This window comes from Ramlibacter sp. MMS24-I3-19 (assembly GCF_050320135.1).
GTDB lineage: Bacteria > Pseudomonadota > Gammaproteobacteria > Burkholderiales > Burkholderiaceae_C > Ramlibacter.
In genome coordinates, this window is record NZ_CP190017.1 from 57,672 (window position 1) to 281,987 (window position 224,316).

At 67.8% G+C, this 224,316-nt stretch carries 204 protein-coding genes, 3 tRNA genes and 11 pseudogenes (2 of these 218 running past the window's edge); 120 read left to right on the plus strand and 98 right to left on the minus strand.

The annotated features are described in order from the left end of the window. Together ACPWT1_RS00325 and ACPWT1_RS00330 are read right to left on the minus strand one after the other, a co-directional pair. On the minus strand, positions 1-413 hold the 5' end (the start) of the coding sequence (locus ACPWT1_RS00325; protein ID WP_427913461.1) for an ABC transporter substrate-binding protein. 769 nt of this gene lie to the left of the window's left edge; 413 of the gene's 1,182 nt are visible here — the first part of the coding sequence; the start codon lies at positions 411-413; its stop codon lies beyond the left edge, outside the window. Between the two features lie 89 nt (positions 414-502). Next, complete coding sequence (locus ACPWT1_RS00330; RefSeq protein ID WP_427913462.1) at positions 503-2,176, minus strand: FAD-dependent oxidoreductase; 1,674 nt, start codon at positions 2,174-2,176, stop codon at positions 503-505. Positions 2,177-2,259: 83 nt separating this feature from the next. Between ACPWT1_RS00330 and ACPWT1_RS00335 the strand changes: the two genes are divergently transcribed. The 5 genes from ACPWT1_RS00335 to ACPWT1_RS00355 are packed head-to-tail and all read left to right on the plus strand — an operon-like array spanning position 2,260 to position 6,213. Beyond that, on the plus strand, positions 2,260-2,976 hold the full coding sequence (locus ACPWT1_RS00335; protein WP_427913463.1) for a 3-oxoacid CoA-transferase subunit A: 717 nt from the start codon (positions 2,260-2,262) through the stop codon (positions 2,974-2,976). Next, a complete protein-coding gene (locus ACPWT1_RS00340) occupies positions 2,973-3,620 on the plus strand; it encodes a 3-oxoacid CoA-transferase subunit B (RefSeq protein ID WP_427913464.1) in 648 nt (215 codons plus the stop codon). The genes ACPWT1_RS00335 and ACPWT1_RS00340 overlap by 4 nt, the downstream gene beginning before the upstream one ends. Continuing rightward, on the plus strand, positions 3,617-4,678 hold the full coding sequence (locus tag ACPWT1_RS00345; RefSeq protein ID WP_427913465.1) for a maleylacetate reductase: 1,062 nt from the start codon (positions 3,617-3,619) through the stop codon (positions 4,676-4,678). Before ACPWT1_RS00340 ends, ACPWT1_RS00345 begins: the two co-directional genes overlap by 4 nt. A 33-nt stretch (positions 4,679-4,711) precedes the next feature. After that, complete coding sequence (locus ACPWT1_RS00350) at positions 4,712-5,551, plus strand: intradiol ring-cleavage dioxygenase (RefSeq protein WP_427913466.1); 840 nt, start codon at positions 4,712-4,714, stop codon at positions 5,549-5,551. Positions 5,552-5,595: 44 nt separating this feature from the next. Continuing rightward, the gene (locus ACPWT1_RS00355; protein ID WP_427913467.1) at positions 5,596-6,213 is read left to right on the plus strand and encodes a nuclear transport factor 2 family protein; all 618 of its coding nucleotides are present in this window, start codon (positions 5,596-5,598) and stop codon (positions 6,211-6,213) included. Between the two features lie 3 nt (positions 6,214-6,216). Here ACPWT1_RS00355 and ACPWT1_RS00360 read toward each other — a convergent pair whose 3' ends face one another. The 8 genes from ACPWT1_RS00360 to ACPWT1_RS00395 are packed head-to-tail and all read right to left on the minus strand — an operon-like array spanning position 6,217 to position 13,424. Next, positions 6,217-6,777: a hypothetical protein gene (locus ACPWT1_RS00360; protein ID WP_427913468.1), complete on the minus strand. Its 561-nt coding sequence runs from the start codon at positions 6,775-6,777 to the stop codon at positions 6,217-6,219. A 38-nt stretch (positions 6,778-6,815) separates the two neighbouring features. Then, a complete protein-coding gene (locus ACPWT1_RS00365) occupies positions 6,816-7,181 on the minus strand; it encodes a hypothetical protein (RefSeq protein ID WP_427913469.1) in 366 nt (121 codons plus the stop codon). A gap of 17 nt (positions 7,182-7,198) precedes the next feature. Continuing rightward, positions 7,199-7,438 (minus strand): acyl carrier protein, encoded by a 240-nt coding sequence (locus tag ACPWT1_RS00370; RefSeq protein ID WP_427913470.1) that lies wholly within the window; start codon positions 7,436-7,438, stop codon positions 7,199-7,201. Further along, on the minus strand, positions 7,435-8,574 hold the full coding sequence (locus ACPWT1_RS00375) for a dihydrolipoamide acetyltransferase family protein (protein WP_427913471.1): 1,140 nt from the start codon (positions 8,572-8,574) through the stop codon (positions 7,435-7,437). The genes ACPWT1_RS00370 and ACPWT1_RS00375 overlap by 4 nt, the downstream gene beginning before the upstream one ends. 2 nt (positions 8,575-8,576) lie before the next feature. Further along, the gene (locus ACPWT1_RS00380) at positions 8,577-9,569 is read right to left on the minus strand and encodes an alpha-ketoacid dehydrogenase subunit beta (RefSeq protein WP_427913472.1); all 993 of its coding nucleotides are present in this window, start codon (positions 9,567-9,569) and stop codon (positions 8,577-8,579) included. Next, positions 9,566-10,576: a pyruvate dehydrogenase (acetyl-transferring) E1 component subunit alpha gene (pdhA, locus tag ACPWT1_RS00385; RefSeq protein WP_427913473.1), complete on the minus strand. Its 1,011-nt coding sequence runs from the start codon at positions 10,574-10,576 to the stop codon at positions 9,566-9,568. Before pdhA ends, ACPWT1_RS00380 begins: the two co-directional genes overlap by 4 nt. Further along, positions 10,573-12,354 carry an acetate--CoA ligase gene (gene acsA, locus ACPWT1_RS00390; RefSeq protein ID WP_427913474.1) on the minus strand — a complete coding sequence of 594 codons (1,782 nt, stop codon included), beginning with the start codon at positions 12,352-12,354 and terminating at the stop codon, positions 10,573-10,575. Before acsA ends, pdhA begins: the two co-directional genes overlap by 4 nt. A gap of 56 nt (positions 12,355-12,410) precedes the next feature. Then, positions 12,411-13,424 carry a hypothetical protein gene (locus ACPWT1_RS00395; protein WP_427913475.1) on the minus strand — a complete coding sequence of 338 codons (1,014 nt, stop codon included), beginning with the start codon at positions 13,422-13,424 and terminating at the stop codon, positions 12,411-12,413. A 191-nt stretch (positions 13,425-13,615) separates the two neighbouring features. Here ACPWT1_RS00395 and ACPWT1_RS00400 point away from each other — a divergent pair, with 191 nt between their 5' ends. Next, positions 13,616-14,413, plus strand: coding sequence for a CBS domain-containing protein (locus ACPWT1_RS00400; RefSeq protein WP_427913476.1), 798 nt, complete (start codon positions 13,616-13,618; stop codon positions 14,411-14,413). A 27-nt stretch (positions 14,414-14,440) separates the two neighbouring features. Next, positions 14,441-15,430: a ribose-phosphate diphosphokinase gene (locus ACPWT1_RS00405; RefSeq protein WP_427913477.1), complete on the plus strand. Its 990-nt coding sequence runs from the start codon at positions 14,441-14,443 to the stop codon at positions 15,428-15,430. 39 nt (positions 15,431-15,469) lie between these two features. On the opposite strand, the gene groL is transcribed toward ACPWT1_RS00405, so the two are convergent. Then, a complete protein-coding gene (groL, locus tag ACPWT1_RS00410; protein WP_427913478.1) occupies positions 15,470-17,101 on the minus strand; it encodes a chaperonin GroEL in 1,632 nt (543 codons plus the stop codon). Between the two features lie 50 nt (positions 17,102-17,151). On the opposite strand from groL, the gene ACPWT1_RS00415 reads away from it, so the two are divergent. From ACPWT1_RS00415 to ACPWT1_RS00430, 4 genes are read left to right on the plus strand one after another with little or no spacing between them, the layout of a single operon-like run. Then, entirely contained in the window at positions 17,152-18,096 is a 945-nt protein-coding gene (locus ACPWT1_RS00415; RefSeq protein ID WP_427913479.1) for a helix-hairpin-helix domain-containing protein, read from the plus strand. Beyond that, positions 17,991-18,980 (plus strand): hypothetical protein, encoded by a 990-nt coding sequence (locus ACPWT1_RS00420; protein ID WP_427915618.1) that lies wholly within the window; start codon positions 17,991-17,993, stop codon positions 18,978-18,980. The genes ACPWT1_RS00415 and ACPWT1_RS00420 overlap by 106 nt, the downstream gene beginning before the upstream one ends. Before the next feature lie 10 nt (positions 18,981-18,990). Next, entirely contained in the window at positions 18,991-19,497 is a 507-nt protein-coding gene (locus ACPWT1_RS00425; protein ID WP_427913480.1) for a CBS domain-containing protein, read from the plus strand. A 53-nt stretch (positions 19,498-19,550) separates the two neighbouring features. After that, entirely contained in the window at positions 19,551-20,939 is a 1,389-nt protein-coding gene (locus tag ACPWT1_RS00430; RefSeq protein ID WP_427913481.1) for an FAD-containing oxidoreductase, read from the plus strand. A gap of 48 nt (positions 20,940-20,987) precedes the next feature. Here ACPWT1_RS00430 and ACPWT1_RS00435 read toward each other — a convergent pair whose 3' ends face one another. Further along, a complete protein-coding gene (locus tag ACPWT1_RS00435; RefSeq protein WP_427913482.1) occupies positions 20,988-21,872 on the minus strand; it encodes a LysR family transcriptional regulator in 885 nt (294 codons plus the stop codon). A 146-nt stretch (positions 21,873-22,018) separates the two neighbouring features. Between ACPWT1_RS00435 and ACPWT1_RS00440 the strand changes: the two genes are divergently transcribed. Together ACPWT1_RS00440 and ACPWT1_RS00445 are read left to right on the plus strand one after the other, a co-directional pair. Continuing rightward, positions 22,019-22,999, plus strand: a complete 981-nt coding sequence (locus ACPWT1_RS00440; RefSeq protein ID WP_427913483.1) for a tripartite tricarboxylate transporter substrate binding protein — start codon at positions 22,019-22,021, stop codon at positions 22,997-22,999. A gap of 7 nt (positions 23,000-23,006) precedes the next feature. After that, positions 23,007-24,239, plus strand: a complete 1,233-nt coding sequence (locus ACPWT1_RS00445) for a M20 aminoacylase family protein (protein ID WP_427913484.1) — start codon at positions 23,007-23,009, stop codon at positions 24,237-24,239. Here ACPWT1_RS00445 and ACPWT1_RS00450 read toward each other — a convergent pair. The 6 genes from ACPWT1_RS00450 to serS all read right to left on the minus strand — a co-directional run bounded on the left by ACPWT1_RS00450 (position 24,228) and on the right by serS (position 29,537). Further along, the gene (locus tag ACPWT1_RS00450; protein ID WP_427913485.1) at positions 24,228-24,872 is read right to left on the minus strand and encodes an NADPH-dependent FMN reductase; all 645 of its coding nucleotides are present in this window, start codon (positions 24,870-24,872) and stop codon (positions 24,228-24,230) included. The two genes, ACPWT1_RS00445 and ACPWT1_RS00450, sit on opposite strands and share 12 nt — an antisense overlap. 178 nt (positions 24,873-25,050) lie before the next feature. Continuing rightward, entirely contained in the window at positions 25,051-25,596 is a 546-nt protein-coding gene (locus ACPWT1_RS00455; RefSeq protein WP_427913486.1) for a trimeric intracellular cation channel family protein, read from the minus strand. A 9-nt stretch (positions 25,597-25,605) separates the two neighbouring features. Beyond that, positions 25,606-26,874 carry an amidohydrolase gene (locus ACPWT1_RS00460; protein WP_427915619.1) on the minus strand — a complete coding sequence of 423 codons (1,269 nt, stop codon included), beginning with the start codon at positions 26,872-26,874 and terminating at the stop codon, positions 25,606-25,608. A 501-nt stretch (positions 26,875-27,375) separates the two neighbouring features. Next, entirely contained in the window at positions 27,376-27,687 is a 312-nt protein-coding gene (locus ACPWT1_RS00465) for a hypothetical protein (RefSeq protein WP_427913487.1), read from the minus strand. A gap of 395 nt (positions 27,688-28,082) precedes the next feature. Next, a tRNA-Ser gene (locus ACPWT1_RS00470) sits at positions 28,083-28,173 on the minus strand. Positions 28,174-28,226: 53 nt separating this feature from the next. Then, positions 28,227-29,537 (minus strand): serine--tRNA ligase, encoded by a 1,311-nt coding sequence (gene serS / locus ACPWT1_RS00475; RefSeq protein ID WP_427913488.1) that lies wholly within the window; start codon positions 29,535-29,537, stop codon positions 28,227-28,229. A 240-nt stretch (positions 29,538-29,777) separates the two neighbouring features. On the opposite strand from serS, the gene ACPWT1_RS00480 reads away from it, so the two are divergent. Together ACPWT1_RS00480 and ACPWT1_RS00485 are read left to right on the plus strand one after the other, a co-directional pair. After that, the gene (locus ACPWT1_RS00480) at positions 29,778-30,950 is read left to right on the plus strand and encodes an alpha-hydroxy acid oxidase (RefSeq protein ID WP_427913489.1); all 1,173 of its coding nucleotides are present in this window, start codon (positions 29,778-29,780) and stop codon (positions 30,948-30,950) included. Positions 30,951-30,952: 2 nt separating this feature from the next. Beyond that, positions 30,953-31,771 carry a 2-keto-4-pentenoate hydratase gene (locus ACPWT1_RS00485; protein WP_427913490.1) on the plus strand — a complete coding sequence of 273 codons (819 nt, stop codon included), beginning with the start codon at positions 30,953-30,955 and terminating at the stop codon, positions 31,769-31,771. Positions 31,772-31,776: 5 nt separating this feature from the next. Here the strand turns inward: ACPWT1_RS00485 and ACPWT1_RS00490 are convergent, their stop codons facing one another. Then, positions 31,777-32,124: a GFA family protein gene (locus tag ACPWT1_RS00490; protein WP_427913491.1), complete on the minus strand. Its 348-nt coding sequence runs from the start codon at positions 32,122-32,124 to the stop codon at positions 31,777-31,779. Positions 32,125-32,228: 104 nt separating this feature from the next. On the opposite strand from ACPWT1_RS00490, the pseudogene dinB reads away from it, so the two are divergent. The 3 genes and pseudogenes from dinB (at position 32,229) to ACPWT1_RS00505 (ending at position 34,440) form a co-directional block, all read left to right on the plus strand. Next, positions 32,229-33,415: pseudogene (gene dinB, locus ACPWT1_RS00495) on the plus strand (DNA polymerase IV). 270 nt (positions 33,416-33,685) lie between these two features. Further along, on the plus strand, positions 33,686-34,108 hold the full coding sequence (locus tag ACPWT1_RS00500) for a hypothetical protein (protein ID WP_427913492.1): 423 nt from the start codon (positions 33,686-33,688) through the stop codon (positions 34,106-34,108). Positions 34,109-34,140: 32 nt separating this feature from the next. Beyond that, on the plus strand, positions 34,141-34,440 hold the full coding sequence (locus tag ACPWT1_RS00505) for a hypothetical protein (protein ID WP_427913493.1): 300 nt from the start codon (positions 34,141-34,143) through the stop codon (positions 34,438-34,440). Here the strand turns inward: ACPWT1_RS00505 and queF are convergent. From queF to ACPWT1_RS00530, 5 genes are read right to left on the minus strand one after another with little or no spacing between them, the layout of a single operon-like run. After that, positions 34,408-35,253, minus strand: a complete 846-nt coding sequence (gene queF, locus ACPWT1_RS00510) for an NADPH-dependent 7-cyano-7-deazaguanine reductase QueF (protein ID WP_427913494.1) — start codon at positions 35,251-35,253, stop codon at positions 34,408-34,410. The genes ACPWT1_RS00505 and queF overlap by 33 nt on opposite strands. Next, entirely contained in the window at positions 35,250-36,140 is an 891-nt protein-coding gene (locus ACPWT1_RS00515) for an alpha/beta hydrolase (RefSeq protein WP_427913495.1), read from the minus strand. Before ACPWT1_RS00515 ends, queF begins: the two co-directional genes overlap by 4 nt. A 7-nt stretch (positions 36,141-36,147) precedes the next feature. Then, a complete protein-coding gene (locus ACPWT1_RS00520) occupies positions 36,148-37,008 on the minus strand; it encodes a 2OG-Fe(II) oxygenase (protein ID WP_427913496.1) in 861 nt (286 codons plus the stop codon). Beyond that, a complete protein-coding gene (gene yaaA / locus ACPWT1_RS00525; RefSeq protein WP_427913497.1) occupies positions 37,005-37,781 on the minus strand; it encodes a peroxide stress protein YaaA in 777 nt (258 codons plus the stop codon). Before yaaA ends, ACPWT1_RS00520 begins: the two co-directional genes overlap by 4 nt. A gap of 13 nt (positions 37,782-37,794) precedes the next feature. Beyond that, entirely contained in the window at positions 37,795-38,070 is a 276-nt protein-coding gene (locus ACPWT1_RS00530) for a hypothetical protein (RefSeq protein WP_427913498.1), read from the minus strand. A gap of 59 nt (positions 38,071-38,129) precedes the next feature. Here ACPWT1_RS00530 and hemA point away from each other — a divergent pair, with 59 nt between their 5' ends. From hemA to ACPWT1_RS00555, 5 genes are all read left to right on the plus strand, one after another. Next, complete coding sequence (gene hemA / locus ACPWT1_RS00535; RefSeq protein ID WP_427913499.1) at positions 38,130-39,401, plus strand: glutamyl-tRNA reductase; 1,272 nt, start codon at positions 38,130-38,132, stop codon at positions 39,399-39,401. A gap of 93 nt (positions 39,402-39,494) precedes the next feature. Beyond that, the gene (prfA, locus tag ACPWT1_RS00540) at positions 39,495-40,595 is read left to right on the plus strand and encodes a peptide chain release factor 1 (RefSeq protein WP_427913500.1); all 1,101 of its coding nucleotides are present in this window, start codon (positions 39,495-39,497) and stop codon (positions 40,593-40,595) included. Next, positions 40,592-41,419: a peptide chain release factor N(5)-glutamine methyltransferase gene (prmC, locus tag ACPWT1_RS00545; protein ID WP_427913501.1), complete on the plus strand. Its 828-nt coding sequence runs from the start codon at positions 40,592-40,594 to the stop codon at positions 41,417-41,419. Before prfA ends, prmC begins: the two co-directional genes overlap by 4 nt. A gap of 45 nt (positions 41,420-41,464) precedes the next feature. After that, on the plus strand, positions 41,465-41,800 hold the full coding sequence (gene grxD, locus ACPWT1_RS00550) for a Grx4 family monothiol glutaredoxin (protein WP_427913502.1): 336 nt from the start codon (positions 41,465-41,467) through the stop codon (positions 41,798-41,800). Positions 41,801-41,932: 132 nt separating this feature from the next. Beyond that, a complete protein-coding gene (locus tag ACPWT1_RS00555; RefSeq protein ID WP_427913503.1) occupies positions 41,933-42,931 on the plus strand; it encodes an AAA family ATPase in 999 nt (332 codons plus the stop codon). Positions 42,932-42,950: 19 nt separating this feature from the next. Here the strand turns inward: ACPWT1_RS00555 and ACPWT1_RS00560 are convergent, their stop codons facing one another. Next, positions 42,951-43,589 carry a lytic transglycosylase domain-containing protein gene (locus ACPWT1_RS00560; protein WP_427915620.1) on the minus strand — a complete coding sequence of 213 codons (639 nt, stop codon included), beginning with the start codon at positions 43,587-43,589 and terminating at the stop codon, positions 42,951-42,953. 17 nt (positions 43,590-43,606) lie between these two features. Next, entirely contained in the window at positions 43,607-45,352 is a 1,746-nt protein-coding gene (locus ACPWT1_RS00565; RefSeq protein WP_427913504.1) for a proline--tRNA ligase, read from the minus strand. An 86-nt stretch (positions 45,353-45,438) separates the two neighbouring features. Between ACPWT1_RS00565 and ACPWT1_RS00570 the strand changes: the two genes are divergently transcribed. Further along, on the plus strand, positions 45,439-46,092 hold the full coding sequence (locus tag ACPWT1_RS00570; protein ID WP_427913505.1) for an RNA pyrophosphohydrolase: 654 nt from the start codon (positions 45,439-45,441) through the stop codon (positions 46,090-46,092). After that, positions 46,082-46,585, plus strand: a complete 504-nt coding sequence (locus ACPWT1_RS00575) for a CNP1-like family protein (protein ID WP_427913506.1) — start codon at positions 46,082-46,084, stop codon at positions 46,583-46,585. Before ACPWT1_RS00570 ends, ACPWT1_RS00575 begins: the two co-directional genes overlap by 11 nt. A gap of 15 nt (positions 46,586-46,600) precedes the next feature. On the opposite strand, the pseudogene proB reads toward ACPWT1_RS00575, so the two are convergent. The 4 genes and pseudogenes from proB to rplU all read right to left on the minus strand — a co-directional run bounded on the left by proB (position 46,601) and on the right by rplU (position 49,536). Then, positions 46,601-47,757 (minus strand): annotated as a pseudogene (proB, locus tag ACPWT1_RS00580) (glutamate 5-kinase). Positions 47,758-47,764: 7 nt separating this feature from the next. Further along, a pseudogene (cgtA, locus tag ACPWT1_RS00585) lies at positions 47,765-48,882 on the minus strand (Obg family GTPase CgtA). A gap of 71 nt (positions 48,883-48,953) precedes the next feature. Beyond that, positions 48,954-49,202 (minus strand): annotated as a pseudogene (gene rpmA / locus ACPWT1_RS00590) (50S ribosomal protein L27); the annotation flags it as partial. 10 nt (positions 49,203-49,212) lie between these two features. Next, positions 49,213-49,536, minus strand: coding sequence for a 50S ribosomal protein L21 (gene rplU, locus ACPWT1_RS00595; protein WP_427913507.1), 324 nt, complete (start codon positions 49,534-49,536; stop codon positions 49,213-49,215). A gap of 207 nt (positions 49,537-49,743) precedes the next feature. On the opposite strand from rplU, the gene ACPWT1_RS00600 reads away from it, so the two are divergent. Next, positions 49,744-50,673 carry a polyprenyl synthetase family protein gene (locus ACPWT1_RS00600; protein ID WP_427915621.1) on the plus strand — a complete coding sequence of 310 codons (930 nt, stop codon included), beginning with the start codon at positions 49,744-49,746 and terminating at the stop codon, positions 50,671-50,673. A gap of 44 nt (positions 50,674-50,717) precedes the next feature. Further along, a tRNA-Pro gene (locus tag ACPWT1_RS00605) sits at positions 50,718-50,794 on the plus strand. Positions 50,795-50,865: 71 nt separating this feature from the next. Here ACPWT1_RS00605 and ACPWT1_RS00610 read toward each other — a convergent pair. After that, positions 50,866-51,327, minus strand: a complete 462-nt coding sequence (locus ACPWT1_RS00610; RefSeq protein ID WP_427913508.1) for a MarR family winged helix-turn-helix transcriptional regulator — start codon at positions 51,325-51,327, stop codon at positions 50,866-50,868. 163 nt (positions 51,328-51,490) lie between these two features. After that, positions 51,491-52,705 (minus strand): annotated as a pseudogene (locus ACPWT1_RS00615) (alpha-hydroxy acid oxidase); the annotation flags it as partial. 95 nt (positions 52,706-52,800) lie between these two features. Between ACPWT1_RS00615 and ACPWT1_RS00620 the strand changes: the two are divergent. From ACPWT1_RS00620 to ACPWT1_RS00735, 24 genes are all read left to right on the plus strand, one after another. After that, the gene (locus ACPWT1_RS00620; RefSeq protein WP_427913509.1) at positions 52,801-54,588 is read left to right on the plus strand and encodes a thiamine pyrophosphate-requiring protein; all 1,788 of its coding nucleotides are present in this window, start codon (positions 52,801-52,803) and stop codon (positions 54,586-54,588) included. Between the two features lie 15 nt (positions 54,589-54,603). Continuing rightward, positions 54,604-57,510, plus strand: coding sequence for an FAD-binding and (Fe-S)-binding domain-containing protein (locus tag ACPWT1_RS00625; protein WP_427913510.1), 2,907 nt, complete (start codon positions 54,604-54,606; stop codon positions 57,508-57,510). Continuing rightward, positions 57,507-57,896: a sensory rhodopsin transducer gene (locus ACPWT1_RS00630; protein WP_427913511.1), complete on the plus strand. Its 390-nt coding sequence runs from the start codon at positions 57,507-57,509 to the stop codon at positions 57,894-57,896. Before ACPWT1_RS00625 ends, ACPWT1_RS00630 begins: the two co-directional genes overlap by 4 nt. Positions 57,897-57,902: 6 nt before the next feature. After that, on the plus strand, positions 57,903-59,732 hold the full coding sequence (locus ACPWT1_RS00635; RefSeq protein WP_427913512.1) for a glycoside hydrolase family 15 protein: 1,830 nt from the start codon (positions 57,903-57,905) through the stop codon (positions 59,730-59,732). Then, on the plus strand, positions 59,729-60,388 hold the full coding sequence (locus ACPWT1_RS00640) for a cytochrome c3 family protein (protein ID WP_427913513.1): 660 nt from the start codon (positions 59,729-59,731) through the stop codon (positions 60,386-60,388). The genes ACPWT1_RS00635 and ACPWT1_RS00640 overlap by 4 nt, the downstream gene beginning before the upstream one ends. A 4-nt stretch (positions 60,389-60,392) precedes the next feature. Then, a complete protein-coding gene (locus tag ACPWT1_RS00645) occupies positions 60,393-63,152 on the plus strand; it encodes a 4Fe-4S dicluster domain-containing protein (protein ID WP_427913514.1) in 2,760 nt (919 codons plus the stop codon). Further along, complete coding sequence (nrfD, locus tag ACPWT1_RS00650) at positions 63,149-64,525, plus strand: NrfD/PsrC family molybdoenzyme membrane anchor subunit (RefSeq protein ID WP_427913515.1); 1,377 nt, start codon at positions 63,149-63,151, stop codon at positions 64,523-64,525. The genes ACPWT1_RS00645 and nrfD overlap by 4 nt, the downstream gene beginning before the upstream one ends. Then, positions 64,522-65,055, plus strand: coding sequence for a DUF3341 domain-containing protein (locus tag ACPWT1_RS00655; RefSeq protein ID WP_427913516.1), 534 nt, complete (start codon positions 64,522-64,524; stop codon positions 65,053-65,055). Before nrfD ends, ACPWT1_RS00655 begins: the two co-directional genes overlap by 4 nt. After that, the gene (locus ACPWT1_RS00660; protein ID WP_427913517.1) at positions 65,052-65,657 is read left to right on the plus strand and encodes a c-type cytochrome; all 606 of its coding nucleotides are present in this window, start codon (positions 65,052-65,054) and stop codon (positions 65,655-65,657) included. Before ACPWT1_RS00655 ends, ACPWT1_RS00660 begins: the two co-directional genes overlap by 4 nt. Then, on the plus strand, positions 65,654-66,712 hold the full coding sequence (locus tag ACPWT1_RS00665) for a hypothetical protein (protein WP_427913518.1): 1,059 nt from the start codon (positions 65,654-65,656) through the stop codon (positions 66,710-66,712). Before ACPWT1_RS00660 ends, ACPWT1_RS00665 begins: the two co-directional genes overlap by 4 nt. After that, positions 66,705-67,034, plus strand: coding sequence for a hypothetical protein (locus ACPWT1_RS00670; RefSeq protein WP_427913519.1), 330 nt, complete (start codon positions 66,705-66,707; stop codon positions 67,032-67,034). The genes ACPWT1_RS00665 and ACPWT1_RS00670 overlap by 8 nt, the downstream gene beginning before the upstream one ends. Beyond that, entirely contained in the window at positions 67,031-67,843 is an 813-nt protein-coding gene (locus tag ACPWT1_RS00675; protein ID WP_427913520.1) for an SCO family protein, read from the plus strand. The genes ACPWT1_RS00670 and ACPWT1_RS00675 overlap by 4 nt, the downstream gene beginning before the upstream one ends. Further along, positions 67,840-68,268, plus strand: a complete 429-nt coding sequence (locus ACPWT1_RS00680; RefSeq protein WP_427913521.1) for a cytochrome c oxidase subunit II transmembrane domain-containing protein — start codon at positions 67,840-67,842, stop codon at positions 68,266-68,268. Before ACPWT1_RS00675 ends, ACPWT1_RS00680 begins: the two co-directional genes overlap by 4 nt. Continuing rightward, complete coding sequence (locus ACPWT1_RS00685; protein ID WP_427913522.1) at positions 68,190-68,792, plus strand: c-type cytochrome; 603 nt, start codon at positions 68,190-68,192, stop codon at positions 68,790-68,792. Before ACPWT1_RS00680 ends, ACPWT1_RS00685 begins: the two co-directional genes overlap by 79 nt. Next, positions 68,789-70,390, plus strand: a complete 1,602-nt coding sequence (ctaD, locus tag ACPWT1_RS00690; protein WP_427913523.1) for a cytochrome c oxidase subunit I — start codon at positions 68,789-68,791, stop codon at positions 70,388-70,390. Before ACPWT1_RS00685 ends, ctaD begins: the two co-directional genes overlap by 4 nt. Beyond that, entirely contained in the window at positions 70,387-71,007 is a 621-nt protein-coding gene (locus tag ACPWT1_RS00695) for a cytochrome c oxidase subunit 3 (protein WP_427913524.1), read from the plus strand. The genes ctaD and ACPWT1_RS00695 overlap by 4 nt, the downstream gene beginning before the upstream one ends. Then, on the plus strand, positions 71,004-71,342 hold the full coding sequence (locus ACPWT1_RS00700; RefSeq protein WP_427913525.1) for a cytochrome C oxidase subunit IV family protein: 339 nt from the start codon (positions 71,004-71,006) through the stop codon (positions 71,340-71,342). Before ACPWT1_RS00695 ends, ACPWT1_RS00700 begins: the two co-directional genes overlap by 4 nt. Then, positions 71,342-72,385 carry an SDR family oxidoreductase gene (locus tag ACPWT1_RS00705; protein ID WP_427913526.1) on the plus strand — a complete coding sequence of 348 codons (1,044 nt, stop codon included), beginning with the start codon at positions 71,342-71,344 and terminating at the stop codon, positions 72,383-72,385. Before ACPWT1_RS00700 ends, ACPWT1_RS00705 begins: the two co-directional genes overlap by 1 nt. Positions 72,386-72,541: 156 nt before the next feature. Then, entirely contained in the window at positions 72,542-74,281 is a 1,740-nt protein-coding gene (gene pilB / locus ACPWT1_RS00710; protein ID WP_427913527.1) for a type IV-A pilus assembly ATPase PilB, read from the plus strand. A gap of 31 nt (positions 74,282-74,312) precedes the next feature. Next, positions 74,313-75,527, plus strand: coding sequence for a type II secretion system F family protein (locus ACPWT1_RS00715; protein ID WP_427913528.1), 1,215 nt, complete (start codon positions 74,313-74,315; stop codon positions 75,525-75,527). Then, the gene (locus ACPWT1_RS00720; RefSeq protein ID WP_427913529.1) at positions 75,527-76,369 is read left to right on the plus strand and encodes a prepilin peptidase; all 843 of its coding nucleotides are present in this window, start codon (positions 75,527-75,529) and stop codon (positions 76,367-76,369) included. The genes ACPWT1_RS00715 and ACPWT1_RS00720 overlap by 1 nt, the downstream gene beginning before the upstream one ends. A gap of 13 nt (positions 76,370-76,382) precedes the next feature. Then, positions 76,383-76,979: a dephospho-CoA kinase gene (coaE, locus tag ACPWT1_RS00725; protein ID WP_427913530.1), complete on the plus strand. Its 597-nt coding sequence runs from the start codon at positions 76,383-76,385 to the stop codon at positions 76,977-76,979. A gap of 37 nt (positions 76,980-77,016) precedes the next feature. Next, entirely contained in the window at positions 77,017-77,772 is a 756-nt protein-coding gene (gene zapD / locus ACPWT1_RS00730) for a cell division protein ZapD (protein WP_427913531.1), read from the plus strand. Between the two features lie 7 nt (positions 77,773-77,779). Continuing rightward, positions 77,780-77,992 carry a DNA gyrase inhibitor YacG gene (locus ACPWT1_RS00735; protein WP_427913532.1) on the plus strand — a complete coding sequence of 71 codons (213 nt, stop codon included), beginning with the start codon at positions 77,780-77,782 and terminating at the stop codon, positions 77,990-77,992. Between the two features lie 12 nt (positions 77,993-78,004). On the opposite strand, the gene ACPWT1_RS00740 is transcribed toward ACPWT1_RS00735, so the two are convergent. From ACPWT1_RS00740 to ACPWT1_RS00760, 5 genes are read right to left on the minus strand one after another with little or no spacing between them, the layout of a single operon-like run. Continuing rightward, positions 78,005-78,493 carry an NUDIX domain-containing protein gene (locus tag ACPWT1_RS00740; RefSeq protein ID WP_427913533.1) on the minus strand — a complete coding sequence of 163 codons (489 nt, stop codon included), beginning with the start codon at positions 78,491-78,493 and terminating at the stop codon, positions 78,005-78,007. Then, entirely contained in the window at positions 78,490-79,353 is an 864-nt protein-coding gene (locus tag ACPWT1_RS00745; protein ID WP_427913534.1) for an ATP-binding protein, read from the minus strand. Before ACPWT1_RS00745 ends, ACPWT1_RS00740 begins: the two co-directional genes overlap by 4 nt. Further along, on the minus strand, positions 79,350-80,576 hold the full coding sequence (gene argJ / locus ACPWT1_RS00750) for a bifunctional glutamate N-acetyltransferase/amino-acid acetyltransferase ArgJ (protein WP_427913535.1): 1,227 nt from the start codon (positions 80,574-80,576) through the stop codon (positions 79,350-79,352). The genes ACPWT1_RS00745 and argJ overlap by 4 nt, the downstream gene beginning before the upstream one ends. Positions 80,577-80,597: 21 nt before the next feature. Then, positions 80,598-81,035 (minus strand): rhodanese-like domain-containing protein, encoded by a 438-nt coding sequence (locus ACPWT1_RS00755; protein ID WP_427913536.1) that lies wholly within the window; start codon positions 81,033-81,035, stop codon positions 80,598-80,600. 31 nt (positions 81,036-81,066) lie between these two features. Then, positions 81,067-81,870, minus strand: a complete 804-nt coding sequence (locus ACPWT1_RS00760; RefSeq protein WP_427913537.1) for a fumarylacetoacetate hydrolase family protein — start codon at positions 81,868-81,870, stop codon at positions 81,067-81,069. Positions 81,871-82,040: 170 nt separating this feature from the next. On the opposite strand from ACPWT1_RS00760, the gene ACPWT1_RS00765 reads away from it, so the two are divergent. From ACPWT1_RS00765 to ACPWT1_RS00810, 10 genes are all read left to right on the plus strand, one after another. Next, the gene (locus ACPWT1_RS00765; RefSeq protein ID WP_427913538.1) at positions 82,041-83,156 is read left to right on the plus strand and encodes a TRAP transporter substrate-binding protein; all 1,116 of its coding nucleotides are present in this window, start codon (positions 82,041-82,043) and stop codon (positions 83,154-83,156) included. 99 nt (positions 83,157-83,255) lie between these two features. Next, positions 83,256-83,909 (plus strand): TRAP transporter small permease subunit, encoded by a 654-nt coding sequence (locus ACPWT1_RS00770; protein ID WP_427913539.1) that lies wholly within the window; start codon positions 83,256-83,258, stop codon positions 83,907-83,909. Next, positions 83,906-85,912 carry a TRAP transporter large permease subunit gene (locus ACPWT1_RS00775; protein ID WP_427913540.1) on the plus strand — a complete coding sequence of 669 codons (2,007 nt, stop codon included), beginning with the start codon at positions 83,906-83,908 and terminating at the stop codon, positions 85,910-85,912. Before ACPWT1_RS00770 ends, ACPWT1_RS00775 begins: the two co-directional genes overlap by 4 nt. Before the next feature lie 160 nt (positions 85,913-86,072). Then, complete coding sequence (gene icmF, locus ACPWT1_RS00780) at positions 86,073-89,366, plus strand: fused isobutyryl-CoA mutase/GTPase IcmF (protein WP_427913541.1); 3,294 nt, start codon at positions 86,073-86,075, stop codon at positions 89,364-89,366. A gap of 147 nt (positions 89,367-89,513) precedes the next feature. After that, on the plus strand, positions 89,514-90,287 hold the full coding sequence (locus ACPWT1_RS00785) for an ABC transporter ATP-binding protein (RefSeq protein WP_427913542.1): 774 nt from the start codon (positions 89,514-89,516) through the stop codon (positions 90,285-90,287). After that, on the plus strand, positions 90,287-90,997 hold the full coding sequence (locus ACPWT1_RS00790; RefSeq protein ID WP_427913543.1) for an ABC transporter ATP-binding protein: 711 nt from the start codon (positions 90,287-90,289) through the stop codon (positions 90,995-90,997). The genes ACPWT1_RS00785 and ACPWT1_RS00790 overlap by 1 nt, the downstream gene beginning before the upstream one ends. 38 nt (positions 90,998-91,035) lie before the next feature. Then, complete coding sequence (locus ACPWT1_RS00795; RefSeq protein ID WP_427913544.1) at positions 91,036-92,241, plus strand: ABC transporter substrate-binding protein; 1,206 nt, start codon at positions 91,036-91,038, stop codon at positions 92,239-92,241. A gap of 59 nt (positions 92,242-92,300) precedes the next feature. Beyond that, complete coding sequence (locus tag ACPWT1_RS00800; RefSeq protein ID WP_427913545.1) at positions 92,301-93,185, plus strand: branched-chain amino acid ABC transporter permease; 885 nt, start codon at positions 92,301-92,303, stop codon at positions 93,183-93,185. Next, complete coding sequence (locus ACPWT1_RS00805) at positions 93,182-94,138, plus strand: branched-chain amino acid ABC transporter permease (protein WP_427913546.1); 957 nt, start codon at positions 93,182-93,184, stop codon at positions 94,136-94,138. Before ACPWT1_RS00800 ends, ACPWT1_RS00805 begins: the two co-directional genes overlap by 4 nt. A 76-nt stretch (positions 94,139-94,214) precedes the next feature. Further along, entirely contained in the window at positions 94,215-94,985 is a 771-nt protein-coding gene (locus ACPWT1_RS00810) for an SDR family oxidoreductase (RefSeq protein ID WP_427913547.1), read from the plus strand. A gap of 19 nt (positions 94,986-95,004) precedes the next feature. On the opposite strand, the gene ACPWT1_RS00815 is transcribed toward ACPWT1_RS00810, so the two are convergent. The 7 genes from ACPWT1_RS00815 to ACPWT1_RS00845 all read right to left on the minus strand — a co-directional run bounded on the left by ACPWT1_RS00815 (position 95,005) and on the right by ACPWT1_RS00845 (position 101,061). Then, entirely contained in the window at positions 95,005-95,886 is an 882-nt protein-coding gene (locus tag ACPWT1_RS00815) for a carbohydrate kinase family protein (protein ID WP_427913548.1), read from the minus strand. Positions 95,887-95,916: 30 nt separating this feature from the next. After that, positions 95,917-97,023 carry a DUF3426 domain-containing protein gene (locus tag ACPWT1_RS00820; RefSeq protein WP_427913549.1) on the minus strand — a complete coding sequence of 369 codons (1,107 nt, stop codon included), beginning with the start codon at positions 97,021-97,023 and terminating at the stop codon, positions 95,917-95,919. Between the two features lie 25 nt (positions 97,024-97,048). Continuing rightward, positions 97,049-97,933: a 50S ribosomal protein L11 methyltransferase gene (gene prmA / locus ACPWT1_RS00825; protein WP_427913550.1), complete on the minus strand. Its 885-nt coding sequence runs from the start codon at positions 97,931-97,933 to the stop codon at positions 97,049-97,051. A 27-nt stretch (positions 97,934-97,960) separates the two neighbouring features. Beyond that, positions 97,961-99,310, minus strand: coding sequence for an acetyl-CoA carboxylase biotin carboxylase subunit (gene accC, locus ACPWT1_RS00830; protein ID WP_427913551.1), 1,350 nt, complete (start codon positions 99,308-99,310; stop codon positions 97,961-97,963). A 19-nt stretch (positions 99,311-99,329) separates the two neighbouring features. After that, on the minus strand, positions 99,330-99,788 hold the full coding sequence (accB, locus tag ACPWT1_RS00835; RefSeq protein ID WP_427913552.1) for an acetyl-CoA carboxylase biotin carboxyl carrier protein: 459 nt from the start codon (positions 99,786-99,788) through the stop codon (positions 99,330-99,332). 137 nt (positions 99,789-99,925) lie between these two features. Next, on the minus strand, positions 99,926-100,474 hold the full coding sequence (locus tag ACPWT1_RS00840; RefSeq protein WP_427913553.1) for a TlpA family protein disulfide reductase: 549 nt from the start codon (positions 100,472-100,474) through the stop codon (positions 99,926-99,928). Then, a complete protein-coding gene (locus ACPWT1_RS00845; RefSeq protein WP_427913554.1) occupies positions 100,471-101,061 on the minus strand; it encodes a hypothetical protein in 591 nt (196 codons plus the stop codon). The genes ACPWT1_RS00840 and ACPWT1_RS00845 overlap by 4 nt, the downstream gene beginning before the upstream one ends. An 81-nt stretch (positions 101,062-101,142) precedes the next feature. On the opposite strand from ACPWT1_RS00845, the gene mpl reads away from it, so the two are divergent. Both mpl and ACPWT1_RS00855 read left to right on the plus strand, forming a co-directional pair. Then, positions 101,143-102,528, plus strand: coding sequence for a UDP-N-acetylmuramate:L-alanyl-gamma-D-glutamyl-meso-diaminopimelate ligase (gene mpl / locus ACPWT1_RS00850; protein ID WP_427913555.1), 1,386 nt, complete (start codon positions 101,143-101,145; stop codon positions 102,526-102,528). A 55-nt stretch (positions 102,529-102,583) separates the two neighbouring features. Continuing rightward, positions 102,584-103,459 carry a CAP domain-containing protein gene (locus ACPWT1_RS00855; RefSeq protein ID WP_427913556.1) on the plus strand — a complete coding sequence of 292 codons (876 nt, stop codon included), beginning with the start codon at positions 102,584-102,586 and terminating at the stop codon, positions 103,457-103,459. A gap of 9 nt (positions 103,460-103,468) precedes the next feature. Here ACPWT1_RS00855 and ACPWT1_RS00860 read toward each other — a convergent pair whose 3' ends face one another. Genes ACPWT1_RS00860 through ACPWT1_RS00880 form a run of 5 tightly spaced genes read right to left on the minus strand, consistent with a single transcriptional unit; the run spans position 103,469 to position 108,586 of the window. Next, complete coding sequence (locus ACPWT1_RS00860; RefSeq protein WP_427913557.1) at positions 103,469-104,227, minus strand: transglycosylase domain-containing protein; 759 nt, start codon at positions 104,225-104,227, stop codon at positions 103,469-103,471. 3 nt (positions 104,228-104,230) lie between these two features. Then, a complete protein-coding gene (aroE, locus tag ACPWT1_RS00865; RefSeq protein ID WP_427913558.1) occupies positions 104,231-105,076 on the minus strand; it encodes a shikimate dehydrogenase in 846 nt (281 codons plus the stop codon). Next, a complete protein-coding gene (locus ACPWT1_RS00870; RefSeq protein WP_427913559.1) occupies positions 105,073-105,927 on the minus strand; it encodes an energy transducer TonB in 855 nt (284 codons plus the stop codon). The genes aroE and ACPWT1_RS00870 overlap by 4 nt, the downstream gene beginning before the upstream one ends. Beyond that, a complete protein-coding gene (locus ACPWT1_RS00875; protein WP_427913560.1) occupies positions 105,924-107,975 on the minus strand; it encodes a ribonuclease catalytic domain-containing protein in 2,052 nt (683 codons plus the stop codon). Before ACPWT1_RS00875 ends, ACPWT1_RS00870 begins: the two co-directional genes overlap by 4 nt. 23 nt (positions 107,976-107,998) lie before the next feature. After that, a complete protein-coding gene (locus ACPWT1_RS00880; RefSeq protein WP_427913561.1) occupies positions 107,999-108,586 on the minus strand; it encodes a YqiA/YcfP family alpha/beta fold hydrolase in 588 nt (195 codons plus the stop codon). A gap of 334 nt (positions 108,587-108,920) precedes the next feature. On the opposite strand from ACPWT1_RS00880, the gene ACPWT1_RS00885 reads away from it, so the two are divergent. The 3 genes from ACPWT1_RS00885 (at position 108,921) to ACPWT1_RS00895 (ending at position 116,681) form a co-directional block, all read left to right on the plus strand. Next, the gene (locus ACPWT1_RS00885; RefSeq protein ID WP_427913562.1) at positions 108,921-110,669 is read left to right on the plus strand and encodes a hybrid sensor histidine kinase/response regulator; all 1,749 of its coding nucleotides are present in this window, start codon (positions 108,921-108,923) and stop codon (positions 110,667-110,669) included. Next, complete coding sequence (locus tag ACPWT1_RS00890) at positions 110,669-112,072, plus strand: GMC family oxidoreductase N-terminal domain-containing protein (RefSeq protein ID WP_427913563.1); 1,404 nt, start codon at positions 110,669-110,671, stop codon at positions 112,070-112,072. Before ACPWT1_RS00885 ends, ACPWT1_RS00890 begins: the two co-directional genes overlap by 1 nt. Before the next feature lie 175 nt (positions 112,073-112,247). Continuing rightward, on the plus strand, positions 112,248-116,681 hold the full coding sequence (locus ACPWT1_RS00895) for a GMC oxidoreductase (protein ID WP_427915622.1): 4,434 nt from the start codon (positions 112,248-112,250) through the stop codon (positions 116,679-116,681). Positions 116,682-116,758: 77 nt separating this feature from the next. On the opposite strand, the gene ACPWT1_RS00900 is transcribed toward ACPWT1_RS00895, so the two are convergent. Further along, positions 116,759-117,430: a response regulator gene (locus ACPWT1_RS00900; protein ID WP_427913564.1), complete on the minus strand. Its 672-nt coding sequence runs from the start codon at positions 117,428-117,430 to the stop codon at positions 116,759-116,761. A 131-nt stretch (positions 117,431-117,561) separates the two neighbouring features. On the opposite strand from ACPWT1_RS00900, the gene rodA reads away from it, so the two are divergent. The 4 genes and pseudogenes from rodA to tldD all read left to right on the plus strand — a co-directional run bounded on the left by rodA (position 117,562) and on the right by tldD (position 121,115). Beyond that, positions 117,562-118,716, plus strand: a complete 1,155-nt coding sequence (gene rodA, locus ACPWT1_RS00905) for a rod shape-determining protein RodA (protein WP_427913565.1) — start codon at positions 117,562-117,564, stop codon at positions 118,714-118,716. A 55-nt stretch (positions 118,717-118,771) separates the two neighbouring features. After that, positions 118,772-119,086 (plus strand): annotated as a pseudogene (locus ACPWT1_RS00910) (NAD(P)-binding domain-containing protein); the annotation flags it as partial. A gap of 67 nt (positions 119,087-119,153) precedes the next feature. Beyond that, positions 119,154-119,600 carry an NAD-binding protein gene (locus ACPWT1_RS00915; protein WP_427913566.1) on the plus strand — a complete coding sequence of 149 codons (447 nt, stop codon included), beginning with the start codon at positions 119,154-119,156 and terminating at the stop codon, positions 119,598-119,600. Positions 119,601-119,654: 54 nt separating this feature from the next. After that, positions 119,655-121,115, plus strand: coding sequence for a metalloprotease TldD (gene tldD / locus ACPWT1_RS00920; RefSeq protein WP_427913567.1), 1,461 nt, complete (start codon positions 119,655-119,657; stop codon positions 121,113-121,115). 48 nt (positions 121,116-121,163) lie between these two features. On the opposite strand, the gene ACPWT1_RS00925 is transcribed toward tldD, so the two are convergent. Beyond that, positions 121,164-121,433: a nickel-binding protein gene (locus tag ACPWT1_RS00925; protein ID WP_427913568.1), complete on the minus strand. Its 270-nt coding sequence runs from the start codon at positions 121,431-121,433 to the stop codon at positions 121,164-121,166. A gap of 333 nt (positions 121,434-121,766) precedes the next feature. Between ACPWT1_RS00925 and ACPWT1_RS00930 the strand changes: the two genes are divergently transcribed. Together ACPWT1_RS00930 and ACPWT1_RS00935 are read left to right on the plus strand one after the other, a co-directional pair. Then, the gene (locus ACPWT1_RS00930; protein WP_427913569.1) at positions 121,767-122,891 is read left to right on the plus strand and encodes a 3-deoxy-7-phosphoheptulonate synthase; all 1,125 of its coding nucleotides are present in this window, start codon (positions 121,767-121,769) and stop codon (positions 122,889-122,891) included. 98 nt (positions 122,892-122,989) lie between these two features. Further along, the gene (locus ACPWT1_RS00935) at positions 122,990-124,036 is read left to right on the plus strand and encodes a hypothetical protein (RefSeq protein WP_427913570.1); all 1,047 of its coding nucleotides are present in this window, start codon (positions 122,990-122,992) and stop codon (positions 124,034-124,036) included. A gap of 189 nt (positions 124,037-124,225) precedes the next feature. Here the strand turns inward: ACPWT1_RS00935 and ACPWT1_RS00940 are convergent, their stop codons facing one another. The 6 genes from ACPWT1_RS00940 to ACPWT1_RS00965 form a co-directional block, all read right to left on the minus strand. Next, positions 124,226-124,639, minus strand: coding sequence for a hypothetical protein (locus ACPWT1_RS00940; protein WP_427913571.1), 414 nt, complete (start codon positions 124,637-124,639; stop codon positions 124,226-124,228). Positions 124,640-124,727: 88 nt separating this feature from the next. Then, entirely contained in the window at positions 124,728-124,865 is a 138-nt protein-coding gene (locus tag ACPWT1_RS00945; RefSeq protein ID WP_427913572.1) for a hypothetical protein, read from the minus strand. A gap of 41 nt (positions 124,866-124,906) precedes the next feature. Beyond that, positions 124,907-125,059, minus strand: a complete 153-nt coding sequence (locus ACPWT1_RS00950) for a hypothetical protein (protein ID WP_427913573.1) — start codon at positions 125,057-125,059, stop codon at positions 124,907-124,909. 85 nt (positions 125,060-125,144) lie between these two features. Further along, the gene (locus tag ACPWT1_RS00955; RefSeq protein WP_427913574.1) at positions 125,145-127,313 is read right to left on the minus strand and encodes a peptidase domain-containing ABC transporter; all 2,169 of its coding nucleotides are present in this window, start codon (positions 127,311-127,313) and stop codon (positions 125,145-125,147) included. Next, on the minus strand, positions 127,313-128,578 hold the full coding sequence (locus ACPWT1_RS00960) for an HlyD family secretion protein (RefSeq protein WP_427913575.1): 1,266 nt from the start codon (positions 128,576-128,578) through the stop codon (positions 127,313-127,315). The genes ACPWT1_RS00955 and ACPWT1_RS00960 overlap by 1 nt, the downstream gene beginning before the upstream one ends. Positions 128,579-128,671: 93 nt before the next feature. Further along, positions 128,672-128,815: a hypothetical protein gene (locus ACPWT1_RS00965; protein ID WP_427913576.1), complete on the minus strand. Its 144-nt coding sequence runs from the start codon at positions 128,813-128,815 to the stop codon at positions 128,672-128,674. Positions 128,816-129,142: 327 nt separating this feature from the next. On the opposite strand from ACPWT1_RS00965, the gene ACPWT1_RS00970 reads away from it, so the two are divergent. After that, positions 129,143-130,414: a DUF3443 family protein gene (locus tag ACPWT1_RS00970; RefSeq protein ID WP_427913577.1), complete on the plus strand. Its 1,272-nt coding sequence runs from the start codon at positions 129,143-129,145 to the stop codon at positions 130,412-130,414. A 40-nt stretch (positions 130,415-130,454) separates the two neighbouring features. Here ACPWT1_RS00970 and ACPWT1_RS00975 read toward each other — a convergent pair. Then, positions 130,455-130,987 (minus strand): annotated as a pseudogene (locus ACPWT1_RS00975) (NUDIX domain-containing protein). A 129-nt stretch (positions 130,988-131,116) separates the two neighbouring features. Here ACPWT1_RS00975 and ACPWT1_RS00980 point away from each other — a divergent pair. Continuing rightward, entirely contained in the window at positions 131,117-131,443 is a 327-nt protein-coding gene (locus tag ACPWT1_RS00980; RefSeq protein ID WP_427913578.1) for an H-NS family nucleoid-associated regulatory protein, read from the plus strand. A 59-nt stretch (positions 131,444-131,502) separates the two neighbouring features. Here ACPWT1_RS00980 and cysM read toward each other — a convergent pair whose 3' ends face one another. After that, a complete protein-coding gene (gene cysM / locus ACPWT1_RS00985) occupies positions 131,503-132,414 on the minus strand; it encodes a cysteine synthase CysM (RefSeq protein ID WP_427913579.1) in 912 nt (303 codons plus the stop codon). Positions 132,415-132,455: 41 nt separating this feature from the next. On the opposite strand from cysM, the gene ACPWT1_RS00990 reads away from it, so the two are divergent. Next, positions 132,456-132,542: transfer RNA gene (locus ACPWT1_RS00990), tRNA-Leu, on the plus strand. Between the two features lie 276 nt (positions 132,543-132,818). On the opposite strand, the gene ACPWT1_RS00995 is transcribed toward ACPWT1_RS00990, so the two are convergent. Next, positions 132,819-133,406: a hypothetical protein gene (locus ACPWT1_RS00995; protein ID WP_427913580.1), complete on the minus strand. Its 588-nt coding sequence runs from the start codon at positions 133,404-133,406 to the stop codon at positions 132,819-132,821. 133 nt (positions 133,407-133,539) lie between these two features. Between ACPWT1_RS00995 and ACPWT1_RS01000 the strand changes: the two genes are divergently transcribed. From ACPWT1_RS01000 to ACPWT1_RS01020, 5 genes are all read left to right on the plus strand, one after another. Continuing rightward, on the plus strand, positions 133,540-135,105 hold the full coding sequence (locus ACPWT1_RS01000) for a YjbH domain-containing protein (RefSeq protein WP_427913581.1): 1,566 nt from the start codon (positions 133,540-133,542) through the stop codon (positions 135,103-135,105). Then, positions 135,081-135,716, plus strand: a complete 636-nt coding sequence (locus ACPWT1_RS01005) for a YjbH domain-containing protein (protein WP_427913582.1) — start codon at positions 135,081-135,083, stop codon at positions 135,714-135,716. The genes ACPWT1_RS01000 and ACPWT1_RS01005 overlap by 25 nt, the downstream gene beginning before the upstream one ends. A gap of 245 nt (positions 135,717-135,961) precedes the next feature. Continuing rightward, positions 135,962-137,074 carry a polysaccharide biosynthesis/export family protein gene (locus ACPWT1_RS01010; protein WP_427913583.1) on the plus strand — a complete coding sequence of 371 codons (1,113 nt, stop codon included), beginning with the start codon at positions 135,962-135,964 and terminating at the stop codon, positions 137,072-137,074. After that, on the plus strand, positions 137,071-137,502 hold the full coding sequence (locus tag ACPWT1_RS01015; protein ID WP_427913584.1) for a low molecular weight protein-tyrosine-phosphatase: 432 nt from the start codon (positions 137,071-137,073) through the stop codon (positions 137,500-137,502). Before ACPWT1_RS01010 ends, ACPWT1_RS01015 begins: the two co-directional genes overlap by 4 nt. Positions 137,503-137,516: 14 nt before the next feature. Then, entirely contained in the window at positions 137,517-139,775 is a 2,259-nt protein-coding gene (locus ACPWT1_RS01020) for a polysaccharide biosynthesis tyrosine autokinase (RefSeq protein WP_427913585.1), read from the plus strand. Between the two features lie 312 nt (positions 139,776-140,087). On the opposite strand, the gene ACPWT1_RS01025 is transcribed toward ACPWT1_RS01020, so the two are convergent. The 11 genes and pseudogenes from ACPWT1_RS01025 to ACPWT1_RS01075 form a co-directional block, all read right to left on the minus strand. Further along, a complete protein-coding gene (locus ACPWT1_RS01025) occupies positions 140,088-141,866 on the minus strand; it encodes a heparinase II/III family protein (RefSeq protein ID WP_427913586.1) in 1,779 nt (592 codons plus the stop codon). A 32-nt stretch (positions 141,867-141,898) separates the two neighbouring features. After that, a complete protein-coding gene (locus ACPWT1_RS01030; protein WP_427913587.1) occupies positions 141,899-142,981 on the minus strand; it encodes a glycosyltransferase family 4 protein in 1,083 nt (360 codons plus the stop codon). Further along, positions 142,978-144,797, minus strand: a pseudogene (asnB, locus tag ACPWT1_RS01035) (asparagine synthase (glutamine-hydrolyzing)). Before asnB ends, ACPWT1_RS01030 begins: the two are co-directional and overlap by 4 nt. Positions 144,798-144,812: 15 nt before the next feature. After that, entirely contained in the window at positions 144,813-145,211 is a 399-nt protein-coding gene (locus tag ACPWT1_RS01040) for a serine O-acetyltransferase (RefSeq protein WP_427913588.1), read from the minus strand. Further along, a complete protein-coding gene (locus ACPWT1_RS01045) occupies positions 145,195-145,686 on the minus strand; it encodes a hypothetical protein (protein WP_427913589.1) in 492 nt (163 codons plus the stop codon). Before ACPWT1_RS01045 ends, ACPWT1_RS01040 begins: the two co-directional genes overlap by 17 nt. After that, positions 145,683-146,309 carry a hypothetical protein gene (locus ACPWT1_RS01050; RefSeq protein WP_427913590.1) on the minus strand — a complete coding sequence of 209 codons (627 nt, stop codon included), beginning with the start codon at positions 146,307-146,309 and terminating at the stop codon, positions 145,683-145,685. Before ACPWT1_RS01050 ends, ACPWT1_RS01045 begins: the two co-directional genes overlap by 4 nt. A 38-nt stretch (positions 146,310-146,347) precedes the next feature. Beyond that, positions 146,348-146,998, minus strand: coding sequence for an O-antigen ligase family protein (locus ACPWT1_RS01055; protein ID WP_427913591.1), 651 nt, complete (start codon positions 146,996-146,998; stop codon positions 146,348-146,350). Positions 146,999-147,210: 212 nt separating this feature from the next. Beyond that, on the minus strand, positions 147,211-147,672 hold the full coding sequence (locus ACPWT1_RS01060) for a hypothetical protein (protein WP_427913592.1): 462 nt from the start codon (positions 147,670-147,672) through the stop codon (positions 147,211-147,213). Between the two features lie 67 nt (positions 147,673-147,739). Beyond that, positions 147,740-148,912 (minus strand): glycosyltransferase family 4 protein, encoded by a 1,173-nt coding sequence (locus ACPWT1_RS01065; RefSeq protein WP_427913593.1) that lies wholly within the window; start codon positions 148,910-148,912, stop codon positions 147,740-147,742. A gap of 4 nt (positions 148,913-148,916) precedes the next feature. Then, positions 148,917-150,188: a nucleotide sugar dehydrogenase gene (locus tag ACPWT1_RS01070; RefSeq protein ID WP_427913594.1), complete on the minus strand. Its 1,272-nt coding sequence runs from the start codon at positions 150,186-150,188 to the stop codon at positions 148,917-148,919. Positions 150,189-150,397: 209 nt separating this feature from the next. Continuing rightward, on the minus strand, positions 150,398-151,096 hold the full coding sequence (locus tag ACPWT1_RS01075) for a sugar transferase (protein ID WP_427913595.1): 699 nt from the start codon (positions 151,094-151,096) through the stop codon (positions 150,398-150,400). Between the two features lie 443 nt (positions 151,097-151,539). Between ACPWT1_RS01075 and ACPWT1_RS01080 the strand changes: the two genes are divergently transcribed. Both ACPWT1_RS01080 and ACPWT1_RS01085 read left to right on the plus strand, forming a co-directional pair. After that, a complete protein-coding gene (locus ACPWT1_RS01080) occupies positions 151,540-152,589 on the plus strand; it encodes a S1C family serine protease (protein WP_427913596.1) in 1,050 nt (349 codons plus the stop codon). Positions 152,590-152,715: 126 nt separating this feature from the next. Continuing rightward, complete coding sequence (locus ACPWT1_RS01085) at positions 152,716-153,225, plus strand: DUF4142 domain-containing protein (RefSeq protein WP_427913597.1); 510 nt, start codon at positions 152,716-152,718, stop codon at positions 153,223-153,225. Between the two features lie 51 nt (positions 153,226-153,276). Here ACPWT1_RS01085 and ACPWT1_RS01090 read toward each other — a convergent pair whose 3' ends face one another. Together ACPWT1_RS01090 and ACPWT1_RS01095 are read right to left on the minus strand one after the other, a co-directional pair. Beyond that, the gene (locus ACPWT1_RS01090; protein ID WP_427913598.1) at positions 153,277-153,636 is read right to left on the minus strand and encodes a hypothetical protein; all 360 of its coding nucleotides are present in this window, start codon (positions 153,634-153,636) and stop codon (positions 153,277-153,279) included. Between the two features lie 147 nt (positions 153,637-153,783). Continuing rightward, a complete protein-coding gene (locus ACPWT1_RS01095; RefSeq protein WP_427913599.1) occupies positions 153,784-154,899 on the minus strand; it encodes an NADH:flavin oxidoreductase/NADH oxidase in 1,116 nt (371 codons plus the stop codon). 151 nt (positions 154,900-155,050) lie between these two features. Here ACPWT1_RS01095 and ACPWT1_RS01100 point away from each other — a divergent pair, with 151 nt between their 5' ends. Beyond that, positions 155,051-155,749 carry a D-hexose-6-phosphate mutarotase gene (locus ACPWT1_RS01100; protein WP_427913600.1) on the plus strand — a complete coding sequence of 233 codons (699 nt, stop codon included), beginning with the start codon at positions 155,051-155,053 and terminating at the stop codon, positions 155,747-155,749. A 24-nt stretch (positions 155,750-155,773) separates the two neighbouring features. Here ACPWT1_RS01100 and ACPWT1_RS01105 read toward each other — a convergent pair whose 3' ends face one another. Next, positions 155,774-156,517 carry an ABC transporter ATP-binding protein gene (locus ACPWT1_RS01105; protein WP_427913601.1) on the minus strand — a complete coding sequence of 248 codons (744 nt, stop codon included), beginning with the start codon at positions 156,515-156,517 and terminating at the stop codon, positions 155,774-155,776. Position 156,518: 1 nt separating this feature from the next. After that, the gene (locus tag ACPWT1_RS01110) at positions 156,519-157,238 is read right to left on the minus strand and encodes an ABC transporter permease (protein WP_427913602.1); all 720 of its coding nucleotides are present in this window, start codon (positions 157,236-157,238) and stop codon (positions 156,519-156,521) included. A 189-nt stretch (positions 157,239-157,427) separates the two neighbouring features. Here ACPWT1_RS01110 and ACPWT1_RS01115 point away from each other — a divergent pair, with 189 nt between their 5' ends. Then, positions 157,428-158,846: a mannose-1-phosphate guanylyltransferase/mannose-6-phosphate isomerase gene (locus tag ACPWT1_RS01115; protein ID WP_427913603.1), complete on the plus strand. Its 1,419-nt coding sequence runs from the start codon at positions 157,428-157,430 to the stop codon at positions 158,844-158,846. A gap of 31 nt (positions 158,847-158,877) precedes the next feature. Here the strand turns inward: ACPWT1_RS01115 and ACPWT1_RS01120 are convergent, their stop codons facing one another. Continuing rightward, positions 158,878-159,984, minus strand: coding sequence for a glycosyltransferase family 4 protein (locus ACPWT1_RS01120; protein ID WP_427913604.1), 1,107 nt, complete (start codon positions 159,982-159,984; stop codon positions 158,878-158,880). A gap of 215 nt (positions 159,985-160,199) precedes the next feature. Between ACPWT1_RS01120 and ACPWT1_RS01125 the strand changes: the two genes are divergently transcribed. The 10 genes and pseudogenes from ACPWT1_RS01125 to ACPWT1_RS01170 all read left to right on the plus strand — a co-directional run bounded on the left by ACPWT1_RS01125 (position 160,200) and on the right by ACPWT1_RS01170 (position 172,243). After that, the gene (locus ACPWT1_RS01125) at positions 160,200-160,991 is read left to right on the plus strand and encodes an ABC transporter permease (RefSeq protein WP_427913605.1); all 792 of its coding nucleotides are present in this window, start codon (positions 160,200-160,202) and stop codon (positions 160,989-160,991) included. After that, positions 160,991-162,245: pseudogene (locus ACPWT1_RS01130) on the plus strand (ABC transporter ATP-binding protein). Before ACPWT1_RS01125 ends, ACPWT1_RS01130 begins: the two are co-directional and overlap by 1 nt. Further along, positions 162,242-163,591 (plus strand): methyltransferase domain-containing protein, encoded by a 1,350-nt coding sequence (locus ACPWT1_RS01135; RefSeq protein WP_427913606.1) that lies wholly within the window; start codon positions 162,242-162,244, stop codon positions 163,589-163,591. Before ACPWT1_RS01130 ends, ACPWT1_RS01135 begins: the two are co-directional and overlap by 4 nt. 4 nt (positions 163,592-163,595) lie before the next feature. Next, a complete protein-coding gene (locus ACPWT1_RS01140) occupies positions 163,596-165,431 on the plus strand; it encodes a glycosyltransferase (RefSeq protein WP_427913607.1) in 1,836 nt (611 codons plus the stop codon). Between the two features lie 106 nt (positions 165,432-165,537). Then, entirely contained in the window at positions 165,538-166,482 is a 945-nt protein-coding gene (locus ACPWT1_RS01145) for a glycosyltransferase (protein ID WP_427913608.1), read from the plus strand. Continuing rightward, entirely contained in the window at positions 166,479-166,865 is a 387-nt protein-coding gene (locus ACPWT1_RS01150) for a GtrA family protein (RefSeq protein ID WP_427913609.1), read from the plus strand. Before ACPWT1_RS01145 ends, ACPWT1_RS01150 begins: the two co-directional genes overlap by 4 nt. Positions 166,866-167,133: 268 nt before the next feature. Further along, the gene (locus tag ACPWT1_RS01155; protein ID WP_427913610.1) at positions 167,134-169,131 is read left to right on the plus strand and encodes a DUF7024 domain-containing protein; all 1,998 of its coding nucleotides are present in this window, start codon (positions 167,134-167,136) and stop codon (positions 169,129-169,131) included. A 30-nt stretch (positions 169,132-169,161) separates the two neighbouring features. Continuing rightward, positions 169,162-170,202 (plus strand): GDP-mannose 4,6-dehydratase, encoded by a 1,041-nt coding sequence (gene gmd, locus ACPWT1_RS01160; protein ID WP_427913611.1) that lies wholly within the window; start codon positions 169,162-169,164, stop codon positions 170,200-170,202. Then, a complete protein-coding gene (locus ACPWT1_RS01165; protein ID WP_427913612.1) occupies positions 170,199-171,065 on the plus strand; it encodes a GDP-mannose 4,6-dehydratase in 867 nt (288 codons plus the stop codon). The genes gmd and ACPWT1_RS01165 overlap by 4 nt, the downstream gene beginning before the upstream one ends. Continuing rightward, complete coding sequence (locus ACPWT1_RS01170) at positions 171,062-172,243, plus strand: glycosyltransferase family 4 protein (protein ID WP_427913613.1); 1,182 nt, start codon at positions 171,062-171,064, stop codon at positions 172,241-172,243. The genes ACPWT1_RS01165 and ACPWT1_RS01170 overlap by 4 nt, the downstream gene beginning before the upstream one ends. Here the strand turns inward: ACPWT1_RS01170 and ACPWT1_RS01175 are convergent. The 5 genes from ACPWT1_RS01175 to rfbB all read right to left on the minus strand — a co-directional run bounded on the left by ACPWT1_RS01175 (position 172,192) and on the right by rfbB (position 176,757). Further along, positions 172,192-173,271, minus strand: coding sequence for a glycosyltransferase (locus ACPWT1_RS01175; RefSeq protein ID WP_427913614.1), 1,080 nt, complete (start codon positions 173,269-173,271; stop codon positions 172,192-172,194). The two genes, ACPWT1_RS01170 and ACPWT1_RS01175, sit on opposite strands and share 52 nt — an antisense overlap. Positions 173,272-173,340: 69 nt before the next feature. Then, positions 173,341-173,889: a dTDP-4-dehydrorhamnose 3,5-epimerase gene (gene rfbC / locus ACPWT1_RS01180; RefSeq protein WP_427913615.1), complete on the minus strand. Its 549-nt coding sequence runs from the start codon at positions 173,887-173,889 to the stop codon at positions 173,341-173,343. Beyond that, a complete protein-coding gene (rfbA, locus tag ACPWT1_RS01185; protein WP_427913616.1) occupies positions 173,886-174,773 on the minus strand; it encodes a glucose-1-phosphate thymidylyltransferase RfbA in 888 nt (295 codons plus the stop codon). The genes rfbC and rfbA overlap by 4 nt, the downstream gene beginning before the upstream one ends. Further along, the gene (gene rfbD / locus ACPWT1_RS01190) at positions 174,770-175,684 is read right to left on the minus strand and encodes a dTDP-4-dehydrorhamnose reductase (protein ID WP_427913617.1); all 915 of its coding nucleotides are present in this window, start codon (positions 175,682-175,684) and stop codon (positions 174,770-174,772) included. Before rfbD ends, rfbA begins: the two co-directional genes overlap by 4 nt. Continuing rightward, positions 175,681-176,757 (minus strand): dTDP-glucose 4,6-dehydratase, encoded by a 1,077-nt coding sequence (gene rfbB, locus ACPWT1_RS01195; protein ID WP_427913618.1) that lies wholly within the window; start codon positions 176,755-176,757, stop codon positions 175,681-175,683. The genes rfbD and rfbB overlap by 4 nt, the downstream gene beginning before the upstream one ends. Before the next feature lie 246 nt (positions 176,758-177,003). Between rfbB and ACPWT1_RS01200 the strand changes: the two genes are divergently transcribed. The 14 genes and pseudogenes from ACPWT1_RS01200 to ACPWT1_RS01265 all read left to right on the plus strand — a co-directional run bounded on the left by ACPWT1_RS01200 (position 177,004) and on the right by ACPWT1_RS01265 (position 190,400). Beyond that, on the plus strand, positions 177,004-177,777 hold the full coding sequence (locus tag ACPWT1_RS01200; RefSeq protein WP_427913619.1) for a hypothetical protein: 774 nt from the start codon (positions 177,004-177,006) through the stop codon (positions 177,775-177,777). Between the two features lie 88 nt (positions 177,778-177,865). Further along, a complete protein-coding gene (locus ACPWT1_RS01205) occupies positions 177,866-178,321 on the plus strand; it encodes a hemerythrin domain-containing protein (protein WP_427913620.1) in 456 nt (151 codons plus the stop codon). A 109-nt stretch (positions 178,322-178,430) separates the two neighbouring features. Beyond that, positions 178,431-179,453, plus strand: coding sequence for an NAD-dependent epimerase/dehydratase family protein (locus ACPWT1_RS01210; RefSeq protein ID WP_427913621.1), 1,023 nt, complete (start codon positions 178,431-178,433; stop codon positions 179,451-179,453). A gap of 1 nt (position 179,454) precedes the next feature. Then, positions 179,455-180,522: a dihydrodipicolinate synthase family protein gene (locus ACPWT1_RS01215; RefSeq protein ID WP_427913622.1), complete on the plus strand. Its 1,068-nt coding sequence runs from the start codon at positions 179,455-179,457 to the stop codon at positions 180,520-180,522. A 92-nt stretch (positions 180,523-180,614) separates the two neighbouring features. Continuing rightward, positions 180,615-181,622, plus strand: coding sequence for a tripartite tricarboxylate transporter substrate binding protein (locus ACPWT1_RS01220; protein ID WP_427913623.1), 1,008 nt, complete (start codon positions 180,615-180,617; stop codon positions 181,620-181,622). A 9-nt stretch (positions 181,623-181,631) separates the two neighbouring features. Further along, positions 181,632-182,165, plus strand: a complete 534-nt coding sequence (locus tag ACPWT1_RS01225; RefSeq protein ID WP_427913624.1) for a tripartite tricarboxylate transporter TctB family protein — start codon at positions 181,632-181,634, stop codon at positions 182,163-182,165. A gap of 24 nt (positions 182,166-182,189) precedes the next feature. Further along, a complete protein-coding gene (locus ACPWT1_RS01230) occupies positions 182,190-183,725 on the plus strand; it encodes a tripartite tricarboxylate transporter permease (RefSeq protein WP_427913625.1) in 1,536 nt (511 codons plus the stop codon). Positions 183,726-183,732: 7 nt separating this feature from the next. Beyond that, positions 183,733-184,584 (plus strand): sugar phosphate isomerase/epimerase family protein, encoded by an 852-nt coding sequence (locus ACPWT1_RS01235; protein ID WP_427913626.1) that lies wholly within the window; start codon positions 183,733-183,735, stop codon positions 184,582-184,584. Then, entirely contained in the window at positions 184,577-186,004 is a 1,428-nt protein-coding gene (locus ACPWT1_RS01240) for an enolase C-terminal domain-like protein (RefSeq protein WP_427913627.1), read from the plus strand. The genes ACPWT1_RS01235 and ACPWT1_RS01240 overlap by 8 nt, the downstream gene beginning before the upstream one ends. Further along, positions 186,001-186,686, plus strand: a pseudogene (locus tag ACPWT1_RS01245) (TetR family transcriptional regulator). The gene ACPWT1_RS01240 and the pseudogene ACPWT1_RS01245 overlap by 4 nt, the downstream one beginning before the upstream one ends. A 72-nt stretch (positions 186,687-186,758) precedes the next feature. Next, positions 186,759-187,922, plus strand: coding sequence for a Gfo/Idh/MocA family protein (locus ACPWT1_RS01250; protein WP_427913628.1), 1,164 nt, complete (start codon positions 186,759-186,761; stop codon positions 187,920-187,922). 10 nt (positions 187,923-187,932) lie between these two features. Continuing rightward, positions 187,933-189,117, plus strand: a complete 1,185-nt coding sequence (locus tag ACPWT1_RS01255; RefSeq protein ID WP_427913629.1) for a dihydrodipicolinate synthase family protein — start codon at positions 187,933-187,935, stop codon at positions 189,115-189,117. A 108-nt stretch (positions 189,118-189,225) separates the two neighbouring features. Beyond that, a complete protein-coding gene (locus ACPWT1_RS01260; protein WP_427913630.1) occupies positions 189,226-190,104 on the plus strand; it encodes a sugar phosphate isomerase/epimerase family protein in 879 nt (292 codons plus the stop codon). Positions 190,105-190,148: 44 nt separating this feature from the next. Next, positions 190,149-190,400: an acyl-CoA-binding protein gene (locus tag ACPWT1_RS01265; protein WP_427913631.1), complete on the plus strand. Its 252-nt coding sequence runs from the start codon at positions 190,149-190,151 to the stop codon at positions 190,398-190,400. Positions 190,401-190,614: 214 nt separating this feature from the next. Here ACPWT1_RS01265 and ACPWT1_RS01270 read toward each other — a convergent pair whose 3' ends face one another. Next, positions 190,615-191,277, minus strand: coding sequence for an ankyrin repeat domain-containing protein (locus tag ACPWT1_RS01270; protein WP_427913632.1), 663 nt, complete (start codon positions 191,275-191,277; stop codon positions 190,615-190,617). A gap of 134 nt (positions 191,278-191,411) precedes the next feature. Here ACPWT1_RS01270 and ACPWT1_RS01275 point away from each other — a divergent pair, with 134 nt between their 5' ends. Then, positions 191,412-193,139 (plus strand): pyrroloquinoline quinone-dependent dehydrogenase, encoded by a 1,728-nt coding sequence (locus ACPWT1_RS01275; RefSeq protein WP_427913633.1) that lies wholly within the window; start codon positions 191,412-191,414, stop codon positions 193,137-193,139. 65 nt (positions 193,140-193,204) lie between these two features. Then, complete coding sequence (locus ACPWT1_RS01280; RefSeq protein WP_427913634.1) at positions 193,205-193,795, plus strand: c-type cytochrome; 591 nt, start codon at positions 193,205-193,207, stop codon at positions 193,793-193,795. Positions 193,796-193,805: 10 nt separating this feature from the next. Here ACPWT1_RS01280 and ACPWT1_RS01285 read toward each other — a convergent pair whose 3' ends face one another. From ACPWT1_RS01285 to ACPWT1_RS01300, 4 genes are read right to left on the minus strand one after another with little or no spacing between them, the layout of a single operon-like run. Continuing rightward, positions 193,806-195,011, minus strand: coding sequence for a CaiB/BaiF CoA transferase family protein (locus tag ACPWT1_RS01285; protein ID WP_427913635.1), 1,206 nt, complete (start codon positions 195,009-195,011; stop codon positions 193,806-193,808). Positions 195,012-195,057: 46 nt separating this feature from the next. After that, positions 195,058-195,423 carry a polyhydroxyalkanoic acid system family protein gene (locus tag ACPWT1_RS01290; RefSeq protein WP_427913636.1) on the minus strand — a complete coding sequence of 122 codons (366 nt, stop codon included), beginning with the start codon at positions 195,421-195,423 and terminating at the stop codon, positions 195,058-195,060. Further along, positions 195,416-196,519, minus strand: coding sequence for an aminopeptidase (locus ACPWT1_RS01295; protein ID WP_427913637.1), 1,104 nt, complete (start codon positions 196,517-196,519; stop codon positions 195,416-195,418). The genes ACPWT1_RS01290 and ACPWT1_RS01295 overlap by 8 nt, the downstream gene beginning before the upstream one ends. After that, positions 196,516-198,582 carry a molybdopterin-containing oxidoreductase family protein gene (locus ACPWT1_RS01300; protein ID WP_427913638.1) on the minus strand — a complete coding sequence of 689 codons (2,067 nt, stop codon included), beginning with the start codon at positions 198,580-198,582 and terminating at the stop codon, positions 196,516-196,518. Before ACPWT1_RS01300 ends, ACPWT1_RS01295 begins: the two co-directional genes overlap by 4 nt. 292 nt (positions 198,583-198,874) lie before the next feature. Between ACPWT1_RS01300 and ACPWT1_RS01305 the strand changes: the two genes are divergently transcribed. Continuing rightward, positions 198,875-199,261, plus strand: coding sequence for a hypothetical protein (locus tag ACPWT1_RS01305; protein ID WP_427913639.1), 387 nt, complete (start codon positions 198,875-198,877; stop codon positions 199,259-199,261). A 29-nt stretch (positions 199,262-199,290) separates the two neighbouring features. Here the strand turns inward: ACPWT1_RS01305 and argE are convergent, their stop codons facing one another. Continuing rightward, a complete protein-coding gene (gene argE, locus ACPWT1_RS01310) occupies positions 199,291-200,463 on the minus strand; it encodes an acetylornithine deacetylase (protein WP_427913640.1) in 1,173 nt (390 codons plus the stop codon). 73 nt (positions 200,464-200,536) lie between these two features. On the opposite strand from argE, the gene ACPWT1_RS01315 reads away from it, so the two are divergent. From ACPWT1_RS01315 to ACPWT1_RS01330, 4 genes and pseudogenes are all read left to right on the plus strand, one after another. Further along, positions 200,537-202,213, plus strand: coding sequence for a methyl-accepting chemotaxis protein (locus ACPWT1_RS01315; RefSeq protein ID WP_427913641.1), 1,677 nt, complete (start codon positions 200,537-200,539; stop codon positions 202,211-202,213). Positions 202,214-202,357: 144 nt separating this feature from the next. Beyond that, entirely contained in the window at positions 202,358-203,548 is a 1,191-nt protein-coding gene (locus tag ACPWT1_RS01320) for a M20 aminoacylase family protein (protein WP_427913642.1), read from the plus strand. After that, positions 203,548-204,644, plus strand: a pseudogene (locus tag ACPWT1_RS01325) (M14 family metallopeptidase). Before ACPWT1_RS01320 ends, ACPWT1_RS01325 begins: the two are co-directional and overlap by 1 nt. A gap of 61 nt (positions 204,645-204,705) precedes the next feature. Beyond that, positions 204,706-206,259 (plus strand): glycine betaine ABC transporter substrate-binding protein, encoded by a 1,554-nt coding sequence (locus tag ACPWT1_RS01330; protein ID WP_427913643.1) that lies wholly within the window; start codon positions 204,706-204,708, stop codon positions 206,257-206,259. 8 nt (positions 206,260-206,267) lie between these two features. Here the strand turns inward: ACPWT1_RS01330 and ACPWT1_RS01335 are convergent, their stop codons facing one another. Next, the gene (locus ACPWT1_RS01335) at positions 206,268-206,492 is read right to left on the minus strand and encodes a hypothetical protein (RefSeq protein ID WP_427913644.1); all 225 of its coding nucleotides are present in this window, start codon (positions 206,490-206,492) and stop codon (positions 206,268-206,270) included. An 85-nt stretch (positions 206,493-206,577) separates the two neighbouring features. Further along, positions 206,578-207,618, minus strand: coding sequence for an adenosine deaminase (locus ACPWT1_RS01340; RefSeq protein WP_427913645.1), 1,041 nt, complete (start codon positions 207,616-207,618; stop codon positions 206,578-206,580). A 289-nt stretch (positions 207,619-207,907) separates the two neighbouring features. Here ACPWT1_RS01340 and ACPWT1_RS01345 point away from each other — a divergent pair, with 289 nt between their 5' ends. Further along, a complete protein-coding gene (locus tag ACPWT1_RS01345) occupies positions 207,908-210,946 on the plus strand; it encodes a S8 family peptidase (RefSeq protein ID WP_427913646.1) in 3,039 nt (1,012 codons plus the stop codon). Between the two features lie 82 nt (positions 210,947-211,028). On the opposite strand, the gene ACPWT1_RS01350 is transcribed toward ACPWT1_RS01345, so the two are convergent. The 6 genes from ACPWT1_RS01350 to ACPWT1_RS01375 form a co-directional block, all read right to left on the minus strand. Beyond that, positions 211,029-211,415, minus strand: coding sequence for a hypothetical protein (locus ACPWT1_RS01350; protein WP_427913647.1), 387 nt, complete (start codon positions 211,413-211,415; stop codon positions 211,029-211,031). Between the two features lie 44 nt (positions 211,416-211,459). Next, the gene (locus ACPWT1_RS01355; RefSeq protein WP_427913648.1) at positions 211,460-212,248 is read right to left on the minus strand and encodes a hypothetical protein; all 789 of its coding nucleotides are present in this window, start codon (positions 212,246-212,248) and stop codon (positions 211,460-211,462) included. Positions 212,249-212,441: 193 nt separating this feature from the next. Next, positions 212,442-213,614 carry a BMP family ABC transporter substrate-binding protein gene (locus tag ACPWT1_RS01360; RefSeq protein WP_427913649.1) on the minus strand — a complete coding sequence of 391 codons (1,173 nt, stop codon included), beginning with the start codon at positions 213,612-213,614 and terminating at the stop codon, positions 212,442-212,444. Between the two features lie 37 nt (positions 213,615-213,651). Continuing rightward, complete coding sequence (locus tag ACPWT1_RS01365; RefSeq protein WP_427913650.1) at positions 213,652-214,572, minus strand: ABC transporter permease; 921 nt, start codon at positions 214,570-214,572, stop codon at positions 213,652-213,654. Between the two features lie 151 nt (positions 214,573-214,723). Continuing rightward, entirely contained in the window at positions 214,724-215,791 is a 1,068-nt protein-coding gene (locus tag ACPWT1_RS01370) for an ABC transporter permease (RefSeq protein WP_427913651.1), read from the minus strand. Beyond that, entirely contained in the window at positions 215,778-217,295 is a 1,518-nt protein-coding gene (locus tag ACPWT1_RS01375; RefSeq protein ID WP_427913652.1) for an ABC transporter ATP-binding protein, read from the minus strand. Before ACPWT1_RS01375 ends, ACPWT1_RS01370 begins: the two co-directional genes overlap by 14 nt. A 185-nt stretch (positions 217,296-217,480) precedes the next feature. Here ACPWT1_RS01375 and xdhA point away from each other — a divergent pair, with 185 nt between their 5' ends. The 3 genes from xdhA to ACPWT1_RS01390 all read left to right on the plus strand — a co-directional run bounded on the left by xdhA (position 217,481) and on the right by ACPWT1_RS01390 (position 221,765). Next, entirely contained in the window at positions 217,481-218,932 is a 1,452-nt protein-coding gene (gene xdhA, locus ACPWT1_RS01380) for a xanthine dehydrogenase small subunit (protein ID WP_427913653.1), read from the plus strand. After that, the gene (gene xdhB / locus ACPWT1_RS01385; protein WP_427913654.1) at positions 218,929-221,322 is read left to right on the plus strand and encodes a xanthine dehydrogenase molybdopterin binding subunit; all 2,394 of its coding nucleotides are present in this window, start codon (positions 218,929-218,931) and stop codon (positions 221,320-221,322) included. The genes xdhA and xdhB overlap by 4 nt, the downstream gene beginning before the upstream one ends. 71 nt (positions 221,323-221,393) lie before the next feature. Further along, complete coding sequence (locus tag ACPWT1_RS01390) at positions 221,394-221,765, plus strand: hypothetical protein (protein WP_427913655.1); 372 nt, start codon at positions 221,394-221,396, stop codon at positions 221,763-221,765. 48 nt (positions 221,766-221,813) lie between these two features. Here ACPWT1_RS01390 and ACPWT1_RS01395 read toward each other — a convergent pair whose 3' ends face one another. Then, positions 221,814-222,014: a hypothetical protein gene (locus tag ACPWT1_RS01395; RefSeq protein ID WP_427913656.1), complete on the minus strand. Its 201-nt coding sequence runs from the start codon at positions 222,012-222,014 to the stop codon at positions 221,814-221,816. A gap of 214 nt (positions 222,015-222,228) precedes the next feature. Here ACPWT1_RS01395 and ACPWT1_RS01400 point away from each other — a divergent pair, with 214 nt between their 5' ends. Beyond that, positions 222,229-223,215 (plus strand): NADPH:quinone reductase, encoded by a 987-nt coding sequence (locus tag ACPWT1_RS01400; protein ID WP_427913657.1) that lies wholly within the window; start codon positions 222,229-222,231, stop codon positions 223,213-223,215. Between the two features lie 13 nt (positions 223,216-223,228). On the opposite strand, the gene ACPWT1_RS01405 is transcribed toward ACPWT1_RS01400, so the two are convergent. Both ACPWT1_RS01405 and ACPWT1_RS01410 read right to left on the minus strand, forming a co-directional pair. Next, on the minus strand, positions 223,229-223,513 hold the full coding sequence (locus ACPWT1_RS01405) for a hypothetical protein (protein ID WP_427913658.1): 285 nt from the start codon (positions 223,511-223,513) through the stop codon (positions 223,229-223,231). Between the two features lie 362 nt (positions 223,514-223,875). Beyond that, a protein-coding gene (locus ACPWT1_RS01410; RefSeq protein WP_427913659.1) for an alpha/beta hydrolase crosses the window boundary here: on the minus strand, positions 223,876-224,316 show its final stretch. 702 nt of this gene lie beyond the right edge of the window; the window shows 441 of its 1,143 coding nt (coding positions 703-1,143); the start codon falls outside the window, past its right edge — the gene reads right to left on this strand; it ends in the stop codon at positions 223,876-223,878.

Here is a 224,316-nt window from a genome sequence, read left to right on the forward strand (position 1 = left end):
GACTTCTCGGTGATCGACGACGTGGCGGCGTTCATCACCACCATGGGCGTCTTGCTTTGCGTCGCCACCGGTGCGGTCGCGAAGGCCTGCGGCGACAGGCCGAAGCCGGCGATCACGGCCACCTTGTCGTTGACCACCAGTTCCTGCGCCAGCTTGCGCGTGGTGTTGGGCACGCCCGTGTCGTCCTTCAGCACGATCTCGACCTTGCGGCCGTCCACGGTGTCACCGTGTTGCGCGAGGTACAGCGACACGCCGGCATCGATCTGGCGGCCCATGTACGAGAACGGCCCGGTCATGGGCACGATCAGGCCGATCTTGATCGGGTCCGCTGCCGCGGCCGGGAAGGCCGCGACGACAGCGGCGGCGGCGATGGCGACGGCCGAGGCACGCGTGACGAGGTGTCGGAAGGTCATGGTTCGAAAGCTCCTCTTTTGCAGGTCCAAGGATGCGATGGTTCGGGCCCGGTCCGTGAGAGGGTGAACCATAGGCCGCAGCGCGAGGCTCATGGGGACGCGGTCCGGCCGGTGACGCGGGCCAGGACCGCGGCCGCCTCGCCGGCGCTGCTGCCCCTCCAGGCCACGATCTGGTCGGGCCGGATCAGGGCCAGGGGCGCCTCGTAAAGCGCGCGCAACCGCTCGCTGCGCAGGCGCAGCACCCGCAAGTCCAGGTGGACGTGCGCCGCCGCGGACTCGAATGCGTCCGTCGCCGGCGCATCGTCCCCGAGCGCGAGCAGCGTCCACTCCGGCCCGAACAGGTCGTACAGCGAGCGCCCGTCCTCCAGCCATTGGTGCGGCGGACGTCCACCCGGGCACGCCGTCGGGACGTAGATGCCCGGTTCGTCCGGCGGCGGGCTGGTGCCGTCCTTCGCGATCACCGGCGATGCGTCGTAGCGGCCGCCGAAGGTCACGCCCGGGATGTTGAATTCGAGCCGCGCGTGCTGGTCCAGGTACTCGGCGGCCAACTGGCGCTCGCGTTCGCCTTCCGGCGAGGCCTCTTCCAGCTCGGGCCTGGCGCGAAACAGGCCCACCGAGTCCGCGAACCGTCGTGCATAAGCGGTGTTGCGGATGGCCAGCGGCTTGCGTTCCGCTTCGTACGAATCCAGCAGCGCCAGCGGCGCCTGCCCGCGCAACACGGCGGCCAGTTTCCACGCGAGGTTCACCGCGTCCTCGACCGCCGTGTTGTAGCCGAGGCCACCGGTGGGCGTGAACAGGTGGGCCGCATCGCCGCCGATGAACACCCGGCCACCCTGGAAGCGCTTCGCCACCAGCGCATGGCCCGCCATCCACGTGCCGGTGGACAGCACCTCGATCGGAACTTCGGTTCCGACGAGCTCGGCGAAGATGCGTCGCGCCTCGGCTTCGCCCCAGCCGTCCGCATCCTCGCCCGGATGCAGCGCCGCATGGCAGGCGAACTCCGAGACGCCGTCGACCGAGGCCATGAACGCACGCCGCTGCGCGTTGACCGCGACATACATCCACGCCTTCGGATGCCGCAGCACCGAGAGGAACTGCGGGGCTCGCAGGTACATGGCGAACATCTTGCCGCCCATGAAGTCGCGCGACATCCCGGTCTCGCCCTCCCAGTCGATGCCCAGCGCACGGCGCACCGAGCTGCGCGGGCCGTCGGCGCCGACGAGGAACTGCGCGCGCACCTGGACGGTCTCGCCCTCGCCCACCGGCCTCACGGTGGCTTCCACGCCGTCACCGACCTCGGAGAACTGCTCCAGTCTCCAGCCATAGCGCACGTCGGCCGAAGCCCAGCTCTCGGCATGGCGGCGCAAGGCGGCCTCGACGAACTTCTGCGACACGCGGTGCGGAAGCTCCGCGGCGCTCCACGACCCGCTCATCGACTTGATCTTCTCGACGGCCTGCGCCGCCGTCGGCAAGCTGATGCGTGCCAGGTCGTAGCCGGCATAGCGCGTCATGTAGACGATGTCGGTGGCATGGTCGGGCGGCAGACCGAGCGCGCGGATCTCGTGAGCGAAGCCCAGCCGGCGGAAATGCTCCATCGTGCGCGCCTGGGTCGCATTCGCCTGCGGATTGAAGGCAGTGCCCTGCTTCTGGTCGACCAGCAGGCAGCGGATGCCCCGGCGTCCGAGTTCGTTGGCCAGCATCAGGCCGCAGGGGCCGCCGCCCGCGATGAGGACTTGCGTGTCGGTGCCGTGGAGGGATTGCATCGTCGTTCTTTTCGCTCGCGTCACATTGTCGGGCAGCGGTCCTTGCGAGAATGCGCGCCGAAGCCCATTCCGAGGACTCTCCCATGATCGACAAGATCGCCCCGTCCGTGGCGCATGCGCTGGACGGCGTGCGCGACGGCGCCACCGTGCTGGTTGGCGGCTTCGGCACGGCAGGCATTCCGAGCCAGCTGATCGACGGCCTCATCGCGACCGGCGCGAAGGACCTCACCGTCGTCAACAACAACGCGGGCAACGGCGACCACGGCCTGGCCGGGCTGCTGAAGGCCGGGCGCGTGCGCAAGATCATCTGCAGCTTCCCGCGCCAGGCCGACAGCCACGTGTTCGATGCGCTGTACCGCAGCGGCAGGATCGAGCTGGAGCTCGTGCCCCAGGGCAACCTCGCCGAACGCCTGCGGGCCGCGGGCGCCGGCATCGGCGCGTTCTTCTGTCCCACCGGCTACGGCACGCCGCTGGCCGAGGGCAAGGAGACCCGCGTGATCGACGGCAAGCCCTACGTGCTGGAGTACCCGATCCGGGGCGACCTGGCCCTGATCAAGGCCGAGCGCGGCGACCGCTGGGGCAATCTCACGTACCGCAAGGCGGCGCGCAACTTCGGGCCGGTGATGGCGATGGCGGCGCGCGTGACCGTGGCCAGCGTGCACGAGATCGTGCCGCTGGGCGCGCTCGATCCGGAGACCGTGGTCACGCCCGGCATCTTCGTCACCCATGTCGTGCAGGTGCCGCGCACGGCCACGCAGGCCGGCGGCTTCCAGCGCGCCGCCACGGGAGCTACCGCATGACCAGCTACCGCAAGCGCAGCAACGAGGAACTGGCCCGCCGCGTGGCGCAGGACATGCCCGATGGCGCGTACGTGAACCTGGGCATCGGCATGCCGACCCTCGTGGCCAACCACCTGCCCGCGGGCATCGAGATCGTGCTGCACAGCGAGAACGGCATCCTCGGGATGGGAACCGCGCCGCCGGCGGACCAGGAGGACTACGACCTGATCAACGCCGGCAAGCAGCCCGTGACGCTGCTGCCCGGCGGCAGCTTCTTCCACCACGCCGACAGCTTCGCGATGATGCGCGGCGGCCACCTCGACATCTGCGTGCTGGGCGCGTTCCAGGTGTCGGCCACGGGCGACCTGGCCAACTGGCACACGGGCGAGAAGGACGCGATTCCCGCAGTCGGCGGTGCGATGGACCTGGCCACCGGCGCGCGCGAGACGTGGGTGATGATGAGCCTGCTGACCAAGGACGGCCGCAGCAAGCTGGTGGAGCGCTGCACTTACCCGCTGACGGGCCTGGCGTGCGTGCGACGGGTGTACACGGACGTGGCCACGTTCGAGTGCACGCCGCAGGGCGCGCGTCTCGTCGATTGCGTGGAGGGCGTCTCGCGCGCCGACCTGGAGCAATGGACCGGGCTCACCCTCCTGGGCGCATGAAACGCTTCAGCTACACCAGCCAGCCTGCACGCGTGGTGTTCGGCGCCGGCAGCCTGTCGCAGCTCGGCACCGAGATCGAGCGGCTGGGTGCGCAGCGCGCGCTGGTGCTGTCCACGCCGGAGCAGCGATCGTCGGCCGAGCGTGTCGCCGAGATGCTCGGGCCACGGGCCGCGGGCGTGTTCGATCGCGCAGTGATGCACGTGCCCATCGAGACGGCGCGCGAGGCGCGTGAGGTGGCCCGACGCGTCGGCGCCGACTGCGCGGTGGCCATCGGCGGTGGTTCGACCACGGGCCTCGGCAAGGCGATCGCGCTCGACTCGGGTCTTCCGATCCTCGCGATCCCGACAACGTATGCCGGCAGCGAAATGACGCCGATCTACGGAATCACCGAGGGCGGGATGAAGAAGACCGGGCGCGACCTGAAGGTGCTTCCGCGCACCGTGCTGTACGACCCGGAACTCACGCTCGGCCTGCCCGTGGGCCTGAGCATCACCAGCGGCATCAATGCGATCGCGCATGCGGCCGAGGGGTTGTATTCGGCCGAAGGCAATCCGGTGATGGACCTGATGGCCGAAGAAGGCATCGCTTCGCTCGGCCGCGCCCTGCCCGGCATCCGCCGCGATCCCGCGGACCTCGAGGCGCGCAGCCAGGCGCTGTATGGCGCATGGCTGTGCGGCACCGTGCTGGGCAACGTGGGCATGGCGCTGCACCACAAGCTGTGCCACACCCTGGGCGGCAGCTTCAACCTTCCGCACGCGGAGACGCACACGATCGTGCTGCCGCATGCGCTGGCCTACAACGCGAGCTGCGCCCGCGACGCGATGGCGCGCATCGCCCAAGCCCTGGGCGGCACCAGCGCCGCCCAGGCCGTGTTCGACCTGGCGGCGGACAACGGCGCGCCGATTGCCCTGCGCGACATCGGGCTGAAGGCCGGGGACGTCGACCGCGCGTGCGACCTCGCCTTGCAGAACCAGTATCCGAATCCGCGTCCGCTGGAACGCGCGGCGATCAGGCAGCTGCTGCAGGATGCGTACGAAGGACGGCGTCCGTCGCACTGAGCCGCGCTTCCAATCGCTTTCGAGGAAGGAACCATGCGCAACCTCAACCAGGACACCATCACGCAGGCGGTCATCGACCGCTTCGCCGACACACCCGATCCCCGGCTGAAGGAGATCATGACCAGCCTGGTGCGGCACCTGCACGCCTTCGCGCGCGACGTGAAGCTCACCGAGGCCGAGTGGTTCCAGGGCATCGAGTTCCTCACCCGCACGGGGCACATCACCGACGACAAGCGCCAGGAATTCATCCTGCTGTCCGACACGCTCGGCCTGTCGATGCTCACGGTGGCGATGAACAACGACAAGCCGGCCGGGTGCACCGAAGCGACGGTGTTCGGGCCCTTCTATGTCGAGGGCGCGCCCGAGTACGAGCTGGGTGCCGACGTGGCCAACGGCGCGGCCGGCATCCCGTGCGAGGTGCGCGGACACGTGCGCGGCCTGAACGGAGAACCCGTCCCGGGCGCGGAGATCCACGTCTGGCAGGCCGATGCCGAAGGCACGTACGACGTGCAGCGCGCCGGGCTCCAGGGTGCGCAGGCACGCGGCACGCTGCGCACCGGCCCGGATGGTGAGTACCACTTCAAGTCGATCCTTGCGGAGTCGTACCCGATCCCGCACGACGGACCGGTGGGCGACATGCTGGAGGCCACGCGCCGGCACCCGTGGCGTCCGGCGCACCTGCACTTCATGATCAAGGCGCCGGGCTACAAGACGCTGATCACGCATGTCTTTCGCAACGGCGACAAGTACCTCGATTCGGATGCGGTGTTCGCGGTGCGCGAATCGCTGATTGCCGACTGGGTGCGGCAGCCCGATGGCAGCTACCTGGTCGATTACGACTTCGTGCTCAACCCGGTGGACGGGCACCGCTGACGCCGAGCCCGCGCGCCACCCGAACCCTCAGAAGGAGACACCTCGTGGACAGTGCGATGACCGACAAGCTGTTGATCCGGGAGATGGTGGAGCGCTGGGCCGTGTGGCGCGACGCCGGCGACTGGGAGCGCTTCGCGACCGTGTGGCACCCGGACGGCGTGATGATGGCGACCTGGTTCCAGGGCTCGTTCAGGGACTTCATCCGCGTGACGCAGGAAGGCTGGAGCAAGGGCGTCAGCATCCTGCACTTCCTGGGCGGCTCCGCCATCGACGTGGCCGGCGACCGGGCGATCGCGCAGACCAAGATGACCATCTCGCAGCGCGGCGTGGTGGAGGGAACGGCCGGCCCGGTGCTGTGCGACGTGGTGTGTACCGGGCGCTTCCACGACTTCGTCATCCGCCACGAAGGTGAATGGAAGTTGATCCACAGGCAACCGATCTACGAGAAGGATCGCATCGATCCGGTCGACCCGAGCGCGGTGTTGAAGCTGGATGCGCAGGCGCTGGCTGCGTTCCCGGAAGGCTATCGGCACCTCGCGTACATCCAGACGCGCATCGGCTACAAGGTCAAGCTGGACATGCCGATGTTGAAGGGCCCCGTCGTCGAGGAGCTCTATCGGCGTGGAGAACGATGGCTCAAGGGCGGTGCGCTGGAGCGGTGACGCTCACTCGCGCCTGCCAGCAAAGGCGCGGCCCAACTCCACAAGGAACTCCTCGCGCTGCGCGTGCGGCAGCCGGTCGATGCCCGCCGCCGATTGGCGCCCGCTGCCACCGAAGCGGCGACACAGGACGTCGGCGCCCACCGGCACGGTCCGCGGCGCCCGCACGCTCACGACGTCGTACCCCGCGAGCGTTTCGCGCAGCACTGCGTGGGCCACATCCGGTTCGCGCTGGCTGAGAACGTTGGCGTAGGAGCCCAGCACACGCCGGGCCCAGGGGGCATCGGGCAGCACATGCAAGCTGCTGCCGCCCACTGCCACCCGTTCAGCCTGCGCGTCGGCGCGCGCGAGGTCCACCGCGCGATGCCGCGCCAGCTCGCGCGCGAGTTGCTCGCTCGCGATGAACGCCAGCGGGTCGGCATAAGGGCGCAACCGCTGGTACAGATCGGCGGGCGCCACCAGCAAGTCGTCGATGCCGTCGCCGTAAGCGTTGTAGTTGATGCTTTCTCCGAGGTCGCGCAGTGCCTGCACGGACTCGCGGTCGAGCCGCAGTTCGCCTGCCAGCATCCCAGCCTCGTGTGGCAGGTTGTCGCCGAAGGCACCAACTATGGCCCACGCGCGATGCCGACCGCGAGGTGCCGATCGACCAGCAGGCTGGTGCAGGTGTCGCCCGCAGGGTCGATCGTCAGTCGCAGGCCCGGGTGCACGGGCAGTTCGCCGGCGAAGTGATGGTCGATGTACTCGATCTCCACGCCGCGCGCGAGCAGGGCCAGCAGGCTGTCCCGGTTGCGGTCCAGCGAGACGTCCAGCACCGTGACCGTGTCTCCGGCGCGCGCAGGCACGCGTTGCAGCAGTGCGATGTCGCGCTTCACGCCCGTCACCAGCGTTCCCGCGCGCGGTTGCGCCAGCCTCATCTGGTGCAGTGCGCAGATGCCATCCGCATCCCCATTGAAGACGTCCCAGTGACTCATCGCGCGCCAGCTTCCTCTCAGCGGGGCGCCAGGTACGCCAGCAAGCCGTGCAGCGTGTACAGGCGCGGCGTGTCCGCCTCGGGAATCGGTCGGCCCGAGCGCTCGCTGAGGCCCGCCACGAAGTTGAGGAAGTCCATCGAGTCCAGGTCCAGGGCGGCGCGCAGGTCCTCGTCACCGCGCAGCGACGCCAGGTCGGCATCAGGCGCGATGCCGGCGAGGACCTCGGCGGCCAGGGTGCGCGCGTCATCTTCGGTCATGGAACGCTCCGTCCGAGTTCTGCCGGTCGCTGCAAGGCCGCATCCAGCACGGCGAGGAACTGCGCGCCCAGATGCCCGTCTGTCGCGCGGTGGTCCGCCGCCAGGCTGGCCTGCACGCAGGAGCGCACGACGAGCTCCCCGCCGGCCACCCGAGGGCGCTGCGCGACGCGCCCGAAACCGATCACCGCCAGCTGCGGCGGATAGACGATCCCGAGCACGCCGTCGACACCGCGCTCCCCGAGATTGGTCACGGTCACCGTGGAGTCGCTCAGTTCCGAGCTGCGCAGGCCGCCACTGCGCGCGCGCTGCACCAGGTCGCGCAGCGCCACCATCAGCTGCGCCAGGTCGCGCCGATCGGCATCGTGCACCGCCGGCACGATCAGTCCACCTCCGCGCAGGGCCACCGCCCAGCCGACATGCACCGAGGGCGAGAGCTGGACCCCGCCATCGCGGTAGAAGCCGTTGAACTGGGGCACCTTGGCCAGCGCAACGGCCGTGGCCTTCAGCAGCATCACGGCCGGCAGCAGGCGCTGCGCGGGATCGCGCTGCGCGTTGTACGCCGCCAGCCAGCGTTCGGCCGGATCGAAGTCGATCTCCTGCGTCAGGTAGTAGTGCGGGATCTCGCGCTTGGAGCGGGCCATGGCAGCGGCAATGGCCGCACGCATCTGCGACGGGTCGAACGCACGCGGCGATGGAACTGCCGCGGCAGGCGCGGGACCACGCTGGCCGACGCGTTCCACGTCGGCCAGCGAGATGCTGCCATCGGCCCCGGTGCCGTGCACGGCGCACAGGTCGACGCCCAGTTCCTCGGCGCGCCGCCGCGCTGCCGGGCTGGCCCTGGCGCGCACACCGGCAGGGCTCGCCGCCACCGCGATCGGCGCGGCCGCAGCCGGCCCCACTTCGCCATCGGCCAGGACCCGCGCCAGCACAGCACCCACGGGCAGTTCGGTGCCGAGCGGCACCAGGTCCTGCAGCACGCCGTCGAGGAAGATCTCCACGTCGATGGCACCCTTCTGCGTTTCGACCACGGCGACCACGTCGCCCGGCTTCACGCGCGCGCCCTGCTGCACGCACCACTGGACCAGGCGTCCCTTCTCCATGTCCGCGCCCAGGGCCGGCATCCGGAACTCCTGCATCGTCACACCTTCCCGGGCAGCAGCCCGCGTGCGGCGGCCACGATCCCCTCCACCTGCGGCAGCGCGGCCTGCTCCAGGTGCGCCGGATACGGCATGGGGACTTCGCGGCCGCACACGCGCCGCACGGGCGCGTCCAGCTCGTACAGGCAGTTCTCCGCGAGGCGAGCCGCCAGTTCGGCCGAGAGCGAGCCGCTGCGCCAGCCTTCGTCGACGACCAGGCAGCGGTGCGTGCGCGCCACCGAGGCCGCCACGGTTTCGTCGTCGACGGGCCGCAGGACCCGCAGGTCGATGACTTCGGCCTGCACCCCCTCCCCGGCCAGCTGCCCGGCTGCGGCGAGCGACTTCTGCAGCCCCGCGCCGAAGGAGACGATCGTGATGTCGCTGCCCTGGCGGCGCACGCGCGCATGCGCCAGATCGACCTGGTTGCTGCGGGCGTCGACAGTTTCCTCGAGCGCGTACAAGCCGATGTGCTCGAACAGCAGCACCGGATTGCAGTCGGCCAGAGCCGCCGCCAGCATGAAGCGCGCGTCCTCCACCGTGCCGGGCGCGAGCACCTTCAGCCCCGGGATGTGCGCGAACCAGCCCTCCAGGCTGTGCGAATGCTGGGCCGCGAGCTGGCGGCCCGCCCCGGTCGCCATGCGGATCACCAGCGGAACAGCGAACTGGCCGCCGGACATGTGCGAAAGCGTCGCTGCGTTGTTCAGGATCTGGTCCAGGGCGAGCAGGCTGAAGTTGCAGGTCATGATCTCCACGATCGGCCGCAGCCCCGCCAGCGCCGCGCCCACGCCCATGCCCACGAATCCGTTCTCTGCCAGGGGCGTGTCGACGATGCGCTCGGGCCCGAATTCGTCGAGCAGCCCCTTGGTGACCGCATAGCAGCCGCCGTACTTGCCGATGTCCTCCCCGAGCACGAAGGTGCGCGGGTCCGCCAGCAGGGCATCGCGAATGGCCTGCCTGCAGGCTTCGCGGAACGTGAGGCGCTCCGGGGACGTCATGGCCGCCCTCCCTCACGTGCCTCCTGCGGGACGTGGTCCATGGACACGAAGCGCTCCAGCTCCTCGACCGGCTCGGGGGTGCCCGCCCTGGCGAACGCCACGGCGGCAGCGAGTTCATGCTCCACGGTCTGGTCCACGTCGGTGAGCTGCGCTTCGGTGGCGTGACGGTTGTCCAGCATCCAGCGACGCAGGCGGGCGATCGGATCGCGCCCTCGCCAGTCCTCCACCTCTTCCCGGGTCCGGTAGGCCTGGACATCGAACATCGAGTGGGCGCGGAAGCGGTAGGTGCGGCACTCGAGAAAGAACGGCCCTTCACCAGCGCGCATGTGTGCCACCCCGCGGGCTGCGGCCGCCTCCACCGCCACCACGTCCATGCCGTCGACGCTGGTGGCGGGCATGCGGTACGCCTCGGCCCGGCGGTGGATCTCGGGCTCGGCGTCGGCATCCGCCAGCGGCGTGCCCATCGCGTAGAGGTTGTTCTCGCAAACGAACAGCAGCGGCAGGCGCCAGAGCGAGGCGAGGTTCATGGTTTCGTGGAACGCGCCCTCCGTGACGGCCCCTTCGCCGAAGAAGCAGGCGGTGACCGACCCGCGGCCGAGCCGGCGGTCCGCCAACGCGATGCCCGCGGCCAGCGGGAGCCCGCCTGCCACGATGGCGTTGCCGCCGAAGAAGCGGCGCCCGGCGTCGAAGACGTGCATGGAGCCGCCGCGCCCGCGACAGCAGCCCTCCTGCCGCCCCAGCATCTCGGCCATCAGGCGTTCCATCGGCACGCCGCGCGCGAGCGCCTGGCCGTGTTCGCGGTACGTGGCGACCACCGCATCACCCGGTTGCAGCGCCGACAGGACGCCGACCGCCACCGCCTCCTCGCCGTCGTACAGGTGCAGGTAGCCGCGGATCTCCTGCGCCTGGTACAGCTCGACGCACTTCGCCTCGAAGCGCCGGATCCGCAGCATCTCGCGGTACAGGTGCTGCAGGTGGTTGCGGTCCAGGTGGAGCTTGGCGTTCATGCGGCATCGCCCTCCAGCGTCGAGAGGTCGCCCTCGGGCAGCCCCAGCTCGCGCGCCTTGAGCAGGCGGCGCATGATCTTCCCGCTGCGGGTGCGGGGCAGGCCGGGCCGGAAGTCGATCTCCTTGGGTGCCACCGCGGCGCCCAGCCGCCGCCGCGCATGCGCCAGCAACTCGCGCCGCAGCGGTTCGCCCGGCTCCCAGCCCGGCTTGAGTGCGACGAACGCCTTCACGATCTCGCCCGCTACGGAGTCGGGCTTGCCGATCACGCCGGCCTCGGCGACGGCGGGATGCTCTATCAGCGCGCTTTCCACCTCGAACGGACCGATCAGGTGGCCGGACGACTTGATGACGTCGTCGCCCCGACCGACGAACCAGTAGTAGCCCTCATCGTCGCGCTTGGCAAGGTCGCCCGTCAGGTACCAGCCGTCGGCGAAGCACTTGCGATAGCGCTCCTCCTCGTGCAGGTAGCCGCGCATCATCGAAGGCCATGGCGCCTTCAGCGCAAGCTCGCCGTCGATCATCGGCGTGTCGACCACCTCCACGCCGCCGGCCCCGGTGCGATGCACGATCGCCGCCTGGATGCCGGGCAGCGGCCTGCCCATCGACCCGGGCTTGATGTCCATCGCCGCGTAGTTCGCGACCATGATGCCGCCCGTCTCGGTCTGCCACCAGTTGTCGTGGAAAGGCAAGCCGAAAGCCTCCTGACCCCACAGCACGGCCTCGGGATTCAGGGGCTCGCCGACGCTGGCCGCGAACCGCAGCGCGCCGAGGTCGCGTCCGCGCAGCGCCTCGGCCCCGAGCTTCATCATCATCCGGATCGCGGTGGGCGCGGTGTACCAGACCGTCACCCGCTCCCGCTCGAGCACGGAGTACCAAGACTGCGGATCGAACTCTTCTTCCACGACCACGCTCGTGACGCCGTTGGCGAGCGGCGCGAGGATGCCGTAGCTGGTCCCCGTCACCCAGCCCGGGTCGGCCGTACACCAGAACACGTCGTCGTCATGCAGGTCCAGCGCATAGCGCCCCGTCACGGCATGGGCGAGGATCGCGTCGTGCGCGTGCAGCGCGCCCTTGGGCCGGCCGGTGGTCCCGCTGGTGAAGTGCAGCAGCGCGGCGCTGTCCGGATCCGTCGGGCCGATCTCGTGCACGGGCGAGGCCGACTCCACCAGGTCGCGCCAGCGACGCACGCCCGGCCCCTCGCAATCCCCCTCGCCCACGACGATCACGTGCTTCAGGCCGCACAGCCGGTCGCGCAGGCCGCGCAGCTTGCGCTGGTACAGGTCCGGCGTGGTGACGATCACCCGCGGGTCGGCCACCTCGGCCCGCGTGGCCAGCGGTTCCGGTCCGAAGGCGGAGAACAGCGGGGTTGCCACGCAGCGTGCCTTGAGCGTTCCGAGCACGGCGACGTGCAGTTCCGGCACCCGCCCCAGCATGACGAACACGCGCTCGCCAGGCTCCAGGCCCAGCTGCTGCAGTGCATTCGCGAAGCGGCTGGTCTGCACGGCCAGTTCGGCGAAGCTCAGGTCCCGCCGCGTCCCCCCGCGACCGATGCAGCGCAGCGCGGTCTTGCCGCCGCGGCCATGCAGGAGATGGCGATCGACGGCTTCGTGGGCCATGTTCACGCCACGACCGCCCGGCAGTCCGTCGAGGCTGGTGCGGCGCGCATCGTCCCAGCGGAACGAAGCGCACACCGCTTCGTACTCCAGCAGGTGTGGCGCCGGCCGCAGGCGTCCAGGATCCTTGCTGATGCGCACAGTGGCTTTGCGAGGGTCGTCCATGCACACACCTCCGCGATCCATCATGGACGCGTGCTGCGGTCGGCACTTGACGGTGGTCAAGTGCCGGCCGCGCGCGCATGTCGCTCGGCAAGCGCCAGGTAGCGCAGCGCCCGACACCGCCATTGCGGCGACGCGCGGTAGCGCTCTTCCTGCAGATGCAGGATGGCCAGCCGCGCCCGATGACACGCGCGGCAGCTCTGGTGGAAGTCCAGCAGTGCGGACGGCACCGGGTCGCCGCTCGCCGCCCGCCACGCATCGAGCAGCTCGCGCCCCAGCGCCGCGGCATGCACGCGCTCGCATTCGAGCGCGAGGAAGCCCACTTCGTCGGCAGCATCCTGCAGCCGCAGTTCGACCGAGAACTCCAGCGCGTCGATGATGGCCAGCGGCTTGCCGAGCCAGACGTGCTCCGGCCGCAGGTCGCCATGCCCTTCGACCACACGGCCGGCGGCCACGCGCGTGTCGAACAGGCTCGCGTGGTGCGCAAGGAAAGCGCGCTGCCAGGCACATAGCCAGTGCACGCGCGCCGCCGGCAATCCCCAGGCAGGCGACGCGAGGTCCTGCTCGTCCTCGTCGATGCGCCTCAGCAGCAGCACCCGGTACGCGCGCGCACCCAGTGGCGCAGCCGGCAGCATGTGGTGGAAGGCCGCCAACCGCCGGCCGATCGCCTGCATGTCCGTCGGCGTCGCCGCGTGCCGGGCCAGCAGCGCGTCCAGCAGCAGGTCCGACGGCAGGCGGCGCATCTTCACCAGCCAGTCCACTGGGGTGCCGGCATCCCCGACGCGCAGGCCGCCATCGGGCCGCAGGGCCAGCGGCGCGACGTCGAGGTAGACCGCCGGGGCCAGCCTGGCGTTCAGCCGCAGCTCCTCCAGGCAGTAGAAGTGGCGCGCGGCGATGCTGCGGAAATCGAGCGGCCCGAAATGCACCGGCTTCTTCAGCTTCCAGGCGTGCGTCTCCGTCAGGAAGACCCACGACATGTGGGTCTCGATCGCCTCGATGCGACCCACCGGCTCGCCATAGCAGCGCGGATCGCGCAGCGCGGCCACCTTGGCGGCCAGCGGCGGCTCGGCCAATGCGGGAGGCAGCGGCGCTTCAGGGTGCGCGCTCGACTCCGAAGTGCAGTCGTGTTGCCCATGGTGGCGAAGAGGATGCCCGGCAATCATCAAGCCATGCTCGCCACGCCGCGCGGGCCGGAGTTGAGGCAACGCAACTCGCGTGCGGGCCGGCCGGGCAAATCTTCGCCTGTCGTTCCAGGGGAGTTGACATGGAGTTGCCCGTCACCATCCGCTTCGTCGGTCTCGCGCCCGTCAGCGCGCTCGAGGATGAGATCCACGCCCAGGTGAACCAGCTCGCTCGGTTGCGGCCAGAGGCGATCGGGTGGCGCGTGACCGTGCAACGGCAGGAACCTCGGCAGCAACCGGGCGACTTGCTGTCCGTCCGGGTGGAACTTGCCCTGCCCGACCGCGATCTCGCCATCACCCGCAGCGACGAGGTCGACGCGAGCGCGGCGCTTCGCAAGGCGATGCAGGCCCTGCGCGGCGAGTTGCAGGCCGGCGCGCGACCAGGCGCACCCGCGCATGGGGCAGACGGCGCAGCGACACCGCTGACAGCGGCCGATGTCTGCACCCGCAGGGTGGTGTTCACCGACCGGGGCATGATGCTCGACGAGGCTGCGCGCCTGATGCGCTCGCACCACGTCGGCTCGCTGGTGGTGGTGGAGGAGCGCTCGCCCCGCGAGCGCATCGTCGTCGGCATGGTGACCGATCGCGACATCACGATGGCCGTCGTGGCGCTCGACCGCGACCCGCGGGCCTTCCGGGTGGCCGACATCATGAGTCGCGAAGTGGCCACCGTGCGCGAATCGGACTCGGTCCTCGACGTGCTCGCCTTGATGCGCCGCAAGAAGGTGCGGCGCGTGCCGGTGACCGGGCCGGGCGGCGAACTGGTCGGCCTGGTGGCGCTCGACGACATGCTGGCGGTCGTGGCGGAACAGATGCAGGCGCTCGGGGCGGCGGTGGGCGCGGCGCAGCGGCACGAACTGACGTCGACCAGCGCCGCCTGAACCGCGCCTCCTCGTGCGGCAACGACCATGGATCCCTCGGCACCAGTCCTGTTCGCTTTCCAATCCTCGCGTCCCTGGGCCGAACGCGTGGCGGCGCGTCTCGACTTGCCGCTCGCGCCGCTCGAGGAGCGGGATTTCGAGGACGGCGAGCACAAGACGCGACCGCTCGCCAGCGTGCGCGGACGCGACGTCTTCGTGCTGCACGCCATGCACGGGTGCGGCCCGCAAGGCGTGAACGACCGGCTCTGCCGGCTGCTGTTCTTCATCGGCGCGCTCAAGGATGCCGCGGCAGCGAGCGTGACGGCTGTCGTGCCTTACCTCGCGTACGCCCGCAAGGACCGCAAGACCAAGGCGCGCGACCCGGTGACCACCCGCTATGTCGCCGCGCTGTTCGAGGCGGTGGGAACCGATCGCGTTGTCGCGCTGGATGTGCACAATCTCGCCGCCTACCAGAACGCGTTCCGCTGCCGCAGCGAACACCTGGAGGCCTCGCACCTGTTCGCGTCCCATTTCGCAGGCCTGGTCGGGGGCAACCCGGTGGCCGTCGTCTCCCCGGATGCGGGCGGCATCAAGCGGGCCGAGCGTTTCCGCGAGGTGCTCGCCGCCACCCTGGGGCGACCGGTGGCTGCCGCATTCGCGGAGAAACACCGCAGCGAAGGCGTGTTGACCGGCGAGCTGGTCGTCGGTGACGTGCAGGGGCACCACGCCATCATCCTGGACGACCTCATCGCCACCGGAGGCACCCTTGCGCGCACTGCACGTGCCTGCGTGGAGCTGGGCGCGACCCGCGTGGACGCGGCGGCAACGCACGGATTGTTTGTCGGCGATGCGCCGCGGGTGCTCGCGGACGACGCCCTCGCAGGCATCGTCGTGACCGACAGCGTGCCCCCGGACCGCCTGGCGGCGGGACCCGCCCGGGACAAGCTGACGGTGCTGCCCACCGACGGCCTCGTCGCCGAGGCGATCCGGCGCATCCACGCCGGCGGATCGCTCGTCGAACTGCTGGGCAATCCATGAATGAAGACCGCCGGGTCCGCCGACGCCTGCTCGTGAGACTCATTCCATGACCTGGTCCGGGGCCAGCCCTGGCGACCGTTCCGCCCCCTTCTTCGGCGCTTCGGCAATCACGCAGTCGACGGTCAGGATGAGGCTGGCAATCGAGCCCGCGTTCTGCAAGGCCAGTCGCGTGACCTTCGCGGGATCGATCACGCCCATCTCCACCAGGTCGCCGTATTCGCGCCGAGCCGCGTTGTAGCCGAAGCCACGCTGCGGGGATGCCTCGACCCGGTCCAGCACGATCGAGGGCTCCTGGGCCGCGTTCAGGACGATGCGCCGAAGCGGCTCCTCCAGCGCCCGGGCGACGATCTTCACCCCGGAGTCTTCGTCGAGCGTGGGCACGGTCAGGCCCTGCAGCGCCTTGCGCGCGCGCACCAGCGCCACCCCGCCGCCCGGCACGATGCCCTCCTCCACCGCGGCGCGCGTCGCATGCAGGGCGTCCTCGACCCGCAGCTTGCGTTCCTTCAACTCCGTTTCGGTGGCAGCCCCCACCTTGATCACGGCCACGCCGCCGGCGAGCTTGGCGATGCGCTCGTCCAGCTTCTCGCGGTCGTAGTCGCTCGTGACGTCCCGCTTCTCCTTCTTCAGCGCCTCGATGCGGTCGCGGATGCGCTGGGTGTCACCGGCGCCCCCGATGATGGTGGTGCCTTCCTTGTCGACCACGACACGGCGCGCGCGGCCCAGGTGCTCGAACTTCGCCTGCTCCAGGCCAAGTCCGACTTCCGGCGACAGCACCTGCCCGCCGGTGACGAGCGCGATGTCCTGCAGCATGGCCTTGCGGCGCTCGCCGAAGCCCGGTGCCTTGACGGCGCAGGTCTTGAGCACGCCACGCAGCGAGTTCACGACCAGGGTGGCCAGCGCGTCCGCCTCCACCTCCTCGGCGATCACCAAGAGCGGCGCGCCGGCCTTGGACGCCGCCTCGAGCAAGGGCACCAGGTCCTGCAGAGCGGACAGCTTCTGGTCGCACAGCAGCACGGCGGCATCGTCCAGGATGCACGACTGCCTTTCCGGATCGGTGACGAAGTACGCGGAGAGGAAGCCGCGGTCGAACCGCAGACCCTCGACCACCTCGAGCTCGCTGCTGATGCCCGAGCCATCCTCGATCGACACGGCGCCGTCGCGTCCCACCCGCTCCATCGCGCGCGCGACCAGCTCCCCGATCGACCCGTCGTTGTTGGCCGAGATGGTGGCCACGTGCGCGATCTCCTGCGCGCTGGCACAGGGCTGCGCCATCGCCTTCAGGTCCGCGACGACGAGGTCGATGGCGCGCTCCATGCCGCGCTTGAGGTCCATCGGGTTCATGCCGGCGGCCAGGTACTTCAGGCCCTCCTGCACCAGGGCGTGCGCCAGCACGGTCGCCGTGGTGGTGCCGTCGCCCGCGCTCTCGCTGGTGCGCGCGGCCACCTCGCGCAGCAGCTGGGCGCCCATGTTCTCGAAACGATCCTCCAGTTCCACGGCCTTGGCCACCACGACCCCGGAATTGACGATCTGCGGCGGCCCGAACTCGCGCTCCAGCACCACGGTGCGCCCGCGCGGGCCGAGGGTGACCTTGACCGCTTCCGCCAGGATGTCCAGCCCGCGCCGGATGCGGTCGCGGGCATCTTCGTGGAATGCGAGCTTCTTGGCTGCCATGGTGCGGACCTCCGGCAGCGATGGTGGCCGCCGTCGACAGACGCGACTTGATGGCGATCAAAGGCGATGCCACTGCCCCCGAACTCGCGGCGAATTTGAGCGGACGCAAGTCAAGCCAGTCCGGTGCCGGCCAACATTGGGTCATGAAGCAGCAGACCGGACAGTTCGGCAGGACGGCTGTCGCCGAAGCGCTCGACGACATGGCGGGACTGCTCGAGGTGCAGGGGGAGAACCCGTTTCGCGTGCGTGCCTACAAGACCGCCGCCCGCGTGGTTTCCAACCTTGCCCCAGGCATGCTGCTGGATGCCGGGAAGCTGGACGGGATGCGCGGGATCGGCAAGGACCTGGCCGCCAAGATCGTCGAAATCGCACGGACCGGCACGTGCGGCCAGCTGGACACGCTGCGCCTGCAGGTGCCGCCGGTGGTCCTGGAACTCCTGCACGTTCCCGGGATCGGCCCGCAGCGTGTGGTCGCCATGCGCCGCGCGCTGCAGGTCAACTCACTGGACCAGCTGCGCAAGGCCGCCGAAGAAGGCCGGCTGCGCACGGTCCACGGGTTCGGCCCGAAGCTGGAGCAGCGCATCCTCGATGCGCTGCATGCCAGGCTCGACAAGCGCGCACGCGTGCCGCTCGAGGAAGCGCTGGAAGCGGGCAGGCGGCTGCTTGGGGATCTCGCGTCCATGGAGGGCGTGCTCCAGGTCCTGAGGCGGGCAGCCTGCGCCGGCGCAAGCCGGATGTCGGGGACATCGATCTCCTGGCGATCTCGCGCAACCCGGCGGTCGTGGCAAAGCGCTTCACGTCCCTGCCGGCGGTGCGCAGCGTCATCGCGCGCGGCAGCACGCGCAGCAGCGTGGTGCTGCACGATCACGCGCTGCAGGTCGATCTGCGGGTGGTCGAGCCCGCCAGCACGGGGGCAGCCTGGGTCTACTTCACCGGGTCCAAGGCGCACAACATCGCGCTGCGCCGGATCGCGCAGGCCCTGGACCTCAAGCTGAACGAATACGGCCTGTTCCGCGACAACGAGCGGATTGCCGGCGCCACCGAGCAGGAGGTCTACGCCGCTCTCGGCCTGGACTGGATTCCGCCGGAACTGCGGGAAGACGACGGCGAGATCGAAGCCGCTCAGGCGCACGCACTTCCGGCCCTGGTCGAGCGAGCGGACCTGCGCGGCGAACCGGGCGTGCAGGCTGGCGCCGCAGGCGGCCACACGTTGCAGGCGATGGCCCAGGCGGCCCGGGCGCAGGGGCTGGCGTGGATGGCTGTCACCGCAACGACGTTCGGGGAGCGCGGCATCGATGCCGACGGGCTGGCCCGGCAGTCGGACGCCATCGATGTCCTCAATGAAGCCGTGCCCGACTTCACCGTCCTCCGGGGCGTCGAGGTGGAGATCCTGCGTGACGGCCGCCTGGCCTTGCCCGACAGCGTGCTGGAGCGAATGGAGGTGGTGGTCGGCTGCGTCCGCACCGACGTGGATCTGTCGAGGCAGCACCAGACCGACAGGCTGCTGCGGGCCCTGGACAACCCGCACCTGCGCATCCTCGGCGCCATGCACGGCGGTCGCTTCGACGTGGACTGGAGCCGCGTGCTGCACTCTGCCCATCAGCGCGGCTGCCATCTCGAGATGCAGGCAGGCTGCGACCAGCCCGATGCGGCCCTGTGCCGCCAGGCCCGCGACGCCGGGGTGCTGGTGAGCCTGAGCGCGCGCCCCTCGGCGCCCGCGGATTTCGCGAGGCTCGATCACGTCTTGTTCCAGGCCCGTCGTGGCTGGCTGCGCCGCATCGACATCCTCAACACACGCCCGCTCGACGAACTGCATGCGTTGCTGGCGCCCCGGCGCGGTGGCTCAGCGGCCCGACGGGATCGCCCGGCCTTGCACTGAAGGAGATCACATGGACATCTCAAGCCTCTGCCGCCGCGAGGTGGTCACGATCCGCGCAAGCGCATCCGTGCGCGAGGCTGCGGCAGCGATGCGCAACCAGCACGTGGGCGCCCTCGCGGTCACCGATCCCTACACGCCGGGCCGCGTGCTCGGCGTCGTGACCGACCGCGACATCGTCGTGGACCTGCTCGCCCTCGGCCATCCCGTCGACCAGCCCATTGGCTCCCTCTGCCATACGGGGCCGGCCAGCATCCCGGCTGCCGCCTCGCTCACCGATGCCGTGCAGGCGATGCAGCACGCCGGAGTCCGGCGGCTGCTGGTGCTGGGCGAAGACGACTCCGTCACGGGACTCGTCTCGATCGACGACCTGGTCGAAGCCGTGTCCGGCGAGCTGGATGCGCTGGCCGCCACGCTTCGCGATGGCGTGATCAGCGAGGGCTCTCGCGAACGGGCGCGGGCGCGCGCGGAAAGCGAACCATCGCCGCCCCCGCTCTACGCGGTCCGGCACGAACCCTGAGCGGCCCCAGCGTTCCCGTGTGGCCCGCCCAAGCTGGCGCCATCGGAGGCGACATGGACCAGGAGAGCTTCGACGCGATCGTGATCGGCGCCGGCCAGGCCGGCCCTTCACTCGCGGCCCGATGCGGCGGGGCCGGCATGCGGGTGGCACTCATCGAGCGCCATCTGCTGGGCGGCACCTGCGTCAACACCGGCTGCTACCCGACCAAGACCTTGGTGGCCAGCGCCCGTGCGGTGCACCTCGCACGCCGCGGCGACGAGTTCGGCTTCGCGACCGGCCCGGTGCGCGTGGACATGCGGCGCGTGAAGGCGCGCATGGACGGCATTGTCGGGGCCGCGCGCGCCGGCATGGAGCAGTGGGTGCGCGGTATGAAGGGGGTCGAGTGGATCACCGGCCACGCGTGCTTCACGGCCCCGCGCACTGTTCGCGTCGGCGGGCGCGCGCTGAAGGCGGACAGGATCTTCATCAACGTGGGCGCACGGGCGGCGCGGCCGCCGCTGGCAGGCATCGATGCCGTGCCTGCGCTGGACAATGCGTCGGTGCTGCAGCTGCACGAAGTGCCTCGACACCTCGTCATCGTCGGCGGCAGCTACATCGGCCTGGAGTTCGCGCAGCTGATGCGGCGCTTCGGCGCGGAGGTGAGCGTGGTGGAGCGATCGCCGCGACTGCTGCCGCGCGAGGACACGGATGTGGCCGCGGAGGTGCAGGCGATCCTCGAGCGCGAGGGTGTCCGCTTCCACCTGGCCTCCGAGTGCATCGCATTCGCACCGGGGGACGGAACGGTCCGCGTGCGCGCTCGTTGCGAACCCGAAGACATCTGGCTGGACGGCAGCCACGTGCTGCTCGCCATGGGCCGCACGCCCAATACCGGCGACCTGGGACTGGAAGCGGCCGGCATCCGTGCGGACAAGCGCGGGTACATCGAGGTGGACGACCAGTGCCGCACCAGCGCCGAGGGCGTCTGGGCGGTCGGCGAATGCAACGGCCGCGGCGCCTTCACGCACACGGCGTGGGACGACCACGAGATCGTCGCCGCCAACGTGCTGCACGGCGAGGCCCGCAGCGTGCGCGACCGGATCCCCTGCTACGCCCTCTTCACCGACCCGCCGCTCGGCCGCGCCGGCATGGGCGAGCAGGAAGTGCGCGCCACCGGCCGCCCCGCGCTGGTCGGGAAGCGCCTGATGCAACGCGTCGGTCGCGCGAAGGAAGCCGGCGAGACACAGGGATTCATGAAGGTGCTGGTCGACGCACAGACGCGGAAGATCCTCGGGGCGTCGCTCCTGGGCCTGGCGGGCGATGAAGTGGTGCACATCCTGCTCGATGCGATCGCCCACGGCATCACGGCGACCGCGCTGGCAAGGACGATGCATATCCATCCGACCGTGGCGGAGCTCGTCCCGACGCTGTTGCAGGAACTGCAACCACTTGGCGATCCTGGCTGACCTGCCGGGACCTGGGGCAGAAACCCCGCGGGCCGCAGGTGCGCGCGTTCAGTCGTGCAGCACCGTGCGCGCAAGCTCGCGCAGGATGGACAGCGACGCGGGCGCCGCGCGACCTGCCAGCGTCACCAGCCCGAAGCGGGCCGTCCCGGTCATCGCGGGCTTCATCGGCAGTTCCAGCAGGTCGGGGGCTGCTGCCCGGATGGCGAGCAGCACCGCATCGCTGGCGCGCACGACATCCACCAGGCTGGCGATCTCCTCGCACCGGAGCGTCACGCACTGCTCAGGGTGCGCCGCGGGTCCGTAGAGCTCCACGAGCATGCGTGCGACCTCGTCGCTCAGCGGCGTGGAAGCGATGGGGAACCGCCGCACCGCGTCGAACCGCAGCGGACCTCGCGTGCGAAGCAAGGGATGTCCCTTGCGGCACATGAACACGCCGCGCATCTCGGACAGGGTGGCCACGTGCAGGTCCGACGAGGGCGACAAGGACCGCGCGTCGACCACCAGGGCGTCGAGCTGGCGTTCGCGCAAGCCTTGCACCAGCCGCTCGGTCGTGCCCCGGCTGAGTGTCAGGTGCACCTCCGGATGATGGCGCGCCATTTCGAGCAGCAGCGGCGTCATGAGCATCGCGCCCGGCCCGGATCCCATCCCCACGCGCAGCCGGCCTGCGCGGCCCTCGCGCATGCGCCGGCTGCTGGCGGCGATCTCGTCGACCTCGAAGACGATCTGCCGGGCCCGCTCCAGGAACTCGCCGCCGAACGGCGTCAGTTCCACGCGGCGCCCGACGCGGTCGAACAATGCCTGCCCGAGTTCGTCCTCGAGCGCTCGGATGCTGCGACTCAGCGCCGGCTGCGTCAGGAACAGCCCTTCCGCCGCGCGGCTGAACGAGCCCGACTCGACGAGTGCGATGACATGGCGCAGCTGCACCAGCGTCATGGGCGTGGCAATCCATTCATCCAACTCATGCTAGCAGGACAACAATGCATTGGACATCATGGATCCCGATTCCTAGCATGCCCTTCACTTCCGCCGTCCGGCAGGAGCGCAAGCAACGACGGCGCGCCGCGCCGCAGGAGACAAGCATGAACAGGATCGCGATGAAGACGGTGGCCCTGCTCGCCGGCGCCCTGCTGGCGCTGGGCGCGCATGCGGACACCTATCCGGCCAAGCCGGTCAGCCTCGTGGTGCCGTATCCCGCCGGCGGTCCGTCCGATGCGATCGCGCGCATCTTCAACACGGCGCTCGGCAAGGAGCTCGGGCAGCCGGTCCTGGTGGAGAACCTCGGCGGTGCCGGCGGGACCATCGCCGCCCAGAAGGTCCTGTCGGCACCGGCGGACGGGTACACCGTGTTCCAGGGCTCGCCCAACGAAGTGATCCTGTCGCCGCTCGCGATCTCCTCGGTGCGCCTGAAGGCGGAGGACTTCCGCCTGGTGGCCCCGATCGCCGATGCCGTGATGGTGGTGCTCACGCGCAAGGACCTGCCGGTCAGCAACGTGGACGAGCTGATCGCCCTGGCGCGCAAGTCGGGCGACAAGCCCCTGAGCTACGGGAGCGTCGGCGTCGGCTCGCTCTACCACTTCATCGTGGAGAACATGCAGCAGGTCAGCGGCTTCAAGGCCACCCACGTCCCGTACAAGGGCAACGCGCCGCTGTTGCAGGACATCGGTGGCGGGCAGGTCGACTTCGCCGTCCTCGTGTACAGCGCGGCCATGGGCGCCATGGCGGACCAGGGGCGGCTGAAGGTGATCGGCCAGCTCGGGGCGCAACGGTCGGACCTGCTGAAGAACGTGCCGACGGTCAGTGAAGGCCAGGTGCTCAAGAACTTCCAGTACAAGACCTGGACCGGCTTCATGGTCCCGAAGAACACGCCGGAGCCGGTCGTGCAGCGCCTGCACGCCGCGATCGGCAAGACGTTGAGGGACCCCGACGTCATCTCCCAACTGAAGCTGCAGACCCAGGAGCCGTCGCCGGTGATGTCGCTGCCGGACGCAACCAGGTACTTCGAGACCGAAATGGCGCGTTATCGCGCCGTGGCCAAGTCGATCAACCTCCAGCCGCAATGACGCTTCGATGACCTACCTGCTGGACGCACTGGCCGAACGGGCCGGGGAATTCATCCGGCTGCGCCGCGACATCCACCGGCATCCCGAGCTCGCCTTCGAGGAACACCGGACCGCGGCCCTGGTCGCCGGCAAGCTGGAGGACTGGGGCTACGAGGTGGAGCGCGGCATTGGCGGCACCGGTGTCGTCGGCCGCCTCGTGCGCGGCGACGGCCGCCGTCGGCTGGGCCTGCGCGCCGACATGGACGCCCTGCCGATCACCGAGGCGAGCGGCCGCCAGTGGTCGAGCGAGCACGCCGGCGTCATGCACGCCTGCGGCCACGACGGCCACACCGCCATGCTGCTGGCCGCGGCACGCCACCTGGCCGAGCAAGGCCGTTTCAGCGGCACGCTGAACCTCGTGTTCCAGCCTGCGGAGGAGGGCGGTGGCGGTGCCCTGCGCATGATCGAGGACGGGCTGTTCGAGCGCTACCCCTGCGATGCGATGTTCGGCATGCACAACATGCCTGGCATCCCGCAGGGCCACATCGCCACCCGCGCGGGCCCGATGATGGCGTCCAGCGACTACGCCACCATCGTGCTGGCCGGTGTCGGCGGCCATGGCGCGATGCCGCACGAGACCGCGGACCCGCTCGTGGCGGCCGCCGGCATCGTCATGGCCCTGCAGACGATCGTCTCGCGCAACGTCCCTCCGTTGCAGCCGGCGGTCGTGACCGTGGGTGCGCTCAACGCCGGCCGCGCCAACAACGTCATTCCGTCGACGGCCACGCTGGAACTGACTGTGCGGTCCCTGGATCGTGGCGTGCGCGCGCTGCTCGAACGGCGCATCCGCGAGCTGGTCGACTTGCAGGCGCGCAGTTTCGGCGTACAGGCCGAGATCCAGTGGCGCAGCGGCTACTCCGTGCTGGTGAACACGCCAGCCGAAACTGCGTTCGCCCGGGATGTCGCGCTGGAGTTGCTCGGGCCCGATCGCGTGGCGGAGGCCGAGCCGCTGACCGGCAGCGAGGATTTCGCCTTCATGCTGGAACGCGTGCCGGGCAGCTACGTGCTGATCGGCAACAGCGACGCCGCCGCGGACCCGGCTACCGCGTGCATGGTGCATAACCCCGCGTACGACTTCAACGACAGCAACATCGCCGTTGGCTCCGCCTACTGGGTGCTGCTGGCCGAGCGGTTCCTGGCGATCGGCGAGCCTCAACACGCCGCCGGCCAGGCCGGTATTGCCCAGCGGCTATCCGGCTGAGCGGCCTGCGCTACGCGGGTCGGCTGCCTTCAGCGCGCGTGCAAGCTGGAGGAGCGATGCGACGACTCCTTCGACGGACTGGCGTGCCCGCTCCTCCTTCAGCCCGCCAGTGTCGTCAAACGCCTGGTCGGCCCGCGACAGGGCGTACTGGCGCGGGCTCACCACCATGGCGAACGCCATCTGCAGGTACTGCCGCAGGAAGTTCATCGAACGCAGTCCGCCGAGCGGCCCCGGCGAAGCAGACAGCAAGCCTGCCGGCTTGCCGGCCGTCGCGTGCAGCCCCGCCGTCCGGCTATCGGTTGCGGTAGTCCGGGACAACCAGTCGAAGGCGTTGATGACCAAGGGCGTGGGAAACCCGTTGTACTCCGGCGTGACGATCAGCAACGCGTCCGCGGACACGATCGCGTCGACCAGCTCGCCGGCGCCAGCCGGGACACCGTCGCTCGCCTCGACGTCACCGTCATAGACCGGTAGGCCCAACGTCCTCAGGTCCAGCAGCCGCACCAAGGCGCCATTGCGCTGCGCGATGCGCGCGGCCGCGCGCGCGAGCGCGAGATTCAGCGAGCCCGCGCGCGAGCTGCCGGGGAGCACGAGCAAGGAAACAGGGGTGCCGCCTGGTTGCGCGTCGGCCATTTGCGAAGCCCTCCTTTGCAGGTGAACCGATTCCGTGGAGATCGGCAAGCACGAACGTCGTGAGGGCAGGTCTAGTGCCCGCGCTCCGCCGGTTCGTTCGGCGGAGCCGCCGTCGGGAGTTTCCAGCCGTGCTTCATGGCCAGCACGCGCAGCCCGAAGCACAGGGCGGCCCCCGCCATCACTGCGGTCCGGCTGGCAGCTGCAACCGGTCCGCGGTCACCACGACGGCCGCCCCTGCCAACGCGGCCACCGCGTACAGCTCTGCACGCAGGACGGTCGGCACCTGGGCCAGCAGGATGTCCCGCGCCATGCCGCCCCCGATCCCGGTGAGCATCCCCAGCAACGTGGCCATCACCGGATTCAGCCCGTGTGCAAGCGCCTTGCTGGCGCCCGTGACCGCGAACAGCGCCAGGCCGGCAGCGTCGAACAGCAGCACCGGGTTCCACCGGCGCCGGATGTCCGACGGGAAGTAGAAGGTCATGATGCCCGCGGCGACGGACACCGCCAGGTAATGCCAGTCATTGATCGCCCCTGGCGGCACCACGCCGATCAGCAGGTCGCGCGTGATGCCGCCGGTGTTGGCCGCGGCGAAGGAGAGCACCAGCACGCCGAACAGGTCGGCCCGATGGCGCACGCCCGCCATCGCTCCGCTGATGGCGAAGACGAAGGTGCCGGCCAGGTCCAGGACATAGGGCAGCGAAGGGAGCGACACCGTCGAGAGCATGGCGCCAGTCTAGGCCGGCATCCACGCCCTTGCCGCGACCACCAGCGCTTCCACGCCTGTCCTCAAGGTGGGATGCAGGACAGGCGCGAACTTGGGGCTGTGGTTGACGGGCAGTTCCTGCAGCCGGTTCTCCCGCTTGGCTTGCGCGTAGACGCGTGGATCCGTGCCCCCGACGAACCAGAAGACCGAAGGCGTGTGCCAATCGGTGCCGAACGATCCGAAGTCCTCGCTGGTCGGCGCGGGTCCGGTTTCCCGCACCCGCTCCGCGCCGAAGTAGGCACGAAACGCCGCGACCAGTTTCTCGCTCGCTTCAAGGTCGTTCCTGTTGAGCGGGTAGTGATCGAGCACCGTGATTTCCGGCTTGCGCGGAGCGCCGGAGCCTTCCGCCTCCGCGTTCACGATGCGCTCGATGGCGGCCAGCACTCGTGCGCGCACGCCTTCGTCGAACGTGCGCACATTGAGCTTGATGAGCGCCTCGTCGGGGATGACGTTTTCCTTCGTGCCCGCTTGCAGCGCACCGATGGTGACGACGGCAGCTTCGGCCGCGGCGACTTCGCGCGAGACGATGCCCTGCAGGCGCATGACAGTGGCCGCGGCCATCACGACGGGATCGATGCTCGCCTGCGGCATCGATCCGTGCGCGCCGCGGCCGAACAGGCGGATCTGCAGGCTGTCCGCCGCCGACGTGATGGCGCCTGGCCGTCCCGCCACCATCCCAGCGGGACCGACCATCACGTGCTGGCCCAGCACGACGTCCGGCTTCGGGAACCGCTCGAGCAGGCCGTCGGCGATCATCGCCTTCGCCCCTTCGGCGGTTTCTTCCGCCGGCTGGAACACGGCCAGCAGCGTCCCTCTCCAGGCCGGGCGCGCGTCCGCCAGCAGCCGGCTCGCGCCAGCGAGCCACGTGACATGCATGTCATGCCCGCACATGTGCGACACGGGCACGGTGTGTCCGGTGCGGTCAGTCGCCGTGACCGTGCTCGCATACGGCAACCCGGTTGCTTCCTGGACCGGGAGTGCGTCCATGTCCGCGCGCAACATGACGGTCGGTCCCTCGCCGTTGCGCAGCACGCCGACCACGCCTGTGCCACCGAGGCCAGTCGTCACGTCGAAGCCAGCCGCCCGCAGGCGCTCCGCGGCCAGGGCTCCCGTGCGCTTCTCCTGCATCGAGAGCTCCGGATGCGAGTGCACGTCCTTGTACAGGCTTTCCAGGTCCGGGAGCATGGAATCCAGAGGGGCGAGCACTGGATCGGGTGACGGCAAGGGTGCATTGCTCATGAAGGCCTCCCAGTTCGGCTGTGTTCGACTGTCGCCCTGGCTCAGACGGGCTGCGCAGCATAGAAGTGCAGCGGGACGCCGTGGCTCGGCTGGCCGGTGACTTTGCGCAACAGCCTCACGCAAGGCTCTTCTGCGATCCCGCGACTTATGCAGTCGAAGCGCGGCAAGGCTTGATCACGCCAGCCTGACGCGGAGGGATGTAGCCGCTGTCGGCGATCACCAGGCGCGCGCTCATGGCGTTCAGGCGCCTCGCAGGGGACGCGCGCCGTCGCCCACGTATCCCTGCACGAGCTCGAGCGCGCGCCGGTCGATCCCGTGCCGAGCAAAGCGCCGCCGCAGCGGGGAATCGCACGTCGTCTGGCGTAGGCGAAAGCTGCTGCCGAGCTCCACCCTGGCCGCGCTCGCAGGGGCCAGATGGACGAAAGGATGCAGGTGTCATTTCCCAAGGCCAGCGCGGTAGCGCGGTGGCCTATGGGGTTGCCGTGCTCCTGGAGCGCGCGCCTAGGAGCTCTCGGGCGGAGGCTCGTGCCCCTCGAGCGTTCCGCGCTGCCGCAGGTAGCTGACTGACCCCGGACGTGTCTCGATGCGTCGGTGGTGCAGAGATTCCGCAAGCGTCTTCATCTCGTGCATCGCTTCATCGAATAGGGAATGCGCCTTGGCTCTTTTTGCTCGCGCGGTCTGCACGAGGTCGGGAGTCGGCGCGCAACCGCCCCTCGTTGTGTCGAGCATCGCGCGAACGAGCTGGCCCTCAGCCTCGCCTGCTTCCATCTCGGCAAAGAGCCATTCGTCAAGCAAGGGAGTATCGGGCTGCATGGCGCACCTGAATTTCGGTGCGTCTGCGAAGAAGTGACCTGCTGTCCAGGCTTGCTGGCTAAGGGCACAAGGAGAGCCAGCAGAGAGGTCGAATCGCTGCACTATACCCGCCTGGATGACGCAACTTCCGGGCGCGGCAACTACCGAATGGAAACGTCAGCGGGCCATGACTTGCAGTGGGTGCCCCTGGCGGGCATGGTTCCGAGTTCGTGGTCCGTTTGCCCGCGGCCGATTTCTCCACGCAAGGGACTCCGCCCGCGACGTGAGCCGGTTCCTCGCCGCGTCGAGTACGGCTCAGGGGAGTGTGCGAAGCGAAAAGCGCAGTCAAATCGATGATTGACGCTGTTCGTTCTGCGCGCCAACAGCGTCTCTGTGGTGCCAGCGAAGCAATTGACTGGCGGAGCAGGAGGGATTCGAACCCTCGATACGGGAGAACCGTATACCGGATTTCGAGTCCGGCGCATTCGACCACTCTGCCACCGCTCCTGAATTCGGTTCGCGTGGTGCGAAGCCCTGCATTCTAGCGCAGGCGCGGCGGCTCAGGGACGCAGCACGGCGGTTCCGCCCAGATAAGGACGCAGCGCCTCCGGCACGTCGACCCCGCCATCGGCCCGCTGGTAGTTCTCCAGCACCGCCACCAGGGTGCGGCCCACGGCCAGGCCGGAGCCGTTGAGCGTGTGGACGAGCTCGTTCTTGCCCTGCGCGGTCTTGAAGCGCGCCTGCAGGCGGCGAGCCTGGAAGGCCTCGCAGTTGGAGCACGAGCTGATCTCGCGGTACGTGTTCTGCGCCGGCAGCCACACCTCGAGGTCGTAGGTCTTGGCGGCGCCGAACCCCATGTCGCCCGAACACAGCAGCATGACGCGATACGGCAGCCCCAGCTTGCGCAGGATGGCTTCGGCGTGGCCGGTCATCTGTTCCAGCGCCTCGTAGCTGCGCTCGGGGTGGACGATCTGCACCATCTCGACCTTGTCGAACTGGTGCTGGCGGATCATGCCGCGGGTGTCGCGGCCGGCGCTGCCCGCCTCGGAGCGGAAGCAGGGCGTGTGCGCGGTCAGGCGGATCGGCAGCTGCGATTCGGGCAGCACCTCGTCGCGCACGAAGTTCGTGAGCGTGACCTCGCTGGTGGGGATCAGGTACAGCGGCTGCTTGTCTTCCTCCGACAAGCCTTCCTGGCCGCCCTTGCTGACGGCGAACAGGTCCCCCTCGAACTTGGGCAGCTGCCCGGTGCCGCGCAACGTGGCCTGGTTGACGATGTAGGGCGTGTAGCACTCCGTGTAGCCGTGCTCCTGCGTCTGCACGTCCAGCATGAACTGCGCGAGCGCGCGGTGCAGCCGGGCGATGGGGCCGCGCATCGCGGTGAAGCGCGCGCCGCTGAGCTTGATGCCGGTGTCGAAGTCCAGCCCGAGCGGCGTGCCCACGTCGACGTGGTCCTTCACTGCAAAGTCGAACTTGCGCGGCTCGCCCCACTGGCGCACCTGCACATTGCCGTGCTCGTCGGTGCCCACCGGCACGCTCTCATGGGGAAGGTTCGGCAGCGCCATCAGCAGCGCCTGGATCTCGGGCTGGATCTGCTCCAGCCGCTGCGCGGAGCGGTCGAGCCCCTCCTTGATCGCGCTCACCTCGGCCATCAGGGGCTCGGCCGACTCGCCTTTCGACTTGAGCTGGCCGATCTGCTTCGAGAGCTGGTTGCGCTTGGCCTGCAGCTCCTCCGTGCGGCTCTGGATGGTCTTGCGCTCCGCCTCCAGCGCCTTGAACGCGGCAACGTCCAGGTAGGGTTGGGGCGACTTGCGCGCCTCGAGCCGGGCGATGACCGCGTCCAGGTCCTTGCGAAGCAGGGTGATGTCGAGCATCGCCGGATTTTATTCGGCGCCTTCCTCGCGGCGGGCCCTCCCCTCTCCAAGGAGCCCCGGATGCAGATCGAGCGCTGTCCGAAGCGCGCAGGGTGGCGACGCGATTGGTCCGAGCACGGAACGACCCGCTCGCCGCGACCTCGCCGGCATCGCGTGAGCAAAATTGCAAGCGGTCCCAAGAACATTCATGCGGGGCGCCTTGCGGCGCCACTAACATCGGGCGACGAGAGGAGACCGTCCGTGCCCGTGACCACCAACATCGAAGACCTCCGCATCCTGGCGAAGCGTCGCGTTCCCCGCATGTTCTACGACTACGCCGATTCGGGCTCGTGGACCGAAAGCACCTACAGGGCCAACGAGGAGGACTTCAACCGCATCCTCTTCCGCCAGCGCGTGGCAGTGAACATGGAGCCGCGCAGCACGCGCACCACCATGATCGGCCAGCCGGTTGCGATGCCGGTGGCCATCGCGCCGACCGGTCTCACCGGCATGCAGCACGCGGATGGCGAGATCCTGGCCGCGCGCGCCGCGAAGAAGTTCGGCATCCCGTTCACGCTGTCGACCATGAGCGTGTGCTCGATCGAGGACGTCGCCGCCGGCACCGGCAACCACCCGTTCTGGTTCCAGCTGTACGTGATGCGCGACCGCGACTTCATCGCGCGCCTGATCGACCGCGCCAAGGCGGCCAACTGCTCCGCCCTGGTGCTCACGCTGGACCTGCAGGTCATGGGCCAGCGGCACAAGGACATCAAGAACGGCCTGTCGGTGCCGCCCAAGCCGACAGCCGCCAACATCTTCAACCTCATGACCAAGCCGCGCTGGTGCCTGGGCATGCTGGGCACCAAGCGGCGCCAGTTCGGCAACATCTTCGGCCACGTCAAGGGCATCGAGGACCTCGGCTCTCTGGCCGAATGGACCGCCAAGCAGTTCGATCCCACGCTCTCGTGGACCGACGTCGAATGGGTCAAGCAGCGCTGGGGCGGCAAGCTGATTCTCAAGGGCGTGCAGGACGTCGAGGACGCGCGACTGGCCGTGGACTCCGGTGCCGACGCCGTGATCGTCTCCAACCATGGCGGTCGCCAGCTCGATGGCGCGCCCTCCTCCATCTCGGCCCTGCCCGAGATCGTGCAGGAGGTGGGCCACCGCATCGAGGTGCACATGGACGGCGGCATCCGCTCGGGCCAGCACGTGCTGAAGGCCGTGGCGCTGGGGGCCAGGGGCACCTACATCGGCCGCGCGATGTTGTACGGCCTGGGCGCGATGGGCGAGGCGGGCGTCACGCGTGCGCTGGAGATCATTCACCGCGAGCTGGATCTCTCGATGGCGTTCTGCGGCCGGACCGACATCGGTTCGGTGGACACCGGCATCCTGCTGCCCGGCAGCTATCCCACCGGCACGCCGCGCGGGTACTGAACATGCTCGACGCCGCGACGCTGGATGCCATCGCCGACGAGGTGCGCGCCTTGCGCGACGAGGTGCGGCAGGCGCCGCCGATCACGGTGCGCCATTCCGGCTTCGGCCTCGACGATGGCTATGCCGTCGCAGCGCGCCTGCATGCGCACCGCGTGCGGTCCGGTGCCGTGCCGCGCGGTCGCAAGATTGGCTTCACCAACAGCGGCATCTGGCCCGAGTACGGCGTGCACCACCCGATCTGGGGCCACGTGTACGAGCACACGCTGCACGACGGCTCACGCGGTCCGGTGACGCTGCCGCTGGCCGGCTACTGCGAACCCAAGATCGAGCCCGAGATCGCCTTCGGGCTGCGCGCCTCACCCGTCGACGCCACCACGGAGGCCCTGCTCGCGAGCATCGAGTGGGTGGCACCCGCATTCGAGATCGTGCAGTCGCATTTCCCCGGCTGGAAGTTCCAGGCCGCGGACACGATCGCCGACGGCGGCCTGCATGGCGCGTTGGTGCTCGGGCAACGCGTGCCGATCGCCAGCCTGGGTACCGATCCAGCCGGCGTGCTGTCGACGCTGCGACTCGAACTCGCGCGCGACGGCGAGCTGGTCGAAGTGGGCCGCGGTTCGAATGTCCTGGGCGGACCGGTGGCGGCACTGGCGCACCTGGTGGATGTGCTGCGGGCGCAGGGACCGCAGGTGGCACTGCGAGCCGGCGAGGTGGTGACCACCGGGACCATCACGGCCGCTTACGCGGTGGCGCCGGGCCAGCGCTGGAGGTCCACGGCGCGCGGTGCGGGCCTTCAGCCGCTGGAGATCGCTTTCGCGCGCTGAGGCGCCTACTTCGAGCGGCCGTCGAAGTGCGTGACTGGCACGGCCTCGAGGTCGATGCCTTCCAGGCAGCGGATGTTGATCGCCCGCATCTCGTTGCCCTTGGGATCGCGGCCTTCCGCGTAGGGATGAATGCCGCAGGTACGGCAGAAGCGGTGCCTGATCAGGTGCTTGTTGAACAGGTACGTGCCCGCGTCGGCATCCGGCGTCGTCAGCGTGAACTGCGCGCTCGGCACGAACCAGAGCAGGGATCCCTTGCGCTGGCAGATCGAGCAGTTGCAGGCCATCGCCCCCGTCAACTCGCCTTCGACGTCGAAGGCCACCTGGCCGCAATGGCAGCTTCCACGGTATGTCATGTGAAGTCCTCCAGCGTCTCGTGCCCGCATTGTGGCGCGAACGCTGCGGGCCCGGCGCGACAATCGCGGGCGTGACCGCCAAGCGCCGCATCGCCCACCTGGACATGGACGCGTTCTTCGCGTCGGTGGAGCTGCTCCGGTATCCGCAGCTGAAAGGGCTGCCGGTCGTGATCGGCGGGGTCGGCGGCGGGTGGACGACATGGTGCGCGAGCGCTTCGCCGACCGGCCGCTGTCGGAGATCCCGGTCGATGCATTCCCGCTGCTGAAGGACTACGTAGGCCGGGGCGTCATCACCACCGCCACCTATCCGGCGCGCCAGTTCGGCGTGGGCTCCGCGATGGGCATGATGAAGGCGGCGCGCCTGTGTCCCCAGGCCATCGTGCTGCCGGTGGACTTCGACGAGGTGCGTCGCTTCTCGCGCACCTTCAAGGCCATCATCCGCGAGATCGCGCCCGTGGTGGAGGACCGCGGCATCGACGAGGTCTACATCGACTTCACCGACGTGCCGGGCGGCCAGCGCGAGGGCGGCCGCGTGCTGGCGCGCCTGATCCAGAAGTCGATCCTGCAGGCCACCGGCCTCACCTGCTCCATCGGCGTGGCGCCGAACAAGCTGATCGCCAAGATGGCCAGCGAGTTCGACAAGCCCAACGGAATTTCCATCGTGCACGAGGACGATCTCAAGACGCGCATCTGGCCGCTGGCGGTGCGCAAGATCAACGGCATCGGGCCCAAGGCCGAAGTCAAGCTGCACAAGCTGCACGTGATGACGATCGGCGACCTGGCGGCGCAGGACCGCGAATGGCTGATGGACAACTTCGGTCGCTCCACCGGCGCGTGGATGCACGAGGTGGCCTGGGGCCGAGACGACCGGCCCGTGGTCACCGAGAGCGAGCCCGTCTCCATGAGCCGCGAGACCACGTTCGACCGCGACCTGCATGCGGTGCGCGACCGCACCGAGCTGGGCGCCATCTTCACCGACCTGTGCGAGCGGGTCGCCGAGGATTTGCAGCGCAAGGGCTACGTCGGCAAGACCATTGGCATCAAGCTGCGCTACGACGACTTCCGCATCGCCACGCGCGACCAGACACTGGAGGCGTTCACCGACAACGCGCGCACGATCCGGCAGGTGGCGGGCCAGTGCCTCAAGCGCGTGAAGCTCGATCGCAAGCTGCGGCTGCTCGGCGTTCGCGTGGGCAAGCTCGCGCGTGCGAGCGAGCAGGTGCAGGCTGCCGCGCCCGCTGCGCCCCCGCATGCGGGCGAGCACACGCCCGACCTGTTCGGCACCGGCTGAACGCCGTCACGCTCGCGCCTGTCCTGCTGCCTCAGCGGAGGCGCGGCGACACGCGGCCCGAGCCCATTCCTACCGGGCGCGCCGGGCACAACCTACACCCCGCGCCGCGGCCCTCCCGTACCTTGGACGCAATCACCGGCCGCACCTGCGCCTGCCATGCTCCATTCCCAGAGGCTCCGACTTGCCGCCGCTCTCCTCGCGGCGACGGCCTGCGTTGTGCCAACCGCATCGTGGGGGCAGCGGACGGCTGCGCATGCAACGACGTCGCCCGTGATGGTCACGCCGGTGGTGCCGCTGGCTCCCGCCTCTGCGCAGGCCTCTTCGCAGGTGGTCGCCACCAGGGCCATGGGCGCGGCACCCGCGCCGCCCCGGCTGCTGCTCGAAGTGCTGAGGCCATCGTTCCCGCTCCGCCTGGATCCGCGTGGCGGTCTCGTGGTCGAGGGCCGCACCGCCCCGCATGCGCTGGTGCAAGCGCGCGTCGATGCAGTCCCGCCCGCGCCTGCGGGACGCACGAGCGTCGCACAACTGCTGATGGAGGAGACCGTGCAGGCCGACGCCGACGGCAACTTCCGCATCACCCTCGGGCTGCAACGCGCGATGCGAGGCACGCGTTACGAGATCGCCCTGCGCGCCACAGACGGCGCACAGAGCACCGCCGAACAGCGGCTGCTGGTGCTTCCGGTGCAAGGCTGAACCCGCGGCATCCATTCGCAAGGATCACGACCATGTCCCTGGACGAACTGCACCGCATCAAGCAATGGCACGTGGGCCATCGCCGCACGCACCCCGTGGAGACTCGCCTCTGGGACCTGATGCTGATGCTCTGGGTGGCCGGCTGCATCGGCTGGCTGCCGGTGTTCGAGTTCGGCGCGCTGTGGACCGTGCCGGTGTGCCTGCTGGCGATGTGCGCGCCCGACCTGTACACGGCCTGGCGCATTCGCGCGCACCGGTTGCATCGCGTGCGCTGCGACTGGCTCGCCGCCGCGCCGCGCTCACTGCCGCGCGGTCCGGATGTTCGGCGGTAGCGCCAGCGGATGGCTGGTGCGGAACGGGTTGATGTCCAGCCCGCCGCGTCGCGTGTAGCGCGCATAGACCGCCAGACGGGTCGGCCGGCACTGCCGGCGGATGTCCATGAAGATGCGCTCCACGCACTGCTCGTGGAATTCGTTGTGGTTGCGCAGGCTCACCAGGTAGCGCAGCAGGCCGCCCTGGTCGATTTGCGGCCCCGCGTAGCGCACCTGCACGCTGCCCCAGTCGGGCTGGCCGGTGACGAGGCAGTTGCTCTTGAGGAGATTGCTCACCAGCACTTCCTCCACCGGCTGCTCGCCCACTGCGGCGGTGAGCAGCGACGGCTCGGGCGTGTAGTGCGAGCACTCGATGTCAAGCCGGTCGAGGTTCATCCCATCCAGCTCGTGCACCTGCTCGCGGTCGAACAGCTCGGACGGCACCAGGCGCACGCCGATGCCAGCAGCGGCTGGCGCACCTCGCCACACGGCCTCGGCGATGTCGGCACGCAGCCGCGCCAGCACCTCGTCGGTCGACGCGAACCGGCTGTTGGTGAAGCTGTTGAGATAGAGCTTGAACGACTTGCTCTCGACGATGTTCGGCGTCTCGCAGGGCACCGTCACGTGCGCGATGGCGACCACGGGCTTGCCGCGCGGCGTGAGCCAGCTCAGCTCGTAGGCGGTCCACAGGTCGGCGCCGAAGAAGGGGGGCTGCGCGGCGATGCCCAGTTCCCGGCGCTTGTCCGCGCGCGGGATCGGGTACAGCAGGCTGGGGTCGTACTGGTCGCGGTACGGGGCGGGCTTGCCCAGCAGCGACTGGTCGGGCGTGTTCATCGGCTGCCAGTCTGCCGCAGATGCGCCAGCAGCACCTGCAGCACGCGTTCGACCACGCCTGGCGGCAGGTCATGGCCCATGCCATGGATGCCCACCAGCTGCGCACGCGGGATGCGCCGCGCGGTGTCCTCGCCGCAGGCATAGGGCACCAGCGGATCGTCCTTGCCATGCACCACCAGCGTGGGCACCTGCATGCCGCGGATGTCGGCGGCGCGGCGGGTGTCGGCAACGATGGCAGTCATCTGCCGCGCCGTACCCGCGCGGTTGTAGCCGCGGCGCGTGGCGGCCACCACCTGTTCGCGCAGCAATGCATCGTCGATCGGGAAGCCCGGACTGCCGATCAGGCGCCAGATCCGCATCGCGTGATCGACGATTGCCTCTTCCGAGTTGCCGGCGGGCCGCTGCATCAAGGCTCGCATCACCGGCGGCTTGGGCCCCGGCAGCCAGCGCGCACCGCTGGAACTCATGATGCTGGTGAGCGAAGCGATTCGGTCGGGTGCGTCCAGCGCCAGCCGCTGCGCAATCATCCCGCCCATGCTGAGGCCTACCAGGTGACAGGTCTCGATGCGCAGCGCGTCCAGCACGCCGCGTGTGTCGGCGGCCATGTCGCCGATGCTGTACGGCGCGCGCACGCGCAGCCCGAAGCGGTGCTTCATCGACTCCAACACCAGGTTCGGGACACCGAGCTCCGGGAAGGACTGCGACAGGCCGGCGTCGCGGTTGTCGAAGCGGACCACGCGGTAGCCGGCAGTGTGCAGGCCCTCGACGAAGGCCTTGGGCCAGGCGATCAGCTGCATGCCCAGGCCCATGACGAGCAGCACGGCGGGCCGGTGCGTCTCGCCGCTGTCCTCGACCTCGATGGAGATGCCGTTCGCCCGGACCTGCATGCGCGCGCTAGTCGAAGCGACGCTCACGCAGCCACTTGGTGGCGATCCACTTCTCGCCCGCGATCACAGGCGCGCCGCCGTGCAGCGTGCGCGTGGATGGATGCGGCTTGTCGTAGCTGAAGAACACCCCGTGCCCGCGCTTGGGAAACACCTCGAGGTGCACGTCCGGGAACGTGGTGCCGCCGCCCTTCTCGGGCTCGGCCAGGTACATCACAAGCGTGCCCACGCGCTGCCCGCCGCGCTTGAGGATGGTGGGCGTGCCCGGCTCCTTGGGATCGAAGTAGTCGTAGTGCGGCTTGTATTCGGCGCCCGGGCGGTAGTGCAGGATCTGCAGGCCCTCGCCGTTCTCCTCGGGCCAGTGCAGCAGGTGCGCGATGCGCGCCTCGATGCGCCTGACCAGGTCGTTCTCGCCGCGCTGGAAGAACATGCCGTTGCTGGTGCGGTCCTCGTTGATCTCCTCGCCGCCGGTCTTGGTGGCGACGGTGAGCGATCGCGCGAGCCGCGGACGCGCCAGTTCGATCAGCTGGTCGCATTCCTCGTCGGACAGCAGGTCGCCGAAGACGACCACGCGCGGGTTCTGCATGTTCTGCACCACGTGCACGCGCCGGTCGCCGGCATCGACGTACAGCGGCGAGTCGTCGATCTTCGGGTCGGGCACCGGCACCGAGGGCGGCAGCGCCTGCTGTCCGGACTGGCCGGCCAGGTGGTCCTTGAGCGTGGTCTCCATCGCCTCGATGGCCACGTCCTCCTGCCAGCCCGAAGCGAGCATCGAGCGCAGCACGGCTTCGGCCGCATGGCCGGCCTGGGCCTGCTCGATGATCCACTTGCGCAGTTCGGGCGTGATCTGCTGCTGGGTCTGCGTCGTCATGGCTGCATTGTGCGACGGAACACCAGCCGCTCGGGCGTGGACGCATCCGGAGCAAACCCGTAGCCCTCCAGGTCGAACGCCTCGAGCGCCACGGGCGTGCGCACCCGGTGGCGGATGGCGTAGCGGGCCATCAGGCCGCGGGCCTTCTTGGCGAAGAAACTGATGACCTTGAACTGGCCGCCCTTCCAGTCCTCGAACACGCATTCGACGACGCGGGCCCGCAGCCGGTCGAGGTCGACCGAGCGGAAGTACTCCTGCGAGGCGAGGTTCACCACGACCGGCGCCTTGTCGCCTTCCAGCCGGGCGTTCAACGCATCGGCAATGGTCGGTCCCCAGTACTGGTACAGGTTGCGGGCCTTGCCGACGACCAGGCCCGTGCCCATCTCCAGCCGGTAGGGCTGCATGCGATCCAGCGGCCGCAGCAAGCCGTACAGGCCGCTCAGGATGCACACGTGGTCCTGGGCCCAGGCGAGGTCCTTGTCCGTCAGGGTCGAGGCCTGCAGGCCGTCGTACACGTCGCCGTTGAAGGCCAGGATCGCCTGCCGCGCATTGCGCTCGTGGTGGGCGGGCGTCCATGCGCGGTAGCGTTCGACATTCAACGTCGCCAGCTTCTCGGACAGGTCCATCAGCGCCGCGACCTGCCGGGCCGACTTGCGCCGCAGCACCGCGATCAATCGCTCGGCGCGGTCCACGTAGGAGGGGTCGGTGTGCGGCAGCGGGCGCGGCGGCGTCTCGTAATCGAGCGTCTTCGCAGGCGAGAGCAGGAACAGCATCGGGATGCGCCGATCAGCGCCAGCCGCGCACGGCCAGCCACTGCAGCGTGCCGGCGACCACGACCATCGCGCCGTAGGTGGCCATCTTGCCGTCGCGGCCGAACCACCACAGGCCGGCGCCCAGCACGGTCGCGCTGGCGGCGAACACCAGCGCGACCTGGCCCCACAACGGCATGCGCCCGCGCGTCGATCGCAGCAGGAGCCAGGTGGCCAACGGCAGAGCCAGGGCGAGGAAGACGGCGGGGGCCAGGAAGCCGGCCAGGTGAAACAGGAGGTCGCTGGTGCCCATCGCAGGGACTTGATCTGGCCCAAGTGCTTGTCGGAGCGCGCGATTTTATAATCGCGGCCATGGCCGTCTGGGCATTGGGCATCAACCACACGACCGCGCCGGTGGACCTGCGCGGTCGCTTTGCGTTCGCGCTCGACCAGGTGGCGCCGACCCTCGACGCGCTGCGCCAGAACCTGGCCACGCGCCTGTCGCGGCAGCCCGAAGCGGCCATCCTGTCGACCTGCAATCGCACCGAGATCTATTGCGCCGGTCCCGAGCATGCGCTGGACCACACCGTCGACTGGCTGGCGCGTTCCGGTGGCGTGTCCACCTCGGTGCTGCGCTCGCATGCGTACACCCTGAGCGACGCCGGCGCGGCACGCCATGCGTTCCGCGTGGCCAGCGGCCTCGATTCCATGGTGCTGGGCGAGGCGCAGATCCTCGGGCAGATGAAGGACGCGGTGCGCGCTGCCGAGCAGGCCGGCGCGTTGGGCACGACCCTCAACCAGTTGTTCCAGCGCTCGTTCTCCGTTGCCAAGGAAGTGCGCAGTGCCACCGAGATCGGCGCGCATTCCATCAGCATGGCCGCGGCTGCGGTGCGCCTGGCCGGCCAGCTGTTCGAGGACCTGGGCAAGATCCGCGTCCTGTTCGTCGGCGCCGGCGAGATGATCGAGCTGGCGGCCACGCACTTCGCGGCGAAGAGCCCGGCCCGCATCGCCATCGCCAACCGCACGCTCGAACGCGGCGAGAAGCTGGCGGCCCGGTTCGGCGCCGAGGTCTTGAAGCTGTCCGACCTTCCGGGGCGGCTGCATGAATTCGACGCGGTTGTCAGTTCCACCGCCAGCCAGCTGCCCATCATCGGCCTCGGTGCCGTCGAGCGCGCGGTCAAGCTGCGCAAGCACCGCCCCATGTTCATGGTCGACCTGGCGGTGCCGCGGGACATCGAACCCGAGGTCAAGGCGCTGGAGGACGTGTACCTCTACACCGTCGACGACCTGGCGCACGTGGTGCAGACCGGCCAGGCGAATCGCCAGGCTGCGGTCGAGCAGGCCGAGGCCATCATCGACGCCGGCGTGCAGAGCTTCCTGCACTGGATGGACCAGCGCGGCGCGGTCCCGCTCATCCAGCAACTCAGTGCGCAGGCGGACGAATGGCGCGCGGCCGAACTGGCGCGCGCCCGCAAGCTGCTGGCCCGCGGCGACGATGTCGAGGCAGTGCTCGACGCCATGTCGCGCGGCCTCACGCAGAAAATGCTGCACGGCGCCATGGCCGAGCTGCACACCGGCGATGCCGAGGCGCGCGAGCGCGCCAGCGCCGCCATCCAGCACTTCTTCCTGCGCAAGGGTCGTTAGCGGCGCTCGCGCGCCGCCGTTCGACGTTGAGCGTTCAGCGTCGGGCGTGGCGGACTTGCCGCTGAACGCCCAACCCTCAACGCCCAACCTCCCTTGAAGCCCTTTCTCCGCCAACAGCTCGAGCGCTATCCGGTCCGCCTGCAGGAGCTGGACTTCTTCCTGCAGCAACCCGACGTGGTGCAGGACATGGAGCGCTTCCGCGCCCTCACCCGCGAGCACGCCGAGGTCAGCGAGGTTGCGGCCCAGTACCAGCAGCTGCGCGAGCGCGAATCGCAGCTGGCGCAGGCGCGCGAGATGCTGGCCGATCCCGAGCTGGCCGAGATGGTCCGCGACGAAGTCGCCACGCTCGAAGCCGAGTTGCCGCGGCTCGAAGACGACCTGCAGAAGCTGCTGCTGCCCAAGGACCCGGACGACGTGCGCAACACGTTCCTGGAGATCCGCGCCGGCACCGGTGGCGACGAATCCGCGCTGTTCGCCGGCGACCTGCTGCGCATGTACACCAAGTACGCCGAGCGCCAGGGCTGGCGCTGCGAGCTGGTGAGCGAGAGCCCGGGCGAAGTGGGCGGCTTCAAGGAAGTCGTGGTCCGCATCGTGGGCGACGGCGTCTACGGCAAGCTCAAGTTCGAGTCGGGCGGTCACCGCGTGCAGCGCGTGCCTGCCACGGAGACGCAGGGCCGCATCCACACCAGCGCCTGCACGGTCGCGGCCTTGCCGGAGCCCGATGAAGCGCAGGCGGTGCAGATCAACCCGGCCGACCTGCGCATCGACACCTTCCGTGCCAGTGGCGCGGGCGGGCAGCACATCAACAAGACCGACTCCGCGGTGCGCATCACGCACATCCCGACCGGCATCGTCGCCGAGTGCCAGGACGACCGCAGCCAGCACCGCAACAAGGCCAAGGCACTGCAGGTGCTGGCCGCGCGCATCCAGGAGAAGGAACGCGCGGAGCGTGCGGCCAAGGAAGCCGCCACGCGCAAGGGGCTGATCGGCAGCGGTGACCGCAGCGACCGCATCCGCACCTACAACTTCCCGCAGGGACGCGTCACCGACCACCGCATCAACCTCACGCTCTACAAGCTGACGTTCGTGATGGAAGGTGACCTCGATGAACTGGTCGAAGGCCTGCTGCTCGCGCGCAAGGCCGAGCAGCTCGAGGAGCTGGAGATCGGGCTCGGCGCGCCCGCCACCGCATGACGATCGCGCAGGCGCTGGCCGAGGCCGCGCGGCGGGGCCTGGCGCGGCTCGATGCGCAGTTGCTGTTGCTGCATGCGCTGGGTCGTGCACAGGACGATCGCGCCTGGTTGCTGGCGCATGACGATGACGCCCTGGACGCGAAGGCTCTCGGATCCTTCACGGCCTTGTGCGAGCGCCGGGCCGCAGGCGAGCCCGTCGCGTACCTCGTGGGCAACAAGGAGTTCTTCGGCCTCGGCCTGCAAGTCGATGCACGCGTGCTGGTGCCGCGCCCCGACACGGAGGTGCTGGTCGAGTGGGCGCTCGCAGTGCTGGAAGGACGCAGCTCGCCCTCGGTTGTCGACCTCGGAACCGGCAGCGGCGCGATCGCACTCGCGATCAAGCATGCGCGTGCGGATGCCAAGGTCACGGCCGTCGACGTGAGTCCAGGCGCGCTGGACGTGGCGCGGGCGAATGCGGGGCGCCTCCAGCTCGACGTGCGCTTCATCCAGGGCCGCTGGCTCGCGGCGGTGGAGGGCCGCTTCGACCTGCTGGCGAGCAACCCACCGTACGTGGCCGAGGCCGACGAGCATCTCGGCGCCCTGAAGCATGAGCCACGCATGGCGCTCGCCTCGGGCCCGGACGGCCTCGACGACATCCGGGCCATCGTCGCGCAAGCGCCCGGACACCTGGCCCCCGGCGGCTGGTTGCTGCTCGAGCATGGGTGGGACCAGGCCGCCGCCGTTCGCGGGCTGCTGTCCGCCGCCGGCTTCACTTCCGTGGCGTCCCGTCGGGACCTTGCGGGCATCGAGCGCTGCTCCGGCGGACGCTGGCCTGAACGCGGATAATTGACAGCAAGTCAGCGGCCCGCGGACCACCAAGGAGTTCTAGCAATGAGCGACGTTCAGCAACGCATCGACCAGCTGGTCAAGGGCAGCGACGTGCTGCTGTTCATGAAGGGCAGCGCGAGCTTTCCCATGTGCGGCTTCTCGGGTCGCGCGATCCAGATCCTCAAGGCCTGCGGCGTCGACCCGAAGACCGTGACCACGGTCAACGTGCTCGACGACGACGAGATCCGCCAGGGCATCAAGGACTACAGCAACTGGCCTACCATCCCGCAGCTGTACGTGAAGGGCGAGTTCATCGGCGGCTCGGACATCATGATGGAGATGTACCAGAGCGGCGAACTGCAGCAGGTGCTGGGCACCCCCGCCGGCACGCAGGGCTGATCGTCAGCAGCCGCCTCGCGCGGCTGCCAAGCTGTTCGGCATTTTGCTGACAGCTGCACGCGGCTGGGGCCGCACGCGGTTGAACTCAGGCACTCCTTATGCTGGAATGAACCAGCCGTTCAAGGAGAGTGCATGGATAGCCGCAGTCTGGTGCCCCATCAACCATCCTCGTTCAAGCTTCCCATCGCGAACCTGCGCCACGTGTTCCGGCCGCACGACGTGGAGCGGAAGCTGGCCAAGCTGCCCAGCAAGGACCACGAGAACCTGCGCACGACCTACGAGCGCATGCTCGAGCGCGGTCCCGAGCGGTTCCAGGTCAAGCCCAGCGGTGTCCCTGACATGTCGGCGCTGTACGAGCAGTTGCCCAACTTCATCGACGCGCTCGATGACGTCAAGCGCCATGTGGCCCTGTCGCAGGACTCGCGCGATGGCCTCGAGGTCACGCCGATGCTCCTGCTGGGGCCCCCCGGCATCGGCAAGACCCACTTCGCCCGCAAGCTCGCAGACCTGCTGGGCACCGGCATGAGCCTGGTTCCCATGAGCTCCATGACCGCGGGCTGGCTGCTCTCGGGCGCGTCGTCCCAATGGAAGGGCGCCAAGCCGGGCAAGGTGTTCGAGGCCATCGTCGACGGCCAGTACGCCAACCCGGTGATCGTCGTCGACGAGATCGACAAGGCCGCCGCCGATGCGCAGTACGACCCGCTGGGCGCGCTGTACGGGCTGCTGGAGCACGACACCGCCGGCAGCTTCATGGACGAATTCGCCGAGGTGGCCATCGACGCCAGCCAGGTGATCTGGATCATGACGGCCAACGACGAGCGCTGCATTCCCGAGCCGATCCTCAATCGCATGAACGTGTTCGAGATCGAGCCGCCGTCGCTGGAGGCCGCGCGCCAGATCGCGCGCAACCTGTACCGCTCGATCCGCGACGAGCACGGGTGGGGCAGCCGCTTCGCGCCCGAGCCCGGCGACGACGTGCTGGACGTGCTGGCCGAACTGGCGCCGCGCGAGATGCGGCGCTCGCTGATGACCGGGTTCGGCAACGCGCGCCTCGACCAGCGCAGCGACATCGCCGTCGACGACCTGCCCAAGGCCGGCTCGGCCAAGGGGAGGATGGGATTCATCCAGTAGGGCTGCGCGCCCCGCGCACCTAGGACCCGCCGCCGCGCAGCGCCTCGGCGTCCTTCGGCGGCCCCGGGTCGTCCCACTGCCACTGCCTGCCGGCGGCGAGTACCGCCTTGGGGTACGGGGCCTGGCCGCGGCTGCCGTTGTAGCGGCCGAGTGCCATGAACAGGTCGCCGCGTTCGCGCTGCAGGTAGTGGCGCAGGATCACGCAGCCGAAGCGCAGGTTGGTCTGCATGTGGAACAACTTGCCCGCATCGCCGTCGCCGATCTGGCGGCTCCAGAACGGCATCACCTGCATGTAGCCGCGCGCGCCCACCGGGCTCACCGCGAACTTGCGAAACCCGCTCTCCACCTGGATCAGGCCGAGCACCAGCCCGGTGTCGAGGCCCGCGCGGCGCGACTCGTACCAGACCGTCTGCAGGAATTCCTTGCGCTCCTGCCAGTCGACCTGGCGTCGCGAAAGACGCGGCGACATCGCGCCGAGCCAGCGCAGATAGGCGAGCCGATCCTCGGTGCTGGCGAAGTGCGGAACCGGAGGCGCCGAGTTGGCGATGGCCGAACTCAAGGCCGTGCGCACGGCGTCGGCGAGCGGCTCCTCGACCTGCGCGCCGGCGCGCGCGGGCGCAATGCGCAGGGATGCCAGCGCGGCCACCGCCGCTGGCATCCACGCACGCCGGGAGATCACGCGGCCAGGCGGCCGCGCAGGAAGCTGGCGATCTCGGCCACCGGCACCTTGGTGGCCGCGGTGACGCGCCGGTGCTGGTACTCGAGCTGCCCCTCCTTGAGGCCGCGGTCGGACACGACCACGCGGTGCGGGACGCCGATCAATTCCCAGTCGGCGAACATCGCGCCCGGGCGCTCGCCACGGTCGTCGAGCATGACGTCGACGCCGGCCGCCGCGAGGTCGTCGTGCAGCTTCTCAGCCGCCGCCTTGACCTCGGCGCTGCGGTCCATCCCGATCGGGCAGACGACCACGGTGAACGGCGCGATGGCGTCGGGCCAGATGATTCCGCGCTCGTCGTTGTTCTGCTCGATGGCCGCGGCCGGCAGGCGCGTGATGCCGATGCCGTAGCAGCCCATCTCCATCAGCTGGGGCTTGCCCGCCTCGTCGAGGAACGTGGCATTCATCGGCGCGCTGTACTTGGTGCCCAGATAGAAGATGTGGCCGATCTCGATGCCGCGCTCGATGGCCAGCGGGCCCTTGCCGTCCGGCGACGGGTCGCCTTCGACGACGTTGCGCAGGTCGGCAATCGCGTCGGGCTCCGGCAGGTCGCGGCCCCAGTTGACGCCGGTGATGTGGAAGCCCTCGTCGTTGGCGCCGCAGATCCAGTCGGCCATCACGGCCACGTCGCGGTCGGCCACAACTTTCACCGGCTTCTTCAGCCCGATCGGGCCCAGGTAGCCGGGCGGTGTCCCGAAGTGCTCGAGGATCTCGGCGGTGGTGGCGAAGCGGAAGCCCGCGTCCAGGCCGGCCACCTTGCCGACCTTGATCTCGTTCATGTCGTGGTCGCCGCGCAGCAGAAGCAGCCACACCTGCGACTTCACCACTTCGCCGGCTTCGTTCACCTGGTCGGTCGCCAGCACGAGCGACTTCACCGTCGTCTTCAGCGGCACCTTCAGGAGTTCGGCGACTTCGCCGCAGGTGCTCTTGCCGGGCGTGGGCACCTTTTCCATCCGGTGCTGCGCAGCGGGACGCGCGGCCGTCGGCGCGAGGGCCTCGGCCTTCTCCATGTTGGCCGCGTAATCGCTCTGCGGGCAGTACACGATCGCGTCTTCACCGGTGGCGGCGATGACCTGGAATTCCTCGGACAGATCACCGCCGATGGCGCCGCTGTCCGCCGCCACCGCGCGGTAGCGCAGGCCGAAGCGGTCGAAGATGGCGCGATATGCCTTGGCCATCGTGGCGTAGCTGGCCTTGGCCGCGGCAGGATCGCGGTCGAAGCTGTACGCGTCCTTCATGATGAATTCGCGGCTGCGCATCACGCCGAAGCGGGGACGACGCTCGTCGCGGAACTTGGTCTGGATGTGGTACAGGTTGCGCGGCAGCTGCTTGTAGCTGCGCAACTCCTGCCTCGCAACATCGGTGACCACTTCCTCGCTGGTGGGCTGCACGATGAAGTCGCGATCGTGGCGATCCTTCACGCGCATCAACTCGGGGCCCATCGTGTTCCAGCGGCGGGTTTCCTGCCAGTACTCGGCCGGCTGGATCACCGGCATCAGCAGTTCGACGGCGCCGGCGCGGTTCATCTCCTGGCGCACGATGCCCTCGATCTTGCGCACCACGCGCAGTCCCATCGGCATCCATGTGTAGATGCCGGCGCCCAGCTTCTTGACCATGCCCGCGCGCATCATCAACTTGTGGCTCACCACCTCGGCATCGGCGGGCGCTTCCTTGAGCGTGGAGATCAGGAACTGGGAGGCTTTCATCGGGGGAAAGGAGGACGGCTGAGCTCTTGGCGTGCACGCGAGGCGGCGTGCATAATGGACTCAGTTCACAAGTTTGGGGTTTGATTATGCTTGACCGGGACGGCTTCAGGCCCAACGTCGGCATCATCCTGCTCAATCAGAAAAACCAGGTGTTCTGGGGCAAGCGGATCCGCACCCACAGCTGGCAATTTCCGCAAGGCGGGATCGATCGCGGAGAGACGCCCGAACAGGCGATGTTCCGCGAACTGCACGAGGAAGTCGGGCTCAAGCCCGAGCACGTGCGCATCATCGCGCGCACTCGCGACTGGCTGCGCTACGAAGTCCCCGATCGCTACATCCGCCGCGATGCGCGCGGCCACTACAAGGGCCAGAAGCAGATCTGGTACCTGCTGCAGCTCACGGGCCAGGACTGGAACCTGAACCTGCGCGCCACCAACCATCCCGAGTTCGACGCCTGGCGCTGGAACGATTACTGGGTGCCGCTGGACGTGGTGGTCGAATTCAAGCGCGGCGTGTACGAAATGGCGCTGACCGAGCTCGCCCGCTTCGTGCCGCGCCACGACCATCGCAACCGCTACCTGCGCAGCGGCATGCGCTCCCGCGATCAGGGTCACCACGACCAGCCGGCCGACGGCCACCCGCCAGCTTCGCTGGAACTGCCCCCCGGCGCGACGTTCGAGCCCGATCCGCAAGCCAGCCTGAATGCGGCGCGGCGCGAAGAAGGCAACCGTGCTCCGTAAGATCGCGGGCTGGTTGCTCGCAATGGCCTGCACCTGCGCCGCGGCGCAGGTGATCCCGTCGACGGCCGACTGGCAGGAAGGTGAAGCCCCGCCACCGCCGGCGCTCAAGCTGCAGGGCCTCGTTCCCGTCGAGGTGGGTCGCGGCTCCGAACTGCGCTGGGGCGTCGATCCCGCGTCGATCCGCATCGGCCCCGATCGCGTCGTGCGCTATGTCGTCATCGGCCAAGGTCAAGGCGGCGCCGTGAACGCGTACTACGAAGGCCTGCGCTGCGACACGGCCGAAGTGCGCGTCTATGCACGGCATGCGCGCGACGGCGACTGGACGCCCACGACGCAGGGCTGGAAGTCGCTGCAGGACCCGTCCGCCCGGCACAGCCTGGTGGTGGCCCGCACCGGCGCCTGCCTGGGACAAGCGCCCAATCGCTCGTCCGACCAGATCGCTCGCGACCTGGCGCAAGCGCCCAACTACCGGTTCCTGAACGAAGCGCGCTGACTCGCCGCCGCGACGCTAGCGCGTCACGACGAGATTGGTGCGATGGATCATCTCGGGCTCGGCCATGTAGCCGAGCAGGCGCTCGATGTCCGCGGATGCCTTGCGGCACAACAGGCGCGCCTCGGCACTCGCGTAGTTGGCGAGGCCGCGCGCGATCTCGCGTCCGGTGGTGTCGCGCACCGCGATCACGTCGCCGCGCGAGAACTCCCCGTCGACACCAGTCATCCCGATCGGCAGCAGGCTCTTGCCCTCGCCCACCAGCTTGGCGGCCGCGCCGTCGTCGACGAGCACGGCGCCGCGCAACTGCAGGTGGTCCGCCATCCAGCGCTTGCGCGCCTGGCTCTTCTGCGTGGGCGCCACCAGCAGCGTGCCGATGGCTTCGCCGCGGGACAGCCGCAGCAGCGCGTCGCGCTCGCGACCCAGGCGATGACCGTCGAAGCGCCCGAGCGAGCCGCGCGCGACGCAGCGAGGATCTTGGTGATCATGCCGCCCTTGCCCAGGCTGGAGCCCGCGCCGCCGGCCATGGCTTCGAGCGCCGGATCGCCGGCGCGGCCGACGTGCACGAACTGCGCCGCCGGGTCCTTGCGCGGATCCGCGGTGTACAGACCCTTCTGGTCCGTGAGGATCACCAGCACGTCGGCCTCGACCAGGTTGGCCACCAGCGCACCGAGCGTGTCGTTGTCGCCGAACTTGATCTCGTCGTTGACGACCGTGTCGTTCTCGTTGATGACCGGCAGCACCTGCAGCGACAGCAGCGTCTGCAGGGTGGACCGCGCATTGAGGTAGCGCTCGCGATCGGCAAGGTCCGCGTGCGTGAGCAGCACCTGCGCCGAACGCAAGCCGTTCTCGCGCAGCTTGGTCTCGTACATCTGGGCCAGGCCCATCTGGCCGACCGCGGCTGCCGCCTGCAGCTCGTTGATCTCCTGCGGGCGCGTCGTCCAGCCGAGGCGCTTCATGCCCTCGGCGATGGCGCCGCTGGAGACCATGATCAGTTCACGGCCGTCGCGCGCCAGCAGTGCGAGCTGGCGGCACCATTCGCCGATGGCCGCCTCGTCGAGGCCGCGGCCCTCGTTGGTCACAAGGCTCGATCCGACCTTGACCACGATGCGCTTTGCACCGCGCAGCAGGTTCTGCTGGTCGGCGTTCAGGGGCGTGGCCACTGCGGCGGTCATGCCGGCGTCAATTCGTGGACTTGGGATCGGCCTCGCCGCGCGCGAAGCGCGGGTCCACCGCATCGCCTTCGGCAAAGCGCGGGTCGACCTCCACGTGCTGCGGCTGCTCGGCCAGCTGCTGCGCCTTCACGTGCTGGTACACCGCCTTGACCAGGTCCTCGCAGCCTTCGCGGGTCAGCGCGGAGATCTGGAACACCGGCCCCTTGTAGCGCAGCCGCCTGGTGAAGTCCTTCACCCGCGCCTCGCGCTCGTCGGCCGGCACCATGTCCAGCTTGTTCAACACCAGCCAGCGCGGCTTGTCGTACAGCGCCTGGTCGTACTTCTTCAGCTCGGCGACGATGGCCTTGGCCTGTTGCACGGGATCGACGCCTTCGTCGAACGGTGCGATGTCCACGAGGTGCAGCAGCAGGCGCGTGCGCTGCAGGTGGCGCAGGAACTGGTGGCCCAGGCCGGCGCCCTCGGCCGCGCCCTCGATCAGCCCCGGCACGTCGGCGACCACGAAGCTCTGTTCGGGACCGACGCGCACCACGCCCAGATTGGGATGCAGCGTGGTGAAGGGATAGTCCGCGATCTTCGGCCGCGCATTCGAGATCGCGGCGATCAGCGTGGACTTGCCCGCGTTGGGCATGCCGAGCAGGCCGACGTCGGCCAGCACCTTGAGTTCCAGCTTCAGGTTCTTGCGCTCGCCCGGCCAGCCCGGCGTCTTCTGCCGCGGGGCACGGTTGATCGAACTCTTGAAGCGCATGTTGCCGAAGCCGCCATCGCCGCCCTTGGCCAGCACGATGGTTTCGCCGGGCGTCAGCAGCTCGTGCAGCACCTCGCCCGTTTCGGCGTCGCTGATGATGGTGCCCACCGGCATCTTCAGCGTGATGTCCGCCCCGGCGGCACCGAACATGTCGGAGCCCATGCCGTGCTCGCCCTTCTTCGCTTCGTGCCTGCGCGAGAAGCGGTAGTCCACCAGCGTGTTGAGGTTCGGGTCAGCGACGGCGAACACGTGTCCGCCGCGACCGCCGTCACCACCGTTGGGGCCGCCGAATTCCTTGTACTTCTCGTGGCGGAACGAGACGCAGCCGTTCCCCCATCGCCGGCGGCGATGTCGATGAAGGCTTCGTCGACGAATTTCATGGGTTCGGGGAGGAAAAACAAAGCCCCGACAGGTCGGGGCTTTGTCCTTGCCGGATGCAGGCGAGATTAACTCAGGCCGGAACCACGCTCACGGTGTGCTTGTTCAGCGAGCCCTTGACCGCGAAGGTCACGTGCCCGTCGACCAGCGCGAACAGCGTGTGGTCCTTGCCGATGCCGACGTTGCTGCCGGCATGGAACCGGGTGCCGCGCTGGCGCACGATGATGGAACCGGCGCTGATCAGCTCGCCGCCGAACGCCTTGACGCCCAGCATCTTCGGCTGCGAATCGCGGCCGTTGCGGGTGGAGCCGCCACCTTTTTCTGTGCCATGGTTACTGCTCCTTCGAACCGGCGATCGCGCCGATCTGCAGTTCGGTGAACTGCTGGCGATGGCCTTGGTGCTTCTGGTAATGCTTGCGACGGCGCATCTTGAAGATGCGCACCTTGTCGTGCTTGCCGTGCGCCACCACCGTCGCCTTGACGGTGGCACCGGACACCAGGGGAGTGCCGATCTTCAGGCCACCGCCGTCACCGACGGCGAGCACCTGGTCGAGCACGATTTCCTGGCCAACGTCCGCAGCAATCTGTTCTACCTTGATCTTTTCGCCGGAAGCAACGCGATACTGCTTGCCACCGGTTTTTATGACCGCGTACATGGAGGACCTCTCGAGAATGGGAAGCTCCCCGGACGGATTTCCGGAGAGCCCAAGACTATAGCATGGTTTGTGGGCACTAACCAGCCCACCCCGGCGCGCCAGGCCCACGGCAGGGCCGCTTTCTATAATCGGCGCAACTGCCGTACCCTGCCTTTGACTGCTCCCGCCACCAGCACCGCCGCGGTGCTCTCCCTGATCGCCGATGACATGCGCCAAGTGGACGCGGTCATTGCCCGCCGGCTCGATTCCGGGGTGCCACTGGTGGGCCAGGTGGCCCGGTACATCATCGACGCGGGCGGCAAGCGCCTGCGGCCGTCGCTGCTGCTGCTGGTGAGCGCGGCACTGGGCGCGACCGGCGAACAGCGCTTCAACCTGGCCGCGGTGGTGGAGTTCATCCACACCGCCACGCTGCTGCACGACGACGTGGTGGACGCCTCCACCCTGCGCCGCGGCCGCGCCACCGCCAACGAGAGCTTCGGCAACCCGGCCAGCGTGCTGGTGGGCGACTTCCTCTACTCGCGCGCGTTCCAGATGATGCTGGACGCGAACGACATGCGCATCATGCAGATCCTGGCCGACGCCACCAACGTCATTGCCGAGGGCGAGGTGCTGCAGCTGATGAACATGCACGACGCGTCGCTGGACGAAGCCGGGTACCTGCGCGTCATCCGCTCCAAGACCGCGAAGCTGTTCGAGGCCAGCGCGCGCCTCGGCGCCGTGCTGGCGAAGGCGCCGGACGAGATCGAGGAAGCCTGCGCCGGCTATGGCCGCGCGCTGGGCACCGCGTTCCAGGTGATCGACGACGTGCTCGACTACGACGGCGACGCCCACGAGATGGGCAAGAACATCGGCGACGACCTGCGCGAGGGCAAGGCCACCCTGCCCCTGATCGCCGCGATGCAGCGCGGGACGGCCCAGCAGCGCGACACCATCCGCCATGCCATCGAGCACGGCGCGGTGGACGAACTGGACGCCATCGTGGCCATCGTGCGCAGCACCGGAGCGCTGGATGTCACGCGGGCGGCGGCTGCTGCCGAGGCGCAGACTGCAATCGATTGCGCGATGCTGCTGCCGCGCAATGAGTACGCCGAGGGTTTGGTACAATTGGCGGCTCAACTGCTTCAGCGTCGCAACTGACGTCTCGCAAGCAGCGAGTGCCGACGATCCCGTCGCGGCAATTTCGGGGTGTAGCTTAGCCTGGTAGAGCGCTACGTTCGGGACGTAGAGGCCGGAGGTTCGAATCCTCTCACCCCGACCAGTTTCTTCATGACGGCCCTGGCACCAGTTGCCGGGGCCGTCTTCACATCCAGGCCTTGGACGAGGGCGGTCTCAAGCCGCAGAGCCGCCCTTGCGGACGGCAGGGACCTTCAGCGAAGGCCGCTCCCGCGCCAGGGCCTGTCCCATGTGGTCGAGCAACTGCTGCAGTTCCTGGCTGTGCGCGCGCGCGATGCGCTCGACGATGCGCCGCCCGGCCGGTGTCAGCCGCACCCGCACCTTGCGCTGGTCCGCCTCGTCGCGTTCGCGCGCGACCAGGCCGGCCACTTCGCAGCGGCTGGTCAACTCCACCGCGGTGTGGTGCCGCAGGACCAGGCATTCGGCCAGCTCGCCAATCAGCGCCCAGTCGCGCTCGGGGCGGCCTGCCACCTGCAGCAGCAGCATGTATTGCGGCATGGTGATGCCGGCCTCCACACAGGCCTCTTCGGTGAACCGCTCGAACAGGCGCAGCTGGTGGCGGAAGCGCGCACGCGCGACCATCTCCTGTTTGTCCGGCCTGGGTGTCCTGGCGCTCATGGCTTCTCTCCGAACTCTGGTTGCGGCGCAAGTTTGCCCGCGAACGGGTCGCTACCCGCCCCGCATGCCACGTGGGCGAGCAGGTGCGGCCCCAGTTCACCCGGGAGCGCGCCCCCAGGAGGCCGAGTGCGTCGTGCGCTTCATCGCCGAGCAGCTGCAGCGCCCTGGAGACGCCCGCCGGACCCGAGGCGCACAAGCCATACAGCGGCGCGCGCCCGGCCAGCACGGCATCGGCGCCCAGCGCCAGCGCCTTCAGCAGGTCGGTGCCGCGCCGCAGCCCGCCCGTGACGTACAGCGCCATGCGATCACGAACGATCTCGCGTGCGCGCGGCAACACGTCCAGCGCGGACACGCACCAGTCCAGCTGGCGGCCGCCATGCGTGCCGAGCACGATGCCGTCCACGCCCGCATCGAGCGCCCGGCGCACGTCGTCCTCGTGCAGCAGGCCCTTGAGCAGGAATGGCTTGCGCCATCGCTGGCGGATGCGGTCCACGGTGGACCAGTCCAGCGATGTCGGCTGGTGGTCGCGGATCCAGAACGCCGTCTCGAAGAAGCCGCGCTGGCCGCGGGGGACGAAGTCCCTCACGTTGCTGAAGGCCGGCAATCCCCTGCCAGCGAGCAGCGTAGACGCGATCCATCGCGGATGGAGCATCGCATCGGCCATGGTCGCCAGCGTCGGACGGGTGCGCGTCGCCCGCGTGCGTTCGGACCATTCGCGATGGCCGAAGATCTGCGCATTGGTGGTGAGCAGGAGCGCTTCGCAGCCCGCAGCGTCGGCGCGCCGAAGCAGTTCCTGCCAGACCTCGTCGCCGCCGAAGACGTACAGCTGCCACCAGTGGCGCAGGCCAGGCACCTTGGCCACGTCCTCGAGCCGGTCGTTGGACATCGTGCTCTGCACGAAGGGCAGGCCCGCCCGCGCCGCCGCGCGCGCGAGCGCGATGTCGCCATGGTGGATGAAGAGGCCGTTCAAGCCGGTCGGGGCGACCACCAGCGGCATCGGTGCGGGCCGGCCGAGGATCCTGGCGGCGAGCGTGCGCTGCGACACGTCGACCAGCTGCCGCGGGACGAACCGCCACTGCGCATACGCGGCGCGATCGCGGGCCAGGCTCGCTTCGTCCTCGGCACCGCCTTCCAGGTATTCGAGCACGAAGCGTGGCAGGCGCGCATGGGCCATCGCACGCAGGTCCTCGATGCTCCTGGCGCGTTCGAGGTTGCGGCCCGCGTAGTACCGGCGTCGCGGCGAACCGCCGAGCTGCGCAACCGGATCCGGCATCGCGACCAGCGAGATGGACGAGGCGGCGTCGCGCCCTTCACGTCCCCGCGCCGGTGAAGGCGCGTGCCTCGACTGCTGATCCATCAGGAACGTCATCTCGCTCATCCGGCCCGGTCACCAAATGATATATCGCATGACGACACAAATCGAACCGCCGAAGCCACAATGCCATCCAACGGTTCGCACGACGGAGATCGAACATGGCCAGGACCACCAGCGACCAGCTGCTCGAGCGGCTCCACGAATGGGGCGTGCGGCGCATCTACGGCTACCCCGGCGACGGCATCAACGGGCTCATGGGCGCGTTCGACCGCATCGGCGACAGGATGCGCTTCATCCAGGCCCGGCATGAGGAACTCGCTTCCTTCATGGCCTGCGCGCACGCCAAGTTCACCGGCGAGGTCGGGGTCTGCATGGCGACCTCGGGCCCGGGCGCGATCCACCTGCTCAACGGTCTGTATGACGCCAAGGCGGACCACCAGCCGGTCGTTGCCATCGTGGGCCAGCAGGCGCGCGCCGCGCTGGGCGGCGACTACCAGCAGGAGGTGGACCTGCTCAACCTTTTCAAGGACGTGGCGCACGAGTACGTCCACATGGCCACCGTGCCGGCCCAGATCAGGCACCTGGTCGACCGGGCGATGCGCATCGCGATCGACCAGCGCACCGTCACCTGCGTCATCGTCCCCAATGACCTGCAGGAACTCGGGGCCGTCGAGAAGCCGCCGCGCGAGCACGGCACCATCCACAGCGGGATCGGGCGCACGGCCAAGCGCGTGGTTCCCGCCGAGGCAGACCTGCGTGCCGCGGCCGACCTGCTCAACGCCGGGCAGAAGGTCGCCATCCTCGCCGGCGCCGGCGCCCTGCAGGCCACCGACGAACTGATCGCCGTGGCGGACCTGCTCGGTGCAGGCATCGCGAAGGCCCTGCTGGGCAAGTTCGCGGTGCCCGACGACCTGCCCTACGTCACCGGCTCCATCGGCCTGCTGGGCACCGCGCCCAGCTGGGACATGATGAGCCACTGCGACACCCTGCTCATGGTGGGCTCGAGCTTCCCGTACTCGGAGTTCCTGCCCAAGGAAGGCCAGGCCAAGGCCGTGCAGATCGACCTCGATGGCCGCCGCCTCTCGCTGCGCTACCCGATGGACGTGAACCTCGTCGGCGACAGCCAGCAGACGCTCGCGGCCCTGCTGCCCCTGCTGCGGCGCAAGCCCGACCGGAGCTGGCGCGACAGGATCGAAGCGGACGTCGCGCGCTGGTGGAAGGTGATGGAGAAGCAGGCGATGGTCGAGGCCAGCCCCGTCAATCCGCAGCGCGTGTTCTGGGAGCTGTCGCCCAGGCTGCCGGACAACTGCATCCTCACCTGCGACTCCGGCAGCTCGGCCGCCTGGTACGCGCGCGACCTGAAGGCGCGGCGCGGCATGATGGGATCGCTGTCCGGCGGACTGGCCACGATGTGCCCGGGCGTGCCGTACGCACTGGCCGCCAAGTTCTGCCATCCCGACCGTCCAGCGATCGCGCTGGTGGGCGACGGTGCCATGCAGATGCTGGGCATCAACGGCCTGATCACCATCGCCGAGCACTGGAAGGAATGGAGCGATCCGCGGCTGGTGGTCATGGTGCTGCACAACAGCGACCTGAACATGGTCACCTGGGAGCAGCGGGCCATGGCCGGCGACCGCAAGTTCAGCGCGTCGCAGGACCTGCCGCGCATGCCGTTCGCGCAGTACGCCAGCATGCTCGGCCTGCACGGCATCCGCGTCGACGATCCGCAGCGCCTCGCGTCGGCCTGGGACGAAGCGCTTTCCGCCGGCAAGCCCGCGCTGCTGGAAGTGATCACCGATGCCAACGTGCCGCCGCTGCCACCGCACGTGTCGATGAAGCAGGCGCGGCACTACATGAAGGCGCTGCTGCATGGCGACCCGGACGCGGCCGGCGTGGTGCGCGAGAGCGCGCGCGAGGCGTGGGCGAGCCTCACCACCCGCAGCTGAGCGACGGAGCACACCGTGACGCGCAACCCGCCGGAGATCCCGTCGAGCGTGGACGTGCAGGCGCTCGAGCGCGACCTGCGTGCCAGCGTCAAGGGCGAGGTGCGCTTCGACGACGGCTCGCGCGCCCTCTATGCCACCGACGCGTCCAATTACCGGCAGGTGCCCATCGGCGTGGTGATCCCGCTCGATGCCGACGACGTGGTGGCCACGGTGGCCGCCTGCCGCAAGCACGATGCACCCGTGCTCTCGCGCGGCGGTGGCACCAGCCTCTGCGGGCAGTCCTGCAACGTGGCGGTGCTGGTCGACTTCACCAAGCACATGCACCGGGTGTTGGAGATCGACGTCAGTGGCCGAACCGCGCTGGTCGAGCCAGGCTGCGTGCTTGACGACCTCCGCGAGCGGGCCGGCGCGCATGGCCTGACATTTGCCCCCGACCCCGCAACGCACTCGCACAACACGCTGGGCGGCATGATCGGCAACAACTCCTGCGGCCCGCACTCGGTCATGGGCGGCGAGACCGTGCACAACGTCATCGAGCTGGAGATCCTGACCTACGACGGGCTGCGCCTGTGGGTCGGCGGTCCGGGCACGGCCGAGCGGCTGCGGTCCATGGGCGGACGACCGGCGCAGATTGCCACGGCCCTCGCGGCGCTGGCGGAGCGTCACGGCGCTGCCATCCGCGAGAAGTTTCCCGACATCCCGCGCCGCGTGTCGGGCTTCAACCTGCCGGCCCTGCTGCCCGAGAACGGGCTGGACGTCGCCAAGTCGCTCGTTGGGAGCGAAGGCACCTGCGTCGTGGTCCTGCAGGCCCGGCTGCGGCTGCTGCCCAATCCGCCCTGCCGCGCACTCGTCGTGCTGGGCTACGACTCCGTTGCCGACGCGGCCGACGACGTGCCCGCGGTGATGCGCTCCGAACCGATCGCGCTGGAGGGCATGGACGACCGCCTGGTCAAGGACATCCAGGAATCGCACCTCCACGTGCAGGACCTGGAGCTGCTGCCTCCGGGCCAGGGCTGGCTCATCGTCGAGTTCGGTGGCGACACGCCGCAGGAGGCGGATGCGCGCGCCAAGGCGCTTGCCGATTCGCTCTGCCGGCGCGACAAGCCGCCGGCGGTGAAGTTCGTGAAGGACCCGCAGCAGGAGCAGCGCATCTGGAAGATCCGCGAATCCAGCCTCGGCGCCACGGCGCACGTGCCGGGCAAGGCGGTCACGTGGGAGGGCTGGGAGGACTCGTCGGTGCCGCCCGCCAACCTGGGCAAGTACCTGCGCGGACTGCGTGCGCTGCTCGACCGCTATGGCTACGGCTGCGACCTGTACGGCCACTTCGGCCAGGGCTGCGTGCACACGCGCATCGACTTCGACCTGGAGTCGCAGCCCGGCATCGACAAGTTCCGCCGCTTCCTGTTCGAGGCGGCGCACCTGGTGGTCAGCGTCGGCGGCTCGATCTCCGGCGAGCACGGCGACGGCCAGTCGAAGGCGGAGTTGCTGCCGGTGATGTTCGGACCCGAGCTCGTGCACGCGTTCGAGGAGTTCAAGGCCATCTGGGATCCGCGCAACCGCATGAACCCGGGCAAAGTGGTGCATCCGTACCGCGCCGACCAGAACCTGCGCCTGGGCACCAGCTACGACCCGAAGCCGGTGGAGACGCGCATGTTCTTCGCCGCCGACAAGGGCGATTTCACGCGCACGGTGCTGCGCTGCGTCGGCGTGGGCGAATGCCGCAAGCGGCACGGGACCATGTGCCCCAGCTACAAGGCCACGCTCGAGGAGAAGCACAGCACGCGCGGCCGCGCCCACCTGCTGTTCGAGATGCTCAATGGCGACCGCGAGGGCGGCGTCCTGAAGGACGGCTGGCGCGAGCAGGCGGTGAAGGAAGCGCTGGACTTGTGCCTGTCGTGCAAGGCCTGCAAGCACGAATGCCCGGTGAAGGTGGACATGGCCGCGTACAAGGCCGAGTTCCTGTCGCACTACTACGAGTCGCATGCACGGCCCCTGTCGGCGCCGGCCTTCGGCTTCATCGACCGCTGGGCGCATCTCGCCAGCCACGCGCCCGGCCTCGTCAACGCCCTGACGCAGCACGAGCCCATCGCCGGCTGGATCAAGCGCGCGACCGGCATCGCCCGCCAGCGGCGCCTGCCGGCATTCGCCAGCACGACCTTCACGGCCGGCTTCAAGCCCGGGATTGGGCCGGCGCCCAAGGGTGAAGTGCTGCTGTGGCCGGACACCTTCAACAACAACTTCCATCCGCAGATCGCCCATGATGCGGCCGAGGTGCTGCAACGCGCCGGCTGGCGCGTGCGGCTTCCGAAAGCGCGCGTCTGCTGCGGGCGGCCGCTCTACGAAGCGGGTTATCTCGACCAGGCGCGGCGCTACCTGGAGCACACGCTCGACGTGCTGGCCGACGAGATCCGGCAGGGCGTTCCGGTCGTCGTGCTCGAGCCCGCCTGCCTGTCGGTGTTCCAGGAGGAGATGCCCATGATGCTGCCGCGCCACGAGCAGGCGCACCGGCTGAAGCAGCAGAGCCTGCTGCTGCCCGACTTCCTGCGCCAGCACGCACCGGACCTGCAGCTCAACCCCTTGCAGTGCAAGGCGCTGGTGCACCTGCACTGCCACCACAAGTCGGTGCTCGGCACCGATGGCGAACACGACTGGTTCAGGCGCCTGCAGTTGCAGGTCGAAGAACCGGACAGCGGCTGCTGCGGCATGGCCGGCTCGTTCGGCTTCGAAGCCGGCAAGTACGACGTCTCGATGAAGTGCGCCGAGCGCGCCCTCCTGCCGGCCGTGCGCGACACGGGCGGCACCGATCTCGTCATCGCCGACGGCTACAGCTGCCGCGAGCAGATCGCCCAGAGCACCGGCCGCACCGCGCTGCACCTGGCGCAGGTGCTGCGCATGGCACTGGACGAACCGGAGCGCGCATGAACGGCGCCGGCACCCCGCGCATCGGCCGCACTGCGTGGGCGGTGGCCGAGGGCTACATCCCGTCGCAGAGCACGGGAAGCGGCCGGGCCCTCGAAAGCCACGAGGCCATCTGCCTGCTCAATGCGGGGCAGGCCGACGCGCACGTGACGATCACGCTCTACTTCGCCGATCGCGACCCGGCCGGCCCCTACCGCGTCACCGTCGGCGCGCGCCGCACGCTGCACCTGCGCTTCAACGACCTGCGCGATCCCGAACCGGTGCCGCGCGACACCGACTACGCCAGCCTGATCCTGTCCGACGAACCGATCGTCGTGCAGCACACGCGGCTCGACTCGCGCCAGAGTGCATTGGCGCTGCTTTCCACGGTGGCCTACTCGCAGGATTGACGCCGCATGCACGAACTCGGGCGCGAGACGTCGATCGAGGATTACGCCGCCATCGGCGACTGCCGCACGCTGGCGCTCGTGTCCCGCTTCGGTTCCGTCGATTGGTGCTGCATCCCGGACTTTCCGAGTCCCTCGGTCTTCGCAGCGCTGCTGGACCGCGAACGCGGCGGCCAGTTCGCGCTGACGCCGCGCGGCATCGTGAACGCCGGCCAGCGCTACCTGCCGCGCACGAACGTCGTGCGCACGCGCATCGAGTGCGAGGGCGGGGTGCTGCAGCTGACCGACTTCATGGCGATCCGGGACGGTTCGCGCGCGGCCGACAGCCCGCAGCAGCTGGTTCGCATCGCCGAGTGCATCCAGGGCGCCGTCGAGATGGATGTGCGCTTCGCCGCCCGCCCCGACTACTCACGCAGCGAACCGCACCTGCGCCCGGCCGGCGAGCGCAGCTGGCTCTGCCGGCTTCCGCGCGGCGAGTTGGCGCTGCACACGAGCTTCGCGCTGGCCGGCGACGACACGACGCTGTCCGGCTGCATCGCCCTGCGCGAGGGCGAGGTGCACGCCGCCGTCGTCATCGCGTCCCCGGATGCCACCGCACCCGGGCAGCCGGTCGTCGCCGGCGCGCTCGAGCTGCTGGAGACCACCATCCAGTGGTGGCAGCACTGGTGCGACCGCTGCACCTACGGCGACGACCATGCGGACGCGGTGCTGCGCAGCGCGCTGGCGCTCAAGCTGCTGACGCACGCACCCACGGGCGGCCTCGTCGCAGCCGCCACCACTTCGATCCCGGAATCGGAGACAGGCACGCGCAACTGGGACTACCGGTACTGCTGGCTGCGCGACAGCTCCCTCGTCTTCGACGCCTTTACCGAGCTCGGCTACCCGGACGAGAGCGCCGCCTTCCTGCAGTGGCTGCTGCACGCCACGCACCGCACGCGTCCCCGCCTGCAGGTCGTCTACGACATGCATGGTGGCCACCGGCTGGACGAACACGAGCTGCCCGAGCTGCGCGGCTACCACGGCATCGGTCCGGTGCTGGTGGGCAATGCGGCAGCCGGGCAGCGCCAGAACGATGTCTATGGCGAGGTGATCGTCACCGCCAGCGACTGGGTGCGACGGGGCGGCCGGCTCGACGAAGCGGAGCGGCAGCTGGTCGCCGGATTCGCGCACATGGCCTGCCAGGTCTGGCGGGAGCCGGACAACGGCATCTGGGAGATCCGGACCGCGCCGCGGCACAACACGCATTCGAAGTTCATGTGCTGGGCGGCGCTGGACCGCACGCTGCGCATCCACGCCATCCAGCCGTTGCCGATCGACGCCGCGGCCATCCAGCGCGAACGCGACGCCATCCGCGACGACGTCGAGGCGCACGCGTGGGACGCCGCACTGGGAAGCTACGTCGGCTTCTACGGCGACAAGGCGCCCGACGCCAGCCTGCTGCTCATGCCCCGCATGGGCTACGTCGACGCGCGCGATCCCCGCATGCTGGGCACCGCGCGGCGGATCCAGCAGGAGCTCGGCGTCGATGGCCTCCTGTACCGCTTCCCGCCCGGCACCGGGTACGACGGCGTGGAAGGCGGCGAGCACCTTTTCGCCATCTGCAGCTTCTGGTGGGTGGATTGCCTGGCCCGCCAGGGTCGCCTCGACGAGGCGCAAGCGCTGTACGAGCGGCTGCTGTCGATGCGCACGGCGACCGGGCTCTATGCCGAGGAGTTCGACGTGAAGTCGGGGCATCCGGTGGGAAACTTCCCGCAGGCGTTCAGCCATGTCGGCTCGATCACCGCCGCCCTGTCGCTGCAAGCGGCGCGCGGCCGCCAGCGCGAAAGGAAGGCCGCGTGAGCAGCGAGCGCGACCAGGTCTTCAGCCGCCGGCTCGAGCTCGGGATCAAGCTGGCGATCCTCGGGCTGTTCATGCTGGTTCCCGCTGCCGTGGTCTTCGCGGTCTGGCGCGAGAGCGTGTGGCAGCAACTGGGCGAGCCGGTGGCGCAGCCGATCCCGTTCAGCCACAAGCACCACGTCAGCGACGACGGCATCGACTGCCGCTACTGCCACACCGCGGTGGAGACGCAGCGGCATGCCGGGCTGCCCTCGACGCACATCTGCCTCACCTGCCACTCGCAGCTGTACACCGATGCCAAGGTGCTGGCGCCGCTGCACGAGAGCGAGCGCACCGGCAAGCCGGTCGAATGGAAGCGGGTGCACCAGCTGCCCGACTTCGTCTTCTTCGACCACAGCGTGCACGTCGCCAAGGGCGTGGGCTGCGTCGAGTGCCACGGCCGGGTGGACCAGATGCCCATCACCTGGCGCGCGCAGCCGCTGCAGATGCAGTGGTGCATCCAGTGCCACCGCGAGCCGGCCCACCACCTGCGGCCGCACGAGCAGCTGTTCGACATGGCCGCGCCGCGCCTGTCCGATGCGGACGCGCAGAACCTCGCCCGCGCCATGAAGCTGGAGAGCACGCGCCGGCTCACCGATTGCTCCACCTGCCACCGCTGAACGCATGACGCACGAGCAGACCATCCACTTCCACCACGAGGCGCCGGCGATCCGGCGGCGCGACGCGCTGCGCGTGATGGCGGCTTCGATGGCGCTGGCCAGCGCCGGCTGCACCCGGCAGCCGCAGGAGCGCATCCATCCGTGGGTGAACATGCCCGAGGCGCGCGCCGACGACTCGCCCGAGTTCTACGCGAGCGCGGTGGCGCGTGATGGCCATGGCCTGGGCGTCCTGCTCACCACGCATGGTGGCCGGCCGACCAAGGTGGAAGGCAATCCGCTGCATCCCTCCAGCCTGGGTGCCACCGACGTCTTCGCGCAGGCGGCGGTGCTGGACCTGTGGGACCCGGACCGCTCGCAGGTGCCGCTGCAGAAGCTCGGCCGCGAAGGCAAGGGGCCGCTGGCAATCTCGTCGTGGGCGGCGTTCGAGACGACATGGCGGCGTCTCGCCAATGAGCTGGACGCGTCTGGCGGTCAGGGCCTGCGCCTGCTGAGCGGGCCGGTGACCTCGCCAACCCTGCGTCGCCAGTTGGATGGCCTTGCCAAACGATGGCCGCGCGCGCGCTGGCACCAATACGCCAGCGTGCCCGATGCCGGGACCCGGGCCGGCACCGTCGCCGCCTTTGGCCGCGAGGTGCAACCGGTGTTTCACTTCGACCGTGCGCGCTGCGTTCTCGCGCTGGCGGCCGATCCCTTCAGCGAGGGGCCGGGAGCGGTGCGGCATGCGATGGACTGGTCCCAGCAGCGCGCGCAGTCCGGGCCGCAGCTCACGTACGCGGCCGAGACGGCACCAAGCCTGTTCGGTGCGCGTGCCGACCGGCGCATGGCGATGGCGCCGCAGGACATCGAAGCCCTGGCGGTGCGCCTGGCGGCCGGACAGGCCAGTGCCGGCCCGGAGTCCGAGCTGCTCGCCGCCTTGCAGGCCGCGGGTCCGCAGGCACTCGTCGTGGCCGGCCCCTCGCTGTCGGCGCGCGCGCACGCCGCGGTGCATGCGCTGAACGGCCGCCTGGGCGCGGCGGGCAGCACGGTGGACTACCTCGACCCCCTCGCGTGGGGCGCCGACACCGGCACGCTGCCGGAGCTGGTCGACGACATGCGTGCCGGCAAGGTGCGCGTGCTGCTGGTGCTCGATGCGAATCCGGCCTACGACGCTCCGGCCGGCCTGGGCTTCGGGCAGGCACTGGCCCGCGTGGGCACCGCCGTGCACTGCGGGCCCTACCGCGACGAGACGGCGCTGCTGTGCCACTGGCACCTGCCACAGTCGCATGCATTCGAGCACTGGAGCGACGCCCTGGCGCACGACGGCTCTGCTGCGATCGTGCAGCCGGCCATTGCGCCCCTCCATGACGGCCGCTCGCTGCACGAGGTGCTGGCGCTGGTCACGCGCGACGACGTTCGCGACGGCCACGCCATCGTGCAGGCGACGTGGCGCCCGCGCTTCGGGAACGACTTCGATGCGGCGTGGCGCGAGGCGCTGCGCAAGGGCGTGGTCGAGGGCACTGCGCCACAGCCGGTGCGTGTGCAGGCGCGCATCAACCTGCCCGGCGCGGCGCCGGCGCTCCCGAGCGGACTGGTTGCGGTGGTCGCCGCCGATCCGTCCACCCACGACGGCCGCTTTGCCAACAACGCGTGGCTGCAGGAACTGCCGCGGCCGTTCACCAAGCACACCTGGGACAACGCCGCGATGGTCGGTCCGGCCACCGCGCGGCAGCTTGGACTGAAGACGGGCCACACCGTGCGCCTGCGCGCCGGCGCGCGGTCGGTCGTCGCGCCCGTGTGGGTGCAGGACACGCATGCCGAAGGCGTGGTCACGCTGCCGCTGGGCTATGGACGCACGAGCGCCGGGCGTGTCGGCGATGGCGTCGGCTTCGATGCCTACCGGCTGCTGGCCGCCGATGCGGGCCCGGTGCCGATCGAGATCGACCGGCTCGGCGCGGAGCATCACTTCGCGGTGACGCAGCACACGCTGGACCCCTCGGGCCGCGACCCTGCGCGCAGCGTCGAGGTGGGCGGCCGGCTGGAACCCGAGCCGCAGCACCCGTCGCTCTATCCGCCGTGGACCTATCCCGACCACGCGTGGGCGATGGCGATCGACCTGGACGCCTGCATCGGCTGCAACGCCTGCACGATCGCCTGCCAGGCGGAGAACAACATCCCGGTCGTCGGCAAGGAACAGGTGTCCCATGGACGCGAGATGCACTGGATCCGCGTCGACGCCTACGAGCCGCCCGAGCTGGGCAACACCATCTTCCAGCCGGTGCCGTGCATGCATTGCGAGCGCGCGCCCTGCGAGCTGGTGTGCCCCGTGGGCGCGACCATGCACGACAGCGAGGGCCTGAACGTGCAGGTCTACAACCGCTGCATCGGCACGCGCTTCTGTTCCAACAACTGTCCGTACAAGGTGCGCCGCTTCAACTTCCTGCAGTTCACCGACGAGACCACGGAGAGCCTGAAGGGGCAGCGCAACCCGAACGTGACGGTGCGCCAGCGCGGCGTGATGGAGAAGTGCAACTACTGCCTGCAGCGCGTCGCGCGGGCGCGGCAGCACGCGCAGCACACCGGCGTGCCGCTGGCCGACGGCGACGTGGTGACGGCCTGCCAGGCGGTGTGCCCCACGCGCGCCATCCACTTCGGCGACCTCAACGACAAGGGCAGCGACGTGGTGCAGCTGCGCCAGTCGCCGCGCCACTATGCGCTGCTGGCCGAACTCAACACCCAGCCGCGCACGACCTATCTCGCGCGCGTGCGCCGGAAGAAGGCGGCATGAGCGAGCCGCAGCGGCCCCTCGCCTCGCGCGACATCGGCGTGCTGCGCGCCGGCTGGAGCTACGCGTCGATCAGCGACAAGATCGCCGACCTGGTGCTCACGCGACCGGTGCGCTGGCCCTGGCTGGCGGGCTTCTTCGGCACGCTGGCGGGCACGCTGATGTTCCTCGTCGCCATCGGGTACCTGTTCGCCAAGGGCATCGGGATCTGGGGCGTGGACATTCCCGTCGCCTGGGGGTTCGCGATTGCCAACTTCGTCTGGTGGATCGGCATCGGCCACGCCGGCACCTTCATTTCGGCCATCCTGCTGCTGCTGCGGCAGAAGTGGCGCACCTCGATCAACCGCTTCGCCGAGGCGATGACGCTGTTTGCCGCGTCGATGGCCGGCCTGTTCCCGATCCTGCACCTGGGGCGCCCGTGGTTCTTCTACTGGATCGCGCCCTACCCGAATCACATGAACGTGTGGCCGCAGTGGCGCAGTCCGCTGGTGTGGGACTTCTTCGCCATCGCGACGTACCTCACCGTGTCGCTGCTGTTCTGGTACATGGGCCTGATCCCCGACCTGGCGACGCTGCGCGACCGCGCACACAGCCGCTTCAAGCAGGTGGCCTACGGCCTGTTCGCGCTCGGCTGGCGCGGCGAGGCGCGGCACTGGGCGCGGTTCGAGACCGCGTACCTGCTGCTCGCGGGCATCGCCACGCCGCTCGTGGTGTCGGTGCACTCAGTGGTGTCGCTGGACTTCGCCGTCGGCAACACGCCGGGCTACCACTCGACCATCTTCCCGCCCTACTTCGTCGCCGGCGCGCTGTTCTCCGGCTTCGCGATGGTCCTGACGCTGGCCATCCCGCTGCGCAAGGCGTTCGGCCTGGAGGACTTCATCACCGACGTCCACCTGGACCACGCGGCCAAGGTGCTGCTGGCCACCGGCGCGCTGGTGGCCTACGGCTACGCCAGCGAGATCTTCATGGCGTTCTACAGCGGCGACGAGTACGAGATCGCGATGACCACGGATCGCTGGACCGGTGCCTATGCGCCGGTGTACTGGACCTTCATGGTCTTCAACGTGCTGGTGCCGCAGGTGCTGTGGTGGCGGCGCGCGCGGCGCAGCGTGCCGCTGCTGTTCGTCCTCAGCCTCGTGGTGAACCTGGGCATGTGGATGGAGCGGGTGACCATCGTCGTGCAGAGCCTGCACAAGGACTTCCTCCCGAGTGCCTGGGGCATCTTCATCCCGACCCTGTGGGACTGGATCATCCTGCTCGGCTCGATCATCACCTTTGCCTGGTTGTTCCTGGTGTTCCTGCGCGTGCTGCCGGCGATCTCGATCTCCGAGATGCGGCTGCTGGCCCGCGAGAGCGTGAAGGAGGCCGCGGCATGACGCGGCAGCCGTGGGGCCTGATGGCGGAGTTCGCCAGCGCGGATGCGCTGCTGGCGGCGGCACGCCAGGTGCACGAGGCCGGGTTCGAGAGGGCCGAAGCGTATGCGCCGTTCCACGTCGACGGCCTCGCCGAGGCACTGGGGTTCGTGCGGAACCGCGTGCCCGCCTTCACCTTCCTCGGCGGCCTGCTCGGCGGCGCAGGCGGCTTTTTCCTGCAGTGGTACTCGGCCGTGGTCGACTATCCCGTGAACATCGGCGGCCGGCCGCTGGACAGCTGGCCGATGTTCGTTCCCGTGACCTTCGAGATGGCCGTGCTGGGCGCCGCGTTCGCGGCCTTCCTCGCGATGCTGGCGGCGAACGGCCTGCCACGCCTGCGGCACCCGCTGTTCGCCGTGCCCGAGTTCGACCTGGCGATGCGCAACCGCTTCTTCCTGTGCCTGCGCACCGACGACCCCGCCTTCGAGATGCAACGTGCCCGCGAGCTGCTGCAAGGCCTGCATCCGATGCGCTGCGTGGAGGTGCCGGCATGAGACGGGGAGCAATCGCCGCGCTGGCCTGCGCGCTGCTGGCCGCCGGGTGCGAGCGGCAGATGCAGGACATGTACGACCAGCCGCGGTTCGACCCGAACGAGGGCAGTACGCTGTGGCCCGACGGCCGCGCCGATCGCCCGCCGGTGCCGAGCACCGTGGTGGCCGCGACCGGCGACATCGCGGGGACGAGCAGCGCGCGTCGCGGGCGCGAGGAGGCGCAGGACTGGCGCGTCGCACAGCAGGCGCAGACGCCCCCGCCGATCTCCAGGGCGCTGCTGGTGCGCGGCCAGGAGCGCTACTCGATCTACTGCCTGCCCTGCCACAGCCCGCTCGGCGACGGCGATGGTCCCGTAGCGCAGCACGGGTTCCCGCACCCGCCGACGTACCACCAGGCCCGGCTGCGCGACGCGCCCGACCGCTACCTGTTCGACGTCATCACCAACGGGCACGGCGTGATGTACGGCTATGCGGACCGCGTGCCCCCGCAGGACCGCTGGGCGATCGTGGCGTACATCCGCGCGCTGCAACTGAGCCAGGACGCACCGGTCGCGCAACTGCCGCCGGCACTGCGCGACAAGGTCGCCGCGGAGGGCCGGCGATGAAGCGCAGCCAGCTGGCCGGCCTGGTCCTCCTGCTGCTCGTGGCGCTGGGCACCGCCGTCTCGGTGCGCGTGGCACTGGCCTGCGCGCTCGCGGCATGGTGGTGGGCACTGGGCCTGGTGCTGGGCGTGTTCATCAACGCCTGGATGCATGCACTCACGGGCGGCAACTGGGGCCTGCCGGTGCGCGAGACCGCCTTGGCGCTCTCGCGGCGCGTGCCCTGGCTGCTGCTGGGGCTGGTGGTGATCGCGGCGACCGTCGGACAGCTGTATCCCTGGGCGTCACTGCCCTCCACCGAGTGGACACGGGCGATGGCCCGGCCGGCGTTCGTGCGCGCCTGGCTCTCCCCGACCGCGTTCGTGATCCGGCTGGTGCTCTATGCGGCGGCCTGGTGGTGGGTCACCCGCCCGGCATCGCTGGCGAGCAAGGGACGCGCCGCGGCATCGATGGTCGTCTGCGTGGTCGCGACCTCGCTGGCCAGCGTCGACCTGCTCATGTCGCTGGTGCCCGGCTGGTTCAGCACCGCATTCGGGCTGGTGGTGCTCAGCACGCAGGCGCTGGCAGGCGCCGCGGCCGTGGTGCCGCTCGCGCTGCTGCGCCGCACCTGGCCGGCCGCCAGGGAGGCGCCGGTCTCGCGCGACATCGGCAACCTGCTCCTGATGTGGGTCATGAGCTGGGGCTATCTCGCCTTCATGCAGTTCCTCGTGATCTGGGCCGAGAACATCCCGCGCGAGACCAGCTGGTACGTGCCGCGGCTGCAGACCGGCTGGCACTGGGTCGGCATCGGCCTGTGGCTGCTGCAACTCGCCGTCGCGTTCCTGGCGCTGTTGTTCCGCGGCGTGAAGGACCGGCCCGGCCGGCTGTTGCCGGTCGCCGTGCTGCTGCTGGCCACCACGGCGCTCGATTGCGTCTGGACCGTGCTGCCCTCGGTCGATCCCCACTCGCTGCACGGCTGGTGGCTCGCGCCCCTGGCCGTGCTGGGCATGGCGCTGCTGCTGCTCGGCGGCGTGGACATCGCGGCGGCCGAGACTCTCGAGGGGAGGGTGCGCCATGCGTGAGATCGCCGTGCGCCCCGTGCTGTGGACCGCACTGGCCATCGCGGTGGTCATCGCCATCGTTGTCGGCGCCGTGCTCGCGCTGCTGCACGGCGGCGGGCTGGCGCCGGGCGGCGAGCGGCTGCAGTTCACCTACCAGGCGGGGCTCGACGCGCCCGGCCTGTCGAGCGCGCCGCAGGACGAACTGCGCCGCGAGCGCCAGCGCAAGACAGCGCGCCTGCAATCGGCCGGCTGGGTGGACCAGAAGCAGGGTATCGCCCACATCCCGATCGGCGATGCCATGGACCTGCTGGTGGCTCGGCGCGCGCAGGAGGCCAAGCCATGAAGCGCCTGCTGCTCCTGCTGTGGCTGGCCTGCGGCGCGGCTTGCGCAGGTCCGTTGGCCTTGCCGGCGCCGCCCAAGGCCGGCCTCGAGCAACACATCGGGAGCCGCGTGCCGCTGGACCTCGCCGTGACGGACGAAGCGGGCCGCGCGGAACACCTGGCCGATGTCGTGGACGGCTCGCGTCCGGTGCTCCTCGTCCCGGGCTACTACCGCTGCCCGCAGCTGTGCGGTCTCGTCATGCGCGGCCTGCTCGACGCGTTGCAGGCGAGCGGTGCCGATCGCGCGACATGGCGCATCGTGGGCATCGGCATCGACCCCAGCGAAACGCCCGCGGACGCGAGGGCGCGTCGCGGTCTCGACGTCGCTTATGCCGAATCGCTGCCGAAGCAGCCCGAGACCGGGTCGCTCGACCTGCACCTGCTCACGCTGGACGCGCCGCAGCTGCAGCACATCGCTGCCGCGCTCGGCCTGCACTTCGAGCGGCTGCCGGCCAACGGTGCGGAGCCGGCCAGCATCGCGCACCCCGCCACCGTGGTCCTGCTGACGCCCCGCGGCGAGATCGCCCGCTACTTCAACGGAATGGACATCGACCCCGGCGAGCTGCGCGTGGCGCTGGCGGATGCCGCCAGCGACCGCATCGGCAGCGCCACCAGCCGGCTCGCCCTGCTGTGCGCGCACTTCGACCCTAAGGTTGGCAAGCTCGACACGCCCGTGATGAACGCCGCGCGCGCCGGCTCTCTGCTGCTGGTCGTCGGACTCGCGGGCTGGTGCTGGCGCCGGCGTGGCACGCGCGCGGGGGGCGAGCGATGAATGCCGACGTCGACGCGGGCCTCTCGGCGAGCTTCCGGCTGCTGTCGGACAGCGCGTCCAGCGTCGCGCCGCGCGTCGACCTGCTGTTCACGTCCATGCTCGCGCTCACCGGCCTCGTCGCACTGGGCGTGCTCGTCGCGATCGTGTTCTTCTCGGTGCGTTACCGCCAGGGTGCGCGCGTCAGCCGCGGCATCGTCCAGCGCAAGCTGGGCATCGAGATCGCCTGGACCGTGCTGCCGCTGCTGCTGTTCATCGGCATCTTCCTCTGGGCGGCACAGGTGTTCATGCGGCTGTACGAACCGCCGCGCGACGCGCTGCCGGTGTACGTGGTTGCCAAGCAATGGATGTGGAAGCTGCAGCACGCCGCGGTCGGCGCGAGATCAACGAGCTGCACGTGCCGCTGGGGCAGCCGGTGCGGCTGGTGATGACGGCGCAGGACGCGATCCACAGCTTCTTCGTGCCCGCCTTCCGCCTGAAGCAGGACGTGCTGCCGGGCCGCTACACCTCGCTGTGGTTCACGCCGACGCAGCTGGGCGAGTTCCAGCTGTTCTGCGCCGAGTACTGCGGCTCGGAGCACTCGCAGATGATCGGCCGCATCGTGGTCATGCCCGCGGCGGAGTACGCGAAGTGGGTGTCCAGCGGGCCGACCGAGCCGAGCCTCGCGCAGTACGGCTTCGCGCGCTTTCGCGAGCTGGGGTGCAGCGGCTGCCACACGCCCGGCTCCAGCGTGAACGCCCCCTCGTTGCGCGGCCTGCTCGGACGCGAGGTGCACCTGTCCGACGGCCGCAGCCTGGTGGCTGACGAGACCTACATCCGCGACTCGATCCTGCTGCCGAAGAAAGACGTGGTGGCCGGTTTCGTGCCCGTCATGCCCTCGTTCGCCGGCCAGGTGAGCGAGGAGGACATCCAGGCGCTGATCGCCTTCATCCGGTCCGGAGCGGCCCCATGAGCATGAGCTATCTCGAGGACGGACACACGCTGGGCTCGTGGCTGCGCACCACCGACCACAAGCGCATCGCGATCCTCTATGCGATCGCGATCACCGCGTTCTTCTTCATCGGCGGCGCCGCGGCGACGCTGATCAGGCTGGAGCTGGCCACGCCCGCGGCGGACCTGGTTTCGCACGACACCTACAACCGGCTGTTCACTGCGCATGGCGTGATCATGGTGTGGCTGTTCCTGATCCCGTCGATTCCGTCGGTCATGGGCAACTTCCTCGTGCCGCTGATGATCGGCGCGCGCGACCTGGCGTTCCCGCGCCTGAACCTGGCCAGCTGGTACATCTACCTCGCGGGCGGCCTGGTGATCCTGGCGTCGCTGGCGCTGGGTGGTGTCGACACCGGCTGGACGTTCTACACGCCGTACTCGACGATGTTCTCCAACAGCTGGGTGGCGGTGGCCCTGACCGGCGTGTTCATCGTCGGCTTCTCGTCGATCGTCACCGGGCTGAACTTCATCGTGACGGTGCACACGCTGCGGGCGCCGGGCATGGGCTGGTTCAAGCTGCCGCTGTTCGTCTGGGCGATCTACGCCACCAGCATCATCCTGGTGCTGGCCACCCCGGTGCTGGCGATGACGACCTTCCTGGTGGTGGCTGAGCGCTTGTGGCAGATCGGCGTGTTCGATCCCGCGCACGGCGGCGACCCGCTGCTGTTCCAGCACCTGTTCTGGTTCTACTCGCACCCCGCCGTCTACATCATGGTGCTGCCGGCGATGGGCGTGGCCAGCGAGGTGATCCCGTGCTTCGCCCGCCAGCGCATCTTCGGCTATCGCTTCATGGCCTACGCGATCATGGGCATCGCGACCATCGGCTTCCTGGTCTGGGGCCACCACATGTTCGTCAGCGGCCAGTCGCCGGCGGCCAGCATGGTGTTCTCGCTGCTGTCGTTCCTGGTCGCGATCCCGTCGGCGATCAAGGTGTTCAACTGGACCGCCACCCTCTACAAGGGTTCGATCCGCTTCGATGCGCCGATGCTGTATGCGCTGGGCTTCGTCGGCCTGTTCACCATCGGCGGACTCACGGGCCTGTTCCTCGCCTCGCTGGCGCTGGACGTGCACCTGACCGACACCTACTTCGTGGTCTCGCACTTCCACTACGTCATGGTCGGCGGCTCGGTGATGGCGTACTTCGCCGCCCTGCACTTCTGGTGGCCCAAGGTGACCGGACGCATGTACCACGACCTGTGGGCCCGCATCGCGGCCGTGCTGATCTTCCTGGGCTTCAACTTCACCTTCTTCCCGCAGTACATCCTGGGCGTGCAGGGCATGCCGCGGCGCTACCACGAGTACCCGCCACAGTTCCATGTGCTCAACCTGTTCTCGTCCGCGGGCGCCGTGGTGCTGGCCGCGGGCTACCTGCTGCCCTTCCTGTACCTGGGCTGGTCGCTGGTCGCGGGTCGGGCCGCCGGCGCGAATCCGTTCGATGCGCGGGGCCTGGAATGGACCACGCCGTCGCCGCCGCCGACGCACAACTTCGACCACGCGCCCGCGCCGCCGCACCGCGTGTACGACTACGACCCGAATGTGCCGCTGGAGGCGTCCGCATGAGCAGTGCAGCCTTGACCTCCGAGCCGGACGAGCTGACAGGCCCGTTCGGGATGTGGGTGTTCCTCGCCAGCGAGGTGCTGTTCTTCGGCGCGCTGCTGCTGGCGTACACCTACGGTCGCAGCCACTGGCCGGCCGGGTTCGCGGCGGCCAGCCACGAGACGCATGTCGTGATCGGCACGCTGAACACGGCCCTGCTGCTGACAAGCAGCGCGCTCGTCGCGCTGGCTGTCGCCTGCGGCGAAACGCGCGAAGGACGCCGGCGCGTGCCGGCCCTGCTGTGGGGTGCGTGCGCGCTCGGCCTGGCGTTCCTCGCGCTCAAGGGCGTGGAGTACGCGAAGGAATTCCACGAACACCTGGTGCCGGGGCCGTCATTCCGCCTGCAGGACCAGACCGGCGCGCAGTTGTTCTACGTGCTGTACTTCCTCACGACGGGGCTGCATGCCGTTCACCTCACCATTGGCATCGTGCTCCTCGCCGCCTTCGCCCACGGCAGCCGACATGCCAAGGGCTGGGCCCTTCCGCGGGGCATCGAGGCCGCCGGCCTCTACTGGCACTTCGTCGACGTCGTCTGGATCTTCCTGTATCCGTTGATCTACCTCGGGGGGCGCAGCGGATGAACGAGTTGCGCCGCCGCGGCCTGCGCCTGGGCGCCGCCTGGGTGGCGTTGCTCGTGCTCATGCTCAGCAGCCTGGGCAGCGCCTACCTGCCGCTGGGGCCGTGGAACCTGGTGGTCGGCGTGGCGATCGCCACGCTCAAGTCGGCCATCGTGCTGTGGCTGTTCATGGGCCTGGTGCGTGCCCCGGCGACGCTGCGCCTGGCGGCGGCCCTGGGCTTTGCGACCCTCGCGCTGCTGTTCGCGCTGTCCAGCGTCGACTACGCCACGCGCGATGTGCATCCGGCGCCGATGCAGCAGCCGACCCAACTGCAATCGACCGCGAAAGGAGGTTTGTGATGAATGGACAGGCTGCAACGCGCTCCGGCACCGCGCCGGTGGCGGTGGTCACGGGGGCTTCCGCCGGGATCGGGCGCGCCATCGTGCGCGAGTTCGCCCGCCACGGCTGGCGGGTCGCGCTGCTGGCGCGCGGCATCGACGGACTGCAGGGCGCGCGCGCCGAGGTCGAGGCGCTGGGCGGCGCCGCGCTGGTGATTCCCACCGACGTGGCGGACGAGGCGCAGGTCGAGGCGGCCGCGGCGCAGGTCGAGGCCGAGTGGGGCGCCATCGACGTCTGGGTCAACGATGCGATGGCCACCATCTTCTCGGACGTGATGAAGATCAGCCCGCAGGACTTCCGCCGCGCCACCGAGGTCACGTACCTCGGTGCCGTGTGGGGCACGCTGGCCGCGCTGCGGCGGATGAAACCCCGTCGGCGCGGCACCATCGTGCAGGTCGGATCCGCGCTCGCATACCGCTCGATCCCGCTGCAGGCGCCCTACTGCGGCGCCAAGGCGGGCGTGCGCGGGTTCACGGACTCGGTCCGCTGCGAGCTCGATCACGATCGCAGCTCGGTCCACATCACGATGGTGCAGCTGTCGGCCTTCAACACGCCGCAGTTCGACTGGGGCCGCACCACCTTGCAGCGGCGCCCGCGGCCCATGGGCCGCATCTTCCAGCCGGAGATCGCCGCGGAGGCCGTGTACTGGGCGGCCACGCACCGCCGGCGTGAAGTGTGGGTCGGCGCGCCGGCGGTGCAGGCGATCCTCGGGACCAGGCTCTTTCCCGGGTTCCTCGACCGGCTCCTGGGCCGCAACGCCGTCGATGGCCAGCACACCCAGGAACCGCTGCCGCCCGGGCGCCGCGACAACCTGTATGCGCCGGTGGCCGGCGACCACGGCGCCCACGGCCGCTTCGACGCGCAGGCCCACGACACCAGCGCGCAATGGTGGGCCAACAAGCACCGGGCGCCGCTGATTGCAGCCGCGGCGGCGATCTGGATGTGGACCCAGGTCACGCATCGTCCCAGGCCACTCCGGTCACGCGCGGGTCGCTCGACGTAGGCCGCGTCGTGACTTCCTGCGCGAATTCCGCGCGCGGGACCGGGGCGCTTCGCGCCGCATACCACACCCGTCGTTTACAGCTGTTGACCTTTCGGAGATGATCGGACGGCTCTTCCGTGGCTCGCACGGGAGCACTCACTGCTTTGAATTTCCACCATGGCTGCCGTCGATCCCGCTGCCCCTGAAGCCTCGTCGCTGGCCTTGCCCGGCCTGGCCCGGGCGCTGGTGTCCGCCGGCAAGCTCGGACAGAAGTCGGCCGAGGACCTGTACCGCAAGGCCAAGGCCAGCCGCAGCAGCTTCATCGCCGAGCTCACGGGCTCGGGCGCCGTGTCCGCCGCCGACCTGGCACACACGATGTCGTCGGCGTTCGGCGCACCGCTGCTCGACCTGGAAGCGGTCGACCTGCAGCGCCTGCCCAAGGGCCTGCTCGACACCAAGATCTGCCAGGCCTACCGGGTGGTGGTGCTGTCCAAGCGCAGCAACCGGCTGATCGTCGCCACCGCCGACCCGTCCGACCAGGAAGCAGCCGAGAAGATCAAGTTCGCCACTCAGATGGGCGTCGACTGGGTGATCGCCGAGTACGACAAGCTGACCAAGATGGTGGAGGCCAACGCCACCAGCGCCTCCGAGGCCATGGACAGCATCATCGGCGACGACTTCGAGTTCGACGAGTCGTCGATGGACACCGCGACCGCGGAGGAAGCCGACAAGTCGGCCGGCTCCGACGTCGAGGACGCGCCGGTCGTCAAGTTCCTGCACAAGATGCTGCTGGACGCGTTCACCATGCGCGCGTCCGACCTGCACTTCGAACCGTACGAGCACCAGTACCGCGTGCGCTTCCGCATCGACGGCGAACTGCGCGAGATCGCATCGCCGCCTGTGGCCATCAAGGACAAGCTGGCCTCGCGCATCAAGGTCATCTCGCGGATGGACATCTCCGAGAAGCGCATCCCGCAGGACGGCCGGATGAAGCTGAAGGTCGGCCCCGACCGGGTGATCGACTTCCGCGTGAGCACGCTGCCCACGCTGTTCGGCGAGAAGATCGTGATCCGTATCCTGGATCCGAGCAGCGCCAAGCTGGGCATCGACGCCCTCGGCTACGAGGCCGAGGAGAAGGAGCGGCTGCTCAACGCGATCGGCCGTCCCTACGGCATGGTGCTGGTCACCGGCCCCACCGGTTCGGGCAAGACGGTGTCGCTGTACACCTGCCTGAACCTGCTGAACAAGCCGGGCGTGAACATCTCGACGGCCGAAGACCCGTCCGAAATCAACCTGCCCGGCGTCAACCAGGTCAACGTCAACGACAAGGCCGGCCTCACGTTCGCGGCGGCGCTGAAGTCGTTCCTGCGCCAGGACCCGGACGTGATCATGGTCGGCGAAATCCGCGACCTGGAAACCGCCGACATCTCGATCAAGGCCGCGCAGACCGGCCACCTGGTGCTGTCCACGCTGCACACGAACGACGCGCCGACCACGCTCACGCGGATGCGCAACATGGGCATCGCGCCGTTCAACATCGCGTCCAGCGTGATCCTGATCACCGCGCAACGCTTGGCCCGCCGCCTTTGCCCGAACTGCAAGGCGCCAGCCGACATCCCGCACGAGACGCTGCTGGACGCCGGGTACAAGGAAGAAGAAGTCGATGGCAGCTGGACACCGTACCGCCCGGTGGGCTGCAACATGTGCAACAACGGCTACAAGGGCCGGGTCGGCATCTACCAGGTGATGCCGATCACCGACGAGATCCAGCGCATCATCCTGCGCGACGGCAGCGCGATGGAGATCGCGGCCCAGGCGGAGCAGGAAGGCGTGAGGAGCCTGCGCAAGGCGGGCCTGCACAAGGTGAAGCTGGGCGTGACCTCGCTCGAGGAAGTGCTCGGCTGCACGAACGAATAGCATCAAGGCAGGACAAGAGGAGTAGCCCTTCATGGCCACCGCAACGGCAAAGGTGACGGAGTTCGTCTTCGAATGGGAAGGCCGCGACCGCAACGGCAAGTCCGTGCGCGGCGAGACCCGCGCCGCAGGCGAGAACCAGGTGCAGGCGTCGCTGCGGCGCCAGGGCGTCACGCCGCTCAAGATCAGGAAGCGCAAGATGCGCTCGGGCCAGAAGATCAAGCCGAAGGACATCGCGATCTTCACCCGCCAGCTGGCCACCATGATGAAGGCCGGCGTGCCGCTGCTGCAGGCCTTCGACATCGTGGGCCGCGGCAATGCCAACGCCAGCGTCACCAAGCTGCTGAACGACATCCGCATGGACGTCGAGACCGGCACTTCCCTCTCGGCCGCGTTCCGCAAGTTCCCGCTGTACTTCGACAACCTGTACTGCAACCTGGTCGAAGCGGGTGAAGCAGCCGGTATCCTGGAAGCGCTGCTCGATCGCCTCGCGATCTACATGGAGAAGACCGAGGCGATCAAGAGCAAGATCAAGTCGGCCCTGATGTACCCGATCGCCGTGATCGTGGTGGCCTTCGTGGTGGTCGCGGTGATCATGATCTTCGTGATCCCGGCCTTCAAGCAGGTGTTCTCGTCCTTCGGTGCCGACCTGCCTGCCCCGACGATGTTCGTCATCGGGATGAGCGAGTTCTTCGTCAAGTGGTGGTACCTCATCTTCGGCGGCATCGGCGGCGGGTTCTATTTCTTCATGCAGGCGTGGAAGCGCAACGAGAAGGTCCAGGCGTTCATGGACCGGCTCATGCTGAAGCTGCCGCTGTTCGGCGACCTGATCTTCAAGTCGGTCATCGCCCGCTGGACCCGCACCCTCTCGACGATGTTCGCGGCGGGCGTCCCGCTGGTCGAGGCGCTCGATTCGGTCGGCGGCGCCGCAGGCAACTCGGTCTACGCGTCGGCAACCCTGAAGATCCAGCAGGAGGTGTCCACCGGCACCAGCCTGACCGCGGCGATGAGCAATGCCAACGTGTTCCCGACCATGGTGCTGCAGATGTGCTCCATCGGCGAGGAATCGGGCTCCATCGACCACATGCTGGGCAAGGCCGCGGACTTCTATGAAGCCGAGGTCGACGACATGGTCGCCGGCCTGTCCAGCCTGATGGAGCCGATCATCATCGTGATCCTGGGCACCATCATCGGCGGCATAGTGGTCTCGATGTACCTGCCCATCTTCAAGCTCGGCCAGGTCGTCTGATGCTGTTCTCCCCGGTGCTGGACACCGTCCTCGCCGGCGTGTTCGGGCTGCTGGTCGGCAGCTTCCTCAACGTCGTCATCTACCGCCTGCCGAAGATGCTGGAGCGCGAGTGGGCCGACGACTGCGCGGAACTGGCCGGCAAGGAGCCGGTGCACGCCGAGCCGTTCAACCTCGTGGTGCCGCGTTCGCGCTGCCGGCAATGCGGCCACCTGATCCGCTGGTACGAGAACATCCCGGTCCTCAGCTGGCTGGCGCTGCGCGGCAAGTGCTCCTCGTGCGGCACCCGCATCGGCCTGCGCTACCCGCTGGTGGAACTGGCCACCGCGGGCCTGTTCGCCTGGTGCGTCTGGGCCTGGGGCGCCAATCCGACCGGTCTCGCCTGGTGCGGCTTCTGCGCCGCCATCCTGGCGCTGGCCCTGATCGACTGGGACACCACGCTGCTGCCGGACGTCATCACGCTGCCGCTGCTGTGGGCAGGCCTGATCGTCGCCGCCCTCCACTGGACGCCCCTGCCGCTGCCGCAGGCGCTGTGGGGCGCCGTGGCGGGCTATCTCTCGCTGTGGCTGGTGACCCAGGCGTTCAAGCTGGCCACCGGCCGCGTGGGCATGGGCAACGGCGACTTCAAGCTGTTCGCCGCGCTGGGCGCCTGGTTCGGTTGGCAGGCCCTCGTGCCCATCGTGCTCATGGCTTCGGTCATCGGTGCCGTCATCGGCATTGCCCTGAAGTTCGCGAGCCAGCTGCGCGAAGGCGGCTACGTGCCCTTCGGGCCGTTCCTCGCCGGCGCCGGGCTCACGGCCCTGCTGTTCGGGCCGTCCGCCATCCTGCAGGTCCTCGGTCTCTGACAGGGCGGCCACCGTGCGGGTCGGCCTGACCGGGGGCATCGGCAGCGGCAAGAGCACCGTGCTCGGGATGCTGCGGCAACTCGGCGCAGCGACCATCGACGCCGACGCCATCTCGCGCTCGACGACGGCGGCCGGAGGAGCCGCCATCCCCGCCATCGCGCAGACCTTCGGCCCCGAGTTCATCGCCGCCGACGGCGCGCTCGATCGCGACCGGATGCGGGTGCACGTCTATGCCCACCCGCAGTCGCGGCAGACGCTCGAGGCGATCATCCATCCGCTGGTGGGCGCCGAATCCGCCCGCCAGGTGGAACAGGCAACGGCACAGGGCGCACGCTGCATCGTGTTCGACATTCCGCTGCTGGTCGAATCGGGGCGCTGGCGTGCGCAGGTCGACCGCGTGCTGGTGGTCGACTGCCTGCCCGCCACGCAGATTGCCCGGGTAGCAGCGCGCAGCGGGCTGGCCACGGCCCAGGTCGAGGCCATCATGGCGGCGCAGGCACCGCGCGGACTTCGCCTGCAGGCGGCCGACGCGGTGATCTTCAACGAGGGCCTGTCGCTGCAGGAACTGCAGGCGCAGGTCAGCTGGGTCGGCCACACGTTCGGGCTATGATGGCCGGGTCCCGTGAGCCCCAGCCGCAGCCTCGAGCGTGATCCTCTACGAATACCCGTTCAACGAACGCATCCGCACCTACCTGCGCCTGGAGCACCTGTTCCGCCGGCTGGGCGAACTGGTCTCCCGAGTGTCCCCGCTGGACCACCACTACGCACTGGCGACGATCTTCGAGGTGATGGACGTCGCCGCGCGCGCCGACCTGAAGTCCGACGTCATGAAGGACCTGGACAAGCAAAAGGGCGTGCTCAACGCCTACCGCGGCAATCCCGGCGTCTCGGAAGCGGTTCTGGATGAAGTGGTGTCCAAGCTCGACGCCTGCTTCAGCGCCCTGAACAACCTCGCCGGCAAGGCCGGCCAGTCGCTCACCGAGAACGATTGGCTCATGAGCATCCGCAGCCGCATCGGCATCCCGGGCGGCACCTGCGAATTCGACCTGCCCGCGTACTACGCGTGGCAGCAGCTCGACCCGCCCACGCGGCAGGCAGACCTCGCCCGCTGGTCCAAGCCGCTGGCGCCGCTGGCGGAATCCATCCACCTCCTGCTGCGGATGCTGCGTGACTCGGGATCGGCGCAGAAGGTGATGGCCGTGGCAGGGCAGTTCCAGCAGACCCTGCCGCAGGGCCGCACGTTCCAGCTGCTGCGGCTGCGCATCGACCCGGCCCTGCGCCTCGTGCCCGAGATCAGCGGCAACCGGCTGATGGTGTCGGTGCGGCTGATGAAGCAGGAAGGCAGCGACAAGCTGCAGCCCAGCACGGACAGCGCCGGCTTCGAACTCACCCTCTGTTCCTGAGGTTCGCATGGCGACGCAAGACAAGGCGCCCAAGCCGCGTGTCGTGGCCTGCCCGCAATGCGGCGGCAAGAGCCTGTACGCGAGTTCCAACCCCTACCGGCCGTTCTGCAGCGAGCGCTGCAAGAACCTCGATCTCGGTGCCTGGGCGGCGGAGAGCTTCCGCGTGCCCGACGAGACGCCGCCCGACGACCAGCCTTTCGGCGATCCGAAGGCGCAGTGACGGCGCGAGCGCCTAGCCTGCGTGCGTGGCGCCGCTGAAGCCGCGCTCCTGCGCGAACCACTGCAGCACCGGCACCGTGCCCGGCAGCACCGGCTGCACCTGCACCGGCAACGCCTCCCACGCGCAGCGCTGGCCCTCGTGCATGTGCAGCTCGCCCTGCCACTCGAACACCTTGCAGAAGTGCAGCCGCACCAGGGCATGCGGATAGTCGACCAGCTCGACGCGCCACGGATGCACGGCGCCGATCGTGACGCCGATCTCCTCGACCAGCTCGCGGCGCAGCGCCTGTTCGATCGACTCGCCCGGCTCGACCTTGCCGCCCGGAAATTCCCAGTAGCCCGCGTAGACCTTGCCCTCGGGCCGGCTGGTGAGCAGGAAGCGGCCGTCGTCGCGGACCAGCACGCCCACGGCCACGGCCACCTCCTTGCGCTGCGGACCGCCCTCGCGCGGACGGTCGCCGTCGGCCACCAGCACCGCCGGCGCGGCTACGCCGTGCGTCATGGATGGCGGCCGGCCCAATCGCGGGCAAACTGGTAGGCCACGCGGCCACTGCGCGAGCCGCGCTCCAGCGCCCACACCAGCGCCTCGGGCCGCGCGGCCTCGATGCCCTGCTTCGACACGCCGAAGGACGAGAGCCACTGCGCCGTGATGGCCAGGTACTCGTCCTGGCTGAAGGGATAGAAGCTCACCCACAGGCCGAACCGCTCGGACAGCGAGATCTTCTCTTCCACCACCTCGCCCGGATGCACCTCGCCGTCGTCGGTGTGCGTGTACGTGAGGTTCTCCTTCATGTACTCGGGCAGCAGGTGGCGCCGGTTGCTGGTGGCGTAGATCAGGACGTTGGGAGAGGCAGCCGCCACCGAGCCATCGAGGATGGACTTGAGCGCCTTGTAGCCGGCCTCGCCTTCCTCGAAGCTCAAGTCGTCGCAGAACACCATGAACTTCTCGGGCCGGTCGGCCACCAGGTCGACGATGTCGGGCAGGTCCACCAGGTCGGCCTTGTCCACCTCGATCAACCGCAATCCGCGCGGCGCGTACTCGTTCAGGCAGGCCTTGATCAGCGACGACTTGCCGGTGCCGCGCGCGCCCGTGAGCAGCACGTTGTTGGCCGGCTGCCCATCGACGAACTGCTCGGTGTTGCGCTGGATGCGCTCCTTCTGCGGCTCGATCTCCTTCAGGTCGCCCAGGCGGATGCCCGCCACATGGCGCACGGGCTCGAGCGAGCCGTGGCCTGACGAGCGCTTGCGATAGCGCCACGCGATGGCTTCGTCCCATTTCGGTGCCGACAGCGGCCGCGGCAGCACGGCCTCCAGGCGATCGAGCAGCCGGTTGGCGCGCGTGACGAGGTCATCCAGGTTCATGAGCGGTAGTCGGCGTTGATGGTCACGTACTCGTGGCTGAAGTCGCAGGTCCACACCGTGTCGCTGGCGGCGCCACGGCCAAGCCCCACGCGGACCGTGATCTCGGCCTGCTTCATCACGCGCTGGCCATCCTCCTCGCGGTAGGAAGGATTGCGGCCGCCCTCGACGGCCACGTGCACGTCGTCCAGCCAGAGGTCGATGCCGGCCTGGTCGAGATCGTCGATGCCCGCATAGCCCACCGCTGCCAGGATGCGACCGAGGTTGGGATCGCTCGCGAAGAACGCGGTCTTCACCAGCGGCGAATGCGCGATTGCATACGCGACCTTGCGGCATTCATCCGCATCCTTGCCGCCTTCGACGCGGACCGTGATGAACTTGGTGGCGCCCTCGCCGTCGCGCACGATGGCCTGCGCCAGCTGGCGCGCCACCTGCAGCATCGCCTCCTTCAGCGCGCGGCCATCGGCGCTGTCCAGCGACGTCACCGGTGCATGGCCCGCCTTGTTGGTGGCGATGACGACGAACGAATCATTGGTGGACGTGTCGCCGTCGACCGTGACGCGGTTGAACGAAGCCTCCGCGAGCTCGAACGCCAGCTGCTGCATCAACCCCGGCGCGACGCATGCGTCGGTGGCCAGGTAGCCGAGCATGGTGGCCATGTTCGGGCGGATCATGCCGGCGCCCTTGCTGATGCCGGTGACGTTCACATCCTTGCCACCGACGCGTGCCGTCGCGCTGAAGGCCTTGGGGATCGTGTCCGTCGTCATGATGCCCTCGGCCGCACGCAGCCAGTGATCGGGCTTCGCATCGGCGAGTGCAGCAGGCAAGCCGGCCTGGATGCGATCGACCGGCAGCGGTTCCATGATCACGCCGGTCGAGAACGGCAGCACCTGCTGCGGCGCGACGTCCAGCAAGCGCGCGAGCGCGATGCAGGTGGAGCGCGCGCGCACCAGGCCATCCTCGCCGGTGCCGGCATTCGCGTTGCCCGTGTTGATCACGAGCGCGCGGATGTCACCGGAGGCCAGGTGCTCGCGGCACACCTGCACGGGCGCCGCGCAGAAGCGGTTGCGGGTGAAGACGGCACCGACGCTGGCGCCGGGCTCGAGCAGGAAGACGGTGAGGTCCTTGCGATTGGCCTTGCGGACACCGGCTTCGGCAACGCCGATGGTGAGGCCGCGCACGGGCCGGAGGTCGCTCGCGCGTGGAGCGTTCAAGTTGACGGGCATGGGTTCCGGGGGAGGTTGTCTTCAGTTCTGGCGCCAGGGCAGGCCTCGCAGGCGCCAGCCACCCTTGCGACCGCGATGGCCTTCGGGATCGGCATCGCCTTCGAAGCCCTCGAGGATGTTGTACGCCTCGAGGCCCAGTTCGGCGGCGCGCCTGGCGGCCGCGATCGAACGCACGCCGCTGCGGCACAGCAGCACCACCTTCTTGCCGCCCGGCACGGCCTGGCGGATGCCTTCGTCGAACGCGGGATTGAGCGCCATGCCCGGCCATTGCTTCCAGGCCAGCGGCACGGCGCCGGGGACGAAACCGACCCACTCGCGCTCGGCATCCGTGCGCACGTCCACCAGCACGGCCTGGCCCGAGTGCCACCACTCGTAGGCCAGCTGCGGCGGGACGTCGCCGGCGTAGCCCTCGGCGGGCCGCACGCTGCCGGCATCGGAAGAACGATCGGGCGCTGTCATGCGCCCGATTTTGCCAGCGTGGAGAAACGCGCTAGACGATGCGCACGTTCAGGTTCGGCAGGCCGTCGATGTGGATCTCGATCAGGTCACCGCGCACCACCGGGCCCACGTTCTCGGGCGTGCCGGAATAGATGATGTCGCCGGGGTAGAGCTGGTTGGCCTGCGAGAGGTTGCTGATCTGCTCGGCCACGGACCAGAGCATCTGGCTCAGGTCGGCGCTCTGCTTGGTCTGCCCGTTCACCTTCAGCCAGATCGCGCCCTTGGTGAAGTGGCCCGTTTGCGCGACCCGGTGCACCGGCCCGAGCACGGCCGAGTGGTCGAAGCTCTTGCCGATCTCCCACGGCTTCTTCTGGTCGCCCATCGCGCGCTGCAGGTCCCGGCGGGTCATGTCCAGCCCGAGCGTGTAGCCGTACACATGGTCGAGCGCCTGCGCGGCCGGGATGTCGCGGCCGCCCTTGCCGATCATTGCGACCAGCTCGACCTCGTAGTGGTAGTTCTTGGTGAGCGTCGGGTATGGATGGTCGGCCACCGTGCCCGTGGGCACGTGCTGGATGGCGTCGGTCGGCTTCTGGAAGAAGAACGGCGGCTCGCGCGTCGGGTCCGATCCCATCTCGCGCGAGTGGGCGGCGTAGTTGCGACCGATGCAATAGATGCGGCGCACCGGGAACACTTCATCCGTGCCCACGACGGGGATGGTGACGTCCGGCACGGCGAAGGCCATGCGGGCACCCAAGCTGCCCGACGCGCCCGAAGCTCCGGTGGTGCCGCTCGCGCATCCGCCGAGCGCGGTGCCCGCGGCCACGGCTGCGCCGCCGAAGAATGTCCTGCGATCCATGGTGTGTGTCTCCTTGTGCTTGATGGCGGCCGCAAGTATCGAGGCCTCATCGCTGCACCGCTGTTGCGAAACCGCAGTGTTGGTGAAAACCCTCTGACCACCGACTGACCACGCCCCGCAAAGTTTGTTTGCTAACACAACCGGGACCACCCGCAAGCAAGGAGACATGCATGACCCAAGCACAAGCACCCCGTCGTCGCAGCCTGCTCAAGGGCGCGGCCATCGCCGCAGGCGCCATGTCGGCGCCGATGGTGGCCGGCGCGCAGCAGACCACCTCGTTCCGGTTCCAGAGCACGTGGCCGGCCAAGGACATCTTCCACGAGTTCGCGCAGGACTTCGCCAAGAAGGTGAACGACATGGCGGGCAGTCGCCTGAAGATCGAAGTGCTGCCGGCAGGCGCGGTCGTCCCGGCCTTCCAGCTGCTGGAGGCAGTGAACAAGGGCACGCTTGACGGCGGCCATGGCGTCGTCGCCTACCACTACGGCAAGAACTCCGCGCTGGCGCTGTGGGGCTCGGGCCCGGCCTTCGGCATGGACCCGAACATGGTGCTCGCATGGCACTACTACGGCGGCGGCAAGGCGCTGCTGGAAGAGATCTACAAGTCCATCAACATGGACGTGGTGTCGTACCTGTATGGCCCCATGCCCACGCAGCCGCTCGGCTGGTTCAAGAAGCCGATCTCCAACATCTCGCAGATGAAGGGCCTGAAGTACCGCACGGTGGGCCTGGCGGTGGACCTGTTCACCGACCTGGGCGCCGCGGTCAACCCGCTGCCCGGCGGCGAGATCGTGCCCGCGCTGGACCGCGGCCTGATCGACGCGGCGGAATTCAACAACGCCTCGTCGGACAAGGCGCTTGGCTTCCCCGACGTCGCCAAGAACTGCATGCTGCAAAGCTTCCACCAGTCCGGCGAGCAGTTCGAGGTGCTGTTCAACAAGTCCAAGTACAACGCGCTGCCGCAGGACCTGAAGTCGATCATCGACTACGCGGTGCAGGCCTCGTCGGCGGACTTCTCCTGGAAGGCCATCGACCGCAATTCCAAGGACTACATCGACCTGAAGACCAAGGACAAGATCGCGTTCTACAAGACGCCCGATTCCATCCTGAAGGCGCAGCTCGACTCCTGGGACAGGGTGGTGGCCAAGAAGTCGACCGAGAACCCGTTCTTCAAGAAGGTGCTCGATTCGCAGAAGGCCTTTGCGCAGCGCGCCGGCCAGTGGCAGGGCGACTACATGGTCGACTTCAAGATGGCCTGGAACCGCTACTTCGGCGGCAAGAAGGCCTGACGCGCCTGCTGCCCGGAGCGGCCAGCCTCGGGAACCTCCCGACGCTGGCCGTTTTCTTGGAGCGTCCCGTTCCGCATTCGCATCCAACCCACACGACACATGACGACTGAACGATTGCTCCACGCGGTGGAGGCCTTCAGCACCTGGATCGGCAAGGCGTTCGCCTGGCTGATCGTCGCGCTGATGCTGATGGTCTGCATCGAGGTCTTCAAGCGCTACATCATCAACATGCCGACCGCCTGGGTGTTCGACGTCAGCAACATGATGTACGGCACGCTGTTCATGATGTCCGGGGCCTATGCCCTGTCCAAGGACGCCCACGTGCGCGGCGACTTCCTGTACGGCAGCATGAAGCCGCGCACGCAGGCGGCGCTGGACCTGGTGCTGTACGTGGCCTTCTTCCTGCCCGGCATCATCGCCCTCACATGGGCGGGATGGGTGTACGCGGGCGATGCGCTGGCCATCCGCGAGACGACGTTCAACGCCGTGCCGCTGCCGATCTATCCGTTCAAGTTCATCATCCCGATCGCCGGTGCGACGGTGCTGCTGCAGGGGCTCACCGAGATGCTGCGTTGCGTTGCCTGCCTGCGCGACGGCGAGTGGCTGCCACGCCTGGACGACGCGGAGGAGATCGACGTCGTCGAGCAGCAGCTGGCCGGCAGCACCTACGTCGACGAAGAGGCGCGGCGCGACGCGATCGCCAAAGCCAAGTCCATCGACGAAGCCGCGCGCCAGCGCATGGAGCAGGAATGAACGCCCTCTTTCCCTTCATCAGCGACGCCGCGCTCGGGCTGACGATGCTCGTGCTGATCGTCGTGGTCATCATGCTCGGCTTCCCGACCGCCTTCACCCTCATGGGGCTGGGCATCATGTTCGGGTGGATCGCGTTCTACGACCCCAACGTGCATTTCTGGGGCAACCGCATCTTCGACCTGATGGTGCAGCGCGCCTTCGGGGCGATGAACAACGACACGCTGATCTCCATCCCGCTGTTCGTGCTCATGGGCTACGTGATGGAACGCGGGGCGCTGGTGGACAAGATGTTCTACAGCGTGCAGCTCGCATTCCGGCGCCTTCCCGGGTCGCTGGCGATCACCACGCTGATCATCTGCACCTTCTGGGGTATCGCGTCGGGCCTGGTCGGCGCGGTCGTGGTGCTGATGGGCGTGATCGCGATGCGGCCGATGCTCAACGCCGGCTACGACGTGCGGCTGGCATCCGGCGTCATCACCGCCGGGGGCACGCTCGGCATCCTGATCCCGCCGTCCGTGATGATCATCGTCTACGCCGCCGTCGCGGGCCAGTCGGTGGTGAAGCTGTACGCGGCGGCGATGTTCCCCGGTTTCTTCCTCTCGCTGCTGTACCTGATCTACATCGTCGGCTGGGTTCTGATCAATCCGAAGATCGCACCGCGGCTGCCGCCCGAGCAGACGCGGGTGCCCATCCCGGAGTGGCTCACGCAGCTGTCGACGACGTATTCGCCGCGCATGGTGCCCGCCTTCTTCGCGGCGCTGCTCTCGCCGCGCAAGGCGCTGGCGCTGCCCGGTGGCGGCTCGGTGGCTTCCGCGCAGGCGATCGGTCCCGGGCGCCTGCTGCGCGGCCTCGCGATCTCCAGCATCCCGCTCATGCTGGCGCTCGTCACCATGGGCACGACCTGGTGGTACGTGGTGGTCTATTCGCAGAAGGACGACCGGCCCGCCATCACGGCCACGCAGCCCGCCGACAAGCAGGTCGCAACGGTCGGCAAGGGCCAGGACGTCCCCGGTCCGCAGCTCGCGGGTGGCGGGCTGCAGGAGCCGCCCGCCGAGCCGGCGCAGAAGGCAGCTGCGCCCTTGGGCGGCCTGGCCGAGCCCCCCGGTTCCGACAGCGGCACGACGGCGTCCTCGGGTGGGCTGCAGGAGCCGCCCGGATCCGCACCGGCCGCGGAGTCCACCAGCTCCGGCGACACCCTGCAGCGCCTGGACGTCCCGCAGGGAGAGGCCACCCACGTCGCGGTGCCGGACGCGTTCTACCTCGGCTTCTGGATCCTCACGGCCATCCTCGCGGCGGTGCTGCTCTGGTACTACTGGCGCTTCGACGCCGCGCAGTTCGAGATCCTGCGCATGCTCACCTCGTCGGTGATGCCGCTGGCGGTGCTCACCTTCGTCGTGCTGGCCGTGATCCTGTTCGGCATCACCACCGCCACCGAGTCCGCGGCTGTGGGCGCGGCCGGTGCGTTCCTGATGGCGTGGCAGGCGAAGACCCTCACGTGGCAGCGCATCAAGGAAGCGGTGTTCCTCACCGCCAAGACGACGGCCATGGTCTGCTGGCTGTTCATCGGCTCGGCCATCTTCAGCGCGGTGTTCGCCATCCTCGGCGGGCAGGCGCTGGTGGAACACTGGGTGCTCAGCCTGGACCTGTCGCCGCTGCAGTTCCTGATGCTGTCGCAGGCGATCATCTTCGTCCTCGGCTGGCCGCTGGAATGGACCGAGATCATCGTGATCTTCGTGCCGATCTTCCTGCCGCTGCTGCAGCACTTCAACATCGACCCGATGCTCTGGGGCGTGCTGGTCTTCGTGAACCTGCAGGCCGCGTTCCTGTCGCCGCCGGTGGCCATGTCGGCCTTCTACCTGAAGGGCGTGTCGCCGCCGCACGTGACGATCAACCAGATCTTCGCGGGGATGATGCCTTACATGCTGATCGTGATCGTCTGCATGGTGCTGATGTACATCTGGCCGTCGCTGACGCTCTGGCTGCCGAACTACCTGTACGGTTGAGCGGGCGGACGCGACCCTGCGGCAAAGGCGCCCCTCGGGGCGCCTTTGTCTTTCGGCGGAGGCGCCGGTGGTTCGTTGACGTTGACGTAAACGTCAATTAAGCTGCCGCGTGGAGACTTCGTGCGCCGGCCCCCGGCGCGCTTGCCAGGAACCCATCCCCATGACCGACCTGTCCGCCGAATTCAAGGCGCTCGCCGAGTACCGCCCGACCCACAAGGTCCGCTTCGTCACCGCCGCCAGCCTGTTCGACGGCCACGACGCCGCCATCAACATCATGCGGCGCATCCTGCAGGGCATGGGCGCCGAGGTCATCCACCTCGGCCACAACCGCAGCGTCGACGAGGTCGTCACCGCCGCATTGCAGGAGGACGTGCAGGGCATCGCCGTCAGTTCCTACCAGGGCGGCCACGTGGAGTACTTCAAGTACATGGTCGACCTGCTGCGCCAGCGGGGCGGCGCCCACATCCAGGTGTTCGGGGGCGGCGGCGGCGTCATCGTGCCGGCGGAGATCCGCGACCTGCACGACTACGGCGTGGCGCGCATCTACAGCCCCGAGGACGGCCAGCGCATGGGCCTGCAGGGAATGATCGGCGAGATGGTGATGCGCTGCGACAAGGACCTCGCACCGCTCGCGCCGCGCGACGCGAAGGCCATCCAGGGCCACACCGATGCGCATTGGCGCGCGCTGGCCCAGCTGATCACGGCGATCGAGAACGGCGCCGCCGAAGCCGCGCTCCTGCAGCAACTGCGCGACGGCGCGGCCACGCGCAAGGTGCCGGTGCTGGGCATCACCGGCACCGGCGGCGCAGGCAAGTCCTCGCTCACCGACGAACTGATCCGGCGATTGCGCCTGGACCAGGCCGACCGGCTGCGCGTCGCGGTGATCTCGATCGACCCGTCACGGCGCAAGAGCGGCGGCGCGCTGCTGGGCGACCGCATCCGCATGAACGCCATCGGGCCGTGGCAGCAAGGCGCGCGCGTTTTCATGCGATCGCTGGCCACGCGCGATTTCGGCAGCGAGATCTCGAAGGCGCTGCCCGACGTCATCGCCGCGTGCAAGGCCGCCGGGTTCGACCTGGTGGTGGTCGAGACCTCCGGCATCGGCCAGGGCGACGCCGCAATCGTGCCGCTGGTGGACGTGCCGATGTACGTGATGACGCCGGAGTTCGGGGCCGCCAGCCAGCTCGAGAAGATCGACATGCTCGACTTCGCCGAGTTCGTGGCGATCAACAAGTTCGACCGCAAGGGCTCGGCCGACGCGCTGCGCGACGTTGCCAAGCAGGTGCAGCGCAACCGCGAGGCCTGGGGCAAGCGGCCCGAGGAAATGCCGGTGTTCGGCACCATGGCCGCACGCTTCAACGACGACGGCGTGACGGCCCTGTACCAGGCGCTGAAGCCGCGCCTGCAGGACCTGGGGCTGCAGCTGCAGGAGGGCCGCCTGCCCGCCGCTAACGTGCGCCACAGCACCAACCAGACCCCGATCGTGCCCGCACCGCGCGTGCGCTACCTGGCCGAGATCAGCGACACCGTGCGCGGCTACAAGAAGCGCGCCCGGGCGCAGGCGAAGCTGGCGCGCGAAGTGCAGCAGCTGAAGGAAGCGGCGCGCATGCTGAAGGTGGACAAGCCCGATCGCGCCCCGGCCGCCGAGGCCGCACTCGACCTGGCCGGCCAGCGTCTCGCCCGCATGGATCGCGACGCGCTGCACCTGCTCAAGCAGTGGCCCGACCTGCAGCAGGCCTATGCGGGCGACGAGTACGTGGTGAAGATCCGCGACAAGGAGATCCGCACCGCGCTGACGACCACCTCGCTCTCCGGCACCAAGGTGCGCAAGGTCGCCCTGCCCCGCTACGAGGACCACGGCGAGATCGTGCAGTGGCTGATGCTGGAGAACGTTCCGGGCAGCTACCCGTACACGGCCGGCACCTTCGCCTTCAAGCGCGAGAACGAGGACCCGACGCGGATGTTCGCGGGCGAAGGCGACGCCTTCCGCACCAACCGCCGCTTCAAGCTGCTGTCCGAGGGCATGCCGGCCAAGCGGCTGTCCACCGCCTTCGACTCGGTCACGCTGTACGGCAACGACCCGGACCTGCGGCCCGACATCTACGGCAAGGTGGGCAACTCCGGCGTGTCGATCGCGACGCTGGACGACATGAAGGTGCTGTATTCGGGCTTCGACCTGTGCAACCCCAGCACCTCGGTGTCGATGACGATCAACGGCCCGGCGCCCTCGATCCTGGCGATGTTCATGAACACCGCCATCGACCAGCAGCTGGAGAAGTTCCGCACCGACAACGGCCGCGATCCCACCGACACCGAGGCCGGCAAGATCCGCGAGTGGGTGCTGGCCAACGTGCGCGGCACGGTGCAGGCCGACATCCTGAAGGAAGACCAGGGCCAGAACACCTGCATCTTCTCGACCGAGTTCTCGCTGAAGGTGATGGGCGACATCGCCGAATACTTCGTGCACCACAACGTGCGCAACTTCTATTCGGTGTCGATCTCGGGCTACCACATCGCCGAGGCCGGGGCCAACCCGATCAGCCAGCTGGCGTTCACGCTCTCCAACGGCTTCACGCTGGTCGAGGCGTACCTCGCCCGCGGCATGCACATCGACGACTTCGCGCCCAACCTGTCGTTCTTCTTCTCCAACGGCATGGACCCCGAGTACACCGTGATGGGCCGGGTGGCACGCCGCATCTGGGCGGTGGCGATGAAGGAGAAGTACGGCGCCAACGAGCGCAGCCAGAAGCTCAAGTACCACATCCAGACCTCGGGCCGCAGCCTGCACGCCCAGGAGATCCAGTTCAACGACATCCGCACCACGCTGCAGGCGCTGATCGCGATCTACGACAACTGCAACTCGCTGCACACCAACGCGTTCGACGAGGCGATCACCACGCCCACCGAGGACAGCGTGCGGCGCGCCATGGCCATCCAGCTGATCATCAACCGCGAGTGGGGCCTGGCCAGGAACGAGAACCCGAATCAGGGCGCGTTCATCATCGATGAGCTCACCGAGCTGGTCGAAGAGGCGGTGCTGGCCGAGTTCGAGCGAATCGCCGAACGCGGCGGCGTGCTCGGCGCGATGGAGACGGGCTACCAACGCGGCCGCATCCAGGACGAGAGCATGCATTACGAGATGCTCAAGCACACCGGCGAACTGCCCATCGTGGGCGTCAACACCTTCCGCAACCCGCACGGCGACGCCGTCCTCGAGAAGCTGGAGCTGGCCCGGTCCACGGAGGACGAGAAACAGGGCCAGCTGCGCCGGCTGCAGGAGTTCCACCAGCGCCACGCCAGCGAAGCGCCGGCCATGCTCCGGCGCCTGCAGCAGGCGGTCATCGACAACCGGAACGTGTTCGAGGTGCTCATGGATGCCGTGCGGGTCTGCTCCCTCGGCCAGATCACCAGTTCCCTGTTCGAGGTGGGCGGCCAGTACCGGCGCAACATGTAGCCGTCAGTCGGCTGACAGCCTGGGGCGCCCGCGGGCGGCTCCACGCGGAACTACTTACGGGGTTACCCCGTTCCGCAGTGCAACACGCATTCCTAGCATTGCGGGTTCCGGCGCGCCCCCCGCACGCCAAGAAGGAGTGCGCGCGTCTTGCCTGCTGAGATCATTCTCGAGACCAAGGGACTCACGAAGGAGTTCAAGGGCTTCGTCGCCGTCAGCAACGTCGACCTGACGGTGCGGCGTGGCGACATCCACGCGCTGATCGGGCCCAACGGAGCAGGCAAGACCACCTTCTTCAACCTGCTCACCAAGTTCCTGGCCCCCACCCGGGGCACCATCACCTACCAGGGCCAGGACATCACCTCGGAGAAGCCGGCGCAGACCGCGCGTCGCGGCATCGTCCGGTCGTTCCAGATCTCCGCCGTCTTCCCGCACATGACGGTGCTGGAGAACGTGCGCGCCGCCCTGCAGCGCAACCTGGGCACCTCGTTCCATTTCTGGAAGTCCGAGCGCTCGCTGCACCACCTGCACGACCGCGCGATGCAGCTGCTGCACGAGGTCGACCTGCAGGACTTCGCCTCCGAGATGACGGTCAACCTGCCCTACGGCCGCAAGCGCGCGCTGGAGCTGGCAACCACCATGGCGCTGGAACCCGACCTGATGCTGCTGGACGAACCCACGCAGGGCATGGGCCACGAGGACGTGCACCGCGTCACCCAGTTGATCAAGAAGGTGGCCGCGGGTCGCACCATCCTGATGGTCGAACACAACATGAACGTCGTCTCGTCGATCGCCGACCGCATCACGGTGCTGCAGCGCGGCTCGGTGCTCGCCGACGGCCCATACTCGGAAGTCTCCCGCAACCCGCAGGTCATCGAGGCCTACATGGGCAGCACCGGCGCCGAACTGCAGGGAGCCCACTGATGCTCAACGGCAAGGATCTGCTGCGCATCGAGGGACTGCAGGCCTGGTATGGCGAGTCGCACATCCTGCACGGCGTCGACCTCTCGGTGCGCGAGGGCGAGGTGGTCTGCCTGCTCGGACGCAATGGCGCGGGCCGCACGACCACGCTGCGCGCCATCGTCGGCCTGACCGGCGCACGCAAGGGATCGATCGCCATCAACGGCACCGAGGCGGTGCGGCTGGCGCCGCACAGGATCGCCAAGCTCGGGGTGGGCTACTGCCCCGAGGAGCGCGGCATCTTCTCCAGCCTGTCGGCCGAGGAGAACCTGCGCCTGCCGCCCGCGGTGGCCGAAGGCGGCATGTCGATCGACGAGATCTACGCCATGTTCCCGAACCTGAAGGAACGTGCCGGCAGCCCCGGCACGCGCCTGTCCGGCGGCGAGCAGCAGATGCTGGCCGTGGCCCGCATCCTGCGCACCGGCGCGCGCCTGCTGCTGCTGGACGAGATCTCCGAAGGCTTGGCGCCGGTCATCGTGCAGAAGCTCGGCGAGATGATCCGCACGCTCAAGGCCAAGGGCTACACCATCATGCTGGTGGAGCAGAACTTCCGTTTCGCCGCGCCGCTGGCCGACCGCTTCTACGTCATGGAGCACGGCCGCATCGTCCAGCAATTCGCCCAATCGGAACTCGCCAGCAGGATGGACATGCTGCACGAGTACCTGGGCGTCTGAGTCTTTCACGTTCCCCCACTGTCCCAAGGAGACAAGCCATGAAGAAGCATCTGACCCGATCCGCGCTGGCCCTGGCGCTGAGCGCCGCCTTCGCCGCGCCCGTGTTCGCCGCCGCCAACGAGGTCGTCATCGGCGACATCGACGACATGTCGGGTGTCTACGCCGACGTGATCGGCCAGGGTGGCGTCGAAGCTGCCAAGATGGCCATCGCCGACTTCGGTGGCACCGTGCTGGGCAAGAAGATCACCTTCCTGAGCGCCGACCACCAGAACAAGCCGGACATCGGCGCCTCCAAGTTCCGCGAGTGGGCGGACCAGAACGGCGTCAACATGGTCCTGGGCGGCTCGAACACGGGCGTGTCCATCGCCATGTCCAAGGTGGCCGGCCAGAAGAAGGTGCCCTTCTTCGCGATCGGCGCCGCGGGCGCGTCGCTCACCAACGAGGACTGCACGCCGTATAGCGTGCACTACGCCTACGACACCACGTCGCTGGCCAACGGCACCGCCACCGCGATCACCAAGGAAGGCGGCAAGAGCTGGTACTTCCTTACCGCCGACTACGCGTTCGGGACGCAGCTGCGCACCGCCGCCACCGAGGTCGTCGAGAAGAACGGCGGCAAGTCGCTGGGCGAAGTGCGCGTGCCGCTGGGCACCACCGACTTCTCGTCGTTCCTGCTGCAGGCCCAGGGCTCCAACGCGCAGGTGCTGGGCCTGGCCAACGCCGGCACGGACTTCACCAACTCGCTGAAGGCCGCGCAGGAGTTCGGCATCACCAAGAAGATGAAGCCTGCCGCGCTGCTGGCGTTCATCAGCGACATCCACTCGCTGGGCCTGAAGACGGCGCAGGGCCTGTACCTCACCACCGGCTGGTACTGGGACACCGACAACGACACGCGCGCCTGGTCCAAGCGCTACTTCAACGTCATGAAGAAGATGCCGACCATGAACCAGGCGGCGTACTACTCGGCCACCATCCAGTACCTGAACGCCGTCAAGGCCGTGGGTTCGACGGATCCCGACAAGGTGATGGCGCAGCTGAAGAAGCAGAAGATCAACGACATGTTCGCCAAGAACGGCTACATCCGTGCGGACGGCGTGATGATCCACACCATGTACGTCATGCAGGTCAAGAAGCCCGAGGACTCCAAGTACCCCTGGGACTACTACAAGCAGGTGCGCACCATGAACGGCGACGAGGCCTTCGGCCCCATCACCGGCAAGTGCTCCATCGCCAAGAAGTCCTGACCTGAGCCCCCACGGCCCGGCGGCGATGCTGCCGGGCCGCAGCCCCCGCGCCCCGCTCCATGACCGAAATCTTCGGATATCCGTTGCCCGTCATCCTGGGCCAGCTCATGCTGGGCCTGGTCAACGGATCCTTCTACGCGATGCTCAGCCTCGGGCTGGCCGTCATCTTCGGCCTGCTCGGGGTCGTGAACTTCGCGCACGGGGCGTTCTACATGCTCGGGGCCTTCGCGGCCTTCATCGCGATGGACAAGCTGGGCATCAACTACTGGCTGGCGCTCCTCGTGGCGCCGCTGGTGGTGGGCGCCTTCGGCGTGGTGCTGGAACGCCTGTTCCTCAAGCGCATCTACAAGCTGGACCCGCTGTATGGCCTGCTGCTCACCTTCGGCATGGCGCTGATCTTCGAGGGCGTGATGCGCGACCAGTACGGCGCATCGGGCCAGTCGTACCCGGTGCCCGACGCGCTGCAGGGCGTGTTCAACCTGGGCTTCATGATCCTGCCGATCTACCGCGCCTGGGTCATCGCCGCATCGCTGGTGATCTGCTTCACCACGTGGTTCGTGATCGAGCGCACCTCGCTGGGCGCGACGCTGCGCGCGGCCACCGAGAACCCGCGCCTGGTGCAGGCGTTCGGCATCAACGTGCCGATCATCGTCACCCTGACCTACGGCGCCGGTGTCGCGCTGGCCGCGCTGGCAGGCGTGCTGTCCGCGCCGGTCGTGCAGGTCTCGCCGCTCATGGGGTCGTCGCTCGTCGTCGTGGTGTTCGCCGTCGTGGTGATCGGCGGCATGGGGTCGATCTTCGGCGCCATCGTCAGCGGCCTGGCGCTGGGCATGGTGGAGGGCTTTACCAAGGTCATCTACCCCGAGGCGTCCACGATCGTCGTGTTCGTCATCATGGCCATCGTCCTGGTGCTGCGCCCCGCAGGCCTGTTCGGCAAGGAGTGAGCGTGAACCGCGCCACCGCCATCGTCTACGCCCTCCTCGTGCTCGCCGGGCTCCTCGCGCCCTGGCTGAACATCTATCCGGTCTATCTCATGACCTTCTACGCGTTCGCGATCTTCGCCTGCGCGTTCAACCTGCTGCTCGGATTCGGCGGGATGCTCTCATTCGGGCATGCCGCGTACTTCGGCCTGGGCTCGTACATCACCAGCTGGCTCACCACGGCCCAGGGCTGGTCCACGATCCCGGCCATCCTGGCCGGCATGGTCGTCGCCGGTCTCGCCGGCGTGGTGGTCGGGGGGCTGGCAATCCGCCGCTCGGGAATCTACTTCGCCATGATCACGCTCGCCCTGGGGCAGCTGGTCTACTTCGTGTGCCTGCAGGCCCCCTTCACCGGCGGCGAGAACGGCATCCAGGGCGTGCCGCGCGGCACCCTGCTGGGCGTGCTCAACCTGCGCGACGACCTGCACATGTACTACTTCGTGTTCGCGGTCATGGTGGCGGTCTTCCTGATGATCCGCCGCATCGTCTCCTCGCCGTTCGGCCAGGTGCTCAAGGCGATCCGCGAGAACGAGCCGCGCGCCATCTCGCTGGGCTATACGGTCGAGCGCTACAAGCTGCTGGTCTTCGTGCTGTCGGCCGCCATCGCCGGCCTGGCCGGTTCGCTCAAGGCGCTGGTCCTGGGCTTCTCCACCCTCACCGACGTGTTGCAGGCAACGTCGGGTGAGGTGATCCTGATGACGCTGCTCGGCGGTGCCGGCACCTTCCTGGGGCCGGTGGTGGGCTCCGGCGTGGTCATCACGCTGCAGGACGTGCTGTCCGACCGCGTCGGCTCCTGGGTCACCGTGATCATCGGCGGCATCTTCGTGCTGTGCGTGCTCGCGTTCCGCAAGGGCCTGGTCGGCGAATTCGTCGCCTGGCTGGATCGGCGCGCCGCACGCAACCGCGCGCGCGCCTGAGCGGCGCCTGTCGTCCATGTGATTGGCGCGCTGACGCAGGCGCCGTACGCTGCGGCATCACTTCAAGGAGACAGGCATGGCAGATCTCTTCACGCTGCAGGGCCGCGTGGCCCTGGTCACCGGCGGCTCGCGCGGCATCGGCCGCATGATCGCCGCGGGCTTCCTGCGCCAGGGGGCCAAGGTCTACATCACGTCGCGCAAGGCCGACACCTGCCAGCAGACCGCGCGCGAACTGTCGCCGCTGGGGCCGTGCATTGCATTGCCGGCCGACGTGTCGACGGTCGAGGCTTGCCAGGCGCTCGCGGTGGAGATGGGGCAGCGTGAACGCGCCCTGCACATCCTCGTCAACAACGCCGGCGCGGCATGGGGCGAGGACTTCGACACCTTCCCCGAGAAGGGCTGGGACAAGGTCGTCGACCTGAACATGAAGACGCCGTTCTTCCTCACCCAGGCCATGCACGCGCTGCTGAAGGCGGGCGCGTCGGCCGAGCGCCCGGCGAAGGTGATCAACATCGCCTCCATCGACGGCATCTCGGTCAATCCCTGGGAGACCTACTCGTACGCCGCCAGCAAGGCCGGCCTGATCCACCTGACCAAACGCATGGCGCTGCGCCTGGCCAAGGACAGCATTGTGACGAGCGGCATCGCGCCCGGCCCGTTCGCGTCGGAGATGAACAAGCAGGCGCGCGACCACGCCGACGAAGTGGCGCAGCGCGTGCCCGTGGGCCGCATCGGCAACGACGACGACATGGCCGGCGCGGCCATCTTCCTGGCCTCGCGCGCCGGCGACTACGTGGTGGGCGAGACGCTGGTGGTGGACGGCGGCGTCACGCACGCGCGCGGCTGAGCGCTGCCGCGCGCAACACTCAGACGCGCCAGTTCTGCGGTCCGCGGCTGGCGATCTTGGCCGCGCCGACACGATTGCCCAGCTCGGCGCAGCGCCCGAGCGGCCAGCCCTGCTCCAGCCCGAACAGCATCGCGCCGCGCCAGGCATCGCCACAGCCCGTGGGATCGACCACCGCGTCGGCCTTGATGGCCGGCACGTGCGTCTTCTCGCCGCCGATCCAGACGTCGCAGCCCTGGCCGCCCAGCGTCACCACCAGGCCCTGGACCTTGCGCGAGATGTCCGCCGGGCTCCAGCCCGTGCGCTCGCTGAGCATCTTCCCTTCGTAGTCGTTGACGGTGACCCAGGTCGCCTGTTCGATGAACGTGGCCAGCTCGCGGCCGTCGAACATCGGCAGCCCCTGGCCCGGATCGAACACGAACGGGATGTCGGCGGCACGGAACTGCTGCGCGTGCTGCAGCATGGCGTCGCGGCCATCGGGCGAGATGATTCCCAGCTTGATGTCGGGACGCTTCTCGATGCGCGTGACATGGGCCTGCGTCATCGCGCCGGGATGGAAGGCGGTGATCTGGTTGTTGTCCAGGTCCGTCATGATCATCGCCTGCGCCGTGTACGCGCCGTCGATCTGGCGCACGAAGTCGGTGCTGATGCCCAGCGACTGCAAGCGCTCGACGTAGCTGGCGCCATCGTTGCCCAGCGTGGCCATCGGCAGCGGCTCGCCACCGAGCATCTTCAGCGCATAGGCGATGTTGCCGGCGCAGCCGCCGAAGTCACGGCGCAGGCCGGGCACCAGGAACGAGACGTTCAGGATGTGCAGCTGGTCCGGCATGATCTGCTGCGCGAAGCGACCCTCGAAGGTCATGATGGTGTCGAACGCGAGGGATCCGCAGATGACGGCTGCCATGGTGTGTTGCCTGGAAAGAAGGAAAAGCGTTCAGGGATAGAAGGCCAGCACGCGGTAGCCCGCGATCCGGCCGCTGTCGGCGGGGGCACCGACCGCGATGGCCACCGTGCCCGACCAGTCGCCGTGCGCCGGCAGCGTGTCGGAGGTGGCGCCCAGCTCGCGCGGAGTGAGCACCTTGCGCACCAACGGTTGGTCCTGCGCGTCGGTCAGCGTGAGCTCCACCGCCGGGATGGCGACGGCCTGCGCCGCCTGGTTCTTCAGCGTGACGTTCAGGCGGTAGGCGTCCTGGCGCAGCCTCGTGAACCCGCTGCTGTCGATTCCCACCGCGTCGATGCGCCGCAACGGTTCGATCCTGCAGCCAAGCGGCCGGCAGAGCGCCTGCAATGGGCCCCGCCACTCGGGATGCATTGCGGCAAGCCGGTCGCGTTCCTGCACCGCCACCTGCGCGGCCAGCAGCAGCGCAAGCAGCAGGCTGGCCAACAGCAGCAATCGCCGCACGCCGGACCGGCGCCAGAAGGCCTGGCGCCGCGCCTTGCGCACGAACGTCACGGCGTCGAGCGACGGGTCGTAGATGCTGCGCGGGCCTTGGTCGTCGTCGTCCAGCAGTTCGATGCGTGGACGCGTGGCCATCAACTCCGATCGCACGAAGTCCACGGGCGAGGCGTAGCCCACTTCGGGCGGCAGCTCCGAGCGCGGACCGGCCGGCGCCTCCAGGTCCAGCTGCGACGGCGAGTCGACTTCGCGCACCTGGATCGCATCGGAGGGGAAGAACGAGGGCAGCTCCGAAGGCGTGCCGCTCGGGCGCTTGAGCGGCAGCGGGACCGCTTGCGGCACGGCAGGAGCCGGCGTCGGCTCCAGGGGTGCCGGCCTGGACAGCGGTGCCAGCGAGAGCTCCTGCTCGCCACGCGGCGCCGGGCTCGCGACCGGCGGAACCGCGGTCAGGGGCGCCGACATGGTCATCGATGCCTCCGCCGCCGCGTCGGCGTCGCCGCCATCGACCACCTGGCGCATGTGGGCGCCGGCGTCGAACACTTCCGAGCAGTGGCCGCACCGAACCCAGCCGTCGGAGATCTTCAGCTGGTCCGGCACCACCTTGAACAGGGTGCCGCAGGCCGGGCACCCGGTGATCATGCTCATGGGCCCGGGATTGTAGAAGGCCGGCTCAGCGCCGAGCCGTCATCAGGATCCAGCCGTCTTCGCTATCGGCGACTGACAGCGGCACGAACGGCGCATAGGCGCGGGTCAGTTCCTCGGCCTGCCGCTCGAGGATGCCGGCCAGCACCAGATGCCCGCCGGCCGTGACGTGACCGCACAGCAGCGGCGCCAGCACCTTGAGCGGCGTAGCCAGGATGTTGGCCAGCACCACGTCGTAGGCGCCCTGCGCCGCATCGGGCAGCCCGACGGCATGCAGCGCAACGTCATTGGCCTGCGCGTTGTCCAGCGTGGAGCGCACCGCGGCCTCGTCGATGTCCACCGCATCCACCGTCGCGGCGCCGAACTTCGCGGCACCGATGGCCAGGATGCCGGAGCCGCAACCGTAATCGAGGACGCGCAGCCCCCGCAGTGGCTGGCGCGCGATCCAGCGCAGGCACATGCGCGTGGTCGGATGGGTGCCGGTGCCGAATGCCAGGCCCGGGTCGAGCCGGATGACCTGCCGCGCCTGCTCGGGCGGCTCGTGCCAGGTGGGCACGATCCAGAACTCGGGCGTGACATCGACCGGTGCGAACTGGGATTGCGTGAGCCGCACCCAGTCCTGGTCGGCCACCTCGGCCACGTCCACCACACGGCCGCCGGCGAAGAAGTCCTGGGCCTGCAGCAGTTGCGAGGCTTCGTCCGCTGCCTCGCGGGACGGGAACAGCGCCAGCACGCGCGAGCGCTGCCAGCCTTCCTTGGGCGGTGGCATGCCGGGCTCGCCGAAGAGGGCCTGCTCCGCCTCGGTGTGCGCGTCGGCGTCCTCGACCGAGACGCTCAGCGCCTCGAGCGCTTCCAGCGCGTCGCTGACGGCCTCGACCTGGTCCTCGGCGCAGAGCAGGCGCAGTTCGAACATGTCAGCGACGTGGCAAGCGCCAGGCCTTCAGCGCTTGTGGTGCGACAGCCACTGCTCGAGGTAGTGGATGTTGGTGCCGCCGGCCATGAACTTGGCGTCCACCATCAGCTCGCGGTGCAGCGGGATGTTGGTGTTGATGCCTTCGACCACGGTCTCGAGCAGGGCCGTGCGCATGCGGGCCAGGGCCTGCTCGCGCGTGTCGCCGTGCACGATAATCTTGCCGATCATCGAGTCGTAGTTCGGCGGCACGAAGTAGTTGTTGTACACGTGCGAGTCGACGCGCACGCCAGGGCCGCCAGGCGCGTGCCACAGCGTGATGCGACCGGGGGACGGCGTGAACTTGTACGGATCCTCGGCGTTCACGCGGCACTCGATGGCGTGGCCACGGATGCCGATGTCGCGCTGCGTGAACGGCAGCTTCTCGCCGGCGGCCACCAGGATCTGCGTCTTGACGATGTCGATGCCGGTGATCAGCTCCGTCACCGGATGCTCCACCTGCACGCGGGTGTTCATCTCGATGAAATAGAACTCGCCGTTCTCGTACAGGAACTCGAAGGTGCCCGCGCCGCGGTAGCCGATCTTCTTGCAGGCCGCGGCGCAGCGGTCGCCGATCTTCTCGATCAGCTTGCGCGGGATGCCAGGCGCCGGCGCTTCCTCGATGATCTTCTGGTGCCGGCGCTGCATCGAGCAGTCACGCTCGCCCAGGTACACGGCGTTGCGGTGCTTGTCCGCGAGGATCTGGATCTCGATGTGGCGCGGATCCTGGAGGAACTTCTCCATGTACACCGCCGGATTGCCGAACGCCGCGCCGGCTTCGGCCTTGGTCATCTGCACCGCGTTGATCAGCGCTGCCTCGGTGTGCACGACCCGCATGCCGCGGCCACCGCCGCCACCGGCGGCCTTGATGATCACGGGATAGCCGATCGCCTTGGCGGTCTTCTTGATCACGGCCGGATCGTCGGGCAGCTCGCCCTCGGAGCCGGGCACGCACGGCACCCCGGCCTTGATCATGGCCTGCTTGGCCGAGACCTTGTCGCCCATCAGCCGGATCGATTCGGGCGTCGGGCCGATGAACTGGAAGCCGCTCTTCTCGACACGTTCGGCGAAGTCGGCGTTCTCGGACAGGAAGCCGTAGCCGGGGTGGATGGCTTCGGCATCGGTCACCTCGGCGGCCGAGATGATGGCCGGCATGTTGAGGTAGCTCTGCGGCGATGGGGCCGGCCCGATGCACACGGCTTCCTCGGCCAGCTTGACGTACTTGGCCTCGCGGTCGGCCTCCGAGTACACCATCACGGCCTTGATGCCGAGCTCGCGGCAGGCGCGCTGCACACGCAGTGCGATCTCGCCTCTGTTGGCGATCAGGATTTTCTTGAACATCAATGAACGCCCGCGGCCGTCACTCGATGATGAAGAGCGGCTGGCCGTACTCCACGGCCTGGCCGTTCTCGCACAGCACCTGCGTGACGGTGCCGGCCTTGTCGGCCTCGATCTCGTTGAGGATCTTCATCGCCTCGATGATGCAGATCGTGTCGCCTTGCTTGACCTGCGAGCCGATTTCCACGAACGCCTTGGCGCCGGGGCTGGAGGCCCGGTAGAAGGTGCCCACCATGGGCGACTTGACCGCATGGCCGGCCGGCTGCTCGGGCGCGGCCGCCGGTGCCGGGGCTGCGGCAGCCTGGGGCTGCAGTGCCGCCGGTGCGGGCATGGACGCCTGGACGGGCGCCATCATGTGCTGCACGACCTGGCCGCCGCCCTTGACGATCCGGACCTTGCCCTCGGCCTCCGTGATCTCCAGTTCCGAGACGTTCGACTCCGAGACGAGATCAATCAGCGTCTTGAGTTTTCGCAAATCCATGAAGTCTCCCCGCGCGTGACAAAGTGCGCGAATGTACCGCAAAAAGTCGGTAACTCAACGTTTATTTGCTGAACTTCGGCGATTGTTGCCGAATGCAGCCTGCGAACTGGAGGCTCGCGAAGGCGTCGGGCGGGCGGTCAGCCGGCGGTCCAGGCGTCCAGGTCGGCCCGGGACAGCTTGCCGATTCTACGCTGCCGTAGCGTCCCGTCAGGTCCCAGCAGGACCGTGAACGGCAGGCCTCCGCTGGTGTTCCCGAGGGTGCGGACGAGGTCGGTTCCCTGCAACCCGGCCAGCCCGATCGGGTACCGGACTGGTGTCCGGGCGAGGAACTGGCGCACCGACGAGGGCTGGTCGATGGCCAGGCCGACCACCTGCCAGCCCTTGGCGGACTGCTGTTGGGCAAATGCATCAAGCATCGGCATCTCTTCCACGCACGGCGGACACCACGTGGCCCAGAAGTTCACCAGGACCGTGTGGCCGCGCAGGCTGGCCATCGCCAGTTCGCCGCCCGAGGGCGTGGCAAAGGACTGCGTCCACAACGCATCCACGGCGCCGGCACCCGCGTCGCCGATGCGCATGCGCCACCACCCCACCCCCACGCCGGCCGCGGCAGCAGCAGCGGCAGCGCCAAGGAGGAGGCGACGGCGGGAGGGCGTCCCCGGTTTCGTTGCAACAGCGTCGTTCATTGCGCGGCCTCCAGCAGGGCAGCGACCGCCTGCCTGTCGCCCCGCGGTGTGCGGCCGCGTGCATCCGGGCGAAGGGCGCCGCGCAGGTCGTCGTGGTCATGGATCAGCAGGTGCACGCCGACCGGCTCGCCCAGGCCCGGACACACGCTGGACAGGCTGAGCGCTTCGACCGGCTGGCCGTTGAAGCCCGTGACGGTGCGCGGCTCGTAGTCGACGCCGTGCTCGATCAGTGCGATCTCGGCCGACTTGGGGTCGTCGCAGAACAGCTGCAGGTAGATGTCGGAGAGCCGCGTCGCCGTCCCGTGCCAGACCGCGCCGGCCAAGTGCGGACGGAACTGCGACAGCCGGTCCATCCAGGTGAGTGCGTGTTCGCGCAGCGCCTGCAGTTCGGCCGGTTGCGTGTCGGCGCAGAACACCGAGATGTAGTCGCGCACGGCGTCCTCGACGGCATCGTTGTCGGGCAGCGCCGCGCGCGCGTTCAGGCGCAACTGCTTGACGGCCCGCCGCTTGGCCGGACCGTATTCCAGGCCCTCTTCCACGACCATCCGGGCCGCCGTGGCGGCGATTTCGGCTTGCGCGCTATCCATTCGCGAATTCTGCCCGCAGCCCGCGGCGCGAACGCCGCGGCCCCGCGGAGATGCCCATCGCTGACACCGATAATTCAGCTCATGCATCTTCACATCCTGGGCATCTGCGGCACCTTCATGGGCGGCGTCGCCGCCCTGGTCCGGGAAGCCGGGCACACCGTCACCGGCTGCGACACCGGCGTCTATCCCCCGATGAGCGACCAGCTGCGCGAGCTGGGCATCGAACTGGTCGAAGGGTATGGCGCCGACCAGATGGCGTTCAAGCCCGACGTCTGGGTGGTCGGCAACGTGGTGTCCCGTGCACGCCAGCCCGATGGCTCCCCGCGCTATCCGCTGATGGAAGCCATCCTCGATGCCGGCGCGCCGTACACCAGCGGCCCGCAGTGGCTGGCCGAGCACGTGCTGCGGGATCGCCACGTGCTGGCCGTGGCCGGCACGCATGGCAAGACGACGACGACTTCCATGCTCACGTGGGTGCTGGAGCAGGCCGGGCTCGAACCCGGCTTCCTGGTCGGCGGCGTGCCGCTGAATTTCGGCCGCTCGGCACGGCTCGGGACCGGCAAGACCTTCGTGATCGAGGCCGACGAATACGACACCGCCTTCTTCGACAAGCGCAGCAAGTTCGTGCACTACCGGCCGCGCACCGCGGTGCTGAACAACCTGGAGTTCGACCACGCGGACATCTTCGACGACCTCGCGGCGATCGAGCGCCAGTTCCATCACCTCGTTCGCACCGTTCCCTCGACGGGCCGCGTCGTGGTCAACGGGCTCGAGGAGAGCCTGGCTCGCGTGCTGCACCAGGGCTGCTGGAGCGAGCAGCGCAGCTTCGGCGCCGCTGTGAGCGACTTCACCGCGCTCGGTGACCCGAGCGCGTTCGACGTGCTGCTGCGCGGCGAGCGCGTCGGGCGCGTGGAATGGGACCTCACCGGCACGCACAACCAGCTCAATGCGTTGGCGGCCATCGCGGCAGCCGACCACGTGGGCGTGTCGGCGCGGCAGGCCGCCAACGCGCTCGGCTCGTTCCAGAACGTCAAGCGCCGGATGGAACTGCGCGGCACCGTCGCGGGCATCGAGGTGTTCGACGATTTCGCGCACCATCCGACCGCGATCCGCACCACGCTCGATGGCCTGCGCCGCAAGCTCGGTCCGCAGGGCGGACGCATCCTGGCGGTGTTCGAGCCGCGCAGCAACACGATGAAGCTCGGCGCCATGAAGGCGCAGCTGCCCTGGAGCCTGGAACAGGCCGACCTGTCCTTCTGCCACGGCGGCGGCCTGGGCTGGGATCCGCGCGAAGCGCTGGCGCCCCTGGGCCAGCGCGCCATGGTGGGAGACACGATCGATGTCCTGGTCGAGCAGGTCGTCGCGGCCGCGCGGGAGGGCGACCACATCGTGTGCATGAGCAACGGCGGCTTCGGCGGCATCCACGCCAGGCTGCTGCAGGCGTTGGGCCAGCGGTTTTCGCGCTAGCCGAGCCCACTCCCGCCAGCACGCCGAACTGGTCGGCCACAACTGCTTGCCGCTGATGCGCCGCGCCACGCCTGCGGCGCAGAGCCATCGCTATCCTGCCGCGATGCTGCTGCGCGTCGCGTTGCTCCTGCTCTGGTTCTGCTTCGGCAGCATCGCAGGACCGGCCCACGCCGACGAAGCCTTCGATGCCGTCGCGCAGGCCCGGCGGCAATGCGCGAGCAGCGCGCCCGCCCTGCGCGACCAGCCACAGCTGCGCGACGCTGCGGCGCGCCTGGCCCGCGGCACCGCCCTCAAGGCAGCGCTGGACGCCAGCGGCTACCGGGCCCAGCGCAGCCTGGAATGGCGCCTCACGGGCTATGCCTCGCCGCAGGCCGTCACGCAGTACCTCGTGGCCAGCCAGTGCGGCAGCCTGCGCGATCCCGCCATCACCGAAGCCGGCGTCCTGCGCAGCGGCAGCAACTACTGGATCGTGGCGGCGGCGCCCTTTTCCCCGCCGTCGCAGGCCGACGCGAACGATGTCGCATCACGGGTGCTCAGCCTGGTCAACCACGCGCGTGCGCAGCCGCGCCGCTGCGGCAAGGAGTCGTTCAACGCCGCGCCGCCGCTGATCCTGGATGCCGCCCTCACGCGCGCTGCCGCGACGCAGGCCAACGCGATGGCCGCCGGCGACTTCCTGGAGCACCGGGGGCGGGATGGCAGCACGCCTGCGGATCGCGCGACACGGGCCGGCTACCACTGGCGCAGCGTGGGCGAGAACATCGCCATGGGCCAGACGACGCCCGAGGCGGTGGTGCAGGACTGGCTCAAGAGCCCGGAGCACTGCGCGAACATCATGGAGCCCGTGTTCCAGCACATGGGCATCGCTTTCGCGGTGCGTCCCAGCAGCGAGGGCGGCATCTACTGGGCGCAGACGTTCGGCCGAACGCGCTGACGCCAGGCGCTACGGCAGCTCGGCGTGCCGCATCCGCGCGACGATGGTCATCGCGCGATTGCTGAGGTAGCCCGAGTTCGGCACCTTCTCGAAGTACCGCGGTCGCGGCAGCATCACGGCCAGCCGGGCCGCCTCGTAGGCCGTGAGTTCGCTGGCGTGCTTGTGCCAGTAGTGCTGCGCGGCCGCCTCCGCGCCGAACACGCCCTCGCCCCACTCGATGCTGTTCAGATAGATCTCGAGGATGCGCTCCTTGGTGAGCAGCAACTCGAGCAGGTAGGTCAGCACGAACTCCTGGCCCTTGCGCAGCATCGTGCGCTCGCCCGAGAGCAGCAGGTTCTTGGCCAGCTGCTGGGTGATGGTGGAGCCCCCGACGATCTTGGGCGCGCGCTGTGCCACCGGCTGGGCGCTCGCGCGCAAGCGGGCGCCCGCACGCAGCTGGGCCTTCGCCGCCAGCTCCTGGGCCTTGGCATTCTTCTCCCACGCCTTCTCGACGGCCTCCCAGTCGATGCCATCGTGGTAGACGAAGTCGTCGTCCTCCGACGCGATCACGGCGCGCTTCAGGTTGTTCGAGAGCTGCTCGTACGGCACCCAGTGCTGCGCCCAATGCGCGCGGTCCTTCTCCCGGAAGATGCGCCACGCTTCCGAGCGCTGGAAGGTGGTGGACTGCGGCGCCACGCTGGCGGCCAGGCCGACGCGCAGCACGAAGAACAGCTCCAGGGCGAGGCCGGCCAGCACCAGCACCACGACCCAGCGCCAGAAAGCCCGCATGGGTCAGCCCCCCTGCAGCAGTGCGCGCAGGTCGCGCAGCACCGAACTGGTGGGCGGCCGCACGCCACGCCAGACCGCGAACGATTCGGCCGCCTGTTCGACCAGCATGCCGAGTCCGTCGCGCGGCTCGGCTCCATGTCGCCGGGCCCACGCGAGGAAGCCTTGCGCGGCGGCGCCGTACATCAGGTCGACGGCGAGGCTACCGGGCCGCAGCACCGAAGCCGGCACAGGCACGGCATCGCCCGCCAGGCTGCTGGCCGTGGCGTTCACCACCATGTCGAACGCGCCGAGTGCCTGCAATGCGTCCAGTGAGCAGGCCTGCAGAGGCACTGCGGCTTGCGCCGCCAATGCGGCGTGCGAGTCCGCCAGCGTCTGCGCCTTGGCGACGGTTCGATTGGCGACCACGATCCCGGCGGGCCTGGCCTGCAGCAAGGGACCGAGCACGCCGGCCGCCGCACCGCCCGCGCCCACCAGCAGCACGCGCTGCCCGGCGATGGCGCGCCCCGCACCCTGTTCGATGTCGCGCACCAGCCCGACCCCGTCCGTGTTGTCGCCGTACACGGAGGTGCCGTCGAACCGCAGCGTGTTGCACGCGCCAGCCAGACGTGCCCGGTCGCTGACGGCGGTGGCGAGGGCGATCGCCTCGAACTTGAACGGTACGGTGACGTTGCAGCCGCGGCCGCCCGATGCGCGGAAGCGTGCAATGGTTTCCACGAAGCCATCCAGCGGTGCCAGCAGCTTGTCGTACTGCACGGCCTGTCCCGTGAGCGCCGCGAAGCGGGCGTGGATCCAGGGCGACTTGCTGTGCTCGACCGGATGGCCGACCACCGCATAGCGGTCGGCGCTCATCGGCTGGTCAGCTTGGTTTCCAGGGTCTCGTCGCGGGTGAACTTGAAGCGCGAGACGACCACGATCTGGTCGGCGCGCCGGCGCATCGCGTCGCTGAAGTGGCCGAACGGCCCTGCTGCACGGGCGATGCTCTGCGCGCGGCGGTCGAGCGTGGTGTTGCCCGATGTCTCGACCACCTCGGTATCGATCACGCGGCCATCGAAGTTCACGGTGACGATCATGGTCAGCTCGCCATACAGCTTGCGGCCGGCCATCTCGGGGAAGTTCTGGGTGCCGCGGTCCTCGATGCGCCGGCGCAGCGCATCGTAGTAGACGGCGTAGACCTCCTCGCGCGTGGCCGGGCTGATGTAGCGCTTCTTGGGCCGCGCGTTTTCCTCGTTGATGCGGCGCTCGATCTCGGCCAGCGTGCGCACCAGCCGTCGGCGCTTTTCCTCGCGCTCGCGCGCTTCCGGCGAATTGGCCGCCTGCCTGGGATCCGGCGGGGGCATGGCCGCAAGCGTCTGCCGCAGGTGGGCCAGCATGAGCATCTGCTGCTCCTGCATGGTCTCGATGCGGCGCTGCGATTCCTCGGCTTCGTCGCCGATGCTGGTGAGTGCCGATGGCGGCAGCGGCGAGGTGGCGCGACCCGTCGCGGCTTCACCGCCGCCGGCCAGCGACGCCTGGGCGATGGCCTGCGCCTTGTCGGGCCGCTCGTTGCTGCGGGCGTTGACCAGCACGACTTCGAGTGGCGTGTCCTGGAACACCCGGTTGAAGCCCTCGGGGTCCACGAGCCGCACGGTGAGCAGCCCGGCATGGACCGCCACCGACACGCCCACCGCGATCTGCAGGGTGCTGAGGGACTTGAGGTTCACGAGGGCGGATTATCCGCCGCATTGTCGAGTTCGTCGCCCTCGGTGACGTCGACCGCGATGGCGATCGGGCCGGCCACGGGTTCTTCCTCCTCCCCACTGTCGTCTTCCGCCGACACCGGGGCCGCGGCCTCGATCCGCTCCACCACCGTGCCCGTCACCTCGAGCGAGATCTCGTCGGTGGCGCCGAGCCGCACGCGGACCTGCGAGCCGCGCGGCAGGCCGTCGGCCCCCATGACGGGCAGCACCAGCGGCAGGTCGTCGGCGCGCACCAGGCCCTCGCGGAACACCGTGCCCACCAGTTCCTTCACATCGTGCTGGTGCAGGTAACGCAGGGTCCAGAACCGCTCCATGCCGGCCTGGTAGCCGTTGTAGGCCGTCGAGGCCGCATCGAAGCTGGAGATGATGGAGAACAGGTCCGCGTCCTTCGGCTTGAAGGGCGCGGCCAGGGCCGCCGTGCGGCCGTGGCGTGCGGCCGCGATGATCTGCCACTGGTTCACCAGGTCGGTGTAGCGGCGCAGCGGCGAGGTGCTCCACGCGTAGCACTTCACCCCGATGCCGGCGTGCGGCGCCGCCTTGGTGCCCATGCGCACCTTGACGCCCGGTGCCAGGCTCGCCTGGCTGCGGTAGATGCCTGGGACGCCGAAGTCCGCCAGCAGCTGGCCCCACGTGCTGTTGGCCAGGATCATGGCCTCGGCGACGATCAGGTCCAGCGGGGCGCCGCGCCGGCGCACGGTGATCTCGACCTGCTCGCTGCCATCGGGCTCGCGCCCTTCGTTTCCTACGAGCTTGAAGTTGTAGTCCGGCCGGTTGAATGACTCGGGCTTGCCGCGCACCAGTTCGCGCTGGGCCTTGAGGTGCCGGGCCAATCGCCAGAGGAACGACAAAGGCTCGCGCAGCTGCGCCGCCGGCTCGGGCACCGCGCCCCCAGCGTTGCCCTCGAGCCAGCCTTCAGTGACGAAGGCGTCGAGCATGTCGTGGCGAAGGTTGGCCGCGATGGGCACACGCTCGACGCGGGTCGAACTCTCCTGCACCGCGAAGCTGGCCTCGTCGAGCACGACGTACAGCGACACGGCCGGGCAGTCCCGGCCCTCCTGCAGCGTGTAGGCCTGCACCACGTCGTCGGGCAGCATGGTGATCTTGTGGCCGGGCATGTAGACCGTCGACAGACGCTGCCGCGCCACCTGGTCGATGGCGGACCCGGGCTGCAGCGCCAGTCCCGGCGCGGCGATGTGGATGCCCAGCGTCACGCGTCCCGTGCCCAGCCCCTGCACCGACAGCGCATCGTCGATCTCGGTGGTGCTGGAATCGTCGATCGAGAACGCGGCCACGGCGGCGATCGGCAGGTCGTCCGCGATCGCGGGTGCCGACAGCGGCGGGAAACCGGTGCCCTTGGGGAAGTACTCGAACAGGAACCGCTTCCAGTGGAACTGGTAGGCCGAGTCGATGGCGCCCGCAGCCTGCAGCAGCGCGAGCGGCGCGGTGCGCGTCTGCCGCGAAGCCTCGACCACGGCCTTGTACTCGGCGCCGTTCTTGTCAGGCTTGAAGAGGATGCGGTACAGGTGTTCGCGGATCGGCGCCGGGCAGTGGCCCTGTGCCAGCTCGCCGGCCCACGCCGTGATCTGTGCCTGCACCTGCTTCTTCTTCTCGATCGCCGCGAGCGCCTGCTGCACGATCTCGGCCGGCGCCTTGCGGAAGCGCCCCTTGCCGGAGCGGCGGAAGTAGTGCGGCGCCTCGAACAGCCGGAACAACATCGCCGCCTGCTGGTCGAGGCTGGGCTTGTCGCTGAAGTATTCGCGGGCCAGGTCGTTGAAACCGAACTCGTCTTCCGGCGCGAACTCCCACGCGAGATCGAGCTCGATCTGCGGAGCCAGAGCCTGCGCCGACGCGATCAGTTCGGCCGGTTGCGGCTTGTCGAACTTGAGCAGGACGTTGGCGGCCTTGACCTTGACGCGCTTGCCGGTCTCCAGCTCGATCTGCGACGAGGCTTCGGCTTCGGACAACACGCGTCCGGCCTGGAACTTGCCGGCCTCTTCGAACAATGCATGCATCGCCGGGATTGTCCCATGCGACCTCAGCGCGACAGCTGCAGGAAGGCCAGCACCTCGGGCAGCTGCGCCTCGAAGCCGGAGAGCGCATGGTCGCCACCTTCCAGCAGCAGGATGCGCGAGTCCGGATAGCGGGCCACCATCTCGCGCCAGTCGAGCACCTCGTCGCCCTTGGCGATCACGGCCATCACCTGCTGCGGCTGCCGCAGCGGCCCGGGCTCCAGCGCCGCCAGTTCGTCGACGTATGCCGGCGCGAAGAAGAACCGCTGCGACGGGTCGTGCCAGGCGGCGTGGTCACCGATATGCCGGGCCAGGTCACGAGCCGGGTGCACGGCAGGATTGAGCACCGCAGCCCGGCAGCCGGTGGCCTGCGCGACGCAGGTGGCATAGAAACCGCCGAGCGATGAGCCGATCACGGCCATGCTGTCCCTCGGCCATGCCGCGATGCCTTGCTGCACCAGGTCCATCGCGGCCCTGGGCGACGGCGGCAATTGCGGACACCACCAGGTCACCTCGGGATGGACGCGGGCCACGTGCGCGGCGACCTGCCGGGCCTTGGTCGAGAGAGGCGAGGAGCGGAAGCCGTGCAGGTAGAGCAGATGCGTCGTGGGCACGGCTGCATCGTGGCAGAAAAAAACCTCGCTGGCGACTGCCAGCGAGGCCGAACAGCGGGGCCGGTGTGCCGACCAGCCCCGCAGGACCTGTGACGGCCGGGCCGACGGTCCTGGAGTCCCTCTTCCTCCTGGCTGCCACGGTAATCGCCGGCGCCTTGCGCGTGATCGCCCGAACGGCCGATTGGGCAACGCCGCTCCAGCCGTGTTGGCTCGCTGCCACGTGGGTAGCGACCCGGATGCGGGCAACCCGCGGACTGCCTCACACTGTGACGTGGCGCGGAGGGAGAGGGCCTGAAGGTCCCTGGGGCGCACGCAAGAAGAAGGAGAAGAAGCAATGACCTTCGCCACCGGAGCGGGGGACGCGGCCGACGAGCTGACGCGGCGCAGCGTCGAGATCATGCTGTCGCAGACGCGCGCCGGCGCTGCGGCCCTGTCGCTGGCCGGCCTGCTGTACGGCGTGGTGCTGGTGCCGCGGGTGGGCTGGTTCGCCTGGCTGGGCTGGTACCTGGTGCTGGTGGGCAGCCTGGTGGCACGCCAGCTGCACTTCGCACGCCTCGTCGCGCGCAAGGGCGAAACGCGGCAGACCCTGCGCGCCGTCGGTCTGCTGACCATGGCCACCGGCCTCGTGCCACCGGCCTGCGTGCCGCTCTTCGTAGGTTCGCTCGACCTCGCCGACATCGGCGTGCTCACGGTGCTGACCCTCGGCGCGCTGTCGGCCGCCATCGCCGTGATCGGCGTGCTGCCGCGCATCTATGCGGCCTACATGGTGAGCTCGCTGGCCATGGTGTACGTCGGCTGGCTGGCGCACGCGGCCCGCAGGGAGCAGGTCATCATCGGCGCGGCGATGGTGCTCGGCGGCGTGATGCTGCAGCGCGCGGTGTGGACGTCGTGGAAGCAGTTGCGCGACAACGTCGAGATCGGCGTGCACAACGTCCACCTGGTCGACCAGCTACGCGCCGCGCTGGAGAAGCAGCAGGACATCCAGCGGGCACGCTCGCGCTTCCTCGGCGCGGCCAGCCACGACCTGCGCCAGCCGGTGCAGGCGCTGCTCTTCCTCTCGGACATCTTCCGCCGCTCGGCCGACACCGCGCGCCGCGAGACCATCGCGCAGCAGATCGTGCGCACCGGCGAGTCCATCGACACCATGTTCCGGCACCTGGTGGATTTCGCGCAGATCGACGCCGGCACGATGAAGGCGAACCTGCAACCCGTGCAGCTGGGCCGGCTGGTGCAGGCCACGGTGACGGGCTTCGCCGAGAAGTGCGCGGCGAAGGGCCTGCATTTCAGGCTCGACCTGCAGGCCGACGGAACGGCGATGGCCGACCCGGTGCTGCTCGAGCGCGTGCTGCGCAACTTCCTCGACAACGCCTGGAAATACTCGCTGCGCGGCGAGATCGTGCTGTCGGTGCGCGCGATGGGCGAGCAGCTGGAAGTGATCGTGCAGGACCAGGGCGTCGGCATGGACCAGGAAGACCTGGCGCAGGTCTGGAGTGCGTTCCAGCGCGGCCGCTCGGCCGCGCTGGCCGAAGCCGAGGGCATCGGCCTTGGCCTGGCCATCTGCCGCCACATGGCCGACCTGATGCAGGTGCCGCTGCAGCTGCTATCACGGCCGGGCGAGGGCACGCGCGTGGCCCTGCGGCTGGCCACTCCGCCCGAGACCGAGGCGCCGCCCCGCCCGGCTGCATCCACGCTGCCGCTGGACCTCAGTGGCCGAGTGATCGCGCTGATCGAAAACGACAAGCTGGCACGCGAGGCGCTCATCGCCTGGCTGCGCGAAGCCGGCGCGGTGGTCGCCGCTGGCATCGACCTGCCGCAGTTGCAGCAGGCGCTGCTGCAGCTCGGCCGGCGGCCGGACTGCCTCCTGGCCGACTACCGCCTGGCACAAGGCGACGGTGTGCAGGCGGTGGCGACGTTGCGCGCCCAGTACGGGCCGGTGCCGGCCCTGATCCTGTCCGGCGAGCCCGATCTGCACGATCGCGGCATCGGCCTGCCCTGCCTGCAGAAGCCCGTCGCGCCCGACAAGCTGATGGAGCAGCTGCGGCGGCTGCTGCTGATCGCCGAAATCCCGACGGAGACCGCCTGATGGCATCGACCAGCCCGCGCCACGACCACTCGATTTCGGTGCCGTGGCGCGACTGGCTGGAGGGCACCGACTGGTCCGGGCGCGACCTCACCACCGCCTTCGACGCCATCGTCATCGGCTCGGGTTACGGCGGCAGCGTTGCCGCCCTGCGGCTGGCGAAGAAGGGCTATCGCACGCTGGTGCTCGAGCGCGGCGGCGAGTACCTGCCGGGCGACTTCCCGAACGACTTCGGCCTGGTGCCCAAGGCACTGCGCATCAACGTGCCCGCCGAGGGACTGCCCGCGGGCCGCGCCAGCGGGCTGCTGGAGTTGCATCTCGGCCAGGGCATGGTCGCCATCACCGGCAATGGCCTGGGCGGTGGCAGCCTCGTCAACGCGGGCGTTGCCATCCAGCCCGACGCCGACGTGTTCGCGCAAGCGGCCTGGCCGGCCTCGATCCGCACCGGCAGCGACGGCGGCCTCGCCCCCTTCTTCGCGCGGGCGCGCGGGCAGCTGCGCGCCAGGACCTGGACATCGGACCTGCCGGGCGACGGTGGCCGCCTTCGCAAGACGCAGGCACTGGAGCGGCTGGGCGAGACCCTGGATGCACCAGTGCGGCCAATGGACCTCACCATCGACGCCGACGCCTGCATCCGCTGCGGCGACTGCGCCTCGGGCTGCAACGTGCCCGGGGCCAAGCAGACGCTGGCGCAGACGTATCTGCTCGAAGCGATGGCTACGGGACTGGTGCGCATCGTCACGCAGGCCGAGGTGTACCGGTTCGCGCCGGACACCGACGGGGACTCGTTCCAGTGGCAGGTGCACGCCTTCGCCACCGATGCGCAGCACCAGTTCACCGCCACGCGCGACCTGTTCGCTGAAACGCAGGCCGCAGCCACGCATCGCATCCTGCGCGCGCCGCTGCTGTTCGTGTGTGCCGGCACGCTGGGCAGCACGCAGCTGCTGCAACGCTCGCAGGCGAGAGCCGGCGGAGCCCTCTCGTTCTCGGCGAAGCTCGGGCAGCAGGTGTCCGGCAACGGCGACAGCCTCGGCTGGGTCGTGGACGAGCCGCAGATGGTCAGCAGCATGGGCCGGGGCGAGGCCGGGCAGGTCCGAGTGGGAGAAGGCGCAGCGGCAGGCGCCCTACGCAGCCGACAAGATCGTGGGCCCCACCATCACGGCGGCGGCCGACCTCCGCAAGACCACACTTGGCCTGGAGCAGCGGCTGCTGGTGCAGGACGGGGCCGTGCCACGCGCCATCGCCTTGCTGTCGCGCGAGCTGCTCGCCAGCGCCCGCACCTTGCAGCAGCTCGATCGCTGGTGGTTTCGCAAGCCCGCACACCCCGGCGCCGCGGCGGAGGATCCGCTGGGAGCCAGCGCGGCTGCTGCGCAGCACAGCCAGGTGCTGCTGGCGATGGGCCATGACGGTTCGCCCGCCAAGCTGGTGTGGCTCGAAGGGAGCGACCGCACGGCGCCGTACCTGCTCGATCCGCAGGAGCTACCCACCTACCAGGCGCAGCAGCGCCTGTTCGACAAGCTGGGCGCGCGCCATCTGCACCTGCCGCTCTGGCAGCCACTGCCGCGCTCGGCGACCGAGCTGATGGAGGGACCGACGCCCTCGCCCACCGTGACCACCGTGCATCCGCTGGGCGGGTGCGTGATGGGGGACCGGCCCGACGATGGCGTGGTCGACGACCTCGGCCGGGTCTGGGTGCAGGATGCAGGCGCGCCGGAGATCCCGCCGGCCGCCATCGAGCCGGAGTCGCAGGGCGAAGGCTCACGCCTGCGTCCGCACCGCTATCGCGGGCTCCACGTGCTCGACGGGTCGATCGTGCCGACGGCGCTCGGCTGCAACCCGCTGCTCACGATCACCGCGCTGGCCGAACGCGCCCTCGAGGCGATCCCGCCGAAGCCCGGCTCGACCGCGAGGCTGCAACCTGCACACACGCCGCGACGCGCCACGTCCGCGCCGCCCTCCCCCGATCTCGCTGTCGACGCCACCCTCAACGAGACGCTGCTGGCGGACGACCTTCGGGTGCATGGACAACTGGCGAAAGCGCTGGGACGCAAGTCCACCGTTGCGCGGCTGGAAGCGAGCTTCCCGACGGGAGACCTGCCGGGGATGCTCACCGCCGGGCGCCACGAATTGCCGGTGCAAGCCACGTTGTGGCTCGACGCCACCGTGATGCGCCATGGCGAGGCACGCGACGAGCCAGTGCAATACCGGGCCACGGAGGGCCAGCTGCTGCTGCTGCCGGCGCACTGGGCCAGCAGCGGCGTGTGGCCGTTCGCGTCGACGATGGTGCAGCTCGTAGCCGTGGTGGGATCAGCTTGCTGGATCGGAATCGCACTCCGGCATCGGGCATGGCTGTCGGCGCTCGAAGGCGTCGCCGTCCTGGGTGCCTTGGGCATCGTGCTGCCGCTCTCGCGAGCAGTGATCACATGGGCCGTCATCCGGGGTGTCCGTGACGCCAGGGACAGCCGGCCCACGCGGACACTGGCGCAACGACTCCGGAGGCTGGTCCCGCTGTTCTGGTCGATGCTCAAGCAGATGGTGCATGCCAGCGAGAAGCGCGTCATGCGCTATCGCGTGTCGCTGCAGCGCCATGCGGCGCCGCACGATGTGCAGGTGCCCGAGCGCCTGACCCTGATCGGGCACAAGCGCGTGGCGTACCGAGCCAGCGTCGCGGAGGTGCTGTCCTGGGCGTGGTCGACGGTCCGTCGCCGCCAGACCCGCATCCGCGAGACGTTCTGGGAACAGGTGATGGATGCGCAGTTGCAGCTGTTCGCTGTCGGTCCAGGTGCTCGCTGGGCCTGGGCGCAAGGGCGCTTCCGCATGGGGTTCGAGAGCCTGGCCGGCCTGGGCCAGCCCGGCACCAAGGGACTGCGCGGCCCGATCGCGTTGGGCTGCCGGGGAGACACGTCCACCGGACTTCTTGCGGCCGCGGGCTATCCGCTGCTGTTCCTGCGCTTCGCGCTCAAGACGCGCATGCTCGACTTCAGGCTGCCGAACTACTCGGGCCAGCCGGTCACCGACTCGCTCGTGGATCCGCCGGCCCTGCGCCTGTCGCCCAGCCGAAGGTCGGCCGCCGAACTGCACTGGGTCCAAGACGTGCCGCGCGGCGAGTGCCGCAGCGACACCGGCGAGGAACCCTGCGCGCCGCTGCGCCTGCCGCTGTGGCGCTACCGGCTGCGCGATGCGGCGGGCGAACCGCAGGCTTGCGAGGTGCTGGCCGGCAGCTGGAACGGCGTGCCCGTCGCACGAGCCAAGGCCGTGCTGCTGCTGCATGCCTTCGGCCAGTCGGGCCTTACCTACACCTTCCAGACCACGCGCCAGACCCTCGCCGAACGCTTCCTGCGCCAGGGCTATGAGGTGTGGATCCTGGAGCTGCGCATGTCCACTCGCAGCGGCTACGGCGCCGAGCCCTGCACGGTCGACCAGCTGGGCGCGCATGACGTCCCGTGCGCGGTGGACCACATCCTCGAGTGCCTGCAGGGTGAGTCGCGGGACGAGGGACTGCGCGCCCGCCCCTGGCAGATCGCGGCCTATGCGCACTGCATCGGCTCGGCCTCCATGTGGATGGCGCTGCTCGGCGGCAAGCTCACCCACGGCATCGCGCCGGTCGACGGCAGCGATGGCGGCGCACGCCTGTCGAAGCTGTCGCACCTGATGTCGAGCCAGTTGCATCCGTGGGTGGTCGGCGCGCGCGACGCACAGGCCAAGACCTGGGTGCCTGCGCTGCTGGCCAAGGTCTGGCGGCGCGGTGCCGTGCCGTTCGCGGTGCGCGGGCCGCAGCATGGCGTGCTGGGACTGCTGATGGACCGCGTCTTCGGCAGCCTGCCGGCACCGATCGACGAGGACCGGCGGCCCGGGCAGGCGACGCACGACGACGCCGCCGCGACGTGCCGTCGCATCCGCTACATCGACGCGCCGCTGTTCGACCACGCCCATATCGGCGACGCCACGCTGGCCATCATGAACCAGCTGTTCGGCGATGCGAACCTGCGCCTGTTCGCGCAGGCCCGCCGCTTCATCGAACGCGGGCGGCTCGTCGATGAGGACGGCATCAACAGCTACGTCACCGACGACAACATCGCGAAGCACCTGGCATTCCCGATCCAGCTGCTGCACGGCGAGAACAACCAGCTGTTCGACGTCGCCGGCGCCGAGACGACGTTCCGGCGCCTGCACCAGCACCACGGCGGCTGGCAGCGCGCGTTCTGCGCCGGCGTCGATGGCAAGCCACGCTACCTGCGGGTGCCCGGCTACGGCCACCTCGATCCGCTGATCGGCGATCGCGCGCACATCGACGTGTACCGGCAGGTGGTGCGGTTCTTCCGCAAGACCCACGAGAGGGTCGATCACGCGGCGGCGCCGGATACGGTGGTTGGCTGGAGCCTGCGCGCGCCACGCGTGGGTCCGTTCGTGGGATGGGTGCGCGAGGAAGGCAGGCACGCGGTCATGCGCGTGAGCTTCATGCCCGATGACGGCGGCCTGGGCGTCGCGCCTACGGTGCGGCTGCGCTACTGGTGCCGCGATCGCCTGCAGTTCATCACCTGGCCCGAAGCCGTCTCGTGGGAGGTTTACGAGACGGCCGCCGTGCGCATGGTCTGGGCCGACGTGCGCGTGCCTGCCACCGACGCGCCCGAGCACTGGCAGCTGCTCGTGTTCCTGCCCACGCGGGCACGGGACGAAGGGCCGGAGGAAGGCCCCGATGCGAGCGACGAACAGCTGGAGTCATGGATCGACGACATGAACGAGGCCGATCGCACGCCGTTCACCCGGCTGCCGCTGGCACCGACGAACCATGGAATGCGACGCGCCGAGTTCTGCCTGCCGCCGGTCACCCTCGAATCACTGCCCGCGGGTCGCGACGTCATGTTCGCCGTCGGCAGTTGCCGGCATCCCGGGCTCGGCCTCGACCAGCTGCGCGTCGACGGCAGCGTGCGTCGATTCCTCCACGGCACGCTGCCCGAGCAGGTGGCCTTCGCCACGCTGCTCGGCGACCAGATCTATGCCGATGCGACTGCCGGCCTGGTGGATCCGCTCAGCCCGGTGGAACGCTTCCACGAGCGCCACGAGACCGCTTTCGCGCGCGGCCGCCTGGGCGACCTGCTGGCCGCGCTGCCGGTCTACATGACCGCCGACGACCACGAGTGGATCGACAACTATCCGCTCGGCTCGCCGCTGGTGAGGCGGCCCTGGCCGCAGTGGACGAATCCGTCGCTGCCGTTCGACGAGGACGACGCGCGGGTGGCTGCGATGGCGGCGGAGGCGGTGACTGCGTTCCAGCGGCTGCAGTCACCCATCGGTGCCGCGATGGCCGGGCACTACACCTTCCGCCACGGGTGCACGCGCGTGTTCTCGCTGGACACGCGGTCGAACCGCCAGCGCAACCGGCCCGAGATCGTGCCGGACCTGCTGGCCCTGGAAGCGTGGCTGCGGGAGCCCGAAGCGCAGCACTCGCTGAACGTGGTGATGTGCGGCTCGGTGGTGCTGCCCGGACTGGAGCCCGGCTCCGATCCCGGCAGCCCCGGCGCGACGGACACCTGGCAGCAGGCACCGCTGCAGCGCCTGCACTTGCTGCAGCTGCTGGTCAGGCACGCCCGCGGCCGCTTCCTGCTGCTCTCGGGCGATTACCACGTGAGCGGGGCCGCGGTCCTGCTGGTGGACGGCGAGCCCGTGGGCGCCGCGGTGGTCGCGCCGCCGCTCTATGCGCCGCTGTTGTATGCCAACAGCGCGCCCGCGTCGGTGTTCACGGCCGAGACGATAGCCCTGGGCGGCGGGGAGGTCCTCAGCATGCAGGTGCCGCGCGGGGGCGAGTTCACGACCGGATCGGGCCTGGGCTTCATCAGCGTGCAGCTCCGCTCCGCAGGCCTCGCCATCACGTACCAGCGCAAGCTGTGGGTGTGGGAGCAGGGCCTGGCCAAGGACTGTGCCTGCGACCTGGGAATCCCGCCAGACGAAGCCGCACGACGGAGCCTCGAACCTTGCCAGGTGGGGCTCGACCCGGCATCCAGCGCCGGCGTCTGATCGAGCTCGGGGACGGGATCGCGGGTCAAGCCCGCAATGACATGTTCAGGGATGCACGCGGCGACGTCGCCGCGGGATCAGGCGCGCGGGGCGGCTGGCACTTCCAGGTCGTGGATGCCGATGCCTGCGCGTGCCAGCGCGTAGACGGCCTCGGTGCGGCTGGACACCACCAGCGCGTCGAAGATGTGCGACACGTGGGTCTTGACCGTGGCGTCCGACAGGTTCAGGTCGCGCGCGATCACCTTGTTCGGCTTGCCCTGCACGATGCCCAAGAGCACCTGGCGCTGGCGGTCGGTGAGGCGGGCGCCGAGCTTGGACCAGGCATCGTGCTGCGCCGGGTTGGGCGGCACGTCGACGCTGAGGCTGCTGGGCGGCAGGAACACGCCACCGGACATCACGAGCTGCAGCGCCGAGGGCAGCATGTCGCCGGGCGCGGACTTGGGCACGAAGCCATAGGCGCCCAGCTCCACGCATTCGCGCACGATCTTCGGATCCTCGTTGGCGGACAGCACCAGCACCGGAACGTCGGGCCGGCGCGCCCGCACCGTGCGCACCGAGTCCGTGCCCTGGAAGCCCGGCATCTGCAGGTCCAGGATCATCAGCTGCACCTCGAGCCCGGCGTCCAGCCGCTCCAGCGCCGCACCGACGCTGCCGCACTCAGTCACCTCCACGTCAGGGACGGTGGCGTGCAGCGTGTGGACCACGCCGGCGCGGTACAGGGGATGGTCGTCGACGACGATGATCTTCATTGGTTGGACTTCGGACTCACTGCAGGGCATCTTAAGCGGTGGGTTTCCGGGCGCATTCCAACCTTTGGCGGATGCGGCATCCTGCACACCGGCGTGCACGTGGGTCGCAGTGCCCATCCGATAATGGCGGCATGTCCGCCGTCTTCGAAAAGCCGCCCCTGTGGCAACGGGCCGTGCCCATGCTCCAGGGCTTCGATGGCCCCCTTGCCTTCGCCGTGTTCCTGCTGGCGTGCGCCGGGCTGATGACCATGTACTCGGTGGGCTTTGATTCGGGCACGCGCTTTCCTGACCACAGCCGGAACATGGTGCTCGCCGCGGTGATCATGTTCGTCGTGGCGCAGATCCCTCCGCAGCGCCTCATGAGCCTGGCCGTGCCGCTCTACACGCTGGGGGTCGCACTGCTGGTTGCGGTCGCCGTCTTCGGCATCACCAAGAAAGGCGCCAAGCGGTGGGTGAACGTGGGCGTCGTGGTGCAGCCCAGCGAGATCCTGAAGATCGCGATGCCGCTGATGCTGTCCTGGTGGTTCCAGAAGCGCGAAGGGCAGCTGCGCCCGCTGGACTACATGATGGCCGGCCTGCTCCTGCTGGTGCCGGTGGCCCTGATCATCAAGCAGCCCGACCTGGGCACCGCCATGCTGGTGCTCGCAGCGGGCATGGCGGTGATCTTCTTCGCCGGCCTCTCGTGGAAGCTGATCATCCCGCCGCTGGTCCTGGGCATCATCGGCCTGGTGCTGATCATCGTGTTCGAGCCCAAGCTCTGCGCCGACGGCTTCCGCTGGCCGGTGCTGCACGACTACCAGCAGCAGCGAATCTGCACGTTGCTGGACCCGAGCAAGGATCCGCTGGGCAAGGGCTTCCACATCATCCAGGGGATGATCGCCATCGGCTCGGGCGGCGTGCTGGGCAAGGGCTTCATGCAGGGCACGCAGACGCACCTGGAATTCATCCCCGAGCGCACCACCGACTTCATCTTCGCCGCCTTCTCCGAGGAATTCGGCCTCGTCGGCACGCTGCTGCTGATCTGCGGCTTCATCTTCCTGGTGCTGCGCGGCCTGGCCATCGCGCTGGAGGCGCCCACGCTCTTCTCCCGCCTGCTGGCCGGCTCGGTGACCATGATCTTCTTCACCTACGCCTTCGTGAACATGGGCATGGTGAGCGGCATCCTCCCAGTGGTGGGCGTGCCCCTGCCCTTCATCAGCTACGGCGGCACGGCGATGGTGACCCTGGGCATGGGCCTGGGAATCCTGATGTCCATCGCCAAGGCCAAGCGGCTCGTGCAGTCCTAGCGCTGCGATGACCGGCCCCGTCGCGATCGTCGGTGTGGGCAACATGGGCGGCGGGATGGCGGGCCGCCTGCTGGACCTGGGCTGGCCTGTGCGGGTGCACGACATCGATCGCGCCAAAGTCCAGGCACTGCAATCGACGGGGGCGGTGGGCTGCAGCGATGCGGCTGGCGCTGCGACAGGTGCCTCGGCGCTGATCGTCTGCGTGGTGGATGCGGCCCAGACCGAGGACGTGCTGTTCGGCCGCGAAGGTGCCGCTCCGGCCCTGCCCGCTGGCACCCCCGTGCTGCTGTGCCCCACCATCGCGCCCGACGACGTCGAGCGGCTCGCGTCCGCATTGACCGATCGCGGCCTGCTGCCGGTCGATGCGCCGATGTCGGGAGGTCCACTGCGGGCCCGCGATGGGTCCATGAGCCTGATGGTCGCGGCTGCCCCCGGCGATGGCCGCTGCACGCCCCCTGCTCGACGCGCTGAGCTCGCGCGTGTTCCACGTCGGCGACCGCGTGGGCGACGGTGCGCGGACCAAGCTGGTCAACAACCTGCTGGCCGGCATCAACCTCGTCGGCGCCGCGGAAGCGATCGCGATGGCACGCGCCCTGGGCCTGGACGCCGCCCGCACGCTGGACGTGATCGAGCAGTCCAGCGGCCAGAGCTGGATCGGCTCGGACCGCATGCGCCGCGCCATCGCCGGTGACTTCGAGCCGCGCGCCCACATGACGCTGCTGCGCAAGGACACGGCGCTGGCCGTGCAGGCCGCCGCTGCGGCGGGCTTCGAAGGGCCGCTCGGTGCGGCGGCCCGCGATGTGTTCGCACGCGCCATCGAAGCCGGACTGGCCGATCTGGACGATGGGGCACTGCTGCGACTCCTCTCCGTCCCCAAGGGCTGAGCCAGCGAGCCAACCCAACCGCAGGGGCAAGGGTCCGGCCCCTAGAATCCCGCGATGATCTCCAGAGAACCCACCATCGAGCGGCTGGCCACCGCCCGCGGCCTGCTGCTCGAGCCGTTCGGCCTGGACGAAACCCATCTGGCGCGCGCGCTGGCCGAAATCACGGCGCACAAGGTCGACGACGCCGACCTGTACTTCCAGTACACGCGCAGCGAGGGCTGGAGCCTCGAGGAAGGCATCGTCAAGACCGGCAGCTTCAGCATCGACCAGGGTGTGGGCGTGCGCGCGGTCAGCGGCGAGAAGACCGCCTTCGCCTATTCCGACGACATCTCCGAAGCTTCGTTGCTGGACGCCGCCCGCACCGTGCGCTCCATCTCGTCGGCCGCGCAGTCGGCACGTGCGAAGGTGCCGGCGCAGAAGGTGGCGTCGAGCCGCTCGCTGTATCCCGCGCTCGATCCGATCACCACGCTCGACAGCACGGCCAAGGTGCAGTTGCTGGAGAAGGCGGAGCAGCTGGCGCGCAAGAAGGACCCGCGCGTCAAGCAGGTCATGGCGGGCCTCGCCAGCGAGTGGGACGTGGTCATGGTCGCCCGCGCCGACGGCACGCTGGCCGCCGACGTGCGGCCCCTCGTGCGCCTGTCCGTCACGGTGATCGCGGAGGAGAACGGCCGGCGCGAAGTGGGCAGCGGTGGTGGCGGCGGCCGCTTCGGCCTGGCGTACTTCGACGATGCGCGCATCGAGGAGTACGTGAGCGACGCGGTGAAGGCCGCTCTCACGAACCTCGACTCGCGTCCCGCACCCGCGGGCGAGATGACCGTGGTGCTCGGCCCGGGCTGGCCCGGCATCCTGCTGCACGAGGCCATCGGCCACGGACTGGAAGGCGACTTCAACCGCAAGGGCTCGAGCGCGTTCTCGGGCCGGGTCGGAGAGCGCGTCGCGGCCAAGGGCGTGACGGTGCTGGACGACGGCACGATTGCCGATCGCCGCGGCTCGCTGAACGTTGACGACGAGGGCAACCCCAGCCAGCGCAACGTGCTGATCGAGGACGGCATCCTGCGCGGCTACATCCAGGACGCGCTCAACGCGCGCCTCATGCGCGTGGCACCCACCGGCAACGGCCGTCGTGAAAGCTATGCGCACATTCCGATGCCGCGCATGACCAACACCTACATGTTGGGCGGCGACAAGTCACCCGACGAGATCGTGGCCAGCATCAAGAAGGGCCTCTACGCCACCAACTTCGGTGGCGGCCAGGTCGACATCACGAGCGGCAAGTTCGTGTTCTCCGCCAGCGAGGCGTTCTGGGTCGAGAACGGGAAGATCCAGTACCCGGTGAAGGGCGCCACCATCGTGGGCAATGGCCCCGACGCGCTGACCCGCGTCACCATGATCGGCAACGACATGAGCCTGGACAGCGGCGTTGGCACCTGCGGGAAGGAAGGCCAGAGCGTGCCCGTGGGCGTCGGCCAGCCGACGCTGCGCATCGATGGCCTGACGGTCGGCGGAACGGCCTGAGCACCCCGAAGCTGCGCGCCGCCCTCGCGCGGCGCCAGCTTCACGCCCTCACGCGGCCGGAGCCAGGTCCATGGCCGGCATCACGCGCGTGAACGGGATGTTGGCTTCGCGGTTGAGCGCCTCCACATCGGCAGCGCTGTTGCCTTCGAACAGGCACATGCACTCGCCGGTCTCGGGCACGAAGGTGCTCCGCAGGTACTTCACCGGCGTCCCTGCCCGGGACATCTTCTCGGCGGTGCTGATGGCCCGCTTCTGCGCATCGGCCAGCTGGTCCATCGCGATGCCCTTGAGATTGCGTTCGGCGACGAAGGTTTGCATGGTGCCTCCTGGAGTTCGGGCCTGAATTCGGCGCGCGGGCCGGGCCTCCGTCAATGGCTGGAAAGTCACCACCTGTGCGGAGCGGACTTTCTTGCGCCCAATCCGCAGGTCAGCCGTGGCCGGACGCCAGTGCCGTGCTAGCATCCCGTCCCATGCGCAAGCAGTCCGTGGTCTTCTTTGGCTACTTTTGGTTCTCTGGCCCCTCCGGCGGTCGAGAGCTCTAGGCGCACGCGAAGCACACGCACCAAGACTCCCGAACAAACCGCCGGCACCCCCGGCGGTTTTTTCATTTCCGACCCACTTTTTTTTCACCACACGCACGGAGCCCCTTCGATGTCGATCCTGCCCCCCAACGCCCAGGCGTCCTGGCAAACGCGTCCCGCCGACAAGACCAGCGAGACCGACGACGAACGCATCAAGGACATCACCGTGCTGCCCCCTCCCGAACACCTGATCCGGTTCTTCCCGATCCGCGGCACGCCGGTGGAGCGGCTGATCACGGAGACGCGGCGTCGCATCCACAACATCATGGCCGGCGAGGACGACCGGCTGCTGGTGGTGATCGGCCCCTGTTCGATCCACGATCCCAAGGCGGTCCTGGACTACGCACGCCAGCTGAAGGAGGCGCGTGCGAAGTACGCCGACTCGCTGGAGATCGTGATGCGCGTGTACTTCGAGAAACCGCGCACCACGGTGGGCTGGAAGGGCCTCATCAACGACCCTTACCTGGACGAGACCTTCCGCATCGACGAAGGCCTGCGCATTGCGCGCCAGCTGCTGATCGAGATCAACCGGCTGGGCCTTCCGGCCGGCAGCGAGTTCCTCGACGTGATCTCGCCGCAGTACATCGGCGACCTGATCGCGTGGGGCGCGATCGGTGCGCGCACCACCGAGAGCCAGGTGCACCGCGAGCTGGCATCGGGCCTCTCGGCCCCGATCGGGTTCAAGAACGGCACCGACGGCAACATCCGCATCGCGACCGACGCCATCCAGGCCGCGGCGCGCGGCCACCACTTCCTCTCCGTGCACAAGAACGGCCAGGTGGCCATCGTGCAGACCAACGGCAACCGCGACTGCCACGTGATCCTGCGAGGTGGCAAGTCGCCCAACTATGACGCGGTCAGCGTGGCGAAGGCGTGCAGCGACCTGGAAGCAGCCAAGCTGCCCGCGCGGCTGATGGTGGACTGCAGCCATGCCAACAGCAGCAAGCAGCACGAGCGCCAGAAGGACGTGGCACGCGACATCGCCGGCCAGATCGCGGGCGGCTCGCGCAGCGTCTTCGGTGTGATGGTCGAGAGCCACCTGCAGCCCGGCGCCCAGAAGTTCACGCCGGGCAAGGACGATGCCTCGACCCTCGACTACGGCAAGAGCATCACGGACGCGTGCCTGGGCTGGGGCGATTCGATGGAAGTGCTCGACACGTTGTCGCATGCCGTGCACAAGCGGCGCGCGCATTGAGGCTGGAAGCATCGTCGGCTTTACAAGGGGTAACCTCATCAGTAAAGTCGTTGCGTGGGCCAGCACCTCCTGTCACGGGTGCTGGCCTTCCCCACCGAATGGCCCTGGAACTGCCCCTTCTTCGCATCGGCCTTGCCGGCTTTTCGCTCGAGCAGCAGGACATGCTGCGCCAGCTGCTGGACCAGGACACCGCCACCAGGCAGGTCTGGGACTTCACCCGGCCTGAGGACGCCGACGCCCTGTGCGTCAACGGCGCGCGCACGCAGCTGCTGCCCGACGGCATGCTGCGCGTGGCGGCGGGCGTGACCGGTGGCCGGTCGACGCTGATCGATCCCAAGGAACTGCACCGCCCCATCGCATTCGCGCGGCCGCTGCCCCATCCCTTCCCGCCTTACCTGTCGTTCGACCTCGAGCCGCACAGCGTGGCGCTGGTGCTGCGCGAGCTGGAAGTGATGCTGCGCCCGCTGATCGCGCAGTTCTGCCTGGCCTCGCAGATCCTCGAACAGGAGCAGGCGCTGGGCTCTGGCGTGTACCACGTCACGCGCACGGACGGCGCGCTGGTGGCCGTCGTGGATCTGCGCGGTGACGTCGGCGTGCTCCCCACGGCCTCTGCGCTCGACTTCGATGGCGCGCTCTGGGTCTCCGTGCCACGACAGCCGAACCAGATGCCGCCGCAGTTCCTGCGCTGCAGCCTGTCGCGCCTGATGTGGGAGTACGCCATGCGCACCGACCGCGACGTGCTGCCGCCCCGCTACCGCACCGAGACGCTGTACTTCCGCCGCCCCCCGCGGCTGCCGCACCGCCTGCTGGCCGATGCGCACCTGCTGATCCTGCGCGAGCTGTCCAGCGAACCGGGCAATTTCAAGGACCTGCAGCAACGCACCGGGCTCACGCCCGAGGTGCTGGCACAGGACCTGGCCGCGCTGTACCTGGTGGGCGCGATCACGTCCAACACCAAGCGCGCCGCGCCGCTTCACAGCCAGCCGAACGACGCGATGGATGGCGTGCCGAGCACGCAGGCTGCGTTCGATTCATCGCGGCGCGATGAGGGGCCGCCAACGCGAACGGGGCCCCAGACACTGCAGCCGATCGGACCGCGCCGAGCGGATCGGACTGCGCCCGCGCCGTTGCAGTTGGATCACTGAGGCGCTTTACCGGCAATGGCTGAGCCGACAGCCGTGAGCCGAAGTGCAGACGGCGTGGCAACCTCGATGGTCAAGGTAAATCCTGCGCGATGAAAAGAATTGGCACGAGGTTATGCAGCGAATGGATCGCTGCTGTGAGGACGAATGCCTTCGATTTCGACTGCGGAAGAAACGTTAGGTAGGCCAAACTTAAGACGAGCCCCCCGCAACGCCGCCCGCAAATCCATTGACCACTCCCGTCTCAAAGTGCATCGCAGCAAATGGGATGCTGCCCATCAGGAACTGCGTGACGCGAGACATCCCCCATCGATGGGAGAGCCAGATCGGGAGTTGCTGAAGCATGAAGGTTTCAGTGAGCGGAGCAAGAATCACACCCCCAGAAAACAAGAAGACCGCTCCGTGCGCCAACAACGCCGGACCTTCACGATCCACGAAGCCCAGATGGGTCAGGCCGAAGTCCATAGCTAGGGACAACAAGAGGCTGATGGCTGTGAACGCGAGGACAAAGAGCAACTCGCTTCTTCTGGCCAGATGCTCGCAATGATCAAGAACCCGGAGCTGAAACAAGCGATCCAGACCCCGTCCGGTGCTAGCGATATCCATCGATCCCTCCCGTAGTGACTATTGATGAGAGCGACGCTTACAAAGTCACTCTCATCTCGTGGCTAGGCGCAGTCAGCGCCTCTTGCACTTAGCCTCCGGTCGCTGCGTTTACACCGTCAACCCAGCCGCCAAGAAACTCCAGCACGTAGTTCCCATACTGGATAAGCTGAATGAAGCCGATGCCGCCGGAGACTTCACCAATCTCGATGTCGTTCAATTCAATCATGATCATCCTTGAGTTAGCAATTCAAAGTTAACAGGGGTGGTTCAGAGAAGCGCGTATCCGGCCGGCAAATCAGCGTAGAACGCCGACGCGCCCGCCATGGCGTAGCCGGTGCCATAGCCCAGCCAGTACAGCACTCCACTCCCACTGACCTCATCGATCTCCGACAGGGTCAATTCAATGACTTCGGTTTCCATCAGTTCTCCTTGGTTGACAAGATTCGAGCCAGAGGCTCGCGCGTTCCGACCATCCGCGCCTTCGCGCGGTCGCCAGATTCAAGATTCATGACATGGGGGTGCCGGCCGCGCGGCGTGCGGCCGGAAACGAGGGGCTCTGCTCGAGATCGCGCACGATGCGGCCCTGCTCAAGGACCACAACGCGCTGGGCCATCGCGATCGTCTCGGGCCGGTGCGCCACCAGGATGCGCGTGAGCGCAATCTGCCGGATGGCGGCGTTCACCAGTTGCTCGTTGCCGAGATCCAGGTGGCTGGTGGCTTCGTCCAGCACCAGGATCCGTGGCTGCTTGTAGAGGGCTCGCGCCAGCAGGATGCGCTGCTTCTGGCCACCGGACAGCCCGACGCCGCCATTGCCCACCAGCGTGGCGTAGGCCATGGGCATTGCCGCGATCTCCTGGTGCACCGCCGCCAGGTGCGCGCATGCCTGGACGCGCTGCAGGTCCGGCGCCGGATCGAAGAAGGCGATGTTGTCGGCCAGCGATCCGGTGAACAGGTGGTCGTCCTGCATGACAGTGCCCACCAGATCACGATAAGACCCGACCCCGAACTGCCGCAGCCGCACGCCGCCCACGAGGATCTCGCCCTCGGTGGGCTCCAGCAGTCCGAGCAGCAGCTTGACTAGCGTCGTCTTGCCGCAGCCCGACACTCCCGTGATGGCCAGGCATTCGCCGGGCTCAACGCGCAGGTTCAATTGGCGCAGCACCTCGGGTTCTCCATCGGCGTAGCGGAACGAGACGTTGCGCAGTTCGATGGCGAGGCCGCCTTCGGGTCTCACCGGCTCCAGGGCCAGCGTGGCTTCCTCCGGTTCGCACAACAGGATGTCTGCCAGCCGCTCGCCATGCAGGCGCAGCATGCGGAACTCGAAGGCGCGGTCGACCAGCGACACCACGCGCTGGCTGAACTGGTCGCGGTAGCCGATGTACGCGAACAGCATGCCGACCGTGAATCGCGTGTCCAGCACCGCAAGTGCGGCCAGCCAGATGACGGCGACGCGCTCAAGGCCGAACAGCAGCGTCTGCGCGGTCTGCTGCGTGATGGAGATCCGGGCGATGGTGAGTTCCGCGTTGAACTGCTCGGCCAGTCGGTTCAGCCAGGAGATTTGCCGCTCCTGCGCCCGGTTGAACAGGCGCACGCTTTGCGCACCGCGCACCGATTCCATGAAATGCGTCTGCTGCAAGGCGGCGTGGACGATCTGGTCGGCGGTGGCGCCGCGCAGGCTGGCATACGCCGCGCACCGCAACAGCAGATAGATGCCGATCGCAGCCATCGATACGGCGGTGAGCAGCAGGCTGTACTGCAGCATCACCACGATGGCCACCAGCACCAGTGCGCCATCGAGCACGGCCTCGACGAACTGCGTTGTCAATCCCTTCTGGATGGTCTGGATCGAGCCGAAGCGGGACACGACGTCACCGACGTGCCGCTTCTCGAAGTACGACAGCGGCAGCCGCATCAGATGCGCGAACGCGTTCCCCAGCCACTGGAAATTGAGTGTCGTCGTCAGCACCGTCGTGAGCCAGGACCGCACCGCGCCGATCGAGGCCTGGAGCACGACGAGTAGAAGGAAGCCGATGCCAAGGACGGTGACCAGGTCACGATCGGCGCTGACCAGCGCTTCGTCGACGACCCACTGCAGGTACAAAGGCCCGAGCAGGACGCAGACCTGCATGGCAATGGCCAGCAACAGGACCTGGAGCAATCCGCGGCGCAGGCCGACCACGCGTCCCATCAGCTGCAGCAACGTGAAGCGCACCGTCTCCTGCACGCGCTCGAAACTCGCGCCGGGCGTGAGTTCCACCGCGACGCCGGTGAAGTGCTCCGACACCTGCGCCATGGGCAGGCGCCGCTCACCGACGGCAGGATCGTGGATGACGACCGAATCCGCCCGCACCTGCTTCAGCACCACGAAGTGGTTCATGTCCCAGTGCAGCACGCACGGCAATTTCAGTTGCGGCAGGTGCTGCAGATCGAGCTTCAGCGGTCTTGCCTGCAGCTGCAGCGACTGCGCCATGCCCAGCAGGCTCTTGAGCGTGGCGCCCTTCAGCGAGACCGAGAACCGTCGCCGGATGCTGGCCAGGTCAATGCGATGCCCCCAGTAGCTGGCAACCATCGCCAGGCAGGCGAGCGCGCATTCGGCCGCTTCGGTCTGCAGCAGCACCGGCAGGCGCTGGCCGCGGAAGAAGTCCAGGATCGGCGAAGGTGCAGCGGCTTGCATCACACACGCCCCATCGCGCTGTACAGCGGATCCAGCAGCCATTCATACAGCCGCCGCTGCTCCAGCAGGATGCTTGCGTCGAGCAACGCCCCCGTCCGCAACGCAAGCGGCCGTCCGTACACGGTGACGTCCTGCCGGTCCAGCCGCACTCGCACCCGGTAGAGCGGCTCGCCCGCCGTGCCGGAGGGCATGACTCCCGACAGCGGCAATTCATCCGCGCGCAGGGCACTCGCCGCGACCTCGCGCACGGTGCCGCGCGCCTGGCCGAACTTCTGGTACGCATACGCCTGGTAGCGCAACAAGACCTGCATGCCCGGCCTGATGAAGCCGGCGGCTCGCGAAGGCGCATAGAGCTCGGCCTCCAGCTCGGAGCCGGCGGGCACCAGCGCAGCGAGTGCCTGGTTGGCCGAGACGGTCTGCCCCACCTCGAAGGCGATGGCCGACACGGTGCCGTCCTGCGGGGCGCGCACGACGACTTCGCGTCGCGCCTCGTTCTCCACCAGGTCCTGCTCGAGTGCCGCCGTGGCGCGCTGGCTGGCCTGTTCGTCGCGACGCGCCTGCAGCTCCAGGTCGCGCATCTCGGCTTCGACCCCGATGGCCTCTCGACGCAAGCCCGCCTGCGCCCGCATCAGGTCGGCCTGGCGTTGCTGCTGGTCCAGCAGTTCCGCCTGCTTGTCGTGCACCTGCGCGCTGGAGACGAAGCTGGCATCCGCAAGTTCCGTGAAGCGTTGGAGGTTGGATTGGGCGAGAGCAACACGGCGAGACTGCAAATCCAGCTGGGCGTCGAGCCTCTGCATTTCCGTCGACAGCTCGCCTGCCCGGCCACGCAGCGCCTGGACCTTCTGCTGCGCCTGGTGCTGCTGCTGCGAGCGTTCGGCGGCGAGGCTATCGCGGCGCCTGCGCAGCAGCGTGGAGATCTGGACCTCCGCACTGGCCCGGCTGCCGTCGGACCGCTCGTTGGTGACCAGGAACAGCGCATCGCCTGCACGCACGGACTGGCCTTCATGCACGTGGCGTGCAGCAACGACGCCCGCATGCGCCGGAAGCACGCGAATGAGCCCGTGCGACGGCAGGAGGACGCCCATCACCTGCGCCTTGCGCGTGTACGTCCCCAAGCCGAGGTATACCAACACCACGGCAACGACCAGGCACGCAGCGAACGTGAGTGCCAGCCATCCCGGCGGCCTGGCCAGCACGATGCGGCCGAGGGGCGACCCTGCGGCGTGGGCAACAGCCTGCGGACGGAACAAGGGAGGACTGGTCATGGTGCCTTGCGAGATGGAGCTACGGTGCGGCATTGCCGCCTGGGGCAGCAGGCGTGCGGCTGGCATCGCGCGCCCACTGCACCTGCGCAGGGCTCAGACGGGATCCGAAGCGACCGGACCCGGGCTGGGCATCACCACCTCGCCGTCGATGACGATGAACACGCCTTTCGGCGGCGTGTAGTAGTAGGTCAGCCCCCCGCTCACCTGTTCGACTTCGTCGTTGACCAGTTCGTGCATGTCGATCTCCCGATTCGTGGTTGGAAAGAGCGTTCGAAACGCTCACCGGAAGTGCGCACCGTGGCGACGCATCCGGCCGACGAAAGATAGGCAAGCACCTGCCGCTTCGCCTCCATCGCGTGAAGGAGAGGCGTTGGCGCCATCGACAAACTGAACGAGGAGCGCGCCCTCGCCGGTTGGAGCCTGCCCAACTCTTCCTGAGACACATCTCGTCATCGACGCGGGCGGGCGTACACGCCTGACACAGGTGGCACCACCTGCCCTCGCGAGTTCCCCGACCATCCGGCCACCTCGGCTGTACAGGCCGCATCGAGAAGGGAGGCGCCCATGGCACCGGTCCCCGGGAGCTCGGCGGCGATCTGCTGCGGCTTCGCGGCAGTCGCCGGATGTACGGCCTTCCTGGTCGCGTGCGGCGGCGGTGGCGGCGGGGGTCAGGCGGGCGCGCCAGCTGCAGCTCCTGCTCCTGCGCCGAGCCCGGCGCCCCTGGCACTGGGCATTCCCAACGCATCGGGCTCGGGCTCGCTTCCCGCCGCCGCGAACAACGTGCTGCGAGTGCAGTTCGATCGCGGGGTGCGTGGCACGGCCTTCAACACGCCCTACGTCACAATCACGGTCTGCATCCCCGGCAGCAACATCTGCCGGGACATCGACCACGTCCTGGTGGACACCGGCTCATGGGGACTGCGGCTCCTTGCAGGCGCGATCCCGACCGAGCTGGCACTGCCTGCCGTTCGCACCGGGTCCGGGGCGGCGGCGGGTCAATGCGTGCAGTTCGCCAGCGGCTACACGTGGGGCGCGGTGCGAACCGCCGATGTGCGCCTCTCCAGCCAGTCCATCGCCGACCTGCCCGTGCAGGTGATCGCAGACCCGGACCCCGCCTTCGTGAGCGCACCTGCGCAGTGCAGCAGCCCGGGGACGGATCTCGGTGCGCGCCTCGACGCGAACGGGGTGCTCGGCGTCGGAATGCTCCGCTATGACTGCGGACCCGCTTGCACGACCAGCACGACGCCAGGAATCTACTTCGCTTGCACAGCTCAGGGCTGCACGCCGGCGACGCTGCCGCTGCGGCAGCAGGTGGTCAATCCGGTCGCGATGCTGGCCACCCACAACAACGGCGCGGCGCTCGTCGTGCAGCAGGTTCCAGCGGGAGGCGCCACCACGCTCGAGGGTGCGCTGGTCCTGGGCATCGGCACCAGCGACAACAACCAGCTGGGCGCGGCCCAGGTGCTTGCGATGGACAGCCGATACCAGCTGACCACCCTCTACAAGGGCCGCCGCTATCCGACGACCATCGACACCGGTGCCAACGCGCTGTTCATCCCCGACGGTGAGCTACCGGTCTGCGGCGCCTTGTTCTGCCCTCCGCAACGGACCACGCTGCAAGCGCAATTGCAGTCACCGAGCGGGGCACAGCGGGACGTGACCTTGGCAGTGGAGGCCCTTGCGACGCTGGCTCCCGGTGCGGTGGCCGGCAACCTCGGGCAGAGCGATGCGGCGGCGGTGACCTTGGGCCTCCCCTTCTTCTTCGGCCGCACGGTGTTCGTGGCCCTCAAGGACGCGGCGACGCCCGCTGGGCCGGGACCGTACTGGGCCTTCTGAGCTCCCGGTCAGCCGGTGCTCTGCTCCGCGCTCCGCCGACCTAGTCGGTCCGCTTCGACCACTCGATGAACACCGGCTCATGCCCCTTGGTGCGCAACCAGTCGGCCAGGGCGTAGCCGGTGCCCGCGGGCCAGCACTTCACGTCGGCGTGGTCGTAGAGGCGGTAGTCCGCCAGTTCGGGGACAGGCGCACGTCGCCGGTGGCCTGCACGGCGTAGGCGATGATTACCTGGTTCATGCGCTGGAAGTCGTAGACCCCGATCAGCGCGGTCGATGTCACGTCGAGGTTGGTCTCCTCCTTCACCTCGCGCGCGATGCCTTCCTGGGGCGTCTCGCCCGCCTCCATGAAGCCGGTGATCAGCGCGTACATCTTCCCGGTCCACGCGGCATTGCGCGCCAGCAGGATCTTGCCTTCGTACTCGACCACGGCCGCCAGCACGGGCGTGGGATTGTTCCAGTGCGTCCAGCCGCATGCCGGGCAACGCAGCCTCTCCTTGGGGCCGCCGTCTTCCTGCTGCACGATGGATTGCAAGGTGGTCGCACACGCGGGGCAGAACTTGTACTGGATCTCCATGGCCTGCATTGTGGCGCGGCCCATTTGTCCGCGCGCCTGGAGGCAATTGCGTCTGAATTGCGAGAAGCGAATAGTTCTTTGCGCCGAGCCTTGTTGCCGGATAATTCGCCACTCAAAGGAGCGACCCGAATGGCAACGTACCTCGAACTCAAGGCCCAGGCCGAACAACTGCTGGCGCAAGCCGAGCAGATGAAGGAACAGGAAACGCAGGATGTCATTGCCGACATCAAGCAGAAGATCGCCAATTACGGCCTGACTGCTGAAGACCTGGGTCTCTCCGGTGGTGGCCGTGCCCGCACCGCCAAGACCGCACGTGCCGGCAAGTCGAGCTCGCCCTCCGCCGTCAAATACCGCGGCCCGAATGGCGAGACGTGGGGCGGCGGCCGTGGGCGCAAGCCGCAGTGGGTGGTGAACGCGCTGGCCCAGGGCAAGAGCCTGGACGATTTCCGCGTCTGACCGAACTCCCATGAAAAAACCCGGCGTGGTGCGCCGGGTTTTTTCATGTCCGGCCCAATTCAGGCCGGGAACACGCCCGTCGACAAATAGCGGTCGCCGCGATCGCACACCACGAACACGATGGTGGCGTCTTTCACCTGTTGCGCCACCTGCTGGGCCACCCAGCACGCACCCGCCGCCGAGATACCGGCAAAGATGCCCTCCTCGCGTGCGAGCCGGCGGCACATCTCCTCGGCATCGGCCTGGCTCACCGAGATCTGCTCATCCACATGCGACGGGTCGTAGATCTTCGGCAGGTATTCCTGCGGCCACTTGCGGATGCCCGGGATGCGCGAGCCTTCGCTGGGCTGCGCGCCGATGATGCGCACCGCCGGATTCTTCTCCTTCAGGTAGCGCGACACGCCCGTGATGGTGCCGGTGGTGCCCATCGCGCTGACGAAGTGCGTGATGCGGCCGCCGGTCTGTTCCCACAGCTCGGGGCCGGTGGTCTCATAGTGGATGCGCGGGTTGTCCTGGTTGGCGAACTGGTCGAGCACCCGGCCCTTGCCTTCGCGCTGCATGTTCTCGGCGAGGTCGCGCGCGTACTCCATGCCGCCGCTCTTGGGCGTGAGCACCAGTTCCGCGCCGAACGCCTTCATGGTCTGCGCGCGTTCGATCGACAGGTCCTCCGGCATGATCAGCACCATGCGGTAGCCCTTGATCGCCGCGGCCATCGCAAGCGCAATGCCGGTGTTGCCCGAGGTAGCCTCGATCAGCGTGTCACCGGGCTTGATCTCGCCGCGCTCCTCCGCCCGCTTGATCATCGACACCGCCGGCCGGTCCTTCACGGACCCCGCCGGGTTGTTGCCCTCGAGCTTGCCCAGGATGACGTTCCCGCGCGCCTTGTTCTCAGCGGCGCCGATGCGCTGCAGGGCCACGAGCGGCGTGTGGCCGATGGCGTCTTCGATGGTGGGGTACGTGCGGGGCTCCATCGGGCCACTGTGCCATAATTTTTGGCTGCGATCCCAACGCTGCCGGAGTGGCGAAATCGGTAGACGCAGCAGACTCAAAATCTGCCGGTGGCAACACCGTCCCGGTTCGATTCCGGGCTCCGGCACCAAGACCCGCGGTTCCAATTCGGACCGCCCAATCAAATCCCCCGACCAGAAAAAAAGGCGCCCGGCACGTGGCCGGGCGAAGAACCTCCATGGCTGGGATCGCAACCAAGATCGACCCCGAAGTCATAGTGCGCGCTGAGGCTCGCACGTCCCGTCAGGCTCAGCCGTCTCGCTAGCTCGGCAGCTTGCTCACGGACGCGTAGGAGCGCGCCGCATGTGGGTAGCCCTCCTCCAATGAAAAAGGGCCCCGCAGGGCCCTTGGTCTGAGCACCTTTGAGTCAGGCGCCGGTGAGCGCGCCGACCTTGACGGTCACGACGGTCTGGCCATTCACGCTGACAGCGCCCGCAGGGCTGACAGACACCGTCTCCGTGTACGGCGTGGACGTCACGCTATTCAGGGTCAACGTGACGCTGACATTGACCGCAACGCCCGTCGCCGGCACGCCATTGGTGGCCAGCGAGATCGAGCAGGGCGACACGGTGATCTTGGCGCCAGTAGCCAACGTGCTGCCGGCGGGGAACGTCGATGACTTCACCGTGAAGATGCACGAGCCGAACGTCATGTCGCCGCTGGCCGTGGCGCCGCCCGATGCGATCGAGAACGTGGGAGCTGCCGTGCCCGAAGCCGGAGGCGCGATGGTGACGGTGGTCGAGCCAGTGGTGCCGAAGTCAGGGACGCCGGAGGCGAACGTGATCGGCTGGTTGGACATCGCCTGGACGGCAGTGCTGCCGTTGGTGGCATCGACCTTGACCGCCGACGCGCCATTCGCGACTGCTACCTGGGTGTCGCCACCGCCACCACCGCCGCAGGAGACCAGCAATGCCGTGGCGGACGATACGGCAGCCCACTTCCAAAGACTCTTCATTCCTCGTTCCCCTTCAGGTTGGGTTAAGCAGCGGACAAGGGTACACGTCGCGTATCAAAACGTAAATAGACGTGACGAATTACGCGGGCTATTCGGCCATGGCTGTGCTTCGTCCCTCACAATCGCGCCCGCCATGCGCAGCAGTTCCGCCACTTTTTCGCTCCTCGCGCTTGGCTTGGCCACCAACTCCGCGTGGGCCGTCGACACCACGCTGACATCGGCGGGCTACACCGGCCTGGGCATCACTCCCACAGCGCAGATCCTGGGCTGGGGCCGCGCGGCGACCAGCTATGAGAACCAACTGGCCGGCAATCCTGCGCGCGTGGACGGCCACAACCTGGTGCTCGGATTCGGCCTGCTGCCCAACCTGGAAGCTGCAGGGCGGCTTGCCACCAACACCATCCACGACAGCTGCTTCTCGACCTCGGGATGCGGCGCACGCGACCTCTCGGCGTCCATGAAGGCTGGCATCGGGCTCGATGCGGCCCGGCGCTGGTCGATCGGCGTGGGGGCCACCGACGTCGGCGGCTCGGTGACCTACTTCCGGACCTACTACGGCGCACTGACCTACGACAACGGCCCCTTCCAGGCCACGGCAGGCGCGGCCAAGCGCAAGAACGTCGGCGTCAATGGATCGAGGGCCCCCCTGGACGGCGCCTTTGCTTCGCTGGCCTGGCAGCCGCTGCCTCTGGTACGTGGCCACGTCGAATACAGCGACCGCAACGCCTGGGCCGGCGTGCGCCTGTTTGCGCCCGAGGCCTGGTTGCCGGAGGGCTGGTCGCTCTCGGCTGGCGCGAACAGACGGTTGAGCGACACGGCGCTCACCAAGCGCAGTTGGTGGGACGCGTCGCTGTCGATTCCGCTGTACAAGGTGCCCGCGATGCCGGGCACCAGCAAGGCAGCGCTCCCGCCCTTGCAACGCGGACAGCAGCCGCAGCCGTCGTACGAAGCCAGGGCAGGTGCAGTGGCGCCCCCGACGATCACTCCGGCTCCCGTGCAGGCGGTGCCCGCGACCGATGTGCAACTGCAGGCGTTGGCCAACGTGCTCGAGGCCAAAGGCCTGGAGGACATCTCGGTCGGTCGTATGCCCGATGGAACCATCGCCGTACGCGCCAATAACGGCAGCTACGGCTGGAACGCGGTCGATGCCGTCGGCGTGGCGCTGGGCGCCATCGCACGCGGCCTGAGCGACAGCAAGGCGGGCTATCGCCTCATCGTCACGCAACGCCAAGTGCCATTGGTGGCAGTCACGGGCCAGGCCGACTGCCTGCGTGAGTGGATCGAGCAGCCCACCAACTCCTGCACCGCCGGCCAGCTCTCCACGCCGGGCTCCGCACCGTTGGAGCCGCTGCACGAAGGCGCTGTGTGGGTGGTTCACGAGCAGAAGCCGGCGTCGCGCACAGTGCGCATCAACGTAAGCCCTGTGCTGCGCACCAACATCGGTACCGAAGTGGGAGCGGTCGACTTCGCCCTGGGCGCCGCCGTCGACGCGCAACTGCCACTCTGGACGGCGCGAGTGTCGACTGGGGTATCAATGTCCCAATCGCTCGCTCTGACGATTACGAGCCGGGCCGCGTGTTCGGCAATCGTCGCATCCGGTCCGGCACCGACCGACTGGCCTTCACGCAAACCACGCGCGTGCCGCTGGAGCGCTGGCTCTCGCCTCGGCAGGGATTGCAGCCGGGCACCGGGGCACTGACCGCGCAGTTGACGGCAGGTCGCATCGGGACCTTCTATGACGGCGCACTCGGCGAACTGCGTTGGGAACCGGGCGAGGGGCGGCACCGCTTCTCTGGCAAAGCCGGCGCCTTCCGCAACAACGACTATGAGAACGGCCTTGGCCCGCTTGGTGCCGTGCGCACCGCCAAGCCGGTGCTGGCCAGCTATCGCTACAGCGTGATGGCCACCCGCACCGATCTCGAGGCCACGGGCGGCCAGTTCATGAACAACGACCGCGGCGTGCAACTGGGCATGCGCCAGTGGTTCAGCGACGTGTCGGTCGGCGTGTACTACAAGCGCACCACCACCTCGGGGAATCCCACGCGCCAACTGGTAGGGGTGGAACTGACGCTGCCGATCGGCCGGCGTCGCGATTGGCAGCCGACGCCGCACCTGCAGGTGGGTGGCACGCCGCGATTCGCGCACGCTGTGGAGACCTCGATCCGTGAGCAAGGCGGCAACCCCCTTCGCCTGGGCCGGGCAGTCCTGCCGCCAACGCCTGATCTGGATGCCGTGTTCAACAGCGACAGGTCCAGCCTGGCGTACTTCGAGGACAACCTGCGCCGCATTCGCGACGCAGCCCGCTACTAGCGCGCTTGTTGCTCTCGCGAAAGAGCACGCAACTGGCCCTGCGCACGGTGCCATGACTTAGTGCGCACCGCGACGAATGGCTTAAGCACCTGGCTTGGGCACGGATGGGTAACGCACGCCTCCTCAGTTAAAGTCTGGGAGGTTCCAATTTGTAACGAGAACCGAGAACAAAAGAGGACTCGTCAGAGATGCTCAGAGGTCCATGGGCCACCACCGGCTCGCGCGCGGTGCTTCCGCTTTTCGCAATGATCCTGGTGCAGGGGTGTGCCGTGGTCACCGCGCCCGGCTTCGACTACGTCGACGCCAAGGACCGCAACAGCATCACCCTGGGCCAGTACGTGCCTGGCGATGCCAACAATCCACCGCAGGGGGTGCTCACGCCCATCACGCCGCAGCTGGTGCAGGCGCAGCAGCAGGCCCGTCCGCGCGAGGTGCCTGCCGACGTGCAGAAGCTATTCGCCACGGCGAAGCCTTACACCATCGGCCCCAGCGACGTGATCAACATCGTGGTTTACGACCATCCGGAGCTTCTGCCCAACGCGGGCGCCGTGATCAGCCAGCAGGCCGACCCCACGGGCATCAGCAGTGCGCCCGGCTTCATCGTGGGTGCCGATGGCCAGATCTCGTATCCCTTCATCGGGCGCGTGAAGGTGGAAGGTCTCACCGAGATCGAAGCTTCGGACCTGATCCAGAACCGGCTGGCCCGCTACATCAAGCAGCCGCAGGTGGCGGTGCGCATCAACTCGTTCCGCAGCCGCCGGGCGTATGTGGAAGGCGAGGTGCGCGTGCCGGGCACGCAGATCTTCACCGACGTCCCGATGACGCTTCCGGAAGCCATCAACCGTGCCGGCGGCATCACGGCGAATGGCGATCGCTCATTTATCACGCTCACGCGCGACAACCAGACCACCGTCATCAACCTGATGCAGATGATGGACATGGGCGTGAACCCAGCTCAGATCCTGCTGCAAAGCGGTGACCTGGTCACGGTCCGCAGTCGGGACGACAGCAAGGTGTTCGTCATGGGCGAGATCAGCCGGCCTTCGGCGCTGACCATGCGCAATGGACAGCTCACGCTCAATGAGGCCCTCGGCGAGGCCGGTGGCCCGAGCCTGGTGACGGCGAACACGAGCCAGATCTACGTGATCCGCAAGACGGCCGAAGCCGGCGCGCCTGCGGTGTACCACCTCAATGCGGGCGATCCGACGGCGCTGGCCCTGGCCGAGAGCTTTCCCCTGCGGCCGCGCGACGTGGTCTACATCGACCCGGTGCCGCTCGTGAACTGGAACCGCATCGTGAGCCTGATCGTTCCTTCTGCGACTGCGGTCTCCGCCACGCGCAGCGCAGTCCGCCCGTGAAGTCGATCCTGGTGATCTGCGAAGGCAACATCTGCCGCAGCCCGATGGCACAGGGGCTGCTTGCGGCGGCCTTGCCGAACATGCAGGTGCGGTCGGCTGGCCTCGGCGCACTGGTCGGGATGCCTGCTGACGAAATTGCCGTGCAGCTGATGCGCGATCGCGGCATCGAAATCAGCGCGCACCGGGCCACGCAGATCAACCGGGCGATGTGCCTGGAATCCGACATCGTGCTGGTGATGGAAACGGAGCAACGCGCCCGCGTGGAGTCGCTCTACCCGCAGGCCCGCGGCCGCGTGTTCCGCATCGGCGAATACACCAGGCGCGACATCCCGGACCCGTACCACCAGGGCGAGCAGGCCTTTCGCGAGGCGCTCACTCTCATCGACGAAGGAGCCCAGGAATGGCTCCGTCGCATCCACAAACTCTGAAAGGAGGCATCGCCATGAATGCCCCCCATCCCCTTCAGCACCAATTGGCCGCAGCCCAGCCAGTCGTTCCTCAAGCGAGCGAGGAGAACGACGAGGTCAACCTGCTCGAGTACTGGGACATCATCGTGGACAGTCGCCGGCTGATTGGCGCGATCGCTGCCCTCGCCCTGGCCGGCAGCTTGGCCTATGCCTTCCTGGCCAGCCCGGTTTACGAATCCAACCTGCTGATCCAAGTGGAGGATTCGCAGACATCGGCGAAGAGCTTCCTCGGTGAAGCGGCGAGCCTGTTCGACGTGAAGACGCCCGCGACGGCCGAAATGGAGATCATCCGTTCCCGCATGATCGTTGGTCGCGCCGTCGAGATGACGGGCATCCACATCAGCGCCAAGCCAAACCGGATGCCGCTGCTGGGCAACTGGCTGTCGCGGAAAGCAACGGAGTTGTCGGATCCCCAAGTCTTCGGCTGGACAACCGGCGTGGAGTCCATCCATGTCAGCCAACTCGACATTCCGGCCGCGCTTGAAGACACGAAATTCACGGTCATAGCCTCGGGTGGGGGCAACTACAAACTGCTGCATGAGGAGTTGGACAAGCCTTTGCACGGCGTCGTCGGCACGCCGCTGAAGGCCCAGGTTCCCGGTGGCGCACTGTCGATCACGATTTCCGAACTGGATGGCAAGGCCGGCGCGGCATTCACCTTGCAAGCGTCGTCGAAGCTCGAGACGATCGAGAAACTGCAGGACAAGCTAAAGCTCGTCGAGAAGGGCAAGCAATCCGGCGTCATCGATGTCAGCCTGCAGGACATCGACCGCGACCGTCTGACGCTGGTGCTGAACACGATCGGCCAGGAGTACGTGCGCCAGAACATCGAACGCAAGGCAGCCGAGGCGCAGAAGACCCTAGGGTTCCTGGATAGCCAGCTGCCTCAATTTAAGAAGCAGCTGGAGGACGCCGAGGAAGCGTTCAATAGATACCGAAACAAGCAGGGAACGGTGGCACTGGATGAAGAGGCCAAGCTGGTCCTGGCGCAAACGGTGGACCTGCAGAGCAAGCTGCTCGAGGCGCAGCAGAAGCGCCGCGAATTGATGTCACGCTTCACGTCGGAGCATCCGAACGTCAGGACGCTGGACGATCAGATTGCTGGCTTCAATTCTCAGATCAGCGCGCTGAACGTGCGCGTCAAGAACATGCCGCTGGTGCAGCAGGATGCCTTCCGCCTAGAGCGGGACGTTCGGGTCAACAACGACCTGTACCAACAATTGAAGAACAACGCTCTACAACTGCAGCTGGTGCGTGAAGGCAAGGTCGGCAACGTACGACTGATCGACGCCGCGGTTTTGGCGGAGACTCCCGTTCGCCCGAAGAAGCCGCTGACGGTAGCCCTGGGTCTAGTGCTCGGCCTAGTGACTGGCGTGGTCGTCGCGCTCGCACGTGCTTCGTTCTTCCGCGGCGTTCGCAGCCCGCAGGAAGTCGAAGCGCAAACCGGCCTCAGCGTCTACAGCACGATTCCGCTCAGTGCCGCGCAGGAAGGCATGGCGAAGCTCGTAGCGCAGAAGGCACCGGGCCGCCACATCCTCGCTGAGTCAGCGCCGCGTGATGTCGCTGTGGAGGCCCTGCGCAGCCTGCGCACTGCGCTGCAATTCGCGATGCTGGAGTCCACCAACAACCGCGTGCTGATCACGGGCGGCACCCCGGGCGTTGGCAAGAGCTTCATTTCTGCCAACTTCGCCGCCATCATGGCCAGCGCTGGCAAGCGCGTGCTGCTGATCGACGCCGACATGCGCAAGGGCCACCTGAACCAGTACTTTGGAGTGGTACGCGAGGGCGGCCTGTCGGAGCTCATCACCGGCACGGTATCCGGCGACAAGGCAATCCGCCGCGCAGTGCTCCCGAACCTCGACGTGATCACGACCGGCACGCTGCCGCCAAATCCGGCGGAACTGCTGGTCAGCACCGCGTTCACTTCGCTGATCGAGTTACTGTCCGCTGAGTATGACCTCGTGATCATTGATAGCGCTCCGGTCTTGGTGGCTGCGGACACGCTGTCGATCGCCAGCATGGCGGGCGCGCTGTTCCTGGTGGCGCGTGCCGGCCAAACCTATGCTGGCGACCTTCACGAGAGCGCGCGACGCCTGGTGCATGTCGGCAAGGCGCCCACGGGCGTGCTGTTCAACGCGCTCGACCTGACGCAGCGGCACTATGGGAAGTACGGCTACAAGTACGGCACGTACAACTACGCCAGCTACAACTACAAGTACGGCTCTACGACGTGAGTCTCTCGAATGCCCGGCCTGCGCGACCGCGCTGCACGCCATTAGCGTTCTGCAGTAAAGGCTCTGATCAATGATTGCCGACTACGCCCCCAACGCTGCTCTTGCCGCCCCGTCCGAACAGGACGGTTGCTGAACAAATTAAGGATCGGTGAGGCGGGCACCGCTACCCGGGCGCAATCAGGGATGGCTTTCAATTCGCTGGACCTGCCCGGCCAGCATTACGGAAAGTACGGGTAGGCGGGTATTCGTGTGGGATGAGCAAATACAAGTACAACAGGTACTCGTATGGCGCGGACGGCTTGCTGCGCGACCTCAAAAACTGATCTTTGTAGAGACAGGGGAAGACACATTGAGCGGTGTAACGCGAAGCCGCTTTGTCGGCGTGAGCACCCCGAAACTCGGCGCATACCAACCTTCGATCACTTCAATCGTGCCATTCTCTACTGAGACCGTGGCGAGTCGACGGTCCTCACAAAAGAGCTCGAGGGCAGGCATGATACGAACCTGGATTGCTTGCGATAGCAAGAAATGAATATGGGGAGAGCACTGCGGTCCCGAAAAGAGATCCTCGATAAGGATAAATTTGTCTCGGCAGTCGACTGAGCGTTGGTGAGTTACACCAAAACGCTTCATATACCCGTCATGACTCGCGACAACACGGACGCTGGCGCACTCCTCTTCAACCATGAGCAAGGTTGCTTTTGCATGAGTGCTCCAGTTGAAATTCCCTGACATTGTGCTCTGATCTTGCCCATTAACTTGAGCAGTATTATGGAGAGCCGTGCTACGTAAGATACTTCTCCACTCCCCCGCACCATGGTAAAGGTACGTCCCGGCGTCGATAAACACAGGCTGCTGTCGAATCGTCAGCAAAATCGACAAAGCGTCGGCATGTCCGTGGGCTGCGATTGACAAATACCCTAACGGGCCATGGTCGAAAATCAGTTTGTATGCAGGATCCGAGTTCCTCGGATTTGTCATCACGCTATAGCCGCCTTCAGGAAACGTGCGAACTCTGGGCGCTGATATTGTGGTCCTACATTCGCAGCCACCGCGATCATCGGCACGGAGTGCCCACTCGGCCAAGCGAACAACATAGTTCTGGTCAAAGCAGTCCACAAGGACACGGCCGGCGTCGTTGTCGCCGATATCTGGCACACCATGGTCATCACGCAGCTCCTGCACGAACTCGTTGAACGCGCAGAGCCGTTGGCGAACCTCCGTCGGCAGGTCGATGTTTCTTGATTTCAGCGCACGAGCGGCAACAAGCATCAACTCGACGGCAAAGCCTCCATACGAGGGAGACTGCTCGGCCGGAGTGCCGTCGGACAGGATCAGTAGGCTGAACTGTCGAACTAGCTCAGCAATCAAATCTGGGGGGATTGATTCTTCCAGCGCACAGTCGATGACTACCTGCCCGGCGAGCTCTGCCAATAAGTGGTTATTTGCAGAAGAGTGCAATGATGGAAACTTGCGTAGCCAATGTCGGGAGGCAATTAAAATCTGTCGAATTTGGTCCAGAGTTTTCTCAGTGAGAGAACGATCACAGACGGAACTCACCACCACCAAACTGATGCTTCGTAGAGCCACCTCAATTCCGGACGCCCAAGGCAGTCCCAGAAAAGGCGGAAAGGTCTCATGCCAGCTCGAAATCTCGCCGGCCAAAAACTCGACGTAGAAAGGATCGGCGTGGAACGAGTTTTGCAGCGCGACCGCCTGCAAGTGCTGCAGGCGATTTAGCTCCCAAGGGAACTTTGCATCTCCGAGCTCGCCCCCACGGTAGCCGATCGCGAAGCAGTACGTTCCAGAGTCTTTCCAGTTCTGTCCGCTCGTAGGATCAACTGACCAATACTCTGATTTTGACCATTCCGAACGGCTCGGCCAATCTCGGCCCAGGGCGCGGAAGTTGCCTGCAACAAAAGTGCTAGCCGATTGCGTGAGGTTGGATCCGTTATCCCGGTAGAGATCACGGACGTCTAGGACAGGGCGGACAGGAGCCCTACTCCCATATCGAGGCCAACCTTGCTCAAGCCGGCCAGTCGTCTTCTTCGAGAGTTCGCGGATCCGATGGGCCACCTCAGCAGCACCCATGCTCCGGAATCTATTCCAATACCACGTGAAATTCACGCGACGCCTTTCGCTGCAACACGCCAAATTGCAGCCAGCGCCTCGGCATACTGATTGATTTCAAGACGCTCTTCGTGGAGTAGTCGAGCAGCAATGCCCAAGCGTTCTCGCAATTCCCGATCTACGACAAGCCGGCGCAGCGCCATCCCGAGCCCGGAAATGTCACCCGGACGGACCAGAAGTCCAGTTACACCATCTAGGACGATGTCGGGCGTTGCTCCAACTGGTGTGGTGACCACCGCAAGCCCGGCGCTCATGCCTTCAATCACGGACATGGGAAGGTTTTCATCGTAAGAAGGCAGAACAAGAACGTCACTGGCTAAGAGGAGTTCTTGAACGTCACGTGGTCCGAGCCACTCCTTGACAACTACCTTGTCATCAAGACCGCACGCGATGATTTGACTACGAGTGGCTTCGACATCGCCGTCGCCAGCGAGCACGACATTCCACCCTGATAGGTCGCGCAGACCCTGCAGGGCATCAATCAGATCTGGAGTACCTTTTCTACGACCCAATCGCCCCAAGAAGATGATCTGAACGTGCTCTTCACTCTTACTCGCTCTCAAGGGAAGTCTCTTAGTCGCGTTCGGAAGAATCTTTACTCGGGCGGTCGGAAACTCGGTCGATACGAACTTCCCCCAAGTTGACCCCAAGACGATATTCAAAGCGGCCTTGTCGAACATGGACGCGATCAGCGGACGCACCCAAGGACCGGTTGAGGCAAAGAAGTCCTTGAAGTTTGATCCATGAAGGTGGAGCACGTACGGGATCCCCAGCAAACGAGCTGTCCAACACACGCATAACTTGCGATAGGCACTGCCGTCTGAAGACAGGTTCACATGGACCAGATCTAGCTGGCCACGTCGAGCATGGGCGCCTAGTAGGACGAGGAATCGCACTAGGTAGTACAGAGAAAGAAAAATGTGCCTCTTTCCGCGCGTCTCAACGAAGTTGACCTCAAGATCTGCTGCATCAGTAAGCGGCCGCCGAAGCTCATCCATCAAGCGATCGATGCCGCCCTTGCCCCCTTCGCCCAGAGGAGTAGCAACGAGCACGCGTAGGTAGCGTAATCCAGTCACGTCAGGCTGTACTCTCTAAGAAAGATTTCGAGTGTGATAAGCGTCCAGAGCAACTTTTCTTTATTGCTTTTCCCAGCCATATGCGCGGATATGATCGCGTTTATTTGACACGGATCCAAATAGCGCGCCACCCTGCTACCGCTACCCTGTAGGTGGTCTGAAACAAAACTCGCCATGCTGGTTCGGAACCACTCATTAATAGGAAGCCGAAAGCCGACTTTCTTTCGACCCAGAACGCTCGAAGGCAATCTATCTTTGAATGCGTCCCGCAGAGCCCTTTTCCCCAGCCGATCAGTGTTGGACAAACCCGATATGTAGGAAACCAAGTTCACATCGAGGAAGGGAGCTCGCGCTTCAATCGACGCGGCCATCGTCATCCGATCTCCACGTTCAAGCAGATTGTCCGCCAGCCAAGAGCCTTGATCGAATGCGTAAAGAGGACGAGAGACGCCGGACACGACGGAACGCGAATTGAACTGCAGTGTCGGGGCCAGTAATCTTAGATCGTTGATATCCGCGGCGCCGAACCACCTGGGTAGACGCTCATTCAAATCGCGGATTGCCATGGTCTGCAGAGCAGTCTTCGCTCTGTGAAAGGAGTACGGCAGATGGCGAGAAGCACTCGCTAGCCTAGAGGTAACTATGTTCGGCAGGCGGTGGTATGTCTCGATAAACCGTTCGGCCCTGTACTTCGGATATCCGCCTAGGAGCTCGTCGGAACCTTCTCCAGTTAGAACGACTTTGACTTGTTGGCGCGCGGCACGTGCTAGGAGGAAAACAGCGACATCCGACGGCTCAGCGACAGGTGCGTCACGATAAGATGTCAACTGGGGCAAGAGATTTATCGCGTCATCGCTATCTACGAGAAGTTCTCGATGCTCAGTACCGAATCTCTGAGCCACCTCCCTCGCATAAGGCAACTCGCTGAAGGCAACCTGCTGAAGCCCACTGAGAAAGTCTTGACTCGAGCACCGCTCTGCGCCGACATCGCCGCAACGATTGCAGAGGAGTCCAGCCCGCCACTCAAGAAAGCACCAATGGGAACGTCTGCGACCATTCGTGAGCGGACCGATGCCTCGAAGCGATCCCGAAATTCTTTTGGATCGGAGTGCGGCTCATGGCCTCCAGCGCGTGCATCGGGGGGCGTGTAATACCGTGAAATCACAAACGTGCCACGTTGCCATCGGGCACAGGTTCCTGGCAATAGCTTTTGGACGCCTTTGAACAACGTCGAGGGCGCAGGAACATAACGGTACTGAAGGTACTGAGATAAAGCATCAGCATCGACGGTCCTGGCATCTGGCTGCACCGCCAGTATCGCCTTGATTTCTGACGCAAAAAAGAATGAGCCTTTGGCATTGGAGTAGAAGAGCGGCTTCTCACCGAACCGGTCGCGCGCCAAGAACAAAGTCTCAGTTTCTCTGTCCCATATCGCAAACGCGAACATGCCGTCGAGTCTGCTTAGACATCTTTCTCCCCACTTCGCATAAGCAGCCAAAATCACTTCGGTGTCAGATACAGTCCTGAAGACAGCGCCCTGCCCTTGCATCTCGTTCCGGAGTGCTTGGAAGTTATAGATTTCCCCATTAAAGATGAGGCAGTATCGACCATCGGCACTGGACATCGGCTGCGTTCCACCCGCAATGTCGATGATGGATAAACGCGCGTGTCCGAGCACGGCGATCGACTCTCCGGATGCCAACAGCTCAACGCCGTGTCCATCAGGACCACGATGCATGAGCGAGCGCAGCATCTGCCTGACATCACTCTCTGGTGATCTCAGCCCGTAACTCACGATTCCAGCTATTCCGCACATCGCGTTTCCCCTACGTCATGCCGCCGGCATTCCTTTAACTGTCGAACCTGCGGCGACGTCGCGCACCACTATCGCACCCGCTCCGATCTTTGAGCCTCTCCCAATATTGATCGGCCCCAGCACACAGGCTCGCGCTCCAATCTCCACATCGTCCTCAATAACCGGAACGCGCTCCAATCCCGAGCGTCCACCGATCACTACGCCCGGCCCGATGTAAACACGATCCCCGATAACGGCTCTCGCATGAATGACAGTCCCGAGACCGCTATACGCGATAACCACATTGCGACCAATGCGGGCAGTGGGAGGAAGTACGACTGCAAAAAGGATTCGGTTTACCAAATATGCCAGCCGAGGAATTAAAGGGATGTGCAGCGCTGACGCAAGATGCCCAAGCCTATAAATAAGAAGCATAACTAGTGCGCACCTTTGAGTTCAGGTATTGAGAGCGAAAGAGATGGAGGACGATGGACAGCCCAAAGAGCATTTCAAGCTGGTGCACCCCTTCTGTCGTGGCGAGAAGGACAATGGATATCGCCCATACAGATGCAAGGACGACAGAGCTCGTCATAACGTATTTCATACGTCCTAGTACAAGCAGAAAGTTGGATGGATACAGCGAAGCTTGGGCAACGATCAATTCAGTGGCGCAGAGTGCTGCCAGCATCGTTGTCTGCAGAGCGATGGCTCTCCCGATGTTCAGCGCAACCAACGCCGCGATGAAGCAGAGCCACAGGATCGACAGTCCGACCCGCAGTTGTCGTCGGTACTCTGTTGCTATCCCAGCATCAACCGAGTTCCCTGCTTTCAGTCTTGGAAGGTAGTGATAGGCAAGTGCGCGCGGGACAAGTAGCAGCCCACTTGCGATCGAGGCGACCTGCGCGATCACGGAAGCTTGCGTGGTCCGGCGATGAACAACGAAGCCGGCACCAAGAGGGCGTCTCGGCCGGAACTCACAATCCCATTGAAGGCCAAATGGATGAGTTCCGAGCCCCGTGACTCACGAGGTTTTGAGAACCTTTCATGCGAGCGCACGAAAGTAAAGAGCGAGGCGGCAGCTAGCAGAAAACTGTGGTACACAAGAGCAGTTGCAAAATGACCTGCAACGAACAATCCGCTTGCTGTGCCCAAAGCGATCGCGCATTCTATGGAAGCCAGACTGCCATAGAGGCGCTCCGCGATCATCTTGGAGCGCTGGGCCTGCCAAAGACTCGAGCCTATAAAAAAGCCGCTCGCTGCAGCAGGATCAGAAATGGCACCGACGACGGAAAGCAGCACCATTGCGACACCAACCAAGATGAACGCACCGGCCAGCCAGATTGCAGCGAAACCGTTGTAGGCCGCGATGTCGCGGCGCGTCTTGCCCTGCCAGGAAGCAAGAATATCTAACGATAATGCTCCACCGGTTAGACATGTGCACAGGGTCGCGATGCCTAGATCGCTGGCGACTACGCCGAACTCCAAGTTGCCGTAGATGCGTGCGCCTACCAGCACAAGCAGCAGCCTCTGCAAACCTGGCGCCGCAGTGGCAAGCAGTATCCCCAGCCTTTTCACAGCGAAGCGCGCATCGTCAAGTGATCCTGATTAGGCAAGCGCCTAACTTTAGGAGTTGGTGGGAGTACCGCAACAGCAGTGCAGAAGGCAGCCACCAACAGCAACCCGACATCTGATGTGAACAGCGCAGAACCGATGGAACTGGAAACTACGGTCGCACCAGTGATCAATGCAAAGACCGCCTCCGAAGATGCCGAGCTGCGAAAGACTTTGATCGCGCGAACAAGCATCAACAGCAGAAACCCCGCATACAGCGCAAAGCCCGCAAAGCCTGCTTCAGCAAGGATTTTCGGCCACCAAGTATCCATTAGGTAATCAGAGTAAATTTCATTCGCCCCATAGTGCTCTGACAGACCTGTAGAGTGATAAAGCGGGCTGAAATAGAGAGTTCTTGTCGGCTGGCTTCCAAACGTACCCGCCCCAGTGCCGAACGGAGCTCTCTGCCGGGCCAATTCCAATGAACTTTCGTACATCAAACCACGGACGGATGTGTCGACAACGTATGCCGTAACACGGTCGTCCATCACCTGAAGCACGGTCGGAATCGCACCAAGGACTCCGACAAAACTGGCAGCCGTAATCACGAGGGCGTATTTCTGAGTTACTCGTTTGCTCCAAAGTCGGCCAAGCAGGATTAAGAGCGCCATAATCGGCGCTACAAGCTCTTTCGCGCTATCACACCAGAGCAAAGTTACTGTAAACAGCAGAAGCGCCCCAAGATACTTGCCTCTGTAGCTAACAAGGAATCGCGAAGTCGCCGCAGCGATAGCCAGCGCGCAAAATGTTGCGGCTTGGTACTTGTGAGCGAATAGCCCGACTGGGACAGATCCAAAGAGTGCGCTTGGTCGTAACGGGATCCCTACCCAAGATCGTCCCGGTCGACAATGTCTATGACCATTAGGATTGAATGCAGGACACCTAGGCATATAACAGCATCGAGTAGCCGCTTGAAGCACTCTGCTTCGCGCCCCCTCACGCGGACGAGAAAAAAGAGTTCGAGCGCGATGAGTGGAGCTTTGAAGTCTAGGATAAAGCCTTGCACCGCAGCGAAGGCGGGTCGCTCAAAGCCACGGTCAAAATCGAAGGCCGTGCATACCGCAAGCACAAGAAAGTAAGAAAGCAGCACCCAAAAAGCTCGCCTAGTAACCCCCTTCAAAGACAGAAAACCGAAGATCGCCAAAGGGCTCAGCAGTAAAATCAGCGCCTCATCCGCGTAGGTTGACCCCCCTTCCGAATCGCTACCAAGTCCCGCAACCGCGATAGCTAATGGATAGATCAGTGCGAACGCGGCAGCAAGCCGAATGCGGACCGCGAGCTTCACGGAAAGAGTGCCTTCTTATAAGCGGCAATCAGAGTGGGCACCTGATGTTCCCATGAGAACTGCCGCTCTACGCGCGAGCGTCCGCTAGAGCCATAGCCTTACGTTGATTCAAATTGTCCAAGAGCTCCACGATCTTTTCGGCCATGTCATGCACATCGTTTGGCTTTGCGTAAGCCGAAGCATCACCGGCAGAAAAGCGGCCTTCTGTTACATCAAACTGAACGATCGGACATCCGAACGCCATGTACTCCAGTATCTTGTTCATTGTCGATTTGTCGTTCATCGCATTGACTCGATCTGGGTTCACGCAAACGTCGGCTGTTGACAGGACTTCGAACAGCTGGTCATCTGGAACTCGCCCGGTGAAGTGCACGAACTCCTCGATAGATTTTTCTACAGCAAGAGCGCGCATTTGCTCAAGAGCAGGGCCGCCACCGACGAGACAGAACTGTATGTCAGTGCGCTTCTTCTCTTTCACCAGGTACTCAATGGAGGCCAAAAGCAGGTCGATTCCCTCTTGACTACCCATCACCCCTACATAGCCCACTAAGTATCTACGTCCACGCCGGAGTTCGCCGTTCGGGGGACTTCGGCGTAACTTGGCAAGATTTGGGCCGCTTCGAACCACGAACACGCGATCAGGCGCCATACCCCCTCGCTGCAGCGCGATGCCTCTATAGCTGTTGTTCGTCGCGATGCTCACGTCGGCCAATTTGAACGTGAGGCGTTCGAGCAAGCACATAAGTCGCCAGAAGAAATCCCGCTTACCGAATTTCGCTTCGTACAGTTCGGGATTGATGTCGTGATGATCGAAGATGAACCGCTTCCCGAACAGCTTGAAGGGTGCGGCAACAAGAAAAATTAGATCGGGCGGGTTGCAGGCATGGATGACATCAATCCCGTGGCGTCTCCAAACACGCAGGGCAAGTCTGAACTCCCAATAGAGCGCTGCGCCGTATTCGACGAGGTATCCGCGCGCACTTGAGGCGTCTAGCGGAAGCGGATGCCGATAGATGTGGATTCCCTGGATCACCTCCTCTCGGGCATCGAAACCTTTGCCCGTCGGGCAGATGACCGCCACGGTTGCTCCGGCGTCCCTCAGAGTTTGAGCTTCCTGCCACACGCGACGATCGAAGGGGACGGGTAGGTTCTCCACGATGATGAGAACCTTCTTTCCCGCGAGAGCGTCAACATCGGCACTGGTGTCCGCATCGGCGACGGCCTGAACTTGAACGTCCACCAATTCAGTCTCCGACCCCAATTCGATTCAGATTCACATGCCGGCGCCCTTCCACGGGAACATCGATGTTCTTGGCGTGGCTGCGAAGGACAAGGTCGAAGTGCATGTTGCGCACCTCTTCTTCCGTGGCCATCAGTTCAGCGAGAGCGGGCAGCTTCGAGAAGGCATAGCCGAGGTTCTGGCCGAGCAGGTTCTGGGCCGCCACGCCGGGGTCATATACCTTCAATTGAACGCCTTCGTTCAACAAGCGGCGAGCGAGGTCAATGCTGGGACTCTCCCGGAGATCATCGGTATCTGCTTTGAACGCTATGCCGACCAGGAGAACAGAGCAGCCGGGCTTGATCAGCTGCTTCACCCGCTGGAATTGGAATTCCTTGTGCTGCTCGTTGGAGATGCCTATCGAGCGCACGACCTCGCACGATATTCCGGCGTCCTGCGCAACGGCAGCGAACGCGCGAAGGTCCTTCGGAAGGCAGGAGCCACCGAAAGGTGCTCCTGGCCGTGTGTAGTACTCGGATATGTTCAGCTTCGTGTCGACTTTGAAGATCTGGTGGACAGTCATCGCATCAATGCCCAGGCCATGACAGACGCGCCCCACTTCGTTGGCGAACGCGACTTTGAGCGCATGCCAGGTGTTGTCCACGAACTTGATAATTTCAGAGTCACGCAACGGAATCTCGAAGTACGGAGCCTCGATGCCCGCGTACACCTCCTTCATCGCCTCGGAGGATTTGCCCCCGACCGTGCCAACCACGATTTTTGGAGGATGGAAGAAGTCTTCAACAGCCGTTCCCTCGCGCAGGAACTCCGGGTTGTAGACAACTTCGATCAACTTCTCGAAATCGGAGCCGACTGCATGCGCCAGCATCGGGATGACCATGCCCTCCAGTGTTCCCGGCTTGATCGTGGACCTATACGCGACGGTTAACGGGCGGCGTCGCTTCTCGCAAGCGGCAGCGATCTGCTTGGTGACCTCCGCGATGAACGTCATGTTGTGCGACCCATCGGCGCTGCTGGGCGTCCCCACACACACGAAGACGACGTCCGCTTCCGCCACTGCTTCCACCGTGCTCATGGTGATCCTCAGCAATCCTTCCGCGGCAGCCTTCTTGAGCATTTCGGGCACGCCGGGCTCGACGATAGGACTCTGTCCCTTCTTGACCGCGGCTACCTTTTCAGCGTTCGTGTCGACGCCGATCACGTGATGCCCCCGCGACGTCAGGCACGCAGCGGCAGAAATGCCGACGTACCCCAGACCAAAGATGGCGATCTTCATGGAACTACAACTCCTGAAATGTGTAAGGGCCGCATTGGCCGTTTCGTTCAAGTCGCTTTTATCCGGCCCACTGGCGCAGACGACTTCCGCCCGAGGCGCTAAACGGATTTAGCGCGTGGCATGACTGCCGCAAAAGAGAGCCGCTAAATGATGATCTTGGCCAAGCACAAAGCGAGGCTGTGTACTGCTGAACCGCCTCTCTTCGTGTATTAGTGCGCGTCGTGTGCGCGCAGCACCACGAAGATCGTCTTGGCCATGATCTTCAGATCGCCAAGGGGCGACAGTCCTTCGACATAGCGGGCATCTAGCGACACACGCTGCCGATACGTCAGGCGGTTGCGTCCGGACACTTGCCACAGGCCTGTGATGCCGGGCTTCACGGCGCAGTAGGCGCGCCAGTGGCGGCCATACAGCTCCTTCTGCTGCAGCATGCACGGCCGCGGTCCCACAAGGCTCATGTCGCCGATCAGCACGTTCCAGAACTGCGGCAGCTCGTCGAGGCTCGTACGGCGAATGAACTGGCCGAAGCGGGTGATGCGCGGATCGTTGTCGATCTTCTGGTACTTCTCCCAGCGCTCTTTGGCTCCGGCATCGCTGTCCAGGAACGAGGTGAGCACCTCGTCCGAATCGATCTTCATGGATCGGAACTTGTAAAACCGGAAGTCGCGGCCGCCGCGACCGGCACGGGGCTGCGAGTAGAAGATCGGCCCAGGCGAGGACAGGCAGACCCCGATCGCGACAGCCAAGAACAGCGGCAGGAACACCACGAGGAAGAACAGCGCGCCAAGCACGTCGACCACTCGCTTGGCGGCCCGCAGGCGATAGGAGATGCGAATGGCTGCGCCTTGCGCAGGCGCGCCCGACATCGGGGACAACTCACCCGCGCCGCTGACTTCCGTGCGATACATCGTTACTGCTCCCCCGCGCCTAGGCTTGTTTCTTCGCGCCTTCGGAGATCGGCACGACTCGTCCGTAATGGTCATCCATGCGAACGATGTCGTCTTCACCCAAATAGCTGCCGGCTTGCGCCGAGAGGTTCGCCCCCTCATCCATGCAGTCGAACAGTTTTGGGAAAGCCGTCCGCGACGGCGGACAGAGCCGAGTGCCAGTGCCTCCGCAGAGGACGACTGGCTGTATGACTACACTTGCCATGGTGAAACTGCTTAAACCTGACCGGAAGGCCGCGATGCTAGCCCAACAGGGCCGTGGGCGCTAACATTTTTTTACAGATGCCGTCGACTGCACGATCTCGGGGCTGCGAACTCGACGATTGCGTGACGGAGTTGACGAGCGCTTGCGGAGGGATTTGGTTTCGGCGCATCCTGATCAGCCCACCTGCAAGGACCTTGCCATGCTGGTCACCCGCCGCATCGATGCCTGGTTTCGCACTCGCGCCCGGTTCCTCGCTGGCATCTTGCTGGCGCTGGTGATCTCGCAGCTGCCGGCCTGCGCCGCCACCGGCGGCTCCCAGCAGCAGGCCGCCATCAATGCCCTGAAACGCGCGAACGCCGCCACCGTGGGCGTGGACGTCGTGGCGGTGGAGGGCTCGCGCTCCGCAGAAACCCTGGGGCGCACGCGCAGCGGCTCCGGCGTGGTGATCGGGCCTGAAGGCCTGGTGCTCACCATCGGCTACCTGCTGCTCGAAGCGGACACCGTGCAGGTCACGACGCAGGACGACCGCACACTGCCCGCGCGCGTGGTCGCCTATGACCTGGCCACTGGCTTCGGTCTCTTGCGGCCCCTCCTGCCGCTGCGCGGCGTCCCGACGGTGCCGCTCGGGTCGGTGGCCGATTTGCAGCCCGGCGACCCGCTGATGGCTGTCACCGGCGGCGACGATGCCGCAGTAGCCATGACGCAGGTCGTGAACAAGCGGCCGTTCTCCGGGTCGTGGGAGTACTTCATCGACCCGGCCCTCTTCACCAGTCCGCCGATCGAGAACCACAGTGGCGCAGCCGTGTTCAACCGCCGCGGCGAACTGGTGGGCATCGGCAGCCTTCTGGTGGGCGATGCCAGCGGCGAGGGCCAGCCCAATCCCGGCAACATGTTCGTGCCCGTGGACCTGCTCAAGCCCGTGCTGGCGGAGCTGCAGCGCACCGGGCACAGCCGGCCGCGGCCCTGGATCGGGCTGACGTCGAGCGACTCCGACGGCCATGTGCAGGTCATGCGCGTGAGCCGCGACGGGCCTGCAGAGGCAGGCGGCATGCAGCCCGGCGACGTGGTGCTGGCGGTCGACGGTGCCGACGTCACGACGCTGGAACAGTTCTACAAGAAGCTGTGGGCACGGCCGGCGCCGGATGCGCAGGTTCGACTGACCGTGCAGCAGCGCGGGGGCGAGGTGCGCACACTGACGCTGCAGCCGATTGATCGCATGACGACGATGGCGAAGCCCGCAGGAATCTGATCATCGAACTGCTGTGCCACCCAGCTCGGCGTAAGCACCCGACTGCATCGAAGCAAGGCCGCTCCTACCTCGGCGCCTGCGCGGCCCTTCCAAACTTGGCGCACCTCCAGAAACTTCGGAAACGCCATGAAGAACGCACTGACCACGATCGCACTGACTCTTGCTGCTGCCACCGCGCTGGCCGCGAGCAACAACCTCGACAAATCGGACAAGGACTTCATCGAGAAAGCCGCCGCGGGCGGAATGATGGAAGTGCAGGCCGGCCAGGTTGTCGAAAGCAAAGCGCAGAACGCCGACGTCAAGGCCTACGGAGCCACGCTGGTCAAGGACCACACCGCGGCCAACGACGAACTCAAGACCCTGGCGCAGAACAAGGGCGTGACGCTGCCCACGTCATTGCCGAAGCACGAGCAAGGCGAGCTGGACAAGCTGAGCAAGGCCAAGAACTTCGACCACGAGTTCCTCGAGCACAGCGTCAAGGACCACAAGAAGGACGTGAAGGAGTTCGAGAAGGCGAGCAAGAGCGCCAAGGACCCCGACGTGAAGGCCTTCGCCGCCAAGACGCTGCCGACGCTGCAGTCGCACCTGCAGCAGGCGGAGAACCTGCAGAAGTCGGCGAAGGACAAGAAGTCCTGATCGCCAGCGCCGCTGTCATGCCGGGCTTGACCCGGCATCCACCGCCCGCGCCTAGATCAACCTGAGCAGGTACCGGTACAGCCGGTTGGCCTTGCTCGATTGCGCGGCGAGTTCCCGGCGGCATTTCTCGACCACGCCTTCGATGGCCGCTTCGGCGGTGGCGAAGGGGCCGGCCGAGTACTTCGCGACCGCGGTGCGCGAGCCCCACACGCACGTGGGGCGCACCGTGTACACCTTCGCGTAGCCGTGGCAGCCCGCGTCGGAATCGATCGTATAGCAGGCCAGGTAGTAGCCGTTCACCGGTCCCACCAAACGTTCAACGTCGACCCGCAGCTCCAGGTCGGCCGGCATGGTTTCGGCGAGCGCACCGAGGCCCGACTCAAGACGAATCTGTCCTGCTAGTAGATTCATGGCCGCACGGTAGCCGCTCCTGCACGGATGCACCTGCTGCACTCTGCACACGCACCGCATCGGGGCGGTCGAACGGCAGGCACGCGGGCATGAACGGTCGACGTTGCGCACACGTTTGCGGCCCGAGCCGCTACCTGCGAGCGTCGGCTACCGCTGACCGAAGTGCGCGCCCGCGAACAGGTCCTTCAACTCGCGCGGCTGGCAGCGCCAGTACTGCTTGGGCGCAGTGACCTGGGCTCCCAGTTTCGCGGCCGCGTGCCACGGCCAACGCGGGTCATAGAGCATTGCGCGCGCCAGGGCGACGGCATCGGCGTCACCGCGCTCCAGGATCGCCTGCGCCTGCTCGGCGTCGGTGATCAGGCCCACCGCCACTGTCGGAAGACCAACCGCCTCCTTCACGCGCCTGGCAAACTCGACCTGGTACCCCGGCCCGAGCGCGATTTCCTGAAGGGGAGAGACACCGCCGCTGGACACGTGGATGGCCGCGCAGCCGCGCGCCTTCAATGCATGGCCGAACGCGATCGTGCTCTCCACGTCCCAGCCGCCGGGCACCCAATCGGTGGCCGACACGCGCACCCACACGGGCTTCTCGGCGGGGAATGCAGCTCGCACGGCCTCGAACACCTCCAGCGGGAACCGAAGGCGGTTCTCCAGGCTGCCGCCATAGACGTCGGTGCGCTGGTTGGCCAGCGGCGACAGGAACTGGTGCATCAGGTAGCCGTGCGCGCAATGCAACTCGATGGCATCGAACCCCAGGCGCGCGGCGCGCTTCGTGGCTTGCACGAAGGCTTCGCGCACGCGCAGCAGGCCGGCCGCATCCAGCGCCAGCGGCGGATGTTCACCCTGCGCATGCGGCACGGCCGAAGGCGCTTCGGTGTGCCAGCCCTGCGGGGCATCGGGCGCGATCTGCGCACCGCCATCCCACGGCGCACGGCTCGAGCCCTTGCGGCCCGCATGGCTCAACTGGGTGGCGACCGGCATCGGTGAGTTGGCGCGGATGGCCGTCAGCACGCGCGCGAGCGCGGCCTCGTTGGCATCCGAGTACAGCCCCAGGTCCTGCGGCGAGATGCGGCCGACGTCGGACACCGCGGTGGCCTCCGTGATCAGCAGCCCCGCGCCGGACAACGCCAGCTGGCCCAGGTGCAGCATGTGCCAGTCGGTGGCGTTGCCCTCCTCGGCCGAGTACTGGCACATGGGGGCGACGATGATGCGGTTGGGAAGGCGCAGCGCGCCGAGTTGCAGCGGATCGAACAGGCGGGTCATGGCGGCGCATTAGAGCACCACGGATGGACGCACAGGGTTCCTAGAATCGCCGCATGGATTGCATTGAAGTTTCCCTGCCGAGCGGAGAGCGCCTCCGCGTCAGCCGTCATGGCGGCCAGGTCGTCTCCTGGCAGGACCGCACCGGGGGGAGTTGCTGTATCTCAGCCCGTTGTCGGCGCTGCAAGGGCCGCTGCCGATTCGCGGCGGCGCGCCGGTGTGCTTTCCGCAATTCGCTTCACGCGGACCTCTGGTCAAGCACGGCTTTGCGAGGACACGCCTGTGGACCCACATCCCGGACGACACACCGGGAGTCGTTCGCATGTGCCTCACGGACGACGAAGAGAGCCGCGCGGCGTGGCCGCATCGGTTCCGACTTGATCTCTTGGCTCGCGTGCAGCGCGGCTCGCTCAGCGTGCAACTCGATGTGCGCAACACGGACTCCACGCCGTGGACATTCACAGCGGCCCTGCACACCTACCTGCGCACCTCGCAGGTTGCGACAACCGTCCTGAGCGGACTGGAAGACCAGGCCTTCGAAGATGCGCTGGCCGGCGTTGCCATCCGCCGCGAAACGGGTCCGGACCTCTCACGCCCCCTGGACCGCGTGTACGCCGATGTGCAGCGGCCCTTGCTGCTGCGTGATGCAGGTTCCGAACTGCAGATCGAGCAGCGCGGATTCCGCGACGTGGTCGTGTGGAACCCGGGTGCGAGTGGCGCGGCCAAGCTGGCGGACATGCCAGCCGGGGACTATCGGCACATGCTGTGCGTCGAGGCGGCGCAGGTCGCTGCGCCGATCGTGCTGAACCCCGGAGAGGCCTGGGTAGGATCCCAGAGACTCACGCAGGTTTGAGCGCGGCCCCGACGGGGGTGCCGGTCAACTTTCGCGCCGCGTGGTGTCGCGCAGGTCGTCGCGTGAGATTTCGACCAGCTCGCCGTGGCTGAGGCGGAAGAAGCGGTTGCACAGCTTCTTCAGCAGGCCATGGTCGTGGGAGGCGAACACCACGATCTCGGAGGTGGCGATCCACTGGTGCAGCTTGTCCTTGGCACGGGCCTGGAACTCCTCGTCGCCGGTGCTGAACATCTCGTCCAGCAGGAGGATGTTGGGCTGCACCGCGGTGGCCGTGGCGAACATCAGGCGCATCGTCATGCCTGACGAGTAGGTGCGCACCGGCAGGCTCAGGAAGTCGCCGAGCTCGGAAAACTCCTCCACCGCCGGCGTGCAGGCCTTGGCCTCCTCGAGCGAGCGTCCCGTGAGCATGAGCACGCGCACGATGTTCTCGTAGCCACTGAGCTCCGGGTCCATGCCCGCGCCGAGCTCGAACACCGTGCCGATCTCGCCGTGCGCGGTCACGGTACCGGAGTCGGGCTGGTAGATGCCGGCCATCGTCCGCAACAGCGTGCTCTTGCCGGCGCCGTTGTGCCCCACGATGGCGGCGGCATCACCGTCGCGCAGCGTGAGGGAAACGCCGGCCAGGGCCTGCACCGTGACGAGCTGGTGATGCCCGCCGCCGATGCGGCCGCCGGTGCCCACCTGCACCAGGCGCTGGCGCAAGGACATCGAGCCTGCGTTGTAGATCGGATAGCGGACGCTGACGTCCTTCAGTTCCAGCAGCGCCACGTCAGATCCAGTAGGGGATGCGGTTGCGCCGCGACGAGAACAGCGCCATGGCGAAGATGACGCCAACGATGGTGATGGAGGCGGCGCCCACATAGACCGACACGGCGGGGACGGCTCCCATCAGTGGGTCTCGCACCACGGAGATGAGGTAAGTGAACGGATTGAGCCAGACCACCACCTGCGTCGCGGCGAAATGGGTCGTGCGGTACAGCACCGGCGTGAGGAAGAAGATCAGGGGCATGACCGCCGTGACGATCTGCTCGATGTCGCGAAATCGCGCGCCCAGCATGGCCAGCACGGTGGACATCCACAGCAGGTTCACGACGAGCAGCGCCATGCCAAGCAGGCTGAGCGGTAATAGGTGGAGCGACTGTTGCGGAAAGATCGCAAACACGATCACCAGCACCACGAGGTTGTGTGCAAACGTGATCAGTTGTCGCGTGACCAGCTGGAACGGATGCACCAGCAGCGGCAGGCGCACGTTGCGAATGATCTGCGCCTGCCGGATGAAGGTGATGCAGGACTCGACGATGGTGCTGGAGATCAGTTGCCACAGCAGCAATCCCACGGCAAGTGAAGGCACAAACTCGCGCACCGGCACGTGCAGCAGCGACGACCAGACGACGCCCAGGCCGGCCACGCCAATGGCAGCGCCGAGAGTGAGCCAGAACGGACCGAGCACGCTGCGCTTGTACCGTGCGCGGGTTTCGCTCATGGCCATGTGCCAGATGAGGGGCGCTCGCTTCAGGACGGCGGATAGATCGGCAAACAAGGAAGGCACGGAAGGCGTGGATGGAGTGGGAAATGGACCGGCGAGGTCCGGGTCGCGGGGGCGATTGTCGCCGCAGACCGACCCAGCTCGACCGTTAAAATGGAATCGGACCTCAACAAGACAGAATCGGGGAGTACCGTGAAGCTCATCGCCGTCGTTCTATCGGGAGGCGCCGGCACGCGCCTGTGGCCGGCGTCCCGCCAGGCGCATCCGAAACCGTTCATGCAGCTGGGCGGAGCATCGCTGTTCCTGCAGGCCATTACCCGCGGCCAGGCATGCGGCACCGACGACGTGGTGGTCGTCACAAACCAGGATTATCTGTTCCTCACGCGCAGTGAAATGCGGCAGCTCGAGGATGCCCCCGGCGTGCATTACCTGCTGGAGCCCAAGGGCCGCAACACGGCACCTGCCATTGCGCTGGCGGCCCTGCAATGCGCTAAGTCGCATGGCGATGACGCGATCATGGTCGTGCTGCCGGCCGATCACCTGATCCCGGACACCAAGGCCTTCGTCGCCTGCGCCCTGGAGGCAGTGGAACTCGCGCAGAAGGGCCAACTCGCCGTGTTCGGCGTGCAGCCCACCTCGCCCGATACCGGCTTCGGCTACATCGAGGTCGAGCATGTCTCGCGTGAAGCGCAGCGTGTGCTGCGCTTCGTCGAGAAGCCCGACCTGCCCACCGCGCAGCAGTACCTGGCAACGGGCCGCTACTACTGGAACAGCGGCATGTTCTGCTTCAGCGCCGGAGCCATCCTGAAGGCGCTGGCCGAGTACGCCCCGCAGGCACTGGAAGCCGCGCGCCGGGTGTTCGAAGCCCGGCAGACCACTGGCGACACCACCCGCTTCGATGCCCACGCATTCAGCTTTCTGCCGGACATCAGTATCGACTACGCCGTGATGGAGAAAGCCTCCAATGTGTCCGTCGTGCCGGCCCGCTTCGGCTGGAGCGACGTGGGCTCCTGGCCGGCAGTCGCGCAGGCGCACCCCCAAGACGCCAGCGGAAATACGTTCGCTGCCGACGTGGTGGCCCTCGACACCGTCGGCACGCACGTGCAGGTGGAAAGCCATGGCCCCAAGGTCGTGGCAACCGTCGGCGTGAAGGACCTGGTGGTGGTCGACACACCTGACGCCCTGCTGGTCGCCCACAAATCGGTGGCGCAGAAGGTGAAGTCCGTGGTCGATGCGCTCAAGGCGCGCAACCACGAGAGCACGCAGCTGCCGGCGTCGGTGCACCGTCCTTGGGGCACCTATGCCACGTTGAAAGAAGAGCCGGGCTACAAGGTCAAGCGGATCACCGTGACGCCGGGACAGTCGCTCTCGCTGCAGTACCACCACCAGCGCGCCGAGCACTGGGTGGTGGTTCAGGGCCTGGCCCTCGTGCAGATCGGCGATCGCGAGTTCCGCACCGAGCCGGGCCAGTCGCGCTATATCCCGATGAAGGAGAAGCATCGCCTCACCAACATCGGCACGGAAGAACTGGTGCTGATCGAGGTGCAGTGCGGCAGCTATCTCGGCGAGGACGACATCGTCCGACTGGCGGACACGTACGGGCGGGTTTGAAGGGAGCGGGCGCCCGACGTGGCGCTCCGCCCTACCGGCGGATCCAGTTCGGGACCTTGAACCGCACGATGCTCACGTAGGCGTAGATGTACGACGCCACGAACAGCACCGAAAACGCCACGAGGATGGCCGTGCTCTGCCAGAACAAGACTGCCGGAACCACGGTCAGGAGCGTGAAACTCCAGAGGTACGGTGACGTGCGGTTGTTGCGCATCAGCATGCGCCTTGCCTCGTCGTCCTCGAACACCTGGCGCACCACCCGGCGGTAGATCAGCTGGTGGAAGTGCAGCGCGTCGGCCATGCTGGGCGACTGACCACGCGCGGCCTTGCGGTAGATCGAGAACAACGTCTCCCAGACCGGATAGATCAGCAACAGGGCCGGGAACCAGGGCGACACGGCTTGGTGGCGTTGCACCAGGGTGATGCTGATCATCGCGATCACCGTCCCCCACAGGTACGCACCGCCGTCGCCGGCGAAGATGAAGCCGCGGGGGTAGTTCCAGACCAGGAACCCCGCGGTGGCGCCGGCCAGCACGATGGCGATGGCGGCGAGTTGACGATCGGCATTCAGCAGGCACACATACGCGAGTGCAAAGCAGCAGATGATGCCGACCATGCCCGCCAGCCCGTTGTAGCCGTCGATCAGGTTGAACGCATGCGGCAGGCCGGCAATCGCCACCACGGCGAGCAAGAGTCCGACCCAGGGCAGGCCCTGCAGCAGATGGTCGATCCAGGGCATGCCGAGACGCTCGATGCGCAGCTCGAGCATCCATACGGCCGCAAACGCAGCTGCCAGCGTGAGAGCCAGGCGCCAGCGAGCCCGGACTGCGTGCGTGATGTCCTCCACGGCACCCGCAAACACGGCAAGGCCGACCGTGACGAACCAGATCGCTGCCGCGTGCACGCTGAAAACGATACTGTTGGTGACCGGCAGATATCGCTCGGCCAGCACCATCCACAGCCAGCCGAAAACGCACGCGAACCACATCGCCACGCCCCCCAGCCGCGGCACATGTCCCTTGTGAAATCGCTGCGGCATCGAGTCCGCGTAGCGGCGCGCGTTGCGGCGACCCAGTCGGGAGAGCAACAGGCAGCCAGCAGCCGAGATGAAGGCGCAAAGAACGAGAAGCAGGAGCATCCGGGGGTGCGTGACCAGTCATGTCACGTTTCGCGCCAATTGTAGGTGCGCTGCTGAAGAGCAAAGCCGCCCCGGAAGCTAGAATCCCAGCCTCATCCAGCTCGCCGACGACGGCGGGCTGCCGCATCCCACTCCAATCGCCTCATGCAAGCCCAGTTCTTCTGTGCCGGCTACTCGCCTGTTTGCGCGAAAAGCCGTCGGCCGTCCCTCGCGTCATGGACCTGATCAGGGCCATCTGGGCCTACCGGGGCTTCATCGCCGCGAACGTGCGAAGAGACTTCCAGGCCCGCTACCAGAACTCGCTCCTGGGGGCGGGCTGGGCCATCCTGAATCCGCTGGCGATGATCATCGTGTACACGTTGATCTTCGCGCAGCTCATGCGAGCCCGGCTGCCTGGCGTCGACAGCACGTTCGCGTACAGCATCTACCTGTGCGCCGGCGTGCTCACGTGGGGACTCTTCTCGGAGGTGACCACCCGGTCGCTGACGATGTTCCTGGAGAGCGCGAACCTTCTCAAGAAGATCAGTTTCCCGCGCATCTGCCTGCCCGTCGTGGTTGTCGCCACCGCCTGCGTGAACTTCGCGATCGTCTTCGCGCTGTTCACAGGCTTTCTCGTGCTCAGTGGCAACTTCCCGGGGCTGCCCTATCTCGCTCTGGTCCCGCTGCTGGCCATTCACCTGCTGTTCGCTATCGGCCTGGGTGTCACGCTCGGCGTCCTGAACGTTTTCTTCCGTGACGTCGGCCAGTTCTTCGGCATCTTCCTGCAGTTCTGGTTCTGGCTCACGCCCATCGTGTACCCCGCCGCGGTGCTCCCGCCGGTGATCGGACGCCTGATGGTCCTGAATCCTCTGGCCCCGCTGGCCGGCGCTTACCAGTCCGTCCTGGTCAATGGGCAATGGCCACGGTGGTCCGGGCTTGTCGCTCCGACAATCGCGGCGCTCCTGCTGTGCGCGCTCGGACTGCACCTGTTCAAGCGCCGCTCCGGCGAGATGGTGGACGAACTCTGATGGGCTCGATCAACGTTCATTCGGTCGGCAAGGCGTACAAGCAATACCCCTCGCGCTGGTCGCGCTTGCGGGAGTGGGTGACGCCGGGCAAGGCTCCGCGGCACACGCTCAAGTGGATCCTGCGGAACGTGTCCTTCAACGTGAGTCCCGGCGAGGCAGTCGGCATCATCGGGATCAACGGAGCCGGCAAGAGCACGCTGCTCAAGGTCATCACTGGCACGTCGCAACCCACGGAGGGCAGCGTGCAGGTCACGGGCCGGCTGGCTGCGATGCTCGAACTGGGGATGGGGTTCCATCCGGAGTTCACCGGCAGGCAGAACGTCTACATGGCGGGCCAGCTTCTCGGCATGAGCGTGGAGGAGATCTCCCACCTGATGCCGGAGATCGAGAGCTTCGCCGAGATCGGACACTACATCGACCAGCCGGTGCGCGTGTATTCCAGCGGCATGCAGGTGCGCCTTGCGTTCAGCGTGGCCACGGCACGCAGGACCGGACATCCTGATCATCGACGAGGCGCTCTCTGTCGGCGACACGTACTTCCAGCACAAGAGCATCGATCGCATCCGCGACTACGCGGCGCAAGGCACCACGCTTCTCATCGTGAGCCATGACGCAGGGGCCATCCTTGCGCTGTGCGACCGGGCCATCCTTCTCGAGGCGGGAGGCCTGGCCATGGAAGGCGACCCGCAGGCGGTGATGGACTTCTACAACGCCAAGCTGGCAGATCGGGCCAACAACAAGATCCAGCAGGAGACAACGCCCGCAGGCGTGCAGACCATCTCGGGGACCGGCGAAGCCACCGTCGAGGAGGTCTTGCTGCTGGACGAAACAGGCAACGCGATCGAGATGGCCGACGTCGGACAACGAGTCACCTTGCGGGTCGCTGTCCGGGTGAATGCGCCGCTGGATCGCCTGGTGCTCGGCTACATGATCAAGGACCGCCTGGGCCAGCAGGTCTTCGGGACCAACACGCATTACCTCTCGCACGTGGAGAAAGATGTGTCTGCTGGAGAGCTCCTGACCTATAGCTTCAGCTTCGACGCCATGCTCGGCGTTGGAACCTACTCCGTTGCGATCGCACTCCACGATTCAGAAAGTCACGTCATGCGCAACTATGAATGGCGCGACCTGGCAGCCGTATTCCAGATCGCAAACCTGAGCAAACCGAACTTCGTTGGCACTGCCTACCTGGCGCCGATTCACAAGGTCCAGCGCAACATGGCTATCGGGTATTCAACAGGCGCGACAACATGAGCGACTTCTACAGCGCGTTCGAAGCCCGCTTCCGTGGTTCGCGGGAGCTGATTGCGGCCCGGCTCAGGGGCTACGAGCCGTTCCTGCTGCCGCTTGCTGCCCTCTACCCCGGCGGCTCCGCCGTCGATCTTGGCTGCGGGCGTGGCGAGTGGCTCGAGTTGTTGGGGCAGGCCGGCTTCAAGGCGACCGGTGTGGACCTGGACGACTCCATGCTGGCGGCCTGCCGGGAGCGGCAGCTTGATGTCATCCATGCCGACGCGGTCGAACATCTGCAACGGCTTCCCGATGCAAGCCAGGCACTCGTGTCTGCCTTCCATGTCGTCGAGCACATCCCCTTCGAATCGCTCCGAACGCTCGTCAGGGAAGCGCATCGCGTCCTCCAGCCCGGCGGATTGCTCATTCTCGAGACGCCGAACATCGAGAACCTGGTGGTGGGGAGTTCGTCCTTCTACCTGGATCCGACCCACCTGCGGCCCGTCCATCCCCTGCTGCTGACGTTCGTCGTCGAAGAGGGTGGTTTCGCACGAACGAAACTGCTCAGGCTCAACGGCGACCCGCTTCCCACATCCGCCGACATCGGGCTGGGCCATGTCTTCGGCGGTGTCAGTCCGGACTGCTCGGTGGTGGGACAGAAGGCCGCACATGCAGCCTCAGACCCTGCCTTCGCTCCTGCCTTCGAGGCGGACTGGGGAGTCTCGCTGGCACAGGCCTGCGGCGCCTACGACGGCGCCATTCGGGCCCAATGGCGGGCCCAATGGCGGGCGCAAGAGCAGGCGCAGGAGCGGGCGCAGGAGCTGACGAAAGAGCTCCTTGCGTCGAGCGTGCAATCGCTCCAGACCCGGCTTGATCGGCAGGCCACGGACCTGCAGCGAGCCCGCGACGAACTCGCGCGATTCAGGGGAGAGGTCAATCAGATGCGAAACGAAGTGCGAAGCGAATTGCAAAACGAAGTAGCGGCACTGCACCAGGCGCTGCACGCGATCCACACCAGCCGCAGCTGGCGGTGGACAGCCCCGGTCAGGCGAGTTCATGCAGGCGTTCGGCGGGTCGCCGGAAAGGTGCTGCGACGCACCCTCCCCATGGCCCGGACCGTCGTTCACCAGACTTCATGGACGAAGAAGATCGTTCGTGGCGCGCTCGAGTCGTCGCCCTCGACGGCCAGGTTCGTTCGCCGCTTCCTCGGGATCCCGGAAACACCGGTGTCACCCTCCCCGGCAGCGCCACCGCCCCCGCCCATCAGGCTTTTCCAGGACCTGCGCTCCGTCAAGCTCATGTCCGCCATTGCGCAATCAGAGCACGCGGACGCCCCCGTCGTGTTCATCACGAAAGACGGCCATGTCGATTGAGAAGGTGGCCATCGTCATCCTCACCTGGAACGGGATCGAGCTGACCCGCCGTTGCATGGAAAGCCTGAGACCCGACACGCTGCCGGAAGGCGTCAGCGTCATCGTGGTCGACAACGGCAGCACGGATGGCACGCCGGACTACCTACGCGGCTTGAGCAACGTCGAGTTGATCGAAAACGGGGCCAACCTCGGCTACGCGAAGGCCGTCAACATCGGCATTCGCGCGGCGCAACCCGATGCCGACGTCGTGCTGCTGAACAACGACGTCGAACTGATCGAGCCTGACTGGCTTCAGCGGCTCTCCGCCGCGGCGTACGCAGATCCTTCGGTGGGTGTCATGGGCGTGAAGATCGTCCGCGATGACGACACCCTGCAACACTGCGGCGCTTACCTGCCTCTCGACACGCTGTGGGACCAGCAGCTCGCGGGCGGCGAAATCGACATCGGCCAGTTCGCGGGCGTGCGAGAGGTCGAAAGCGTGGTCTTCGCCTGCGCCCATATCAAGCGCTCGACGCTCGAAAAGGTGGGCCTGCTGTCGGAGGACTTCTTCGCCTACTTCGAGGACACCGATTACTGCCTCCGCGTCAACCAGCAGGGATTGAAGGTCGCCGTCACCGGTGACGTCCGGGTACGCCATTCCGAGAACTCCAGCACCAAGGTGAACAAGGTCAGCCACAGCGACATCTTCCTGGCGAGCCAGAAGACGTTCAAGGCGAAATGGGGCAAGCACCTGGCGGAGACGCGGTATCACGAGGCGATCGACTGGCACTCGATCATCAACTTCCCGTCGGGGTATGCGGGTTCTTCCAGGGCCTTCGTCCACGCCCTGGACAGCCTCGGTGTCAGCGTTGCCTACAAGTACGTGTACGGGCCAGGAACGGTGTTTCCTGTCGAGGAGCCCATTCACTCCGATTCGTACATCGTCAACATGGTGCGCGCCCGTGAATTCGGCAAGGCACCGGTGCAGGTGGTCTATGCCCAGGGCGACGTGTTCGAGCGGAACACGGGCAAGGTCAGGATCGGCTACACGATGCTCGAGGTCGACGGATTGCCGGCCGAATGGGTGCGGCAGGCCAACCTCATGGACGAAGTCTGGGTTCCGTCGACGTTCAACGAGCAGACATTCCGCGCATCGGGCGTGAAGGTGCCGATCCGCGTGGTCCCGCTTGGCGTGGACCCGGCCTACTTCTCCCCCTCGATCCGTGGCGTGAAGCCCGAGTCTGGCTTCACGTTCCTGTCGGTCTTCGAGTGGGGCGAACGGAAGGCCCCGGAACTCCTGTTGCGCGCGTTCACCGATGAATTCAGCGCGAACGAGCCCGTGCGGCTGATCTGCAAGGCGAACAACTTCGATCCGTCCTTCACCATCCGGGGCGAGATCGAGAAATTGAAGCTGCGCCCCAACGGGGGCCGGCTGATCATTGCCGAAAACCAGATCCTCCAGCAGTACGAACTCGGGGTTCTCTACCGGTCCGCCGACTGCTTCGTGCTGCCGACGCGGGGCGAAGGCTGGGGGATGCCGATCCTCGAAGCCATGGCTTGCGGGCTGCCCGTCATCGCGACCAACTGGAGTTCGCAGACCGACTTCATGACGCCCAGCAACTCGCTGCCGCTGGAAGTGGAAAGCCTGATCCCAGCCGTCGCGAAGTGCCCCTACTACGAGGGCTTCCGGTGGGCCAATCCGTCGTACGAGCACCTCCGCGCGCAGATGCGGTGGGTCTATGAACACCAGGACGAAGCGCGGGCGATCGGCGACAGGGCCGCGCAGGACGCTGCCAGGCTGTGGTCGTGGGACTCGGCTGCGAAGCGAATCGAGGCTGCGCTCGTGGAGCACCGGCGGTGAGCTCCGCGACCCTGCAGTCACTTGGAACGCCCGGCTCTGCAGGGTTGCACAGGGCCGGCGGCGACAGCCGGCCGCCGTCAGCCTGGACGCGTCGCATCGCATCGCAGTGGTCATCCCCAGCTACCGGGTGACCCGGCACGTGCTGTCGGTGATCGAGGCGATCGGCCCGGAAGTCGAGCAGATCTACGTCGTGGACGACTGCTGCCCCGACAACTCCGGCGACCTGGTGCGCACCAAGTGCACGGATCCGCGGGTGACCGTGGTGCGCAACGAGCAGAACCTGGGCGTCGGCGGAGCCGTCTTGCGTGGCTACCAGGAGGCAATCCGAAACGGCGCCGACGTCATCGTGAAGATCGACGGTGACGGGCAGATGGACCCATCGCTGATTCCGGGCTTCGTGGGTCCGATCCTCGCCGGCGAGGCGGACTACACGAAAGGCAACAGGTTCTTCAATCTCGAGCGCATCGGCGAAATGCCTCCGATGCGCCTGTTCGGCAATGCGGTCCTGTCGTTCATGACCAAGCTGTCGGCCGGCTACTGGGACCTGTTCGATCCGACCAATGGCTACACCGCGATCCATGCAGACGTCGCCAGAAGGCTGCCCCTCGACAAGATCAGCAAGCGCTACTTCTTCGAGACGGACATCCTGTTCCGACTGAACATCGTGCGCGCGGTGGTGGTGGACATCCCGATGGACGCGCGCTACGCCGACGAAGTCAGCAACCTCAGGATCTCACGCATCGCGGGCGAGTTTTTTGCCAAGCACGTGCGCAACTTCTTCAAGCGCCTCTTCTACAACTACTACCTTCGGGATCTCTCGGTTGCTTCGCTTGAATTGCCGCTTGGATGTTCGCTGTTCCTCTTTGGCGTGGTGTTCGGGGGATGGCACTGGTTCCTGTCGATCTACGCCGGCGCTGCGGCCACGGCGGGAACCGTCATGCTGTCTGCATTGCCGGTTCTGATGGGGCTGCAGCTCATGCTGGCATTCTTGGCGTTCGACATCGCCTCAGTGCCACGCCGCCCCATTCACAAGCAGTACGTCACGCGATGAGCTTCCGCATCCGCTCGGAGGGTGTCTCGCGCCAGTTCGTTGTATTCCTAATCGGCGGAGTTCTATCCGCGCTCGTCGACGTGGGATGCATGACGGCGCTCCTTCGCGGAGGCATGCGTCCGGTTCTGGCTGCGAGCTTCGCAATGCCTTTGGGGGTGGTAGTCAACTATTCCTATCACGCGAAGGTAACTTTCGGCGCGAGGATTACAGGAATGTCGATCACCAAGTACCTCGTGGTACTTGGCATCAATTATCTGACCACTGTCGGCATGGTCTGGATCTCGGACCAGATGTTTGCTGGTCCTTTGATCGGAAAGGTCGCATCACTTCCGGTGGTCGCGATGACGACGTTTGTCCTCGGCAGACATTGGGCATTCCGATGAGAGAGAACCCGCCAGACGACTTCGCCCATTGCCGACTCGACTTGCGGGTGTTAGCGCCCCCCTGTGTTGGGATGCCGCCTTTTCCCTGGTCGGGCGCCTCTTCAACGCAGGATTGCCAATTGTGCAAGGGGGCTTGGGGAAAGACAAAAACAACTGCGGGTGGCGGCTCAACTCCACCCCTCAGCATTGAATGGGAGTCTGCATGACATCTTCTCCATCCCATCGGTGGCATGAGCGCGTTGATCCGAAGTGGCTTCTAGCAACCTTCATGGCACTGCTGTTTGTCCTTCTGATTGCACGCGGCACGGGCATCTATCCTGTAGTCATGGCCGATGAGTGGGTCTACAGCAGCGACTCACGTCTGCGGCCGTTCTCGCAGGCCGGCGTTCCGTCCTACCTCTATCTTCTCCTCTATCGCAGCACGAACATGTGCGGGGATGGATTCCTAGATTGCGCACGTATCTTGAACAGCTTGTTCATGGTGACCGCGATCCCATTCATCTATCGTGTTGGGCGCCTTGTCTGTGGCCCGCTGCTCGCATGCTTCATCGCCGCCCTCGCTGTCCTTGGGCCCATCAACTCGTATGCCATCTACTTCATGCCAGAGGCCATGTACTTCATGGGCTTCTGGGTGCTTACGTGGCTCGTATTGACACGGGACAGATGGCCCGTGCTCGCGCGGGCCATGGTGACCGGGTTTGCCGCCGGACTGCTCGGCCTCGTCAAGATTCACGCCCTCTTTCTCTTGCCTGCGCTTATCGCATACAGCGCGTGCATACCTTGGCTGCGCAGAGATGCAAGAAGTTGGCGGGTCGCACTTCAGGCTGGCATCGCCATTGGCCTCGCGTTCTTCGCTACGAGATTATTCATTGGCTACTTGATAGCCGGCAGGAGCGGCTTGAGCTTGTTCGGGGTCATCTACGGCAGTGAAGCTAATGGTGCAGGCGCAAGCACTGCCAAGCGTGCCGCAGAACTAGCCCCGATAGCCCTGTTCAGCCTGAAGGGGCATTTGATGGCTCTGGCCGTGCTCTTCGCGGTTCCCCTCGGCAGCCTGATCACGGGCTTGCGGCTGAAAGAACGGACTCAGCCCGATGTAGATGCACCGGTACGGATTCGCCTCTACACACTGCTCGTTTTCGCGGCACTGCTGGGCGTTGTTGCCTTGTTCACCGCATCTGCTGGAACCAGTGGCCGCCCACTAGAGAGTGCCGCCCGGCTGCACATGCGGTACTACAACTTCGCGCTTCCCCTGCTGCTTTGCGTCGCGGCGGCCGAGTTTAAGACGCAGCCACACTTTGGATGGCTTCGTGCGCTTGTGGCCGGCATCTTGGGCCTCGTGACCCTCTACGCAATCACTCATCTCTTGTCGGCCTATGTTCCATCTGCTGTCGACAGCCCTGAGTTAGGCGGGGTTGCCCATTCACGGAGGCTTTTCACGGCCATCGGCGCACTTGCGATCGTTGCAACGTTTGCATGGGGCGCACGACCGAAATGGGGCGCCACGCTTTTCCTGTTCGTTCTGGCTCCGGTCGTGGCTCTCGCCGGCAGCTGGCAGGTCAACAAGGACGTTCGGCAACGGCAGACGCCCGATGTTTACGATAAGGCCGGAGTGTTGGTCAGGCGCTATCTCGGCAGCGAAGTGGCCCATATGACGGTCATTGCTCCACAACCTGCGCCGCTCGTAAGGGCGATGTTCCACCTGGACAACGTGAACGTTGCGACTCGCCAAGAGGAAGAAGGGACGGAGCTGTCCGTGGAGCAGTTGCCCGACGGCACTGCGTGGCTACTGGTGATCGGCAACTACAAGTTGGGCGAAGGGCTCCGCAGCACAGTGGACTTCGATAGCTTCTCGCTCGTCCAAGTCGTGCGGGAGCGCTTCATTGATTTCAGGTCGGATCGTTGGCCAAGCGTCACACGGTCGTCGGGCCTGTCCTGGGCAGAGCCCTGGGGCCGCTGGACCGACCGGCGAAATTTGGAGATCGAATTTTCCACCACGCTCCCGACGCACTTCGAGCTGACCTTGACGGGCCATGCATTCGGCGAGAACGGCACGTTCGTCGTGCGCGTGGGCAATGCGGCCAGGGAGTACAAGTTGCCGACGCACGGCGAGGGTCGCAGTTCAGCTGTTTTCCTGACGGATGGAAATGAGAGAATCGTCAGTATCAGCGTTCCACATCCCGTGGCGCCGAAGGATCTGGGCCTCGGCGAGGATCCTCGCGAGCTTGGACTCGGTCTGGGCGAATTGGCGATCAAGGCAATCAGGTAGACACGTTCGCGCCGCGAACACAAACAAGACATGACGACGAAGACTGCAATCATCACAGGCATCACCGGACAGGATGGCGCGTACCTGGCGCAGCTGCTGCTGGACAAGGGCTACCGGGTCATTGGAACGTACCGCCGCACGAGCTCGGTCAACTTCTGGCGCATCGAGGAACTCGGGATTCAGGCGCATCCGTCCCTCGAGCTGGTGGAATACGACCTGACCGACCTGGGCGCGAGCATCAAGCTGGTCCAGACCTTCGCACCGGACGAGATCTACAACCTGGCCGCCCAGAGCTTCGTCGGCGTGAGCTTCGAGCAGCCTGTCACGACGGCGCAGATCACCGGGCTCGGCGCCGTGAACCTGCTGGAGGCCATCCGCCTCGTGAATCGCAAGGTGCGCTTCTACCAGGCCAGCACCTCGGAGATGTTCGGCAAGGTGCAGGCCGTCCCGCAGAAGGAAGACACGCCGTTCTATCCGCGCAGCCCGTACGGCGTCGCCAAGCTGTATGCGCACTGGATGACGATCAACTACCGCGAGAGCTACGACATCTTCGGCAGCAGCGGCATCCTGTTCAACCACGAGTCGCCACTGCGCGGCCGGGAGTTCGTCACCCGCAAGATCACTGACGGCGTGGCCAAGATCCGCCTGGGCAAGCTGGACATGCTGCGCCTGGGCAACCTCGACGCCAAGCGCGACTGGGGCTTCGCGAAGGAATACGTGGAAGGCATGTGGCGCATGCTGCAGGTCGACGAACCGGACACGTTCGTGCTGGCGACCAATCGCACCGAAACCGTCCGCGACTTCGTGTCCATGGCGTTCCGCGCCGCCGGCGTCGAACTGAAGTTCTCCGGAAGCGGCGACCAGGAGCGGGCGGTCGACGCATCCACCGGCAAGACCGTCGTCGCCATCGATCCCCGGTTCTATCGGCCCGCCGAAGTGGAGTTGCTGATCGGCGACCCCTCGCATGCCAAGGCGAAGCTGGGCTGGGCGCCCAAGACGACACTGGAGGAACTCTGCGCGATGATGGTCAAGGCCGATCTCCGGCGCAATGAGGTGGGGTTCTCGTTTTGAGGATTGCCGTCACGGGCGCTGGCGGCTTCACCGGGCGCCACTTTGCAGACGCAGCGTCAGCGGCCGGACACGAGGTGCTCGCGGTCCGCACCGACCTTCGGGAGGGAGAACCCCTTGCCAAGGAGCTCTCGGCGCTCGCTCCTGACCTGGTCGTGCACCTGGCCGCCATCAGCTTCGTGGGCGCCGCGGATGCGCGCGCCTTCTACGACGTCAACCTGTTCGGCACCCTCAACCTGATCGACGCAGCCAAGCGGTGTGGCACGGTGCGGCGCTTGCTGGTGGCCAGCAGTGCCAACCTGTACGGCAACAACCCGGCCTCGCCCCTGGCCGAGACGGCCATGCCCGCGCCGGTCAACCACTACGCGACCAGCAAACTGGCGATGGAGTGCATGGCAAGGTCCGCCGCGGAGGGCCTGCCGCTGGTCCTGACCCGGCCGTTCAACTACACGGGTCCGGGGCAAGGCGTCAATTTCGTGGTCCCGAAACTCGTGGCCCACTTCCAGTCCCGCGCGCCCAGGGTCCTGCTCGGCAACATGCATGTGGAGCGCGAGTACAACGACGTGCGGATGGTCTGCAAGGCCTACCTCGAACTGCTGCAGGAGTCCGTGCCCCCGGCCACGTACAACGTCTGCACGGGCGTCACGTATACCCTGGCGCAGCTGATCGGAAAGCTCTCCGACCTGACCGGGCACCGCCTGGAGGCGCAGGTGGATCCGGCGCTGGTCCGCCGCGCCGAAGTCCACCGCCTGTGCGGCGACCCATCGCTGCTGCGGGCCACGGCCGGTGCCTTGCCAGCGTTCTCGATCGAGCAGACCCTCGAATGGATGCTCTCCACGCCTCAGGCAGCCGGGACGACGGCGTGAAAGTCGTCCTCGGCACCGGTTCGCTGCTTTCTCCGCTGACGGGCATTGGACAGTACGCGCTTCAGCTCGCGGACGGCTTGTGCCGCACCCCGGCTGTCGAGCCCTGGTTCTTCTACGGCCAGCAGGTCTCCCGCGAAAACCCCGCCGTGTCGAAGCCGTGGTTGTCCGGCTGGGGGCGCACTGGCAAGGTCCGGACGTTTGTTCGCAAGTACGTGCCCAATGCCTACGGGCTGGATCGCCAGCGCAAGCAGCTGGTGCTGAACAGGCTCGTGCGGCGCGAACGTTTCGACGTCTACCACGAGCCGAACTACCTCGCCCTGGACTTCGACGGGCCGACGGTGATCACGGTCCATGACCTGTCCTGGATCCGCTATCCCGAGACGCATCCGATCGAGCGCGTACGCGCGATGAACAGGTACTTCGAGCCGGCCTTGCGCAAGGCCAGCCTCCTGTTGACGGATTCGGAATTCGTGGGCCGCGAACTGGTCGAGGTCTTCGGCATCGACCCGGCCATGATCCGCCCCATCCTGCTCGGGCTGGATCCCATGTTCCGCCCGCGGACGGCGACGGAGACCGCGGAAGTCATGCACCGCCTGGAGCTCGAACACGGCGGCTATTTCCTCTCTGTCGGGACGCTCGAACCCAGGAAGAACATGCAGGCCACCGTGTCGGCGTATAGCCGCCTTCCGGCGAGCGTGCGGCGGCGCCACCCGCTGGTCATCGCGGGGATGAGGGGCTGGAGGACGAGCAAGCTGGAGAGCCTCCTCGAACCCCTGGTCGCCAGCGGCGAGTTGCGCATGCTCGGCTACCTCAGCCGGGAGGACCTCGCGATGGTCACCGCGGGCGCACTGACGATGGTGTACCCGTCCGTGTACGAGGGGTTCGGTTTGCCTCCGCTCGAATCCATGGGGTGCGGCGTCGCGCCGATCGCCTCGAACCGGTCTTCCCTCCCGGAAGTCGTCGGGGATGCAGGCCTACAGGTCGACCCCGATGACGCCGACCAACTCGTCCTGGCGATGACGCGCCTCGCAGAAGACGCTGGTCTGCGGCAATCGTTGTCCAACGCCGCCCTCGAGCGCGCGCAGAACTTCACCTGGGAGCGGTGCGTGAGTGAAACCGTGGCCGCCTACGGCGCCGCACGGACGGTGGCAGACCGCGCCGCCACCAGCCGCGCGTAAGCGGCGGCATAGGCCCGCGCCATGGCCCGCGCGGTGAATCTCGCTTCGTACCTGGCCCTTGCGGCGCGGCCCATGGCCGCGGAGCGCTCGGGCTGGTCCAGCAGGGCCTGCATCGCCGCCCGCAACGACGTCGCGCTCTCCGGCGGAACCGCAAGACCGGTGACTCCATCCTCGTTGATGTAAGTGGTTCCGGTCCCGATCGAGCAGCTGATCATCGGCTTCGAAGCCATGGCGGCCTCCACGAGGGACATGCCGAACGCCTCGGAGCGAAGGTGCGAGGGAAACACGAAGCCCTTGCAGAGACGCAGCAACGCCATCTTGTCCTTGTCGTCGATGGCGCCGAGAAACACGACGTTGTCCAGGCCCGCGGCCTTGACCATCGCCTCGAGCGCTGCCCGCTCCGGTCCGTCGCCCGCGATGACGACACGCGCAGGAAGGCCGCGCGAGGCCTCGATGAGCGTGTGCAGTCCCTTGTAGTACCGCAGAACACCGACGAACAGGAAGAATTCGTCGCCGACCTGAGCCCGCCACCGGGCCAGATCATCGTCGGACGGGCGCGGGTAGCTGGCCTCGTCGACGCCGTTCGGAATGACTTCCACCGGAGTCCGCAAGGCCGCCAGAACCTGGCTGCTTGCCTTGTACTCGGGCGAGGTGGCCACGACGAGGTCGAGGCTGTTGAGGAACCGGGTCATCACCGGTCGGTAGGCGCGCATCAGCCACTTTTGCCGCACGATGTCCGACTGGTACGAAACGAGGCTCGGCTTCGACGTCGCACACGCGAGGTGGAGGATGTCGCCGAACGGCCATGGGAACTGGTAGTGGACGACATCGGCCCAGTCCAGCTGCCTCCTGAAGTCGCCGAACGCGGACAGCGACATGTTGTTGGACGCGATTTCCAGCGTCTGCCGGCTGCGGTGCACCTCCCCTTCGGGAAAGCGCAGGACGCGCGGCTCCGGCCGCGGGCTCAACGTGAAGATCCGGCTCTCGACACCGTGCTCGGCGAGGCCGCGGCCCAGCTGTGCGATCACCTGCTCGATCCCGCCGACCGTGTCCGGGTAGTAGCTCTTGTAGACGTGGAGAACGCGCATCCGGCCTGCTTAATCGAAGACCTCGGCGGCCGCGAAAGGAAGACCCTGCTGGTCCTTCGCGGACAGCTCGGGGAGATTGCCCGCAAGTGGCCAGTCGATCCCGATGTCCGGATCGTTCCAGGCGATGCAACGCTCGTCCTGGGGTGCGTAGTACCTCGTGGTCTTGTAGAGGAAGTCGGCCTCCGGTGTCAGCACCAGGAAGCCATGGCCAAACCCCGGCGGGACCCACAGCTGGTTCTGCGCCTGTTCGGACAGCTCGACGCCGACCCACTTGCCGAAGGTGGCAGACGATCGGCGAAGGTCCACCGCCACGTCGAACACCGCGCCACGCACGACGCGGACGAGTTTCCCTTGCGGTTCGCGCAACTGGTAGTGCAGGCCACGCAGCACGCCCTGGCGCGAGCGCGAATGGTTGTCCTGCACGAATTCCGTCGGGCGGCCCAGCGCGTCGTCGACGACGCGCTGGTTGAAGCTCTCGAGAAAGAACCCGCGGCTGTCGCCATGCACCTTGGGCTCGAGAACGATGACATCGGGAATTGCGGTGCGCGTGATCTTCATGCCAACCTGCCCTCGCGCAGCACCTGCAGCAGGTACCTGCCATACGCGTTCTTCGAGAGCGGACCCGCAAGGCGCTCGAGCTGCGCATCGTCGATGAACCCCGACCGCCACGCGATTTCCTCGGGGCAGGCGATCTTCAGGCCTTGCCGGTGCTCCAGCGTGGCGATGAACTGGCCCGCCTCGAGCATGCTCTCGTGCGTGCCGGTGTCCAGCCATGCGTAGCCGCGCTGCATGATCTCCACCGAGAGTGCGCCCTGGTCCAGGTAGGCCTGGTTCACCGAAGTGATTTCCAGCTCGCCACGGGCGCTGGGCCTGACCGATTTGGCGATCTCCACCACGTGCTCGTCGTAGAAGTACAGGCCGGTCACCGCGTAGGAGCTCTTGGGCTGCTTCGGCTTTTCCTCGATGCTCACCGCCTTGCCGCTCCTGTCGAAGGCCACCACGCCATAGCGCTCCGGATCGTTCACGTGGTAGGCGAACACGGTGGCGCCTTCGGCGCGCTGATCCGCCCGATTGAGCAGCACCGCCAGGTCGTGCCCGTAGAACAGGTTGTCTCCCAGCACCAGCGCACTGGGCGAGTTGCCCACGAACTTGTCGCCAATGATGAAGGCCTGCGCCAGGCCGTCCGGGCTGAGCTGCACGGCGTACTGGATGTTCATGCCCCACTGGCTACCGTCGCCGAGCAGCTGTTCGAACCGCGGCGTGTCCTGCGGCGTGCTGATCACCAGCACGTCGCGGATGCCCGCGAGCATCAGCGTGCTGAGCGGGTAATAGACCATGGGCTTGTCGTACACCGGCAGGAGCTGCTTGCTCATGGCCAGCGTGGCCGGGTGGAGGCGCGTGCCCGAACCGCCAGCCAGGATGATCCCCTTGCGTTGCTTCATGTTCTTGCGGGCTCCTCAGTGATGACCTCGGCCAGCATGCGTGCGACGCCGCTTTGCCAGGTCGGAAGCACCAGTCCTGTGGCCTGGCGCAGCTTGGTCGTGTCCAGGCGCGAATTCAGCGGACGACGCGCCGGGGTTGGATAGTTGCTTGTCGACACCGGGTCGACCGCATCGGGGCCGGCCTTCAGTGCCACGCCGGCAGCCTGCGCGCGCTGCAGGACGAACTTCGCGTAGTCCTGCCAGCTGACCTGGCCGGAAGCGGCCGCGTGGTAGGTGCCGCGCAGCGCGGCATTGCCCGATTCGGCGCGAACCAGGTGCGCGGTGAGATCCGCCAGCAGGTCCGCGCCGGTCGGTGCGCCGATCTGGTCCGCCACCACTGTGAGGCGTTCGCGCTGCTTGGCCAGCCGCATCATGGTCTTGGCGAAGTTGCCGCCGCGCGCTCCGTAGACCCAGCTGGTGCGAAGGATGATGTGCCGACCGGTGTTGCGCTGGATCTGCTGCTCGCCTTCGAGCTTGGTGGCCCCGTAGACGCTGAGTGGTCCAGTGGGATCGGTCTCGGTCCACGCCTTGCTGCCGCTGCCGTCGAACACGTAGTCGGTGGAGTAGTGGACCAGCAGCGCACCGCAGGCGGCGGCTTCTCGCGCGATCGCGCCGGGCGAGGCGGCATTCACGAGAAGGGCTGTGTCGCGATCGCCCTCGGCCTTGTCGACGGCCGTGTACGCAGCGGCGTTGACAATGACGTCCGGCCGCACGGTGCGCACGGTGGCGGCCACGGCCTCCGGCTGGCGGAAGTCGCCCGCCAGGCCCTCGGCGCCGGACGATCCCAGGGCCACCACGTCCCCCAGCAGCACCAGGCTGCGCTGGAGTTCCCAGCCCACCTGGCCGCCCATTCCGAACAGCAGGATCTTCATGCGACCTTGGCCTGGCCCTGCTGGTAATGGCGTTCGACCCACTCGCGGTAGGCGCCGCTCTGCACGCGCTGCACCCAGGCCGGGTTGTCCAGGTACCACTGAACCGTCTTGCGGATGCCCGTCTCGAAGGTCTCGGCCGGCTTCCAGCCAAGCTCACGTTCGAGCTTGCGGGCGTCGATGGCGTAGCGGCGGTCGTGGCCCGGGCGATCCGTCACGTACGTGATCTGCTGCGAATAGGACTTGCCGTCCGCGCGCGGCCGCAGCTGGTCGAGCAGGCTGCAGATCGTCTTGACGATCTCGATGTTCGGCTTCTCGTTCCAGCCGCCGACGTTGTAGGTCTCGCCCAGGCGCCCGGCCTCGAGCACCCGCCGGATCGCGCTGCAGTGGTCCTTGACGTACAGCCAGTCGCGGATCTGCATGCCGTCGCCATACACGGGCAGGCCCTTGCCGGCGAGCGCGTTGACGATCATCAGCGGGATCAGCTTCTCGGGGAAATGGAACGGCCCGTAGTTGTTCGAGCAGTTGGTGGTGAGCACCGGCAGCCCGTACGTGTGGTGCCACGCGCGCACCAGGTGGTCGCTGGCCGCCTTGCTGGCCGAATAGGGGCTGTTGGGTTCGTAGCGGTTGTTCTCGGAAAAGGCCGGATCCTGTTGCGCCAACGACCCGTACACCTCGTCGGTCGACACGTGCAGGAAGCGGAAAGCCTTTTTCGCGGAATCCGGCAGGCCGTCCCAGTAGCCGCGCACCGCCTCCAGCAGCCGGAACGTGCCGAGGACGTTGGTCTCGATGAATTCGGCAGGGCCATGGATCGAGCGGTCGACGTGCGATTCGGCAGCGAAGTTCACGACCGCCCGGGGCTGGTGCTCGCGCAGCAGCCGCTCGACGAGCGCGCTGTCGCCGATGTCGCCCTGCACGAAGATGTGGCGGGCATCGCCGTCCAGCGAGGACAGGCTCTCCCGGTTACCGGCGTACGTCAGCTTGTCCAGGTTGATGACGGACTCGCCGCCCTGGGCAAGCCAGTCGAGGACGAAATTGGCACCGATGAAACCGGCGCCGCCGGTGACGAGAATCATGGGAACTCAGGCAAGGTGGGCCCCGAAGGGAATCACGGGATTATTCCACCTCGACAGCTGGGTGCTGCAGTCCCACACCCTGGATCGGCAATGCTGCGCATCACCCGCGAAGTTCACCAACTCGCCTGCGATGGATGCCACACCGCACGTTCGTTCTGCTGGTACCCTCTCCCATCCAAGGCAGCGCGCGCATCCGCTCGGGCCCGCGCAGAGCTCACCGCAGTTGGGTGGGCAAGGAGACACGACGTGGGCAAGTGGGCGGCATTTCCACACCCCGGGGAGTTCGACCTCGACGAGGCGCAGGTTCGTCGTCTGTGGCCGCGACTGCATGCGAGCGATGCCGAGCCGTTGCCGCAGGACCCCGCCGCGCTGGCCGCCTGGCGCCACTTCCACCGCGGCGAGTACCAGCAGGCGGCCGAGGCAGGACTGAAGGGCGGCCCGACCGCCGTCGCCGCCGCGCTCAAGGCGATGTGCATCCAGGCCAGCTACCTCGAGAAGAAGGAAAAGCAGCGGCTCGACCTGTTCCTCGACGCCGCGCACCGCGCCCAGACGCTCGCCCTGCGCGAGCCGACCTACGCGTCGGCCTGGTACCTGCACGGCTACGCGCTCGGCCGCTACAGCCAGGGCATCAGCGTGGCCCGCGCGCTCGCGCAGGGCCTCGGCGGCACCGTGAAGGAATCGCTGGAGCGCGCGGTCAAGCTGCAGCCCCGCCATGCCGAAGCGCACATCGCGCTCGGGGCCTTCCACGCGGAGGTGATCGACAAGGTCGGCGCGCTGATCGGCGGCATGACCTACGGGGCCAAGCGCGAGACCGGCCTGAAGCTGTTCCAGGAAGGCATGCGGCTGGCGCCCAACTCCATCATCGCGGTGATCGAATACGCCAACGGCCTCGTGATGCTCGAGGGCGATTCAAGGCTGGCCGAGGCCACGGCGCTCTACGAGCGGGCAGCGGCGATGGCGCCCGCCGACGCCACCGAACGGCTGAACGTGGCGCTCGCGCAGGCCGAGTTGCAGGACTGAAGGCGCCCGAAACGCGGCGCTGCTGGGGCAAGCCCGCGCGGCTCCGGCCTACATGGGCCGCCCAGCCGCGCGCGCAGACTGCCCGCCCATGGACATCTTCGAAGCCCTCCTCCAGAGCCACCAGCGCCAGCGCGCCATCTGCCAGCGCCTCCTCGACGGCATCGGCGACCACGACGAGCGCCGCAAGGCCTTCGACGACCTCAAGACCGAGATGGCCGCGCACGAGACTGCCGAAGAGCGCGCCTTCTACGTGCCGCTGATCGAGCACGACGAGACCGTCGACCCGGCGCGCCATGGCATCTCCGAGCACCACGAGATGGACGAGATGGTCGAGGACGTCGAGAAGTGCGAGGCCGGCTCGGCCGAATGGCTGGAGGGCATGGGCAAGCTCGTGCACAAGGTGCACCACCATCTCGACGAGGAGGAGCAGAAGTTCTTCCCCCAGGCGAAGAAGGTGCTGCCGAAGGAGCAGCAGCAGGAACTGGGCGCGCTGTACCAGAGCGAGCACGACCGGCTGTTCGAGAAGGAAGAGCAGGCGCACTGACGCTGCCCCCGCGCCCGTCCCGGGCGCGACGTTTGGTTTTACGGAGTTCCCACACTGGCGCAATTCACCAATTGGTGAATGATGGCGGCTTCCCTGGAGAGCCGCCACGATGAGCCTTCCCGAACGATTTCGCGACGTCGCCGAGCTGGAGGACGCGCTGTCGCAGCCATCCGCCGCGCTGGTGGACACCCTGCGCCGCGCACCCGGCGACCTGATGGTGCTGGGCGTCGGCGGCAAGATGGGGCCGACGCTGGCGCGCATGGCCAGGCGGGCCGACCCGTCACGGCGCGTGATCGGCGTCGCGCGCTTTTCCGAACCCGGCCTGCGCGACAAGCTGCAGGCGCAAGGCATCGAGTGCATCGAGGCCGACCTGCTCTCGCGCGAGGCGCTGGCCAGATTGCCCGAGGCGCCGAACATCGTCTTCATGGCCGGCCGCAAGTTCGGCTCCACGGGCAGCGAGTGGCTGACGTGGGCGATGAACGCGCACGTGCCGGCGCTGGTCGCCGAGCGCTTCCCGCGCTCGCGCATCGTCGCCTTCTCCACCGCGTGCGTGTACCCGTTCGTCGATGTGCGCGGCGAAGGCGCGCCCGAGTCGGTGCCTCCCACCGCGCCTTCGGGCGAGTACGCCAATTCGTGCGTCGCGCGCGAGCGCCTGTTCGAGCACTTCTCGCACCAGTACCAGACGCCTGGGCGCCTGATCCGCCTCTCGTACGCCATCGACATGCGCTACGGCGTGCTGCACGACGTCGCCCAGAAGGTGCTGCACCGGGAACCGATCGACCTGGCGATGGGATATGCCAACGTGATCTGGCAGGGCGACGCCAACGACTGGACGCTGCGCTCGCTGGCGCATTGCGACACGCCCACTTCGCCGCTGAACCTGAGCGGCCCGAAGATCTCCATCCGCTCGGTGGCACAGGGCCTGGGCCGGCGGCTCGGCGTCGAGCCCGTGCTGCAGGGACAGGAAGCGCCCACCGCGTGGCTGATCGACTCCAGCGAGGCGGTGCGCCTGTTCGGGCCGCCGTCGGTCGGCCTCGAGACCATGCTCGACTGGACTGCCGACTGGGTCTCGCGCGGCGGCTCGAGCCTGGGCAAGCCGACGCACTACGAGGCGCGCGACGGGAAGTACTGACATGCGAATCACCGACATCCCCCAGGACTCCCTGCAGGTCCTGCGCCGCGGCGCCTGCATCCCCGCGCACCTGCTCGCTCTCGACGCCGACCGCAAGCTCGATGAGCGCCGACAGCGCGCGATGACGCGCTACTACCTCGATGCCGGCGCAGGCGGGGTCGCCGTCGGCGTGCACTCCACCCAGTTCGCGATCCGCGACGTGGGGCTGTACGAGCCCGTGCTGCAGCTCGCGATGCGCACCGCGCTCGACTGGGTGCCGCTGGGTGGCCGCCGCCCGCTGTTCATGGTCGCGGGCCTCGCCGGCAAGACGCAGCAGGCGGCGCGCGAAGCCGGCATCGCACGCGGCCTGGGCTACCACGCAGGCCTGCTCAGCCTGGGCGCGATGAAGGGCGCCAGCGAAGACGAACTCGTGGCCCACTGCGCGGCCATCGCCGACGTGATGCCGCTGGTGGGGTTCTACCTGCAGCCGGCGGTGGGCGGCATCCACCTGCCATCCAGCTTCTGGCGCAAGTTCGCGGCGATCGACAACGTGGTCGCGATCAAGATGGCGCCGTTCCACCGCTACCGCACGCTCGATGTGATCCGCGGCGTGATCGAGGCCCGCGCCGAGGAACGCGTGACGCTGTACACCGGCAACGACGACCACATCGTGCTGGACCTGTTGGCGCCCTTCACGCTGGTGCGCGACGGCCAGCCCGTCACCGTGCGCATCCGCGGCGGCCTTCTCGGCCACTGGAGCGTGTGGACCGCGCGCGCCGTCGAGCTGCTGCAGAAGATCCACGTGGCCGTCGACAGCGGTTCGGTGCCGATGGACCTGTTGGCGCTGGACGCGCAGGTCACCGACTGCAATGCCGCGCTCTTCGATGTCGCCCACGACTTCCACGGCTGCATCGCGGGCTGCCACGAGATCCTGCGCCGGCAAGGACTGCTGCAGGGCACGTGGTGCCTGGACGCGGCCGAGGGCCTGAGCCCCGGCCAGGCCGAGCAGCTCAGCCGGGTGCAGCGCGACTACCCGCACCTGACCGACGATGTCTTCGTGGCGCGGCACCGCGACCGCTGGCTGGCCTGAGCCCTGCGGGCAACCCGCGTTGACAGGCCGGGGCACGGGCCCTTAGAGTTGCTCAATTCACCAACGAGTGAATTAAATCCACAGGAGACTCCATGCACAAGCGCTTGTTCCTCCAGGCGGCCGCCGCGGCCGCGGCCCTCGCCCTCGCCGGCCCCGTCGCGGCGCAGAACTGGAAGCCGACCCGCCCCATCAACCTGATCGTGCCGTGGGCCGCCGGCGGCTCCACCGACCAGGTGACGCGCGTGACGGCAGCCGAACTGGAGAAGGCGCTCGGGCAGACCATCGTGATCGTCAACCAGCCGGGCGCCTCGGGCGCCATCGGCACCAAGAGCGCGCTCGACGCGCCCAAGGACGGCTACACATGGACCGCCGGCGCCGCGCAGGACCTGGGCGCCTACCAGTCGCTGGGCTCGGTGAACACCAACATCAAGGACTGGCACCTGTTCCTCACGGTGGCCAACATCCAGGTGATCGGCGTCAACCCGCAGCGCCCGTGGAAGAACGCCAAGGAGCTGCTCGACGACATGAAGAAGCGCCCGGGCCAGATCAGCGTGGCCACCGCCGGCGTCACCTCGGCCGCGCACAATGCGATGGACCAGATCGTCAAGGCCACCGGGGTCAAGTACAAGGAAGTCTCCTATGACGGCGGCAACCCTGCGGTCGTGGCCACCGTCGCCGGCGAGGCCGACCTCACCACGCAGCTGGCCGTGGAACAGGCCGACATGATCCGCGGCAAGCGCCTGCGTCCGCTGGCAGCCGTGAGCGACAAGGCCCTGGAGCTGGAAGGCTTCGGCACCATCCCGCCGCTGTCGCAGACCGTGCCGGGCTTCACCGCGCCGGCCAACTACTTCGGCATCTTCCTGCCCAAGGGCGTGCCGGACGAAGTGGTCAAGACGCTGGAGAAGATCTGGGCCGAGAAGATGCCGCAGGACGAGGCGTTGAAGAAGTACGCCACCACGCGCGGCGCGCTGTATTCCCCGGTTGCCGGCGATGCGGCGCAGAAGGCCGTGTGGCCGGCCGTGCAGACCAACGCCTGGAACCTGCACAACAGCGGCAAGACCAAGGTGTCGCCCGACACCGTGGGCATTCCCAAGCCGTAAGGAACCCCGATGTCCGGCTCATCGTCTTCCGCGGAGCATCGGCCCGCGCGCGCCGACCTCCACGACGCGCTGGGCTGGATCGCCCTGGGCGTGGCCGTCCTGGTGGGCTCGCTCACCATGGACCGCCTCGAGAACCAGAACATCAACCCGTACACGGTGCCCGGCCTGCTGCCCGGCCTGCTGGGCATCGCGATGGTCATCCTCGGCAGCCTGCTGGCCCTGCGCAGCTGGCGCCGCGGTGCGTTCACCGAGCCGCGGCCGGTGGCCACGCCGGAGCAGCGCGCGCAGCGCGTGCGCATCGCGGTGGTGCTGGCACTGTGCATCGGCTATGGCGTGGGCCTGGTGGGCCACGGCATCCCGTACTGGATCGCATCGGCCATCTTCGTCGCGACCACCATCCTCGTGCTGCAACGCATGAGCGCGGATGAAGTCCGGCGCCAGCTCACGCCGGCCAGCTGGGCCAAAGCCATCGCGATCGGCGTGTGCGCCGCGCTGGTCATCCAAGGGGTGTTCCAGGAACTGTTCCTGGTCCGCCTGCCCTGAACCTCTCGCCTCCTTCCTCGCACCATGCTCCAGGGACTCTCGGACCTCGGCCAGGCCTACCTGAGCTTCATGAACCCGCTGACGCTGGCCTACGGCCTCGGCGGCGCGTTCGTGGGCATCACCATGGGCATGCTGCCCGGCCTGTCGGCCACGCTGGCGATCGCGCTGCTGACCACGCTCACCATCAAGCTGCAGACCAACGACGCCATCCTGGTGCTGATCTGCTCCTATGTCGGCGCGCTGTACGGCGGTTCGCGCACGGCGATCCTGCTGAACATTCCCGGCACTGCGGCCAACGCGGCGTCGTGCGCCGACGGCTATGCGCTGGCCGAGCGCGGTGAAGCCGGGCGCGCGATCGGCATCGCCACATCGGGCGCGTTCGTCAGCACGCTCATCGGCGTGATGTGCCTGGCCGCCTTCACGCCGCTGCTGGCCGAAGTCGCGCTGCAGTTCGGCGCCTTCGAGTTCTTCTGGCTGGCCCTCTTCGGCGTCACCATGTCCGGCAGCATCGTCGGCCACGACCCGCTGAAGGGCTGGCTGATGGGGCTGCTGGGCCTCTTCATCGCGCAGATCGGCCAGGAAGGCCTGTACGCGTTCGACCGTTTCACCTTCGGCTGGGACCAGCTGTCCGGCGGCATCGCGCTGATCCCGGCGCTGGTCGGCGCGTTCGGCATGGCCGAGGTGCTCACCACGCTCGCGCAACCGGTCGAGCGCGAGATGGTGGAACTGAAGGACTCGGTGCTGCCTCGCTGGCGCGAGGTGGTGCAGTACAAGTGGACCGTGCTGCGGTCCGGCATCATCGGCGTGATGACCGGGCTGCTGCCCGGCGTCGGCGAGGACTCCGGCGCGTGGATGTCCTATGCGGCCGCCAAGGCGGTGAGCAAGGAGCGCGACAAGTTCGGCAAGGGGTCCATCGACGGCCTGATGGCCGCCGAGACCGGCGACATGTCGTCCATCCCCGGCCACATCATTCCATCGCTCGCCCTCGGCATCCCCGGCTCGGCGCCGTCGGCGGTGCTGATGGCGGCCATGATCATCCACGGCATCCAGCCCGGACCGATGCTGATGATCGAGCACCCGCAGTTCGTCTACCACGTGGTCGCCATGACCACGCTGGCCTCGATCGCAATCCTGCTGTTCGGACTGTTCGGCGTGCGTCCGCTGCTGAAGATCCTGCGCGTGCGGCGCGCGATCCTGATGCCGATCGTCTTCCTCCTGTGCACGGTGGGCGCCTACGCCACCGCGTCGCGCCTGTTCGACATCTACACCATGCTGGCCATCGGCGTGGGCGCGTTCTTCCTGCGCCGTCGTGGCTACGAGATGGCGCCGCTGGTGCTGGGCCTGGTGCTCGGCCCGCTGCTGGACAAGAGCCTGCGCCGCGGCCTGGTGCTGTCCGACGGCAGCCTCGCGCCCTTCTTCACCCGCCCGATTTCGATGGCCTTCGCGGCCGTGACGATCTTCACCATCCTGCTGTACGTGCCGATCTTCAAGTCGGCGGTGAACCGCGTGAGGGACGCCATCGGCGACACCGTGCGCGGAATGTTCGGCCGTCGCGCCTGAGCCTCGCATGAAGATCGCCCTCTGCAACGAGGTGCTGCAGCCGCTCACGTTCGAGCAGCAGTGCGCGCTGGCGGCCGACCTGGGCTACGACGGGCTCGAGGTCGCGCCGTTCACGCTGGCCGACGATCCGCTGCGCATCACCGACGCACAAGCCGCCACGCATGCGCGCATTGCCCGTGACCAGGGTCTCGCCATCACCGGCCTGCATTGGCTGCTGGTGGCGCCGGCGGGCCTGTCCATCGTCAGCGAGGATGTGACGCTGCGCCACCGCACCACGGCCGTGATGGAGCGGCTGGTTGAACTGTGCGCCGCGATGGGCGGCACCTACCTCGTGCACGGCTCGCCCAAGCAGCGCTCGGTGCCGCCCGGCAGCAGCGCTGTACAGGCCTGGGAGCGTGCACGCGAGTGCCTGGCACGTGCGGCGACGCGCGCGCAGGCCTGCGGCGTCACGTACTGCATCGAACCGCTCGCGCGGCGCGAGACCGACCTGCTCAACACCGTCGAGGACGGCGTGCGCATGGTGCAGGAGATCGGCTCGCCCGCCTTCAAGACCATGATCGACTGCAGCGCGGCGGGCCAGACCGAGCATGAGTCCGTGCCCGCGCTCATGGAACGCTGGCTGCCCACCGGCCACATCGGCCACTTGCAGGTGAACGACCCGAACCGCCGTGGTCCCGGCCAGGGCGAGATGCAGTTCGCGCCCATCCTGCAATCGCTGCTGGCGATGCAGCGGCAGGGCCACTACGGCGAGGTCATCGCCGTCGAGCCCTTCGATTACCTGCCCGATGGTCCTGGTTGCGCGGCTCGCGCAATCGGCTACCTGCGAGGCGTGCTGGAAGGCGTGCAGGCCCATGGTTGACACGCCCCACGTCCGCATCCGCGCGATCGAGATGTTCGAGCGGCCGGTGCACCTGCGACTGCCGTTCCGCTTCGGCGTGGTCACGCTGCGCGAGGCGCCGCAAGCGTTCGTGCGCGCGCACGTCGAGACGGCCGACGGGCACAGTGCCTGGGGAGCGGCCGCCGAACTGATGGCGCCCAAGTGGTTCGACAAGAACCTGCAGCTGACCAACGAGGACAATTTCGACCAGCTGCGCACCGTGCTGCGCATCGCGCGGGATGCCTACCTGGGCGATCCCACGCCCGCCACCGCGTTCGGCCACTTCGCGCGCCACCACGACGCGCACCAGGCCGTCTGCGCCACGCACGGCTTCAATCCGCTGCTGGCCAGCTACGGCCCGGCGCTGGTCGACCGCGCGGTGCTCGACGCGCTGTGCCGCCTGTACCGCATCCCGTTCGCTGCCGCGATGCAGGCCAACCTGCCCGGCGTCGACCGCAGCCATCCGCAGTTCGACGGCCTGGACATCGCCGGCCTGCTGGCGTCGTTGCGTCCCGCACCGACGATCGAGGCCCGCCACACGGTCGGAATGCTCGATGCGATCACGGCGGCCGACCTGCACGAGCGCGTGAACGACGGCCTGCCCGAGACGCTGGAGGAAGTGATCGCCGCCTATGGCCATCGCTGGTTCAAGCTCAAGGTCGGCGGCCAGGTGCAGGCCGACCTCGCGCGGCTGCACGCGATCGCGGCGGTGCTGGATCGCAGCACGCACCCGTACTTCGTCTCGCTGGACGGCAACGAGCAGTACGAGTCCGCAGCCGGCGTCGCCGAACTGGTCGCGGCGATTCGCGCCACGCCCGGCCTGGCGCGCCTGTGGTCGTCGACAGCCTTCATCGAGCAGCCGATCGCGCGCAAGCTGGCCCTCGATGCCGACCTGCGTGGCGCCGACCTGGGCAAGCTGGTGATCATCGACGAGTCCGACGGCGAGCTCGATGCGTTCGTGCGCGCCCGCGCCCGTGGCTATGCGGGTGTCTCGTCCAAGACCTGCAAGGGCGTGTACCGCTCCATCCTCAATGCCGCGCGCTGTGCCGCCTGGAATCGCGAGGAAGGCGACAGCCGCTACTTCCTCTCGGCCGAGGACCTCACCACGCAGGCGGGCCTGGCCGTGCAGCAGGACCTGGCGCTCGTGAACCTGCTCGGCATCGGGCACGTCGAGCGCAATGGCCACCACTACGTCAACGGCATGGCGGCTTTGCCGGCCGCGGAGCAGCAAGCGTTCCTGCAGGCGCACGCGGACCTGTACGAGCGCAGCCATGGCGCCGTGCGCCTGGCGATCCGCGATGGCCGCATCGCGCTCGGCTCGCTGCAGGCGACGCCGGGCTACGCCGGCGGTGCGATGCCGGACTTCGCCGCGATGCAGCCGCTGGGAGGTGCCGCAGCATGAGCGGAGCCGCCGTACGTCCCACGCGCGCGCCGCGCCGTGAGCCCGTTCCCGCGGCGGGCGACGAGCGCCTGCGCGATGCCGAACGCTCGCAGGCCGCCATCCTTGCTGCCGCCCGCGACGAGTTCGCGGAGTTCGGTCTGGGCGGCGCCCGCGTCGATCGCATCGCCGAACGCGCGGGCCTGAACAAACGCCTCATCTACTACTACTTCGCCGACAAGGAGACGCTGTTCCAGGCCGTGCTGGAACAGTCGTACCGCGACATCCGCGCGGCGGAGCAGCAGCTGAACCTGCTGGAAGTGGAACCCGTGGACGCCGTGCGCCGCCTGGTGCGCTTCACCTGGGACTACTACCTCGCGCACCCCGAGTTCCTCACGCTGCTGAACAGCGCCAACCTGCACAAGGCGCGACACCTGGTCGAATCGAAGCGGACCGCGAACTCAACTCGCCCCTGATCGAGACGCTGGCGGCGGTGCTGGAACGCGGCCGCCGCGACGGCAGCTTCCGCGGTGGCGTCGACCCGGTGCAGCTATACGTGTCGATCGCCGGCATGGCGTACTTCTACCTGTCCAACAGCTACACGCTGTCGGCCATCTTCGGCCGCGACCTGCTCTCCCCCAAGGCCCGCAGCGAACGCCTGTCGCACATGACGGACGTGATCCTGGGCTACCTGCTGCACGACTGAGACCTGCAAGGCCGAGCTTGCGAGCAGCACCTCCTTTTCTATAATTCACCAACCAGTTAATTAAGGATCCACATGGCTACCCAGCGCCTCGGAATCATCATGCACGGCGTCACCGGACGCATGGGCATGAACCAGCACCTGATCCGGTCCATCGTGGCCATCCGCAACCAGGGTGGCGTCACGCTCTCCAACGGCGACAAGGTGATGCCCGACCCGATCCTGATCGGCCGCAACGCCGAGAAGATCGAGGCGCTGGCCCGCTCGCAGAAGATCGAGCGCTGGGGCACCGACCTGGACAAGGCGCTGGCGAACAAGGACGACACCGTCTTCTTCGATGCCGGCACCACGCAGATGCGCCCCACCCTGCTGGCCAAGGCACTGCGCGCCGGCAAGCACGTGTACTGCGAGAAGCCGATCGCCACCACGCTGGCCGAAGCGATGCAGATCGCCGAGACGGCGAAGAAGTCCGGCCTGAAGCACGGCGCGGTGCAGGACAAGCTGTTCCTGCCGGGCCTGCGCAAGCTGGACATGCTGCGCCGCGCCGGTTTTTTCGGCCGCATGCTGTCGCTGCGCCTGGAGTTCGGCTACTGGGTGTTCGAGGGCGACCTGCAGCCGATCCAGCGTCCGAGCTGGAACTACCGCGCCGAGGACGGCGGCGGGATGATCCTGGACATGATGTGCCACTGGCGCTACGTGCTGGACAACCTGTTCGGCGAGGTGAAGTCCATCTCCTGCCTGGGCGCCACGCACATCCCGCAGCGCTGGGACGAGGACGGCAAGCCGTACAAGGCCACTGCCGACGACGCCGCGTATGCGATCGCCGAACTGGTGGGCCACAACGGCGAGCCGGTGATCGCGCAACTGAACATGTCCTGGGCCACGCGCGTGCGTCGCGACGACCTGGTGACCTTCCATGTCGATGGCACGCACGGCTCGGCGGTGGCCGGCCTGCAGGAATGCCGCGCGCAGAGCCGCGTGACCACCCCGCGCCCCGTCTGGAACCCGGACGTCAAGCAGACCATGAACTTCTACGAGCAGTGGCAGGAAGTGCCGGATTCGCAGGTCTACGACAACGGCTTCAAGATCCAGTGGGAGCACTTCATCCGCCACGTCGTCGAGGACGCGCCGTACAAGTGGACGCTGCCCGAAGGCGCGAAGGGCGTGCAGCTGGTCGAGGCCGCGCTGCAGTCGTGGAAGGAGCGCCGCTTCGTCGACGTTCCGCCGCTGAACGTCTGAGGCCCGACCCATGGCACTGACGATCACCCTGCCCCGCGCCGACGGCCAACTCGCGCCGTACACGCTCACCGGCCAGACGCCGGTGCAGCCGAAGAAGGGCGTGACGTTCAACCGCATCGCCTACTCGGCGGCGCACGTCGTGGCCAATCCGCGCGCGGCGATCAATCCCTGGCTCGAGGCTTCGCTCGACTGGGACGCCACCATCGCCTACCGCCAGCGCCTGTGGTCCCTGGGCCTCGGCGTCGCGGAAGCGATGGACACCGCACAGCGCGGCATGGGCCTGGACTGGCCGACCTCGCTCGACCTCATTCGCCGCTCGCTCGACGCGGCCCGTGATGTTCCCGGTGCGCTGGTCGCCTCGGGCTGCGGCACCGACCACCTCGCCATCGACGACGTGAAGTCGGTCGACGACGTGATCCGCGGCTACGAGGAGCAGATGGCCGCCATCGAGAAGCTCGGCGGCAAGCTGATCGTCATGGCCAGCCGCGCGCTGGCCCGCGTCGCGAAGTCGCCCGCCGACTACGAGCGCGTGTACGGCCGCATCCTGTCGCAGGCGAAGCAGCCGGTGATCCTGCACTGGCTGGGCGAGATGTTCGATCCCGCCCTCGCCGGCTACTGGGGCAGCGCCAGCGTCGATGCCGCGATGGACACCGCGCTGGGCGTGATCGCCGCGCATCCGTCGAAGGTCGACGGCATCAAGATCTCGCTGCTGGACAAGGACAAGGAAATCGCGATGCGCCGGCGCCTGCCCGCGGGCGTGCGCATGTACACCGGCGACGACTTCAACTACGCCGAGCTGATCGCGGGCGACGGCTTCGGCCAGGAGCCCACGCACGGCAGGAGCGATGCGCTGCTGGGCATCTTCGACGCCATCGCCCCGGCCGCGAGCGCCGCGCTGGGTGAACTGGCGCAGGGCAACCTGGAACGCTTCCACGCGATCCTCGGTCCGACCGTGCCGCTGTCGCGCCACATCTTCCAGGCGCCCACCCGCTTCTACAAGACCGGCGTCGTGTTCATGGCCTGGCTCAATGGCCACCAGACGCACTTCACGATGGTGGGCGGCCAGCAGAGCACGCGCAGCCTGGTGCACCTGGCCGAGCTGTTCCGCCTGGCGGATGCGGCGCATCTGCTGGAGCAGCCGGAGCTTGCCGTGAAGCGGATGAAGGCGCTGCTGGCACTGCACGGAGTCGAGTGATTCAAACCTGTCATCCCGGGCTTGACCCGGGATCCAGCGACGGCGGCCGATCGGACGCGGTCCTGGATTGCGGGTCAAGCCCGCAATGACACCCTTCCGGACGGACACATGCGCGATTTTTCGCAAGACCATCGCTGGCTCTCCATCAACACGGCCACACTTCGCAAGAGCCGCGGCGCCGACGTGCCGCTGCCGCAGATCCTCGATCTGTGCGCGGCGCGCGGCGTGCGCGCCATCTCGCCCTGGCGCGACCAGGTGCAGGCCGCCGGCCTGTCCACCGTGTCGAAGCTGGTGAGGTCGCATGGCCTCGAACTCTCGGGCTACTGCCGCGGCGGCATGTTCCCGGCCGCCGATGCCGCCGGCCTGAAAGCTGCGCACGACGACAACCGCCGCGCGGTCGACGAGGCGCGCGAGCTGGATGCGGCGTGCCTGGTGCTGGTGGTCGGTGGCCTGCCCGGCGCGCTGGCCGGCAAGGCGGCGCACAAGGACATCGCCCTCGCACGCTCGCAGGTGCAAGACGGAATCGCGCGCCTGCTGGACTACGCGCGCACCGTGAAGATGCCGCTGGCCATCGAGCCGCTGCATCCGATGTATGCCGCCGACCGCGCGTGCGTCAACACCATGGAGCAGGCGCTCGACCTCTGTGACGCCCTCGACCCGCAGCGCACCGGCGCGCTCGGTGTCGCGGTCGACATCTACCACGTGTGGTGGGACCCGAAGCTGCAGCAGCAGATCGCGCGCGCCGGCAGGGACCGCCTGCTGGCCTTCCATGTCTGCGACTGGCTCACGCCCACGCGCGACCTGCTCAACGACCGCGGGATGATGGGCGACGGCGTGATCGACATCCCGCGCATCCGCGGCTGGGTGGAAGCGCAGGGCTTCGCCGGGTACAGCGAGGTGGAGATCTTCTCCACCCAGGACTGGTGGCAGCGCGAGGCGACCGAGACGCTGGACACCTGCATCCAGCGGCACAAGACCGTGGTGTGACGGCGCGGGGCCTTAAGATCCGCCGAACTTTTCTCGAGGATCCCATGGCCCTGCAAGACGACTTCGACGCCGCCGTCGCCAACTCCAAGAAGCTCAGCGAGCGCCCGGACAACCAGACGCTGCTGAAGATCTACGGCCTGTACAAGCAGGCCACGACGGGCGACGTCACCGAGAAGAAGCCCGGCTTCGGCGACATGGTGGGCCGCGCCAAGTGGGACGCATGGAACGCGCTCAAGGGCACGTCGCAGGACGACGCGAAGCAGCAGTACGTCGACCTGATCCAGTCGCTGAGCTGAGGTCGGCGGCGGTTGAAGCGCCGCTGAATGCGGACATCCGGAGGCAGAGGACGCAGAAGTTCCGCAGAAGACGCAAAAGAAAACATTGAAAGGTGAATGCAGGAGCGAAAACCACGCTCACCTGCAAACCTTCGCTTCATTGTCTTCCTGACTTGTTTGCGTCTTCTGCGAGACCTTCGCGTCCTCTGCGTCCGGATGTTGGGTTTTGCGCAGCCTACCGCCGCAGCGCCTGTGCCACCGCCGTGTGTCCGTTCTCGCGCGCGATGTCCTCGGCCGTCTTGCCGCGCGCGTCGCGCAGCGCCGGATCGACGCCGTGCTGCAGCAGGTAGCGCACCGTCTCATCGCGGCCATAGCCGGCCGCCCACATCAGCAGCGTGAGCCCGCCGTCCAGCCGCACGTCCAGTGGCGCGCCGGCGCGTGACAGCGCCTCCAGGCACTGCGTGCATCCCTGCGCCGCCGCATAGGTGGCGGCCGTCTTCTTCACGCGATCCTGCGGCTCGGTGCGTGCGCCGGCCGCCAGCAGCGCCTGCACGATGTCCGGCTTGCCGGCGAACGACGCGGCCATCAGCGGCGTGACACCCGAGAGGTTCGGCAGGTTCACGTCCGGGCCGGCCTGCAGCAACAGCATCGCGAGTTCGGTGTTGCCCTTGGCCGCCGCCATGTTCAGCGGCGTGTCGCCGTTGCGGTCGCGCGAGTTCACGGCCGCGCCCTCTTTCAGCAACGTGGCCACGCGACCGGTATTGCCGAACTTCGCCGCGAGCACCAGTTGCCCATTGACGTTGATCTGGTCCGCCCCCTTCTGCGCCGCCGCACTGAGGGCGAAGGTGCACAGGACCATGAGGATGAGCCAGCGTGCGGAAGAGGTGCGTGTGGTCATTTTTGAGAATCTCTGCGGAGCCCCCGGGTTTTCACTGAGGAGGCGATCCGGTGGCGGGACTTGAATGTTTTTCTAGCACAGCCAAGGCAGTTGCGGCTAGCAGAAGAAGTACCCAGCCACCAAAGGAGACCACCATGCGTTCATTCGAGGTTCCCGGCCGCGTCGCGGCCATCGCGGCCCTCTGTGCCGCCTGCAGCCTGGCTTTCGGCGCGGACGACGAGATCCAGAAGAACAAGGCCGGCGCCGCCGCGGACGTCGGCAAGTCGATCAACGTCACGCAGGGCGCGCTCAGCGCGGCGGACACGCAGTCAAAGGATTGGCTGCACACCAACGGCGGCTATGCCCAGATGCGCTTCTACCCGGGCAAGCAGATCAACGCCGGCAACGTGAAGAACCTGCGAACCGCGTTCATGTTCCAGACCGAGGTGCGCGAGTCGATGGAGACAGCCCCCATCGTCGTGGATGGCGTGATGTACATGACCACCGCCTTCAACCATGTCTACGCACTCGACGCGACGACGGGCAAGGAGTTCTGGCACTACAAGCACAAGATGGGGCCGATCACCACCTTCTGCTGCGGCCCGAACAACAAGGGCGTGGCCATCGAGGGCGGCCGCGTGTTCATGGGCACGCTCGACGCGAAGCTGGTTTCGCTGGACGCGAAGACGGGCAAGGTGCTGTGGGAGACCGAGATCGCCGATCCCGAGAAGGGCTACAGCGAGACGATGGCGCCCACGGTGGTCGACGGCAAGGTGCTGATCGGCACCAACGGCGGCGAGTACGGCATCCGCGGTTTCGTGAAGGCGTTCGACTCCAGCACGGGCAAGCTGCTGTGGACCTTCTACACCATCCCCGAGAAGGGCCATGAGGGCGTGTGGGCGGTGAACGATGCAACGGGCCGCGACATGCACCGCGACATCGCGGCCGAGAAGGCGGCGCTGGCGCGCGACAGCTCGTTCTACCAGACGCTCGGCGGCGGCGTGTGGATGAACCCCGCGGTGGACCTGAAGACGCGCACCATCTACTTCATGGTCGGCAACCCCTCGCCCGACCTGTACGGCGCGGTGCGGCCCGGCGACAACCTCTACACCGATTCATTGGTCGCGGTGAACCTGGACACCGGCGCGTACAAGTGGCACACGCAGTACATCGCGCACGACGTGTGGGACCTCGACGCGGTCAGCCCGCCGATCCTGGTCGACGTGAAGGACGCCTCCGGCCGCACGGTCCCCGGCATCATCCACGGCGGCAAGACCGGCCACGTCTACGTGCACAACCGCGAGGACGGCAAGCTCATTCGCTTCAGCGAAGCCATGATCCCGCAGGAGAACATGTGGGTGCTGCCCACGCCCACCGGCGCACGCATGCTGCCCGGCGCCAACGGCGGCGTCGAGTGGTCGCCGATGGCGTTCAATCCGCAGTACCGGCTCGCCTATGCGATGAACCTGCACCAGCCGATGACGTACCAGGTCGAGACCTCGCCGTATCCCGGCGGCAAGCTGTGGCTGGGCGGCGCCTTCAAGAGCATCGAGGGCGAGAAGCAGTGGGACCGGCTGGCCGCGGTCGACATCGACAGCGGCAAGGTCGCCTGGAAGTTCGACACCGCCGAGCCCCTGATCGGCGGCGTGCTGGCCACCGCGGGCGATCTCGTCTTCTATGGCGAGGGCAACGGCTTCATCCGCGCACTGCATGCCAAGACCGGCGAGAAGCTCTGGGAGTTCAACTGCGGCGCGGGTGCCAACGCGATGCCGGTGTCCTATGAAGTGAATGGCAAGCAGTACGTGGCGATGGGCTGCGGCGGCAACACGCAGATCGACTTCAAGCGCGGCAACACCATGGTGGTGTTCGCGCTGCCCAGCTGAGCGGGCATCGCACCAGTCCGGCGGGCGCTTCGGCGCCCGTCTCGTTTCCAGGAGTTCCGTTCACCATGTCGCTTCCCTTCCGCACATCGCACCTACTGGCTGCGGCCATCGCCTGCGTGACCCTGTCGCCGGTCCACGCCCAGGATCTCGCCGCAGGCGAGCAGGTCGCCAAGACCTGCGCCGCCTGCCATGGCGCCGACGGCAATCCGCCGTCGGGCCAGTTCCCGGCACTGGCGGGGCAGACCTGGCGCTACCTCTACGTCCAGCTGAAGGACTTCAAGGAGGGGCGGCGCAGCAATCCGCAGATGACGCCGATGGCGGCCAACCTGTCGCGCGACGACATGATCAACGTCGCGAACTACTTCGCCTCGAAGCCCCTGAAGCCGTCCGACTACAAGGTGGACGAGACCAAGGCGCGCGCCGGCAAGGCCAAGGCCGACGAGACGCTGTGCACCATGTGCCACCTGGGCGGCTTCATGGGCCAAAACGAGATCCCGCGCGTGGCCGGGCAGAAGTACGAGTACATCGTGCAGCAGCTGAAGGACTTCAGGGACCACAAGCGCACCAACGACGCCGGCAACATGACCAGCGTCGCGAAGAATCTCACCGACGCGGACATCGACAACCTCGCGAACTACCTCACGGGCCTGCGCTAGGCCGTCAAGGTCAGTTCGACACCACGCCGCGGTCCTTCAGGGCCTGGATCTGCACCTCGGTCAGGCCCACCTCGCGCAGCACCGCGTCGGTGTCCTGCCCCAGGGCCGGCGCGTTGCGGCGATGGCCGCCCGGCGTGAGCGACAGCTTGGGCACGATGCCGGGCACCAGCAGCTTGCTGCCGTCGTCCATGCGCACCTCCTCGAGCATGCCGCGGGCCTTGTAGTGCGGATCGGCCGCGATGTCCGCGACGGTGTAGATGCGGCCGGCCGGAACCTTGGCCTCGTCGAGCGCGGCCAGCACCTGGTCCACCGTGTGGCGCCCGGTCCATGCACCAATCGCGGCGTCGAGTTCAGCGACGCGCGCCACGCGGCCGTCATTGGTCGCGAGCGCCGGATCGGCAGCGAGGTCTGGCCGGCCGATCACGCCCATGAGGCGCCGGAAGATGCTGTCGCCATTGCCCGCGACCAGCGCATAGCCGCCGTCGCTGCACTTGTAGGCATTGGTCGGTGCGATGCCGGGCAGCGCGCTGCCTGCGGCCTGGCGCACCGCGCCGAACGCGCTGTACTCGGGCAGCAGGCTCTCCATGCAGTTGAAGACGGCTTCGTACAGCGCGACATCGATCACCTGCCCCTTGCCAGTCGCATGCCTGTGATGCAGCGCGAGCAGGATGCCGATCACGCCATGCAGCGCCGCCAGCGTGTCGCCGATCGACACGCCCACGCGCACGGGCACGCGACCCGGCTCGGCCGTGAGATGACGCAGGCCGCTCATGGCCTCGGCCACCACGCCGAACCCCGGCCGGTCGCGGTAAGGGCCCGTCTGCCCATAGCCGCTGATGCGCAGGACGATCAGGCGCGGGTTGGCGGCGAGCAGTGCGTCGGGCCCCAGCCCCCAGCCTTCCATCGCGCCGGGGCGGAAGTTCTCGACCAGCACGTCGGCTTCCGCGGCGAGCTTGCGCACGATGTCCTGCGCCGCCGGCTCTTTCAGATCGAGGGCCACCGAGCGCTTGTTGCGCGACTGCACCTGCCACCACACCGAGGTGCCGTCCTTCAGCAGGCGCCACTTGCGCAACGGGTCGCCGCCGCCCGGTGGCTCGACCTTGACCACGTCCGCGCCGAAGTCGGCGAGCGTCTTGGCGGCGAAGGGGCCGGCGATCAGCTGCCCCAGCTCCAGCACTTTGAGGCCGGCCAGCGGGCCAGGCGTCGATGTGTCCATGTGCCTTGGATCCTTGATGGCAGCGCTGCGCGGACGGTGCCGGCTGTCAGGCCTTCTTCGCGCGCCGGGCGCGCCGGGACTCCCGATCCGCGAGGGCCTGGTCGAACGCCTCCAGCGGGTTCTCCTGCGCCAGCAGGTCGTCGAGGTTCTTCACGATCTCTGTCTCGATGCGGTCCTTGAACGCGCCGAGCAGGAATCCCAGCCGGGCATGCAGCTCGAACGTCGTGGCGGTGACCTTCAGCTCGCCGTTGACGCCCGACCGCGTGAAGCTCAGGACGTCGGACTCCTTGCCTTCCTCGTACGTGCACTCCATGTCGAACTTCTGCTCCGCGGTCTCGGCCCAGCGGAACGCCAGCTGGCGCGCCTTGGGCAGCCCGAGGGCGTGGCTGCGTTCGATGTGGATGTCAGGCATGGGAGGAATCCTTGGTCGTTGTCAGCCGGGCCTGGCGCTCGGCCTTCGGCAATTCGGCGAGCCGCTTCGCTTCCGCGTAGAACCGCTTCCAGTCGCCGCCCACGGAGGCGAACAGCGCCTCGAAGCCGGGCACGAGGTCGTCGTACGCGGCCTGCGCGCCGAACGAGGCGTTGTTGGCCTGCGCCACCCACTGGTCGGTGAGGCGCAGTCGCGCCGGATCGAGGTTCCAGCCGGCACGGATCTCCCGGTAGCCGGCCCGGAAGCGCGCCAGCAGCTCCTGCTTGCGCTCCTCGCGCACCGGGTCGGTGAGCGACAGGTCGGCGTACACCGCTTGCAGGCGCTTGCGCGTGTCCTGCGTCAGCGCGCGGAACTGCAGCCGGCGCGCGTTGTAGCGCGCATAGTCCTCGCGCGCCTTCTCGCTTGCCTGCGTCTGCAGCCAGCGCTCCACGCCCAGGCGTTCCACCGCGGTGGCGAACGACTCGTTGAACATGGTGTCGTCCTTGACGTAGACGACCTGGTGCGCCAGCTCGTGGAAGATCATCCGCGCGAGCTCGCCTTCGGGATAGTTGATGAAGGTGTTCAGCAGCGGATCGCCGCCGGCCCAGTTCATCCAGCCGAGGGTGGAATACGCGGGCACCGGATAGGTCGCGGCCTCGTAGCCCTCGGCCCGCGCGCGCTCGGCCTCGGACCTGGCCTCGCGCTCGTCGAAGTAGCCCTTGTAGCCTACGCAGCCGGTGACCGGGAAGCACCAGGTCTTGAGCTTGAGCGAGTAGGCCGGCGCCGCCACCACGTTCCAGATCACCGCGCTGCGCTGCAGGTCGGCATAGCGGCGGTAGCTCGGGTTGTCGGGCAGCAGCAGTTCGCTGGAGGCGTACGCGCGGATGCGCTGGCTGAGGGCCAGCTTGTCCTTCAGGCGTTGCGGCGCGTGGCCGTCGGCCAGCCAATCCTGCACGGGCCTGGCGGCCTGCAGCATGCGCATGTGGCCGCTGGCCGACTGCCAGTAGTAGCCCAGGTTGGAGCACCCGGACAGCGCGAGCACCGAGGCCGCGACGACGACGGATCCGAACAGCGATCCCACCAGCCAGCCCCGCCTCACGCCGCCTGCACTTCCACCAGGCAGTCGTAGAACACCGGGCCGCCGCCAAGGTCGGTGAGCCGCTGGCTGGTGAGCTGGTTCACGTTGGTGCCGCGCAGGCCGTCCTTGCGCCACCAGATGCCCAGGCCGTTCACCACGCCGGGCCGCGCGCGCGGCGACACCTCGGCCTTGCAGTGGTACTCGCCGCGGTCGTTGAACACGCGCACCACGTCGCCGTCGGCGATGCCGCGCGGCTCGGCGTCGGAGGGGTGCATCTCGAGCACCGGCTCGCGCTCGATGTCGCGCAGGCTGCGCAGGTTCACGAACGTGGAGTTGAGGAAGTTGCGCGCCGGCGGCGAGATCATCGCCAGCGGATAGTGCGGCGAGCTGCCGACCGCTTCGTGGTTCGGCACATGGTCGGGCAGGCCGTCGAGGCCGCGGCGTGCCAGTTCGGCGCTGAAGAATTCGCAGCGGCCCGAGGCCGTCGGGAACCGGCCTTCCGCGAACGGCGCATCGGCGATCGGGAGGGACGCATAGCCATTGGCAAGCAGTTGCCCGAAGTCCAGGCGGTCACCGAAGGCCTGGCGGCACATCTGCTCGTCCGTGTCGGCGAAGCAGGGATCGTCGAAGCCCATGCGCGCGGCCAGCTCGCGGAAGATCTGCGAGTTGGGTTTGGCCTGGCCCACCGGCGCAATGGCCGGCCGATTCAGCAGCACGTCGGTGTGGCCGTAGGCGGTGTGCAGGTCCCAGTGTTCGAGCTGCGTGGTCGCAGGCAGCACGTAGTCGGCGTAGTCCACCGTGTCGGTCTGGAACTGCTCCAGCACCACCGTGAACAGGTCGGGCCGGCCGAAGCCCGCGGCCACCTGGGCCGAGTCGGGCGCGACGGCCAGCGGGTTGCAGTTGTAGACAACCACCGCTTCGACCTGCGGGCCGAACGCGGGCGACGACGGCCGCTGCAGGTCGTCGCCGATGGTGATCATGTTCAGCGTGCGCGGCGTGCGCCCGGCCAGCAGGTCGGGACGCTGCAGGGCCGCGCGATCCACCGGATACCAGCCGGAGCTGGACAGCAGCACGCCGCCGGCGCGATGGCGCCATGCGCCGGTCAGCGCCGGCAGGCAGGCCACGGCACGCGCCGCGTTGCCGCCACCGCGCACGCGCTGCATGCCGTAGTTCAGGCGGATCGCGGCCGGCTTGATGGTGCCGTAGTCGCGCGCCAGGTCGCGGATCTGCTGCGCCGGGATGCCGCACACGGCCGCCGCACGTTCGGGCGTCCAGCGCAGCGCGCGTTCGCGGAGCGCCTCCCAGCCCAGCGTGTGCTGCGCGATGTAGTCGTGGTCGAGCCAGTCGTTCACCACCAGTTCGTGCATCAGCGCCAACGCCAGCGCGGCGTCGGTGCCGGGCAGGATCTGCAGGTGCTCGTGGCACTTCTCGGCCGTCTCGGTGCGGCGCGGATCGATGCACACCAGCTTCGCGCCCTGCCGCTTGGCCTCCTGCACCAGGCGCCAGAAGTGCAGGTTGCTGGTGATCGAGTTGCTGCCCCAGATGAGGATCAGGCGCGCCTCGGTGAAGAACTGCACCTGCATGCCGACCTTCGCGCCGAGGGTGTGCAACAGGCCGACGCCGCCGGCGGTGGAACAGATCGTGCGATCCAGCAGCGAAGCCCCGAGCTTGTGGAAGAAGCGGCCGGCCATGCCTTCGCCCTGCACCAGGCCCATGGTGCCGCAGTAGCTGTAGGGAAGGATGGCCTGCGGATCGCGCGCGGCGATCGCCTTCAGGCGCGCGGCGATGTCATCGAGCGCGACATCCCATGTCACCGGCTCGAAGCGGCCCGAGCCCTTGGGCCCGACGCGGCGCAGCGGCTGCAGCAGCCGCTCTGCATGGTAGGTGCGCTCGGTGTACTTCGAGACCTTCGCGCAGAGCACGCCGGCCGTGGGCCGGTGCGCGGGATTGCCGTGCACCTTCACCGCCACGCCGTTCTCGACCGTGGTGACGAGCGAGCAGGTGTCGGGACAGTCGTGCGGGCACGCGCCCAGCACCTCGCGGGTGGCTGCGGGAATGGCGGGGGAAAGAGTGCCGGCGCTCAAAGCAAGTCCTTGGATGGCCACGGAGACGGGCGGTTCCGGGCGAGCCGTCCGTCCCGACGGGGTGGCAGCCAACATGGTACCGGGCGTCCGCAAGCCCGCTCCTCCGCAGGGACCCTGCCCGCCCCCTCGGCCGCAGTGCTGCCCATCCATGGGAACGGTAGAGCTGGCGCTGTAGTCGTGCCACGGAAACCCGTGTAGGAACGGCCCAAGAGCCGCCCCGACGGGCCCACAGCCGCCGAGGCCGGCGCAATACTGCGAGACATCCTTCACACACACATCGGGAGTGACCGACATGAACAAAGCCATCCCGCGCGCCCTTGGCGCCGCCATCGCCCTGGCCTTCGCCGCCGCCCTGCCGGTGCAGGCGCAGAACTCGACGTCCAAGGGCACGGACCCGGCCACCGGCGGCCGCCCCGCCGAAACCGCGGTCGACCAGTCGACCGGCAAGACGCCGGCCGTGGTCGAGCGCGCCGAGAAATCGCGCCCGGCCCAGGCCACCAAGCGCGTCGCCAAGAAGGGCACCAACGTCGCCAAGAAGGCCGGCCACAAGACCGCCAACGCGATGCGCAGCACCGGCGACAAGATCTCCAGCAAGCTGCCCAAGGGCGGCGAGGCCAGCACCGGCAGCACGGAGGCCGGCGCCGCCGGCACGAACGGCGCCCCCGCCACCAGCCGCTGAACGAATGCCGGGCCGGGGCCCTGGCGCTCCTAGCCCAGCTCGCGCGTGGCCGCCAGGCCGCGCATGAAGGCCTCGCAGCGCGCCAGCTGCTCCAGCGAGACGTACTCGTCCGGCTGGTGCGCCTGGACGATGCTGCCGGGCCCGCACACCACTGTCGGGATCCCGGCGTTCTTGAACAGCCCGGCCTCGGTGCCAAAGGCAACCAGCGTCGTGCGCTGCTCGCCTGACAGGCGCTGCGCCAGCCGCGTCACCGGGTCCTGCGCCGAGCCGAGGAAGCTCGGGATCTCGCAGATCGTCTCGAAGCGGAAGCCCGCGTCGGGCGCCACCTTCTTCATCGCCGGTTCGAGCGTGCGCGCATGCGCCTCCACCTGCGCCTGCATCGCCCGCGCATCCGCCGTGGGCAGGTCGCGGAACTCGTAGCGGAACTCGGCGTCGCGCGGCACCACGTTGTCGGCGATGCCGCCGTGGAACTGGCCCACGCTGGCGGTGGAAAACGGCACGTCGAAGCCCTCGTAGCGCGGTTCGTCGCGCTCGAAGCCTTCGGCCATGTCGCGCACCTTGCCCACCAGGCGCGCCGCCATCTCGATGGCGTTCACCGACTGCGGCGTCAGCGACGAGTGCGCCTCCTTGCCGCGCACGCAGCACTTGTAGCGGTAGACGCCCTTGTGCGCGATGGCCGGCACCATGCTCGTGGGCTCGCCCACGATGCAGGCCAGCGGCTTCACGCCCGCCTCGCGCATGTCGGCGATCAGCTCGCGCACGCCGAAGCAGCCGATCTCCTCCTCGTAGCTGAACGCCAGGTGGACCGCGAACGGCGCATCGCTGGCGAGGAAGGCCTCGGCCTGGGCGACCGCGATCGCGATGAAGCCTTTCATGTCGGCGGAGCCGCGGCCATACAGGCGGCCGTCGTGCACCTCGCCCGACAGCGGATCGGCCGACCAGTCCTGCCCGTCCCAGGGCACGGTGTCCGTGTGGCCGGACAGGATGACGCCGGCCGGCTTGCCCTCGCCCAGCGTGGCGAACAGGTTGGCCTTGGTGCGTTCGGCGTTGAACGTCAGGCGCGACTTCACGCCCAGCTTCGCGAGCTCGTCGCGCACGAAGTGGATCAGCGCGAGATTGCTGTTGGCGCTGACGGTGTCCATTCGCACCAGCGCCTGCGCCAGGCCAAGCGCGCGAGGGGAAGGCCGGGAGTCCTGGGTCATGGCGCCATTCTGCCGAGCGCGCGCGGACTTGATCCAGCTCAAGTCCCGCCCATCCGCGCCGAAGGTAGGCCGCATGCAACTCTCATTCCGCACCAAACTGGTCCTGCCGCTGGTCCTCAGCTGGCTGTGCCTCCTGGCCGTGATGGCCCAGACGATCCACCAGCAGCGCTCGCTGCGCATGTCCGAGCGCCAGGCCCAGCTGGTCGCGGTCACCGACATGGCCATGTCCATCGCGAAGGAGTACGACGGCCTGGCCACGGCCGGCAAGCTGCCGCTGGACGAAGCCAAGACCCAGGCGCTGGCGCGCATCCAGGCCCTGCGCTACGGCTCCTCGGGGTACTTCACCATGCTGGACGCGCGGAGGGTGCTGATGCACCCGTTCAAGCCCGAACTCGTAGGCACCGACGTCGCCGCGTTCAAGGATCCCGACGGCGCTCAGGTCTACGTCGACGCGCTGAAGGTCGCGGCCGCGGGCGGCGGTTTCACCTCCTACCTGTGGGCCAAGCCGGGCGAGAAGCAGCCGGTGTCCAAGATCGCCTATGACGCCGCCTACAAGCCCTGGGCCTGGACCTCGATGACCGGCCTGTACGTCGATGACCTGGACGCGCTGTTCCGCCGGGACCTGCTGCGCGGGCTGGCCCTGCTGGCGGTGATCGGCCTGGCGCTGACGGCCGTGGTGCTGCTGATCATCCGCAGCGTGGAGCGCTCCGTCGGCGGCGAGCCGGCGCACGCGGCCGACACGGCGATGCAGATCGCCAACGGCAACCTCGCGGTGGACGTGCCGCTGGCCGCCGGCGACGACCGCAGCCTGATGTTCGCGATCGGCACCATGCGTGACCGGCTGGCCGAGATGGTGGGCAACGTGCGCAGCAGCACCGATTCCATCGCGCTGGCGTCGAGCGAGATCGCCTCGGGCAACAACGACCTGTCCAGCCGCACGGAGGAGCAGGCCAGCGCCCTGCAGCAGACCGCCGCGTCGATGAAGCAGCTGGCCGAGACCGTGCGCCAGAACGCCGAGAACGCCGAGCAGGGCAACGGCCTGGCGATGAGCGCCTCCAGCGTCGCCGCCCGCGGCGGCGACGTGGTCGGCCAGGTCGTCGAGACCATGAAGGGCATCAACGAGAGCAGCCGCCGGATCGCCGACATCATCTCGGTGATCGACGGCATCGCGTTCCAGACCAACATCCTCGCGCTCAACGCTGCCGTCGAGGCGGCCCGCGCCGGCGAGCAGGGCCGCGGCTTCGCCGTGGTCGCGGCCGAAGTTCGCACGCTGGCCCAGCGCAGCGCCGACGCCGCCAAGGAAATCAAGTCGCTGATCACGACGAGCGTGGAACGCGTCGAACAGGGCACCCAGCTCGTCGACCAGGCGGGCGCCACGATGGACGAGGTGGTGCAGAGCATCCGCCGCGTCACCGACCTGATGGGCGAGATCAGCGCGGCCAGCCGCGAACAGAGCCAGGGCGTTGCGCAGATCGGCGACGCGGTGAACCAGATGGACCAGGTCACGCAGCAGAACGCCGCGCTCGTCGAGCAGAGCGCTGCTGCCGCGGACAGCCTCAAGGCCCAGGCGCAGCAGCTCGTCGGCGCCGTGGCCGTGTTCCGCACCGGCGGCCACGAGGCCTCGAACAGCCCGATGCCGCAGCCGGCGCATCCGTCGCCACGTGCCATGCAGGTTGCCTCGAAGACGAGAGCGGCGACCACGTCCGTCCCGCTGGCCCGCACCGGCACAGACGACTGGCAGGCGTTCTAGACAGGACGGCACACGGGGGCGATGCGGACCAAAGTGTTCGCCATCGCCGGGTGGTAACAGCCGAGCTGTCGCGGAGAACCCCTCATGCCCTGCCCCGCCGGGCAGGGCTAGACTGCCTCTCCTCCCCCGAAGTCAGCGCTCCCCATGAACATCCTCGATTCCATCGTCACCCAGGCGGCGACCATCGCCGCCATCCGCCGCGACCTGCACGCCCATCCCGAACTCTGCTTCGAGGAGCACCGCACCGCCGACGTGGTGGCCGCCAGGCTCACCGAATGGGGCATTCCGGTGCACCGCGGCATGGGCACCACCGGCGTGGTGGGCATCGTGAAGAACGGCACCAGCGACCGGGCCGTGGGCCTGCGCGCCGACATGGACGCGCTGCCGATGCAGGAGTTCAACACCTTCCCGCACGCCAGCAAGCACCCCGGCAAGATGCACGCGTGCGGCCACGACGGCCACACGGCGATGCTGCTGGCGGCGGCCCAGCATTTCGCGAAGCACCGCAACTTCGACGGCACCGTGTACCTGATCTTCCAGCCGGCGGAGGAAGGCGGCGGCGGCGCGCGCGAGATGATCAGGGACGGCCTGTTCGACCGCTTCCCGATGGAAGCCGTGTTCGGCATGCACAACTGGGCCTCGCCGGCCGGCAGCTTCGCCGTGAGTCCCGGGCCGGTGATGGCGTCGTCCAATGAATTCAAGATCACGATCCGCGGCAAGGGCAGCCACGCCGCACTGCCGCACAACGGCATCGACCCGGTGCCGGTCGCGTGCCAGATGGTGCAGGCGTTCCAGACCATCATCAGCCGCAACAAGAAGCCGGTCGACGCGGGCGTGATCTCGGTGACCATGATCCATGCCGGCGAGGCCACCAACGTCGTGCCCGACAGCTGCGAGCTGCAGGGCACCGTGCGCACCTTCACCACCGAGGTGCTCGACATGATCGAGAAGCGCATGCAGCAGGTGGCCGAGCACGTGTGCGCCGCGCACGACGCCAGGTGCGAGTTCGAGTTCGTGCGCAACTACCCGCCGACCGTCAACAGCGTGGCCGAGGCCGAGTTCGCGCGCCAGGTGATGGTGTCGATCGTGGGCGAATCCAACGTGACGCCGCAGGAACCCACCATGGGCGCCGAGGACTTCGCGTACATGCTGCAGGCCAAGCCCGGCGCCTACTGCTTCATCGGCAACGGCGACGGCAGCCACCGCGAGATGGGTCACGGCGCTGGCCCCTGCGTGATCCACAACCCCAGCTACGACTTCAACGACGACCTGATCCCGCTGGGCGCCACGTACTGGGTGCGCCTCGCCGAGGCTTGGCTGGCGCGGGGGCGCTGATGCCGCTGGAGCAGGCGTTCTCCGCGAGCTACGCGCAGGCCCGCGAGCGCTTCCTGGAGTCGGCGCAGGCCGCGGGCCTGCTGGTGGAATCGAAGCTGCATCCCGGGAAGGGCCGCGACGGCGAGGACCTCGCGATGGACGTCGCGCGCGACGGCGACCCGAATGCCCCCACGTTGCTGATCCTGTCCAGCGCCTGCCATGGCGTCGAGGGCTTCTGCGGCAGCGGCATCCAGGTGGCCGCGCTCAACGATGCCGCCTGGCGCGAGTACGCGCGACGCCGCAGCGTCGCGGTGCTCTACATCCACGGGCTCAATCCCTACGGCTTCTCGCACCTGCGGCGCACCACGCACGAGAACGTGGACCTGAACCGCAACTTCCACGACTTCGAGGCGCCGCTGCCCGGGAACCCGCGCTACGCCGAGCTCCATCCGCTGCTGTTCCCGGCTACCTGGCCGCCCGAGCCCGCCAACGAACAGAAGCTGGCGGAGTGGCTGGGGCGCCATGGGCCGGCGGCCTACCAGGCGGCCATCAGCAGCGGCCAGCACGACTTCCCGACCGGGATGTACTTCGGGATCGGGAGGCCACGTGGAGCAACCGCACCCTGCGCGAAGTGCTGCGCGCGCATGGGCGCCGTGCCGCGCGCATCGCGTGGATCGACTTCCACACCGGCCTGGGACCCAACGGCGTCGGCGAGCGCATCTACGCCGGTCCGGACGACGCGTCGCAGATCGCCCGCGCCCGCCGCTGGTGGGACGGTGGCGGCAGCACGCCGGTGACCTCCATCTACGACGGCTCGTCCACCTCGGCCCTGCTCACCGGGATGATGTGGTCGTGCATCCTCGACGAGTGCCCGCAGGCCGAATACACAGGCATCGCCCTCGAGTACGGCACCCAGCCGCTGCTGCAGGTGCTGCAGGCCCTGCGCGCCGACCACTGGCTCGACCAGCATCCCGAAGCCCCGGCCGAGCTGGCTGCGCAGATCCACCGGCAGATGCTCGAGGCCTTCTACACCGACACGCCCCAATGGCGCGAGCAGATCGTGGAGCAGGCACGAGACGCGATGGTGCAGGCCGTCGATGGACTGGTGAAGGGTTGAGCGATGCGGCGCGCGCCCTGAGCACCGCACGCGCCCTGCCGCGCGTGCACACTGCACGCCCATGAGCGCACCCACGGTTGGTCCCCAGGCCTGGCACCGGCGCGCGCTCGCCGCCGTCCTGCTCGCGGGCGTCTCACTCGTTTCCGCTGCCGCGCCCGTCGTGGTCGGCTCCAAGCGCTTCACCGAGAGCTACATCCTCGGCGAGGTCGTGCGGCAGGTGCTGGTGGACGCCGGCACGCCGGCCGTGCACCGGCAGGGGCTGGGCAACACGGCGGTGATGGAGCAGGCGCTCGCCAACGGCAGCATCGACCTGTATCCCGAGTACACGGGCACCGTCGTGCGCGAACTGCTCCAGCGCAGCGATGCCGGCTCGCCCTCGCTCGATCAATTGAACACCTGGCTGGCGCCCCGCGGGCTGAAGGCGGGCGTGCCGCTCGGCTTCAACAACAGCTATGCGCTCGCGATGCGCGAGGACGTCGCCGCGCGCCTGGGCATTGCCTCGATCTCCGACCTGGCGCGCACGCAGGCGCCGCTGCGCCTGGGGCTCTCGCACGAGTTCCTGGTGCGCGCCGACGGCTGGGGCGCCCTGCAGCGCGCCTACGACCTGCGGCTCGTGCCCGGCAGCGGCCTCGACCACGGGCTCGCGTACCAGGCGCTGGCGCAAGGCCAGGTCGACGTGGTGGATGCCTACACCACCGACGCGCAGATCCAGCGCCTGCACCTTCGCGTGCTGCGCGACGACCGCAGCTTCTTCCCGCGCTACGACGCCGTGCTGCTGATGCGCCAGCAGGTGGACACGCGCGTGCTGTCGGCGGCGCTCGCGGGTCGCATCGACGAGGACGCGATGCGCGCGATGAACGCCGCGGTCGAACTGGACGGCCGTTCGTTCGAGGAAGTCGCGCGCGACTTCCTCGCGTCACGCCGCAATGGTGGGAGCGCCATGACCGCGGCCGCGCCTGCGCGCCGCCCCGGTTTTCTCGACCGGTTGTTCGCGCCAGACCTGCCGCGCCTTCTGCGCGAGCACCTGACCCTGGTCTTCGCGTCGCTCGCCGTCGCGGTCGCCGTCGGCGTGCCGGTCGGCGTGCTGGCGCACCGGAGGCCGCGCCTCGCCGCGGTGCTGTTCGCGGTGGTCGGCGTGGTGCAGCCGATTCCGTCGCTCGCGCTGCTGGCGTTCCTGATCGTGCTGGTGGGCACGATCGGCTTCGTGCCGGCGCTGCTGGCACTGTCGGTCTACGCGCTGCTGCCGATCGTGCGCAACACGCATGCGGGCCTGGCGAGCCTGCCGCCCGGCATGCGCGAATCCGCGCTGGCGCTCGGCATGCGCGAGGGCCAGGTGCTGCGCAGCATCGAACTGCCGCTGGCCGCGCCGACCGTGTTCGCGGGCATCAAGACGGCGGCGGTGCTGAACGTCGGCACCGCCACGGTCGCGACGTTCATCGGCGCCGGCGGACTGGGCGAGCGCATCGTGGCGGGCCTGGCCGTCAACGACACCGCGTACATGCTCGCGGGCGCCGTGCCGGCTGCCCTGCTGGCACTGCTGCTGCAATGGCTGTTCGATGCGATCGAGCGGTGGATGCGGCGCACGCCCGCGTCACGCGACGGGCAACACCGCTAGCGGGGCAATCACCAGGGCTTGCCGAAGCCGCCGAGTTCGATCGAGACCGCGACACCCGGGACGACCGTGGTGAGCCGGAACTCGGGAAGCGGTTCAGGGGCGGGCGCCAGCCCGTCCAGCGCGGGCGCGGGGCCGGCTTCGTGAGCACCGTGGGGGCAGGATGCGAATCCGCGCACGAACTGCTCCGCGGCACCATCGGGCGACGTGAGGGGGCTCGTCAGGCGGGCGGCCATGCAGCATCTCCAGGGACCTTGGCACCACTCTAGTTCGTCCGTTGGAGTTGGCAAGCACAGCAGGATCGCCCGTTGGTGCCATGACCTAGGCGAACTGCGCGAAAGCCGCGTCGAGCTGGTCGCGCCAGCGGCGCTTCTGCTCCGGCTCGGCGAAGCTGGCCTCGAAGCTGTTGGCCGCCAGTTGCCAGGCGTGCTGCGCCGAAAGCCCGGTGGCCGCGAAGGTGCGGGTGAAGTTCTCGTTGAGATAACCGCCGAAGTACGCCGGGTCGTCCGAGTTCACGGTGGCCACCAGTCCCGCATCGAGCAGCTCGCGCAGGTTGTGCTGCTCCAGCGCCGGGAACACGCACAGCTTGAGGTTGGACAGGGGGCACACCGTGAGCGGGATGCGGTCCTGCGCCAGGCGCCGCATCAGCTGCGGGTCCTTGCTCGACTGCACGCCATGGTCGATGCGCTCGACCTTCAGCAGGTCCAGCGCGGTCCACACGTACGATGGCGGCCCCTCCTCGCCCGCATGCGCCACCAGGTGCAGCCCCAGCTCGCGGCAGCGCGCGAACACCTTGGCGAACTTCTCGGGCGGATGGCCGACCTCGCTGGAATCCAGCCCGACGCCGATGAACTTGTCCTGGAATGGCAGCGCCTGCTCCAGCGTCTCGAAGGCCTCGCCCTCGCTCAGGTGCCGCAGGAAGCACAGGATCAGCGACGCGCTCACGCCCAGCTCGGCCCCGGCCCGGGTGCATGCCGAGTGCAGGCCGTTGATGACCGTCTCCATCGCCACGCCGCGCGCGGTGTGCGTCTGCGGGTCGAAGAAAAGCTCCGCCCGCACCACGTTCTCGGCCTTCGCCTTCAGCAGGTAGGCCCAGGCCATGTCGTGGAAGTCGCGCTCGTTGATCAGCACGCTGGCGCCGGCGTAGTAGATGTCCAGGAAGCTCTGCAGGTTGGTGAAGGCATAGGCCCGCCGCAGTTCTTCGACGCCCGCGTAGGGGATGGCGATGCCATTGCGCCGGCTCATCTCGAAGATCAGCTCGGGCTCGAGCGAGCCTTCGATATGGATGTGCAGCTCGGCCTTGGGCATGCGGCGCAGCAGCTCGGGCAGGCGTTCGGCAGCAATGGGGGGAACGGCAGGCATGGCGGACTCCGGAACGACGTGGGATTGTCCGCGTAAACCCGCAGTGCCTTCGATGCGCGCGCAGCGCGAATGTGCACGGTCCCGTTGGATGCATGCACGCGCGCGCTTGTCCTCCTGTCAGGTTTGGCGCGCGGTCCTCGTTGGCCCTCTTGACGAGCCACGGGACGCATGACGGAATGCGCGGGCGGCTCATGCATTGCACGAAATGCAAGGCCGCTCAGCCAACACGAAGAACCGGCCGTCCGACGACCCACAAGGCCATCGGCCGGTCAACCAGGAGACAGACCCGATGATTCCCACCTCGAGCAAATGGCTCGCATCCGTGTTGGCGGCGAGCGTGCTCGCCGCCTGCGGAGGCGGTTCATCCCCAAGCACCAGCGCGTCGACATCGGCGCCGACCTCCGCGGCGCTGGCCGTGCAGGTGGTTCCCGCGGAAGCGTCCGCGCAGGTGACCGACCAGCCGGTCGACGGCGACCGCGCCAACCGGCGCGCCTCGGCCGCCACCAACAAGGTCTACATCGTCCAGATCGACGGCCAGCCCGTGACGGCCTACGACGGCAGCATCAAGGGGCTGCAGGCGACCAAGCCGCGCAAGGGCCAGAAGATCGACCCCGACTCCCCGGCGGTCACCAACTACATGGCCCACCTCGCCTCGCGCCACGATGCCGTGCTGCGCGGCGTGGGCGCGGCCAAGAAGCTGTACAGCTACGGCTACGTGTTCAACGGCTTCGCGGCCGAGCTGTCCGACTCGCAGGCGCAGCAGCTCGCGCTGTCCAAGGGCGTGCTGGCCGTGAGCAAGGACGAAGTGCGCACGATGGACACGGCGTCCACGGCGACGTTCCTCGGCCTGGCCGGTGACAACGGCCTCTGGGCCAAGACCGGTGCCAAGGGCGAGAACGTGATCATCGGCATGGTCGACTCCGGCATCTGGCCGGAGTCGGAAAGCTTCAGCGACAGAACCGGCACCAATGGCAACGGCACGCAGGACGGCAAGCTGGACTACCACCAGATCCCCGGCTGGCATGGCAAGTGCACGCCCGGCGACCAGTTCGATGCCAGCAACTGCAACCAGAAGCTGATCGGCGCGCGCTACTACAACGCGGGCTGGGGCGGCAACGCGGCGATCAACGCCAACTGGCCGGGCGCCGAGTACAACTCGCCGCGCGACTGGGGCGGCCATGGCACCCACACGTCCAGCACCGCGGCCGGCAACTCCAACGTCACCGTCACCGGCCCGGCAGCAGCCTTCGGCAAGGTCACCGGCATGGCACCGCGGGCGCGCATCGCGGCCTACAAGGTGTGCTGGTCCACCGAAGCCTTCCAGGGTGGCTGCTTCAACTCCGACAGCGTCGCGGCCATCGAGCAGGCGGTGGCGGACGGCGTCGACGTGATCAACTTTTCCATCAGCGGCACGACCACGAACTTCCGTGACCCGGTCGAGATCGCCTTCATGAACGCGGCCGATGCGGGCGTGTTCGTCGCTGCGTCGGCAGGCAACTCCGGTCCCACCACGGGCACCGTCGCGCATCCGAGCCCCTGGCTGACCACGGTCGCCGCGGGAACGCACAACCGCTCGGCGGTCGGCTCCGCGCTGGTTGGCAATGCCACCTACACGGGCGCGTCCCTGGCTGCAGCGTCCGCCGGCCCCGCCCCGCTGGTCGACTCGGCCACCGCCGGCCTGCCGACCGCAAGCGCGACGGCCGCCTCGCTCTGTTTCTCGTCCAGCTGGCCGGGCGGCCCCGGACTCGATCCCGCCAAGGTCAAAGGGAACATCGTGCTGTGCGCCCGCGGCACCAACGACCGCGTCGACAAGAGCAAGGCCGTGGCCGAAGCCGGCGGCATCGGCATGATCCTGGTGAACACCAGTCCCAACAACCTGGTGGCCGACTACCACTCGGTGCCCACCGTCCACGTCGACGTGGCCTACCGCAGTGCCCTGCAGGCGGCTGCCGCCGCAGGCACGACCGCCACGGTGAACCAGTCGCACCTGGACTTCTCGACGCCGGCGCCGTACACCGCATCGTTCTCGTCGCGCGGGCCGTCCTCCGCGAGCGGTGGCGTGCTGCTCAAGCCCGATGTCATCGCGCCCGGTCAGTCGATCCTGGCGGCCGTCGCGCCCCCCGGCAACAGCGGCCGCAGCTTCGACCTGTACGACGGCACCTCGATGTCCAGCCCGCACGTGGCCGGCATCGCGGCCCTGTTCAAGGAGCTGAACCCGTCGTGGTCGCCGATGGCGATCAAGTCGGCGCTGATGACGACGGCCTACGACGTCCTCGACGGCCCCAACACCCACCCGCTGGTGATCTTCCGCCAGGGCGCGGGCCACGTGCGGCCGCTGGCCGCGACGGACCCCGGCCTGGTGTTCGATTCGGGCTATGCCGACTGGCTGGGCTTCCTGTGCGGCACGCAGCTGCCGACGGCGTTCTGCACCGCGGCCGGCGTTCCGGTCGTGGCGCCGCACAACATGAACGTCGCCTCGATCGCGCTGAACGCCATGCCAGGCATCCAGAAGGTGACGCGGCGGGTCACCAACGTCGGCAAGACCAGCGCCACCTACACGGCCAGCGTCGCCGGTCTCAGCGGCTTCGGCGTGACCATGTCTCCGGCATCGCTCGAGATCGGTCCCAACGAGACCAAGAGCGTCGATTTCACGTTCACCCGCACGGCAGCCACGCTGAACGCCTACACGGGCGGCCAGCTGACGCTGAACGATGGCACGCACAACGTGCGCGTCCCCGTGGTCATCCAGCCGGTGGCCCTGGGCGCGCCGACGGAAGTCAACGGCACCTCGTACAAGGTGAGCTTCGGCTACGACGGCAACTTCAGCGCTACCGCGCGCGGCCTGGTCCCGGCCACCAAGTCGAGCGACACCGTTCTCACCAACGGCTACAAGGAGTTCAGCTTCACGATGGCCCCGGGCCTGAGCTACGTGCGGTTCTCGCTGTTCGACACCGACGTCAGCGCGCCGAGCGACCTGGACATGGAGGTCTACTACAACGGAGCCAAGGTGGCCTCGAGCGGCGGTCCCACCGCGGCCGAGCAGGTGAGCTTCACCAGCGTGCCTCCTGGCGCCGTCCTCACGGTGCGCGTGATCGGTTTCGCCACGCCGGCCGCGGGCACGACCTTCACCCTGTACAGCTGGCAGCTGGGCACCACGGCCGCAGGCAACATGACCGTGTCCGCGCCGGCCAGCGCCATGACCGGTCAATCCGGCACCGTGACGCTCACCACGAGCGGCCTGAACACCGGCGACAAGTACCTCGGGTCGATCGTCTACGGCGGCGCCTCCGGCCTGCCGGCGCCCACCATCGTACGCATCGACAACTGATCGCGATCAGTGGCCGCCTCGGCGGCTGCGACTTCGAGCCCGGGCCAGCGATGGTCCGGGCTTTTTTTCGCCTCGCGCGCCCTCAGCTGCGTCCGCCGCCCGGCACCGGTTCCTGGGCCCGCCCGGGCGGGCACAGCACCAGCCCGCCGCGTTCGCTGGCGTGGTAGTCCCACACTTCGCGGCCGACCTGCAGCCGGATGCGGTAGCCCGGCACCAGCGCCTGCGTGTAGCCCATGCCAGGCCTGGGGCAGCCGAGACTGCCATCGGGCCAGGTGACGGACTCCAGCGCGACGAGCTTCATCTCGCGCGCGGGCAACCCCGAACGCCCCGCGGCGTCGGAACGCGCGGCTTCCACCAGCGACTCGTGGGGCGATGGATGCACGGCAGGCTGCAGCGTGGGCTGGGTGGCCGTCGCGGCGCAACCGGCAAGCGATGCGCCGACTGCGGCGAGGAGGACGAGGCTGCGCACCCGTCGATTGTGGATCCCGCGAATGCAACGCGCTTCCGGTGTCGTCAGCGATCGATCCGGGCCCGGCGCCGCGGCCCGAGATAGGTCATCAGCAGGATGCCGACCACCATCACCCCGGCGATCGTCAGCGACGAGTCAATGCGACCCAGCGCGAGGCCGCCCTCGCTGTGCGACTTGGTGAGCGTGTCGCCGAGCGTTGCGCCCAGCGGCCGGGTCAGGACGTACGCCGCCCAGAACAGGATCGCGGCCGGGATGCGCCTGCTCGTGAAGTGCAGGAGAGCCACCACCGCGATCAGCCCGGCGAACACCATGGCGCCCTTCTCGAATCCGAGGCCCGCATCGGACGCGACGAAGTCGCCCAATGCCGTCCCCAGGGTGTTGGACACCAGGATGGTCAACCAGTAGAAGACTTCCTCGCGGCGGGTGCGGATGTTCTCGAACTCGATGCGGCCGGCGACGGCCTTCCACGCGAAGAGGACCGCAAGGACACCGATGAACAGGCCGATGGACGATTTCACATAGCCCAGGCCCACCGTGCGGTCCAGGTAGTCCGACATGGTGGTGCCCACCGTGGTCGTCGCGACCACGACGGCCCAGTAGGCGAACGCGTGATAGCGCCTCGATGCAACCTGGATGGCCAGCGTCACGGCGAAGAAGGCCAGGAAGATGAGGCTGCTGACCGCGTAGCCCAGGTTCAACGTCATCGACAGCGCATCCCCGCCGGTTTCGCCGACCGTCGTGGCCAGGATCTTCACGGCCCAGAAAGCCAGCGTGACCTGGGGAACCTTGCTGTCGATCAGCCAGTGGCCGGGGCGCGAGTCGGTGCGTGTCATCGGACCGACCTTAGGGCCGCCTGCACGCGGTCGGTGCCTGCCCGCGCCGCAGGCGTACGTCGGAAAGCGGCTTGGGTTGCCTGACTCCGGGCTGATCCCGCATCGTCGTGCAAGCCGCCTGCCGAGCCGTGCGAAGGTCCGGCCCAAATGAGGAAGCCGCCCGAAGGCGGCTTCCTCGAGCGCAGCGCCCTGCTTACTTCTTGTCGGCGCCAGGCACCTTGCCTTCCACGCCCTTGACGTAGAAGTTGATGCCGCCCAGGAACTTGTCGTCGGCGACGGCGTCCTTGGCAACCACTTCCTTGCCGGTGTTGTCGACGATCGGACCCTTCCAGATCACGAAGCTGCCGTCCTTCAGGCCAGCCTTCACCGACTCGAGCTTCTTCTTCGCGTCCTCGGGCACGTCGGCCGCGACGGAGACGAAGTCGATCGCGCCTTCCTTGACGCCCCACCAGATCTTGTCGGGCGTGCTCTTCCAGGTGTTGTCCAGCACGTCCTTGATGGCCTTGGTGTAGTACGGCGCCCAGTTGATGACGGCCGAGCCGAGGTGCGCCTTCGGGCCGTAGTTGGTCATGTCGCTGTCCCAGCCGAACGCGCGCTTGCCCATCTTCTCGGCGGTCTGCAGCACGGCCGACGAATCGGTGTTCTGCATCAGGACGTCCGCGCCGCCGTTGATCAGCGAGGTCGCGGCCTCGGTTTCCTTCGGCGGATTGAACCAGTCGCCCACCCACACCACGCGGGTCTTGACCTTCGGGTTCACCGACAGCGCGCCCAGCGTGAAGCTGTTGATGTTGCGCACCACCTCGGGGATCGGCACCGATCCCACCACGCCCAGCGTGTTGGTCTTGGTCATGCTGCCGGCAATGACGCCGGCCATGTACGCGCCCTCGTAGGTGCGGCTGTCGTACGTGCGCATGTTCTCGGCCGTCTTGTAGCCGGTGGCATGCTCGAACTTCACGTCCTTGCTGTCGTTCGCGACCTTGAGCATCGGCTCCATGTAGCCGAAGGTCGTGCCGAAGATCAGCTTGTTGCCCTGCGACACCATGTCGCGGAACACGCGCTCGGCGTCCGCGCCCTCGGGCACCTTCTCGACGAACGAGGTCTGGATCTTGTCGCCGAATTCCTTCTCGACGGCCTTGCGCGCGTTGTCGTGCGCGAAGGTCCAGCCGCCGTCGCCCACCGGGCCGACGTAGGCGAACGCCACCTTCAGCGGCTGCGAGGCCGGCGCGGGGGCGGCCGCGGTGGCGGGTGCCGGCGCGGCGGCGGGTGCGGCGGCTTCTTCCTTCTTGCCGCAGCCCACGAGGGCGGCGGCGGCGAGCGCGGAGAGCGCCGCCACCTGCAGCAGCGAGCGTTTGTTCAGGTCTGTCATCGGGGTCCTCTGAGTTTTGTGACGACGGGGATGCAAATTATGAGCCTGGGTAAAACGGCTTGCCCAGCGACGCCGGCATGTTCACGCGGATCCACGCCGGGTTGCGCGAGATAAGCGCGAGCACCACGATGGTGGCCAGGTACGGCAGCATCGTCAGCACCTGGCTGGGCACTTCGACGCCCGCGGCCTGCAGCTGGAACTGCAGCATCGTCACGCCGCCGAACAGGTACGCGCCCAGCAGGACGCGCGCCGGCCGCCAGGTGGCGAAGGTGGTCAGGGCCAGCGCGATCCAGCCGCGGCCGGCCACCATGCCCTCGACCCACAGCGGCGTGTAGATGATCACCAGGTAGGCACCTGCGACGCCGCAGAGGGCACCGCCGGCCACCACCGCGGCCAGCCGGATCAGCCGCACCGGCTGGCCCAGCGCATGGGCCGACTCGGGCGACTCGCCCACGGAGCGCAGCACGAGCCCCGCGCGCGAGCGGTACAGGAACCAGACCAGGAACAGCACCAGCGCGATGGCCACGTACACCATCGGATGCTGGCGGAACAGCGCGGGCCCCACGACCGGCAGCTCGCCGAGCACCGGGATGGCGAAGCGCGGCCGCTCCGGCAGCTTCTCCTGCACGTACTTGATGCCGGCGAAGGCGGAGAAGCCCGCGCCGAAGAGGCTCAGCGCCAGCCCGGTGGCGTACTGGTTGGTGTTGAGCCAGATCACCAGCACGCCGAAGATGGCGGCCAGCAAAGCCGCAGCCGCCGCGCCCGCCGCGAAGCCCAGCAGGTCGCTGCCGGTGTGCACCACGGTGACGAAGGCGGCGAGCGCGGCGCACAGCATCATCCCCTCGGCGCCCAGGTTCACCACGCCGGCCTTCTCGTTGATCAACAACCCGAGCGCCGCGAGCGCGAGCACGGTGCCCGCGTTCAGCGTGGCCGCGATGAGCAGTGCGTAGCTTTCCATCAAGGCAACCTCGAATGCGGACAACCGGACGCAGAGGACGCAGAAGTTCCGCAAAAGACGCAAAAGAGAAAAAGCGAGCTTGTCAGAGGTTTCTTTTGCGCCCTCTGCGAAACCTTTGCGTCCTCTGCGTCCGGATGTCCGTGTTCTATCTTCATGCGCTCGCCCTTCGCCGGAACCGCACGCGGTACGCGATCAGCGTGTCGCAGGCCAGCAAGGTGAAGAGCAGCAGGCCCTGGAACACGCCGGTGAGCGACTTGGGCAGGCCCAGGCGCGACTGCGCCAATTCGCCGCCGATGTAGAACATGCTCATGAGGATGGCCGAGAACACCATGCCCACCGGATGCAGGCGGCCGACGAAGGCCACGATGATGGCCGCGAAGCCGTAGCCGGCCGGCACGTAGGGCGTGAGCTGGCCGAGCGGGCCGGCGACCTCGAGCGCACCGGCCAGGCCGGCCGCACCGCCCGACACCAGCAGCGCCACCCAGAGCGCGCGGCGCGAGGAGAAGCCCGCGTAGCGCGCCGCCGCGGGCGCGAGGCCGCCCACCTGCTGCGCGAAGCCCGCGCGCGTGCGGAACAGGAACACCCACAGCGCACCGACACCCGCCAGCGCGATCAGCAGGCCGATGCTCACGCGCGAGCCCGTGAACAGCCGCGGGATCTGCGTGACGGCCTCGAAGGTCTTGGTCTGCGGGAAGTTGTAGCCGGCCGGATCCTTCCAGGGACCGAACACCAGGTAGAACAGCAGCTGTTCGGCCACGTACACCAGCATCAGGCTGACCAGGATCTCGCTGGCGTTGAAGCGGTCGCGCAGCACCGCGGTGATCGATGCCCAGAGCATGCCGCCCGCGATGCCGGCCAGCAGGATCAGCGGCACGATCCAGCGGCCGGTGGTCTTGTCCGCCAGCAGCGCGACGCCCCCCGCCGCGATCGCACCGAGCACGAACTGACCCTCGGCTCCGATGTTCCAGACGTTGGATCGGAAGCACACGGCCAATCCCAGCGCGATCAGCAGCAGCGGCGTGGCCTTGATGGTGAGCTCGCCCAGCGCATAGCCGGACTTCAGCGGCTCCCAGAAGAACACCTGCAGCCCGCGCACCGGGTCCTTGCCCAGCGCCGTGAACAGCACGATGCCGATCAGGACCGTGAGCAGCAGCGCCACGACGGGCGAGCCGATGCCCCACCACTTCGACGGCTCCGGCCGCGCCTCAAGCTTGAGCATGCGCGCCCTCCCACAACCCGCTCATCCACTCGCCGATCTTCTCCACCGTCGCTTCGCGTCGCGGCAGCGACGGCGACAAGCGTCCCTTGGCGATCACGTGCAGGCGGTCGCTGACCTCGAACAGCTCCTCCAGCTCTTCGCTCACCACCAGCACCGCGCAGCCCGCATCGCGCAGCGCCAGGATCTCGCCGCGGATCTGCGCCGCGGCACCGACGTCGACGCCCCAGGTGGGCTGCGAGATCACCAGCAGCTTCGGCCGCGCATCGATCTCGCGGCCGACGATGAACTTCTGCAGGTTGCCGCCGGAGAGCGACCGCGCCACGGCCTGCGGGCCGCCGGCCTTGACCTTGAATTTCCCGATGATCGAAGCGGCCTGTGCCTGCAGGGCCCGGGTGTCGATCCAGCCGCCGCGGCCCACCGCCTCGCCGCGGGTGAGCATCAGGTTGTGCGCCAGCGGCAGCGTGGGCACGGCGCCGCGCCCCAGGCGCTCCTCGGGCACGAAGTGCAGCCCGAGCTGCCGCCGCCGCGCCGGGCCGAATCGGCCCGCGGCATGGCCCGCGACACGGATCGACGACGCCTCCGCACGCTGGTCCTCGCCCGAGAGCGCCGCCATCAGCTCGCGCTGGCCATTGCCCGACACGCCAGCGATGCCGACCACCTCGCCGGCGCGCACCTGCAGGGCCACGTCGTGCAGGTCGACGCCGAACGGCGAATCGCGCTCGAGCGAGAGCCGGTCGACCTGCAGCACCACCTCGCCGGCCTGCCGGTCGTGGTGCTCCAGCCGCGGCGGATCGGCGCCGATCATCATGCGGCTGAGCGAGGCATTGCTCTCCTGGCGCGGATCGCATTCGCCGGTGACGCGGCCGGCGCGCAGCACCGTGCAGGCGTCGCACAGCGCGCGGATCTCGTGCAGCTTGTGGCTGATGTACAGGATGCTGCAGCCCTGCGAGGCCAGCTGCCGCAGCACCACGAACAGCTTGTCGACGGCCTGCGGGGTGAGCACCGAGGTCGGCTCGTCCAGGATCAGCAGCTTCGGGTCGGACAGCAGCGCGCGGATGATCTCCACCCGCTGCATCTCGCCCACCGAGAGCGTGTGCACCGGGCGCGAGGGATCGATGTGCAGGCCGTATTCGGCCGCCTTGGCCTCGATGCGGCGCGTCACCTCGGCGAGCTTCAGGTGCTTGTCCAGCCCGAGCCAGACGTTCTCGGCGACGGTCAGCGTGTCGAACAGGCTGAAGTGCTGGAACACCATGCTGATGCCCAGCGCGCGTGCTTCCTGCGGATTGCGCACGTGCACCGGCTGGCCGTTCCACAGCACCTGGCCGGCGTCGGGCCGCACCGCGCCGTAGATGATCTTCATCAGCGTGGACTTGCCGGCGCCGTTCTCGCCCAGCACGGCATGCGTCTGCCCGGGCAGCACCGACAGCGAAATGCCATCGTTCGCCACGACGGCGGGATAGCGCTTGGTGATGCCCTGTAGCTGCAGGCGCGGAACGGCGGTCATCGGGAGGCTGGGACTGTCGGGCTTGGACACCGCCGCAAGCAAGCAGCGTGCAACGTCGTGGCGCCGGAGGGGCCGGGGCTGGCGAAAAGCTGACGATCTCTCATACTTGGCTTCGGCCTTGCGAGTCCGGCGCGACAGCGCGCTTGCGCGCGCTACCCTGTGGCCAGACGCTGATTCCTGTTTTCATGGACACCAAGACGATTCGATTCATCCGCCGGGGCGAGCTGGTGGCGCTGGGCAATGTACCACCCGACCGCACCCTGCTCGAGGTGCTGCGCGAGGACCTGGGCGCCACCGGAACCAAGGAAGGTTGCGGCGAGGGCGACTGCGGCGCCTGCACGGTGGTGCTGGGCGAAGCCATCGATGGCCGGTTGCGCTACCGGACCGTCAACAGCTGCATCCGGCTCGCGCATTCGGTCGATGGCCTGGCTGTCTGGACCGTCGAGGACCTGGCCGGTGCCGATGGCGCACTGCACCCCGCGCAGGAAGCCATGGTGCGCTGCCACGGATCGCAGTGCGGGTTCTGCACGCCCGGCTTCGTCATGAGCCTCTTCGGCATGTACCAGAACCACGTCTGCAAGGGCGAGTCCATCACGCGCGCGCTCGCGCAGGAGGAGCTCTCGGGCAACCTGTGCCGCTGCACCGGGTACCGGCCGATCCTGGAGGCGGCGCAGCAGATGGCGTCATTGCCGCGAGTCACGGTGGATGAAGCCGCGCTGGTGGCGAAGCTGCAGGACCTGGCGCCGTCGCACGATGAGCGCTACCTTGCGCCGACGACGCTCGACGCGCTGCTCGCGGCGCGGGCAGCCCATCCGCAGGCCCAAATCGTGGCAGGCTGCACCGACGTCGGCCTGTGGGTCACCAAGCTGCACCGCCAGTTTGCGCAGGTGCTCGATGTCACGCGGGCGCGCGAGCTGCGGCAGGTCGAGGACTATCCCAACCACATCGCGATCGGCGCCGCCGTGTCGTTGACCGACGCGTATGCCGCGCTGGTGACCCAGCGCCCCGTGCTGAAAACCTTCGCCGATCGCTTCGCCGGATTGCCCGTGCGCAATGCCGGCACGCTGGGCGGCAACGTCGCCAACGGCTCGCCCATCGGTGACTCGATGCCGCTGCTGGTCGCGCTGGACGCGCGGCTGGTGCTGATGTCGCAGGGCGGCCATCGGCACCTGGCGCTCGAGGACTTCTACACGGGCTACCGGAAGAACGTGCTGGCCGCCGACGAACTGGTGGCCTGGATCCTGGTGCCCAAGCCCCGCCAGGGCGAGTTCCTGCGGGCCTACAAGATCTCCAAGCGCTTCGATGACGACATCTCCGCCGTGTGCCTCGTGATCCGGCTCGAGCTGGAGGACGGGCACGTCGCGCGCATCGGCATCGGCGCTGGCGGCGTGGCCGCCACGCCCGTGCGTGCCGCGCGGACCGAAGCGTTCCTGGCCGGCAAGCGCTGGAGCGAAGACGCGGTGCGCCAGGCCATCGACGTCCTGCGCGGCGAGTTCCAGCCGATCTCGGACATGCGCGCGTCGTCCTCCTACCGCAGCCAGGTGCTGGGCAACCTGCTGCAGCGGTTCTGGCTCGAGAGCCAGGGGCACGAGCACATCAACCTGGAACGGTTCGCCCTCGAGGAGGCATCCGCATGAACGCGCGCGAGGGCGAATTCACATCGGCCACCGGCGGCGGGCCCGCGGGCGCAGCCGATGCCGGTGAACGCAACCTGGCGCCGGCCACGCGCTCGCCGCATGCGCCGGCGTCGCCCGCACCGGCCATGGGGCAGGCGCGCCCGCACGAAAGCGCGCGCGCCCAGGTCGCAGGCACCGCGACCTACATCGACGACATGCCCGAGCTGCGCGGGACGCTGCACGCCGCGCCGATCCTGTCCACGGTCGCCCACGGCACGCTGCGCGGCGTCGACACGCGCGCGGCGCTCGCGATGCCCGGCGTGCGCGGCGTGCTGCTGGCGGCCGACATTCCCGGCGATCCGGTGCTCGCCACCTTCGTGCACGACGAGCCGATCTTCGCCCGCGACACAGTGGCGCATGTCGGCCAGGTGATCGGCCTGGTCGTCGCGGACACCGTGATGCAGGCGCGCAGGGCCGCGCGGCAGGTGCAGTGCGACATCGCGCCGCTGCCGGCGGTTCTCGATGTCCGCCAGGCCCACGCGCAGCAAAGCTACGTGCTGCCGCCGGTGGTCGTGCGCCGCGGCGAGCCCGAGGCCGCCCTGGCGCGCGCGCCACGTCGCCTGTCCGGCCAGTTCGAAGTCGGCGGCCAGGAGCACTTCTACCTGGAAGGCCAGGTCGCCTACGCGATCCCGCTGGAGCAGGGCCAGTGGCACATCCACTCGAGCACGCAGCATCCGGGCGAGGTGCAGCACTGGGTGGCGCATGCGCTGGGCCTGGAGAACAACGCAGTGACGGTCGAGTGCCGGCGCATGGGCGGTGGCTTCGGCGGCAAGGAGACGCAGGCCGGCCACATGGCCGTGTGGGCTGCGCTCGCCGCGCGCAAGCTGCAATGCCCGGTGAAGCTGCGGCTGGACCGCGACGACGATTTCATGGTCACCGGCAAGCGGCATCCGTTCGCCTACGACTGGGACGCCGGCTTCGACGACGACGGACGCCTGTGCGGGCTGAAGGTGACGATGCTCGCCAACTGCGGCTTCTCGGCCGACCTGTCCGGGCCGGTGGCCGACCGCGCGATCTTCCACACCGACAACGCCTACTTTCTCGGCGACGTCGAGATCGCCTCGTACCGCTGCAAGTCCAACACCCAGAGCCACACGGCGTTCCGCGGTTTCGGCGGGCCGCAGGGCGTGATCCTGATCGAGGCCATCCTGGGGGACATCGCGCGCCACCTGAACGTCGATCCGCTGCAGGTGCGCAAGGCCAACCTCTACGGCGTGGACGACCGCAACGTCACCCACTACCAGATGAAGGTCGAGGACAACATCCTGCACCCGCTGATCGCGCAGCTGGAGCAGTCGTCGCGCTACCGCGAACGACGCGAGGAGATCGCGGCCTGGAACGCGAACAGCCCGGTCATCAAGCGCGGGCTCGCGATCACGCCCATCAAGTTCGGCATCAGCTTCACCGCCACGTTCTTCAACCAGGCGGGCGCGCTGGTGCACGTGTTCACCGACGGCAGCGTGCAGGTCAACCACGGCGGCACGGAGATGGGCCAGGGGCTGCACACCAAGATCATGCAGGTGGTGGCCGACGAGCTGGGCGTGCCGTTCGAGCGCGTGCGCTGCACCGCGACCGAGACCGGCAAGGTGCCCAACGCATCGGCGACGGCCGCGTCCAGCGGCACCGACCTCAACGGCCGGGCGGCGCAGTTCGCGGCGCGCAACGTGCGCGACAACCTCTCGGCCTTCGTCGCCGGCCTCGATGGCTGCGGCGCCGGCGCGGTGTCGTTCCGCTGCGGCCAGGTGATCTCGCCGAAACAGACGCGCAGCTTCGACGAGGTGGTCAAGGCCGCGTACGCCAACCGCATCCAGCTGTGGAGCGACGGCTTCTACCGCACGCCCAAGATCCACTACGACAAGGTCACGCTCACCGGCCGCCCCTTCTTCTACTTCAGCTACGGTGCCGCGTGCAGCGAAGTCGCCATCGACACGCTCACCGGCGAGAACCGGCTGCTGAAGGTGGACATCCTGCACGACGTGGGCACCTCGCTGAACCCGGCCATCGACATCGGCCAGATCGAAGGCGGCTTCATCCAGGGCGTCGGCTGGCTCACCACCGAGCAGCTGGTGTGGACCGACAGGGGCGTGCTCGCCACGCACGCGCCCAGCACGTACAAGATCCCGGCGACCGGCGACGTGCCCGACCACTTCAGGATCCAGCTCTGGCACGAGGGCAACCGCGAGGACAACGTCGGCGGCAGCAAGGCCGTCGGCGAGCCGCCGTTCATGCTGGCGATCAGCGCCTGGGAAGCGCTGCGCGATGCGATCGCGGCCAGCCGTTGCGATGGTCGCGCGCCGCTGATCGCACCGGCGACCGCGGAGAACGTGCTGCGGGCGTTGGTCGCGGACTGAAGACCACTCGCTTCACCGCTTTCCGTCGCACCGCCATGCACGCCGGGCCTTCCACCGGCAGAATGCCGGCCATGCGCGTGCTCGCCACTCCACTGCTCTTCTGGGCCGACGGCATGACCGTTGCACCCAGCCTGGTCGTGGTGCATCCGCGCGTGCGCGGCGATGCCGGGCTGCTGGCGCACGAGGCGGTGCATGCGCGGCAGATGCGCGAGGTCGGGCTGCTGCGGTTCTGGTGGTGGTACTTCACCTGCCCGGCATTCCGCCTGTGGTCGGAAATCGAGGCGTACCGGGTGTCGCTGCTCTACCAGCCGTCAGCGGCGCGGCACTTCGCCCGCATGATCGCCGACGGGTACCTGCTGGCGGTCAGCGCGCACACGGCCGAACGCCTGCTGCGCGGCGGCACCGGGAAGACAGCGGACGGCGGCCCGGTCCGTCGGCACTAGCAAAACAGCCCGGCGTTGCCGGGCTGTCGCGTTGTGACCGCTGTGCAGTCAGTTGAAGTACAGCACCAGGCCAGTGGCAAAGCCCCACAGCAGGATCGAGACGCCGCCTCCGAGCCAGAACATCCGGCTCACCAGCAACCCGGGACCGTCGCCCGCAGGCTCCAGAACGTCGCTCGGCCAGGTGCCGCCGTCGATGCGCACCAGGGCCGGCTGGAAGGCAGCGGTGGGAGAGAAGGGGTCGCGATGCATGGTGGTGTCCCGCGTTCGTCTGGGAACCATCGTGCGCATCCGTGCGGCCCGGTTGTGTAGGAGCAGTGCCGGTCGCGTCCCCGGACATCGTCGCGTGGGACATGGGGTCGCCTCCGATGCAAGAATGGGGCATGCCCTCGCTTCCCACCTTCGATGAGTTCCGGCGCGACGCCGTGGACCGGGTCACGCGGCGCAACTGATCCGGGGCACGACCATGCTTGCCGCTTTCTACGAACGCCCGGGCCCGGCCCGTGAAGTCCTGCAGCTGGGCGAGTTGCCCGATCCGCAGCCCCGCCCCGCGGAAGTGCGGGTGCGGATGCGCTGGTCCGGCGTCAATCCGTCCGACGTGAAGTCGCGCGCGGGCTCGCGCGGTCCCACCCTGCCCTTCCCACGGATCGTGCCGCACAGCGACGGCATGGGCGAGATCGATGCGGTCGGCGCCGGCGTGCCGACAGGCCGCATCGGCGAGCGCGTCTGGCTCTGGAATGCAGCCTGGGGACGCGCCGATGGCACCGCGGCCCAGTTCACCTGCCTGCCCGCGACGCAGGCCCTGCGACTGCCGGACGGAGTGCCCGACGAAGCGGGCGCGTGCTTCGGCATCCCGGCACTCACCGCGCTGCATGCGGTGCTCACCGACGGCGGCGTGGCCGGCCAGCGGGTGCTGGTCGCCGCGGGGGCCGGTGCGGTCGGGCACTACGCGGTGCAGTTCGCACGCTTGCTGGGCGCGCGCCAGGTCCTCGCCACGGCCAGCACCCCCGCCAAGCAGGCGCTGGCCAGGGACGCCGGCGCGGACGTGGTGGTCGATTACCGGCAGCCAGGCGCGGCCGACCAGCTGCGTGAGGCCACGCAGGGCCAGGGCGTGGATCGCATCGTGGAGATGGACATCGCCGCCAACGCCGCGCTCGACCTGGCCGTGATGCGGCCAGGCGCGACGTGGGCGGTCTACGGCAGCGGCGCGCGCGAGTTCCAGCTGCCGTTCTTCCCGCTGATCGCGCAGGAGGCGCTGCTGCGGTTCTTCATCGTGTACCACCTGCGGCCGGCCGATCGCGCGCGCGCCGAGGGGCTGCTGCACGACTTCCTGATGCGCGGCGTCCTGCGGCACAACATCGCCCAGCGCGTGCCGCTGCGCGACATCGTGCGCGCACACGAGCTCGTGGAATCCGGACAGGCCGGCGGGAACGTGGTGGTGCAGGTCGACTGACCTGCGCCGGGGATCAGTAGGGTGCGTCCAGGTCGCGCGGCGGCCGCAGCGCCGAGCCCATCGCCCACACGCCCCAGCAGACCATCGTCGTCGCCAGCGCGTAACCGGCAGGCCCTTCCGGCACCCACCAGGTCGGCAGGCCGGGGTAGCGATCGGCCAGCAGCACGGTGGGGTCGTCGCGCAGCTGCGCCAGCAGCGCCAGCAGCAGCGCAACCGTGCCGCTGAAGAAACTCGCCAGGCCACCCTGCACCATCCGGCGTGGCGTCGGAGCCAGCCATTGCGTCATCGTCTCGAGCATGGCGCCATGGTGCCTGCGCAAGGATGAGCCGGCTCGCCCATGCGCGATCGAGCCGGTGTGAAAGCTCCGCTGCGTGCGAACGCGACAGGCGTGATGCGCCGGCGAGACAACGGACCGCGCCCGAGCGCCTTCCGTCTTGGCGGCCTGCGTGCTCAACCGTATTCTTCAGGCCCATGCGAGCGGCCGAGCACGGGAACTTCGAGGACAGCGATTTCGACTGGGACGTCGTGGGTGGGCGCGGCGCCCCCGCCGCGACCCCGCCGACCCGGTGATGGGACGGCTTGCATGGGCCGTGCTGGTGCTGCTGTCGTTCGGCCCGCCCCTGGGATTCGCCCTCGCCGCCGTCTGGCGGTGACGGACCTCTAGAGCGCCAGCATCCAGGCCGCCATCTCGTCGGCCACCTGCTGCACCAGCTGCGGCTGGCCCGCCAGGTAGTGGTTGCCGCCCTGCACGTCGATGTTGCGGATGCGCCGGCCGCCCGCGGCGAGCCATGCATCGCGCGTGCTCGGGAACGTCGACTGGTCGGCCGTGTACGTGTGCAGCAGCACCGGCACCGAGGTCTTCGCCAGGTTCGACGGACCATCGGCCCGGCTGAGGGGCGACCACTGGGACAGGAAGGCGGTGAGCGACGTGATCCGGCCCATCTGGCTGGCCGCGTAGTTCACCGACTTCGCGCCCTGCGCGCCGACGCCCCAGACGCTGCCGACCGCCCGGTCGTTGGGATCGAGCCCGAGATCCAGGAAGCGCGGGTCGGCATGCGTGCGGTGGATGACGAACACCTGGTCGCGTGGCGCGCCCGGGAC

Excerpts from the sequence above, each read along its gene's own strand:
- ACPWT1_RS01315 (WP_427913641.1), top strand. The coding sequence starts at position 200,537 with ATGCAACTCTCATTCCGCACCAAACTGGTCCTGCCGCTGGTCCTCAGC.
- ACPWT1_RS00645 (WP_427913514.1), top strand. The coding sequence starts at position 60,393 with ATGACGCACGAGCAGACCATCCACTTCCACCACGAGGCGCCGGCGATC.
- ACPWT1_RS01020 (WP_427913585.1), top strand. The coding sequence starts at position 137,517 with ATGAATGCCCCCCATCCCCTTCAGCACCAATTGGCCGCAGCCCAGCCA.
- argJ (WP_427913535.1), bottom strand. The coding sequence starts at position 80,576 with ATGCCCGTCAACTTGAACGCTCCACGCGCGAGCGACCTCCGGCCCGTG.
- ACPWT1_RS00770 (WP_427913539.1), top strand. The coding sequence starts at position 83,256 with ATGACGACTGAACGATTGCTCCACGCGGTGGAGGCCTTCAGCACCTGG.
- argE (WP_427913640.1), bottom strand. The coding sequence starts at position 200,463 with ATGACCCAGGACTCCCGGCCTTCCCCTCGCGCGCTTGGCCTGGCGCAG.
- ACPWT1_RS00915 (WP_427913566.1), top strand. The coding sequence starts at position 119,154 with ATGGCCGCTGCACGCCCCCTGCTCGACGCGCTGAGCTCGCGCGTGTTC.
- ACPWT1_RS00635 (WP_427913512.1), top strand. The coding sequence starts at position 57,903 with ATGCACGAACTCGGGCGCGAGACGTCGATCGAGGATTACGCCGCCATC.
- tldD (WP_427913567.1), top strand. The coding sequence starts at position 119,655 with ATGATCTCCAGAGAACCCACCATCGAGCGGCTGGCCACCGCCCGCGGC.
- ACPWT1_RS00950 (WP_427913573.1), bottom strand. The coding sequence starts at position 125,059 with ATGGAAACCGAAGTCATTGAATTGACCCTGTCGGAGATCGATGAGGTC.
- ACPWT1_RS01080 (WP_427913596.1), top strand. The coding sequence starts at position 151,540 with ATGCTGGTCACCCGCCGCATCGATGCCTGGTTTCGCACTCGCGCCCGG.
- ACPWT1_RS00665 (WP_427913518.1), top strand. The coding sequence starts at position 65,654 with ATGAAGCGCAGCCAGCTGGCCGGCCTGGTCCTCCTGCTGCTCGTGGCG.
- ACPWT1_RS00935 (WP_427913570.1), top strand. The coding sequence starts at position 122,990 with ATGGCCCTGGAACTGCCCCTTCTTCGCATCGGCCTTGCCGGCTTTTCG.
- ACPWT1_RS00800 (WP_427913545.1), top strand. The coding sequence starts at position 92,301 with ATGACCGAAATCTTCGGATATCCGTTGCCCGTCATCCTGGGCCAGCTC.
- ACPWT1_RS00340 (WP_427913464.1), top strand. The coding sequence starts at position 2,973 with ATGACCAGCTACCGCAAGCGCAGCAACGAGGAACTGGCCCGCCGCGTG.
- ACPWT1_RS00345 (WP_427913465.1), top strand. The coding sequence starts at position 3,617 with ATGAAACGCTTCAGCTACACCAGCCAGCCTGCACGCGTGGTGTTCGGC.
- ACPWT1_RS00445 (WP_427913484.1), top strand. The coding sequence starts at position 23,007 with ATGACCTACCTGCTGGACGCACTGGCCGAACGGGCCGGGGAATTCATC.
- ACPWT1_RS00755 (WP_427913536.1), bottom strand. The coding sequence starts at position 81,035 with ATGACAGCGCCCGATCGTTCTTCCGATGCCGGCAGCGTGCGGCCCGCC.
- ACPWT1_RS00455 (WP_427913486.1), bottom strand. The coding sequence starts at position 25,596 with ATGCTCTCGACGGTGTCGCTCCCTTCGCTGCCCTATGTCCTGGACCTG.
- ACPWT1_RS00860 (WP_427913557.1), bottom strand. The coding sequence starts at position 104,227 with ATGCGGGCTTTCTGGCGCTGGGTCGTGGTGCTGGTGCTGGCCGGCCTC.
- ACPWT1_RS00630 (WP_427913511.1), top strand. The coding sequence starts at position 57,507 with ATGAACGGCGCCGGCACCCCGCGCATCGGCCGCACTGCGTGGGCGGTG.
- ACPWT1_RS00815 (WP_427913548.1), bottom strand. The coding sequence starts at position 95,886 with ATGGCAGCCGTCATCTGCGGATCCCTCGCGTTCGACACCATCATGACC.
- ACPWT1_RS01260 (WP_427913630.1), top strand. The coding sequence starts at position 189,226 with ATGCGCGATTTTTCGCAAGACCATCGCTGGCTCTCCATCAACACGGCC.
- ACPWT1_RS00745 (WP_427913534.1), bottom strand. The coding sequence starts at position 79,353 with ATGAACCTGGATGACCTCGTCACGCGCGCCAACCGGCTGCTCGATCGC.
- ACPWT1_RS01275 (WP_427913633.1), top strand. The coding sequence starts at position 191,412 with ATGCGTTCATTCGAGGTTCCCGGCCGCGTCGCGGCCATCGCGGCCCTC.
- ACPWT1_RS01010 (WP_427913583.1), top strand. The coding sequence starts at position 135,962 with ATGATCCTGGTGCAGGGGTGTGCCGTGGTCACCGCGCCCGGCTTCGAC.
- ACPWT1_RS01400 (WP_427913657.1), top strand. The coding sequence starts at position 222,229 with ATGCTTGCCGCTTTCTACGAACGCCCGGGCCCGGCCCGTGAAGTCCTG.
- ACPWT1_RS01220 (WP_427913623.1), top strand. The coding sequence starts at position 180,615 with ATGCACAAGCGCTTGTTCCTCCAGGCGGCCGCCGCGGCCGCGGCCCTC.
- ACPWT1_RS00955 (WP_427913574.1), bottom strand. The coding sequence starts at position 127,313 with ATGCAAGCCGCTGCACCTTCGCCGATCCTGGACTTCTTCCGCGGCCAG.
- ACPWT1_RS01090 (WP_427913598.1), bottom strand. The coding sequence starts at position 153,636 with ATGAATCTACTAGCAGGACAGATTCGTCTTGAGTCGGGCCTCGGTGCG.
- ACPWT1_RS01075 (WP_427913595.1), bottom strand. The coding sequence starts at position 151,096 with ATGTATCGCACGGAAGTCAGCGGCGCGGGTGAGTTGTCCCCGATGTCG.
- ACPWT1_RS00375 (WP_427913471.1), bottom strand. The coding sequence starts at position 8,574 with ATGCAGGAGTTCCGGATGCCGGCCCTGGGCGCGGACATGGAGAAGGGA.
- ACPWT1_RS01345 (WP_427913646.1), top strand. The coding sequence starts at position 207,908 with ATGATTCCCACCTCGAGCAAATGGCTCGCATCCGTGTTGGCGGCGAGC.
- ACPWT1_RS00505 (WP_427913493.1), top strand. The coding sequence starts at position 34,141 with ATGTCCCTGGACGAACTGCACCGCATCAAGCAATGGCACGTGGGCCAT.
- ACPWT1_RS00795 (WP_427913544.1), top strand. The coding sequence starts at position 91,036 with ATGAAGAAGCATCTGACCCGATCCGCGCTGGCCCTGGCGCTGAGCGCC.
- ACPWT1_RS00740 (WP_427913533.1), bottom strand. The coding sequence starts at position 78,493 with ATGACGCACGGCGTAGCCGCGCCGGCGGTGCTGGTGGCCGACGGCGAC.
- ACPWT1_RS00365 (WP_427913469.1), bottom strand. The coding sequence starts at position 7,181 with ATGAGTCACTGGGACGTCTTCAATGGGGATGCGGATGGCATCTGCGCA.
- ACPWT1_RS00765 (WP_427913538.1), top strand. The coding sequence starts at position 82,041 with ATGACCCAAGCACAAGCACCCCGTCGTCGCAGCCTGCTCAAGGGCGCG.
- ACPWT1_RS00555 (WP_427913503.1), top strand. The coding sequence starts at position 41,933 with ATGGATAGCCGCAGTCTGGTGCCCCATCAACCATCCTCGTTCAAGCTT.
- ACPWT1_RS00435 (WP_427913482.1), bottom strand. The coding sequence starts at position 21,872 with ATGACGCTGGTGCAGCTGCGCCATGTCATCGCACTCGTCGAGTCGGGC.
- ACPWT1_RS01120 (WP_427913604.1), bottom strand. The coding sequence starts at position 159,984 with ATGCTCCTGCTTCTCGTTCTTTGCGCCTTCATCTCGGCTGCTGGCTGC.
- ACPWT1_RS01305 (WP_427913639.1), top strand. The coding sequence starts at position 198,875 with ATGAACAAAGCCATCCCGCGCGCCCTTGGCGCCGCCATCGCCCTGGCC.
- ACPWT1_RS00370 (WP_427913470.1), bottom strand. The coding sequence starts at position 7,438 with ATGACCGAAGATGACGCGCGCACCCTGGCCGCCGAGGTCCTCGCCGGC.
- ACPWT1_RS00695 (WP_427913524.1), top strand. The coding sequence starts at position 70,387 with ATGAGCAGTGCAGCCTTGACCTCCGAGCCGGACGAGCTGACAGGCCCG.
- ACPWT1_RS00610 (WP_427913508.1), bottom strand. The coding sequence starts at position 51,327 with ATGAGCGCCAGGACACCCAGGCCGGACAAACAGGAGATGGTCGCGCGT.
- mpl (WP_427913555.1), top strand. The coding sequence starts at position 101,143 with ATGCATCTTCACATCCTGGGCATCTGCGGCACCTTCATGGGCGGCGTC.
- ACPWT1_RS00855 (WP_427913556.1), top strand. The coding sequence starts at position 102,584 with ATGCGCCGCGCCACGCCTGCGGCGCAGAGCCATCGCTATCCTGCCGCG.
- cysM (WP_427913579.1), bottom strand. The coding sequence starts at position 132,414 with ATGGAGCCCCGCACGTACCCCACCATCGAAGACGCCATCGGCCACACG.
- ACPWT1_RS01320 (WP_427913642.1), top strand. The coding sequence starts at position 202,358 with ATGAACATCCTCGATTCCATCGTCACCCAGGCGGCGACCATCGCCGCC.
- grxD (WP_427913502.1), top strand. The coding sequence starts at position 41,465 with ATGAGCGACGTTCAGCAACGCATCGACCAGCTGGTCAAGGGCAGCGAC.
- ACPWT1_RS01205 (WP_427913620.1), top strand. The coding sequence starts at position 177,866 with ATGGACATCTTCGAAGCCCTCCTCCAGAGCCACCAGCGCCAGCGCGCC.
- yaaA (WP_427913497.1), bottom strand. The coding sequence starts at position 37,781 with ATGCTGTTCCTGCTCTCGCCTGCGAAGACGCTCGATTACGAGACGCCG.
- rfbD (WP_427913617.1), bottom strand. The coding sequence starts at position 175,684 with ATGAAGATCCTGCTGTTCGGAATGGGCGGCCAGGTGGGCTGGGAACTC.
- ACPWT1_RS01270 (WP_427913632.1), bottom strand. The coding sequence starts at position 191,277 with ATGACCACACGCACCTCTTCCGCACGCTGGCTCATCCTCATGGTCCTG.
- ACPWT1_RS00895 (WP_427915622.1), top strand. The coding sequence starts at position 112,248 with ATGGAGGGACCGACGCCCTCGCCCACCGTGACCACCGTGCATCCGCTG.
- ACPWT1_RS01370 (WP_427913651.1), bottom strand. The coding sequence starts at position 215,791 with ATGCTCAAGCTTGAGGCGCGGCCGGAGCCGTCGAAGTGGTGGGGCATC.
- rfbC (WP_427913615.1), bottom strand. The coding sequence starts at position 173,889 with ATGAAGATCACGCGCACCGCAATTCCCGATGTCATCGTTCTCGAGCCC.
- ACPWT1_RS00485 (WP_427913490.1), top strand. The coding sequence starts at position 30,953 with ATGCTCGACGCCGCGACGCTGGATGCCATCGCCGACGAGGTGCGCGCC.
- ACPWT1_RS00565 (WP_427913504.1), bottom strand. The coding sequence starts at position 45,352 with ATGAAAGCCTCCCAGTTCCTGATCTCCACGCTCAAGGAAGCGCCCGCC.
- ACPWT1_RS01085 (WP_427913597.1), top strand. The coding sequence starts at position 152,716 with ATGAAGAACGCACTGACCACGATCGCACTGACTCTTGCTGCTGCCACC.
- ACPWT1_RS00775 (WP_427913540.1), top strand. The coding sequence starts at position 83,906 with ATGAACGCCCTCTTTCCCTTCATCAGCGACGCCGCGCTCGGGCTGACG.
- ACPWT1_RS00790 (WP_427913543.1), top strand. The coding sequence starts at position 90,287 with ATGCTCAACGGCAAGGATCTGCTGCGCATCGAGGGACTGCAGGCCTGG.
- ACPWT1_RS00490 (WP_427913491.1), bottom strand. The coding sequence starts at position 32,124 with ATGACATACCGTGGAAGCTGCCATTGCGGCCAGGTGGCCTTCGACGTC.
- queF (WP_427913494.1), bottom strand. The coding sequence starts at position 35,253 with ATGAACACGCCCGACCAGTCGCTGCTGGGCAAGCCCGCCCCGTACCGC.
- ACPWT1_RS00465 (WP_427913487.1), bottom strand. The coding sequence starts at position 27,687 with ATGCAGCCCGATACTCCCTTGCTTGACGAATGGCTCTTTGCCGAGATG.
- rfbA (WP_427913616.1), bottom strand. The coding sequence starts at position 174,773 with ATGAAGCAACGCAAGGGGATCATCCTGGCTGGCGGTTCGGGCACGCGC.
- ACPWT1_RS00925 (WP_427913568.1), bottom strand. The coding sequence starts at position 121,433 with ATGCAAACCTTCGTCGCCGAACGCAATCTCAAGGGCATCGCGATGGAC.
- ACPWT1_RS00515 (WP_427913495.1), bottom strand. The coding sequence starts at position 36,140 with ATGCAGGTCCGGGCGAACGGCATCTCCATCGAGGTCGAGGACAGCGGC.
- ACPWT1_RS01235 (WP_427913626.1), top strand. The coding sequence starts at position 183,733 with ATGAAGATCGCCCTCTGCAACGAGGTGCTGCAGCCGCTCACGTTCGAG.
- ACPWT1_RS00415 (WP_427913479.1), top strand. The coding sequence starts at position 17,152 with ATGGCGATCAAAGGCGATGCCACTGCCCCCGAACTCGCGGCGAATTTG.
- icmF (WP_427913541.1), top strand. The coding sequence starts at position 86,073 with ATGACCGACCTGTCCGCCGAATTCAAGGCGCTCGCCGAGTACCGCCCG.
- ACPWT1_RS01360 (WP_427913649.1), bottom strand. The coding sequence starts at position 213,614 with ATGACAGACCTGAACAAACGCTCGCTGCTGCAGGTGGCGGCGCTCTCC.
- ACPWT1_RS00885 (WP_427913562.1), top strand. The coding sequence starts at position 108,921 with ATGACCTTCGCCACCGGAGCGGGGGACGCGGCCGACGAGCTGACGCGG.
- ACPWT1_RS00875 (WP_427913560.1), bottom strand. The coding sequence starts at position 107,975 with ATGCATGCATTGTTCGAAGAGGCCGGCAAGTTCCAGGCCGGACGCGTG.
- ACPWT1_RS01125 (WP_427913605.1), top strand. The coding sequence starts at position 160,200 with ATGGACCTGATCAGGGCCATCTGGGCCTACCGGGGCTTCATCGCCGCG.
- ACPWT1_RS01225 (WP_427913624.1), top strand. The coding sequence starts at position 181,632 with ATGTCCGGCTCATCGTCTTCCGCGGAGCATCGGCCCGCGCGCGCCGAC.
- rplU (WP_427913507.1), bottom strand. The coding sequence starts at position 49,536 with ATGTACGCGGTCATAAAAACCGGTGGCAAGCAGTATCGCGTTGCTTCC.
- ACPWT1_RS01340 (WP_427913645.1), bottom strand. The coding sequence starts at position 207,618 with ATGCCTGCCGTTCCCCCCATTGCTGCCGAACGCCTGCCCGAGCTGCTG.
- ACPWT1_RS00680 (WP_427913521.1), top strand. The coding sequence starts at position 67,840 with ATGAATGCCGACGTCGACGCGGGCCTCTCGGCGAGCTTCCGGCTGCTG.
- ACPWT1_RS01240 (WP_427913627.1), top strand. The coding sequence starts at position 184,577 with ATGGTTGACACGCCCCACGTCCGCATCCGCGCGATCGAGATGTTCGAG.
- xdhA (WP_427913653.1), top strand. The coding sequence starts at position 217,481 with ATGGACACCAAGACGATTCGATTCATCCGCCGGGGCGAGCTGGTGGCG.
- prmC (WP_427913501.1), top strand. The coding sequence starts at position 40,592 with ATGACGATCGCGCAGGCGCTGGCCGAGGCCGCGCGGCGGGGCCTGGCG.
- ACPWT1_RS00820 (WP_427913549.1), bottom strand. The coding sequence starts at position 97,023 with ATGAGCATGATCACCGGGTGCCCGGCCTGCGGCACCCTGTTCAAGGTG.
- ACPWT1_RS01055 (WP_427913591.1), bottom strand. The coding sequence starts at position 146,998 with ATGGCGCTCTTAATCCTGCTTGGCCGACTTTGGAGCAAACGAGTAACT.
- rodA (WP_427913565.1), top strand. The coding sequence starts at position 117,562 with ATGTCCGCCGTCTTCGAAAAGCCGCCCCTGTGGCAACGGGCCGTGCCC.
- ACPWT1_RS01150 (WP_427913609.1), top strand. The coding sequence starts at position 166,479 with ATGAGCTTCCGCATCCGCTCGGAGGGTGTCTCGCGCCAGTTCGTTGTA.
- ACPWT1_RS01040 (WP_427913588.1), bottom strand. The coding sequence starts at position 145,211 with ATGCTTCTTATTTATAGGCTTGGGCATCTTGCGTCAGCGCTGCACATC.
- ACPWT1_RS01000 (WP_427913581.1), top strand. The coding sequence starts at position 133,540 with ATGCGCAGCAGTTCCGCCACTTTTTCGCTCCTCGCGCTTGGCTTGGCC.
- ACPWT1_RS01095 (WP_427913599.1), bottom strand. The coding sequence starts at position 154,899 with ATGACCCGCCTGTTCGATCCGCTGCAACTCGGCGCGCTGCGCCTTCCC.
- ACPWT1_RS00670 (WP_427913519.1), top strand. The coding sequence starts at position 66,705 with ATGCGTGAGATCGCCGTGCGCCCCGTGCTGTGGACCGCACTGGCCATC.
- ACPWT1_RS00620 (WP_427913509.1), top strand. The coding sequence starts at position 52,801 with ATGGCCAGGACCACCAGCGACCAGCTGCTCGAGCGGCTCCACGAATGG.
- ACPWT1_RS00430 (WP_427913481.1), top strand. The coding sequence starts at position 19,551 with ATGGACCAGGAGAGCTTCGACGCGATCGTGATCGGCGCCGGCCAGGCC.
- ACPWT1_RS00890 (WP_427913563.1), top strand. The coding sequence starts at position 110,669 with ATGGCATCGACCAGCCCGCGCCACGACCACTCGATTTCGGTGCCGTGG.
- ACPWT1_RS00930 (WP_427913569.1), top strand. The coding sequence starts at position 121,767 with ATGTCGATCCTGCCCCCCAACGCCCAGGCGTCCTGGCAAACGCGTCCC.
- aroE (WP_427913558.1), bottom strand. The coding sequence starts at position 105,076 with ATGAGCGCCGACCGCTATGCGGTGGTCGGCCATCCGGTCGAGCACAGC.
- ACPWT1_RS00965 (WP_427913576.1), bottom strand. The coding sequence starts at position 128,815 with ATGCACGAACTGGTCAACGACGAAGTCGAACAGGTGAGCGGGGGGCTG.
- ACPWT1_RS00405 (WP_427913477.1), top strand. The coding sequence starts at position 14,441 with ATGGATCCCTCGGCACCAGTCCTGTTCGCTTTCCAATCCTCGCGTCCC.
- ACPWT1_RS01335 (WP_427913644.1), bottom strand. The coding sequence starts at position 206,492 with ATGGCCGCCCGCCTGACGAGCCCCCTCACGTCGCCCGATGGTGCCGCG.
- ACPWT1_RS01210 (WP_427913621.1), top strand. The coding sequence starts at position 178,431 with ATGAGCCTTCCCGAACGATTTCGCGACGTCGCCGAGCTGGAGGACGCG.
- ACPWT1_RS00980 (WP_427913578.1), top strand. The coding sequence starts at position 131,117 with ATGGCAACGTACCTCGAACTCAAGGCCCAGGCCGAACAACTGCTGGCG.
- ACPWT1_RS00900 (WP_427913564.1), bottom strand. The coding sequence starts at position 117,430 with ATGAAGATCATCGTCGTCGACGACCATCCCCTGTACCGCGCCGGCGTG.
- acsA (WP_427913474.1), bottom strand. The coding sequence starts at position 12,354 with ATGGACGACCCTCGCAAAGCCACTGTGCGCATCAGCAAGGATCCTGGA.
- prmA (WP_427913550.1), bottom strand. The coding sequence starts at position 97,933 with ATGTTCGAACTGCGCCTGCTCTGCGCCGAGGACCAGGTCGAGGCCGTC.
- ACPWT1_RS00350 (WP_427913466.1), top strand. The coding sequence starts at position 4,712 with ATGCGCAACCTCAACCAGGACACCATCACGCAGGCGGTCATCGACCGC.
- ACPWT1_RS00655 (WP_427913516.1), top strand. The coding sequence starts at position 64,522 with ATGACGCGGCAGCCGTGGGGCCTGATGGCGGAGTTCGCCAGCGCGGAT.
- ACPWT1_RS00450 (WP_427913485.1), bottom strand. The coding sequence starts at position 24,872 with ATGGCCGACGCGCAACCAGGCGGCACCCCTGTTTCCTTGCTCGTGCTC.
- ACPWT1_RS00440 (WP_427913483.1), top strand. The coding sequence starts at position 22,019 with ATGAACAGGATCGCGATGAAGACGGTGGCCCTGCTCGCCGGCGCCCTG.
- ACPWT1_RS01395 (WP_427913656.1), bottom strand. The coding sequence starts at position 222,014 with ATGCATCGCGACCCCTTCTCTCCCACCGCTGCCTTCCAGCCGGCCCTG.
- ACPWT1_RS00760 (WP_427913537.1), bottom strand. The coding sequence starts at position 81,870 with ATGGATCGCAGGACATTCTTCGGCGGCGCAGCCGTGGCCGCGGGCACC.
- ACPWT1_RS00945 (WP_427913572.1), bottom strand. The coding sequence starts at position 124,865 with ATGATTGAATTGAACGACATCGAGATTGGTGAAGTCTCCGGCGGCATC.
- ACPWT1_RS00940 (WP_427913571.1), bottom strand. The coding sequence starts at position 124,639 with ATGGATATCGCTAGCACCGGACGGGGTCTGGATCGCTTGTTTCAGCTC.
- gmd (WP_427913611.1), top strand. The coding sequence starts at position 169,162 with ATGACGACGAAGACTGCAATCATCACAGGCATCACCGGACAGGATGGC.
- ACPWT1_RS01330 (WP_427913643.1), top strand. The coding sequence starts at position 204,706 with ATGAGCGCACCCACGGTTGGTCCCCAGGCCTGGCACCGGCGCGCGCTC.
- ACPWT1_RS00970 (WP_427913577.1), top strand. The coding sequence starts at position 129,143 with ATGGCACCGGTCCCCGGGAGCTCGGCGGCGATCTGCTGCGGCTTCGCG.
- ACPWT1_RS00705 (WP_427913526.1), top strand. The coding sequence starts at position 71,342 with ATGAATGGACAGGCTGCAACGCGCTCCGGCACCGCGCCGGTGGCGGTG.
- ACPWT1_RS01280 (WP_427913634.1), top strand. The coding sequence starts at position 193,205 with ATGTCGCTTCCCTTCCGCACATCGCACCTACTGGCTGCGGCCATCGCC.
- serS (WP_427913488.1), bottom strand. The coding sequence starts at position 29,537 with ATGCTCGACATCACCCTGCTTCGCAAGGACCTGGACGCGGTCATCGCC.
- ACPWT1_RS01230 (WP_427913625.1), top strand. The coding sequence starts at position 182,190 with ATGCTCCAGGGACTCTCGGACCTCGGCCAGGCCTACCTGAGCTTCATG.
- ACPWT1_RS01250 (WP_427913628.1), top strand. The coding sequence starts at position 186,759 with ATGGCTACCCAGCGCCTCGGAATCATCATGCACGGCGTCACCGGACGC.
- ACPWT1_RS01255 (WP_427913629.1), top strand. The coding sequence starts at position 187,933 with ATGGCACTGACGATCACCCTGCCCCGCGCCGACGGCCAACTCGCGCCG.
- ACPWT1_RS00425 (WP_427913480.1), top strand. The coding sequence starts at position 18,991 with ATGGACATCTCAAGCCTCTGCCGCCGCGAGGTGGTCACGATCCGCGCA.
- ACPWT1_RS00660 (WP_427913517.1), top strand. The coding sequence starts at position 65,052 with ATGAGACGGGGAGCAATCGCCGCGCTGGCCTGCGCGCTGCTGGCCGCC.
- ACPWT1_RS00960 (WP_427913575.1), bottom strand. The coding sequence starts at position 128,578 with ATGACCAGTCCTCCCTTGTTCCGTCCGCAGGCTGTTGCCCACGCCGCA.
- ACPWT1_RS00380 (WP_427913472.1), bottom strand. The coding sequence starts at position 9,569 with ATGACGTCCCCGGAGCGCCTCACGTTCCGCGAAGCCTGCAGGCAGGCC.
- accC (WP_427913551.1), bottom strand. The coding sequence starts at position 99,310 with ATGTTCAAGAAAATCCTGATCGCCAACAGAGGCGAGATCGCACTGCGT.
- ACPWT1_RS01355 (WP_427913648.1), bottom strand. The coding sequence starts at position 212,248 with ATGACACGCACCGACTCGCGCCCCGGCCACTGGCTGATCGACAGCAAG.
- ACPWT1_RS01135 (WP_427913606.1), top strand. The coding sequence starts at position 162,242 with ATGAGCGACTTCTACAGCGCGTTCGAAGCCCGCTTCCGTGGTTCGCGG.
- ACPWT1_RS01265 (WP_427913631.1), top strand. The coding sequence starts at position 190,149 with ATGGCCCTGCAAGACGACTTCGACGCCGCCGTCGCCAACTCCAAGAAG.
- ACPWT1_RS00715 (WP_427913528.1), top strand. The coding sequence starts at position 74,313 with ATGGCCACCGCAACGGCAAAGGTGACGGAGTTCGTCTTCGAATGGGAA.
- rfbB (WP_427913618.1), bottom strand. The coding sequence starts at position 176,757 with ATGATTCTCGTCACCGGCGGCGCCGGTTTCATCGGTGCCAATTTCGTC.
- xdhB (WP_427913654.1), top strand. The coding sequence starts at position 218,929 with ATGAACGCGCGCGAGGGCGAATTCACATCGGCCACCGGCGGCGGGCCC.
- hemA (WP_427913499.1), top strand. The coding sequence starts at position 38,130 with ATGGCCGTCTGGGCATTGGGCATCAACCACACGACCGCGCCGGTGGAC.
- ACPWT1_RS00995 (WP_427913580.1), bottom strand. The coding sequence starts at position 133,406 with ATGAAGAGTCTTTGGAAGTGGGCTGCCGTATCGTCCGCCACGGCATTG.
- ACPWT1_RS01290 (WP_427913636.1), bottom strand. The coding sequence starts at position 195,423 with ATGCCTGACATCCACATCGAACGCAGCCACGCCCTCGGGCTGCCCAAG.
- groL (WP_427913478.1), bottom strand. The coding sequence starts at position 17,101 with ATGGCAGCCAAGAAGCTCGCATTCCACGAAGATGCCCGCGACCGCATC.
- ACPWT1_RS00330 (WP_427913462.1), bottom strand. The coding sequence starts at position 2,176 with ATGCAATCCCTCCACGGCACCGACACGCAAGTCCTCATCGCGGGCGGC.
- ACPWT1_RS00840 (WP_427913553.1), bottom strand. The coding sequence starts at position 100,474 with ATGAACGACGCTGTTGCAACGAAACCGGGGACGCCCTCCCGCCGTCGC.
- ACPWT1_RS01405 (WP_427913658.1), bottom strand. The coding sequence starts at position 223,513 with ATGCTCGAGACGATGACGCAATGGCTGGCTCCGACGCCACGCCGGATG.
- ACPWT1_RS00810 (WP_427913547.1), top strand. The coding sequence starts at position 94,215 with ATGGCAGATCTCTTCACGCTGCAGGGCCGCGTGGCCCTGGTCACCGGC.
- ACPWT1_RS00570 (WP_427913505.1), top strand. The coding sequence starts at position 45,439 with ATGCTTGACCGGGACGGCTTCAGGCCCAACGTCGGCATCATCCTGCTC.
- pilB (WP_427913527.1), top strand. The coding sequence starts at position 72,542 with ATGGCTGCCGTCGATCCCGCTGCCCCTGAAGCCTCGTCGCTGGCCTTG.
- ACPWT1_RS00675 (WP_427913520.1), top strand. The coding sequence starts at position 67,031 with ATGAAGCGCCTGCTGCTCCTGCTGTGGCTGGCCTGCGGCGCGGCTTGC.
- ACPWT1_RS01285 (WP_427913635.1), bottom strand. The coding sequence starts at position 195,011 with ATGGACACATCGACGCCTGGCCCGCTGGCCGGCCTCAAAGTGCTGGAG.
- ACPWT1_RS01390 (WP_427913655.1), top strand. The coding sequence starts at position 221,394 with ATGCGCGTGCTCGCCACTCCACTGCTCTTCTGGGCCGACGGCATGACC.
- accB (WP_427913552.1), bottom strand. The coding sequence starts at position 99,788 with ATGGATTTGCGAAAACTCAAGACGCTGATTGATCTCGTCTCGGAGTCG.
- ACPWT1_RS01025 (WP_427913586.1), bottom strand. The coding sequence starts at position 141,866 with ATGGGTGCTGCTGAGGTGGCCCATCGGATCCGCGAACTCTCGAAGAAG.
- ACPWT1_RS01155 (WP_427913610.1), top strand. The coding sequence starts at position 167,134 with ATGGCACTGCTGTTTGTCCTTCTGATTGCACGCGGCACGGGCATCTAT.
- ACPWT1_RS00520 (WP_427913496.1), bottom strand. The coding sequence starts at position 37,008 with ATGACGACGCAGACCCAGCAGCAGATCACGCCCGAACTGCGCAAGTGG.
- ACPWT1_RS00735 (WP_427913532.1), top strand. The coding sequence starts at position 77,780 with ATGGCGACGCAAGACAAGGCGCCCAAGCCGCGTGTCGTGGCCTGCCCG.
- ctaD (WP_427913523.1), top strand. The coding sequence starts at position 68,789 with ATGAGCATGAGCTATCTCGAGGACGGACACACGCTGGGCTCGTGGCTG.
- ACPWT1_RS01110 (WP_427913602.1), bottom strand. The coding sequence starts at position 157,238 with ATGGCCATGAGCGAAACCCGCGCACGGTACAAGCGCAGCGTGCTCGGT.
- ACPWT1_RS01070 (WP_427913594.1), bottom strand. The coding sequence starts at position 150,188 with ATGAAGATCGCCATCTTTGGTCTGGGGTACGTCGGCATTTCTGCCGCT.
- ACPWT1_RS00700 (WP_427913525.1), top strand. The coding sequence starts at position 71,004 with ATGAACGAGTTGCGCCGCCGCGGCCTGCGCCTGGGCGCCGCCTGGGTG.
- ACPWT1_RS00460 (WP_427915619.1), bottom strand. The coding sequence starts at position 26,874 with ATGAGCAATGCACCCTTGCCGTCACCCGATCCAGTGCTCGCCCCTCTG.
- ACPWT1_RS00600 (WP_427915621.1), top strand. The coding sequence starts at position 49,744 with ATGCGCCAAGTGGACGCGGTCATTGCCCGCCGGCTCGATTCCGGGGTG.
- ACPWT1_RS00400 (WP_427913476.1), top strand. The coding sequence starts at position 13,616 with ATGGAGTTGCCCGTCACCATCCGCTTCGTCGGTCTCGCGCCCGTCAGC.
- ACPWT1_RS01215 (WP_427913622.1), top strand. The coding sequence starts at position 179,455 with ATGCGAATCACCGACATCCCCCAGGACTCCCTGCAGGTCCTGCGCCGC.
- ACPWT1_RS01365 (WP_427913650.1), bottom strand. The coding sequence starts at position 214,572 with ATGGAAAGCTACGCACTGCTCATCGCGGCCACGCTGAACGCGGGCACC.
- pdhA (WP_427913473.1), bottom strand. The coding sequence starts at position 10,576 with ATGAACGCCAAGCTCCACCTGGACCGCAACCACCTGCAGCACCTGTAC.
- ACPWT1_RS00720 (WP_427913529.1), top strand. The coding sequence starts at position 75,527 with ATGCTGTTCTCCCCGGTGCTGGACACCGTCCTCGCCGGCGTGTTCGGG.
- ACPWT1_RS00560 (WP_427915620.1), bottom strand. The coding sequence starts at position 43,589 with ATGCCAGCGGCGGTGGCCGCGCTGGCATCCCTGCGCATTGCGCCCGCG.
- ACPWT1_RS00360 (WP_427913468.1), bottom strand. The coding sequence starts at position 6,777 with ATGCTGGCAGGCGAACTGCGGCTCGACCGCGAGTCCGTGCAGGCACTG.
- ACPWT1_RS00530 (WP_427913498.1), bottom strand. The coding sequence starts at position 38,070 with ATGGGCACCAGCGACCTCCTGTTTCACCTGGCCGGCTTCCTGGCCCCC.
- nrfD (WP_427913515.1), top strand. The coding sequence starts at position 63,149 with ATGAGCGAGCCGCAGCGGCCCCTCGCCTCGCGCGACATCGGCGTGCTG.
- ACPWT1_RS01375 (WP_427913652.1), bottom strand. The coding sequence starts at position 217,295 with ATGACCGCCGTTCCGCGCCTGCAGCTACAGGGCATCACCAAGCGCTAT.
- ACPWT1_RS00845 (WP_427913554.1), bottom strand. The coding sequence starts at position 101,061 with ATGGATAGCGCGCAAGCCGAAATCGCCGCCACGGCGGCCCGGATGGTC.
- ACPWT1_RS00335 (WP_427913463.1), top strand. The coding sequence starts at position 2,260 with ATGATCGACAAGATCGCCCCGTCCGTGGCGCATGCGCTGGACGGCGTG.